The 230,686-nt window shown below is 47.4% G+C and carries 227 protein-coding genes, 2 tRNA genes, 1 other RNA gene and 1 pseudogene (2 of these 231 cut by a window edge); 120 read left to right on the top strand and 111 right to left on the bottom strand.

All coding sequences use genetic code 11. From position 1 onward, the window contains the following. A protein-coding gene (gene ilvA, locus QUE62_RS08300; RefSeq protein ID WP_286223572.1) for a threonine ammonia-lyase, biosynthetic crosses the window boundary here: on the bottom strand, positions 1-53 show its start. It extends 1,468 nt beyond the left edge of the window; only the first 53 of its 1,521 coding nucleotides appear in the window; its start codon is at positions 51-53; its stop codon lies beyond the left edge, outside the window. 119 nt (positions 54-172) lie between these two features. Between ilvA and QUE62_RS08295 the strand changes: the two genes are divergently transcribed. From QUE62_RS08295 to rnpB, 13 genes are all read left to right on the top strand, one after another. Then, positions 173-4,009, top strand: coding sequence for a DUF3683 domain-containing protein (locus QUE62_RS08295; RefSeq protein ID WP_286261511.1), 3,837 nt, complete (start codon positions 173-175; stop codon positions 4,007-4,009). After that, positions 4,009-4,392 carry a gamma-butyrobetaine hydroxylase family protein gene (locus QUE62_RS08290; protein ID WP_286223570.1) on the top strand — a complete coding sequence of 128 codons (384 nt, stop codon included), beginning with the start codon at positions 4,009-4,011 and terminating at the stop codon, positions 4,390-4,392. The genes QUE62_RS08295 and QUE62_RS08290 overlap by 1 nt, the downstream gene beginning before the upstream one ends. A 2-nt stretch (positions 4,393-4,394) precedes the next feature. Continuing rightward, the gene (ubiE, locus tag QUE62_RS08285; RefSeq protein WP_286261509.1) at positions 4,395-5,138 is read left to right on the top strand and encodes a bifunctional demethylmenaquinone methyltransferase/2-methoxy-6-polyprenyl-1,4-benzoquinol methylase UbiE; all 744 of its coding nucleotides are present in this window, start codon (positions 4,395-4,397) and stop codon (positions 5,136-5,138) included. A gap of 50 nt (positions 5,139-5,188) precedes the next feature. After that, positions 5,189-6,118, top strand: a complete 930-nt coding sequence (locus QUE62_RS08280) for a Tim44 domain-containing protein (RefSeq protein ID WP_286261507.1) — start codon at positions 5,189-5,191, stop codon at positions 6,116-6,118. Between the two features lie 52 nt (positions 6,119-6,170). Next, positions 6,171-6,782, top strand: a complete 612-nt coding sequence (locus tag QUE62_RS08275; RefSeq protein WP_286223567.1) for a ubiquinone biosynthesis accessory factor UbiJ — start codon at positions 6,171-6,173, stop codon at positions 6,780-6,782. Between the two features lie 2 nt (positions 6,783-6,784). Then, entirely contained in the window at positions 6,785-8,368 is a 1,584-nt protein-coding gene (gene ubiB / locus QUE62_RS08270) for a ubiquinone biosynthesis regulatory protein kinase UbiB (RefSeq protein ID WP_286223566.1), read from the top strand. A 59-nt stretch (positions 8,369-8,427) separates the two neighbouring features. Next, the gene (locus QUE62_RS08265) at positions 8,428-9,072 is read left to right on the top strand and encodes a DUF502 domain-containing protein (protein ID WP_286223565.1); all 645 of its coding nucleotides are present in this window, start codon (positions 8,428-8,430) and stop codon (positions 9,070-9,072) included. Between the two features lie 8 nt (positions 9,073-9,080). Beyond that, a complete protein-coding gene (gene aspS / locus QUE62_RS08260) occupies positions 9,081-10,880 on the top strand; it encodes an aspartate--tRNA ligase (protein WP_286223564.1) in 1,800 nt (599 codons plus the stop codon). A 1-nt stretch (position 10,881) separates the two neighbouring features. After that, entirely contained in the window at positions 10,882-11,340 is a 459-nt protein-coding gene (gene nudB, locus QUE62_RS08255; protein ID WP_286223563.1) for a dihydroneopterin triphosphate diphosphatase, read from the top strand. Next, positions 11,337-13,187, top strand: a complete 1,851-nt coding sequence (locus tag QUE62_RS08250) for an ABCB family ABC transporter ATP-binding protein/permease (protein WP_286223562.1) — start codon at positions 11,337-11,339, stop codon at positions 13,185-13,187. The genes nudB and QUE62_RS08250 overlap by 4 nt, the downstream gene beginning before the upstream one ends. A 15-nt stretch (positions 13,188-13,202) precedes the next feature. Next, on the top strand, positions 13,203-14,552 hold the full coding sequence (locus QUE62_RS08245) for a glycerate kinase type-2 family protein (protein ID WP_286261505.1): 1,350 nt from the start codon (positions 13,203-13,205) through the stop codon (positions 14,550-14,552). Between the two features lie 2 nt (positions 14,553-14,554). Beyond that, positions 14,555-15,607 (top strand): dihydroorotase, encoded by a 1,053-nt coding sequence (pyrC, locus tag QUE62_RS08240; protein WP_286261503.1) that lies wholly within the window; start codon positions 14,555-14,557, stop codon positions 15,605-15,607. 42 nt (positions 15,608-15,649) lie between these two features. Then, an RNA gene (gene rnpB, locus QUE62_RS08235) (RNase P RNA component class A) lies at positions 15,650-15,956 on the top strand. On the opposite strand, the gene QUE62_RS08230 is transcribed toward rnpB, so the two are convergent. Next, on the bottom strand, positions 15,945-16,367 hold the full coding sequence (locus tag QUE62_RS08230; RefSeq protein WP_286223559.1) for an OsmC family protein: 423 nt from the start codon (positions 16,365-16,367) through the stop codon (positions 15,945-15,947). The genes rnpB and QUE62_RS08230 overlap by 12 nt on opposite strands. 419 nt (positions 16,368-16,786) lie before the next feature. Between QUE62_RS08230 and rplM the strand changes: the two genes are divergently transcribed. From rplM to erpA, 4 genes are all read left to right on the top strand, one after another. After that, complete coding sequence (rplM, locus tag QUE62_RS08225; RefSeq protein WP_286223558.1) at positions 16,787-17,215, top strand: 50S ribosomal protein L13; 429 nt, start codon at positions 16,787-16,789, stop codon at positions 17,213-17,215. A 9-nt stretch (positions 17,216-17,224) separates the two neighbouring features. Further along, complete coding sequence (rpsI, locus tag QUE62_RS08220; RefSeq protein WP_108509102.1) at positions 17,225-17,617, top strand: 30S ribosomal protein S9; 393 nt, start codon at positions 17,225-17,227, stop codon at positions 17,615-17,617. 88 nt (positions 17,618-17,705) lie between these two features. Continuing rightward, on the top strand, positions 17,706-18,764 hold the full coding sequence (argC, locus tag QUE62_RS08215) for an N-acetyl-gamma-glutamyl-phosphate reductase (RefSeq protein ID WP_286261502.1): 1,059 nt from the start codon (positions 17,706-17,708) through the stop codon (positions 18,762-18,764). A 68-nt stretch (positions 18,765-18,832) separates the two neighbouring features. Further along, positions 18,833-19,213 carry an iron-sulfur cluster insertion protein ErpA gene (gene erpA / locus QUE62_RS08210; protein WP_286223556.1) on the top strand — a complete coding sequence of 127 codons (381 nt, stop codon included), beginning with the start codon at positions 18,833-18,835 and terminating at the stop codon, positions 19,211-19,213. Positions 19,214-19,219: 6 nt separating this feature from the next. On the opposite strand, the gene QUE62_RS08205 is transcribed toward erpA, so the two are convergent. Continuing rightward, a complete protein-coding gene (locus QUE62_RS08205) occupies positions 19,220-20,365 on the bottom strand; it encodes an anhydro-N-acetylmuramic acid kinase (RefSeq protein ID WP_286261499.1) in 1,146 nt (381 codons plus the stop codon). A gap of 80 nt (positions 20,366-20,445) precedes the next feature. Between QUE62_RS08205 and tyrS the strand changes: the two genes are divergently transcribed. After that, the gene (gene tyrS / locus QUE62_RS08200; RefSeq protein WP_286261497.1) at positions 20,446-21,672 is read left to right on the top strand and encodes a tyrosine--tRNA ligase; all 1,227 of its coding nucleotides are present in this window, start codon (positions 20,446-20,448) and stop codon (positions 21,670-21,672) included. A gap of 6 nt (positions 21,673-21,678) precedes the next feature. Here the strand turns inward: tyrS and ruvB are convergent, their stop codons facing one another. The 10 genes from ruvB to QUE62_RS08150 form a co-directional block, all read right to left on the bottom strand. Further along, positions 21,679-22,740 carry a Holliday junction branch migration DNA helicase RuvB gene (gene ruvB, locus QUE62_RS08195; RefSeq protein ID WP_458574826.1) on the bottom strand — a complete coding sequence of 354 codons (1,062 nt, stop codon included), beginning with the start codon at positions 22,738-22,740 and terminating at the stop codon, positions 21,679-21,681. A 3-nt stretch (positions 22,741-22,743) separates the two neighbouring features. Further along, positions 22,744-23,325: a Holliday junction branch migration protein RuvA gene (gene ruvA / locus QUE62_RS08190; protein WP_286261495.1), complete on the bottom strand. Its 582-nt coding sequence runs from the start codon at positions 23,323-23,325 to the stop codon at positions 22,744-22,746. A gap of 9 nt (positions 23,326-23,334) precedes the next feature. After that, positions 23,335-23,829, bottom strand: coding sequence for a crossover junction endodeoxyribonuclease RuvC (gene ruvC / locus QUE62_RS08185; protein ID WP_286223552.1), 495 nt, complete (start codon positions 23,827-23,829; stop codon positions 23,335-23,337). Positions 23,830-23,831: 2 nt separating this feature from the next. Then, complete coding sequence (gene purH / locus QUE62_RS08180; RefSeq protein WP_286261491.1) at positions 23,832-25,415, bottom strand: bifunctional phosphoribosylaminoimidazolecarboxamide formyltransferase/IMP cyclohydrolase; 1,584 nt, start codon at positions 25,413-25,415, stop codon at positions 23,832-23,834. 2 nt (positions 25,416-25,417) lie between these two features. Continuing rightward, the gene (locus QUE62_RS08175; protein ID WP_108509095.1) at positions 25,418-25,657 is read right to left on the bottom strand and encodes a helix-turn-helix domain-containing protein; all 240 of its coding nucleotides are present in this window, start codon (positions 25,655-25,657) and stop codon (positions 25,418-25,420) included. 10 nt (positions 25,658-25,667) lie between these two features. Beyond that, positions 25,668-26,684: a tRNA dihydrouridine synthase DusB gene (gene dusB, locus QUE62_RS08170; RefSeq protein ID WP_286261489.1), complete on the bottom strand. Its 1,017-nt coding sequence runs from the start codon at positions 26,682-26,684 to the stop codon at positions 25,668-25,670. A 75-nt stretch (positions 26,685-26,759) separates the two neighbouring features. After that, positions 26,760-27,908, bottom strand: a complete 1,149-nt coding sequence (locus QUE62_RS08165; RefSeq protein WP_286261487.1) for an FAD-dependent monooxygenase — start codon at positions 27,906-27,908, stop codon at positions 26,760-26,762. 11 nt (positions 27,909-27,919) lie between these two features. Continuing rightward, positions 27,920-29,296, bottom strand: a complete 1,377-nt coding sequence (locus QUE62_RS08160) for an aminopeptidase P N-terminal domain-containing protein (protein ID WP_286261486.1) — start codon at positions 29,294-29,296, stop codon at positions 27,920-27,922. A gap of 10 nt (positions 29,297-29,306) precedes the next feature. Beyond that, positions 29,307-30,017, bottom strand: coding sequence for an N-acetylmuramate alpha-1-phosphate uridylyltransferase MurU (gene murU / locus QUE62_RS08155; protein WP_286261485.1), 711 nt, complete (start codon positions 30,015-30,017; stop codon positions 29,307-29,309). 14 nt (positions 30,018-30,031) lie between these two features. Continuing rightward, the gene (locus QUE62_RS08150) at positions 30,032-31,033 is read right to left on the bottom strand and encodes an aminoglycoside phosphotransferase family protein (RefSeq protein ID WP_286261484.1); all 1,002 of its coding nucleotides are present in this window, start codon (positions 31,031-31,033) and stop codon (positions 30,032-30,034) included. Between the two features lie 33 nt (positions 31,034-31,066). Here QUE62_RS08150 and QUE62_RS08145 point away from each other — a divergent pair, with 33 nt between their 5' ends. Genes QUE62_RS08145 through rsmA form a run of 4 tightly spaced genes read left to right on the top strand, consistent with a single transcriptional unit; the run spans position 31,067 to position 36,860 of the window. After that, positions 31,067-33,664, top strand: coding sequence for an LPS-assembly protein LptD (locus QUE62_RS08145; RefSeq protein WP_286261479.1), 2,598 nt, complete (start codon positions 31,067-31,069; stop codon positions 33,662-33,664). Positions 33,665-33,699: 35 nt separating this feature from the next. After that, on the top strand, positions 33,700-35,106 hold the full coding sequence (locus tag QUE62_RS08140; protein ID WP_286261477.1) for a peptidylprolyl isomerase: 1,407 nt from the start codon (positions 33,700-33,702) through the stop codon (positions 35,104-35,106). Continuing rightward, a complete protein-coding gene (gene pdxA / locus QUE62_RS08135; protein WP_286261475.1) occupies positions 35,090-36,085 on the top strand; it encodes a 4-hydroxythreonine-4-phosphate dehydrogenase PdxA in 996 nt (331 codons plus the stop codon). The genes QUE62_RS08140 and pdxA overlap by 17 nt, the downstream gene beginning before the upstream one ends. After that, positions 36,069-36,860 (top strand): 16S rRNA (adenine(1518)-N(6)/adenine(1519)-N(6))-dimethyltransferase RsmA, encoded by a 792-nt coding sequence (gene rsmA / locus QUE62_RS08130; RefSeq protein ID WP_286261474.1) that lies wholly within the window; start codon positions 36,069-36,071, stop codon positions 36,858-36,860. The genes pdxA and rsmA overlap by 17 nt, the downstream gene beginning before the upstream one ends. On the opposite strand, the gene QUE62_RS08125 is transcribed toward rsmA, so the two are convergent. The 8 genes from QUE62_RS08125 to miaB form a co-directional block, all read right to left on the bottom strand. Then, positions 36,861-37,601, bottom strand: coding sequence for a lysophospholipid acyltransferase family protein (locus tag QUE62_RS08125; RefSeq protein WP_286223541.1), 741 nt, complete (start codon positions 37,599-37,601; stop codon positions 36,861-36,863). It abuts the gene before it with no gap. Between the two features lie 2 nt (positions 37,602-37,603). Further along, positions 37,604-38,170: a D-glycero-beta-D-manno-heptose 1,7-bisphosphate 7-phosphatase gene (gene gmhB, locus QUE62_RS08120; protein ID WP_286261469.1), complete on the bottom strand. Its 567-nt coding sequence runs from the start codon at positions 38,168-38,170 to the stop codon at positions 37,604-37,606. Next, on the bottom strand, positions 38,167-40,296 hold the full coding sequence (gene glyS, locus QUE62_RS08115; protein ID WP_286261467.1) for a glycine--tRNA ligase subunit beta: 2,130 nt from the start codon (positions 40,294-40,296) through the stop codon (positions 38,167-38,169). Before glyS ends, gmhB begins: the two co-directional genes overlap by 4 nt. Before the next feature lie 15 nt (positions 40,297-40,311). After that, the gene (gene glyQ, locus QUE62_RS08110; RefSeq protein ID WP_286223538.1) at positions 40,312-41,193 is read right to left on the bottom strand and encodes a glycine--tRNA ligase subunit alpha; all 882 of its coding nucleotides are present in this window, start codon (positions 41,191-41,193) and stop codon (positions 40,312-40,314) included. A gap of 65 nt (positions 41,194-41,258) precedes the next feature. Then, positions 41,259-42,782: an apolipoprotein N-acyltransferase gene (gene lnt, locus QUE62_RS08105; protein WP_286261465.1), complete on the bottom strand. Its 1,524-nt coding sequence runs from the start codon at positions 42,780-42,782 to the stop codon at positions 41,259-41,261. Continuing rightward, complete coding sequence (locus QUE62_RS08100) at positions 42,783-43,628, bottom strand: HlyC/CorC family transporter (protein WP_286261462.1); 846 nt, start codon at positions 43,626-43,628, stop codon at positions 42,783-42,785. It lies immediately after the preceding gene. Between the two features lie 53 nt (positions 43,629-43,681). After that, a complete protein-coding gene (gene ybeY / locus QUE62_RS08095; RefSeq protein ID WP_286261460.1) occupies positions 43,682-44,131 on the bottom strand; it encodes an rRNA maturation RNase YbeY in 450 nt (149 codons plus the stop codon). 13 nt (positions 44,132-44,144) lie between these two features. Further along, positions 44,145-45,497, bottom strand: a complete 1,353-nt coding sequence (gene miaB / locus QUE62_RS08090) for a tRNA (N6-isopentenyl adenosine(37)-C2)-methylthiotransferase MiaB (RefSeq protein ID WP_286261458.1) — start codon at positions 45,495-45,497, stop codon at positions 44,145-44,147. 136 nt (positions 45,498-45,633) lie between these two features. On the opposite strand from miaB, the gene htpG reads away from it, so the two are divergent. Together htpG and QUE62_RS08080 are read left to right on the top strand one after the other, a co-directional pair. Further along, the gene (gene htpG / locus QUE62_RS08085; protein ID WP_286261456.1) at positions 45,634-47,532 is read left to right on the top strand and encodes a molecular chaperone HtpG; all 1,899 of its coding nucleotides are present in this window, start codon (positions 45,634-45,636) and stop codon (positions 47,530-47,532) included. 10 nt (positions 47,533-47,542) lie between these two features. Next, on the top strand, positions 47,543-47,929 hold the full coding sequence (locus QUE62_RS08080) for an OsmC family protein (RefSeq protein WP_286261454.1): 387 nt from the start codon (positions 47,543-47,545) through the stop codon (positions 47,927-47,929). Here the strand turns inward: QUE62_RS08080 and QUE62_RS08075 are convergent. Together QUE62_RS08075 and QUE62_RS08070 are read right to left on the bottom strand one after the other, a co-directional pair. Further along, positions 47,921-48,226, bottom strand: a complete 306-nt coding sequence (locus QUE62_RS08075; RefSeq protein ID WP_286223531.1) for a glycine zipper domain-containing protein — start codon at positions 48,224-48,226, stop codon at positions 47,921-47,923. The two genes, QUE62_RS08080 and QUE62_RS08075, sit on opposite strands and share 9 nt — an antisense overlap. A 25-nt stretch (positions 48,227-48,251) precedes the next feature. Beyond that, positions 48,252-48,608, bottom strand: coding sequence for a Rap1a/Tai family immunity protein (locus QUE62_RS08070; RefSeq protein WP_108509406.1), 357 nt, complete (start codon positions 48,606-48,608; stop codon positions 48,252-48,254). Positions 48,609-48,719: 111 nt separating this feature from the next. Between QUE62_RS08070 and QUE62_RS08065 the strand changes: the two genes are divergently transcribed. Genes QUE62_RS08065 through QUE62_RS08055 form a run of 3 tightly spaced genes read left to right on the top strand, consistent with a single transcriptional unit; the run spans position 48,720 to position 51,410 of the window. After that, a complete protein-coding gene (locus QUE62_RS08065; protein ID WP_286223530.1) occupies positions 48,720-49,922 on the top strand; it encodes an ammonium transporter in 1,203 nt (400 codons plus the stop codon). Between the two features lie 23 nt (positions 49,923-49,945). Next, a complete protein-coding gene (locus QUE62_RS08060) occupies positions 49,946-50,470 on the top strand; it encodes a gamma carbonic anhydrase family protein (protein WP_286223529.1) in 525 nt (174 codons plus the stop codon). Positions 50,471-50,477: 7 nt separating this feature from the next. Continuing rightward, positions 50,478-51,410 (top strand): AEC family transporter, encoded by a 933-nt coding sequence (locus tag QUE62_RS08055; RefSeq protein ID WP_286225245.1) that lies wholly within the window; start codon positions 50,478-50,480, stop codon positions 51,408-51,410. Here the strand turns inward: QUE62_RS08055 and maiA are convergent. Beyond that, positions 51,403-52,074 carry a maleylacetoacetate isomerase gene (maiA, locus tag QUE62_RS08050; RefSeq protein WP_286261452.1) on the bottom strand — a complete coding sequence of 224 codons (672 nt, stop codon included), beginning with the start codon at positions 52,072-52,074 and terminating at the stop codon, positions 51,403-51,405. The two genes, QUE62_RS08055 and maiA, sit on opposite strands and share 8 nt — an antisense overlap. Beyond that, on the bottom strand, positions 52,074-53,672 hold the full coding sequence (locus tag QUE62_RS08045) for a gamma-glutamyltransferase family protein (protein ID WP_286261451.1): 1,599 nt from the start codon (positions 53,670-53,672) through the stop codon (positions 52,074-52,076). The genes maiA and QUE62_RS08045 overlap by 1 nt, the downstream gene beginning before the upstream one ends. 212 nt (positions 53,673-53,884) lie before the next feature. Here QUE62_RS08045 and QUE62_RS08040 point away from each other — a divergent pair, with 212 nt between their 5' ends. Genes QUE62_RS08040 through QUE62_RS08025 form a run of 4 tightly spaced genes read left to right on the top strand, consistent with a single transcriptional unit; the run spans position 53,885 to position 58,091 of the window. After that, positions 53,885-54,985 carry a TRAP transporter substrate-binding protein gene (locus tag QUE62_RS08040; RefSeq protein ID WP_286223525.1) on the top strand — a complete coding sequence of 367 codons (1,101 nt, stop codon included), beginning with the start codon at positions 53,885-53,887 and terminating at the stop codon, positions 54,983-54,985. A 20-nt stretch (positions 54,986-55,005) separates the two neighbouring features. Then, positions 55,006-55,530: a TRAP transporter small permease subunit gene (locus QUE62_RS08035; RefSeq protein ID WP_286225240.1), complete on the top strand. Its 525-nt coding sequence runs from the start codon at positions 55,006-55,008 to the stop codon at positions 55,528-55,530. Continuing rightward, positions 55,523-56,848, top strand: coding sequence for a TRAP transporter large permease (locus QUE62_RS08030; protein ID WP_286225238.1), 1,326 nt, complete (start codon positions 55,523-55,525; stop codon positions 56,846-56,848). The genes QUE62_RS08035 and QUE62_RS08030 overlap by 8 nt, the downstream gene beginning before the upstream one ends. After that, positions 56,838-58,091 carry a Coenzyme F420 hydrogenase/dehydrogenase, beta subunit C-terminal domain gene (locus QUE62_RS08025; protein WP_286261449.1) on the top strand — a complete coding sequence of 418 codons (1,254 nt, stop codon included), beginning with the start codon at positions 56,838-56,840 and terminating at the stop codon, positions 58,089-58,091. The genes QUE62_RS08030 and QUE62_RS08025 overlap by 11 nt, the downstream gene beginning before the upstream one ends. A gap of 118 nt (positions 58,092-58,209) precedes the next feature. Here the strand turns inward: QUE62_RS08025 and QUE62_RS08020 are convergent, their stop codons facing one another. The 3 genes from QUE62_RS08020 to QUE62_RS08010 all read right to left on the bottom strand — a co-directional run bounded on the left by QUE62_RS08020 (position 58,210) and on the right by QUE62_RS08010 (position 60,919). Then, positions 58,210-58,356, bottom strand: a complete 147-nt coding sequence (locus QUE62_RS08020; RefSeq protein WP_286225236.1) for a hypothetical protein — start codon at positions 58,354-58,356, stop codon at positions 58,210-58,212. 62 nt (positions 58,357-58,418) lie between these two features. Next, positions 58,419-58,495: transfer RNA gene (locus QUE62_RS08015), tRNA-Met, on the bottom strand. Between the two features lie 144 nt (positions 58,496-58,639). Further along, positions 58,640-60,919 (bottom strand): heavy metal translocating P-type ATPase, encoded by a 2,280-nt coding sequence (locus QUE62_RS08010; protein WP_286261447.1) that lies wholly within the window; start codon positions 60,917-60,919, stop codon positions 58,640-58,642. Positions 60,920-60,973: 54 nt separating this feature from the next. Here QUE62_RS08010 and QUE62_RS08005 point away from each other — a divergent pair, with 54 nt between their 5' ends. Then, positions 60,974-61,171 (top strand): heavy-metal-associated domain-containing protein, encoded by a 198-nt coding sequence (locus tag QUE62_RS08005; protein WP_286261445.1) that lies wholly within the window; start codon positions 60,974-60,976, stop codon positions 61,169-61,171. Between the two features lie 142 nt (positions 61,172-61,313). Here the strand turns inward: QUE62_RS08005 and QUE62_RS08000 are convergent, their stop codons facing one another. Continuing rightward, the gene (locus tag QUE62_RS08000; RefSeq protein ID WP_286261443.1) at positions 61,314-61,664 is read right to left on the bottom strand and encodes a DUF3147 family protein; all 351 of its coding nucleotides are present in this window, start codon (positions 61,662-61,664) and stop codon (positions 61,314-61,316) included. Between the two features lie 478 nt (positions 61,665-62,142). On the opposite strand from QUE62_RS08000, the gene QUE62_RS07995 reads away from it, so the two are divergent. The 7 genes from QUE62_RS07995 to QUE62_RS07965 all read left to right on the top strand — a co-directional run bounded on the left by QUE62_RS07995 (position 62,143) and on the right by QUE62_RS07965 (position 67,693). Next, entirely contained in the window at positions 62,143-63,111 is a 969-nt protein-coding gene (locus QUE62_RS07995; protein ID WP_286261441.1) for a TolC family protein, read from the top strand. A 3-nt stretch (positions 63,112-63,114) separates the two neighbouring features. Continuing rightward, complete coding sequence (locus QUE62_RS07990; protein WP_286261439.1) at positions 63,115-64,521, top strand: multicopper oxidase family protein; 1,407 nt, start codon at positions 63,115-63,117, stop codon at positions 64,519-64,521. A gap of 12 nt (positions 64,522-64,533) precedes the next feature. Next, positions 64,534-65,013: a cupredoxin domain-containing protein gene (locus tag QUE62_RS07985; RefSeq protein ID WP_286261436.1), complete on the top strand. Its 480-nt coding sequence runs from the start codon at positions 64,534-64,536 to the stop codon at positions 65,011-65,013. Next, positions 65,013-65,291: a copper-binding protein gene (locus QUE62_RS07980; protein ID WP_286261434.1), complete on the top strand. Its 279-nt coding sequence runs from the start codon at positions 65,013-65,015 to the stop codon at positions 65,289-65,291. Before QUE62_RS07985 ends, QUE62_RS07980 begins: the two co-directional genes overlap by 1 nt. 49 nt (positions 65,292-65,340) lie before the next feature. Then, positions 65,341-65,796: a DUF411 domain-containing protein gene (locus QUE62_RS07975; RefSeq protein ID WP_286261432.1), complete on the top strand. Its 456-nt coding sequence runs from the start codon at positions 65,341-65,343 to the stop codon at positions 65,794-65,796. A 570-nt stretch (positions 65,797-66,366) separates the two neighbouring features. Then, positions 66,367-66,699 carry a hypothetical protein gene (locus QUE62_RS07970; protein WP_286223520.1) on the top strand — a complete coding sequence of 111 codons (333 nt, stop codon included), beginning with the start codon at positions 66,367-66,369 and terminating at the stop codon, positions 66,697-66,699. Between the two features lie 154 nt (positions 66,700-66,853). Continuing rightward, entirely contained in the window at positions 66,854-67,693 is an 840-nt protein-coding gene (locus QUE62_RS07965; protein WP_286261430.1) for a class I SAM-dependent methyltransferase, read from the top strand. Between the two features lie 133 nt (positions 67,694-67,826). On the opposite strand, the gene QUE62_RS07960 is transcribed toward QUE62_RS07965, so the two are convergent. Genes QUE62_RS07960 through QUE62_RS07950 form a run of 3 tightly spaced genes read right to left on the bottom strand, consistent with a single transcriptional unit; the run spans position 67,827 to position 69,276 of the window. Beyond that, complete coding sequence (locus QUE62_RS07960) at positions 67,827-68,336, bottom strand: cytochrome b/b6 domain-containing protein (RefSeq protein ID WP_286261428.1); 510 nt, start codon at positions 68,334-68,336, stop codon at positions 67,827-67,829. A 9-nt stretch (positions 68,337-68,345) separates the two neighbouring features. Next, positions 68,346-68,864, bottom strand: coding sequence for a diheme cytochrome c (locus QUE62_RS07955; protein WP_286261427.1), 519 nt, complete (start codon positions 68,862-68,864; stop codon positions 68,346-68,348). Between the two features lie 13 nt (positions 68,865-68,877). Then, on the bottom strand, positions 68,878-69,276 hold the full coding sequence (locus tag QUE62_RS07950) for a DUF1924 domain-containing protein (RefSeq protein WP_286261425.1): 399 nt from the start codon (positions 69,274-69,276) through the stop codon (positions 68,878-68,880). A gap of 103 nt (positions 69,277-69,379) precedes the next feature. Between QUE62_RS07950 and QUE62_RS07945 the strand changes: the two genes are divergently transcribed. From QUE62_RS07945 to QUE62_RS07925, 5 genes are all read left to right on the top strand, one after another. Then, positions 69,380-69,685 carry a PepSY domain-containing protein gene (locus QUE62_RS07945; RefSeq protein WP_286225230.1) on the top strand — a complete coding sequence of 102 codons (306 nt, stop codon included), beginning with the start codon at positions 69,380-69,382 and terminating at the stop codon, positions 69,683-69,685. An 11-nt stretch (positions 69,686-69,696) separates the two neighbouring features. Next, positions 69,697-70,359, top strand: coding sequence for a response regulator transcription factor (locus QUE62_RS07940; RefSeq protein ID WP_286225229.1), 663 nt, complete (start codon positions 69,697-69,699; stop codon positions 70,357-70,359). Further along, the gene (locus tag QUE62_RS07935) at positions 70,352-71,719 is read left to right on the top strand and encodes an ATP-binding protein (RefSeq protein ID WP_286261423.1); all 1,368 of its coding nucleotides are present in this window, start codon (positions 70,352-70,354) and stop codon (positions 71,717-71,719) included. Before QUE62_RS07940 ends, QUE62_RS07935 begins: the two co-directional genes overlap by 8 nt. Positions 71,720-72,574: 855 nt before the next feature. After that, the gene (locus tag QUE62_RS07930; protein WP_286261421.1) at positions 72,575-73,069 is read left to right on the top strand and encodes a DM13 domain-containing protein; all 495 of its coding nucleotides are present in this window, start codon (positions 72,575-72,577) and stop codon (positions 73,067-73,069) included. Positions 73,070-73,135: 66 nt separating this feature from the next. Beyond that, complete coding sequence (locus QUE62_RS07925) at positions 73,136-74,050, top strand: ketopantoate reductase family protein (protein WP_286261419.1); 915 nt, start codon at positions 73,136-73,138, stop codon at positions 74,048-74,050. Between the two features lie 245 nt (positions 74,051-74,295). Here QUE62_RS07925 and QUE62_RS07920 read toward each other — a convergent pair whose 3' ends face one another. From QUE62_RS07920 to QUE62_RS07895, 6 genes are all read right to left on the bottom strand, one after another. Next, positions 74,296-76,794, bottom strand: a complete 2,499-nt coding sequence (locus QUE62_RS07920) for a cation-translocating P-type ATPase (protein WP_286261417.1) — start codon at positions 76,792-76,794, stop codon at positions 74,296-74,298. A 637-nt stretch (positions 76,795-77,431) separates the two neighbouring features. Further along, the gene (locus QUE62_RS07915; protein ID WP_286261415.1) at positions 77,432-78,355 is read right to left on the bottom strand and encodes a DUF6268 family outer membrane beta-barrel protein; all 924 of its coding nucleotides are present in this window, start codon (positions 78,353-78,355) and stop codon (positions 77,432-77,434) included. Between the two features lie 11 nt (positions 78,356-78,366). Then, positions 78,367-78,963: a lipid IV(A) palmitoyltransferase PagP gene (gene pagP / locus QUE62_RS07910; protein ID WP_286261413.1), complete on the bottom strand. Its 597-nt coding sequence runs from the start codon at positions 78,961-78,963 to the stop codon at positions 78,367-78,369. Between the two features lie 34 nt (positions 78,964-78,997). Beyond that, on the bottom strand, positions 78,998-79,747 hold the full coding sequence (gene modA, locus QUE62_RS07905) for a molybdate ABC transporter substrate-binding protein (RefSeq protein ID WP_286261411.1): 750 nt from the start codon (positions 79,745-79,747) through the stop codon (positions 78,998-79,000). After that, entirely contained in the window at positions 79,744-80,184 is a 441-nt protein-coding gene (locus QUE62_RS07900; protein ID WP_286261409.1) for a hypothetical protein, read from the bottom strand. The genes modA and QUE62_RS07900 overlap by 4 nt, the downstream gene beginning before the upstream one ends. Positions 80,185-80,191: 7 nt before the next feature. Then, positions 80,192-80,392, bottom strand: coding sequence for a hypothetical protein (locus QUE62_RS07895; RefSeq protein WP_286261407.1), 201 nt, complete (start codon positions 80,390-80,392; stop codon positions 80,192-80,194). Positions 80,393-80,455: 63 nt separating this feature from the next. On the opposite strand from QUE62_RS07895, the gene QUE62_RS07890 reads away from it, so the two are divergent. From QUE62_RS07890 to QUE62_RS07875, 4 genes are all read left to right on the top strand, one after another. Then, the gene (locus tag QUE62_RS07890) at positions 80,456-81,544 is read left to right on the top strand and encodes an alkene reductase (RefSeq protein ID WP_286261406.1); all 1,089 of its coding nucleotides are present in this window, start codon (positions 80,456-80,458) and stop codon (positions 81,542-81,544) included. A gap of 54 nt (positions 81,545-81,598) precedes the next feature. Further along, positions 81,599-82,375 carry a ferredoxin--NADP reductase gene (locus QUE62_RS07885; RefSeq protein WP_108509052.1) on the top strand — a complete coding sequence of 259 codons (777 nt, stop codon included), beginning with the start codon at positions 81,599-81,601 and terminating at the stop codon, positions 82,373-82,375. Positions 82,376-82,535: 160 nt separating this feature from the next. Beyond that, positions 82,536-82,955, top strand: a complete 420-nt coding sequence (locus tag QUE62_RS07880) for a DUF2452 domain-containing protein (protein ID WP_286223510.1) — start codon at positions 82,536-82,538, stop codon at positions 82,953-82,955. Positions 82,956-82,972: 17 nt separating this feature from the next. Next, complete coding sequence (locus QUE62_RS07875) at positions 82,973-83,152, top strand: hypothetical protein (protein WP_286261404.1); 180 nt, start codon at positions 82,973-82,975, stop codon at positions 83,150-83,152. On the opposite strand, the gene QUE62_RS07870 is transcribed toward QUE62_RS07875, so the two are convergent. Both QUE62_RS07870 and QUE62_RS07865 read right to left on the bottom strand, forming a co-directional pair. Next, positions 83,153-83,416 carry a hypothetical protein gene (locus QUE62_RS07870; RefSeq protein WP_286261403.1) on the bottom strand — a complete coding sequence of 88 codons (264 nt, stop codon included), beginning with the start codon at positions 83,414-83,416 and terminating at the stop codon, positions 83,153-83,155. A 41-nt stretch (positions 83,417-83,457) separates the two neighbouring features. Next, positions 83,458-83,634, bottom strand: a complete 177-nt coding sequence (locus tag QUE62_RS07865; protein ID WP_286225220.1) for a hypothetical protein — start codon at positions 83,632-83,634, stop codon at positions 83,458-83,460. Between the two features lie 406 nt (positions 83,635-84,040). Between QUE62_RS07865 and QUE62_RS07860 the strand changes: the two genes are divergently transcribed. Both QUE62_RS07860 and QUE62_RS07855 read left to right on the top strand, forming a co-directional pair. Continuing rightward, positions 84,041-84,730: a DUF3313 domain-containing protein gene (locus tag QUE62_RS07860; RefSeq protein ID WP_286223507.1), complete on the top strand. Its 690-nt coding sequence runs from the start codon at positions 84,041-84,043 to the stop codon at positions 84,728-84,730. 25 nt (positions 84,731-84,755) lie between these two features. Then, a complete protein-coding gene (locus QUE62_RS07855) occupies positions 84,756-85,172 on the top strand; it encodes a peptidase associated/transthyretin-like domain-containing protein (RefSeq protein ID WP_286225219.1) in 417 nt (138 codons plus the stop codon). Here QUE62_RS07855 and QUE62_RS07850 read toward each other — a convergent pair. The 3 genes from QUE62_RS07850 to QUE62_RS07840 form a co-directional block, all read right to left on the bottom strand. After that, positions 85,169-86,338, bottom strand: coding sequence for an FAD-dependent oxidoreductase (locus tag QUE62_RS07850; protein ID WP_286261402.1), 1,170 nt, complete (start codon positions 86,336-86,338; stop codon positions 85,169-85,171). The two genes, QUE62_RS07855 and QUE62_RS07850, sit on opposite strands and share 4 nt — an antisense overlap. 79 nt (positions 86,339-86,417) lie before the next feature. Further along, positions 86,418-87,929: an HAD-IB family phosphatase gene (locus QUE62_RS07845; protein ID WP_286261401.1), complete on the bottom strand. Its 1,512-nt coding sequence runs from the start codon at positions 87,927-87,929 to the stop codon at positions 86,418-86,420. 102 nt (positions 87,930-88,031) lie between these two features. Beyond that, positions 88,032-88,679 (bottom strand): VTT domain-containing protein, encoded by a 648-nt coding sequence (locus QUE62_RS07840; protein ID WP_458574684.1) that lies wholly within the window; start codon positions 88,677-88,679, stop codon positions 88,032-88,034. A 71-nt stretch (positions 88,680-88,750) separates the two neighbouring features. Here QUE62_RS07840 and QUE62_RS07835 point away from each other — a divergent pair, with 71 nt between their 5' ends. Further along, positions 88,751-88,996, top strand: a complete 246-nt coding sequence (locus QUE62_RS07835) for a hypothetical protein (protein WP_286223503.1) — start codon at positions 88,751-88,753, stop codon at positions 88,994-88,996. Here QUE62_RS07835 and QUE62_RS07830 read toward each other — a convergent pair. After that, positions 88,986-89,684 (bottom strand): haloacid dehalogenase type II, encoded by a 699-nt coding sequence (locus QUE62_RS07830; protein WP_286223502.1) that lies wholly within the window; start codon positions 89,682-89,684, stop codon positions 88,986-88,988. The two genes, QUE62_RS07835 and QUE62_RS07830, sit on opposite strands and share 11 nt — an antisense overlap. 123 nt (positions 89,685-89,807) lie before the next feature. On the opposite strand from QUE62_RS07830, the gene QUE62_RS07825 reads away from it, so the two are divergent. The 15 genes from QUE62_RS07825 to QUE62_RS07755 all read left to right on the top strand — a co-directional run bounded on the left by QUE62_RS07825 (position 89,808) and on the right by QUE62_RS07755 (position 103,031). Next, on the top strand, positions 89,808-91,712 hold the full coding sequence (locus tag QUE62_RS07825; RefSeq protein ID WP_286261400.1) for a DUF294 nucleotidyltransferase-like domain-containing protein: 1,905 nt from the start codon (positions 89,808-89,810) through the stop codon (positions 91,710-91,712). Next, positions 91,702-92,349, top strand: a complete 648-nt coding sequence (locus tag QUE62_RS07820; protein ID WP_286261398.1) for a 3'-5' exonuclease — start codon at positions 91,702-91,704, stop codon at positions 92,347-92,349. The genes QUE62_RS07825 and QUE62_RS07820 overlap by 11 nt, the downstream gene beginning before the upstream one ends. Before the next feature lie 141 nt (positions 92,350-92,490). Further along, on the top strand, positions 92,491-92,787 hold the full coding sequence (locus QUE62_RS07815) for a hypothetical protein (RefSeq protein ID WP_108509036.1): 297 nt from the start codon (positions 92,491-92,493) through the stop codon (positions 92,785-92,787). Further along, on the top strand, positions 92,778-93,350 hold the full coding sequence (locus QUE62_RS07810) for a tetratricopeptide repeat protein (protein WP_286223499.1): 573 nt from the start codon (positions 92,778-92,780) through the stop codon (positions 93,348-93,350). Before QUE62_RS07815 ends, QUE62_RS07810 begins: the two co-directional genes overlap by 10 nt. Before the next feature lie 63 nt (positions 93,351-93,413). After that, complete coding sequence (locus QUE62_RS07805; protein WP_286223498.1) at positions 93,414-93,677, top strand: DUF4212 domain-containing protein; 264 nt, start codon at positions 93,414-93,416, stop codon at positions 93,675-93,677. Between the two features lie 2 nt (positions 93,678-93,679). Then, a complete protein-coding gene (locus tag QUE62_RS07800; protein ID WP_286261396.1) occupies positions 93,680-95,821 on the top strand; it encodes a sodium:solute symporter family protein in 2,142 nt (713 codons plus the stop codon). A 109-nt stretch (positions 95,822-95,930) separates the two neighbouring features. Next, positions 95,931-96,500 (top strand): chalcone isomerase family protein, encoded by a 570-nt coding sequence (locus tag QUE62_RS07795; RefSeq protein ID WP_286261394.1) that lies wholly within the window; start codon positions 95,931-95,933, stop codon positions 96,498-96,500. 20 nt (positions 96,501-96,520) lie between these two features. Next, positions 96,521-97,078 (top strand): DUF3833 domain-containing protein, encoded by a 558-nt coding sequence (locus tag QUE62_RS07790; RefSeq protein ID WP_286261391.1) that lies wholly within the window; start codon positions 96,521-96,523, stop codon positions 97,076-97,078. Between the two features lie 10 nt (positions 97,079-97,088). Next, positions 97,089-97,625, top strand: coding sequence for a DUF2878 domain-containing protein (locus QUE62_RS07785; protein ID WP_286224765.1), 537 nt, complete (start codon positions 97,089-97,091; stop codon positions 97,623-97,625). Between the two features lie 187 nt (positions 97,626-97,812). After that, positions 97,813-98,907 carry a recombinase RecA gene (gene recA / locus QUE62_RS07780; RefSeq protein ID WP_234409737.1) on the top strand — a complete coding sequence of 365 codons (1,095 nt, stop codon included), beginning with the start codon at positions 97,813-97,815 and terminating at the stop codon, positions 98,905-98,907. Beyond that, positions 98,907-99,404 carry a recombination regulator RecX gene (gene recX, locus QUE62_RS07775; RefSeq protein ID WP_286261389.1) on the top strand — a complete coding sequence of 166 codons (498 nt, stop codon included), beginning with the start codon at positions 98,907-98,909 and terminating at the stop codon, positions 99,402-99,404. The genes recA and recX overlap by 1 nt, the downstream gene beginning before the upstream one ends. 152 nt (positions 99,405-99,556) lie before the next feature. Then, positions 99,557-100,723: an ADP-forming succinate--CoA ligase subunit beta gene (gene sucC, locus QUE62_RS07770; protein ID WP_286223493.1), complete on the top strand. Its 1,167-nt coding sequence runs from the start codon at positions 99,557-99,559 to the stop codon at positions 100,721-100,723. A gap of 27 nt (positions 100,724-100,750) precedes the next feature. Then, on the top strand, positions 100,751-101,644 hold the full coding sequence (sucD, locus tag QUE62_RS07765) for a succinate--CoA ligase subunit alpha (protein ID WP_108509027.1): 894 nt from the start codon (positions 100,751-100,753) through the stop codon (positions 101,642-101,644). 78 nt (positions 101,645-101,722) lie between these two features. Further along, entirely contained in the window at positions 101,723-102,430 is a 708-nt protein-coding gene (locus tag QUE62_RS07760; RefSeq protein WP_286261387.1) for a TerC family protein, read from the top strand. Positions 102,431-102,527: 97 nt separating this feature from the next. Then, positions 102,528-103,031 carry a pilin gene (locus QUE62_RS07755; RefSeq protein ID WP_286225209.1) on the top strand — a complete coding sequence of 168 codons (504 nt, stop codon included), beginning with the start codon at positions 102,528-102,530 and terminating at the stop codon, positions 103,029-103,031. Between the two features lie 21 nt (positions 103,032-103,052). Here the strand turns inward: QUE62_RS07755 and moaC are convergent, their stop codons facing one another. Further along, entirely contained in the window at positions 103,053-103,529 is a 477-nt protein-coding gene (gene moaC / locus QUE62_RS07750) for a cyclic pyranopterin monophosphate synthase MoaC (protein ID WP_286261385.1), read from the bottom strand. A 23-nt stretch (positions 103,530-103,552) separates the two neighbouring features. Here moaC and QUE62_RS07745 point away from each other — a divergent pair, with 23 nt between their 5' ends. Further along, on the top strand, positions 103,553-105,205 hold the full coding sequence (locus QUE62_RS07745; protein ID WP_286223489.1) for a M48 family metalloprotease: 1,653 nt from the start codon (positions 103,553-103,555) through the stop codon (positions 105,203-105,205). On the opposite strand, the gene QUE62_RS07740 is transcribed toward QUE62_RS07745, so the two are convergent. From QUE62_RS07740 to QUE62_RS07725, 4 genes are read right to left on the bottom strand one after another with little or no spacing between them, the layout of a single operon-like run. Continuing rightward, positions 105,202-105,633: a nuclear transport factor 2 family protein gene (locus tag QUE62_RS07740; protein WP_286223488.1), complete on the bottom strand. Its 432-nt coding sequence runs from the start codon at positions 105,631-105,633 to the stop codon at positions 105,202-105,204. The genes QUE62_RS07745 and QUE62_RS07740 overlap by 4 nt on opposite strands. 7 nt (positions 105,634-105,640) lie before the next feature. Beyond that, the gene (waaF, locus tag QUE62_RS07735) at positions 105,641-106,675 is read right to left on the bottom strand and encodes a lipopolysaccharide heptosyltransferase II (RefSeq protein ID WP_286261383.1); all 1,035 of its coding nucleotides are present in this window, start codon (positions 106,673-106,675) and stop codon (positions 105,641-105,643) included. 25 nt (positions 106,676-106,700) lie between these two features. Next, on the bottom strand, positions 106,701-106,898 hold the full coding sequence (locus QUE62_RS07730) for a zinc-finger domain-containing protein (protein WP_286223486.1): 198 nt from the start codon (positions 106,896-106,898) through the stop codon (positions 106,701-106,703). A gap of 12 nt (positions 106,899-106,910) precedes the next feature. Next, entirely contained in the window at positions 106,911-107,831 is a 921-nt protein-coding gene (locus tag QUE62_RS07725) for a branched-chain amino acid transaminase (protein ID WP_286224764.1), read from the bottom strand. Positions 107,832-107,961: 130 nt separating this feature from the next. On the opposite strand from QUE62_RS07725, the gene QUE62_RS07720 reads away from it, so the two are divergent. The 8 genes from QUE62_RS07720 to QUE62_RS07685 all read left to right on the top strand — a co-directional run bounded on the left by QUE62_RS07720 (position 107,962) and on the right by QUE62_RS07685 (position 115,518). Beyond that, positions 107,962-108,723: an AzlC family ABC transporter permease gene (locus QUE62_RS07720; protein ID WP_286261381.1), complete on the top strand. Its 762-nt coding sequence runs from the start codon at positions 107,962-107,964 to the stop codon at positions 108,721-108,723. Next, positions 108,720-109,067 (top strand): AzlD domain-containing protein, encoded by a 348-nt coding sequence (locus QUE62_RS07715; protein WP_286223484.1) that lies wholly within the window; start codon positions 108,720-108,722, stop codon positions 109,065-109,067. The genes QUE62_RS07720 and QUE62_RS07715 overlap by 4 nt, the downstream gene beginning before the upstream one ends. Before the next feature lie 61 nt (positions 109,068-109,128). After that, entirely contained in the window at positions 109,129-110,328 is a 1,200-nt protein-coding gene (locus QUE62_RS07710; protein ID WP_286224763.1) for a phosphoglycerate kinase, read from the top strand. A gap of 2 nt (positions 110,329-110,330) precedes the next feature. Next, positions 110,331-111,767, top strand: coding sequence for a pyruvate kinase (pyk, locus tag QUE62_RS07705; RefSeq protein ID WP_286261380.1), 1,437 nt, complete (start codon positions 110,331-110,333; stop codon positions 111,765-111,767). Positions 111,768-111,769: 2 nt separating this feature from the next. Then, positions 111,770-112,663 carry a phosphoribosylaminoimidazolesuccinocarboxamide synthase gene (locus QUE62_RS07700; RefSeq protein WP_458574825.1) on the top strand — a complete coding sequence of 298 codons (894 nt, stop codon included), beginning with the start codon at positions 111,770-111,772 and terminating at the stop codon, positions 112,661-112,663. Positions 112,664-112,723: 60 nt separating this feature from the next. Then, positions 112,724-113,212 carry a 5-(carboxyamino)imidazole ribonucleotide mutase gene (purE, locus tag QUE62_RS07695; RefSeq protein WP_286261378.1) on the top strand — a complete coding sequence of 163 codons (489 nt, stop codon included), beginning with the start codon at positions 112,724-112,726 and terminating at the stop codon, positions 113,210-113,212. A gap of 18 nt (positions 113,213-113,230) precedes the next feature. Next, entirely contained in the window at positions 113,231-114,433 is a 1,203-nt protein-coding gene (locus QUE62_RS07690; RefSeq protein WP_286261376.1) for a 5-(carboxyamino)imidazole ribonucleotide synthase, read from the top strand. A gap of 8 nt (positions 114,434-114,441) precedes the next feature. Then, on the top strand, positions 114,442-115,518 hold the full coding sequence (locus tag QUE62_RS07685; protein ID WP_286261373.1) for an L-threonylcarbamoyladenylate synthase: 1,077 nt from the start codon (positions 114,442-114,444) through the stop codon (positions 115,516-115,518). Here the strand turns inward: QUE62_RS07685 and dacB are convergent. Next, positions 115,464-116,936 carry a D-alanyl-D-alanine carboxypeptidase/D-alanyl-D-alanine endopeptidase gene (gene dacB / locus QUE62_RS07680; RefSeq protein WP_286261371.1) on the bottom strand — a complete coding sequence of 491 codons (1,473 nt, stop codon included), beginning with the start codon at positions 116,934-116,936 and terminating at the stop codon, positions 115,464-115,466. The genes QUE62_RS07685 and dacB overlap by 55 nt on opposite strands. A gap of 239 nt (positions 116,937-117,175) precedes the next feature. Between dacB and QUE62_RS07675 the strand changes: the two genes are divergently transcribed. Further along, positions 117,176-117,454 (top strand): HU family DNA-binding protein, encoded by a 279-nt coding sequence (locus QUE62_RS07675; RefSeq protein WP_108509010.1) that lies wholly within the window; start codon positions 117,176-117,178, stop codon positions 117,452-117,454. 44 nt (positions 117,455-117,498) lie between these two features. Here QUE62_RS07675 and QUE62_RS07670 read toward each other — a convergent pair whose 3' ends face one another. From QUE62_RS07670 to QUE62_RS07660, 3 genes are read right to left on the bottom strand one after another with little or no spacing between them, the layout of a single operon-like run. After that, entirely contained in the window at positions 117,499-119,841 is a 2,343-nt protein-coding gene (locus QUE62_RS07670; protein WP_286261369.1) for a response regulator, read from the bottom strand. Between the two features lie 17 nt (positions 119,842-119,858). Beyond that, positions 119,859-120,482: a response regulator transcription factor gene (locus QUE62_RS07665; RefSeq protein WP_108509008.1), complete on the bottom strand. Its 624-nt coding sequence runs from the start codon at positions 120,480-120,482 to the stop codon at positions 119,859-119,861. A gap of 23 nt (positions 120,483-120,505) precedes the next feature. Further along, positions 120,506-121,342 (bottom strand): diguanylate phosphodiesterase, encoded by an 837-nt coding sequence (locus tag QUE62_RS07660; protein WP_286261367.1) that lies wholly within the window; start codon positions 121,340-121,342, stop codon positions 120,506-120,508. A gap of 329 nt (positions 121,343-121,671) precedes the next feature. Between QUE62_RS07660 and groES the strand changes: the two genes are divergently transcribed. The 3 genes from groES (at position 121,672) to QUE62_RS07645 (ending at position 124,080) form a co-directional block, all read left to right on the top strand. Further along, entirely contained in the window at positions 121,672-121,962 is a 291-nt protein-coding gene (gene groES, locus QUE62_RS07655; protein ID WP_108509006.1) for a co-chaperone GroES, read from the top strand. 26 nt (positions 121,963-121,988) lie between these two features. Continuing rightward, positions 121,989-123,644: a chaperonin GroEL gene (gene groL / locus QUE62_RS07650; RefSeq protein ID WP_286223475.1), complete on the top strand. Its 1,656-nt coding sequence runs from the start codon at positions 121,989-121,991 to the stop codon at positions 123,642-123,644. A gap of 163 nt (positions 123,645-123,807) precedes the next feature. Beyond that, positions 123,808-124,080, top strand: a complete 273-nt coding sequence (locus QUE62_RS07645) for a hypothetical protein (RefSeq protein ID WP_286261365.1) — start codon at positions 123,808-123,810, stop codon at positions 124,078-124,080. A gap of 43 nt (positions 124,081-124,123) precedes the next feature. On the opposite strand, the gene QUE62_RS07640 is transcribed toward QUE62_RS07645, so the two are convergent. The 3 genes from QUE62_RS07640 to QUE62_RS07630 are packed head-to-tail and all read right to left on the bottom strand — an operon-like array spanning position 124,124 to position 126,992. After that, positions 124,124-125,488, bottom strand: a complete 1,365-nt coding sequence (locus QUE62_RS07640) for an NAD(P)(+) transhydrogenase (Re/Si-specific) subunit beta (RefSeq protein WP_286223473.1) — start codon at positions 125,486-125,488, stop codon at positions 124,124-124,126. A gap of 14 nt (positions 125,489-125,502) precedes the next feature. Beyond that, positions 125,503-125,838 (bottom strand): proton-translocating transhydrogenase family protein, encoded by a 336-nt coding sequence (locus QUE62_RS07635; protein ID WP_286223472.1) that lies wholly within the window; start codon positions 125,836-125,838, stop codon positions 125,503-125,505. A 17-nt stretch (positions 125,839-125,855) separates the two neighbouring features. Continuing rightward, positions 125,856-126,992, bottom strand: coding sequence for a Re/Si-specific NAD(P)(+) transhydrogenase subunit alpha (locus QUE62_RS07630; protein ID WP_286261363.1), 1,137 nt, complete (start codon positions 126,990-126,992; stop codon positions 125,856-125,858). A 201-nt stretch (positions 126,993-127,193) separates the two neighbouring features. On the opposite strand from QUE62_RS07630, the gene mnmA reads away from it, so the two are divergent. Next, a complete protein-coding gene (mnmA, locus tag QUE62_RS07625; protein WP_286261361.1) occupies positions 127,194-128,303 on the top strand; it encodes a tRNA 2-thiouridine(34) synthase MnmA in 1,110 nt (369 codons plus the stop codon). A 3-nt stretch (positions 128,304-128,306) separates the two neighbouring features. Here mnmA and QUE62_RS07620 read toward each other — a convergent pair whose 3' ends face one another. Beyond that, complete coding sequence (locus QUE62_RS07620) at positions 128,307-128,921, bottom strand: glutathione S-transferase family protein (RefSeq protein ID WP_286223469.1); 615 nt, start codon at positions 128,919-128,921, stop codon at positions 128,307-128,309. An 80-nt stretch (positions 128,922-129,001) separates the two neighbouring features. Between QUE62_RS07620 and purB the strand changes: the two genes are divergently transcribed. Further along, entirely contained in the window at positions 129,002-130,387 is a 1,386-nt protein-coding gene (gene purB / locus QUE62_RS07615; protein WP_286261358.1) for an adenylosuccinate lyase, read from the top strand. Next, positions 130,384-131,760 carry a lipid IV(A) 3-deoxy-D-manno-octulosonic acid transferase gene (waaA, locus tag QUE62_RS07610; RefSeq protein WP_286261356.1) on the top strand — a complete coding sequence of 459 codons (1,377 nt, stop codon included), beginning with the start codon at positions 130,384-130,386 and terminating at the stop codon, positions 131,758-131,760. Before purB ends, waaA begins: the two co-directional genes overlap by 4 nt. Here waaA and secF read toward each other — a convergent pair. The 5 genes from secF to queA form a co-directional block, all read right to left on the bottom strand. Next, the gene (secF, locus tag QUE62_RS07605; RefSeq protein ID WP_286261354.1) at positions 131,738-132,712 is read right to left on the bottom strand and encodes a protein translocase subunit SecF; all 975 of its coding nucleotides are present in this window, start codon (positions 132,710-132,712) and stop codon (positions 131,738-131,740) included. The two genes, waaA and secF, sit on opposite strands and share 23 nt — an antisense overlap. A 3-nt stretch (positions 132,713-132,715) precedes the next feature. Continuing rightward, positions 132,716-134,575 carry a protein translocase subunit SecD gene (gene secD, locus QUE62_RS07600; RefSeq protein ID WP_286261352.1) on the bottom strand — a complete coding sequence of 620 codons (1,860 nt, stop codon included), beginning with the start codon at positions 134,573-134,575 and terminating at the stop codon, positions 132,716-132,718. A 40-nt stretch (positions 134,576-134,615) separates the two neighbouring features. Next, entirely contained in the window at positions 134,616-134,945 is a 330-nt protein-coding gene (yajC, locus tag QUE62_RS07595) for a preprotein translocase subunit YajC (RefSeq protein ID WP_286261350.1), read from the bottom strand. An 88-nt stretch (positions 134,946-135,033) separates the two neighbouring features. Further along, positions 135,034-136,188 (bottom strand): tRNA guanosine(34) transglycosylase Tgt, encoded by a 1,155-nt coding sequence (tgt, locus tag QUE62_RS07590; protein WP_286261348.1) that lies wholly within the window; start codon positions 136,186-136,188, stop codon positions 135,034-135,036. Between the two features lie 12 nt (positions 136,189-136,200). Next, positions 136,201-137,262, bottom strand: coding sequence for a tRNA preQ1(34) S-adenosylmethionine ribosyltransferase-isomerase QueA (gene queA / locus QUE62_RS07585; RefSeq protein WP_286261346.1), 1,062 nt, complete (start codon positions 137,260-137,262; stop codon positions 136,201-136,203). A gap of 30 nt (positions 137,263-137,292) precedes the next feature. Between queA and recG the strand changes: the two genes are divergently transcribed. Genes recG through ubiA form a run of 3 tightly spaced genes read left to right on the top strand, consistent with a single transcriptional unit; the run spans position 137,293 to position 141,198 of the window. Further along, entirely contained in the window at positions 137,293-139,401 is a 2,109-nt protein-coding gene (gene recG / locus QUE62_RS07580; RefSeq protein WP_286261344.1) for an ATP-dependent DNA helicase RecG, read from the top strand. Between the two features lie 10 nt (positions 139,402-139,411). Then, positions 139,412-140,338 (top strand): LysR substrate-binding domain-containing protein, encoded by a 927-nt coding sequence (locus tag QUE62_RS07575; protein ID WP_286223461.1) that lies wholly within the window; start codon positions 139,412-139,414, stop codon positions 140,336-140,338. Next, positions 140,338-141,198, top strand: a complete 861-nt coding sequence (gene ubiA, locus QUE62_RS07570; RefSeq protein ID WP_353506844.1) for a 4-hydroxybenzoate octaprenyltransferase — start codon at positions 140,338-140,340, stop codon at positions 141,196-141,198. Before QUE62_RS07575 ends, ubiA begins: the two co-directional genes overlap by 1 nt. 1 nt (position 141,199) lies before the next feature. Here ubiA and proC read toward each other — a convergent pair whose 3' ends face one another. The 5 genes from proC to QUE62_RS07545 are packed head-to-tail and all read right to left on the bottom strand — an operon-like array spanning position 141,200 to position 146,664. Then, positions 141,200-142,048, bottom strand: coding sequence for a pyrroline-5-carboxylate reductase (gene proC / locus QUE62_RS07565; protein ID WP_286261339.1), 849 nt, complete (start codon positions 142,046-142,048; stop codon positions 141,200-141,202). Continuing rightward, positions 142,045-142,779, bottom strand: a complete 735-nt coding sequence (locus QUE62_RS07560; RefSeq protein WP_286223458.1) for a YggS family pyridoxal phosphate-dependent enzyme — start codon at positions 142,777-142,779, stop codon at positions 142,045-142,047. The genes proC and QUE62_RS07560 overlap by 4 nt, the downstream gene beginning before the upstream one ends. After that, on the bottom strand, positions 142,776-144,029 hold the full coding sequence (gene glcF / locus QUE62_RS07555) for a glycolate oxidase subunit GlcF (RefSeq protein WP_286261337.1): 1,254 nt from the start codon (positions 144,027-144,029) through the stop codon (positions 142,776-142,778). Before glcF ends, QUE62_RS07560 begins: the two co-directional genes overlap by 4 nt. A gap of 2 nt (positions 144,030-144,031) precedes the next feature. Next, positions 144,032-145,165 (bottom strand): glycolate oxidase subunit GlcE, encoded by a 1,134-nt coding sequence (gene glcE / locus QUE62_RS07550; RefSeq protein WP_286261336.1) that lies wholly within the window; start codon positions 145,163-145,165, stop codon positions 144,032-144,034. 2 nt (positions 145,166-145,167) lie between these two features. After that, complete coding sequence (locus QUE62_RS07545; protein WP_286261335.1) at positions 145,168-146,664, bottom strand: FAD-linked oxidase C-terminal domain-containing protein; 1,497 nt, start codon at positions 146,662-146,664, stop codon at positions 145,168-145,170. Between the two features lie 34 nt (positions 146,665-146,698). Between QUE62_RS07545 and QUE62_RS07540 the strand changes: the two genes are divergently transcribed. Next, entirely contained in the window at positions 146,699-147,271 is a 573-nt protein-coding gene (locus QUE62_RS07540) for a cob(I)yrinic acid a,c-diamide adenosyltransferase (protein WP_286226590.1), read from the top strand. 48 nt (positions 147,272-147,319) lie between these two features. Here the strand turns inward: QUE62_RS07540 and QUE62_RS07535 are convergent, their stop codons facing one another. From QUE62_RS07535 to QUE62_RS07520, 4 genes are read right to left on the bottom strand one after another with little or no spacing between them, the layout of a single operon-like run. After that, positions 147,320-148,441: a 3-deoxy-7-phosphoheptulonate synthase gene (locus QUE62_RS07535; protein ID WP_286223452.1), complete on the bottom strand. Its 1,122-nt coding sequence runs from the start codon at positions 148,439-148,441 to the stop codon at positions 147,320-147,322. Positions 148,442-148,498: 57 nt separating this feature from the next. After that, positions 148,499-149,986 (bottom strand): metalloprotease TldD, encoded by a 1,488-nt coding sequence (tldD, locus tag QUE62_RS07530; protein ID WP_286261334.1) that lies wholly within the window; start codon positions 149,984-149,986, stop codon positions 148,499-148,501. A 7-nt stretch (positions 149,987-149,993) separates the two neighbouring features. Beyond that, entirely contained in the window at positions 149,994-150,815 is an 822-nt protein-coding gene (locus QUE62_RS07525; protein ID WP_286261332.1) for a carbon-nitrogen hydrolase family protein, read from the bottom strand. Between the two features lie 26 nt (positions 150,816-150,841). Further along, on the bottom strand, positions 150,842-154,996 hold the full coding sequence (locus QUE62_RS07520; RefSeq protein WP_286261330.1) for a YhdP family protein: 4,155 nt from the start codon (positions 154,994-154,996) through the stop codon (positions 150,842-150,844). Positions 154,997-155,053: 57 nt separating this feature from the next. Here QUE62_RS07520 and glnE point away from each other — a divergent pair, with 57 nt between their 5' ends. Further along, the gene (gene glnE / locus QUE62_RS07515) at positions 155,054-157,867 is read left to right on the top strand and encodes a bifunctional [glutamate--ammonia ligase]-adenylyl-L-tyrosine phosphorylase/[glutamate--ammonia-ligase] adenylyltransferase (protein WP_286261329.1); all 2,814 of its coding nucleotides are present in this window, start codon (positions 155,054-155,056) and stop codon (positions 157,865-157,867) included. 6 nt (positions 157,868-157,873) lie between these two features. On the opposite strand, the gene recN is transcribed toward glnE, so the two are convergent. Then, a complete protein-coding gene (recN, locus tag QUE62_RS07510) occupies positions 157,874-159,538 on the bottom strand; it encodes a DNA repair protein RecN (protein WP_286261327.1) in 1,665 nt (554 codons plus the stop codon). A gap of 15 nt (positions 159,539-159,553) precedes the next feature. Then, positions 159,554-160,459: an NAD kinase gene (locus QUE62_RS07505; RefSeq protein WP_286224761.1), complete on the bottom strand. Its 906-nt coding sequence runs from the start codon at positions 160,457-160,459 to the stop codon at positions 159,554-159,556. A gap of 34 nt (positions 160,460-160,493) precedes the next feature. Here QUE62_RS07505 and hrcA point away from each other — a divergent pair, with 34 nt between their 5' ends. The 5 genes from hrcA (at position 160,494) to dnaJ (ending at position 166,446) form a co-directional block, all read left to right on the top strand. After that, positions 160,494-161,510 carry a heat-inducible transcriptional repressor HrcA gene (hrcA, locus tag QUE62_RS07500; RefSeq protein WP_286224760.1) on the top strand — a complete coding sequence of 339 codons (1,017 nt, stop codon included), beginning with the start codon at positions 160,494-160,496 and terminating at the stop codon, positions 161,508-161,510. Then, positions 161,510-162,622 (top strand): ferrochelatase, encoded by a 1,113-nt coding sequence (gene hemH / locus QUE62_RS07495; protein WP_458574824.1) that lies wholly within the window; start codon positions 161,510-161,512, stop codon positions 162,620-162,622. The genes hrcA and hemH overlap by 1 nt, the downstream gene beginning before the upstream one ends. Positions 162,623-162,687: 65 nt before the next feature. After that, the gene (grpE, locus tag QUE62_RS07490) at positions 162,688-163,215 is read left to right on the top strand and encodes a nucleotide exchange factor GrpE (RefSeq protein ID WP_286223445.1); all 528 of its coding nucleotides are present in this window, start codon (positions 162,688-162,690) and stop codon (positions 163,213-163,215) included. A 103-nt stretch (positions 163,216-163,318) separates the two neighbouring features. Then, a complete protein-coding gene (dnaK, locus tag QUE62_RS07485; protein WP_286223444.1) occupies positions 163,319-165,247 on the top strand; it encodes a molecular chaperone DnaK in 1,929 nt (642 codons plus the stop codon). Positions 165,248-165,327: 80 nt separating this feature from the next. Then, positions 165,328-166,446, top strand: coding sequence for a molecular chaperone DnaJ (dnaJ, locus tag QUE62_RS07480; RefSeq protein ID WP_286261325.1), 1,119 nt, complete (start codon positions 165,328-165,330; stop codon positions 166,444-166,446). Here the strand turns inward: dnaJ and panB are convergent. Genes panB through QUE62_RS07450 form a run of 6 tightly spaced genes read right to left on the bottom strand, consistent with a single transcriptional unit; the run spans position 166,443 to position 171,702 of the window. Beyond that, positions 166,443-167,258 (bottom strand): 3-methyl-2-oxobutanoate hydroxymethyltransferase, encoded by an 816-nt coding sequence (gene panB, locus QUE62_RS07475; protein ID WP_286223442.1) that lies wholly within the window; start codon positions 167,256-167,258, stop codon positions 166,443-166,445. The two genes, dnaJ and panB, sit on opposite strands and share 4 nt — an antisense overlap. 15 nt (positions 167,259-167,273) lie before the next feature. Continuing rightward, on the bottom strand, positions 167,274-167,783 hold the full coding sequence (gene folK, locus QUE62_RS07470) for a 2-amino-4-hydroxy-6-hydroxymethyldihydropteridine diphosphokinase (protein WP_286261324.1): 510 nt from the start codon (positions 167,781-167,783) through the stop codon (positions 167,274-167,276). Positions 167,784-167,826: 43 nt separating this feature from the next. Further along, positions 167,827-169,254: a polynucleotide adenylyltransferase PcnB gene (gene pcnB / locus QUE62_RS07465; protein WP_286261323.1), complete on the bottom strand. Its 1,428-nt coding sequence runs from the start codon at positions 169,252-169,254 to the stop codon at positions 167,827-167,829. Positions 169,255-169,274: 20 nt separating this feature from the next. Next, entirely contained in the window at positions 169,275-169,955 is a 681-nt protein-coding gene (locus QUE62_RS07460; RefSeq protein ID WP_286223439.1) for a histidinol-phosphatase, read from the bottom strand. Next, positions 169,952-170,713, bottom strand: a complete 762-nt coding sequence (gene hda, locus QUE62_RS07455) for a DnaA regulatory inactivator Hda (RefSeq protein ID WP_286261322.1) — start codon at positions 170,711-170,713, stop codon at positions 169,952-169,954. Before hda ends, QUE62_RS07460 begins: the two co-directional genes overlap by 4 nt. After that, the gene (locus QUE62_RS07450; RefSeq protein WP_286223437.1) at positions 170,713-171,702 is read right to left on the bottom strand and encodes an AI-2E family transporter; all 990 of its coding nucleotides are present in this window, start codon (positions 171,700-171,702) and stop codon (positions 170,713-170,715) included. The genes hda and QUE62_RS07450 overlap by 1 nt, the downstream gene beginning before the upstream one ends. 83 nt (positions 171,703-171,785) lie before the next feature. On the opposite strand from QUE62_RS07450, the gene purM reads away from it, so the two are divergent. Next, positions 171,786-172,832 (top strand): phosphoribosylformylglycinamidine cyclo-ligase, encoded by a 1,047-nt coding sequence (gene purM, locus QUE62_RS07445; protein ID WP_286261321.1) that lies wholly within the window; start codon positions 171,786-171,788, stop codon positions 172,830-172,832. On the opposite strand, the gene miaA is transcribed toward purM, so the two are convergent. The 3 genes from miaA to murJ are packed head-to-tail and all read right to left on the bottom strand — an operon-like array spanning position 172,825 to position 176,215. Beyond that, entirely contained in the window at positions 172,825-173,796 is a 972-nt protein-coding gene (gene miaA, locus QUE62_RS07440) for a tRNA (adenosine(37)-N6)-dimethylallyltransferase MiaA (RefSeq protein ID WP_286226572.1), read from the bottom strand. The two genes, purM and miaA, sit on opposite strands and share 8 nt — an antisense overlap. A gap of 14 nt (positions 173,797-173,810) precedes the next feature. Beyond that, complete coding sequence (locus tag QUE62_RS07435) at positions 173,811-174,653, bottom strand: SirB1 family protein (RefSeq protein ID WP_286223434.1); 843 nt, start codon at positions 174,651-174,653, stop codon at positions 173,811-173,813. Positions 174,654-174,658: 5 nt separating this feature from the next. Next, a complete protein-coding gene (murJ, locus tag QUE62_RS07430; protein WP_286261320.1) occupies positions 174,659-176,215 on the bottom strand; it encodes a murein biosynthesis integral membrane protein MurJ in 1,557 nt (518 codons plus the stop codon). A gap of 171 nt (positions 176,216-176,386) precedes the next feature. Between murJ and rpsT the strand changes: the two genes are divergently transcribed. The 4 genes from rpsT (at position 176,387) to ppnP (ending at position 179,360) form a co-directional block, all read left to right on the top strand. Continuing rightward, positions 176,387-176,650 (top strand): 30S ribosomal protein S20, encoded by a 264-nt coding sequence (rpsT, locus tag QUE62_RS07425; protein WP_286223432.1) that lies wholly within the window; start codon positions 176,387-176,389, stop codon positions 176,648-176,650. 159 nt (positions 176,651-176,809) lie between these two features. After that, positions 176,810-177,745, top strand: a complete 936-nt coding sequence (argF, locus tag QUE62_RS07420; RefSeq protein ID WP_286262603.1) for an ornithine carbamoyltransferase — start codon at positions 176,810-176,812, stop codon at positions 177,743-177,745. A gap of 55 nt (positions 177,746-177,800) precedes the next feature. Then, entirely contained in the window at positions 177,801-179,030 is a 1,230-nt protein-coding gene (locus tag QUE62_RS07415; protein WP_286223431.1) for an argininosuccinate synthase, read from the top strand. 24 nt (positions 179,031-179,054) lie between these two features. Then, a complete protein-coding gene (gene ppnP / locus QUE62_RS07410) occupies positions 179,055-179,360 on the top strand; it encodes a pyrimidine/purine nucleoside phosphorylase (protein WP_286261319.1) in 306 nt (101 codons plus the stop codon). A 3-nt stretch (positions 179,361-179,363) separates the two neighbouring features. On the opposite strand, the gene QUE62_RS07405 is transcribed toward ppnP, so the two are convergent. Next, positions 179,364-179,807: a DUF192 domain-containing protein gene (locus tag QUE62_RS07405; protein WP_286223429.1), complete on the bottom strand. Its 444-nt coding sequence runs from the start codon at positions 179,805-179,807 to the stop codon at positions 179,364-179,366. Positions 179,808-179,898: 91 nt separating this feature from the next. Here QUE62_RS07405 and icd point away from each other — a divergent pair, with 91 nt between their 5' ends. After that, entirely contained in the window at positions 179,899-181,149 is a 1,251-nt protein-coding gene (icd, locus tag QUE62_RS07400; protein WP_286225159.1) for an NADP-dependent isocitrate dehydrogenase, read from the top strand. Between the two features lie 68 nt (positions 181,150-181,217). Here icd and QUE62_RS07395 read toward each other — a convergent pair whose 3' ends face one another. Further along, entirely contained in the window at positions 181,218-181,421 is a 204-nt protein-coding gene (locus QUE62_RS07395; RefSeq protein WP_108508961.1) for a cold-shock protein, read from the bottom strand. A 307-nt stretch (positions 181,422-181,728) separates the two neighbouring features. Here QUE62_RS07395 and clpS point away from each other — a divergent pair, with 307 nt between their 5' ends. Both clpS and clpA read left to right on the top strand, forming a co-directional pair. Further along, positions 181,729-182,076 carry an ATP-dependent Clp protease adapter ClpS gene (clpS, locus tag QUE62_RS07390; protein ID WP_458574823.1) on the top strand — a complete coding sequence of 116 codons (348 nt, stop codon included), beginning with the start codon at positions 181,729-181,731 and terminating at the stop codon, positions 182,074-182,076. Then, a complete protein-coding gene (gene clpA, locus QUE62_RS07385) occupies positions 182,073-184,382 on the top strand; it encodes an ATP-dependent Clp protease ATP-binding subunit ClpA (protein ID WP_286261317.1) in 2,310 nt (769 codons plus the stop codon). The genes clpS and clpA overlap by 4 nt, the downstream gene beginning before the upstream one ends. Before the next feature lie 20 nt (positions 184,383-184,402). On the opposite strand, the gene dut is transcribed toward clpA, so the two are convergent. The 5 genes from dut to QUE62_RS07360 are packed head-to-tail and all read right to left on the bottom strand — an operon-like array spanning position 184,403 to position 190,409. Continuing rightward, a complete protein-coding gene (gene dut, locus QUE62_RS07380; protein WP_286225157.1) occupies positions 184,403-184,852 on the bottom strand; it encodes a dUTP diphosphatase in 450 nt (149 codons plus the stop codon). A gap of 15 nt (positions 184,853-184,867) precedes the next feature. Beyond that, on the bottom strand, positions 184,868-186,073 hold the full coding sequence (gene coaBC / locus QUE62_RS07375; RefSeq protein WP_286261316.1) for a bifunctional phosphopantothenoylcysteine decarboxylase/phosphopantothenate--cysteine ligase CoaBC: 1,206 nt from the start codon (positions 186,071-186,073) through the stop codon (positions 184,868-184,870). A 25-nt stretch (positions 186,074-186,098) separates the two neighbouring features. Beyond that, positions 186,099-186,596, bottom strand: a complete 498-nt coding sequence (lspA, locus tag QUE62_RS07370; RefSeq protein ID WP_286223424.1) for a signal peptidase II — start codon at positions 186,594-186,596, stop codon at positions 186,099-186,101. 2 nt (positions 186,597-186,598) lie between these two features. Further along, positions 186,599-189,463, bottom strand: a complete 2,865-nt coding sequence (gene ileS, locus QUE62_RS07365; RefSeq protein ID WP_286261315.1) for an isoleucine--tRNA ligase — start codon at positions 189,461-189,463, stop codon at positions 186,599-186,601. Continuing rightward, positions 189,456-190,409, bottom strand: coding sequence for a bifunctional riboflavin kinase/FAD synthetase (locus QUE62_RS07360; protein WP_286261314.1), 954 nt, complete (start codon positions 190,407-190,409; stop codon positions 189,456-189,458). Before QUE62_RS07360 ends, ileS begins: the two co-directional genes overlap by 8 nt. Before the next feature lie 39 nt (positions 190,410-190,448). Between QUE62_RS07360 and purN the strand changes: the two genes are divergently transcribed. The 3 genes from purN to QUE62_RS07345 are packed head-to-tail and all read left to right on the top strand — an operon-like array spanning position 190,449 to position 193,797. Continuing rightward, entirely contained in the window at positions 190,449-191,081 is a 633-nt protein-coding gene (purN, locus tag QUE62_RS07355; RefSeq protein WP_286261313.1) for a phosphoribosylglycinamide formyltransferase, read from the top strand. A gap of 13 nt (positions 191,082-191,094) precedes the next feature. Next, complete coding sequence (locus tag QUE62_RS07350; protein WP_286261312.1) at positions 191,095-192,540, top strand: RsmB/NOP family class I SAM-dependent RNA methyltransferase; 1,446 nt, start codon at positions 191,095-191,097, stop codon at positions 192,538-192,540. Positions 192,541-192,591: 51 nt separating this feature from the next. Next, positions 192,592-193,797, top strand: a complete 1,206-nt coding sequence (locus QUE62_RS07345) for a DesA family fatty acid desaturase (RefSeq protein ID WP_286261311.1) — start codon at positions 192,592-192,594, stop codon at positions 193,795-193,797. A 50-nt stretch (positions 193,798-193,847) separates the two neighbouring features. Here the strand turns inward: QUE62_RS07345 and rpmG are convergent, their stop codons facing one another. From rpmG to radC, 3 genes are all read right to left on the bottom strand, one after another. Continuing rightward, positions 193,848-194,015 carry a 50S ribosomal protein L33 gene (rpmG, locus tag QUE62_RS07340; protein ID WP_108508949.1) on the bottom strand — a complete coding sequence of 56 codons (168 nt, stop codon included), beginning with the start codon at positions 194,013-194,015 and terminating at the stop codon, positions 193,848-193,850. 10 nt (positions 194,016-194,025) lie between these two features. After that, positions 194,026-194,259, bottom strand: coding sequence for a 50S ribosomal protein L28 (gene rpmB, locus QUE62_RS07335; RefSeq protein ID WP_108508948.1), 234 nt, complete (start codon positions 194,257-194,259; stop codon positions 194,026-194,028). A gap of 97 nt (positions 194,260-194,356) precedes the next feature. After that, entirely contained in the window at positions 194,357-195,217 is an 861-nt protein-coding gene (gene radC / locus QUE62_RS07330; RefSeq protein WP_353506764.1) for a RadC family protein, read from the bottom strand. On the opposite strand from radC, the gene QUE62_RS07325 reads away from it, so the two are divergent. From QUE62_RS07325 to QUE62_RS07295, 7 genes are read left to right on the top strand one after another with little or no spacing between them, the layout of a single operon-like run. Beyond that, entirely contained in the window at positions 195,122-195,535 is a 414-nt protein-coding gene (locus QUE62_RS07325) for an FKBP-type peptidyl-prolyl cis-trans isomerase (RefSeq protein ID WP_353506763.1), read from the top strand. The two genes, radC and QUE62_RS07325, sit on opposite strands and share 96 nt — an antisense overlap. Positions 195,536-195,544: 9 nt before the next feature. Further along, the gene (ispH, locus tag QUE62_RS07320; RefSeq protein ID WP_286225150.1) at positions 195,545-196,504 is read left to right on the top strand and encodes a 4-hydroxy-3-methylbut-2-enyl diphosphate reductase; all 960 of its coding nucleotides are present in this window, start codon (positions 195,545-195,547) and stop codon (positions 196,502-196,504) included. 33 nt (positions 196,505-196,537) lie between these two features. After that, positions 196,538-197,692 (top strand): branched-chain amino acid ABC transporter substrate-binding protein, encoded by a 1,155-nt coding sequence (locus QUE62_RS07315; protein ID WP_286261310.1) that lies wholly within the window; start codon positions 196,538-196,540, stop codon positions 197,690-197,692. A gap of 48 nt (positions 197,693-197,740) precedes the next feature. Further along, entirely contained in the window at positions 197,741-198,676 is a 936-nt protein-coding gene (locus tag QUE62_RS07310) for a branched-chain amino acid ABC transporter permease (RefSeq protein WP_286223414.1), read from the top strand. Further along, positions 198,669-199,778 (top strand): ABC transporter permease subunit, encoded by a 1,110-nt coding sequence (locus QUE62_RS07305; RefSeq protein ID WP_458574822.1) that lies wholly within the window; start codon positions 198,669-198,671, stop codon positions 199,776-199,778. The genes QUE62_RS07310 and QUE62_RS07305 overlap by 8 nt, the downstream gene beginning before the upstream one ends. Then, positions 199,775-200,542 carry an ABC transporter ATP-binding protein gene (locus QUE62_RS07300; RefSeq protein WP_286223413.1) on the top strand — a complete coding sequence of 256 codons (768 nt, stop codon included), beginning with the start codon at positions 199,775-199,777 and terminating at the stop codon, positions 200,540-200,542. Before QUE62_RS07305 ends, QUE62_RS07300 begins: the two co-directional genes overlap by 4 nt. Then, positions 200,539-201,297: an ABC transporter ATP-binding protein gene (locus QUE62_RS07295; RefSeq protein WP_286261309.1), complete on the top strand. Its 759-nt coding sequence runs from the start codon at positions 200,539-200,541 to the stop codon at positions 201,295-201,297. The genes QUE62_RS07300 and QUE62_RS07295 overlap by 4 nt, the downstream gene beginning before the upstream one ends. Here QUE62_RS07295 and QUE62_RS07290 read toward each other — a convergent pair. Beyond that, on the bottom strand, positions 201,294-202,493 hold the full coding sequence (locus QUE62_RS07290; RefSeq protein WP_286261308.1) for an acetylornithine transaminase: 1,200 nt from the start codon (positions 202,491-202,493) through the stop codon (positions 201,294-201,296). The two genes, QUE62_RS07295 and QUE62_RS07290, sit on opposite strands and share 4 nt — an antisense overlap. 57 nt (positions 202,494-202,550) lie before the next feature. After that, positions 202,551-203,597, bottom strand: a complete 1,047-nt coding sequence (locus QUE62_RS07285; protein WP_286262599.1) for a CDP-6-deoxy-delta-3,4-glucoseen reductase — start codon at positions 203,595-203,597, stop codon at positions 202,551-202,553. 38 nt (positions 203,598-203,635) lie between these two features. Here QUE62_RS07285 and QUE62_RS07280 point away from each other — a divergent pair, with 38 nt between their 5' ends. Continuing rightward, complete coding sequence (locus QUE62_RS07280) at positions 203,636-204,547, top strand: SDR family oxidoreductase (protein ID WP_286261307.1); 912 nt, start codon at positions 203,636-203,638, stop codon at positions 204,545-204,547. On the opposite strand, the gene QUE62_RS07275 is transcribed toward QUE62_RS07280, so the two are convergent. The 3 genes from QUE62_RS07275 to QUE62_RS07265 form a co-directional block, all read right to left on the bottom strand. Beyond that, on the bottom strand, positions 204,548-206,311 hold the full coding sequence (locus QUE62_RS07275; RefSeq protein ID WP_286261306.1) for a glutamine--tRNA ligase/YqeY domain fusion protein: 1,764 nt from the start codon (positions 206,309-206,311) through the stop codon (positions 204,548-204,550). 90 nt (positions 206,312-206,401) lie between these two features. After that, positions 206,402-207,907: a tripartite tricarboxylate transporter permease gene (locus QUE62_RS07270; RefSeq protein WP_286223408.1), complete on the bottom strand. Its 1,506-nt coding sequence runs from the start codon at positions 207,905-207,907 to the stop codon at positions 206,402-206,404. 18 nt (positions 207,908-207,925) lie between these two features. Beyond that, positions 207,926-208,384 carry a tripartite tricarboxylate transporter TctB family protein gene (locus QUE62_RS07265; RefSeq protein ID WP_286223407.1) on the bottom strand — a complete coding sequence of 153 codons (459 nt, stop codon included), beginning with the start codon at positions 208,382-208,384 and terminating at the stop codon, positions 207,926-207,928. Between the two features lie 133 nt (positions 208,385-208,517). On the opposite strand from QUE62_RS07265, the gene alaS reads away from it, so the two are divergent. Further along, positions 208,518-211,145 carry an alanine--tRNA ligase gene (gene alaS / locus QUE62_RS07260; protein WP_286261303.1) on the top strand — a complete coding sequence of 876 codons (2,628 nt, stop codon included), beginning with the start codon at positions 208,518-208,520 and terminating at the stop codon, positions 211,143-211,145. A 56-nt stretch (positions 211,146-211,201) separates the two neighbouring features. Then, positions 211,202-211,429, top strand: a complete 228-nt coding sequence (locus QUE62_RS07255) for a sulfurtransferase TusA family protein (protein WP_108509395.1) — start codon at positions 211,202-211,204, stop codon at positions 211,427-211,429. Here the strand turns inward: QUE62_RS07255 and QUE62_RS07250 are convergent. Genes QUE62_RS07250 through QUE62_RS07240 form a run of 3 tightly spaced genes read right to left on the bottom strand, consistent with a single transcriptional unit; the run spans position 211,426 to position 214,126 of the window. Then, a complete protein-coding gene (locus tag QUE62_RS07250; RefSeq protein WP_286226548.1) occupies positions 211,426-212,553 on the bottom strand; it encodes a glycosyltransferase family 9 protein in 1,128 nt (375 codons plus the stop codon). The genes QUE62_RS07255 and QUE62_RS07250 overlap by 4 nt on opposite strands. Then, positions 212,550-213,344, bottom strand: coding sequence for a glycosyltransferase family 2 protein (locus QUE62_RS07245; protein WP_286261301.1), 795 nt, complete (start codon positions 213,342-213,344; stop codon positions 212,550-212,552). The genes QUE62_RS07250 and QUE62_RS07245 overlap by 4 nt, the downstream gene beginning before the upstream one ends. 8 nt (positions 213,345-213,352) lie before the next feature. Beyond that, a complete protein-coding gene (locus QUE62_RS07240) occupies positions 213,353-214,126 on the bottom strand; it encodes a glycosyltransferase family 2 protein (RefSeq protein WP_286261299.1) in 774 nt (257 codons plus the stop codon). Positions 214,127-214,136: 10 nt separating this feature from the next. Here QUE62_RS07240 and msbA point away from each other — a divergent pair, with 10 nt between their 5' ends. Next, positions 214,137-215,903 (top strand): lipid A export permease/ATP-binding protein MsbA, encoded by a 1,767-nt coding sequence (gene msbA, locus QUE62_RS07235; RefSeq protein ID WP_286261297.1) that lies wholly within the window; start codon positions 214,137-214,139, stop codon positions 215,901-215,903. 9 nt (positions 215,904-215,912) lie between these two features. On the opposite strand, the gene rng is transcribed toward msbA, so the two are convergent. The 8 genes and pseudogenes from rng to QUE62_RS07195 form a co-directional block, all read right to left on the bottom strand. After that, a complete protein-coding gene (rng, locus tag QUE62_RS07230) occupies positions 215,913-217,376 on the bottom strand; it encodes a ribonuclease G (protein WP_286225135.1) in 1,464 nt (487 codons plus the stop codon). 2 nt (positions 217,377-217,378) lie between these two features. After that, on the bottom strand, positions 217,379-218,026 hold the full coding sequence (locus QUE62_RS07225; protein WP_286261295.1) for a Maf family protein: 648 nt from the start codon (positions 218,024-218,026) through the stop codon (positions 217,379-217,381). A 17-nt stretch (positions 218,027-218,043) separates the two neighbouring features. After that, on the bottom strand, positions 218,044-218,487 hold the full coding sequence (gene rlmH / locus QUE62_RS07220; RefSeq protein ID WP_286225133.1) for a 23S rRNA (pseudouridine(1915)-N(3))-methyltransferase RlmH: 444 nt from the start codon (positions 218,485-218,487) through the stop codon (positions 218,044-218,046). A gap of 6 nt (positions 218,488-218,493) precedes the next feature. Beyond that, positions 218,494-218,880: pseudogene (gene rsfS, locus QUE62_RS07215) on the bottom strand (ribosome silencing factor); the annotation flags it as partial. A gap of 12 nt (positions 218,881-218,892) precedes the next feature. Beyond that, entirely contained in the window at positions 218,893-219,594 is a 702-nt protein-coding gene (locus tag QUE62_RS07210) for a nicotinate-nucleotide adenylyltransferase (protein ID WP_286261293.1), read from the bottom strand. Between the two features lie 12 nt (positions 219,595-219,606). Further along, positions 219,607-220,536, bottom strand: coding sequence for an oxygen-dependent coproporphyrinogen oxidase (gene hemF / locus QUE62_RS07205; RefSeq protein WP_286223397.1), 930 nt, complete (start codon positions 220,534-220,536; stop codon positions 219,607-219,609). A 19-nt stretch (positions 220,537-220,555) separates the two neighbouring features. Continuing rightward, a complete protein-coding gene (gene purD, locus QUE62_RS07200) occupies positions 220,556-221,827 on the bottom strand; it encodes a phosphoribosylamine--glycine ligase (RefSeq protein WP_286223396.1) in 1,272 nt (423 codons plus the stop codon). A gap of 21 nt (positions 221,828-221,848) precedes the next feature. Further along, on the bottom strand, positions 221,849-222,568 hold the full coding sequence (locus QUE62_RS07195; protein ID WP_286223395.1) for a YebC/PmpR family DNA-binding transcriptional regulator: 720 nt from the start codon (positions 222,566-222,568) through the stop codon (positions 221,849-221,851). 150 nt (positions 222,569-222,718) lie between these two features. Here QUE62_RS07195 and QUE62_RS07190 point away from each other — a divergent pair, with 150 nt between their 5' ends. After that, positions 222,719-223,696, top strand: a complete 978-nt coding sequence (locus QUE62_RS07190; protein ID WP_458574838.1) for a quinone oxidoreductase family protein — start codon at positions 222,719-222,721, stop codon at positions 223,694-223,696. Positions 223,697-223,789: 93 nt separating this feature from the next. Further along, positions 223,790-223,874 (top strand) — tRNA-Leu (locus tag QUE62_RS07185). Here the strand turns inward: QUE62_RS07185 and QUE62_RS07180 are convergent. The 3 genes from QUE62_RS07180 to lptF are packed head-to-tail and all read right to left on the bottom strand — an operon-like array spanning position 223,875 to position 227,095. Then, positions 223,875-224,816, bottom strand: a complete 942-nt coding sequence (locus QUE62_RS07180; protein ID WP_286223393.1) for a CysB family HTH-type transcriptional regulator — start codon at positions 224,814-224,816, stop codon at positions 223,875-223,877. A 12-nt stretch (positions 224,817-224,828) separates the two neighbouring features. Continuing rightward, a complete protein-coding gene (gene lptG, locus QUE62_RS07175; protein ID WP_286223392.1) occupies positions 224,829-225,983 on the bottom strand; it encodes an LPS export ABC transporter permease LptG in 1,155 nt (384 codons plus the stop codon). Next, complete coding sequence (lptF, locus tag QUE62_RS07170) at positions 225,980-227,095, bottom strand: LPS export ABC transporter permease LptF (RefSeq protein ID WP_286223391.1); 1,116 nt, start codon at positions 227,093-227,095, stop codon at positions 225,980-225,982. The genes lptG and lptF overlap by 4 nt, the downstream gene beginning before the upstream one ends. 80 nt (positions 227,096-227,175) lie before the next feature. Here lptF and QUE62_RS07165 point away from each other — a divergent pair, with 80 nt between their 5' ends. The 4 genes in view from QUE62_RS07165 to QUE62_RS07150 are tightly spaced (at most 56 nt apart) and all read left to right on the top strand, a layout consistent with a single transcriptional unit that may run on beyond the window. After that, positions 227,176-228,723 (top strand): leucyl aminopeptidase, encoded by a 1,548-nt coding sequence (locus tag QUE62_RS07165; RefSeq protein WP_458574837.1) that lies wholly within the window; start codon positions 227,176-227,178, stop codon positions 228,721-228,723. Between the two features lie 19 nt (positions 228,724-228,742). Next, a complete protein-coding gene (locus tag QUE62_RS07160; protein WP_286225125.1) occupies positions 228,743-229,213 on the top strand; it encodes a DNA polymerase III subunit chi in 471 nt (156 codons plus the stop codon). Continuing rightward, positions 229,213-229,995, top strand: coding sequence for a prolipoprotein diacylglyceryl transferase (gene lgt, locus QUE62_RS07155; RefSeq protein WP_286223389.1), 783 nt, complete (start codon positions 229,213-229,215; stop codon positions 229,993-229,995). The genes QUE62_RS07160 and lgt overlap by 1 nt, the downstream gene beginning before the upstream one ends. A 56-nt stretch (positions 229,996-230,051) precedes the next feature. Beyond that, a protein-coding gene (locus QUE62_RS07150; RefSeq protein ID WP_286261289.1) for a malonyl-CoA decarboxylase crosses the window boundary here: on the top strand, positions 230,052-230,686 show its 5' portion. 670 nt of this gene lie beyond the right edge of the window; only the first 635 of its 1,305 coding nucleotides appear in the window; it begins with the start codon at positions 230,052-230,054; its stop codon lies off the right edge, out of view.

Genomic DNA, 230,686 nt, shown 5'->3' with positions numbered 1-230,686 from the left:
GCAACATCGTAGACCTTGGCGTTCTCAATTCGGCTTAAATAATCATTTTTCATCACGAAAGCGTACCATGCTTAGTACATAAGTCCTTAAATTAATTCAATATTGTGCCAAATCGATTGGTAACGGGAATGATCAAGCTCATCTAAAATAGAGCTTTAATCGACTGGCCACTATGAACGCACCTATCTCCTTAGATAGTTTGTCTGAGATCGATACGCAATCCCATCGTCTTCGTGAGATTCCGTATAACTACACCTCATTTTCTGATCGAGAGATCGTCATTCGTCTTTTAGGGGCGAAGGCTTGGGAAATTTTGGAGCAGTTGCGTGGTGTGCGACGCACGGGTCGCTCTGCCAGGATGCTGTTTGAGGTGCTGGGTGATATTTGGGTCGTCGAGCGTAATCCTTATTTGCAAGATGATTTATTAGATAACCCCAAACGACGCGAGGCACTCATTCAGGCCCTATGGCATCGTTTGGGTGAGGTTGAAAAACGGATCTCTGGAGATTTTGCTGAACAGGTCAACGATTTGCTGTCAGCCGCTCGCACCGCAGTGGAATCCTTTGCGAATAACTTTCAAACCGTATCGCAATTGCGCAAGCGGGCCAAGAAGGAATTTAGCAAATTTACGCATGTTGACAATATCGCATTTGACGGAATGTCACGCGTTGCGCACGTTACCGATGCAACCGATTGGCGAATCGAGTATCCATTTGTTGTTCTCAAGCCAGATACCGAAGCAGAAATTCCAAACTTGGTCAGAGCATGTATTGAGTTAGGACTGACCATTGTTCCGCGCGGAGGTGGTACGGGTTATACCGGTGGCGCCATTCCAATGGTGGCAATGTCGGCGGTGATTAATACAGAAAAGTTAATTGATCTTGGAGCGGTCGTACATTCTGTATTGCCTGGCCTAAGTACTCCGGTACCTACGATTTTCTCTGGGGCGGGCGTGGTGACCCGTCGTGTAGCAGATGCCGCAGAAAAACAAGGACTCGTTTTTGCTGTCGATCCAACCTCAGCAGATGCCAGCTGCATTGGCGGAAATATCGCTATGAACGCAGGTGGTAAGAAAGCAGTCTTATGGGGAACCGCTTTGGATAACCTGGCTAGTTGGCGCATGGTGGATCCCGATGGAAATTGGTTAGACATTGAGCGGCTCGACCATAACCTTGGCAAGATTCATGATCAAGGCATTGCTCGGTTTCGTTTGATCTGGTCGGATGGCAAGGCGGCACCTCAAGCCAAGGTTTTACGTTCCGAGGTTTTAGAAATCGAGGGCGCTAAATTTAGGAAAGCAGGTTTGGGTAAAGATGTTACGGATAAATTTTTATCCGGCTTACCGGGTATTCAAAAAGAAGGTTGCGATGGTCTGATTACAAGTGCCACCTGGATTTTGCATCGTATGCCAAAGCATATGCGTACCGTTTGTTTGGAGTTTTTTGGCCAGGCACGTGAAGCCATTCCAAGCATTGTTGAGATCAAAGCCTATTTGGATGATTTAAGTAAAAAAGGTGGACCCCTATTGGCGGGACTCGAGCACCTCGATGACCGCTATTTAAAAGCGGTGGGGTACTCCACAAAATCCAAACGCAACGGTTTGCCCAAAATGGTACTCATCGGTGATATCGCTGGAGAGGATGAGGAGGCCGTTGCTGCTGCGACTAGCGAAGTGGTGCGTGTGGCCAATCGGCGTGTAGGTGAAGGCTTTGTAGCAGTGAGCGCTGAAGCGCGTAAGAAGTTTTGGTTGGATCGAGCGAGAACGGCGGCGATTGCAAAGCATACCAATGCATTCAAGATTAATGAGGATGTGGTGATTCCGCTCGAGCGAATGGGCGAGTACACCGATGGAATCGAACAAATTAACATCGAGCTATCACTTAAAAATAAAATTCAGTTACTTGATGCCCTCGAGCAATATATCAATCAAGCAACACTCCCGATTCGTGCAAATGACGAGATTGAGGATATTTCACGAGCAGAAATGGTGGGCGATCGCGTCATTCAGGCCCAGACACTACTACGTGAAGTAAGGACTCGCTGGGCAGAGTGGTTAGAGAAAATAGATCAGTTTTTCCCACAGTTGCAAGATGGTACCCTGCGCGCTTCATGGAAAAACGAATTGCTTGCCCCACTGCAAGTCATCTTTGGTGGCTCCACCTTTGATTTGGTATTAAAAGAAATTAAATCAATTCATCAGAAGATATTACGCAAACGCGTATTTGTTGCCTTACATATGCATGCTGGAGACGGCAATGTTCACACCAATATTCCGGTGAACTCGGACGATTATGAGATGTTGCAAGATGCCCACCGTGCAGTTGATCGCATTATGGTTTTGGCACGCTCCTTGGACGGCGTGATTTCGGGTGAGCATGGCATTGGTATTACAAAATTAGAGTACCTCACGGACGAGGAACTCAAAGAATTTCGTTCTTATAAAAATCGAGTGGATCCAAACAACCACTTTAATAAAGGCAAGCTAATGCCAAATGCCAATCTACAAATGGCATATACCCCAAGCTTTGGACTCATGGGTCACGAATCGATCATCATGCAACAAAGCGATATCGGAGCGATTGCTGACAGCGTAAAAGATTGTTTGCGGTGTGGAAAGTGCAAGCCAGTCTGTGCAACTCATGTGCCTCGAGCAAATTTGTTGTATAGCCCCAGAGACAAAATTCTTGCCACTTCATTATTAATCGAAGCATTTTTATATGAAGAGCAAACCCGCCGCGGGGTATCGATTCGGCATTGGGAAATGTTTGATGACGTTGCTGCGCACTGCACCGTTTGTCATAAGTGTTATACGCCCTGCCCAGTCAAAATCGATTTTGGCGATGTCACCATGAATATGCGTAATTTGTTACGTAAGATGGGGCAGCGCCGCTTTAATCCAGGTACTAGCGCATCGATGTTATTCCTCAATGCAACTAATCCCGAAACAATCCGAATGAGTCGTAAGGTGATGATTGAATGGGGTTATGGCTTGCAGCGCTTTGCCCATCAATTATTCAAAAAATGGGCCGTTCAGCAAACACAATCACCACCTGCGACAGTTGGTAAGCCTGCTTTGAAAGAGCAGGTGATTTATTTTGTGAATAAGAAGATGCCCGGCAATTTACCCAAAAAGACTGCCCGCGCACTTTTGGATATTGAAAACGCGGACTATGTACCGATTATTCGTAATCCTTTGGAGACGAGTGTTGATACGGAAGCGGTTTTCTATTTCCCAGGATGCGGTTCGGAGCGACTATTTTCACAAGTGGGATTGGCGACTCAGGCAATGCTTTGGCACGTTGGTGTGCAAACCGTACTACCCCCTGGGTATTTGTGCTGCGGTTATCCGCAAAAGGGAAACGGCGACTTTGATAAAGCCGAGAAAATGATTACGGATAATCGAGTGCTATTTCATCGGGTGGCTAATACCTTGAACTATCTCGATATCAAAACAGTCGTGGTCTCCTGTGGTACCTGTTACGATCAACTGGCAGGCTATCAGTTTGATCAAATCTTCCCAGGTTGTCGAATTATTGATATTCATGAGTACCTGCTCGAGAAAGGGCTAAGACTTGAGGGTGTTGAGGGAGTTCGCTATATGTATCACGATCCATGCCACACCCCCATGAAGCTTCAGGACCCTTTGAAGACAGTCAATGAGCTGATTACACTTGAGGATGGCACGGCAATTGTGAAGAACGAGCGTTGCTGTGGTGAGTCCGGTACGCTAGCAATTACTCGGCCAGATATTTCAACTCAAGTGCGTTATCGCAAGCAAATTGAAATGGAAAAGGGTGCGACCGAACTAAGGAAAGACTTTGCTGGTGAAGTTAAAGTATTAACCAGTTGCCCATCGTGCTTACAAGGCTTATCGCGTTTTGATGGCGATAGCGAGACCAAGGCGGATTACATTGTGGTTGAAATGGCCAAGCATTTATTGGGTGACAATTGGCTTGAAAGCTACGTAACTAAGGCCAACCAAGGCGGAATTGAAAGGGTATTAGTGTAATGATTCCAAGCAATTTAATCGTGCATGAAAACTCAAAGGTTCTCGAGCTTCAATACGAGAATGGAAAGAGCTATCGTTTACCTTTTGAGTTTTTGCGTGTTTACTCACCATCAGCCGAGGTACGTGGTCATGGACCAGGGCAGGAGGTCTTACAAACGGGTAAGCGAGACGTTGGCATCGTAAACATTGAGCCAGTTGGTCATTACGCAATTAAGCCAACTTTTTCAGATGGTCATGACTCGGGTCTTTATTCATGGGACTATTTGTATGAGTTATGTGAAAACCAAGAGTCTTTGTGGAAAGATTACCTTGAGCGCTGCAAAATCGCCGGTATTGATCGCGATGCTGCGATGGTGACTAAATCCCATGGTTGTGGGCACTAAATATGTCAAAGACCCATTTTGGATATCAAAGTGTTGATGAGTCTCAAAAGGCCGAGAAAGTTGCCGAGGTCTTCCATTCGGTAGCTTCGAAATACGACATCATGAACGATCTGATGTCGGCCGGTTTGCATCGCCTCTGGAAAAAATTTACCTTAGCCCAAGCGAATGTTAAGGCCGGCGACCGGGTGCTTGATATTGCTGGTGGGACTGGCGACCTTGCCTACTCTTTTGCGCAATCTGCGCAATGGGGCATTCATCCTGAGGCTGAGGTGTGGTTAAGCGATATCAATGCATCCATGCTATCGGTAGGTCGAGATCGACTTTTGGATCGCGGTCTTGCAATTCCATGCATTCAGTTTGATGCAGAACAGATCCCCTTCCCAAATCACCATTTTGATGTAGTGAGCGTTGCATTTGGTCTGCGGAATATGACGCATAAAGAGCGTGCCTTGTCGGAGATGGCTAGGGTGATTCGACCTGGGGGTAAGGTTTTAGTTTTGGAGTTTTCCAAGCCAGACCCACTCATAGCCCCAATTTACGACCTATATTCCTTTAAGGTGCTGCCATGGCTTGGGGACAAGGTTGCGAAGGATGCCGCTAGTTATCAATACTTGGCAGAATCAATCCGCATGCATCCAGATGCCCAAACCCTCAAAGCCATGATGGAGAGCGTTGGGTTTGATGAGGTCCATACCCATAGGATGACTGGGGGTATCGTCGCCTTGCATATTGGTATTAAATACTAGATATTCACTGTAAAGTAATACTTACAGATCGTAGATGGGAGACTGATTCAATGAAAAGTACTTATTTAAAAGCCGGTGTTTTTGCACTGTCCTTTGCTTTTTTATCGGTTGGGCATGTCGCTGTTGTTGACGCAAAGCGTTTGGGCGGTGGGTCGAACATCGGTCGCTCTGCCAACGCGCCTAAGCAAAAACAAGCACAACCTCCGGCCCAGCAAAAACCAGCACAGCAAGCGCAGCAACCTGCTGCGGCACCAGCTCAAGCTGCTGCTCCAGCCGCTGCAGCTAAGCGTTCGGGCTTAGGTGGAATGTTAGGCGGTCTTGCAGCAGGTCTTGGAATTGCTTACTTGCTTTCGCACTTTGGTTTAGGTGAGGCCGCTGCTTCATTTTTGACAGGACTCTTATTGGCCGTCTTAGTTGGTTTTGTATTGTTATTCGTGCTGCGCCGCTTTATGCCAGCCAGCGCTAAAAATATGCCAAGCCCAGTGCCTGCTTCTAATGGAATGCAACGAACCGCGAGGCAAGAGCCTGCCTTTACGCCTAGTCATCCAGTGAATGCTGGATTTGGATCTCCAAGCCCAATGCTTGAGGAGGCCCCTGCTTATCAACTGCCTGAAGGCTTTGATCAAATCGCATTTTTGGCCAATGCAAAACACTACTTCACGCGTTTGCAAAAGGCTTGGGATGCTGGCGATCTTGAGGCATTGCGCGAATTTACAACCCCCGAAATGTTTGCCAGCTTGCAACGTGATCTGCAGGGCCGTGCTGAAGGTGTAAATCATACCGATGTGGTCACGCTAAACGCTGAACTCTTGGGTGTTGAGACCGATGCGAATACCTACCTGTGCAGCGTTGAGTTCACTGGCATGATTCGGGAGCAGGCAGATGGACCCGCTGAACCATTTAGGGAGGTTTGGAATTTATCGAAGCCTGTCAATGGTCCTGGAGGCTGGGTTCTAGCTGGTATTCAGCAATTGGTTTAAGCTTTAACTTTTCCCCGATTGGAAAACCCGCCTTGTGCGGGTTTTTTACACTATGAACCTGCGTTTTGATTTCCCAAAAACGGCTTTGGTGCGCGCCATTAATCATGTCCTTGAGCGTGAGCAGTGGGCTTTGCGTGATTTAAGTAATCATCAAGGGCAGGTAATCGAGTTAATTTTGCCAATCGGGTCAATGCAATGGCAAATTCAGGACGACTCGTTTATTGCTCTTTTATCTGAAGTGCATCCGCATCCTAATTTGGTTTTAGAAGTTGATGCCAACAGCTTTTCAGCGCTTAGCGCCCCGCAGGGAACCATCAAAGACCGGGCGATGAGAGCCGTCAAAATAACGGGCGATGCCCAATTGGCTCAATTGATTGCTAAGCTTTCAAATCAATTGCGTTGGGAGTACGAGGAAGATTTAGCCAGAATTATCGGTGATGCACCCGCACACTATATTAGTACGCAAGCCAAACGCTTTGCTAAAGCGACAGAGAAAGCAATCCTTGATTTGCAAGGGAATATGGTCGAGTACCTAAGTGAGGAAAAAAAAGTCTTATTGCATCAACGCGATTTTGTTTCTCATAAAATGGAGATTCAGGCAGTTCGTGATGCGGTTGAGCGCCTTGAAAAGCGAATTTCTTTTTTACAAAAAAGTCGGGATTAACTGTGAGTCGTATTGTTCGCCTAAGCATTATTTTCTATACGGCTTGGCGCTTTAATTTATTTGGGCTGATTCGCGATAATTTGAGACCCGGTGTGCGCCGGTTCTTTCTTGGACTCATTGCATCAACCTCCCCAAGTCAGTTACCTCGTGGCGAGCGAATTCGCTTAGCACTTGAGGCGCTTGGCCCAATTTTTGTTAAATTTGGTCAGGTCCTATCGACCCGTAGGGATTTATTGCCCGATGATGTTTCTAATGAACTAGCGAAGCTTCAAGATCGTGTCCCGCCTTTTTCTAATGAGCAATCCAAGGCGATTATTGAAAAAGCATTAGGCCACCCGATCGAAGTGATTTTTTCATCGTTTGATGCAACGCCAGTGGCGAGTGCATCGGTCGCGCAGGTTCATTTTGGAGTCTTGCGAGGTAACGAGACGCATCCCGAGTGGGCTAATAAAGAGATCGCCATCAAAGTATTGCGCCCTGGTATTTTGCCGGTGATTGAGAGCGACTTGGCTTTAATGCATGACTTGGCACGCATTGTCGAGAAAGTTTCAGAAGATGGTCGACGACTCAAGCCACGAGAGGTAGTTGCTGAATTTGATACCTATTTGCACGATGAACTTGATCTGATGCGCGAAGCGGCTAATGCTAGCCAATTGCGCCGCAATTTTGCAGACTCCGACAAACTCATGATTCCTGAAATGATTTGGGATTTATGCCATACCAATGTGATTGTGATGGAGCGGATGTATGGCGTCTCAATTGGTAAAACGCATGAGTTGCGCGCTGCAGGAGTTGATTTTAAGAAGTTGGCTATCGATGGGGTTGAGATCTTTTTTACTCAAGTTTTTGAGTATGGCTTCTTTCACGCGGACATGCACCCAGGAAATATCTTAGTCAGCTTGGACCCCAATACCTTTGGTCGATACATCTCCCTCGACTTCGGGATTGTTGGAAATTTGAGCGAGTTTGATAAGAATTATTTGGCCCAGAATTTCTTGGCATTCTTTAATCGCGACTATCGGCGCGTTGCCGAGTTACACATTGAATCAGGTTGGGTTCCAGCAAATACTCGATTAGAAGAGTTGGAGGGCGCAGTGCGCACCGTTTGCGAACCCTATTTTGATCGACCACTGAAAGATATTTCTTTGGGTATTGTGTTGATGCGACTCTTTCAAACATCACGTCGCTTTAAGGTTGAGATTCAACCCCAACTTACTTTATTGCAAAAGACCCTCTTAAATGTGGAGGGCCTGGGTCGTCAATTGGACCCTGACCTCGACCTTTGGAAAACAGCAAAACCCATTTTGGAGCGCTGGGTGAGCCAGCAGCTTGGATTGCGAGGACTCATTGATGGGCTAAAGAAAGAGGCGCCAAATTGGGCGAAGATTTTGCCTACCTTGCCACGTCTGATTGCTGAAAACCTGGAACAGGTTCACCGTAAAGAGCAGCGCCCTGAGTTGGATTTGCTGAAACAGCTGTTAATCGATGAGCGACGCAAACGTCGCCAATGGCTCGGAATCGCTTTATTCCTCAGCGGTTTCTTAGTCGGCGCTCTTTTGGTTTTGGTCCGAATCCACTCCATTTAAGGCAAATCCGCCTGAATTGGCCTTAACTCGCTAAAATAGCGGGTTAGGCACAAATTCTCATGAAAAAATACTTTATTGCTGGCATTTTGGTTTGGATTCCGATGGCGGTCACGATTTGGGTGATCACATGGGGGCTGGGTGTCATCGATCAAATTTTTGGTTGGGTAATGTCGGCCATCATTACGCTTTCGCCTGGTCAATTTTCAGGGGAATTACGGCATTTCCGTGAAATCCCGGGGCTTGGGATTCTGATCGTATTGGCAGTGATTGGATTTACGGGCTTCCTTGCAATTAATTTTGCGGGCCAATGGTGGCTCAAGCTCTGGGACCGAACCGTGACCCGTATCCCAATCGTGCGCTCCATTTATTCGAGTGTGAAGCAGGTTTCCTCCACTTTATTTTCTGGAAATAACCAAGCGTTTCGTAAAGCTCTGTTGATTCGTTATCCACATCTTGAGTCATGGGTAATCGCTTTCCAAACCGGCACCGCAGCGCCTGAAGTGAACAATAAGTTGGGTGGTGAATATGTCAATGTATTTTTGCCCACCACACCAAATCCAACCTCCGGCTTTTTTATGATTGTGCCGCGTGCCAATGTAATCGAGCTGGATATGAGCGTGCAAGAAGCGCTCAAGCATATTGTGTCGATGGGTTCGGTGGCACCTCGAATCGCTCAACCCAAGACCCTCAATCAACCTCATTAGGAATACTTATGTCGATGCGCAGTCATACCTGTGGTCAGGTTACTGATTCTTTAATTGGTCAAGAAATTACCCTCGCTGGCTGGGTTAATCGCCGGCGCGATCATGGCGGCGTCATTTTTATTGATCTGCGCGATCGAGAGGGATTTGTACAAGTGGTTTGCGACCCAGACCGTCCCGATATGTTTAAACAGGCCGAAGAGGTCCGTAACGAATACTGTATTCAAATTAAAGGCTTGGTTCGCGCAAGACCGGCTGGAACCGAGAACCCAGATTTAATCAGCGGTAAGGTTGAGGTTCTGTGCCATGACTTACATGTATTAAATGCATCGGTAACCCCACCATTTCAGCTTGATGATGACAATCTTTCTGAAACGACGCGCTTGACCCATCGGGTCTTGGATTTACGTCGTCCGCAAATGCAAAAGAATTTGCGTTTGCGTTATCAGGTTGCTATGGAAACAAGACGTTATTTAGATGCGGCCGGATTTATTGACATTGAAACGCCAATGCTTACGAAGAGCACCCCAGAGGGCGCACGCGATTATCTGGTGCCGTCACGCGTTCACGATGGTCAATTTTTTGCTTTGCCCCAATCGCCTCAATTATTCAAGCAATTATTGATGGTGGCCGGTTTTGATCGCTACTACCAAATTACGAAATGCTTTCGTGATGAAGATCTGCGTGCGGATCGCCAACCTGAATTTACCCAAATTGATTGTGAAACCGCATTTTTAGACGAGCTTGAGATCCGCTCTCTCTTTGAAAATATGATGCGACATATTTTTAAAACCGTGATGAAGGTGGAGCTACCCAATCCATTCCCTATCATGCCGTATTCAGAGGCGATGGCGCGTTATGGTTCCGATAAACCCGATTTACGGGTTGCAATGGAATTTACTGAATTAACTGACCTGATGCGTGATGTTGATTTCAAAGTATTTTCGGGACCCGCCAATCAAGAGGGTGGTCGGGTTGTAGCCTTATGCGTTCCTGGCGGAGCAGAAATCAGCCGTAGCGAAATCGATGATTACACGCAATTTGTATCGATCTATGGCGCTAAGGGCTTGGCATGGATTAAGGTTAATTCAGTTGCAGAAGGGCGCAATGGATTGCAGTCGCCGATTGTAAAAAATCTACACGATGCTGCAATTGCCGGAATATTAGAGAGAACCAAAGCAAAAGATGGCGACCTGATTTTCTTTGGTGCAGATAAAACCAAGATCGTTAATGATGCGATTGGAAATCTTCGTCTGCGAATTGGTCATTCGGATTGGGGTAAGAAACAGGGACTCTTTACAGAAGGTTGGAAGCCATTATGGGTGGTTGATTTCCCAATGTTTGATTACGATGAAGATGATGCCCGTTGGGTTGCCTGTCATCATCCTTTCACTAGCCCCAAAGATGAACACCTGAAGCTATTAGAAACTGATCCCGGTAAATGCCTGGCAAAAGCCTATGACATGGTATTGAATGGTAGCGAAATCGGTGGTGGATCGGTTCGTATTCATCAAGAGGTTGTCCAAAGTCAGGTATTTCGTGCACTGAAGATTGGGCCAGACGAAGCGAAAGCAAAATTCGGTTTCTTATTGGATGCCCTGCAATACGGCGCACCTCCCCACGGAGGAATTGCGTTTGGATTGGATCGCATTGTGACCATGATGACGGGTGCAGAGTCGATTCGCGATGTGATTGCCTTCCCCAAGACTCAGCGCGCACAATGTTTATTGACGCAAGCTCCAAGTCCTGTCGATGAGCGTCAATTGCGTGAACTACATATCCGGTTACGCAATACCAATCCGGTGGGTTGATTTGAAAATCCCGATTTCGGTTTTAGTCCTTATTCACAACAGAAATCGGGAAGTCCTTCTGCTCGAGCGGGCAGATCGGCCAGGATTTTGGCAATCGGTCACTGGTAGTCTTGATTTTATTGATGAGCCACTCGAGAGCGCGGCGATTCGAGAGGTGGCCGAAGAGACCGGTATCAACATCCAAGCCCTGCCTTTGGATGCTCTTCAAAATCTTCATCATGCCGTGCAGTATGAGATTTATCCAGGTTGGCGTCATCGCTACCCCCCGGGGGTCGAGCGCAATACGGAGCACTGGTTTGCTCTGGAGGTTCCCACAAATACTACGATTCGGTTAGCGCCTCGGGAGCATTTGCAGTATGTTTGGCTGCCTTATCAAGAGGCTGCACAAAAGTGTTTTTCTCATACCAATCGAGATGCCATTTTGCAGTTTTACAACGATTCCTCTCAGTTGACACGATGAGAGGCGCTCAGAACCAGCCATCGGGTGGCATGCTGCCCATCAAGCGAGCCGCTAATCGTTCGGATTGGCAAGTCATTAAAGATCTTTTGCCATATCTGTTTGAGCATCGCTTTCGGGTTCTCTTTGCTATGTTGTGCTTAGTGGCTGCCAAATTTGCTAACTTGGGTGTCCCGATTGTTTTAAAGGACCTGATTGATGCCATGAACATCAAGCCCGGTTCTTTGCAAAGTTATTTAATCGTTCCTGCGGGCCTGATTGTGGGTTACGGCGCATTGCGCTTACTTGCATCACTGTTTTCCGAGTTACGTGAATTACTTTTTGCAAAAGTGACCCAAAGTGCTGTGCGCAAGATTGCGTTACAAGTATTTGAGCATTTGCATGCCTTGAGCTTACAGTTTCATTTAGGTCGTCAGACCGGTGGAGTGAGTCGCGATATTGAACGAGGGACACGTGGTATTCAAACTCTGGTCTCATTCTCGCTCTACAGTATTTTGCCAACCATGATTGAATTCGCTTTGGTGTTGGCATATTTCGCTTATAACTACGATATTTGGTTTGCAATTATTACCTTTGTTGCATTAGTCATCTATATTTTTTATACGATCAAAGTAACCGAATGGCGCACTCATTATCGGCGAACGATGAATGAAATGGATTCAAAAGCCAATCAACGCGCGATTGATTCCTTGATTAACTTTGAGACTGTTAAGTATTTTGGAAATGAGCATTTTGAAGCGCGTCGCTACGACGAAAATCTTAAGCATTATCAGTCTGCTGCAATCCTCTCACAACAATCTTTAGCGATTCTGAATCTAGGTCAGCAGGCAATTATTGCAGTCGGCTTGGTTTTAATTCTATGGCGAGCCACTCAGGGCGTGGTCGATGGATCGATGACCTTAGGTGATTTAGTGCTTGTGAATACGCTCATGATTCAGTTATACATCCCCTTAAATTTCTTGGGGGTGATTTATCGTGAAATGAAGCAGTCGATCACCGATATGGATCACATGTTCACGCTTTTGAATGAAGACCAAGAAATCAAAGATTCCAAAAATGCCAAGCCTTTGCTTATTCGGGATTTTGCTAAGGGCCCCGAGGTTCGGTTTGAGCATGTCTACTTTTCGTATAACGAGAAGCGTGAGATTTTGAAGGATTTGAGTTTTACGATTCCAGCCGGGACGATTACCGCGGTAGTTGGGCAAAGTGGGGCTGGCAAAAGTACCTTAGCGAGATTACTCTTTCGCTTTTACGATGTGCAATCTGGTGCGATCCTATTGGATGGCCAAAATATTCAAGATGTGGAGCAAGCTAGTCTACGCAAAGTGATTGGCATTGTTCCTCAAGACACCGTCTTGTTCAATGACACGATTGCCTACAACATTGCCTATGGAAGCCCGCAGGCAAGTCGTGAGGCGATTGTAGAGGCAGCGCGTGCCGCACAGATGAGCCAGTTTATTGAACATCTGCCAGAGGGGTACGACACCCCTGTGGGCGAACGCGGTCTCAAGCTTTCTGGTGGCGAGAAGCAACGGGTTGCGATTGCACGCACCCTCTTAAAGAAGCCTGCCCTATTAATTTTTGATGAAGCTACTTCGGCGCTTGATTCAAAGACCGAGCGCGCCTTTCAGGAAGAATTGTTCAATTTGGCAAAAAATCGGACCACCTTAATCATTGCCCATCGATTGTCAACGGTAGTACATGCCGACCAAATCTTAGTCATGGAGCACGGGCAAATCATCGAACGCGGTACGCATTATGAGCTTTTAGAGTCCAATGGCCGCTATGCTTCCATGTGGCAGTTACAAGAAAACGCACCGATTGACCCTGATCAAGCCATTGATAATTAGGCTTAAAATTGGCAAATGCAAACCTCACAGCCCTCCTCAAGTCGTCAGCTGCATTTAGAGGGCGCGTTTGCGGCGGCACTAGCCGTTGCCGATCCTAAAAAAATCGTTCCAGAGTATCTTGCCAAAATTTTTCCAAAGGGTAAGGTTCCGCAAGGTCGATGTCTCGTGGTTGGCGCAGGTAAAGCAAGCGCTGCGATGGCAAGTGCTCTAGAGAGCTATGCCAAAAGCCATTGGCCAGATACATCAATCGATGGTTTAGTAATTACTCGTTATGGTCATGCATCGCCAACGCAACAGATCAAGATCCTTGAAGCCGGCCATCCAGTACCCGATCAGGCTGGAATGGATGGTGCTGCTGAAGTATTACGCTTGGTCAGTACCTTACAGCCTGGGGATACCCTTATTGCGCTTGTTTCTGGTGGTGGCTCGAGTTTATTAACCTTGCCGCAGCCAGGAATCACGATCGATGACATGCGTAAGACCACCGAAGCTTTACTCAATAGCGGTGCCCCGATTGAAGAAATGAATATTGTCCGCAAACATTTGTCGGCCATCTTGGGCGGTAATTTGGCGCGCGCTGCTCTGTCGCGCGGTGCTCAAGTCGAGGCTTTACTCATTTCGGACGTGACTGGCGATCATCCGGCTGACATTGCGAGTGGACCATGTGCAGCAGATTACTCAAGTTATGGTGATGCATTACAAATTTTCGCGAAATACCATTTAGATGAACGAAGTATTCCGGGTTCTGTATTAACCCATTTGCAAAAAGGATTGGCGGGTGAGATCCCAGAAACCTTAAAGCAAGCGGACATTGATCAACATTGCTATCCCCTACGCAACCATGTGATTGCAACGGCACATCGCAGTCTTGAGGCTGCTGCGCAATATTGCAAAGGCCTTGGATATACTGCCATTATTCTGGGGGATACGATTACCGGTGAAGCTAAAGACGTTGGTCTTGTGCACGCGGGTATCGCACGTGAGTTAGCCCATCATGCCAGCTGGGGGAAGCTCCCCGTGGCGCTGATTTCTGGTGGGGAGTGCACAGTCACTTTGCCTCCTGGAACGCAAGGGCGCGGCGGTCGTTGCTCCGAGTTTCTCCTGTCTTTATTTGCAGCGACTTCTGACCTAAAGACTTTATCTGCCATTGCTGCCGATACTGATGGCATCGATGGCAGTGAAAAAAATGCAGGTGCTTGGTTTACTCCCGAGCTACGCTTGCATGCCCAAGAGAAAGACTTGCGTGCCAGTCGCTATCAACAAGCGCATGATTGTTATGGCTTCTTTGCTGAACTCAATGCCCTAGTTCATACAGGCCCGACCTTAACCAATGTGAATGATTTTCGGATGATTTTGATCGACTGACCATGAACAGAACGCTTACCATCACGCGCCCAGACGATTGGCATTTGCATGTTCGAGATGGCGCTGTCTTAAATGATGTCTTAGCGCATACTGCTGCCCAATTTGGACGCGCAATCATCATGCCTAACTTGAAGCCACCAGTTACAACGGTTGATTTAGCCAAAGCCTATGAGGCTCGGATTCAGAAGGCATTAAAACAACTGGGAATCAGTCATTTCTCCCCGCTCATGACCTTGTATCTCACTGACAATACGTCAGCGAACGAGGTTAAAAAAGCCAGCGAGAATGGCATTATTGGATTTAAGTTGTATCCCGCGGGCGCAACAACGAATAGCGATGGTGGTGTCACAGATATTAAAAAGGCATACCCCGCCCTAGAGGCGATGCAGCGTTATTCGGTACCCCTATTAATTCATGGTGAAGTTACTGAGCAGGCGATTGATATCTTTGATCGTGAAGCGGTATTTATTGATCGGATCTTGGACCCTATTCGTAAGCATTTCCCAGAACTCCGTATCGTGTTTGAGCACATTACGACGAAGCAGGCGGCCCACTATGTGCGTGATGCAAATACCAATGGCAAGAACACCTTGGCTGCGACGATTACCGCTCACCATTTACTCATGAACCGAAATAGTTTGTTTACTGGCGGTATTCGTCCTCACCACTATTGCTTACCAGTTCTAAAGCGTGAGGAGCATCGAGTTGCATTAGTGGAAATGGCAACCAGCGGTAACCCTCGTTTCTTCTTAGGAACCGATAGTGCTCCTCATCCAAAAGGGGAAAAGGAGAGTAGCTGTGGGTGTGCGGGGTGCTATACCGCGCATAATGCACTGGGTCTCTACGCAGAGGCTTTTGATAGTGTTGGGAAACTTGATCGACTCGAGGGATTTGCCAGTCATTTTGGTGCTGACTATTACGGCTTATCACGACATGCAGAAACAATTACTCTGATTAATCAACCGCAGACTGTACCATTTGAGTACCCTATGGGCGCTTCGATCCTGGTGCCTTTGCGCGCGGGTGAAACCATCGGCTGGTCCATCGCCCATTAATTTAGCAGTGCAAATTCGTTTCCTCGTTTAGACTGTCATCGCAGAGTTAACCAGGCAATCGCTGCTTTCGTAAGAAGGGAGAGGAAAGTCCGGACTCCATAGGGCAGGGTGTTGGCTAACAGCCATCCACGGTGACGTGCGGAATAGGGCCACAGAGACGAGCGTATTGAGTTACGGTGAAACGCGGCAACCTCCACTCGGAGCAATCCCAAGTAAGCAAATGTTGACATGGCCCGTCGAGTTTGCGGGTAGGGAGCTTGAGCCTGTAGGTAACTGCAGGCCTAGAGGAATGATTGCCCCCTAATGCAAATTAGGGCGACAGAATCCGGCTTATCGGTTAACTCTGCACTACCTCAAAGCTATATGTAATTTCAGCTGTTTTGCCAAGCATTGCAGTTGCTGAGCAATACTTGTCGTGAGACAGCCCAATCGCCCGTTCAACCTTACTGGGGTCTAAGTTCGAGCCCTTCACCAAAAAATGTAGATTTATTTTGGTGAATACCTTCGGATCGGATTCTGCGCGCTCAGCTTTTACAGACACCTCACAGCCGCTCACGGCTTGACGGGAGCGCTGTAGGATTAAAACCACATCAAAGGCTGTGCAACCCCCGGCGCCTGCCAGTAAGAGCTCCATCGGGCGAGGCGCTAAGTTATTTCCACCAGCTTCAGGGGCACCATCCATATTGAGGATATGACCTGTACCCGTCTGTGCCATAAACGCCATCCCAGCATCAGGCAACCAGTTTATTTTGCATTCCATCATATAAAAATCCTCAAATAATAATATTTCTATTTAAATCAATACGTTATATCAAAAAGTGGCTCTGTAAGTCTTATATAAAAGATAGGGTAAACCCAAATTTTTTCTTGCAATGCACAAGATTTAGTCCTAAAATTTCTTCATTGATGTCAACCTTGATTTACTTAAAGTCGTTTTTTGAATATCAAGTTTGCATTCTACTGATGTCTCCTCCACCCAAACATTGGTGGATTTCAACCCGGGATTGATTCCCGGGTTTTTTTTGATATACAATCCAATGCTTTACTGAATTACCGATTCGGTCAGCGGTAATTTGTTGGACCAATTGAGAAGTTTGATCTGCGAGCCTGCAAACATAAGCGGAGCCAAAGTGCGATTTCTGAATTGGAGTATGTTGACCAAACAATTTGAAAGTAATCATGAAAACCTTTTCCGCAAAACCGCATGAGGTAAAGCGCGAGTGGTTCGTGATTGACGCTACGGACAAAGTCCTCGGTCGTGTCGCCAGTGAAGTGGCACTCCGTCTACGCGGCAAGCACAAACCCGAATTTACCCCTCACGTCGATACTGGCGATTTCATTGTCGTTATTAACTCATCCAAACTTCGCGTCACTGGAAGTAAGGGACTTAATAAGATTTATTACCGTCATAGTGGCTATCCTGGTGGTATTAGCTCGACCAACTTTGACAAGATGCAGGCACGCTTTCCAGCGCGCGCTCTTGAGAAGGCCGTGAAAGGCATGTTGCCTAAAGGCCCCCTTGGCTACGCCATGATCAAGAAGCTCAAAGTCTATGGCGATGCTACGCATCCCCACGCGGCTCAACAGCCTAAACCTTTAGAGATTTAAGGAAGCGATATGTACGGAAATTGGAACTACGGAACAGGACGTCGCAAGAGCTCAGTGGCTCGCGTCTTCATTAAATCAGGTAAGGGCGAGATTACCGTGAATGGTAAGCCCATTGACGCTTATTTTGCTCGTGAAACCTCACGCATGATTGCACGTCAGCCTTTAGCGCTGACTAGCAATCTAACCACGTTTGATATTCAAGTGAACGTTAGTGGTGGCGGCGAGACCGGCCAAGCTGGCGCAGTGCGTCATGGCGTAACCCGTGCGCTGATTGATTATGATGCGGCTCTCAAGCCAACCCTGTCAAAAGCTGGATTGGTGACTCGTGATGCCCGTGAGGTTGAGCGTAAAAAAGTTGGTTTACACGGCGCTCGCCGTCGTAAGCAATTTAGTAAGCGTTAAGCGACACCGAAATGTCTGGAAGGGGCCGCTAATGCGGCCCTTTATTTTTATACAATTTGCTTATTGATGAGTGGCAACGGAGAAGAGCATGATTAAAGTCGGTATTGTGGGTGGCACGGGGTATACAGGCGTTGAATTGCTTCGTCTTTTAGCCCAGCATCCTCAGGTTCAACTGCATTCGATCACTTCTCGATCTGAAGCTGGCATGGCCGTTGCTGAAATGTTTCCATCCTTACGCAATCGCGTGGATTTGAAATTTACGACACCAGAGAATGCCAAGCTTACTGAGTGTGACGCTGTATTTTTTGCGACTCCTCACGGTGTGGCAATGGCGCAAGCTAAAGAATTACTCGCAGCCAACGTGAAGATATTGGATCTTGCCGCAGACTTTCGTCTTCAAGACACCAAGGTCTTTGAGCAATGGTATGGAATGCCGCACGCATGCCCAGACATCTTGAAGGAGGCTGTTTATGGTTTGCCTGAAATCAATCGGGAGAAAATCAAAGAGGCTCGGGTTGTTGGCTTAGCGGGTTGCTATCCAACATCCGTACAGTTAGGGCTCGCTCCATTGTTATCGCCAAAGAACGGGTTCCCAAAGCCGCTCATTGATGCCCAACGAATCATTGCCGACTGTAAATCTGGAACTTCTGGTGCGGGCCGTAAAGCTGAAATTGCTACCTTGCTATCTGAAGCGAGCGATAACTTCAAAGCGTATGCCGTTAAGGGCCATCGCCATCTACCCGAGATAACGCAAGGCTTAAAGGCTATTGCAGGGCATGATCAGGTAGCGTTGACCTTTGTGCCTCATCTAACCCCGATGATTCGGGGGATTCACTCAACCCTGTACGTTCAGTTAACACCAGAGGGTAGAGCGGTTGACTTTCAGGCGCTGTACGAAGATTTTTATGCCAATGAGCCCTTCGTGGATGTCATGCCAGCAGGGAGTCATCCAGAAACCCGCTCAGTGCGCGGCAGTAATGGCATGAAGATTGCGGTTCATCGTCCTGGCGGTGGCGATATCCTCGTCATTTTGGTGGTTGAGGATAATTTAGTGAAAGGCGCCTCGGGCCAAGGTGTCCAGTGCCTAAATATCATGTTTGCCTTTCCTGAATCCATGGGCCTAGAGCAGATCGCCCTCATGCCATGATTCACCCTGTGCAAATAGGGGAATTAGAGCCTACAATCAATCGTATAGATGCTTAAAAGGGAGTAATCATGACCGCTACCAATACCGCTGTTGATCAAGCTTCAGCCATGGCTGAGCCACCAGTGCCATTGATATTTACCGATAGTGCAGCCGCTAAGGTTGCTGACTTAATTGCCGAAGAAGGAAATCCTGAGTTAAAGCTTCGTGTCTTTGTTCAGGGCGGTGGATGTTCAGGATTTCAGTATGGGTTTACTTTTGATGACGCTGTTAATGAAGATGACACCAGTTTTGAAAAAAACGGGGTGACCCTGTTGGTCGATTCGATGAGCTTTCAATATCTTGTTGGCGCAGAGATTGACTACAAAGAAGATATCAACGGTTCGCAGTTCGTGATCAAAAATCCAAATGCAACCACCACCTGTGGATGCGGATCATCTTTTTCAGCCTAATTGATTTCAGGCGGGGTAGAGCGTCCCAAGGATTCGTAAACCTTTTGCTCCAGTGACGGCCGGCACATTTGCTGGCCGTTTTTGCATGAAGGCCCAGGCTAGCCAGGCAAACGCGAGACCTTCGACCAACTGGGGATCAATCCCAAATTGGGCTGATGACGCAATCCTTAGGTTCGGTAGTTTATGACGCGCCTGAATTTTAAGAAGCTCAAGTAAGGCAATATTCTTAACACCGCCCCCGCACACGATTAGGGTCTGAGTATTGCTTGCAAACGATCGCAATGCACCAAGGGTGCTATCAATCGTGAGCTGCAAGAGGGTAGCTTGAACATCTTCAGGGGCAATCGAGAGCCCTGTCATCAAACTGTTTAGCCATTGCAAATTAAAGTGGTCACGCCCCGTACTCTTTGGAGGATGCTTTGCAAAGTAAGGATCTTGTAACATCCGTGCTAAGAGTTCTGAATTGGGTTTGCCCGTACTGGCCCACCGCCCGTCATCGTCAAACGCTCTTCCAAGATGATGATGCACCCAGGCATCGAGTAATAAATTACCTGGCCCACAATCAAAACCAGTTACTTCACCGGATGCTGGAAGAATCGTTAAATTAGCAATCCCACCAATGTTCAAAATGGCGCGATTTTCAAGGGGATCATAAAATTGCTCACGATGAAAGGCGGGTACTAGAGGCGCACCTTGGCCACCAGCGGCCATATCGCGCGCACGAAAATTAGCAATGACCTTGATTCCGGTGAGTTCAGCCAATAAGGCTGCATTTAGGCTCTGATGGGTATAGCTTTTAAGCGGATCAGAAGCGGGTTGATGACGCAGTGTTTGCCCATGGGCACCAATTGCACTGACTGCACTTGGCTGGATATTTTGAATCCGCAACAGCTCTTGACATACCTGTGCATAGGCATTGGCAAGCGCGTTGGCTGCAAGGTGTTCGCGGTGAAGCTCGTTGCTGCAAGCAAATTGCAATTCGGCAAGCTCCGATCTCAGGTCCGCATCAAAACCTACACTATGCGACTGAATCAGTCGGGCTTTCCCATTAGCATCGATTTCGGCCAAGACTGCATCGATACCATCGAGGCTGGTTCCCGACATGAGCCCAATCCATAGAGAGCTCGAGGCGTTTGCTTGATTAGAATTCAAGGGTGTGGCGAACTTTCTTGAGAATGCGACAATATTACGTTAACGATATTAAACCCTTAATTTAACTGAAAAAATTAGGCATGAGCACAAAACCCTATCCGGTAACCCCACGCGTTCTTGAGGCTATGGAAGTTACCAAGCGTGGCTGTGAGGAGTTATTGGTCGAGGCAGATTGGTTGCAAAAATTAGCGCGCAGCGAAGCAACCCACAAACCCTTACGAATTAAATTGGGCCTGGATCCAACTGCACCGGATATTCATTTGGGGCATACGGTTGTTCTAAACAAGCTACGTCAGCTACAAGATCTAGGTCATACCGTCATTTTCTTGATTGGCGACTTTACCAGCATGATTGGCGATCCGTCTGGGCGCAATAGCACCCGTCCGCCATTAACCCCAGAAGAGATTGCAGTCAATGCAAAAACGTATTATCAGCAAGCTAGCATCATCTTAGATCCCAGTAAAACGGAAGTACGTTACAACAGCGAGTGGTGCGATGCCTTAGGCGCGCGCGGCATGATAACGTTGGCGGCTAAATACACAGTGGCTCGGATGCTAGAGCGCGATGACTTTACCAAGCGCTATCGGGGTGGTGTGCCGATTTCGGTGCACGAGTTTTTGTATCCACTCATGCAGGGTTATGACTCAGTGGCCTTACAAAGTGATTTAGAGCTTGGGGGCACCGATCAAAAATTTAATCTTCTCGTCGGGCGCGAATTACAAAAAGAGTATGGCCAAGAGCCGCAATGCATCTTGACCATGCCTCTTTTGGTAGGTCTTGATGGGGTTGAGAAGATGAGTAAGTCCAAGGGCAATTACATCGGTATTAACGAGCCCGCCAATGAGATGTTTGGCAAGGTGATGAGTATTTCCGATGAGCTCATGTGGAGCTACTTCACATTATTGTCATTTAGACCGATGGCCGAAATCGATCTCATGAGGCAAGAGGTGGCGGCGGGACGAAATCCGCGGGATTGCAAAGTGTTATTGGGTCAAGAGATTGTGGCCCGTTTTCATTCGCAGGTAGCTGCAGAGAAGGCGCTGGAAGACTTTAATCATCGCGCCAAAGGCGGAATACCCGACGATATTCCTACGCTTGAGTTAACGGGGGCTCCGCTCGGTATTGCTGCTCTTTTGAAGGCTGCTAATTTGGTGCCATCGACCTCGGAGGCGAACCGCAATATTGAGCAACATGGTGTACGGATTGATGGATCAGTTGTGAGTGATAAGACCCTGAAATTGGAGCCCGGCACTTATGTGGTTCAAGTTGGTAAGCGCCGCTTTGCCAAAGTCACGCTCTTAAAATAACGTCACTCAATCGAGTAAATCGAGGTTTGCAGAGCTACTTGGCGCCTTGAGGCCAAAATGCTCATAACACTGACGAGTCGCAATGCGGCCACGCGAGGTGCGTTGTAAATATCCCTGTTGAATTAGAAAGGGTTCCAATACGTCTTCAATAGTGTCGCGTTCTTCGCCAATGGCTGCAGCCAAGTTATCAATACCGACTGGACCCCCATTGAATTTATGCAAGATCGCCTCAAGTAGTTTGCGATCCATCACATCAAAGCCCATTGGATCAACGTCTAACATAGCTAAGGCGGCGTCAGCCATTGATTTTGTGATTACTCCGCTACCCTTCACCTCAGCATAGTCCCGAACCCGACGAAGTAAGCGGTTCGCAATCCGAGGAGTGCCGCGGGCGCGACGCGCGATCTCGCTTGCACCCTGGGGATCAATCTGGGCATTCAGTAAGGTGGCCGAACGTTCAATAATTTTAGTAAGCTCAGCGGATGAATAAAACTCAAGTCTTGCCACAATCCCAAAGCGATCGCGCAAGGGATTGGTTAGCATACCAGCACGCGTCGTTGCTCCAATTAATGTGAAGGGCTTGAGGTCCAACTTCACACTGCGGGCTGCAGGACCCTCACCAATCATGATATCGAGCGAATAATCCTCAAGAGCTGGATAAAGAATCTCTTCAACGACTGGTGAGAGCCGATGAATCTCATCAATAAAAAGGACATCGTTTTCTTCGAGGTTGGTAAGAAGTGCGGCAAGATCACCGGGGCGATCCAATACTGGACCACTAGTTTGTCGAAGATTAACCCCAAGCTCTCGGGCAATGATGTGCGCTAGGGTCGTTTTACCTAAACCGGGTGGGCCGAACAATAAAACATGATCTAAGGCTTCTTTGCGCTTACGGGTCGCATTGATAAAAATTTCAAGTTGTGAGCGTGCTTTGCTTTGACCAACGTATTCATCGAGCTGCTTTGGTCGAAGGGCGCGCTCAAATACGGCTTCGGCTTGCCCAGCCCCGGGGCTAACAATCCGCTCATCACCATCATCAGCATCTAAGTTATCAGTATGAATTACCACGACTTAACCTTTTGAAAGAGATTTCAAGGCGATCTTAATCCCGTCGGAGACACTGGTATCGGCAGGGATTTGGCGAACTGCCAGATGCGCCTCTTTATCCGAGTATCCCAAGGAAACCAATGCTTGAATCACCTCGGAAGTGGTATCGGGCTTGCCAGATGGATTCTGGGAAATTCCTAAATCGGGGGCTAATTTACCTTTGAGTTCTAACAAAAGGCGTTCTGCCGTCTTTTTGCCAATACCAGGAACCCGAACTAAGGCGCCTGGGTCTTGGGTAGCAATTGCTTGAATCAACTCGTCCACGCTCATACCTGATAGTACCGCTAGGGCAGTACGTGCCCCAACCCCGCTGATCTTGATAAGCGCTCGGAAGGCGTTACGTTCGGTTTCGGTGGCAAAACCAAACAATTGTTGTTGATCCTCGCGCACATGGAAATGCGTGAGGAGGGTAATCATTTGACCCACAGGTGGTAATTGATACAGGGTGCTCATCGGCACGTCGACTTCGTAGCCGACCCCATGGCAATCAATCAGCAATTTAGGAGCTGAAATCGTAATAAGCGTGCCATGGATACGTCCAATCATGCCTCTATCTTAACGCTTTGCTTTACTCATTTGAACCTGATGATGGTGAGCTGCACAAATGGCGACCCCAAGCGCATCGGCTGCATCGGGTGATGGACTTTTTTTGAGCTTGAGTAAGCGCTTTACCATTTCTTGCATTTGTGTTTTGTTGGCCCGGCCAGTACCGACGATCGCCTGCTTGACGCCACGGGCGCTGTATTCAGAGACCGAAAGACCAGTCGATACAAGGGCAGCAATCACGGCACCTCGCGCTTGACCCAGCATCAGGGTAGACCGTGGATTCACGTTTAAAAAGATTTCCTCAATGGCAGCGGCATCGGGCTGATAGCAAAGGAGTACCTCTTGGACGCCTTGATACAAGGTTCCAAGACGATGAGGTAAGCCTAAGGCAACCTCGCCACTCTCAATCGTGCCCGAACTAACGTAGCGTAATTGTTGGCCTTCAAGTTCAATGACTCCAAAGCCAGTAGTTCGTAAGCCAGGATCGATACCTAACCAGCGCATGATTAATGTCTAAAGTGTCGTGTACTTGTGAACACCATTGCAATGCCATGCTCATTAGCCGCCTCAATCACTTCAGGATCCCGCATGCTGCCCCCGGGCTGAATGACACTAGTCGCGCCTGCAGCCACCACCACATCCAGACCATCACGAAACGGGAAGAAGGCATCACTCGCAACCGCAGAACCCTTGAGACTTAGGCCAGCATGCTCAGCCTTAATGCTTGCAATTCGGGCAGAGTCAATCCGACTCATTTGACCAGCACCGATTCCTAAAGTCATGCCATTGGCGCAATACACAATTGCATTAGACTTCACAAATTTGGCGACTCGCCAAGCAAACATCAGGTCTGCTAATTCAGTGGGACTCGGCTGACGCTTGGTTACCACCTGTAATTCCTGGGGGAGCACATTTTTTGAATCGCTCGATTGCACTAACAGACCGCCCCCAACGCGTTTGAAGTCAAATTGATTTAGAGGATTAGCCCCTTCCTTAGGAAGCGGAATTTCGAGAAGACGTACATTTTGTTTAGCAGCAAAGATTGCCCTGGCAGACTCGCTAAAAGAGGGGGCGATCAGCACTTCAACAAATTGCTTTGCAATTGCTGTAGCGCATGCCTCATCACAGGGACGATTGAGTGCAATGATTCCGCCAAAAGCAGAAGTTGGATCGGTTTGTAATGCTTTTAGGTAGGCTTTTTCTGCGGTATCTGCTATTGCTACACCACAAGGGTTGGCATGTTTAATAATGACACACGCCGCTTGATCCTGACTAATGGATTTAACGCATTCCCAAGCAGCATCCGAGTCAGCAATATTGTTAAATGACAACTCTTTGCCTTGAAGCTGTTGGTAATGAGCGAGACTGCCAACCGGTGGTACGAGGTCCTTATAAAACGCTGCAGATTGGTGAGGGTTCTCACCATAGCGCATTTCTTGAACGCGCTCAAATGCCAAATGCAGAGTCTGTGGATAGGGATGGCGCTTTTGATGATCTTGCGTATCGTCTAAAGAACTTAAGTAGTTCGCAATCGCTCCATCATATTGAGCGGTATGGGTAAACACTTTTTTTGCAAGTGCCAAGTTGGTTGCAAACGACACTGTATTCTGATTACGGCACATCTCATCCAAAACCATTGTGTAATCCGCTGGGGAAATGAGTACGGTGACATCTTGATGATTTTTAGCAGCAGCACGTAACATGGCTGGTCCACCAATATCAATATTCTCAACCGCCTCTTCAAAGCTGCACTTGTCTTGACTCACTGTTTGTGTAAAGGGGTAAAGATTAATTACCAATAGATCAATTGGTTCAATCCCATGCTCGGCAATGGCGGCCATATGTTCTTTGGAGTCGCGCCGAGCCAATAAGCCGCCATGAACTTTTGGATGTAAGGTTTTGACCCGACCATCCAACATTTCGGGGAACTTGGTGAGGCTTGCCACTTCAGTAACCGGTAAGCCTTCTTGGGCCAATAGTTTGGCGGTGCCGCCAGTTGAGATCAGTTTTATGCCTAGGCCATGCAGCGCTTGTGCAAACTGAACAATGCCACTTTTATCGGATACGGAGAGGAGGGCTGTACGAATCATGATTAGATTAAGCGATGCTCTAAAAGTTTTTTGCGTAAGGTATTGCGATTAATCCCTAAATAGGACGCTGCTAAAGATTGGTTTTGCTTGGCATGCGCCATGACCAGCTCTAACATCGGTTTTTCAACCACACTCAAGACCATTTGATAAATATCATTGGGCGGCGTGCCTTTGAGGTCATCGAGGTAGCGTTGCAAATTGATTTCAATGCATTCTGTAACAGGATGTTTATTGCTTTTCATGATGGTTCAATTAGGCTGCTTCTAAAAATAAAAGATGATCGGAGTGGAGCTTCATTTCGTCAAAATAATCATTGACGAGTTGCAATTGGGTTTTGCAATCCTCAGTACTATTCATTTGGTGACGAAACGCATGCGAGTTGCGTAAGCCTTTGCAGTACCAGGCAATATGCTTACGTGCAGTTCGCAGACCTGTGTACTCGCCATAGAATGCGTAGTGATCGAGCAAATGCTCATTAAGAATCGCTTGAATTTCATGAACCCGTGGGGGAGGCAGGAGTTCACCCGTTTTTAGATAGTGCTCAATTTCCCGAAAAATCCAGGGTCTACCTTGTGCAGCTCGTCCAATCATGAGCGCATCCGCCCTAGTAATGCGCAAAACCTGCTTAGCTTTCTCGGGGCTGTTGATATCGCCATTCGCAACCACCGGAATTGAAATGCTACTCTTTACAGCCGCAATCGTTTCGTACTCAGCGTCACCGTGGTACAAGTCCGCTCTGGTACGTCCATGAATCGTGAGCATCGAAATTCCAGCCTCTTGCGCAATTTTTGCAATTTCTTGCGCATTCTTATGATCACGATCCCAGCCGGTTCTAATTTTGAGCGTCACGGGCACCGCATCAGGGCCAGTGCCAGCGGCTTGAACCACCGACTCCACAATTTGCTGAACTAAAGGTTGATCTTTTAGGAGGGCAGAACCAGCTGCGACATTGCAAACTTTTTTTGCTGGGCAGCCCATATTGATATCAATGATTTGGGCGCCTCGATCCACATTCAAGCGAGCTGCTTGCGCCATCATCTTTGGATCTGCTCCTGCAATTTGGACTGCAATGGGTTTGAACTCGCCAACATGGTTAGCGCGCCTCAAGGTTTTTTCACTATTCCATAGCATGGCATTGGAGGCGATCATTTCCGAGACCGCATAACCTGCCCCTAATTTTTTACATAATTGTCGAAAGGGGCGATCGGTAACACCAGCCATCGGCGCAACAAATAGAGCATTGGCTAGTGAGTAAGGACCGATTTGCATACCGAGGGAAATGGATCTGAATTGGAGGCATCACTGTACCACACCCGTTCCTTAACTGCCTAATTTTTAGGCAATCTAGCGCCGGCCAAACATCATTTGCTTGGCAAGAGTTATTTTTACAGGCGGTAGCCAGGCGAGAGCACTGAGTGCTAGGCCACGCGAGACCTGAATGGGGAGTAAGGGCGACGTGAACACGCGTGCTAAGAAGTCGGTAATGCCAATCGTTGCGCGCCGATCAATTTGGCGGCTTTTTGCATACTCAAGCAGTTGGGCTTTTACGGCATTGGGCGTTACCGCCTGTCTTTGCTTAAAGAGATCGGCGAGTTTCTCAGCAAGTAGGTAAGCGTCGCGTAAGCCAAGATTAAGACCTTGGCCAGCCACTGGATGCAAGGTTTGTGCTGCATTGCCAATCCATACCTCATGATCAATACAAACCTCTTTGCGGTAGTTCAAGCCAAGGTCATACAAACGGCGATTAGCGATGTTAGTAAATCGACCCAGGCGTCGACCAAAACTATGCTCCAGTTCATTGAGAAACTCATCATCACTAAGAGCTAGTCGGCGTTGACTCGATTCTGGGGAGGCGCACCAGACTAGATTATGAGTATTGGGCCCTAGATGCGAGGGCAGCAGTGCAAGCGGACCTTCGTCGGTAAAACGCTCCCACGCTTGATGGGCAATTGGATGTTCCACATCCACAGTGCCCACGAGGGCCTCTTGACGGTAATCGCGGCCTGACTCGACCCAATCCTGTTGCTTAAATAACCCACCCTCGGCATGTACGATGCATGCAGCTGGTGGTGTATTGAAGCTTTCATCCGCATTGTGATGCCACACAAAATTCGGTGAATGGGCCCCCAGAGCCCGCAGTGCTTTTCTGAGGGTTAGATGAATATCGCGATAGCGACTAATATGACCCAAGGCATCCTGCCCGAGTTCTTCACGCGTCATTAGGGCTCGACCAAAGTGGCCAACCTGAGAGACGTGAATTCGATGAATCGCAGGGCAATTGGATGGCCAAGCATTGATCGTATCAAGTAATAATTTACTGCCATGCGATAGCGCGATACCACGTTGATCGCCCGACTGAATTTGCTCGTCATCTACAGGATTACGATCAATCAAGGTCAGACTAATGTGTGGATTTTTTTGTAAAAGCCAAGCTGCGCAGGCAAGACCGACAGGACCCCCGCCTTGAATGACAACTGTATGAAATGTGTTCATACACTCATTCATTAAGAGCGGATGATGGACTCAATTTCAACTGGATCAACCGGGACCCCACGGGAAATGAGTTCGCAACCATTGGCAGTCACTAGAGCGTCATCCTCAATCCGAATTCCAATATTCCAATAGGCCTTCGGAATATCCTCAGCTGGGCGTATATAAAGACCGGGTTCGATGGTAAGCACCATGTTCTCTTCAAGCGTGCGCCAAGGTCTTTCGGTATCAGCTTGAGTTACAGTATGAAGTTCGCGATAGGATCCGACGTCATGGACATCCATACCCAACCAATGGCTAGTGCGGTGCATATAAAAACGCTTATAGGCTCCTGTCTCAATGGCATTGTCGAGAGAGCCAACTTCGCCAATCCGAATCAGCTTTTCATCGATTAAGCCTTGCGTCAGAACTTTTACTGCGGCTTGGTGTGGATCGATAAACGAATGCCCAGGGCGGGTCGCATCAACCGCTGCTTGTTGGGCAGCAAGTGTAATGTCATAGAGGGTGCGCTGGGCACTGCTAAATCGTCCATTAATTGGAAAGGTTCGGGTGATGTCGGAGGCATAGCCATGAAGCTCGCACCCGGCATCAATTAAACACAGATCACCATCTATGAGTTCAGCCGATCCTGCACGGTGATGCAATACGCAGGCATTCGCACCGGCGGCCACGATGCTGTTATAGGCAACGCTCTCGGCCCCGTGATAACGAAACTCATAGAGCAACTCGGCTTCTAATTGATATTCACGCTTTCCGGGTTTGCAAGAGCGCATGGCGCGAATGTGAGCTTGGGCAGAAATCGCTGCGGCTTGCCGCATGATGGCGATTTCCTCAGGACCTTTAAACAAACGCATTTCATGCAAAATAGTTTCAATGTCATGAAATACCTCCGGGGCATTGATTCCCATGCGGGCGCGCTGGCGCACCGTGTTCATCCATTGCCGCATCGATGCATCATCATGTGAGGCTGCGGCAAGTTTGATATATACCGCGTTTTGATCTGCTAAAAAATCAGGAAGTTTTTGGTCTAGTTCAGAGTTTGGGTATGCAGCGTTTATCAGTAAATGGGCAGGTGCCTCTTGGGGGCCCAAGCGGTATCCATCCCAAATCTCGCGTTCGAGATCTTTAGGTCGACAGAAGAGGTGGGTCTCATAGCTGGATTTTGTAACCACCATCACTAGGGTAGCCGCAGGCTCTTCGAAACCGGTGAGATAAAAGAAGTCACTGTCATGCCGATAAGGAAAATCGCTATCTCGATTGCGTGCCTTTTCGGGGGCAGTTCCTAGAATGACTACCCCGCCACCTGTTTTGGCTTGAATGATGGATGCCAAGCGATCACGACGCTGTTGGCAGGCATTCATGAGCGGATTGTGCGAGATTGGACGATTCATCTTGATAGTTTTAGGATCGATTTAGTTCAGCTAAGCGTTCGGGACTACCTACATCCTGCCATGAACCTGAATATTTTTCACCGGAGATCTGATGATTAAGCATTGCCCTGCGTAAGATCGGGGCTAATTTAGCACTTTCTCCCCGATTTAACCCATCAAATAAGCTCCGGTGATAGATACCAATCCCTGAAAAAGTCAGTTTTGGACTATTGGAATTCGAATGCTCCTCCCCGCGCACGATGCTGCCATCAAGATAAAAGTCGCCTATCGGATGATGGGGTGGGTTGGGAACCAAAATTAGATGAGCCAAAAGCTGATTTTGGTTACGGAGTTGATTAGCACGTTGGATCAATTCATGAATTGGAAAATTAGGACTAAAAACATCCCCATTAATCACCAGAAAAAAGTCAGCAGGCTTGAGAATGGGCAATGCTTGGCAGATTCCCCCGGCTGTTTCCAGGGCACTTACCTCCGGAGAGTATTGAATCGACAGGCCATATTCATGGCCATTCCCTATGGCCGCCTCGATCTGTTTACCAAGCCAGGCATGGTTGATCACCACATGTTGAATCCCAGCCCGCTGTAGGGATTCTAGATGCCAGCTGAGCAATGATTTACCACGAACGATTAATAAGGGTTTCGGGGTATGGTCGCTTAATGGACGCATGCGCTCCCCTCGACCAGCGGCCAATAAAAGACAAGGTAAATTCTGTGCAGTCATCGATAGTGAACAGTTTAAGACGACTGTTTTGCAACTTGATCCAAAATCCGCAAAATAGGCTTAAAGCAACCGTAACGACTTGCAACCGCGCGCGTATATTTGAGAACCAAGGGAATATCGTTTAAGTAATTGGCTTTACCATCGCGGTGATATAAGCGCGCAAAGATACCTAGGACTTTTAGATGGCGCTGTAAGCCCATCCATTCAAAGTCCCGATAAAAATCCGCAAAATCAGATGGAACTTTCAAGCCAGAAGCGCGAGCTATATCCCAATACTCAATCAAGAAATCAAGTACTTCTTCCTCGGTCCACTCAATATAAGCATCGCGCAATAAAGAGACAATGTCATATGTAATCGGTCCATATAAAGCATCCTGAAAATCCAAAACTCCGGGGTTGTTAGATGAGCAATGCATTAAATTGCGCGAATGAAAATCGCGATGGACATACACCTGCGATTGGGCAAGATTATTTTCTTTGATCAACCAAAAAATAGTATGCAGTTGATTTCTCTCATCATCACTTAGAGTGTATTGATGATGACGTTTTAAATACCACTCATCAAATAGATCGAGTTCGCGCTGCAAGGTTGCATCATCATAAGGTGGCAAAACACCCTCACGACTGGCATATTGCATTTTTACTAAGGCTTGGCTGGCATCTCGGTAAAGTGCTTTTGCATTACTTGGTGATAAGACGCTCAGATAAGTTTGACTTCCTAAATCACTGAGTAGTAAAAATCCTTTTTCCTGGTTTTCGGCGAGGATGATGGGTACATGAAGCCCTGCATCTTTTAAAAGATTAGCAACCTGAATAAAGGGTAAAACGGTCTCTTTATCGGGTGGAGCATCCATCACAATCAGGCTGGGGTATTGGGGGTGAGCGCTAGCGATTCGGAAGTAGCGTCTAAAGCTGGCATCTGCGGAAGCAGGGGCCAAGCCGGTGGGCTCTAGCCCCCAACGGCCCACTAGGCTATCAAGCCATTGATTCAGTTGAATTAAGCGATTGTCAGGCATGATCGATTCGTATAATAAGGGCTGTCTGGATCCATGAGTCATTATCGCCTTCGCGCCGGCATCAGCGCCTATCTTGCATCTTTAAAGACCCCGTTCGTGATCCTGGGTAGGGGGCTATTGGTCGCCGCACTCTTTGTGTCGCTGCCACTGATGGCACAAAACTTAGGCCCAGTCACCAATGCGATTTCACCATTATTACCATCGCCCCAACAAAATCAAGCGCAACAGGAGCTTCAAAGACAAGCGCCAGTTCCGATTGGCGAGCCACCCCGACCATTGCCGGTTGGATCGCTCCCAACCACAACCCTAGTTCCTAGTCGCGCCGAAGTCACGGTCTTAAAGTTAGATGATCAATTACGGGTTGGTAAACCGATTCCAGATAGTGAGGCCTTGACCTTCACCTTTAGCGATGAAATTGATGGGGTGGTTGATCGTCAAATGAACTTGAAGGGGCGTGCTCAAATTCGTCGGAACAATACCATCATTAAGGCCGATGAAATTAATTACGATCCTGATACAGATATTGCAAATTTAATTGGTAATGTCGAGCTCATTAAAGGAAATACTCAGTTCTCAGGGCCCCGCGCACGCTTTAAGGTTGATGCGCGTGAGGGAGAGATGGATAAACCGAACTATGAGCTTCGGGATGTTCGCGGACGTGGTAAAGCGAACAAGCTAACGATTGAGTCGGCCGATGTATTTATCTTTGATAAGGCCACCTATACCACTTGCAGTCCAGATAATTTAGATTGGTATTTCACGGCTACTCAGATTGAGGTTGATCAAGAACAAAAACAAATGACCGGGCGCAATGGCGTGATGCGTTTTTTTGATGTACCGATTGCATACGCACCTTACTTTAGTTTGCCTACGTCCAATCAACGTCGCTCTGGATTGTTGGCGCCTGTGATTGGTTATAACTCGAATAATGGTTTAGATATTTCACAACCGTACTACGTCAATATTGCGCCGAATCGCGATCTCACCATTACACCTCGGTTCATGAATCATCGCGGAACATTACTAGGCGGCGATTTTCGTTATATTGATCCCAAGTATTCAGGAACGTTGAGCGGTCAGTTCATGAACTACGACAAAATTTTAGGACGCGATCGTTGGAAGTACGACTGGCAACAGCGACAAATGCTAGGTCGAGCGTGGAATGGTTACGCGAATGTGAGCAAGGTATCGGACAATCTATATCCAATCGATTTTTCCTACGGCATTGGTGGTGCAGTGACGAATCAGTTTCGGCAAGAAGTGGGTACCAATTATGGCGGTATCAAAAACTGGAATTTCACTGCACGCGCACTGACCTTTCAGACCCTACAACCAGATCCAACAGCACCCGTCACTTCTCCCTACAACATCTTGCCCCAAGTCACCGCCAACTATCGAAATCAGCGTGCCTTGGGCGCCCCTGGAGCATTCTCGGGTGGGTTTAATCGAGCCCCCGACATTACATTCAGCGCAGACTTCACTCGCTTTTCATATAACACCAATAATCTGTATGCACCAGCCTCTGGCATGCCACAGGGAGGGTCATTTAGTCAGGCGGATCGAACCGTGATTCGCGGTAGTATCGCTTTGCCACAAGTTACTCCGGGATATTTCTTGAGACCCAAGTTGAGTTTTCAGGCCAATCAATATTCTGGGATGCTCACAAATAGCCCATCAACTTCGATTAATCAATCCTTAAATCAACCGATTCAAGGATTTGCCTTACCAACCTTTAGTTTGGATTCTGGTTTGGCGTTTGAGCGTGACGCAAGAGAGATGAAGGGCTTCTTTGGGCGCGACATGATTGTGACCATGGAGCCACGTGCCTTTTATGTGTATACACCATTCCAAAGTCAGGCACAGACCCCGCTCTTTGATACTGCTGACGCTGGCTTTGGTATTACTCAAATATTTAGTGAGAACACTTTCGTGGGTAATGACCGGGTGGCTGATAACAATAAATTAACTATGGGCTTGACAAGTCGTGTTCTAGAAACGAACACTGGCGCCGAGCGAGCTACAGTAACGTTGGCTCAACGTCAAGATTTCACAGGTCAACGGGTTGGCTTGAACGGTACGATCCAAAACCCAACGCGTTACTCTGATACCTTGGGTGCCAGTACGATCCGTTTGCTAGGAAACTTTAACGTCGATTTATTTGGACAATACAACACCCAATTGAATCGTTTTGTACAAAGCAGTGTTGGCGCGGGGTGGCGACCGACTCCGGGCCGCAGCCTTAATTTTGCCTACCGGAATGTTTGGAATCCACCAACCGATGGCACGAACTCTGGTGTGACTCAGACCGATCAATACAATGCCTTTGGCGAGTGGCCAATATTTAAAAAGTATCGTGTATTAGGCCGTTGGGGGTATGACGCCTTAACAGCAAAGACCTTAAATACCCTCGTGGGATTGCAGTATGACGCAGATTGTTGGACCGCACGCTTTGCTTACTCGCAAGCCCGTAACACCTCCCAAATCACTACTACCCAGGTCCTTTTTCAATTAGAATTTAGAGGCTTTGCTAGTGTTGGAAATAATCCAGTCGATGTGATGCGTCTAAACGTTCCTGGATACCAGCCGGTAGCCAAGCCTTTGCCACCCTCACCCTACGAAAATTATCAATAATGATTTTGTGTCGTAATTCATTCCTAAAGTTCACCATGTTTCCTTATTTGATGGCATGTGGATTCTTGGGCGTGTTGTTTAGTCAGCCATTGGGCGCACAAAATAATCCGTCTGCCAATGAGCCTAAGATCGTCAACATTGATGGCGTAGTGGCGGTTGTGAACACTGGGGTTGTAACGCGTAAGGAAATTGATGATCGGATTGCCTCGATTCAAAAGCAAGCACCAGCTGGCGGAAAAAAATTACCAGAGGGTAGCGAGTTACGTAAGCAAGTGCTCGAAAACTTGATCTTAGAGAAGATTCAAATTCAGGAAGCCGAGCAAACTGGTTTAGCCGTTAATGATAAAGAGCTCAATAAGATTATTGAAGACATTGCAACTCGGAATAAGTTGACCTTCAATGAATTTCGGGAGACAGTCACCAAATCAGGCATGAATTTTCAGCGCTATCGCGAGCTATTGCGTGAAGATGTTCTAAAAGCACGTTTACGAGAGCGGGAGGTTGATTCACAAATTAAGATCTCCGATGCTGAAATCGATAACTTTATTGTTGAGCAGATGCAGCGTCGCGGAGCAGAGCCTGCCGCAGCAGGCTCAGGTCCTGAAGAGATTGCGGTTGCTCAAATTTTTATCCCGGTGGAAGAGGGAGCAGGTCCCAGCGCTCAAGCTGATGCTAGAAAGCGTGCTGAAGCATTATTAAAAGAAGCGCGCGGGGACACTGATTTTATGCAACTAGGCGCACAAGCAAATAAAGAAAACTCTCGTATTAAGTTCCAGGATCTTGGCTATCGCACCCAAGATCGTTTACCCCAAATCTTTGTTGAAGCCGTAAGAAATCTTGGTCCTGGTCAAGTGGCACCATCGGTGGTTCGAAGCCCGGCCGGCTTTCATGTATTAAAAGTAATGGATCGACGTTCCAGCGGTACAGGGGCACGCGCAGCCACCAGTAATGCCAATCCAGCGGATCTCACCCCGCAGAATATGATTGTTACGCAAACACTAGCGCGACATATCTTGATTCGTCATCGCCAAGGATTGCAAGACGCGGATGTCGAGCGACGCCTGCAAGGTTATCGTGATCAGATTCGTGCCAAGACCGCTGATTTTGAGTCTTTAGCGAAGAAATTCTCAGAGGATGGCTCAGCCCAGAATGGCGGTATATTGGGTTGGATGGGTCCTGGCGAATTGGTGCCCCCATTCGAGATTGCGATGAATCGCCTGCAAATTGGCGAGGTGAGCGATCCAGTCAAGACGGAATTTGGTTGGCATTTAATTCAAGTGCTGGAGCGGCGCGATGCGCAATTAACGGTTGAGAAGCAACGTGAGTTTGCTAGAGCAGCCATTCGAGAGCGTAAGTTCGAGCAAGCCTACCAAGACTGGTTGCGCCAATTACGCGATACCGCGACTGTCAAGATTTTGAATCTGGATGAGCAAGTCCGTTAAGCTCGCACTGAGCACTGGGGAGCCGGCTGGCATTGGCCCTGAAGTTTCATTAGCAGCTGCCAAGGCCTTCATAGCAGCCCATGCTGATGCTGAGATTAGCTTATTTGGTGATCGGCAGTTATTTACGCGCGAGGTATTGCCGCCCCAAATCAAAGTTGTGCATATCCCTCTAAATCATCCACCACAATCTGGTGTTCTTAATTTAGCTAATGCGCAGTACGTGCTTTCAGTCATTCGAGCAGCCAGCGATTCTTGTCGAGTTGGTCAACATCACGCCTTAATTACTGCTCCGGTCCAAAAAAGTATTTTGGATACCCCGCAACATCCATTTACAGGACACACTGAGTTTTTGGCTGAGCTTGATCAGCAACGCCAGGTCGTGATGATGTTGTGCGGCGAAATCCCCGAAGCGCTCAGTGGTAAAGGGCAAGCAATCCCCTTACGAGTCGCTCTTGCCACCACCCATTTGCCTATTCGTCAGGTTGCCGATGCGATTCAGTTTGAGTCTTTATTCAATACTCTGAGAATCATCCAAGCGGATTTAAAGACACGCTTTGGTATCGCAAAGCCTCGCATTGCGGTGACTGGCTTAAATCCCCATGCTGGAGAGGATGGTCATCTTGGTCGCGAGGAGCTTGAAGTAATTATTCCTGTGATTGAGGCTGCTAAACATGAGGGGATCTTGGCCTCTGGGCCCTATCCAGCCGATACCTTATTTCATGCGGATCGCCTGCATTCATTTGATGCGGTCTTGGCGATGTACCATGATCAAGGCTTGGCTCCCTTTAAGTTGGCAAGTTTCACGGAGGGCGTGAATGTCACTTTGGGCCTTTCATACATTAGAACTTCCGTTGACCATGGCACCGCCCTCGATATTGCTGGGCAGGGTAAGGCAGATTGGCGCAGTATGTTTGCAGCTTTACAACTCGCAAGAGAGTTGGCTCTTACAAAATTGAATCACGATGCATCGAGCACGTAAGCGCTTTGGACAGAACTTCCTGATCGATCAGGGAGTAATTGCTGCGATTGTGAATGCCTTAAATCCGACGCCTGGCATGCACGTTCTTGAAATTGGTCCTGGACTTGGCGCCTTAACCCGACCTTTACTTGAGCGACTTGAAAAACTCGAGGTTCTTGAGATTGATCGCGACATTGTTTATACATGGGAAGAAGCAAAACTGCGAGAGCGCTTGGACGGCCTAATTATTCACGAAGGGGACGCTCTTCAATTCGACTTTGTTAGCTGGGCTAAGCAAGCTAAGGTATCGAAAGAGCGCTGCGCCTTGATTGGCAACCTACCATATAACATTTCATCGCCTTTGCTATTCCATCTGATTGCAGCCGCCCCATGGGTTGATGAACAAGTCTTTATGTTGCAGGCTGAAGTGGTAGAACGTATTACTGCATCAGCGGGTGATTCGGAGTACAGCCGCTTATCGGTCATGCTGCAAGCAAGGTACCACGTGGATTACTTATTGGATGTGCCGCCGACTGCGTTCGAACCTCAACCCAAAGTAGATTCTGCAGTGATTCAGATGATTCCACGTGCTGATTTTGCTTTAACACCAGCACAATGGGATGCGCTTAGTCAGATTGTGGCCTTGGCCTTTGCTCAGCGTCGCAAAATGTTACGCAGTAATTTACAAAGTATTGCTGAGCAACTAAATCTTACCGATACGGAGCTAAAAGCACGCGCCCAAGATATTTCAGTGGAGCGTTATATTCAGTGGGCGTTGATGCTATCAGGGAAGTGATTATTTGGATTGATAGGCTGTTGGGTCAATTCGTCGCATCTCACCCTCGATCCAGGTTTCCACAGCCCCATGTAAATCGTCACCCGATTTGCCCTGCGAGGGGATTGATGGCCCAATCGAGACTGTAATGAGACCAGGGTACTTCAAAAAGCTATTTCGTGGCCAGCAACGCCCAGCATTATGGGCGACTGGCAATACAGTTGCTCCCGTGAGTCCGGCTAAGCGGGCCCCACCTTTGCGATAGGGCTTATGGGATCCAACAGGTGTTCGGGTGCCCTCAGGGAACAAAATCATCCACTTGCCCGCCTTTAAACGCTCTTTACCTTGATTGGCAACCGATATTGCGGAGCCGCCTGCATCAGAGCGATTGATATGAATCATGTTCAGTAAGCCAATCACCCAACCAAAAAATGGAATCCAAAGTAGTTCACGTTTAAATACATAGCAGAGCTCTTTGGGAAAAATTTGTAAGAACGCGATGGTCTCCCAAGCCGATTGATGCTTACTAAGTATCACCACAGGCTGATCAATCACTGCTTGTATATTTTCTCTTCCCAGAACTTCAAACCGAACCCCACAAAAGAATTGCAAGAAAAAGATAATGCTTTGACCCCAGAACTGAATGATGCGATAGCGTGTATGTTCGCTCAGAAACGGAAATGTCATTAAGCAGAAAACGGCATACAGCGGCGTGTACGTTACAAGACTAATAAAAAAAAGAAGAGAACGAAGCCAAATCATGACTACGCCAAAATTGATTGTGCAAAACCCATCAGATCCTCATGGATCTGAGTATTGCTAGGTAACTCAGTCCTCTTAACATCGCGACCTTTCCCTGTTAGGACCAAGTGCGGACTGGCGCCCAGAGCCGTTCCTGCCAAAAGATCGCGCAATGAGTCGCCCACGATCGGAACATTGCTTAATGGCAATGCGGGATTTGCGGGACTTTTTAAATAACGGTTTGCAATTTGCTGCATTAAGCCCGGTTTAGGCTTACGGCAATCGCATTGATCGGCATCGGTATGGGGGCAAAAGAAAATACTATCAATCTTGCCGCTCAATGGTTTAAGCAAATCCATCATTTTTTGGTGCATCGCATGCAATTCGCTTAAGGTGTAATAACCGCGTGCAATGCCCGATTGGTTGGTGGCAATAGTCAGGGTATAGCCTGCCTGAGAGAGTAATGCAATCGCTTCTAAGCTATTAGGAATCGGGATCCACTCATCGCATGACTTCACATAATCGTCACGATCTTGGTTAATCACCCCATCACGATCCAAAATAATGAGCTTATCGACTTTAACGGTCATGCAAGTTTGCCAATATCAGCAACTAAATTCATTTGTTGGTGGAGGCGCTGCAGTAGAGCAAGACGATTATTTCGAAGCTCGATGTTCTCATCCATTACCATAACATCTGCAAAGAATTGATCTACTGGATCACTGAGTGAGACTAAGTCTTGCAATAGATCAATTAATTGTTGGGCTTGGAGCTTCTGATCGAGGCGCGGTTGCAGTTGAGTAAGAGCCGTGTATAAATTCTTTTCTGCTGCAATCGTGAGCAAACTTGGATTGATCTCTGCACTCACTTTGCCATCAACCTTCTTCAGGATGTTACTAATTCGCTTATTGGCTCCAGCGAGCGCGGTCGCTTGCGGTAATTGATTAAAACTTCGAATGGCTACTAAACGTGCAATTAGATCATTGAGTTTTTGCGGATGGGTGCTCAGGACTGCATCAATTTCTAAGGGGCTAAATGTAGCGCCATCAACGGCTTGATCTTTTAAATATGCTTTTAATCGATCCAGAATAAACTGATAGATAACTTCTTCATCAACCTCGACCTTCAAAACTAGATTTGAAAACTGCTGCTTCGCAAGACCAATAAGTTGCTTGAGATTGAGCGGCAGATTCTTTTCTAGTAGCAGCCGGCAAATGCCCAAGGCATGGCGTCGCAATGCATAGGGGTCCTTATCACCTGTGGGAGCAAGACCGACACCCCAAATCCCAACAATCGTTTCTAATTTATCGGCAATCGCCAATACGGTTCCCACTAAGGTTTGTGGCAGAAAATCCCCAGCAAATCGAGGAAGATAGTGCTCATAACACGCAACAGCGACATCCGGTGCTTCATGATTGGCTAAGGCGTAGTACCGCCCCATGACCCCTTGTAGTTCGGGGAACTCGCCAACCATATCCGTTAATAAATCAGCTTTAGCAAGTTGTGATGCACGGTCAACCTCTTGAGGGTTAAGCTCAAACCCAGCTCGATTTAAGCTGCTAGCGATTTCACTGGCTAAGGCTCGGACCCGCTCGGAACGCTGTAACTGATTTCCTAATTGATTGTGATAAATCACCTTGGCCAAATCAGGAATGCGTGATTCCAAAGTACGTTTTTGATCTTGCAGATAAAAGAAGCGAGCGTCGGCCAAACGGGGACGAATAACGCGCTCATTCCCAGAAATAATTGACTCTGGTTGATCGGTTTGGATGTTTGAGACGATGAGGAAACGATTGCTTAGCTTGCCATCCTGATTGATCAAGGCAAAGTATTTCTGATTGGTTTGCATCGTCAGAATCAAGCATTCCTGAGGAACTTCCAAAAACTCAGGATCAAATTCGCAGGTATAGATCGCCGGATACTCCACCAAGGCGGTCACTTCATCCAAAAGAGCATCTGGCATTAAAACTCGTAGGCCGTTGGCAGCCTTTTGTAGCCCCGATTCAATGTAAGCCCGGCGTTTGGTAAATGACGGGATAACTTTTGCAGCCTCAAGTCGGGGCTCGTACTGCTGCGCGTCACTAATGGTAATAATTCCGGGTGATAAAAAACGATGCCCTTCGGTTTGATTGCTAGCATCAATTCCCAAAGCATGAATTGCAAGTGTCTTCGATCCGTGCAGTACGATGATGCGGTGTACGGGTCTTGCAAATTGAACTTCCTCAATTGCACCTGATTGCGTTTGAATCTGGTAATGCATCATCTTTGCGATCGGCAAATGATGAATCGCATCGACTAGGGCCTCTTGCAATGTCGATTCAAGGCGTGCACCTTTAGCGATCGTATTTAAATATAGCGCTTCATTTTTACCCTCACCACTGCGTTCCAGTTGATTCAGTGGAGTATCAGAGTGACCTAAGCTTGCCAATTTTTTGGTAAGCGCTTGACTGGGCTTGCCTTGTTCGTCAAAGGCAATTGAGAGTGGCAAGAGTTTCTCGCGCACCGGATAGTCAGAAGCTTGATCCAAAACATCGCTAATCAGGACTGCTAGACGTCTTGGGCTGGCAAAAGACTGACAGGTGCTACTGGCACTTAGCAACTGTGCTCTCTTTAAACCTTCGTAGATTGACTGCGATAGGGATTCACCTAAACGTTTGAGTGATTTTGGGGGAAGCTCTTCGGTAAATAGTTCGAGCAGCAAGGGGAGACTGTTCATATGAAAATTAATGCCTTAATGCGCTTTAGTTTGCAACATGGGAAAGCCTAGTTGTTCACGTGATTCGTAATAGGCTTGCGCGACTAAGCGCGACAAATTACGAATACGACCAATATAAGCAGCACGCTCTGTTACCGAAATCGCCCCACGCGCATCAAGCAGATTAAATGTATGGGCTGCCTTAAGAACCATCTCATATGCAGGTAGTGCAAGCGATTGCTCCATGAGGCGCTTTGCTTCGCTTTCGTACTGATTAAAGTTTGCGAACAGGAAGTCTGTATTGGAGTGTTCAAAGTTATAGCGTGATTGCTCCACTTCGTTTTGGTGATAGACGTCACCATAGGTCACACCGTCCGTCCAGACGAGATCAAAGACGTTTGAGCAGTTTTGCAAGTACATCGCCAAACGTTCAATTCCGTAGGTAATCTCACCCAATACAGGTTTGCAATCTAAGCCACCCACTTGCTGAAAATACGTAAATTGAGTCACTTCCATTCCATTGAGCCAAACTTCCCAGCCAAGGCCCCATGCCCCTAAGGTCGGGTTCTCCCAGTCATCTTCTACGAAACGAATATCGTTTTGCTGCAGATCAAGCCCCAAAGCCTTTAAGGAGCCCAGATACAAATCCAAGATGTTGGCAGGTGCTGGTTTTAAAACAACTTGGTATTGGTAGTAGTGTTGTAAGCGATTTGGGTTTTCACCATAACGACCATCCTTGGGACGGCGTGAAGGTTGAACATAGGCTGCTTTCCAGGGTTCAGGACCAATGGCTCGCAAAAAAGTGGCTGTATGCGAGGTACCAGCCCCAACTTCAAGATCGATGGGTTGCAACAGCGCACAACCCTGTTGGTCCCAATAATCTTGAAGTTTGAGAATAATTTGTTGAAACGTTAGCATGCGACACAATGATTTTTTAGATAAGACCTTGATTTTACTCGGCAAACCAAGGACTCGTTAAAAAATCAATTCGGTCGTGTTCTTCCCCAATAGCCAATCCCCAAGGCAAAAAGTACCCAGATCAAAATCGGCCAATTACCCCAAATCACATAGGGCGTTCGTCCCTCAAAGGCTTGTACACGCAGCTCAAGCTCACCCTGCACAAATTGCTCAAGATCTGCCATGACACGTCCGCGTTCATCAATCAGTGCAGTGATTCCGGTATTAGTGGCACGTAAACTAGGTAGGCCGGTTTCGAGAGAACGCAATTGAGAGAGGCGCAATTGTTGCATCGGGGCTTGCGATTGGCCAAACCAAGCCAAGTTGGTCACATTCACTAAAAGATTAACTGGCTCTCTACTATTACGAATTCGGGTAGCGATTTCGTTACCAAAAATATCTTCGTAGCAAATTGAGATGGCCGCATAAAGCGGACGATCTGGATTAGAGTGGGGGCGAATTGAAAATGGTGCTTGATCAATCGATCCTCTGGCAAAGTCACTCATCGGCACTTTAAATGCATCTACAAACCACTGAAAACCCGGAGGAATAAATTCGCCAAAGGGAACTAAGTGATGTTTATCGTAGTGGTAGATTGACTGTTCTTTAGAAAAGCCACTGACTCGATTGGAATATTGAACCGCGGTATCGCCCTTAGCAATTTTGCCAATTAAGCCGAGTAATACGTGACTATCTGTTTCATTCACAAACGCTTGAATACGTTCAATCGACTGATCAGGAATATCGGTCTCAGGCCAAGGAAACGCGGTCTCAGGGACAATGATTAAATCGGCTGGGGCTTTAATAATTTGATCCCGATAAAAATGGATTTGTTTTAGGATTTCAGCGGGATTAAATTTGAGGCTTTGTTCAAAGTTCCCCTGAATCAGTCGCACCGTGATGGGTGAGTCTTTGGGGGTTGTGAATGACCACATTCCCAAGACCTGGACAATCGCAACCGCTCCCACTACGCCAGCGATATTTCGTAATCGAGGCCGACTCAATTGCAAGGCGGCCCAGATAAATAAAAAGGTACAAGCTAAACCGCCAAAGTAGGGCGCAATATTGGCAAAAGGGCCATTTACTTGCGACTCGGCAAAGCCCATCCACGGAAAGCCAGTAAAAATCTGACCCCGTAAATATTCGGTGAGTACCCAGGCCGAAGGTATCGCAAGAGATCGCCACGTAGAATGAGCAACTTGCTTTGCAATCAGATTAGCCAATCCAAAATAGACTGCCATGAGGCTAGCTAAAGCCAATACCGCGAAGCTCGATAGCCAAATTACCATACCGCCCACCTCATGCAGGCTGATAAAAATCCACCAAAGAGCGATTACAAAATAGCCAAGACCGAGTAAGAATCCATCCCGAAATGCCTGACTAGATTTTGCCTCGCTACTTCTACTTAGTATGAATAAAGTGTAAGCAAATAAGATTATTTGAATGTAGCCGCTAAAAGGAAGCTCGCTCGCGACCGCTAAGAGAACTCCTAAAAAAATAAGTAAGGCGCTATGAATAACGGTATTGGCCTGAAGACGACTACTTTGCAATTAAGAATCAGTGGCAGAAACGTTGGGGGTTGATATACGGCGCATTAGAAGGATGTGGACCTGACGGGGATCGGCACGTTGGACCTCGAATTCATAACCATCGATGCGAACCCGCTCGCCAAATTTTGGTACTCGACCCAGATGTTGAATGACCAGCCCGGCAACAGTTTCTACGTCTTCTGCCGAAAAAACCGTTTTTAACTCATCGTTGAGCTGTTCTAATTCGGTCATGCCCTTGATACGATAGTCGCCATTTTTTAAGACGGTGATATTGTCAGCATCCTCATCGATGTCATGCTCATCTTCAATATCACCAACAATTTGTTCGATGACATCCTCAATCGTAATCATTCCAGCCACGCCACTGTATTCATCGACCACAATAGCCAAATGGTTGCGGTTATTACGAAAGTCTTTCAGTAGAACACTTAAACGCTTTGATTCAGGAATAAATACAGCCGGCCGAAGCCAGTCGCGAACCTGAAAATCCTTTTCTGTGAAATGGCGCAAAAGATCTTTGGCTAAAAGAATTCCGATAACTTGATCGCGATTCCCTTCATAGACTGGGAAGCGCGAGTGGCCAGTTTTGACTACATCTGCAATGATTTGAGATAAGGGGGCATTGATGTCAATCCAGTCAATTTGGGCCCGAGGCAGCAATATATCGCGAGCAGATAATTCGCCAACCTGAAAAACGCCCTCGATCATCGAAAGCGCATCGGCATCCATGAGCCCATCGGCTTGGGCTTCACGAAGAGTCTCAATCAACTCTTTGCGCTGCGCTTTGGGATCAGAGGACTGGTCCGAAAAAAACGCGCTTAGACGATCAATCAGGCTATTAGACATAAATTAGTAGACAGCATAAAACATTTTGATGACAGTCCGACAAACGAATCTTTTTAGTAAGGGTTTGCAAAGCCAAGCGATTGCAATATCTTGATCTCTAAGGCTTCCATTTGTTTAGCATCTTTTGGCTTTAAATGGTCATAGCCTTTGGCGTGCAAGCAGCCATGAATTAAAAGATGGGCGAGGTGAGCCGCGAGTGGCTTTTGTTGTTCTTTGGCTTCTTTGCGCAGAATTGGTAAACATAAAACAATGTCTGCTTCAATTGATTTTCCCTGTGTTGGGTAGGAAAAAGTGAGGACATTGGTAGGCTTATCAAAGCCGCGAAAAAATAGGTTGAGATCATGGGCCTCGGCTCGATTCACAAAGCGAATCGTGAGGATTGCTTTACTTTGAAAACAGGCTCCAGCCCATTTACGAATTTGTGCCAAACTCGCTATCCTCAAAACTTGGCTTTGGAGGGCTTGGGTAGCAAACTGAAGATCAAGATTGAGGGTTTGGCTCATGAATCAATTAGACCTAAGAATGAATTATTTCACCCCGTAGGGTGTGCTTGAGAACCTCAGTCACTTTAACGTCTAGCATCTGTCCAATCCATTGATCAACTGAGCGTTGATCAGAATCACCCTCAGGAATAATGATATTGACCACGCGATTATTCTCTGTGCGCCCCAGCAGATGAGCCTTATCACGAGTCAAGCCTTCAATCAAGACTCGCTCATGATTGCCTAGCATTGCTTGACTAACTGTCAGCGCTTGAGAATCAATTTGCGCAATCAAACGTTGTAAGCGCTTTAACTTGACCTCATAGGGCGTGTCGTCTTCTAGATTGGCTGCAGGAGTACCGGGCCGAGAACTAAAGATAAATGAATAACTGTTATCAAACTGCAGTTCGGTCACCATATCCATTAGCTTCTCAAAGTCAGCTTCGGTTTCTCCAGGAAAGCCTACGATGAAGTCACTGGAAAGCGAGAGCTTGGGGCGAACCATACGCATTTTGCGAATAATGCTTTTGAACTCTAAGCTCGTATAACCTCGTTTCATGGCTGACAAAATTTTGTCAGAGGCGTGCTGTACGGGAAGGTGTAAATGACTGACTAATTGTGGAACTCGGTCATAAACATCAATTAGGCGTTGGGTAAATTCTTTTGGATGGCTGGTGGTAAATCGAATCCGCTCCAGCCCCGGTATCTCTGACATGTATTCGAGGAGCAGGGCAAAATCAGCAATCTCTGATGTTTGGCCCATAAGCCCGCGATAGGCATTGACGTTTTGGCCTAATAGAGTGATCTCCTTGACGCCTTGCTCGGTTAGGCCCACTATTTCAGTGAGCACATCTTCAAAGGGGCGAGATACTTCTTCACCGCGCGTGTACGGTACCACGCAGTAGCTGCAGTACTTGGAGCAACCCTCCATAATGGAGACAAAGGCTGAACCTTTGGTCTGACGTGAGCGCGGGAGATGATCAAACTTCTCAATTTCGGGAAACGAGATATCTACTTGCGATTGACCAGTGGCGAGTCGCTCATCAATTAGTTTTGGCAAGCGGTGTAAGGTTTGTGGGCCAAAAACAAAATCCACATGCGGGGCACGATTAATAATTTGTTTACCTTCTTGGCTCGCAACGCAGCCGCCGACGCCAATTAACAGATCGGGCTTTAATTGCTTTAGTTCCCGTAGGCGCCCTAGGTCTGAGAATACCTTTTCTTGGGCTTTTTCTCGGATAGAGCAGGTATTGAGCAAGATGACATCAGCATCTTCAATTTGATCCGTTTGGTCCATACCTTGTGCTGAATGAAGTACATCGGCCATTTTGTCCGAATCATACTCATTCATTTGGCAGCCAAATGTTTTGATATAAAGCTTTTTCATACGCCGATCTCAGGTTTATAGCTGGGGGCAAGACTCCCATTGTAGGCGATTATCGCTACGATTTAGGCTCTTGAAATCGCTGAAGGCGCCCCAATATAAAAGCAATCGAAATCAAGACCAAAGAGGACGCTTTCTAATGAGTGCAGTTAAAGAAACCCTTGGCTTTCAGGCCGAAGTAAAGCAACTTTTGCAGCTAATGATCCATTCCTTGTATTCCAACAAGGAGATCTTTTTGCGAGAGCTCATTTCAAACGCTTCAGATGCTGCTGACAAGCTACGCTTTGAGGCGATGAACCATCCGGATTGGTATGAGTCCGATCCAGAGTTAAAGATCAAAATTAGCTTCAATAAAGAAGCCAGAACCATCACCATCAGTGATAACGGAATTGGTATGAGCCGGGATGAGGTAATCGCCAATCTTGGAACCATTGCCCGTTCGGGTACTAAGGAGTTCTTTACAAAACTCTCTGGCGATCAGCAAAAGGATGCCGCTCTGATTGGTCAGTTTGGTGTTGGCTTCTATTCGGCATTTATCGTGGCTGATAACATCATCGTGGAAACACGACGGGCTGGTTTGCCCGCATCCGAAGGTGTGCGTTGGGAATCCCAGGGCGCTGGGGAGTTCACGATTGAAACTATCAATCGTCCTGAGCGCGGTACCTCGATCACCTTGCACTTACGCGAGGGCGAAGACGAGTTGCTTTCCTCTTGGAAATTGAAATCCATTATTCGTAAGTATTCTGATCATATTTCCTTACCGATTCAGATGCATAAGGAGGAATGGGATGAAGAAAAGAAAGAGCAAGTTACAAAAGATGAGTTTGAGACCATCAATCAAGCGACCGCCTTGTGGGCTAGACCAAAGTCAGAAATTACAGACGAGCAATACAAGGAGTTCTATAAACATATTTCCCATGACTTTGAAGACCCCCTAACATACTCGCACAATCGAGTTGAGGGACGCAGTGAGTTCACTCAACTCTTATTTATTCCCAAGAAAGCCAATTTTGACCTTTGGGATCGCAATAAGCGCAATGGCATCAAACTCTATGTCAAACGCGTCTTCATCATGGATGACGCTGAACAGCTAATGCCCATGTACCTTCGCTTTGTCACGGGTGTGATTGATTCGGCTGATTTGCCACTTAATGTTTCTCGTGAAATCTTACAAGAATCCCGCGATGTCAAAACTATCCGTGAGAGCTCAACCAAGCGAGTTTTAACGATGCTCGAGGAGTTGGCTAATAGTGAGGATACTGCTAAAAAAGAGCTATATGCTCAGTTTTGGCAAGAGTTTGGTCAGGTTCTCAAAGAGGGCATCGGAGAAGACGTCGGCAATCAAGAGCGAATTGCGAAATTAGCGCGCTTTGCTAGTACGCACACTGATTCTGCCGAGCAAACGGTTGCGCTTGCTGACTATGTGAGTCGTATGAAAGAGGGGCAAGACAAGATTTATTACGTTACCGGCGAATCCTATACCGCCGCCAAGAACAGCCCTCACTTAGAGATTTTCAAGAAAAAAGGGGTTGAGGTTCTGCTGCTATCGGATCGAGTCGATGAGTGGATGCTGTCGTATTTCCATGAGTTTGACGGCAAGGCCTTGGTATCGGTTGCAAAAGGCGGGCTTGATCTGGGTGCCTTGGCCGATGAGGCCGAGAAAAAGGAGCAAAAGGAAACCGAAGAGCAGTACAAGGATTTGATTGAGCGTATGAAAAAATCCCTTGATGGCAAAGTGAAGGACGTACGTGTTACATTGCGCCTGACTGATTCGCCAGCGTGCTTAGTTGCTGATGAGCATGAGCTCTCCGCAAATTTATTACGAATGCTCAAAGCCGCAGGCCAACAGGCCCCGGATAGTAAACCGATTTTAGAAATCAATCCGCAGCACCCGCTAGTTCTCAAATTAAAATACGAAGATAAGCAATTTGATGATTGGGCAACCATTTTGTTTGATCAAGCATTGCTTGCAGAAGGGGGTCAATTACAGGACCCTGCTGGATTTGTAAAACGTATTAATCAAATGCTTTTGGCATAAAGGATTGGGTATGAGAGCGGTGGTATCTCGATTTGGTAGGGGTAATTTTCAGCAGACCCTAGAGGTAGGTAATGATCATTTTGTCTCGGATGTTGCAAAAGACAAGGGCGGTGATTCTGCAGGACCATCGCCACATGAATATTTAGGCGCTGCCTTAGCTGCCTGCACAGGCATGACCCTAAAAATGTATGCCCAGAGGAAATCCTGGGATCTACAAGATGCAATTGTGACGGTAGATATCGAGCGAGAAAACGAGATCGAGAAATTCAAGCGTTCAATCAAGCTTGTAGGCATCACTGATGCCGAGCAATCAGAGCGATTACTTGAGATTGCCAATAAATGCCCTGTTCACAAGGCACTTATTGGCACGATTGAAATTAATACTGAGTTACTTTGAGCTCGATGAGGAGCTATTCGAGTTGGTAGAGCTTGCCTTGCCGGCTTGATAGCCTTTGTTGTATTGGGCTTGCTTGTCTTTTTCGTACATGTCATACACGTAGCCAGAGGCTGCACCAACTGCAGCTCCACCGACTGCACCCCAAATGGGGTTGCCATGGAAGATTGCGGCACCAACCGCTCCAGCGGTAGCACCGATTGCGCCACCCGATAAGGTGCGCTGTTGGGTGGTATCCATATTGGAGCAACCTGTAATCAACAATGCGGAACCAAGAATGATGGGTAATGATTTTTTCATGATCAAGTTCTCCTAAATGAAATGATTATTTGCCACAAGGAAAGCGACCAGCAAGGTAACGCAATGCGCTATCGGCTGCAGGTGTATTAGCATATTGCTGATTTTGCTTTGCCCAATTGACGTAATCGGCAATCACTGCATCAATCGGGGGTGCCGGTTGCTTTAGGCAGATAAACGGTTTGGCATTCGTTGGATGGCGGGTTACGAGGTAGGTATCGTAAATCGCAGTTGAGTAGCCAACACAAAAGGATCGAAATTCTGAGCTAGCAGGAAGCTGACAGTACTTCACGAGCTCTTGGGTACTTAAGGCTTTGTTTTCAGCCATGGCTGGGGTGCTTAAAAAAGATACACCTAATCCAAGTAATAGAAACAGTTTTTTCATTGTTAGTCCCTTAAAAAACATAATTTGCACCGTAATGGTGCAACATTGCGATCATATTGCCCCACTTCAAAACATAATACCGAAAATTCACTTACAAAAATAGGGGTATTAATGGATGCGATGAAATCTGGGGCCGATGTCCTTTTCATTTTGATGGGCGCAATTATGGTTTTGGCAATGCATGCGGGGTTTGCTTTTTTGGAACTTGGAACTGTGCGTAAGAAAAATCAAGTCAATGCACTGATCAAAATCCTTATTGATTTTTCGATCTCCACCATTGCTTATTTTTTTATTGGCTACAGCATTGCTTACGGAGTCAACTTTTTTTCAAGTGCAGAGTTACTCTCTCAAAAAAATGGCTTTGAGCTTGTAAAGTTTTTCTTCTTATTAACTTTTGCCGCAGCGATTCCAGCAATTATTTCTGGCGGCATTGCCGAGCGTGCCAAGTTTAATCCGCAATTGATTGCTACCTTTGTGATTGTTGGTTTTATATATCCTTTCTTTGAGGGCATTGTTTGGAACCAACATTATGGAATACAAGGTTGGATTAAAAATCTTACAGGTGATGAGTTTCATGATTTTGCCGGCTCGATTGTGGTTCATGCAGTTGGTGGTTGGCTCGCTTTACCAGCAGTCATTTTGCTGGGTGCTCGACGTGGGCGATATTCTAAGGAAGGTCAAATTGCAGCGCATCCACCTTCAAGCATCCCATTCTTAGCTCTTGGGGCATGGATTTTGACAGTGGGATGGTTTGGGTTTAACGTCATGAGCGCACAGACGATTGATAAGGTCAGTGGTTTAGTTGCTCTTAATTCTCTAATGGCTATGGTTGGAGGAACCATTGCAGCGTGGTTTGTAGGGCGCAATGATCCAGGGTTCTCTTATAACGGGCCTTTAGCTGGTTTAGTAGCAGTGTGTGCTGGCTCTGATTTGATGCATCCTCTAGGAGCACTTATCGTGGGATTGGTTGCGGGCGCTTTATTTGTCTATATGTTTACCAAAGTACAGAATCGTTGGAAGATCGACGACGTGCTTGGTGTTTGGCCATTACACGGCTTATGCGGTTTGTGGGGCGGTATCGCTGCAGGTATATTTGGTCTCACAGCCTTAGGTGGACTTGGCGGAGTCAATGTTATTGCTCAGTTAATCGGTAGCTTATTAGGGGTAGCTGTTGCTCTAATCGGCGGTTTTATAGTTTATGGAATTCTTAAAGCATCGGTTGGGATTCGAATGTCTCAAGAGGATGAATTTGATGGGGCCGATCTTAGTATTCATAAAATTTCCGCCACTCCAGATCGGGAGTCAAACTGGTAATTTGGCCTCACTATAATGAAAGCATGGCGATATATGAATTGGATGGTATTTCCCCGGAGTTAGCAGAAGGGGCATGGGTTGCAGACTCGGCTGAGGTCATTGGCCGAGTTCATCTTGGAAAAAACGCTAATGTCTGGCCGCGCGTGGTGATCCGGGGCGATAACGAGCCGATTCGGATTGGAGCTGGTACCAATATTCAAGATTCTGCGGTTTTGCACTCTGACTATGGTTGGCCACTCACCTTAGGTGAGAATGTGTCCATTGGTCATCAGGCGATGGTGCATGGCTGCACGATTGGTGATGGTAGTCTCATTGGAATTAACGCTATCGTCCTTAATGGCGCCAATATTGGTAAAAATTGCTTAGTCGGTGCGGGAGCCTTAGTTACCGAAGGCAAAGAATTTCCAGATGGCTCTCTGATTATTGGAACGCCAGCGAAAGCGGTGAAAACGCTGAGTCCGGAGCAGATTGCTGAGATGAATCGCATCTCCTCGCATTACGTCGAGAACGCTGCTCGTTATCGCAAAACCCTCAAGAAAATTTCCTAGGTTTTCATTGCTGCACGTTCTTAACGTCATTATTCCCATCTTCGCCTTAATTTTGGCGGGATACATTTGTGGCAAAACCGGTAAGTTAAGTCCAAACGCATCAACCGAAATCAATCGCTTTGTGGTGTGGCTCGCACTGCCAGCCCAAATGTTTGACTTCACTGCCCATAGTAATTGGCAGGAGTTGTGGCAACCAGGGTTCATTATTGCGTTTAGCTCGGGTGCCATTTTGGTTTATTTGGCCCTCTTAATTTATTACCGGATTCAAACTAAAGATTGGACCGTTGCTAGTTTTCAAAGCTTGAGTGGTTCGTATGCGAACACTGGTTACATGGGCATTCCGCTGCTACTCCTCGCATTTGGTGAAAGCGGTCTTGGGCCTGCCGTGATTGCCACCTTGATTGTGGTGTGCGCACTATTTGCAGTAGCGATTATCTTTATTGAGCTCGGAGTGCATGCTAAAAAGCCGTTTGGTGAAATTATTCAAACGGTTGGAAAATCCTTAGCCACTAATCCTTTATTGGTTGCCCCATTTTGTGGAGCGCTTTGGGCGACTACGGGCTTAGAGCTCTACGCGCCACTGCGCCAGTTTGTCAGTTTTTTAGGGGCCGCAGCTAGCCCCTGTGCCTTAGTATCGATTGGATTATTTTTGGTTCAAAAAACTGCTGCGCCCGCAAAGACCACTTGGAGCCTTGTGTTTGTAAAACTGATCTTGCAGCCATTCGTCGTTTGGGTAGTAGCTGATCCGATCTTGGGATTACCGACATTTTGGGTTTATGCGGCAGTATTAGTCAGCGCTTTGCCAACGGGTACAGGCCCATTTATGTTGGCTCAGTATTACCGAGCCGATGGTTCTTTGATCTCGCGGGTCGTACTCATTACTACCCTTGGTTCTTTATTTACCCTATCAATCCTAGTGTGGTGGATGACGCCTAGCTAGACTCTGGATTTTTTCCTTCCGCATCAATTTGATGTTCCCAAGAGGCATTCACAAATGCGGGGAGCTGCATGCAGTTATACGTAATACGCTGCAAAGTTGGATAGTTACTAAAACTTATCTTGGCATCATATGCATTAAACACTTGCGGAACTAAAAATGCATCAGCCATACCTGGCTGATCGCCATAGCAGAATTGACCAACGCGTGGATCATTCGAAAGACGTTTTTCTAGAGCAATGAGACCCTTTTCAAGCCAATGGTTGTACCAACCCAAGCGCGCTTCATCGCTAACCCCAAGTTTGCCAACTAAATAGCGCAGAACTCGAAGATTATTCAGTGGATGAATATCAGCGGCGATATCCTGTGCCAAACCTCGTACCCAGGCTCGATCTTCGACCTTAATTGGTAACAAAGTTCGAGTGGGGTACTTTTCTTCGAGAAATTCTATGATTGCTGCTGATTGATGCAAGGTAAGGCCTGCATCGATATACAGTGGCACTAAGCCATTTGGGTTCAATGCTTGATAAACATCTTTGAGCTGTTCTCCGCCGCCCTTGCGAAGGTGGACTGGAATCACATCATATTCAATCCCTTTTAGATTGAGTGCAATCCGCACCCGAAAGGCGGCAGAGCTGCGCCAGAAGCTATATAGAGTTGGTTTCATTAGAACGATGATACCGCACCATCACTTCTTGGATCCCAGCCACCCTTGAGGATGCCCGATGGCTCACGAATAATGCAACCCGCGTGCCCCACCGTTTCATCAAGCTCGGCCAAGATCTCAATGTCATGCCCCATATCGCGAAGCTGTTGAACTAGTGCCGGATCAAAACGAGATTCCAATTTCAGCGTATCACTGGTTTGTCCCCACGTGCGTCCTAATAGCCAGCGAGGACGGCTAATCGCATCTTGTGGATCAAGCCCATAGATGGCAGTTCGGGTAAATACTGCGCACTGGGTTTGTGGTTGGCCATCACCCCCCATGGTTCCGTAAACCATAGACCGACCATCTCTAAATAATGCTAGGGCAGGATTCAAAGTATGAAATGGTTTGCGGTAAGGCTCTAGGGTATTGAGCGCTTTAGGGTCTAGTGAAAAGCTGCAACCACGGTTTTGCCAGTTAATGCCTGTTTTCGGTAAAACAATTCCGGAGCCAAACTCATGATAAATACTTTGGATAAACGAAACGCAACGGCCCTCACCATCAATCACACCCATCCAAATTGTGTCCGCGGGTCCATGACCGGCACCCCAGGGTAGGGCGCGTTGACGATCAACTTTATTAGCCAGTGTTTTTAAAAAGCTAGGCGATAAAAATTCTTGGGCATGCTTTTGCATATATGCAGGATCCGTAATGTGTTGATCACGAATCTTGAAAGCTTGTTTAGTGGCCTCTACACAGTGATGTACATACTCTGGACTATCGACTGCAAATTGTTTGAGTTTGAGTTGATCCAAAATACCCAGAATCATCAGCGATACCACCCCTTGAGTAGGGGGCGTCATGTTGTATACATCTGCCAAACTATGAGCTAGGTGCAAGGGGTTGATCAATTTTGCATGGTGGCGTTGTAGATCATCGAGGCGCAGTGGACTACCCAATTGTTTGAGTTCTTTTGCAATCAACTCAGCGAGTTCCCCGCGGTAATAATCATTCGTACCTTTTTTGGCGATCTGACGCAAAGTATTTGCAAGGCGCTTTTGATAAAACACACTGCCAGTCTCGGGTGACTTACCTTTGACTAAAAACGTCTCTGAGAATCCAGGTTGCGGACTAAGCTCAAGGCGTTTTTTCTCAGTGAGGGCAGACTGACTATGAGTTACTGGAACACCGTGCTCGGCGTAGTGAATCGCATCTTCGAGCAATCGAGATAAGGGTAATCTGCCGCCTAAACTTTTTTTAGAGAGTTCAAAAGCCGCCCCCCATCCTGAAATGGTGCCTGCAACCGTATTGGCTGCAACAGGCCCACGAAATGGAATTACACCTGTGATTCCTTGCTCCTGATACCACGAGCGAGTTGCTAAAGCAGCAGCACCTCCGCAAGCATCAATGCCTCCCATGGCCTTACCAGGCGCATGAATCACCCAAAAAGAATCTCCGCCAATCGAATTCATATGCGGATAAACCACTGCAATGGTGGCGGCTGCCGAAATCATAGCCTCTAAAGCATTACCGCCCTCCCTAAGAACTGCAAGCGCTGATTGAGAAGCGAGTGAGTGAGGCGCAACGGCCATTCCACGGATACCCCATTTTGGTTGCATAGCAATACTTTCCTTTGAACTAAAACGAGGAATAGATTCCCCAAATTAAAGAATTAACGCACTACTTTAGGGAATAGGTCTAGTGCACACCTAATTTTTCTCGATACATTTTACTTTGCAAGGAATTACTAAATTCTGGTGTCTTGCTTGAATTAAGTACTTCATGTCATCGAAACACATTATTTGGAATTTTATAACTAAGGAGAAAATAAATGAGTTCAAGCCGTCGTAAGTTTTTAACCAAAAGTTTAGGTGCCGGTGTTGCTGGCGCCGCACTTGCTGCGCCTGCCATTGTAAAGGCTCAGTCTGCACAAACCTTTAATTGGAAGATGACCAGCGCCTATCCAAAAGGCGCACCCTTTTATATGGATGGTCCAGGTAGCGCTACTGATTTAGCGAAGCGCATTCTGGAAATGTCTGGTGGTCGTTTACGTATTCAGGTATTCGGTGCAGGCGAGCTGATCCCAGCGTTTGAGGGTTTTGATGCAGTGCGTGCGGGTACAGTTGAGATGAATCACGCAAATGCTTATTTCTGGACTGGTAAAACAGCAGCTGCCCAATATTTCACGGCAGTGCCATTTGGTCTTAACTTTCAGGGTATGAATGGCTGGCTCTATGACGGCGGTGGCAATGACCTGTGGAACGAAGTCTACGCACCGTTTGGAATGGTGGCCATGGCTTGCGGTAATACTGGCGTTCAAATGACGGGGTGGTTTAAGAAAAAAATTAATTCTGTAGCCGATCTCAAAGGTTTGAAGATGCGTATTCCTGGATTAGCTGGCAAAGTCTATGCCAAATTAGGTGTTGATGTGAAGGTGCTACCCGCCGGTGAAATCTTCCCCGCACTTGAGCGCGGCGTAATTGATGCTGCTGAATTTGTAGGACCATTCCAAGATCGTCGCTTAGGTTTGCAAAAAGCCGCCAAGTTTTACTACACCACTGGCTGGCATGAGCCCGCAACTACGTCTGAGCTACTCATCAATAAAGCAGCTTGGATGAAGCTACCAAAAGATCTGCAGGAAGTTGTTACCAATGCTGCAGCGGCCTGTAATGTGATTGGTGAAGCATGGTGTCAGAAAAATAACGCAGACGCTATGGAGGATTTGGTTAAGAAGCAAGGTGTTCAAGCCTTGCAATTACCAGACTCTGTCATCAAAGCGATGCGTGATGAAACCATGAAGATTCTGAACGAGGAAGCTGCAAAGGATCCGATGACCAAGAAGGTTCATGACTCCTATTTTGCCTACAAGAAAAAATATGATGCCTGGGCAGTCTATAGTGAAGCAGCCTATCACAGCAAGGTTCGTGGTTAATTAACAAATCGGGAGATTCAGTGCAAAAAGCATCGGCAGTAATTGCGTCGCGCATTGAGGCCTTGATTGATCTATTTGGCAAGGTGGCCTCCTGGCTCACCTTGTCAATTGTTCTTTTGATCGTTATCAATGTGGTCTTACGTTATTCAATGAGTCTTGGAAGTGTTTGGGCTCAGGAATTGGAGTGGCATCTATTAGCCGCCATGATTTTGTTTGGTATGAGTTATGCCCTATTGCGTGGTGAGAACGTTCGGGTTGATTTGTTCTATGCAAATTATTCCCCCCAAAAGAAATACATTGTCGACCTGGTTTCAGCAATACTGACAGTACTGATTGCCTTGATCTTTATTAAAGTATCAATTAATTACGTCGGACAATCGTTCTCAATTGGCGAGAAGTCGCCCGACCCTGGCGGTATACCAGCGCGTTGGGTAGTTAAAGGCCTGATACCAGTTGGCTTTGCCTTACTTGCACTTCAGGGGGCAGCAGAAGCAATACGGGTTTATCTCAACCGTCCTGGAAATAAGGGGGCGGATCATGTTTAACCCCGAGATCATTGCATTTTTGATGTTGGGCGGGTTTTTTGTCATGCTCATGATTGGCATACCCGTTGCGATCTCACTGGCAACTGTTGGATTCGTATTTGGCTTTATTGGCTTTGGTGACACGCTCTTTAATTTGTTGCCAGCTCGCGTCTTTGGGGTGGTTGGTGGCTATCAATGGCTTGCGATTCCGCTCTTTATCTTTATGGGCATTATGTTAGAGAAATCAAGGCTTGCTGATGATTTGCTCGATGTGATTGGTCATTTAGCAGGGGGTGTGAAAGGAGGTATGGCCGTTGGCATCGTTCTCTTTGGCGCCTTAATGGGTGCGACCACCGGAATTGTGGGTGCAACCATTATTACCTTGGGACTCTTAACACTGCCAACCTTACTCAAACGAGGTTATGACAAAGGGATTGCGTGCGGCACAATTTGCGCATCTGGAACCTTGGGTCAAATTATTCCTCCCAGTCTGATCTTAATCTTGCTCTCTGATATCTTGCAATTATCGGTTGGCACTTTGTTTGCAGCGGCAGTGATGCCGGGTTTATTGCTTACAACCGTATATGTGGTTTATTTATTGATTCGAGGATGGCTACAGCCTGAACTGATGCCGCCCATCCCGATCGAGGAGCGTAGTAAGGTCTCGGGTAAAGAGCTTTGGATTCGGTTTTGGAAAGTGGTTGTACCACCCATTATGTTGGTGGTCGCCGTCTTGGGATCGATTGTGGGCGGTGTTGCCGCGCCTACTGAAGCAGCTGCAATGGGTTCATTTGGCGCTATCTTGGTGACCGCATTTTCGGGTCGTCTGACCTGGGAGCGTTTAAAGGCTACGATGATTGATACCACCAAAATCAGCGCTCTGATGATGTTCATCTTGATTTGTGCCCAGGTATTTTCATTGGCCTTTAGAGGGCTCAATGGTGAGGAGCTGATTGCCAAGCTATTTAATGCAGTGCCCGGTGGACTTAATAGTGATATTTGGCTTATGTTGCTTCTTATTTTCGTGCTGGGATTTTTCTTGGAATGGATTGAGATTAGCTATATTGCCGTTCCACTCTTTATGCCTATTTTGTTATCCCAAGGTGCAGATCCGGTTTGGGTTGCCATGATGGTCACGGTTTGCTTGCAATCCTCATTCTTGACCCCACCATTTGGTTGGGCTCTCTTTTATCTCAAAGGAGTTGCTCCGCCAGAAGTATTAATTAAGCATCTTTACAAGGGCGTTGTACCATTCATCGTTATGCAGGGCGTGACACTATACTTAGTGTTCCAGTTCCCTCAAATCTCGCTATGGTTGCCTAAGTTAATTGGATGGTAAAAAAGTAATTAGTATTAAATCACTCTCGTACTCGGGCCCTGTGCCCGAGCGAGGGCTTTGTACTGACTGCGGGATTTCTAGATCTTCAGATCCCAAACGCTGTGGTCGAGCTTGCCAGTTTATTGACCCCCAATACGAGTCTCTTGAGCAATCAATCCACGGAAATGCCCGAGCATTAGAAGGGGATCAACTCTTCTTTGGGGTTTATCGCAAGATGTACCGAGCCAGTATGCGTGAGCCGCTCGAGGGTGCCCAGTGGACCGGAATTACCACCTCGATTGCTAGCCAACTTCTCAATAACAATTTAGTAGATGCCGTATTAACGATGGCGCCAGATCCAGATGATCGTTGGCGACCCATGCCTGTCTTGATCACCGATCCTCAAGAGCTTCATCAAGCACGCGGGATGCGGATGGGCTACGCTCCGCTCCTGGCTCTTCTAGATGTAGCAAAAGAGAGAAATTACCAACGGCTTGGAGTGATTGGCATTCCTTGCCAGGTTTATGCATTACGAGCTTTAGAAAAAGAGTTGGATCTAAAAAAACTCTATGTGATTGGTACGCCTTGCTCGGATAACACTAGTACCGAGAACTTTCATGAGTTTTTGCAACTGATTGATGAGAGTCCAGAAGAGATTACCTATTTAGAGTTTAGGGCCGACTACCATGTAGAAGTTCGTTATCAAGACGGAAAACAACGAACAATCCCATTTTTGATGCTGCCATTATCAAAACTCAGACCCGATTTTTTTCCATTGACGTGCAGAACTTGTGTGGATTACACCAATGCTCTCTCCGATATCACGGTTGGCTATATGGGTGGCTCTGGCGAGCAATGGTTAATTGTGCGCAATCAACAGGGAGAGGGGCTACTGAATCTATTAGGTAATCAAATCAAACTAAGCGAACCAGAGAGTGCTGGTAATCGTATGAGTCCGGTCAAAGGATTCATGAAAAACGTGGAGTTAGCTGCTGGTGGTTTACCACTGCGTCAGATGCCCAATTGGTTACGACCGATCGTCGGGTGGCTCATGCCAAAGATTGGACCCAGGGGATTAGAGTTTGCAAGAGCGCGAGTTGAGATGAAAGCCATTGAAACGGTATTGCATCTTCGCAGAGAGCTACCAAAGAAGATGAAAAACATGGTGCCCAATCATGTTTGGCAACTAGTCAAACCTTACGGGCTAGTTGCAAATACCAGTGAAATCAAAGATGAAGTGAAGAGTACAGCTAAAGAGAAATAACAAACAGGGCAATGATTAAGAGATTCAGGATGCCAAAAATAATGAAGACGGGTTTATAAATATATTTTCGCTTAACCGCTTCATCGCGCTCTCGTTGTGTTTTTGGATCCATAGCAGATTATTTTTTTGGTTTTGCTGAAAAAGCACCAAATAAAATTAAGACGGCAATCACAATACCAATGAGGTCTTTATCCCGTATATACATGTAAAACCCTAAACCAAGGGCAATAAACCCAAAGATCATCCACCACGTTCTAGAAATCATCGATATACCTTACCAATAAACGATCCAAAAACAAAGCCCCCAGACAAGCTGAGGGCAGAATTTGGTGGCGAATCAGGGATTTGAACCCCGGACCTGCGGATTATGATTCCGTCGCTCTAACCAGCTGAGCTAATTCGCCGAACTGAGAATTATAAGGTAAAAGGCCTCAAGAGCCAGCCAAGCTCAAACTGGGGAATATCACATCCGTGAGGTTTGGGAATTTGTCGTTTAAAAAGACATTTGAATACTTCTGGACAGGTCGAGTTATTCCAGTTTAAAACGGTCACATAGTTTTCACATAACACTGAGCACAGGGTTTCCAATCTTTTAATAAGAGAGCATTGCTTAAAACAAAAAGACTAGATAGCGCCATTGCACTTCCAGCAATCATCGGCGATAGGTATCCAGCGGCTGCTAGCGGAATACCTGCCGTATTGAAGGCAAAAGCCCAAAATAAGTTTTGCTGAATCTTTTTCCAGGTTTTTTTTGAAATGTCTAAAGCTTGAGGTATTAAAGCGAGGTCACCTCTCATTAAGGTAATACCTGCCGATTGAATTGCTACATCGGTACCTGTGGCCATGGCTATTCCCACATCAGCACTGGCTAAGGCTGGCGCATCGTTGACACCGTCACCCACCATCGCAACCCAGCGTCGATTTTTATTAACTGATATTTCTTTCAGGTTCTGAACAATTTGTGCCTTATTCTCTGGCATTACGGAGGCATAAATTTCATCAATACCAATCTGCTTCGCAACTGCTGATGCTGCCTCAGCCCGGTCACCAGAGATCATCGCTGTTTGAATTCCCTCTGAATGCAATGAATTAATCACAGCCTTCGCATTAGGCTTAATTTCATCTCCAAACAGGAAAAGGGCAATGTACTCATTACGGCCTTTCACTCGCAGGACTGAACTGGTTTGACCATTATTCAGAATCGAGTGAAATTTAGTGGCAATCGGTTGAAAATCAGCCTCCTTGCTAACGGATTCAAGGCTTTGTAAAACAAGTACAGCGTCTTTCCAGGGGCCTTGATTTAGTTTGCCTTCAATGCCAATTCCTGCAATGATAGTGCTATCAGATACCGATAGCGGAAAAGTTCCTGAAGCCTCTGCTTGGTTAATCACTGCTTTGGCAAGCGGGTGTTCGCTACCAAGTTGTAATCCTACTGCGCTCGCTAATATTTCAGATGTTGTGGGTCGGTTATCAAACGGAATAATCTCCAAAAGTCGAGGCTCACCTATTGTTAAGGTCCCAGTTTTATCAAATGCAACAATATTGATTCGATGGGCAAGCTCTAAGACTTGGGGATCTTTAATGAGGATTCCATGGCGAGCTGCGACACCTGTACCAGCCATGATGGCTGCGGGTGTGGCTAACCCGAGGGCACAGGGGCAGGCAATCACAAGGACTGAAACAGCTCGCAAGATGGCAGTACTCGCTGATTCTAGGACTAGCCAATTAATAAGACCCGTTAGAAGGGCAATGAGTAAGATAGCCGGAACAAAGTAGGCGCTAATTTTGTCAACTAGCTTTTGAATCGGTGCTTTTTGGGTTTGAGCATCTTCGACCAAGAAAATGATTTTGGATAAAACACTTTCAGCACCAATGGCCTGTGCTTCAATGATCAAAGCGCCATCCCCATTCATTGATCCTCCAATTACCTTCTTGGATACTTCCTTTTTAACAGGGTTACTTTCCCCTGTAAGTAACGATTCATCAACGTGACTGGTGCCGTGAAGTACAATGCCGTCGACAGGAATTCGCTCGCCTGGTAAGACGACGACACGGTCACCTGGGAGTAATTCCTCAATGGGCAATGTCCGATAGTTTGCATTCCCTAATGATTGGAAATCCTGATCAGGATATAAAACCTTTGCGTCTTCAGGCCATAGTTTTTCCAAAGCCCGAATCGCTTCACTGGTTTGTTTCTTGGCACGTGCCTCTAGCCATTTACCAAGTAAGACCATACTAATGATGACGGCTGAACCTTCAAAGTAATACTCATGGGTATGTTCTGAATGCGATAGTAATAAGAAAAGGCTTAGTCCATAAGCAGCGCTTGTTCCAATGGCAATTAGCAGATCCATATTCCCAGAACCAGATCGCAACGCATGAAAACCAGCGCGATAAAAGCGCCATCCCAAAACAAATTGCACGGGTGTTGCCAAGGCCAGTTGCCACCAGCCATTTAAGGACCAATGAACCCCAAAAGGCATGAGAAGCATCGGAGTTATTAGTGGTGCGCTGAGTAAAAAACTGATGATCACTGATGCTCGGCCATCAGCATTCCACACCATCTCATGGGCATCAACGGATTGTGTTGGTTGATGGACACGTGCTTCGTAGCCAGTCTTTTGAATTTTCTCAATCAGATCATCAACCGAGAGCGTTGAATGTGGAGTTAATCGAACACGGGCCTGCTCGGTCGCTAAATTAACCGTTACCTTATCAATATCTGGGACTTTTTGGAGGGCTCGCTCAATGCGCCCAACGCAGGAGGCACAGGTCATCCCTTGAATATCGAGCGTATAAAAAGCTGAATCGGTTGGTGGCTTAGCCATAAAGAATACTGTACAGTATTAACAAATGAGTATGTAGATCAAAGGACGGTGTTTATGAGATTTACAGTTTCTGGAATGACTTGCGGGGGCTGCATTAAGGCGGTAACTAGAGCGATTCAATCGGCCGATCCAAATGCACAAGTTAAGGTGGATTTACCTACTCAATCCATTGAATTACAAACTGTGCTCAGCACCTCCGAGGCTCAAAATCTTATTGAGGATGCTGGTTTTCCGATTGTGAAGACTCTGTGAGAAATTTGGTAATTGCGCAAGTTCTAAGTCATTTACCCTTAGATAGAAATTAGCTTGAATTACACCACTAAATATCTATCACTAAGTTAAAGTACATATAAGATTATTGTGGTGTAAATCTGTCGTTTTAAACGACTATGAATCATAGTAGTTCTACCCCAAAATTTCGCATAATCAGTACAAAAATCCCAAAACAAACAAAGGTTAGTAAAACGCAAGCCCCCATCGTGAGCCAAAATCCCAGTTTAGGTAACAGGTAAGGGAATACTAAAAACATAGGCAGCGTTGGAATCACATACCAAAAGGTGTAATAGGCATGATTCGCTATTTTCTCTTCTGATTGATTTTCAATGAACAGCCAAGTAAGAGTAAGTAGCGTCATCAACGGCAATGCCGCAATGAATCCACCTAACTTATCACTGCGTTTGGCAACTTCGCTAATGAATACCACCATTCCAGCTGTTAAAAGGTATTTAGTAACTATCCAAGTCATTGTTTTGGTTCCTAAAGGTGAGGACGTTAAAGCAATTCTATGGAAAAAGTGTTAGGATTTGTTCATGTTGAGAAGATTTCTCATATGCCTCTTGGTTGTTTTTGTCCCGGTTCAGTCGTGGGCAGTGATTGATATGGGCATACAGCACCAGCAAAAAACATTGCAAATGCCCCGGATGATCGAGGCCAATATCGCGCACGAATGTCATCAAAATGGCGCATCAGCAACAGAGAGTCCCCATTCTTCACATCAACCATCGGATAGTTCGGGTTGTAACTCTTGCACTCTATGTATGGCGATTGGGTTTTTGCAGGCTCCCCAAGCACTTGACCTAACTGATTCTTTTAGCCAAGCTTTTTATTCAATTAATCAGCCCTTAATTGGGGTTGATATTTCTGACCTAACAAAACCACCTATTCGTTAACTCCCTAGGATAAGTCCGCCCAAAATTTGGGGGCGATTTTAATTGGAGAGTGATATGAAACGAATACTTCTTGGTTTATTTTTAAGTACTACACTGCAAGCGCACGGAAACTCTATTTGGGTTGAGCAAAATAATCTGGTTGGGGAGATTGGGGGTTGGCGTACTTACGCCAAAGAAAAGGTGCAAGAGCAACCTTTACCCCAAGGGGCTACTTATTCACTAAATCAGGCGATCGAGCGATCCCTTAGTCAGCAGTTGGATTGGACCAATTATTTACCCGGCTCAGAATCAATCCAAAATTTCTATTTGTTAACTCCAGCACAACGCTCAGCACTTCAACAGCGCTACACCATCATCTATGAAACCACCAAGTCCTATTACGAGCTGGTGGCTCTTAAAGAGAAATCAAGATACATGGCAGATGTTGTAGATGCTGTTCAGGCAGCCTCAGAACTAACGAATCGGATGCAAAAGGTTGGCAATATCAACCAACTGGGACAGCTTAAACAGCAAAAAGAATTGCTAAAGATCCAGCTAGAAATGCAATCATTGCAGACAAAAACCAAAGAAGCAACGGAGCGTTTTATTCAGCGGATGAACTTTGACCAACGCGACCTTAAATTAGACGTAGAAAATCGCTTGCCAACTCCTCCAAAAGATGCGAGGAAATTAACAGACAAAGAGGGGCGAGCTATTGATTTAGGTGACATCAATAATCCAGCTACCGTTCAAGTTCGCTCTAACGCACGCATTGCCTACGAAAACTACCTAGAGCGATTTCAAAAGGTAAGGACTTATCAAACAGAAATTTTGCCGAACCAAAAGAAAATTTCTGAGGAAAAATTACTCCGCTATAACGCGATGCTGATTGACGTATTTCATTTGCTTGAAGATGCTGAGGATCAGCGCAAAACAGTGATGCAGTACATCGACGCAAATGCAGCCTTTTTAATCCAATCGGCACGCCTAGAAAAGGCCTTAATTGATGCCCAGATGGATTTTTCTAATATTAATGCGAGGTAAGTCATGAATTCACGTAGAGCATTTCTAAGTGGTGCGGCAGTGACTATGGCAGCCGCTGGAGTTAGTCGTCACGCCTTGGCGGGCTTACCCGAGCCTGTTATTCAAACCAGCCCTAATACACAAAATCCACTGTTTCCCAAAACCGGTCGTGAGTACAACCCAGTTGTTACTCTCAATGGTTGGACTTTGCCATGGCGAATGAATCAAGGGGTAAAAGAGTTCCATTTAGTGGCAGAACCTGTGGTACGGGAAATGGCGCCTGGCTTTAAAGCCCACTTATGGGGGTATAACGGCCAATCCCCTGGGCCAACAATTGAGGTTGTTGAAGGCGATAAAGTACGCATTTTTGTAACCAATAAGCTACCAGAGCACACCTCAATTCATTGGCATGGTCAACGCTTACCAAATGGTATGGATGGGGTAGCTGGCTTAAATCAGCCGGCAATCCCGTCAGGCAAAACATTTGTTTATGAATTTACTGCTCGTCGTCCTGGAACATTTATGTACCATCCACATGCTGATGAAATGACTCAAATGGCGATGGGCATGATGGGCTTTTGGGTAACTCACCCCAAAGGCAAAAATCCGGACATTGATGAAGTCAATCGTGATTTTTGTTTTTTACTGAGCTCCTACGATATTGATCCGGGTAGTTTTACGCCTAACCCAATGACGATGCTCGACTTTAATATTTGGTCTTGGAATAGCCGGGTATTTCCTGGTATCGATACTCTGAATGTTCGCTTAAACGATAGGGTACGAATTCGGGTTGGAAATCTAACCATGACCAATCATCCCATTCATTTGCATGGCCATGAGTTCCAAATTACCGGGACCGATGGCGGGCCGACCCCAAAGGCTAATCGCTGGTATGAAGTAACTGCTGATGTTGCAGTGGGTCAAATGCGACAGCTTGAATTCTTGGCTGACGAGGAGGGCGATTGGGCGTTTCATTGCCATAAAAGCCATCACACCATGAATGCGATGGGCCATGATATGGCTAATCTCATTGGAGTTGATCATCGTGGCGTTGCTGGAAAGATAAAAAAACTCATTCCAGACTACATGGTGATGGGTGAGCGTGGCATGGCCGATATGACGGAAATGGAAATGCCATTACCTGAAAATACGATTCCGATGATGACGGGTGATGGACCCTATGGATCGGTTGAAATGGGTGGCATGTTTAGCATCCTGAAGGTTCGTAAAAATCAACCGCACAATGACTATAAAAATACTGGCTGGTACAAACAACCTCCCGGTACGCAGGCTTATGAATGGAAGGGGCAGCTGCCCACGATCAAGCGAAGCCAATCAGCCGGCCCCTCTGCCATGAATCGGGTTCATAACCAACCAGAGGTTGAGGTCAATGTTGTTAAACCATCCGGACATTCAAAACATAATCACTAGGAGCATGACATCATGATTAGAAAACTTGTTTTAGCACTTGCCATCGTTTCACTGCCTCAGTTGGTGCTAGCTCATGGCGATCAGCATAAAAAATCTACTCAGCCAGCCAATTTTATCCAGGAAGATTGGGGGATTGGGGCTAATAAAAACGAAGTAAATCGAACAGTCTTAATCACTATGACCGATAAGATGCGTTTTCATCCCGATCGGATTGAGGTAAAGCTGGGCGAAACCATTCGTTTTCAAGTAAAGAACGATGGAAAATTAATGCATGAAATGGTAATTGGCACAAAGCCTGTTTTAGATAAGCATGCTGAACTGATGCTAAAAAATCCTAATATGGAACATGATGAAGCGTACATGGCTCATGTCGCGCCCGGTAAAACTGGTGAAATCATCTGGAAATTCAATCGCAAGGGCAGCTTTGACTTTGCATGCTTGATGGCTGGGCATTATCAGGCTGGCATGATTGGAAAAATTGAGGTGAAATAATGAAAAAGCTCTTTTTACCAATTCTTTTATTGCTTAGTTTTTCAGCTCACTCGGTAGAGTGGACCAAGGGTGAAATTCGTCGAATTGATATAGACAATAAAAAAATTACTATTCGTCATCAGGAAATCAAAAGCCTCGATATGCCTGAAATGTCGATGGTTTTTCAAGTTGAAAATGCCGCCCTTTTACAAAGCTATAGCGTGAATGAGCGTATTGAATTTGTCGCTGAAATGAAAGATAAGAAGTACTTTGTCAAAGAAATTCGGAAAAGTAACTAAAAGCCATCAATTGCTAATCGAAAACATAATACAAACATCTCAAGTTCAAGTGAATACTTATCGTCGATCTTTACTTTTGGGAGTCCTTCTATTCCCTGCATATGGCTTTGCCGCACCTGAGAAATTAGACATCACTATGTGGCGTGGTCCAAAGTGTAAATGTTGTAAGGACTGGGCAACTTACTTAGAAAAAAATGGTTTTATTGTTAAGGTAAATAATGATGGCAATACCGAGATTCGGCAAAAGCTTGGTATGCCAGTTCAGTTCGGATCATGTCATACAGCCTTGATTGACGGCTATGTGATTGAAGGCCATGTACCTGCTAAAGAAATTAAGCGTTTGCTTGCTGAAAAGCCTAAGGTATTGGGCCTAACGGTCCCTGCAATGCCATTGGGTTCGCCAGGCATGGATGGGCCTGAGTACAAAGGAAAAAAAGATCCGTACGATGTTTTGATTATTGATAGCAAGGGAAGACCCAGCGTATATCAGTCTTATAGGTATTAGAACTAAAAGGACATATTTTTGTCGTTTAAAACGACACCTCCATATTCAAGCTTTCTGAAACTTTTCACACAATCACCGCACATTTTCTTGTGCACTCCGCGTGCTTAACCCGCCAGCCATATGCCATAAGGCTTCCAAGATGTGTGTAGTGAACTGTGAGACACAATGTGCGCACACCAACTTTTGTGGTTTCGTTATGTCTTTGAAACGATTGAGAATTTTCGAGAAACTTCGAGCTTATGATTCCGTCGCTCTAACCAGCTGAGCTAATTCGCCGAACTGAGAATTGTAGCAAATTGACTGTGGTGCTGTGTGAATGTGCCCGCTGTGGCTAACTCTGTCTAATGGCTCAAACCGTTGTGGCTGCGGGATGCCCTAACTAAAATATTGTCGTTTAAAAAGACAATGCCTCGGTATCTCTAAAGTCATAAATTAATTGATCAAATCAAAACCCATTATTTATAGTGGTTATTGAAAATTTTTAGATCCACTTAGAATGTAAGCATGCGCTTTAAATTCAATCGATCTTTTTTGATAGCTTTCTTGTTCTTGGGAATTTTTCTCAAGTGCATGTCTCCGTTCTTACATGCGCATATCGCTGGAGATAACGATTATGGATTTCATGTATCGGGTTTGAGCGCATTTGATAGTGCGCGACTCTTAGATGATGGCAGTCCTGAGCCAATCCCGGATTCGTATGCAGTGACCGTTCCCGATGCTCGTAAGCATTTTCTCGACACTACTTTTGTTGTTGCCTTTGTTGCAGTTGTCCTTTTAGTCTTAAAAGATCGACCCTTTATTCGGCGTGTTTCGTTTGCCAAGACCTTATTGGTCCCGTTTTCATTTCTTAACCCCAAGTTCCCACCCCCGGCCTTAGCGCCACCCCATCGCCACTTCATCTAAGCGCTTACCGCGTTAGGTAAGCCAATGGATGGTGGCAATCCCTAAAAAGTACATTTCATTGCATTAAACCCTTAGCGGGTTGTTCACCTCCATTCTGGGCGGTTTCTCAAGAAACCAAGTTCTGCACCGAATAGGGTGCGAAATCGGTATGGGGATGTTTATGTATTACCAAGATAGCGATGGTATTTATGTGCCACAAAAACCAGTCACGCATCGAAATGATGAATTTGTTGAAGATCAGTTTGCTCATTTATTTGAAATGCAATCCAAGCATTTTTGGTATCTAGGGCGCCATCGTTTTTTATTAGAGTCATTAAAGCGTCATCAAGCATCAGAAAACTTCTCAGCCATTGATTTGGGTGGGGGATGTGGCGGCTGGGTGCAATACCTTACTCAAACAATCCCTAATCGATTAACCGATTTGGCGCTGGCGGATTCCTCCCGGGTAGCACTCCTCAATGCCAAAGGGGTACTAGATGAGGATGTTGACCTATATCACGTTGACCTCATGGATTTACAAATGCAGGAGCAGTGGGATACCGCTTACTTATTGGATGTGATTGAGCATTGCCCAGATGATGTCACTGTGATGCGGGAAGCGGCTAAAGCACTAAAGCCTGGTGGCAAGCTATTTGTGGCGACCCCAGCGCTTGACTTCTTTTGGTCGTACAACGATGAGTTCGTAAAGCACGTGCGTCGCTACGACAAACGAAAGTATCAGGAGCTGGCAAAGAATAGTGAATTAATCCTCAAAGATGCGCGCTACTTTATGTTCTTCCTCAGTCCGCTGTACTGGCTATCCCGTAAAACCCGCCCCAAAGAGCTTAATGAGGAGCAAATGGCAAAACTCTATAAAGAAGAGTACAAGACGCCTCATCCCATTATTAATAATGCCCTTAAAGCTGTGTTTTATGCAGAAACGCCATTGGGTCATCACCTTTCCTTTCCGTGGGGGACATCCATATTGGGGGTGTTTGAAAAGCCAAAAAATTAATATCTGACTATAAAACCTAATGAGAATGCCTGAAGTGTCGTTTTAAACGACAAACTTCAGGCCCTTGCCGTGAATTTTGTTGACCTAACCCACACCAGTTTCCTAATAGATTAACCCTAAAAAGGTAGCCTATTTAATTGGCATGCCTTAGGAATTGATTTTTTGCTTTCAACAAAAGATATTTTCCAAAAACAAGTACCAAGTGAATCAAAACAATCGAGAGATAAAATTCACCAATAAATTCGTGGCTATTTTCAGAGAATTTAATAAACCATTTCCCCCCGAATTCCTCATAAGTCATGATTCCGAACAAAACAAGTGGGATGGATAAAAGGTACATTAGAAATACCAAAATCCCCATACCGGAGCCATACCAAATTTGCCATTTGTAAAGACGCTCAAGTTTTAGATCCTTCAGATCCTGCACAATCGTTTTAAAAAGATTGGCACGCATCCAAATTGTTTGAAATGCCATCGATGTTCTTGGAACTAAGCCAATCAAGAGTCGAAGGGAAAAGATAATCCCAAAACCATATCCTAAATACACATGAATCAATCGCCAGGATTCACTATCGGCGGTAAGGTATGCCCCAATAAAAGTGATGGCGCCTGCTAGGTGAAGGATTTGCTTGAGTGTCTTCATCGATTGGCTTTAGTCTGGGATCCGAACATCATCATCGTCAAATAGACCTTGCTCAGCCCGCTGATGGCAGGCGGCACAATTGGCAGGACTTTTCACGGAAGGCTTCATAAAGTCACTGGTTTTAACTTTGCGGTGCTTACGTTCAAACCATGCCGATTTAGTAATGCGATTCTCAGTTGGTGATTCTTTAACCCGTTTATAGCTGCCCCCATATTGGGTTAGCCACTGATTGATTTGATGGTTGGATTTGGCATCGATTGAGGCATCCGTTCCATAGTGTTTGGAAAGGGTGGAAATCAATTGCTCCCATGAGGATTTTGGGAGGAATGCGGGAGGGTAGGCTAAGTGGCACGAGCCACATTCGGTTTGATATACAGGAAGCGGTTTTGCTGGCTGAATATCCTTGCTTCCGGCATTGGCATGCTTGCTAGCCAAAGCAATCGCAGCCAGTAGAACCAAGGTCAATAAAATTAGTCCAAAAAACTCTTTCATGTTCATCCCCTGATAGCGTTTATTTTTTGGAGCCATATAACTTACCCCTTTATTTGGTTAATGAAATCAAATAAGCCAGCACATTGGCTTTCTCTAAAGGGGTGCATTCCCTAGCAAGAACATCATTGCAGTTGCGTCGAAACCACTTTTCAATCTTGGCTGTTTCTGTAAATGCATCCGCATTACTGCTCGGGGCTAATGCCGGAATGACTTTGTTCGTGCTTGCATGTTTACCGGTGTTAAGAGGTGGATTGCCGTGACATGAGGCACAAGACCATTCTTTGCCATGCGTTTGGGTAAAAAAAAGCTTTCCAGCAACAGGGTTTACCGCCGCGCCTGCTTTATCTGTCCAGTATTTCAGCTGTGCAGTGGGGTTGGTGTCGCCGGCAACGGCGGCATTTACCATGCCAATGCCAATAATCAAGATGAGACTGAAGGAGTATTTCATTAGAGTCCTTTATTGTTCGGACCCCAGTATTGAATAATGTTCCTAGACCCAGGCTGAAGGCGTTATTCAGATTCGGTTCATCTTGCCGATCTACAATTTCCGTATGCGAAAACTCCCACAGTTTCTTCTGGTAATAGCACTCATCGTGATGCCGATGACAAGTTTTGCCGATTCAGATCATGAGCGAGCCAGAAAAGCCGTCCAATCCGGTCAAATCCTTCCCCTACAAGAAATCTTGCAAAAGGTTTCTAAAGATCATCCCGGTCAAGTGCTCGAAGTGGAGCTTGATCAGGAGAAGGGTGGCTGGGTTTACGAAATCAAGCAATTGACTTCGGCAGGCTCGATTGTGAAGTTAGAGGTGGATGCTAAAACTGGTCAGGTTTTAAAGCAAAAGATTAAGAAAGACTAAAAGGCCAATTGATGCGTTTACTCGTGGTTGAGGATGAGCCAACTCTACTTGAGCAATTAAAACTGGCGCTCCAAGAGCAAGGTTATGTGGTGGATACTGCCAGTAATGGTGAGGATGCGCTTCATTTTGGAAAAGAAGAAGCGATTGATGCGGCCATTTTGGACTTGGGCCTTCCCAAGCTTGATGGGATTTCGGTCTTAAAGGGATGGCGAGCTGTTAAGAAAACATTTCCAGTCATTATTCTGACCGCACGGGATAACTGGGGCGAGAAAGTAGCCGGAATTGATGCCGGAGCCGATGATTACCTCACAAAGCCATTTCATATGGAGGAGCTTTTAGCAAGGGTGCGAAGCGTTATTCGTCGCTCAACCGGTCACTCTTCTTCAGTAATTAGTATCCAAGGATTGACTTTAGATCTTGCTAGTAATCGAGTGAGTCTTGACGGCAATACCATCAATTTAACGAGTTATGAGTTGCGCTTGCTAAGTTACCTAATGCATCACCCTAATAAAGTGATTGATAAAACAACCCTGAGTGAACATCTTTACGCCTATGATGAAGACAAGGACTCCAATACGATTGAGGTCTTTATCGCGCGTTTGCGAAAAAAACTACCCGAAGGTTTGATCGAGACAGTCCGTGGCCTTGGGTATCGACTCAACGATCATGCTTAAGTCCCTGCGATTTCGGATCGTAGCCACCTCAATCTTAGCAATCCTTACCGCATTATTTGTTGCTAATCGGGTCATTACGGAGTTATTTACCCAATATGCCACAAAGCAGTTTGAACTCAATATAAAGAATCAATTTAATCAGTTAGCGAGTCTTGTCTCGATTGATTTGCGGTCTCAGCAGCCCCAGTTAGTATCGCCAGTGGGAGAGCCCAGATGGGCTAAGCCCCTATCTGGACTCTATTGGCAGATCAATGCATCAGATGGGACCGTGTTACGCTCGCGTTCCCTTTGGGACCAAACACTCGCCATCCGCGGCTCCAAAAATCAGTCTGATCAACCTCTTTTTTACGAAATCACTGGCGTTGGTCAGCATTCATTACTGGCTTACTCCAAAACCGTTTCCTTGGAGGATGCTCAGTCAACTCCATTTACGCTAACAGTAGCTGTCGATCGCTCACCGCTTGACGCTGAAATTACATTATTTTCAAGTGAAATTAGACGTTACTTATTCATTCTTGCGCTTGCACTTTTCATGATATTAATCATGCAAATTACTTTTGGATTGCGACCTCTTAGTACCTTAAAAACGGCAATGATTCGATTAAAGAGTGGTAAAAGCTCAACGATTGAAGGTGACTATCCTGCTGAGTTTAATATTTTGGTGAAAGACTTCAATACTGTTTTGGAGCAAAACCAACAGATCATTGCCCGAGCAAGAGCACAAGCTGGTAATTTGGCGCATGCTATTAAAACGCCGCTAGCTGTGATTCAAAACGCTGTCAACGACAACAATCTATCTAAAGAGGCCTTTAAGGAATTGGTTCTACAGCAGACACAATCAGCTAAAGAGCAGGTCGAGTGGAGTCTAGCGAAGGCAAAAACGCTAGCGCTGAATCCTATCGCAACAACTCGAACACCAGTTTTAGATAGTATTCAATCGGTTGTTCGAGTGATGAATAAATTGCATAGTGACAAGAGCTTACAAATTAAGGTTGAGTGTAACGACCCAAACCCAATCTTTAATGGAGAAGCCCATGATTTACAGGAAATGATTGGCAATATATTGGACAATGCTTGTAAATGGGCTAAATCAATCGTCAATATTAAGATCTCAAATAAAGTAAATTTTGTTGAAATTTGCATTGAGGATGATGGGGCTGGTTTGAATCCTGCGAAATTTGATTTGGCTCTCAAAAGAGGAATGAAGCTTGACGAGATTACTCCAGGTTCTGGGTTGGGACTATCCATTGTGAGTGAGCTAGTTGAGCTCTATGGTGGCAAAGTAAGCTTGAATCAATCGTCTTTTGGGGGGCTGTCTATAACGCTCGTGTTACCAAGTGTACTTTCAATCAATTCGTGAATGCGTCGTTTTAAACGACACTTCCAAACTCAAGCCACCTAAAATTTCACACACAATCGCAGCACATTTTCCCGTGCACTCCGCGTGCTTAACCCGCCAGCCTTTAGCCATATGACTTCCAAGGTGTGTGCAGTTAAGTGTGTCGCACAATGTGCGTACACCAACTTTTGTGGTTTTGTTATGTCTTTGAAACGATTGAGGATTTTCGAGAAACTTCGAGCTTATGATTCCGTCGCTCTAACCAGCTGAGCTAATTCGCCGAACTGAGAATTGTAGCAAATTGACTGTGGTGCTGTGTGAATGTGCCCGCTGTGGCTAACTCTGTCTAATGGCTCAAACCTTTGTGGCTACAGGCTCCCTTTATCATCTACCCATAAAGGAGTGGAATTTGTGAAGAGGATGATTTTAATTTCCCTGCTGGTCAATGTGTTGGTCTTAATACCAGTCTGTATGGGTCTTATGTGGGATTTACCCCGGATTTCAAGTGTTTATGGATCGTACAGTCCGGCTAGAGGAATTCTGCTGTCGGTTTATGGAGCAATTCTCTTAGTCTCAATTCTACTTTTGTTCAGGCCACTGCCATTACTGGTAGCGCCATTGTTACTAGTTCAAGTACTCTACAAATTAACAACGCCGTTCACAGTGGGCAGCTTTACAAATCCTGTGGTGATCAGTAACTTGTTAGTAGCAGCCTTACACCTGATAACCTTGTATCTAATCCTTCGAACAATTCGGGGCAAGGTATTTGATGTTGTTGAAAGTTAGTCAAATCTCTGAATAAGAATTGACGTTTTAAACGACATTTATCTAAAAGATCTTTATTAATACCATTACATGACGACTATTAAATCCTTTATGAATAAATTTGGTTTTTTGCTACTCGTTGCTTCACTTCTGCTCCCAATATCAGCAAGCGCCCAGCTTCTCGACGCAATCCGTGGTCACGCACAAGATCTTAAGGCTCGCTTTGAGAGTAATCAAAAAGTAGAAGGTGAGATCCTTAAACGAGGGCAGATTGATAAAAACGCCAAGGGCCAAGATTTGATACACAACTCCTCTGGCGAGTGGACCTTAGTCAAAGTTGGCAATCAACTATTTTTGCAATCGGGCGAAGACTTTAGATCCAGCCCTGGTCCAGACTATCATATCTATATTAGCAGTAAGCCCGCTATCAAAGATAACGATGAGTTCAGTGCCCAGCAAATTGAGGTCAGCCGTATTAAAAAACCAAACGGCGCTGCTTTCTATCTTCTAAAGACCCATAACCCTGAAGATGTCAACAGCGTACTGATATGGTGTAAGCAGTTCAAGGAATATATCGGCTCAGCAGACCTAGTGGCAGTAAGGTAGAAAAAGTCCTTACTTACAAAATCTTTACTGGGTTAGATAAATTAATTCTTAAGACAAGATTACACAATGAAGATATTAATTGTTGGTGCTGGTGGCATTGGTGGCTACTTTGGAGCGAAGTTAATAAATGCTGGCGCAGACATTACTTTTTTACTACGAGAAAAACGCCATCAGTTAATTCAGGCACACGGGCTGACCATTGAAACCCCTAAAGGTAGTTTTACAGTTCATCCCAAAGCGGTGACAGCTGGTCAGCTGGAACCTATCTATGATTTGATCATTTTGGCGCCTAAAGCATTTGATTTGGATGAATCGTTAAAGTCGCTAATCAAAGCAAGTTCTCAAGGCGTATTACTACCATTTTTAAATGGGCTTTCTCATATGGAGTCTCTGGATCAACAATTCGGTAAAGCCAGAGTCATGGGCGGTGTGGCGCACATTGCGGCTATGATCACAGATACGGGTGCTGTCAGGCAATTGACCGATCTGGATATGTTGACCGTTGGACCTCGATCTCCAGAGCATGTGGCCTTAGCTAAAGAGTTTATTGCGCTCTGTAAACAGGCAGATTTCAATAGTGCCTATAGCGAAAACATTGAGCAAGCGTTATGGGATAAATGGGTTTTCTTAGCAACACTGGCTGGTATGACGACATTATGTCGCGGCTCGGTGGGCGAAATTGTTTCAACTCCCTACGGTAAAGAATTAACGTTAGCGATGTATGAAGAATGCTGCTCAATTGCTAAAGCTGGCGGTCATACCATCGGAGAGGTGCCCAGAAGTAAAGCAATTGAGATGCTTACCAAAGAGGGCTCACCGTTTACCGCTTCGATGTTGAGAGATTTAATTTCAGGCCAAAGGACCGAACACGAACACATACTGGGTCAAATGATTAAAAAGGGTGAGGAAAATCGCATAGGGTGCCAGCTACTCAAAATGGCTTATACGCAGATTGCGGTTACACAAATCAAGGGATCCTAAACTTTAAATCAAAGAATTAAAGTCTTTGGCTCTAGTCTACTCAGCCGCAGCCGCCCTCAACCACGGCAAGATCCCATCCGTGTAGTTATGGAATTTGTCGTTTAAAACGGCAGTCTAGAGTTAGAGTCAGACATCCTCAGCTCTGGTCTATTCCGCTGCGATTTCAAATATCTAGCAATATCAAAAATCAGGTGTGTTGAGAAATGTCCTTTTAAAAAGGTGAATTTATAGCACCACAACCATAGCTATGAAAACCTAGGCATTTGACGGAATGTTGCCTTAACGAGTTCAAACCATAGCATTCCAATAACCACTGAAGCCAATATTAATACTGCCATTTCTATTGATAATTCGGTAAATCGAAATCGTTCCTTAAAAAAAGAAAGAAACGTAAATCCAACAAATAATGAAATGGCAATTCCCATAATCCAATACTGCGAGGGGTTGGGTTTTTTTAGGATCTTAAAGATGTTGATGCGCCTTGATCTGCTAACCATAACAAGCATTAAATTCCCAAACACTAAGATTCCAAAAGCGACCGTATTAGCATACATCTGAGAGTGGTCATTCCAAATAAGTAAAAAATACACAGCCATCACAATCACTAGCAAACCAAATCCTTGAAGTGCTCCAATTAAAAAATTATCGAAACTAAAAATTTTTTTATTTGAATCGCGTGGGGGTTGCTTCATTAAATTAGACTCGGGTGTTTCCGCCTCAAATACAATCGCACACGAAGGATCAATAATCATCTCCAAAAACAAAATATGGATGGGGTAAAGCAATGGGGGAAATCCAAAAAGAAGTGGAATGAAAATTGCCCCAGCAATTGGCACATGTCCTGCGACGATATAAATGATGGCTTTTTGAAGATTGTCATGAATCTGCCGCCCTTGGCGAATCGCATTCACAATGGAAGAAAAATCATCATTTAATAAAACAAGTGATGAGGCTTCTCTCGCCACATCCGTACCACGCTGCCCCATACTGATTCCAACATGGGCCGCTTTTAGCGCGGGTGCATCATTGATGCCATCGCCAGTCATTCCCACAATCTGATTTTTAGCCTGAAGGGCTTGGACTAGACGTAACTTTTGCGCTGGCTTAATACGAACAAATACTCGAACTTTATCCAAAGCATCTTTTAGTGCTTTATCGCTTAATGAGTCTATTTCATTGCCAGAAAGAATGTGATTAGATTCTATGCCTGCCTGTCGGGCAATCGCCTTTGCAGTGATGGCATGATCGCCAGTAATCATGATTACCTGAATCCCTGCTTCGTGGCATTGCTGAATGGAGGCTGGCACCTCATTTCTTAAGGGATCTTTAAGGCCCACGAGTCCTAACCATTCAAATGAAATATCGTGAAGGGTTTGGGGCCACCGGCCATTGGTTTTACGGTAAGAGCATTTCGCCACACCCAAAAGCCTGAGTCCCTGAGACGCCATTTCATGGATTTGCTTTGTAATGATTAATTTTTGCGATTCACTCAGGTCGCATAAGGACATGACGACCTCGGGAGAGCCCTTCATCGCAATCAAATAATCTTCAGGATTTTTTGTATGTCCCCATACATGGGCCATCGCTGGTAAATCGGGCGTAAAGCTGTATTCATGAGCTATTTCATAGTCTTGATAGAGCGTAAAGTGATCTTGATGGAGAGTAATAGTGGATTCGGTAAATGCCTTTTCCATCGGATCAAAGGGCTCCTCTTCACTGGCCAATATGGAATAGCTCAGAATTTCCTTTGCTTGCTGATCTAAAGTTGCTGAGTCCGAAAAATAAAGAATCTGCTGGGGGCTGGCAATGGCCTGTAGTGACATCTGATTTAAGGTTAAGGTACCAGTCTTGTCAACACAAAGCGCTGTGATGCTTCCGAGTGTTTCAATTACTGAGGTTTTACGAGTAAGCACATGTTGACGAGAAATTCGCCAAACCCCTAGTGCCATAAACACCATGAGAACGAGGGTAAATTCCTCGGGCAATAAGGCCATGGTTAAGCTAATTCCAGATAAAACACCATCGAGCCATTGGTTGTATAAAAAGCCATAAGTTAGGCAGACAAGGATCGACAGGCTAATGCCCAATATTGAAAATCGCTTTATGAGAGCTTTGATCTCATTTTGAAGTGGGCTATTTGGATCTTGGATTTCTAAAAGACTTTTGCCAATCTTTCCAAGTTCAGTATGGGTGCCAATGGATTGAACAGTGGCAGTGCCGCCCCCTCGAACTACTAAACTACCCGAGAAAATTAAATCACCCATTTTCTTTTCGACTGAGTCAGACTCCCCAGTAAGCAAAGATTCGTCAACGAGCAAATCATTACTGCGAAGAAGTTTAGCGTCAGCACTAATACGATCACCCTCTTCTAGAATTAGTAGATCCCCAATCACTACGTCTTTCCCAGCGATTCGTTTGATTTCACCGTCGCGGATAACCAAAGCCCTCGGGCTTGATAGATCTTTTAGGGCCTGTATGGCTTTTTCACTTTTATTCTCTTGATATACGGTAATGCCGATTGACAGAGCAATGAAAACACCAAGTAAAAGAGCATCTTCAAGGCTACCAATGACGACATAAACTAAGGCCGCCAAAAGCAGCAAGGAAAACATTGGCTCTTTGATAACGTGAACCAATATCCGAAGAATCGTTCTCTTACTTTTATCGGGTATTTCATTAAATCCAAATTGGGCATGAAAGCGATCTACATCGCTTTGTTTGAGTCCTTGATCAGGAGTGAACATTGTTGGCGGCGTCTATTTTGAAAATAGGGCTCTGATCGAATAAAAGGCCAACACATAAAAACAACCAGCCAGAAAGGTAATAGCCAGTAAACCCATCGCTAGCTGAATATTAAATGGCTGAACTGTAAAGGGTGAGTTCAGCATATGAAATTTAAAAATGAAGTCCATTACTGGTTGCGCCCATCCAGCAGCTACTAGCACGATCCATAAAAAGTGAAAAAAGGATAAACATAGACCGCCAATGATTGATTTTTGCCATACACTCATGATTACCCCCCTGGTTCATCACAACCTAATGGTAACAAGGGCAATATAAAATTGATAGCAATGTCTGTTTAAAAAAGAACTAGTGCTTACCCATCTTCATCGGGTAAAAGTAAATGATCATATATTCCTATCTCATAGCCAAATAGCTTGGTCATTAGATCGGAGAGTGTAGATTCATTGTCACGACTACCCTCAATCATGGGAATATCCCATCTGTGAGGTTATGGCATGCGTCGTTTGAAACGACTGAGAATTTTCCCGAAACTTCGAGCTGATGATTCTGTTGCCCTAACCAGCTAAGCTAATTCCCAGAATTGTGAACCCTACAACATAATATAAGTGCAACATTAACTGGTGGCCATTCCCTGGATTAGAAGCGCTTTACTAAACTCAAGGCAATCGCAGGAGCCGTTTTGTAATTAGTTGTTAGAACGGTATTACCACTTTGATCAATCGCTGAAACGCTGCCCCCAACGTTCGCAATTGTATAAAGATCCAGCAAAGTGGTTCGATCAAATGCGTACGAGAATCGCGCAAAGATGGGAACAAATTTATTTTGTCCGACGCCGCCAGCATAGGCGCTTGAGTTACTCAGACGAAAGCGATAACTGCGATAAGCTGCACCGCCTGATATCTTAAATTGTGGCGTGACCGCATAACTCAATTCTAGACCTGCACCACCAGCAGGGCCGCCAGGAAAAGGATTATTAAGATTCCAGCGGTCGGTAATTTTCCAATCAATCACAACGAAAGGAAAAATACGATTGGTATCAATTTGCCGAAAGACTCCAGTACCCAAACCAAGATTGAGAGTGGGCGATAGTTGCTTGGAGGCATTCACAATCGTGCCATAGGTTAAAGAGTTACCGAGCTCAGCACCTTGTTCGGCATTCGACTCAATAGTAGGAATTAAATTAAGTTTCCAGTCCGAGTCAAATTTATGGGAGTAAATAAAACTGACCCCAGGGCTTTGGATAGTCCCCCAAGGATTCTTGCCGCCTAAGTTATAGGCTTGCATATTGCTCCAGTTCCAAAACTCGGTTTCATAGCGCAATGACATGCCAACCGTAGTGACTGGAGAAGCATTATTTAGAAGTCCAAGTGATGCACTGGCATAAGACCAGCCAAAGCTACCCCCAGAATTTAGATTGGTATTAAATTGATTAATGCCAACCACACTGACAGATGCTTTGAGTCCAGGACTTTGAGCAATCCCAACAGGCTGGGCTAAGGAGAGAGGGGCATATCCACCAAAGATGACAAAGCTAGCAAAGAGGGCTAGGTATCTAAGCATTTATAGCTATCTTATTTAAATGTCCATTTGGCCCATGTAAAAAGAACATTCCCAAAACCATCACCACCCGGTACAAATGAGGTTTGAAGGCTGAGATTTTTATAGCCCAATGAACCAACGGGGAGCAAGCCAGGGAAAGGGATGTAATTAAAAATATCTTGCCGCGACATCATAAATACCGTTGCTCCTGCGCCCACTCTCCAATTTCCATTGGTAGATAAGTTCCAGGTTGGGATCCAACCATAACCAGCCATGTATTGATAAACGCCATGAGAGTCTCTGAAGGTCATGGCATAGAGCCCCTCCCAGTTACCACGATTGTTATATAAGCCTTTGCCTATCCCAAGTCCTAGTGGAATATCGGTGTACTGATCTAATTTCTCTGGAGGATAGGCATAGGGCATATGGTAGGTGTACAACGGCAAATATCCGACCACATCACCTTGAGTCCAAATGGTTTCAACCTTGGATTTGACCGAATCTTTGAAGGATGTGTTTGCATGCACCAAAGTGATCATGCCAAACTGAAGAAACAAGAATAAAAGAAATCGCATTCGGAATTTGCCTTTATCGCCAATGTTCATCACGCTAGTTAAGCATGAATTCATAGTTAGGGTAGCCCTAATAATGTAGGGGCTTTAGTTATGGGGTTTGATATCCAAACGAACGCAGTATCTCTTTGGCTTTAGGGGATTGCATAAACTCGTAGAGTCGTATTGCATCAGGGGTGGGATTTTTAATGAGCACCATCCGTTGTTTAATGGACTGATAGCCTTCGGTTAGTTCAACAGAGGAAATCTGTTTGGCAACAGATGGTGATCTAGCAATCGAGAGGGCGGTAAAGCCAATATCAGCAGAGCCAGTCGTTACAAACATCGCTGCCATGGCAATATTGTCGGCATACACAATCTTCGATTTTGACAACTCCCATAAATTACTAGCTTTTAAATACTCAACACTAGCGCGACCATAAGGGGCAAGTTCAGGCTTTGCTAGAGCAATCTTGTTGGCTTTTCTAATGGCATCTGCAATTTTGTCTTTAGAGTCATCCAGAGTAATGCCTTTGCCTTTATTAGCAATCACCGCTAATTTTCCAATTGCATAAACAGTGCCCTCATTGACTGTTCTCCCCTTTTTAAATAGCTCAAGAGGATATTGCTCGTCTGCAGAGATAAATAAGTGAAACGGGGCGCCGTTCATGATTTGTGAGGCAAAGTTTCCAGAGGAGCCATAGATAACCTTTAATTCACCCTTGTTTTCCTTCTGGAACTGATTCTGAATCTCAATAAATGCGTCTTTCATGTTGGCTGCCACGACGACAAAGCTTGCTTGAGCGTGTACAAGCCCTGCAAAGAATGAACAAAAAAGAACTGGTAGGAATTTTGGAATCATGAAGTCAGTTGCCGAATTTTGAAGAGCAAAGTGAGGTTGGTCTCAATCGCTAAGATTTGTTCGATTAAAGCAGCTCGCATTTTCAGATCAGCATCGCCAATCAATTGATTGCGGTGGCATTGATATAACTTGAAAAACATGTCCTCGGTGAGCCCAAACTGTTCCCAATCGAACATCATATTGAGTTGTGCTTCGCGTAATGCCTTTTGGGCAGACCCAGAATCGGGATGTTTGGCTTGACTCAAGAGGTGGTCTGAGTTTTTAAAAAGAGTCACCTTGAGTTCTTCAAAGCGTTGCTTGATAGCTTCATGACGAGTTCGTTCAACCTCATCCATATCAGTAAATAGCAGGCTCGTAAATGCTTCAATCTCTTGATACTTTGCTTCTAAGGCATCAATCTCGGTAGACGTTTTTAAATCATGCTCTTCTAAAAACATCGAATCGTCATCCGAGTTGCTTTACAAAGCGACCATCTTCCATCTCTGCTTTGGGTCGAACCCATAGGGTATGGTTGCGAAGCGCTTCATAAATGTATACATCTTCTAAGTTAGCCTCTATCTTCCCTAAGCCAATTATGCGATAGTGTCCACCTGACTTGAGATGAATTAATTGGTCGCCTGCCTGAAATTTTGCTGTTGATGTCATCAGAAATTTATATGGATAGCCTATAAAATCCACACTTTACATGGAACTTAACAAAGGTTGGTAATGAATTTATTCACTCCCGTTACGCTTGGCTTACTCTCTCTTGAAAACCGAATCTTGATGGCACCACTAACCCGGATGCGTGCGGGTGATGATGGCGTCCCAGGACCATTGGCAGCAGAGTACTATGCACAGCGTGCTTCCGCTGGCCTCATCATTAGTGAAGCAACACAGATCTCACCATTGGGTAAAGGCTATCCAGCAACCCCCGGTATTTACAGCGACTCTCAAGTGGCTGCGTGGCGGACAGTGACTGATGCAGTGCATGCGCGGGGTGGCAAAATCGTTTTGCAGTTATGGCATGTTGGGCGCATTTCTCACTCCTCACTTCATCCAGATGAAGGCTTGCCAGTTGCTCCCTCAGCTATTCAATCCGCAGGCAAGGTATATACCGCATCTTGGTCCCTGGCCGAATACGAAACTCCAAGAGCATTAACCCTTGAAGAGATTGGGCAGTTGAAGGCTGATTATGTACATGCTGCCCATCAGGCTAAAGCCGCTGGGTTTGATGGCGTCGAGTTGCACGCAGCTAATGGTTACTTGTTAGACCAGTTTTTACAAGATCGCACGAATCAGCGCACGGATGCATATGGCGGATCGATTGCCAATCGCTGCAAATTAGTCTTAGAAATACTAGAGGCGATTATTCCGGTATGGGGTAGTGGTCGCGTCGGAATCCGTTTATCGCCTTATGGCACATTCAACGACATTGCCGATTCCGATCCGAAAGCTTTATTTGCCCATTTGATCAACGCACTCAATCGATTCAATCTTTCTTATCTGCATTTGATTGAGCCACGCGCAACCACAGCGGGCGGCAGTGATCAATTGGTGGCTGATGCGCCGCGAACAGGCCAAATGTTTCGTTCTTTATTTACTGGGAAGGTGGTGTTAGCTGGTGGTTTTGACCAAGCCAGTGCTGAGAAAGCGATTGCTGATGGCGAGGCCGATGCGATTGCATTTGGCAGACTGTTTATTGCTAATCCCGATTTGCCAAAACGCTTTGAGTTAAAAGCCCCATTAAACCCCTATCAGCGCGCCACCTTTTATGGCGGCAATGAAAAGGGTTACACCGATTATCCAGCGCTATAAGTCCATTCATTACAATGGAGGGATTGATTCTTATATGCGAACCCCCGAATAGTTATGGCCACCTATCAAACAGAGCGCGTGCTCTCTGTCAAACACTGGAACGAAAGTTTATTTAGCTTTACAACGACCCGCAATCGTGGACTACGTTTTCGTAACGGCCATTTTTTAATGATCGGCCTTGAGGTGGATGGTAAGCCATTAGCTCGTGCCTATAGTGTAGTGAGTCCGAACTATGAGGAGCATTTGGAGTTCTTTAGTATCAAAGTACCCAATGGCCCATTGACCTCACGACTTCAGCATATTCAGGTGGGCGATCCCATCCTTGTGAGCGAGAAATCCGTTGGTACCTTGGTGATTGATGATCTGAATCCAGGAAAGCATTTATATCTATTTAGTACTGGAACCGGCTTGGCTCCATTTTTGAGTATTATTCGCGATCCAGATACCTATGAGCGGTTTGAGAAAATCGTTTTAGTTCATGGCGTGCGCGTAGTGAGCGAGCTTGCCTATCAGGACTACCTTACAAACGAATTGCCCAATGATGAGTTTTTGGGAGAGTTGGTACGTAATCAACTCATTTATTACCCCACAGTAACTCGTGAAGCCTATTCCCATACTGGCCGCTTAACTACCGCAATTGAATCCGGAAAACTGTTTACTGATATTGGATTGCCACCACTAGATCCTGCAGTGGATCGCGCCATGATCTGTGGCAGCCCTGCAATGCTGAAAGAAACCAGTGAGTTATTGGATCAACGGGGCTTTAAGGTCTCTCCATCCTCCGGAGAGCTGGGCGACTACGTCTTCGAGCGGGCTTTTGTCGAGAAGTAATCTAAAAAAGAAGCCCCTTGCGGGGCTTAAATTCAAAGGAAATAAATCAGTCTTCATTTAAGAGCAAAGCTGTCAATTTCACTATACAGATTTATCAGTAATTAAAAACCCTAGGTTGGGCCCTGTGATTTTGGTGATAAACCACTAGAATTCAATGATCATGCGCATTGAAGATACCGATCCAGCCCGTCATAACGCCATTGAGTACCCCATGGAAGTGGGCGCACCCAAATTTGCGCCCGTGCCGATTCGCGAGGAAAAAGATAAAGCGATCAATATTGCTAGGGCGCATGCCAATCAAGAATATGAGCGCATCATGGAGCAAGCAGCCGTTTTGATGCGTCAAGCAAAAGCGCTACAAGCTCGCCTAGATGCAACTGAAATGGTTCATGCCGCCAAGTTTAGTTTCAGCCCAGTCTATGGCAAAAAATATTATTTGTATCAAGATGAGAGCGTCGGCTCTTATCGTTTGGTTCAAAACGCTCCCAGTGAATGGAGTTGCGGTATTCCAGCAGGCTGGTCTTTTTGCCAGGTGGTTCGTAAGTTAGGCGACAGTACCTGGGAAGTGGTGGAAGACTAAATCAACGAGGTGAAGATATGAAAAAGTCGGATAGCCGTTGTTGTGGATCCGGTGTTTGCATCATCAATGACGCTGGTGAGTGTTGGTGTGGCCAAAAATGGGATGGCGAAAAAATGGTTCATATGCCATTAAATCTTGACGCACCCCAAGACGAGGCCATGCAAGTCAAGCTTGAAAGCAAAAACGATCAGGCCTAATTAGTTCCCTTGACGCTTTTTGTGCAGATAGGCAATGGCCCGAAAGTGGGCATAGGCCATCACAACAGCTAAAACAGCGACGGAGTACTTGAGGGGAATCCGTAAGAGCATCTCTAAGAGTAGGGCAAAGAAAAATGCCCATGCCATCATGCTCAGATACGAGATGGCAATAAAAAAATCCCTTAATTTTGATCGATCTAGAAGGCGTGAATACACCATGCCGATGGGTATTAACGCAATCAATAGATACAAAACCATTCGCATTGCAGGCCACTCCTTTTGGGAAGAGTGTAAACAGTTTTATCTTATGAGGAAATTTCGACCGGGGCTAGAGTACTTACCTGTTGATTTGGCTCTGATGGCTTGGGTATCAACGGGCAGTTTTGATGAGAGTCACAGCCATGCTCGGCAGCGCAAACGGCGGCCGATTGCTTGGGGTCTAAACGGGCACCGGTTTGTTCACAAAATAATATAAGTCGCATTTTTACCTCGAGTTGATCTTAGTCTAGCAAGAGGTAGATCTGATAATTTGCGCTAGATCAAAAAATCAGTTGGTTTTGCCTGCCCAAAGGCGTCTTTCCCTCCAGGAACCGTCCGATTAGACCGCTCTCCTTGAACGATCTCTCTTTATTCGTGGGTACTATTCGAATTCCTAAATCACTCTTATACTTATTTGTCAAATATTGGAGGAGCCATGTTCTTAAAAACCATACTCAGTTGCCTTGCTGTCGGAATCACCGTCATTGGATTATTAATGTTCTTTGATTCGCAAGATGCAACTGTATTTACCATCGGGATCATTAGTTATTTCCTGATCGCCTTATCGTCAAGCATCAAATGCAAATGCTTGAATTCACTTCGTTCGTAATCAACCCCCTAGGAAAGAATATGAAGATTAAATTGGCTATTGGTGTAAGTGCAGTCGTTTTGGGTTTAACGGCCTGTGGTGGCGGTCCTAAGGTCATGACCGAGCGTATGCCCGAGTCTGGATTTCTGCCAAATTACAACGTGCTGCAGGTGGTAGGTAATACGCCCAAAGATATACGGGCTTGGCGCTATATCAAGCCAGGCATTCAAGCATCGAGTTATACCGCGGTCATGATTGATCCTGTTTACTTAAATCAGACCGAGTACACCAAAGAAATTACGCCTGAGGTGATTGCGCAGACCAAGAAAATTTTAGAAGAGGCGATGCGCCAAGCTGTTCAAAGACGCTCTGATATTAAGTTGGTCGATAAGCCTGGCCCTGGCGTGGCACGGGTAGCCGTTGGTATCACTGGTGCTGAGTTATCGGCTGATGGTCTTAAGCCTTGGAACTTTACCCCGATTGGATTGGCTGCGAATGCGGCTGCATTTGCAACGGGCAACAATTCAAAAACGCCTGCTTTGGTCGTTGAAAATCGCGTGACCGACAGCCAAACCAAAGAATTTATTGCGGGCGGTATGGTCGCTGTGCAGGGTGAGCCCTTCCGTCTTGGTTCAAGCTCCGTTGGCGCCTTTCAGGATATGACGCGGCGTATCGTAGTGTTTGCAATGGAGTCGCCCTTAAAGCCGTTACCTGGCTCTGCGATGAAATAATTGAGACCTAGTTAGGAAATCATCCATGCGTCATTTTGTGATTCAGTGTCTGATGGTTTGTACCGGATTCTTATCCGGTGCAAGCCTTGCTCAATTACCGCCCAGTAAGACGCAAGGGGATACAACCTTTATTACTGGCGGCATTGGCAGTGATGAGTCTAGTGCCATGTTTGCGGCTGCTAAAAAGTGGTCACTACTTATTGAGATGTCGGAGATTGATGGAAGTGGCCGTGGCGTTTGGATTGCGGGTATTGATATTCGTGTGCAGAACGCCAAACAACAATCCATCCTAGAGACCGTATGCGATGGACCCTTAATGCTTCTCAATGCCCCGCCAGGACAATACACTGTTGAGGCAAGTTATCAGGGCAAATTACTTAAGCGCAATGTGGTCCTCAAAGAAGGCGATCCACAAAAGCTGACCTTATTCTGGCGCCCTTAAGAAGTTCCTAAAATTGGGGGGAGGAGTTTAGTGAGAGCGGCGCGCTGACTCGTTGCTGATCCCGCCAGGGCAAAGCCGATGAGTTCAGATTGATCGTTATGAAAGAGCCCCTCAATCCCGCCGTCTAAATGCTTGATTGACCATGAGCCAGAGCTTCCTATCGGTGGAGGCGAAACAATCAAGGGCAATGCGGGCGTTTTAATCATTACCGGCATCGCTGGATAGACTAAAGATGCGTTTTGTCCAGCCAAAACCATGGCCAAGGTGCGAGCAGCTTGCATGATTGGCATTACGTACGGAAGAACCTGACCCTCAACCTCTGCGCAATCACCCAAGCTATAGATATTCTGGATGCTGGTTTCTAGCTGACGATTTACAACAATCCCGCGATTAGTGGCGATGCCCGCTTCTTTGGCCAATTGAACCCTGGGGGCCAGCCCCAGTGCTGATAGCACCAGATCGGCACTGATTGATTGACCATTTCTTAATGAAATTTGTAGATGATCGCCATCGTGAGAAATCGATTGAATACTGGTTCCTAAATGCCAAAGGACACCAAGACTGGATAGCTGTTGCTCAAGTGCTTGTGCAATGGGTTTTGGCAATAGGCGACTCAAGAGCTGGTCTGCAAGATCAATTACTTCAACCTGATAACCACCGAGTGCCAAATCGTTTGCAAATTCACAACCAATCAAACCCGCGCCAAGAATCACCACTTTTTTCTTGCCATCGAGTTGTGTGCGGAAGTTGGCGTAATCGTGTAAATCATTGACCGATTGAATTGCATCGCTAGCGTCCCCATCGATCGAAATGCGGATTTGATCAGCACCAAGCGCTAAGACTAATTGGCTATATCCAATATCAATTGATTGATCATCGCTAAGGACTACAGAAATCATTTGATGCTTCGGCTCAATCCTCTTAACAGTTGCATGGGCATGCAAAGTGAGATTGAATTGCTCAGCCATTTTGGCTCCCGAGCTGGTGACAAGTTGCTCGGCAGATTTTTGACCAGCAATCGCAGTCGACAGCATTGGCTTGGAATAAAAATCACCCGACTCTTGGGTAATTACGGTAATGGGATGCTCTGAATTGAGCTTGCGGTATTCACGAATCAGGGTATAGGCTGCGAGGCCACTTCCGATAATAACAATTGGTTTAATCATGCGATCTAAAAATTTCTAATGTTCTGTAAAAGACAGTATTGTGAACCCAATCACATGACTGCCCAAGACTAGACATGCTTTATGGTGTGATGGCAAGCAATTCCTGAAAGGAATCAATGCTTGTAATGCCTTTGATCTGCGTCAGTTGGGGTGATTTGGGATCAATGACAAATGCTTTATCTACCAGCTTTAGCATATGGAGATCATTGAGATTATCCCCAATGGCCCAAACCTCTTTAAAGCTAGGCCTTGATTTCTTGGTCAGGAAGCGATTAGCCACATGGCTTTTGCACGCCAGCGATCGATCGCTAGATCCATCTGGAAGAAAATCAGAATTAATGCGAAGTTGGCCCGTGCAGATATCATTCTGGAAGTGGAGGACATGTGCAATCGCAAAATCTGCAAAGATCCGACGCCTCATAATTTCAGCGGCAATAAAGTAGCTATCAGAAACAATCCCAACCATGAAGCCCTGGCGTTTCATCTCATTGACTAACTCAATGACCCCTGGACGAATCGGTAATCCCATTGCCACTTTTTCAAATTGATTGCGATGGGTGAACTTAAAAATCTCCGCTATTTTTTGACTACGGGTACCCGAATCATCTTGGGGGTTGTCTAATAAAGCGTTTAAGGTTTCGTGGGTATTGGTAAATTTGGCTAAATCGACAACAAATCGGTTGGGTGTAATCGTGCCATCCATATCCAGCAGTAGGACTTTGTCACGATTTTTTTGGCGCGAGATGATGAAATCAAAGGAAGCTGATGCTTGGCGTTGCATTTCATACATTTCACTAATTTGCTCAACGTGCAGACGCCCAGCCTCTTTCGAATAGAAATGAATGACTCTGGCCACTTCATTGGCCATATACGTTAGATCATGGAGTGGCTGACTCTCATGCTCTAGGGAGCCAATATCCACTTCTGCGATACGCGCACCTTTCTGGAATGCGCCCAATAAAAGTCCAATATCAACCCCGTAGCCATTTTCAAAGTGCAGGTTTTTGAGGAGACTTGCCTTGGCAGCAATGATTCCACCGAGGGGTTGGTTAATGTGGGCAAGTTCCGGAAAGAAAACTTTCAACATGGGTTTTGCCGTTAGTTCTGTTACCCGACCCCCACCTCGGCCAAATTTGGCTTTCACAAAATCGGCCCGATCTTTTTGCAATGGCTCAAGCATGGCTGCGACTAGGTTCTCATTGAGGTCTTTTAAGTCACCATCCAAATAAAGAATGTACTCATGCTGGGCAACCATTAGGCCATCATGCATGGACGCCCCTTTGCCTAGCATGGAACTCCGTATTACTCGGGCTCCTGACTGCTTGGCTAGTTCAGCAGTTCGATCAATCGAACTATCGTCAACCACAATGACTTCTTTGGTCAACTTATCTTTAAGCGCAAAGGCAATCACCGAGGATATTTGCCTCTCTTCATTGAGCGCTGGAATGATGACACTCAATGAGATTGCTTGAGGTTTACTCGACTCTTTCTTGCGATCAGGCTGGATTAGTTTTGCTGGAAACAAACGTTCACTTTGAACGCGAAGATAATGCTTGAACCGTTTCCATAGCCGCATTAGGAAAATAAACATATTTTCTCCTGCTGATTTTTGGATAATCAGTATACCGACATCTTCTGTCAATTTTGCTTGACACCCAAGCAAAACATGAGATGCATTCCTAAGTAAATGAATTTACTTGGATTTAAATTTCTTCCAAAGTTCTTTCAGAAAAATCCAAAGCGCAGGTAAGCCAGGAATAATGATCATTGCGAGTGCAACGATTGAGAAATTACTCTTCACCCACGGATGCTCGCCGATCAAAAAACCAAGGCCTGTTAGGCTGCAGACCCAGATGATGCCGCCAATAATGTTATAGAAAACAAATACGGGGTAGCGCATCTGAGCGACGCCGGCCACAAAGGGGGCAAACGTTCTGACAAATGGCAAAAATCGACCAATCACAATGGTGATGGGGCCGTACTTTTCATAAAAGGCATGTGCTTGATCAAAGGCTTTCTTATTAAACCAGCGTGAGTTTTCCCAAGAGAAGACTTTATTGCCCACAAAACGCCCAACCGAGTAGTTCACGGCATCACCCAAAATGGCCGCACTGGTCAGTAAGACCATGAGTACCGGAAGACTTAGATCACCCGCTGCAGTGAGTGCGCCCGCGACAAAGAGCAAGGAGTCGCCGGGCAGAAAGGGCATGATGACAAGCCCAGTTTCAACAAAGATGATCGTAAAGAGCAGAACATAGATCCAGGTGCCCCATTGATTGGCAATGAGTGCCAAGTTCTTATCAAGATTGAGAAATAAATCGATGAGGTAAGAAAAGTCCAAGATTTGCCTTTAATGTATTGCTGGCATTGTAATGATATTGGCTAATGATGAAAAAGCTCTAGAATGCAGCCATGCAATACATATTTACTTTTATCCAAATCACTTTTGGTTTGTGGGTGGTCTTTAATCTTTACCAACTCGTGGTGAGTTTCTATCGATGGCGTAATGACCCGAATCCAGATTACACCTTTTTAATCTTTTTGCAGGAGCGTTTAGGGGCTCTAGGAAATACCTTTGTGCACACCTTTGTCTACACAATACTGGCGATCGGTGCTGGCTATTTAATCTACGAATTTATTGCAATGCTCATGGAGTAGTTTTGATATTTGGTAGTAGAGCATTTAAGTTTTCTCCGCTATACCGTGGTTTAAGACCAATTTCTTCAAAAGGTAGCAAATAACGATTGACCCAAAAGGTATCAAATCCAAACCAGTTGGCACCAATAATGTCCCAGGCATTACAGGATATAAATAACACCTGATCTTTTGCTACGGAGAAGTGCTTAAGAACCAATTGATAACTGGCAGGTGTAATTTTGAACTGCCGTGCTTCGTCAACTGAGATCACTGCATCAAAATATTCCTTGAGCTGACTATGGCCAAGGGCTGTCGATAGCATTTCGGTGTTGCCGTTTGATAGTACACAGGTTTTTAAACCCATTCTTTTTACTTCCCCAAGCACCTGCTTAGATTCTGTAAATGGATCTAAATGGGCGTATTGCTGAAGTAACTGGGCCTCATTTTCCCTTGTAAGATTGAGCTTGAGTTGCTTACAACTAAAACGCAATGCTGCAATGGTGATATCCCAAAACGATTGATAGTGTTGACTACCCTCTGCATTTGGATCTGCTAGGGAGATCAGGCGTGTGTATTCGAGCTGTTTATCCCGCCAGAGCTGCGATAAGGATTTTCCATGCCCCGGAAACAATTGCTCAGCACGCGCCGCAACCGCAAACACATCCAGCAGGGTTCCATAGGCATCAAACGCAATTAGTTGGTATTTCATGGGCGGAGTAGTTGACTAGAAATCAAGGTAAATAAGCGAATAATCTTATTGTATTGATTCAAGAGTACATCGTGTTCATAATGAAATGGTACCGATACATAACGTAAGCGAGGTATTCACTCAATGGAATCCACAGATCTACAAAAAGTGACTCCCATATCGTACAGCCTTGTACAAAACCTACGTCAGCAGTTAATGCGCGTACTACCTTTTTCAAAAATGGCAGAGCAGGACGTCGATTTTTTCTTGCGCCATTCTGTTGAATCGTACTTTGCTCCCGAAGAAATTATTCTTTCTCCAGCAGACGGTGTACCAAAGATGCTGTATCTCATTCGACAAGGGAGGGTATCGGGTCGCCGTTTGATTCCTGGTTTTGAAGAGACTGGATTTGAGCTGGACCCGGGCGATCTGTTGGCAGTTAGCGCATGTTATGGAGGGCTTCCAAGCACAGTGAAGTACGTGGCAATCGATGACTGTTTTTGCTTAGCCTTACCGATAGAGCGTATGCATGAGCTCGCTAAGCGATCCAAGCCCTTCAGTGACTTTTTAAATAACCGTATCTTGAAGCTCCTTGAGGAATCCAGAACGGCTTTGCGCAATAGTTTTGCTTCTCAAGCATTAACCGAACAGTCACTTGAAAGTCCAATGCGAGATCTAGCACTCAAGAGGCCGATTTCCGTTCGTCCCGACACCCCGTTGAAGGTTGCTTTGCAATTAATTCATGATAAAAAAGTGGGCTCTGTTTTGGTGGTGGATGAGGGCGGAACTATTGTCGGTATCTTGACCCGCTACGATATCTTGAGTCGGGTAACGCTTGCCCAAGTTTCCCTCGAAATACCGATATCTCAAGTCATGTCGCGTGATGTTAAAACTATATCCATTGACGATACTGCTGAGACTGCTGGCCTAACGATGTCGCGTTATCACATTCGTCACTTACCAGTGTTGCGCGGCAAGGAACTGGTTGGCATTATTTCGGAGCGTGATTTATTTTCTTTGCAGCGTTTATCACTTAACAATATCAGCAGTTCAATCCGGTCGGCCGAAGATGTGGATAGCTTAAAAGAATGCGCTAGCAATATACGTAAATTTGCGCGCAATCTTTTAGGTCAGGGTGTGCAAGCGCGTCAATTAACCGCCTTGATTAGTCACCTCAATGATGTATTAACGGCACAACTGATTACTAACTTTGCCAAGCAACATGATTTGAGTATGGACCGATTTGCATGGATCTCGCTTGGTTCGGAGGGTCGAAGCGAACAAACGATTGCGACTGATCAAGATAACGCACTTATTTTGATGGATTCTGAGATTTCCCACAAAGCGCGCTATCTTGCCTTTGCCAAAGACGTTAATCATGCTCTTGACGCGTGTGGTTACCCTTTATGTAAGGGCAATATCATGGCGAGCAACCCTGAGCTTTGCATTAGCCAACAGGAGTGGTTGCAACGCTTTGCACGTTGGATTGAGCAAGGTAATCCAGAGGATCTTCTTAATGCCAGCATCTTCTTTGACTTTAGAGCGCTTGCTGGTAATGAGTCTTTGCTTGAGCCATTACGCAATTACGTTGTGAAGCACGCAGAGGCTACCCCACGATTTATTAAATTATTGGTTGAAAATTCCTTGCAGTGGAAAGTGCCATTTAATTGGTTTGGTAGCCTAGAAACCAAAGAACTTGATGGGAAGAAAACCATCGATATTAAGTTACAGGGCACAGCGATTATGGTTGACTGCGCCCGAATCTATTCATTGGCCCATGGTATTAGTGCCGTCAATACACGTGAGCGACTTGCTGCAATTGGCCGTGCATTAAAGCTCAATGAATCAGAGAGCATTGCATGGATTGCAGGATTTGAGTATTTACAAACCTTACGCTTAGCCGCGCAAATTGATGGCTACGCGATCGGCGGCAATCCCAATGCAGTAGATGTAGAGCAATTAAATTCGGTTGATAAGACCATTCTGCGGGAGTCATTATCTGAAGTGCGCAATCTGCAACAGCGTTTAGAGCTTGATTATGTTCGCTAGATTATTGGCGCGTTTTGGTTTTTCATCACCAATGCCTGAACCCAATCGCTGGGTTGTACTCGATGTTGAAACCACTGGCCTTGATCCACATCGTGATCGATTATTAGCGATTGCTGCCATTGCAGTTGAGGTAGGGCCAGGCTTTACTACGCCCTCGATTATTTTGGGAGATAGTTACGAAGCCGTTCTTCGCCAAGAGTTGGCATCCGATAAGGACAATATATTGGTGCATCACATTGGCGCAGGGGCTCAAAAGCAAGGTAGACCAGCCGTTGAGGTGTTAGAGGAGTTTCGTCACTGGGTTGGAGATTCGCCGCTATTGGCATTTCATGCGCCTTTTGATCACGCCATGATTAATCGTGCGTATCAGCAACTTCACTTACCACTATTGAGTAATGATTGGATTGATATTGAGCCTTTAGCTGCTTTATCGGGATTAAAGCCAAAGGCACGTGCTTTAGACGATTGGCTGTCACACTTTGGAATTGAGTGCGCAGTTCGCCATCAAGCAGCAGCCGATACCTTGGCAACCTGTGAGTTACTGCTTTGCCTATGGAGCTCAATTACACGCGAGGCGAATAGCCTTAAAGCGCTTAAAACCCTGGCCAAGCACGGGGCTTGGATTCCTAGAACGTAAGCTTAGATTGACATACCTAGGGTAAGTACTAGATCCCAAGGGATTTATTTATCACGACCTAGGGTAAGCACCGATTTGGGTGTTTTTGCACCCCAACCATAATCCCCATTGGTTTTTTCACTAAGCTCTATAAGGCTTTCCGTGCTTTTATTTCTGAACATCGCTCAATTACTTTTATATATTGGCGGCCTAGCTCTCATTGGCCAAGGGTTGTTGTATGTTTTAACTGGAGTAAAGCGCGAAACCAATCTCTTTTATCAGCTATTCCAAATCGTGAATAAGCCATGGACAAGTGTGGCGCGTTTTATCTCGCCCAAGCAAATTGCGGACCATCAAATTCCGTTTGTTGCCTTCTGTATTGTCGCGGTCTTATACATTGCTGTGACCCTGGCCAAAATTGAGCATTGCGTCACGATTGGGGTTGAGCTATGTCAGTAAGCCACAATTTACGCTGGTATCTCTTTAAGTGGCGAGCCTCTGCATTCATCCTATTTGGCTTGCAGCAGCAAGCAATGATGGTGTTTGAAGAAATGCTGCGTGAATACCCAAATGATCCCTATGTACTCTCGAGCCTTGCTTATTTAAAAACTCAAGCAGGGGATAAAGAGGGCGCAATCGCTTTTTATAAAAGGGTTGTACAGCGCTCAGATGCCCCAGCCTACTCTTGGTACAACCTTGCTTACTTACAAGAAGAATTGGGTCAAGTGGAGGATGCCGAGTTCAGTTTTCGTAAAGCGCTCAAGCTAGACGAGAAGATGGATCTAGCCTGGTACGGATTAGGGCTAACCCTAATTCAGCAGCGTCGTTTTGATGAAGCCATCAAGGCTTTGAAGAAAAATACTCAGCTTCAGCCCATGAGTCCCTATGGTTGGTACCAATTAGCAAGGGTTTATGTGGATCGCCAAGAACCCGAAGAAGCAGTAAAAATCATCAGGCATTTAAAAGAATTTGAGCCGAAATTTGCTAAGCAGTTGGAGCGGGAGACTGGTCTAACTGCTTAGCACAATGAAGTAGAAGTACGAAGTTTGATGTAGATGTTTTTAATAACCTAAGGAGAAACTGTTATGCAATTAACAGAATCGCATAAACAATATTGGTCAAAGAACCTACGTATATCAGCTCTGCTGTTGGCGATTTGGTTTATTGTGACCTTTGTTGTTGGCTATAACGCGCGGGACTTAAATTTCAATTTCTTTGGTTGGCCCTTTAGTTTTTGGGTTGGAGCCCAAGGAGCATTGGTAATTTATGTGCTGATCATTGCTTACTACGCACACTACATGAATAATCTTGATAAAGAATATGACTGTGCTGAAGTGGAGGAAGATTAATCATGGCTGGAATGACACCTGGTGATGGTAGTGTTTTTGGCGGCGGCGGCAGTAATGCCGACTTTAAAAAGAAGCTAAACAAAGTCTATGGTTTTTATACCCTCGGCTTCCTTGCATTTGTAGTTATTCTTGGAATTGCTGAAGCAATGGGAATGGCTCGCGCCACCATTGGTTACGTTTTCCTTGGCGCAACCGTGTTGCTTTATGCCGGTATCGGCGTAATGAGTCGAACAAATGATGCTGCAGAATACTATGTAGCTGGTCGACGAGTGCCCGCGGTTTACAACGGTATGGCAACAGGCTCGGACTGGATGTCGGCAGCGTCGTTTATCGGTATGGCAGGTACTTTGTACCTCACTGGTTACGGTGGCTTAGCCTTCATTATGGGTTGGACTGGTGGCTACTGCTTAGTGGCATTGTTCTTGGCACCATACCTGCGTAAGTTCGGTCAATTTACGATCCCTGACTTTTTGGGCGCTCGTTATGACGGTAACTTACCTCGCTTCATTGGTATTTTGGCAGCGATTCTGGTCTCGTTCGTATACGTGGTTGCGCAGATTTACGGTGTTGGTTTGATTACCACCCGTTTGGCTGGCGTACCATTTGAGATTGGTATTTTCTTAGGCTTGGCTGGTATTTTGGTTTGCTCGTTCTTGGGTGGTATGCGTGCCGTGACCTGGACACAGGTTGCACAGTACATCATCTTGATCATTGCTTACATGATTCCAGTGGTCTGGTTATCCATGAAGCAAACTAGCTTCCCAATTCCACAACTGATCTATGGTCAGCAATTGGAAAAAGTGACTGCTAGAGAAGCTGAGCTCATCAAGGATCCCAAAGAGCTGGAAGTCCGTGCGATTTTCAAAGCACGTGCTGACGCACTTGCTGAGAAATTAAAGGATGTGCCTGCTGCCTTAGCTGCTGACAAGGCTGCTGCGGAGAAGAAAGTGGCTGATCTGAAAGCAGCGAATGCGCCTGCCGAAGAAATTGCTGCTGCTGAAAAAGCGTTAGCTGCCGTTCCAAAAGATGCGGAAGCTGCTAAGAAAGCGTGGACAGCACAACGCACTAGCGCCAATAATCGTTCGAACCCATTAGCGAACATGCCACGGCATGCACAGCAGTTTGCTGGTGATCCGAATGGTGATGAGAAGGCTCGTACTGCATTTGATACATCGCGTCGTAATTTCTTAGCGTTGATCTTCTGCTTGATGTTAGGTACTGCGGCATTGCCACACATCCTGATGCGCTTTTACACCACACCATCGGTGAAAGCTGCGCGTGAGTCTGTGACCTGGTCGCTGTTCTTCATTTTCTTGCTCTACTTCACTGCACCTGCCTTGGCAGTCTTGGTGAAATACGAGGTCTTCACGGTCTTGGTGGGAACGCCGTTTGATAAGCTACCAGCCTGGATTGCAGCGTGGTCGAAAGTTGACCCATCCTTGCTCTCCGTTGCTGATATCAATAAGGACGGTATCTTCCAATTGGCTGAGATGACCATTGGTGGTGACATCATCGTGTTGGCGACCCCAGAAATTGCGGGCTTACCATACGTGATTTCCGGAATGGTGGCAGCGGGTGGTTTAGCTGCTGCGCTCTCAACTGCTGACGGCTTGCTGTTGACCATTGCAAACGCTTTGTCCCATGATTTGTACTACAAGATGATCGATCCAAACGCACCTGCTTCACGGCGCGTAGCGATTTCGAAAGCCTTGTTGTTGGTCGTGGCCTTAGCGGCTGCCTATGTGGCTGCCCAAAAACCAGCAGACATTCTGTTCTTAGTAGGTGCGGCGTTCTCCTTTGCTGCAGCCTCATTCTTCCCAGCACTTACCTTGGGTATTTTCTGGAAGCGTGCAACTAAAGCAGGTGCTTGTATTGGTATGGTGGCTGGTCTTGCAATTACCTTCTACTACATGGCAACCACACAACCATGGATGCGCGGAATTTTTGGCGTTACTTCCCCAATTGAACTCTGGTGGGGTATTCAGCCAATCTCTGCCGGCCTCTTTGGTGTACCGGTTGGCTTTGCAGTGATTATCTTGGTGAGCTTGGTAACCCCAGCTCCACGCAAAGATATTCAGGAGTTAGTCGATCACGTGCGTTACCCAACGCTGCGTGGCGATACGTTAAATACACAAGCTAACTAATCAAGTTTGATGTAGTCTGAAACCCGCTCTTTGGAGCGGGTTTTTTTATTCCTCCTTGTGAAAAATGGGGTTTGTGCAAGGGTCATAAAACTCCTCTATGCTTGGTGGCATGAAATGGTCTCTTTATCCAACCCTTTGTCTTGCGCTCACCCTTTTAGGGCCAAGCTGGGTATTTGCGAGTGCGTCCAGTACCAAATCCCCGGTTTATCGCTACATTGAGAGCGCTAGCCTCCAGGGTCAGGGCCGACTCACATTTTGGGGTTTTGACGTCTACGACGCCCGCTACTATGTGGCTGATCCCAAAGGCCAAAATGGCTTTGCCTTGGAAATTCATTACATTCGATCCTTTAAAGGTGCTGATTTAGCCAAGCGCACGATCGATGAAATGACCCGCTTAGGTGTTTCTGAAAAGCAGCGCACGATTTGGTTGCAAAGCCTCGAGAAACTCTTTCCAGATATTGCCTCGGGTGACACCTTAGTTGGCATTCATCTTCCCGATCGTGGTACTTTATTCCTGCACAATGGCAAACCAATTGGTGATATTGCTGGCGATGCATTTGCCAAAGCCTTTTTTGGAATCTGGCTTGATGAGCGCACCAGTGTACCGAAGTTACGCTCCGCATTGATCGCGACTCGCTGCCCGCCCGCTTTAATTGCTGCAAACTGCCCTAACCCTTAATTCTTCACTTGGTGCTCATTATGTTCACTGGACTCAAGCGTCTACTAACCATTTCTTTGATTTCTGTTCTAACTCTTGGTTTGGTTTCTTGTTCAAGCCCAAGTGTGCAGATGTATAGCAAAGAGGTCCCCAAGTTGGATTTGGCAAGCTACTTTGATGGCGAGATTGATGCCTACGGAATCTTTACCAATCGCAGTGGCGAGGTTGTTAAACGCTTTAAAGTCCTCATTAAAGCCAAATGGGAAGTCAAGGATGGCAAAAAGGTTGGTGTTTTGGATGAAGATTTTGTTTACTCCGATGGTACTAGGCAAAAGCGTATTTGGACGCTTACTGAGGTGGCCCCTGGCCGTTACAGTGGAACAGCTAGTGATGTGATTGGCGAAGCGGTAGGCGAGTTAGCGGGCAATGCGCTCAATTGGCGCTATACCTTGGCCCTGCCAGTGGACGGTAAAACCTATCACGTGCAATTTAATGATTGGATGTATTTGATGGACGATAAGGTGATGCTCAATAAAGCTGAAATGAGTAAGTTCGGGATTTATTTGGGTGAGGTCACCTTAGCTTTCTATAAGCGCTAGATTGAATATTGTGAATCTAGCAATTACTCGGGGTACTTGGCGCAAGATCTGGAACTTTGTTTTGTTCCAGCTTGGTTGGTTTGCTTGCATCTTGGGTGCTGCTCACCATCAATTGGGTTTAGCACTCGCGATCGCACTCCTTTGTATCGGGGTTTATCTGTGGTTACATCGAAATGCCCGGAGTGAACACGAGCTACTGCTCAAAGTATTCATTTATGGCCTAATTGCTGACACGATTTTGGTTCAACTGGGCTGGATTCAGTTCGAATCCGATTTTCCATTTGCGGCAATTTCACCGGTTTGGATGTGGGCGCTATGGCTGGTCTTTGCCACCACCCTAAAAGAGTCGATGTCTTGGCTACAGGGAAAAAATAGCTTAGCCGCTGTATTGGGCGCAATTGCTGGGCCTCTATGCTATGAGGCGGGGGTACGCCTTGGGGCAGCAACTTGGCCAAACTCGGAGACACAGGTTTTTGCTCTGGTCTACTTGGCCGTTGTTTGGGCGATTGCGATGCCGGTATTTCTATACTTCGCTAAAGAAAAGTAATATTTATATATAAATCAAATACTTATAAGTAAATAAGTACTTACTTAACTGAATATAAAGCCAATCGTACCAATAAATCAGAAATGCCTACTTGCAAACAATACTGTTTTTATATACAGTAAGCGTACAGTATGAATTTCAGGAATTAAGCAAGCAAAACCGAACCGATATCTAGAAAAGGATGGCCATGGACGACAAGAAAAAATCAGCCTCATCAGAGTTTGCAGGGATGAGTGGCGAGAAGCAAAAAGCACTGACGGCTGCCTTGGCCCAAATTGAAAAGCAGTTTGGTAAAGGCTCGATCATGCGTCTTGGCGACGCAGAAATTAATCAGGATATTCAGGTGGTATCGAGTGGCTCCTTGGGGCTTGATATTGCTCTGGGCGTCGGCGGCTTGGCACGTGGGCGTGTGATTGAAATCTACGGCCCAGAGTCCTCTGGCAAAACTACATTAACACTGCATGCCGTAGCTGAAATGCAAAAGCTCGGCGGCACCTGCGCATTTATTGATGCCGAGCATGCATTAGATGTGCAATATGCCGCTAAGCTGGGCGTGGATGTCAACAATCTATTAATCTCTCAACCCGATACCGGTGAGCAGGCATTGGAAATTGCCGATGCGCTAGTACGCTCAGGTTCAATTGATTTAATCGTGATCGACTCGGTCGCAGCCTTAGTTCCAAAGGCTGAGATTGAAGGCGATATGGGAGATTCATTGCCAGGCCTGCAGGCACGACTGATGAGCCAAGCCTTGCGTAAGTTAACGGGCACGATCAAGCGCACCAATTCCATGGTGATATTCATTAACCAAATTCGGATGAAGATTGGTGTGATGTTCGGCTCCCCCGAAACCACGACTGGCGGTAATGCCCTTAAGTTCTATGCTTCGATGCGCCTTGATATTCGTAGAATCGGTAGCATTAAAAAGGGTGATGATGTGATCGGTAACGAGACCCGTGTGAAGGTTGTGAAGAACAAAGTATCCCCACCATTCCGCGAAGCGATCTTTGACATCATGTATGGCTCGGGCATTTCTCGTGAAGGTGAAATCATCGATATGGGCGTTGAGGCTGAGATCGTTGAAAAATCCGGTGCCTGGTATAGCTATAACGGCGATCGTATCGGTCAGGGTAAAGATAATGTGCGCGAGTTCTTAAAAGAGAATCCTGAGATTGCGAAGGAGATCGAAGCGAAAATTCGGCAAAAGCTCGGTGTTAAGAGTGGGGGCACTCTCATTAGTGAGACCCTAGACGATGAGGAGATCGAATCCGCGAGCGCTTAATGCCAGGATCAGATCACGCTTCTAAACAAAGCCCGAGTCTCAAAGCTCGGGCTTTGCGCCTTTTATCGCGACGCGAATATAGCCGTCATGAGTTGGCGCAAAAGTTAGCGCGTTTATCCAGTCAGGCAGATGACAGTCCACCGGCTGACCTTGAAGAGCAAATTACCCAGGTCTTGAATGACTTTGAGGCCCGGGGCTGGCTATCCGATGAACGGTATGCTCAGGCCCTCGTGCGACGGCGCAGTCAGCGCTACGGTTTGCGCCGTGTGGCTGATGAGTTGCAGCGGGCCGGCATAGAGCCCGGCATGATTGCAGAGCTAAGTCATGAGCTAAGCACCTCGGAATTTGAGCGTGCCCAGGCCTTGTGGGCTCGTAAGTTTGGTGAGATTTCCTCAGACCCAAAGGAGCGTGCCAAGCAGTATCGCTTCTTGGTTTCAAAAGGCTTTAATCCAGAGCTTGTCAGCCGATTGATCAGCGGTCGCACCCCCTCCAAATAGCCAATTTGGTGCAGTGAAAATGTTAGACTTATGGGTCTTTTGAGGGCGTATTAAGCCTTTTTTGCCTTGATTTGGGTCAATGACCCAAGGGCCCCATCAAGGAAAATAGCTTTTCACGCTGGCGTTGAAATTTAATCATTCCAGGAGCTGTTATGAAAATTCATGAGTACCAAGGCAAAGAGATTCTGCGCCAATTTAATGTACCGGTACCCAATGGTATTCCAGCGTTTAGCGTTGATGAGGCAATCGAAGCCGCGAAGAAGTTAGGTGGTCCAGTTTGGGTTGTGAAAGCACAAATTCATGCAGGTGGCCGTGGCAAAGGCGGTGGCGTGAAAGTCGCCAAGAGCATGGATGAAGTCAAGCAATACGCCAGCGCAATTTTGGGCATGCAATTAAAAACCCATCAGACTGGCCCCGAAGGACAAAAAGTACGTCGTTTATTGGTTGAAGACGGCGCTGATATTAAGAAAGAGTACTACCTCGGAATTTTGACCGACCGTGCTACGCAAAAAGTAGTCGTAATGGCCTCAAGCGAGGGCGGTATGGATATCGAAGAAGTTGCTGAAAAGACTCCTGAGAAAATTATTAAAGTATTTGTTGATCCATTAGTTGGTTTAACCGATGCGCAGTGCGATCAACTCAGTAAAGGCATTGGCGTTCCTGAGGGCTCACAAGCCCAAGCTCGTGAGGTATTTAAGAATCTTTATAAAACCTATTGGGATACCGACGCATCTTTGGTGGAAATTAATCCACTCATTCTGGAGGGCAATGGAAATATCAAGGCTCTTGATGCGAAATTTAACTTTGATTCAAATGCGCTCTATCGCCATCCTGAAATCGTGGCCTATCGTGATGTGGATGAAGAGGATCCTGCTGAAATCGAAGCATCTAAATTTGATCTTGCCTATATTTCCCTTGATGGCAATATTGGTTGTTTGGTCAACGGCGCAGGCTTGGCGATGGCGACGATGGACACCATCAAATTATTTGGTGGTCAGCCAGCGAACTTTTTAGATGTAGGCGGTGGCGCAACAGCAGAGAAAGTGACTGAAGCGTTCAAGATCATGCTCAAAAACAAGAGCGTGAAAGCCATTTTGGTTAATATTTTTGGCGGCATCATGCGTTGCGATGTGATTGCCGATGGCGTAGTGACTGCGTGTAAAGCAGTCAATTTATCTGTTCCTTTGGTGGTTCGGATGAAGGGTACCAACGAAGAGTTAGGCAAAAAGATTTTGGCTGACTCGGGATTACCCATCATCAGTGCTGATTCCATGGCTGAGGCGGCAACGAAAGTTGTTGCAGCTGTGCAAGGTAAGTAAGCGACCATCTAATTTGAGGAAATCACTATGTCAATCTTGATAAATAAAAACACACGCGTTATTACCCAAGGGATTACCGGCAAGACCGGACAGTTTCATACGGAGAAGTGCCAAGAATACGCGAACGGTAAGAACTGCTTTGTGGCTGGCGTCAATCCTAAAAAAGCTGGCGAATCGATTTTTGGGATTCCGATTTTTGGAACCGTGAAAGATGCAGCCAAAGAAACCGGTGCTACGGTTTCGGTGATCTATGTTCCACCTCCAGGCGCTGCTGCAGCGATTTGGGAAGCGGTTGAGGCCGATCTCGATTTGGTTATTTGCATCACTGAAGGAATTCCGGTGCGCGACATGCTTGAAGTTCGCAACAAGATGCTACAAAAAGAAGCCAAGGGCGGTAAGAAAACTTTGTTATTAGGCCCGAATTGCCCTGGTTTGATTACTCCTGAGGAAATCAAGATCGGCATCATGCCTGGTCACATTCACCGCAAAGGTCGCATTGGGGTTGTGAGTCGCTCTGGCACCCTAACGTATGAAGCCGTGGGGCAGTTATCTGCGATTGGGCTTGGCCAGTCAACCGCGGTTGGCATTGGCGGAGATCCCATCAATGGTTTGAAGCACATCGATGTGATGAAAATGTTTAATGAAGACCCTGAGACAGATGCGGTCATTATGATCGGCGAAATTGGCGGTCCAGACGAGGTTGAGGCGGCGCGTTGGTGCAAGACCAATATGAAAAAACCCGTTGTGGGATTCATTGCAGGCGTGACAGCGCCTCCAGGCAAGCGTATGGGTCATGCGGGCGCGTTGATTTCCGGTGGTGCTGATACCGCGGATGCCAAATTAGCAGTGATGGAAGAGTGTGGCTTTAAGGTCACCAAAAACCCTTCTGAGATGGCGACTTTACTGAAAGCAATGATTTAGTTTGTGAATTCAGTTGTAATGGCAGGCGATGTTGAAATGAAATGTTTGGGTAAGTAGTTATAACAATTAGAGGAAGACATGGAACTTTTAGCAATGATTGACTGGTCGGTCGTGATTCAAATCATCATCATCGACCTTTTATTAGGTGGTGATAATGCGGTCGTGATTGCATTGGCTTGCCGTAATTTGCATCCAAATCAACGTAAGAAGGGCATCATTTACGGTACCGCTGGCGCGATTATTTTGCGCGTCATCTTAGTCGCGTTTGCAGTGACCTTGCTGCAAATCCCGTTCTTAAAACTCGTTGGCGGCGCATTACTCTTGTGGATCGGTTACAAGTTGATGGTTCAGCACGATGAGGAAGAGCACAATTTAGATGCCCCAGACAAACTGTTTGCTGCAATTAAGACCATCATCGTTGCTGATATCGTGATGAGCTTGGATAACGTATTGGCGATTGCTGGCGCCGCAGGACAAGTTGATGACTCAGCTCATCAAATTGGTTATGTGGTATTCGGATTGATCGTATCGGTACCGATCATTATTGCCGGAAGTAAGGTGGTTCTGTTCTTGATTGATCGCTTCCCATTGATTGTGACAGCGGGTGCCGGCCTCTTGGGCTGGATTGCTGGCGGCATGATGGTGACCGATCCTGCCATTGTCAAGCAGTTTGGCGAGGGCATGGCCGGATACTCCACCATTGCTGGTATCACAGGTGCAGTTGCTGTGATGGCTTTTGGTGAGTTGATGAAGCGTCGTGCTAAAAGTAAATCCAAAGCTGCGTAAGCACTGATATTAAAATCAAGGATTACTGACAACCAATAAACCCCTCTGCGATGGATTTCTGTCCGAAGATAGAGGTCCATCAAGGAGGGGATTTTTTATGTATACACATCAAGAAGTAAAAGACGATCAACGGGGATTCACATTAATTGAAGTCATGGTCGTTGTGGCCATTATTGGCATCTTAGTTGCCGTTGCGGTGCCACAGTATCAGGATTACATAGCTCGTGGGCGAGTTGTCGAAGGATTAAATCTGGCATCTAGCGCCAAATTGGCAGTAACCGAGGCATACGCTAGCAAAGGACCAAGCCCAATGGATCGAGTGACCCAAGAGTCTTTTTCATTTACCCCAACGCGCAGCGTGAAAGAAATTGAGATTTTGCCAAGCGGGGCGATTGCCATTGATTACCAAACATCGGTAGCGCCTGATGGTAAAAACAGTTTGATTTTGATTCCGACCAATGAGCCGGATGTCGCTGCGCCCCGAGCAATCGATCTCTCACAAAGTAATTTAGTGACTTGGTCGGGTGGCTGGTCGTGCCGTTCGGAGCAAACCAATCTACCCGCTAAGCTCTTACCGGCAGAGTGCCGGGTGGGTAAGTAATCGTTTCGTTGGGGCGGGCGCTTAGCTCGCCTTCCAATTCCCCGATTTGCCGCCGCTCTTTTCAAGCAACTTAATATCGCTCATCACCATACCTCGGTCCACGGCTTTACACATGTCATAGATTGTGAGTAGGGCGATTTGGGTGGCGGTGAGTGCTTCCATTTCAACACCAGTAGGCCCCGTAGTCTCGGCTCTGGCTTGACAATAAATTGTGTGGCTGGATTGATCGGATCGGAACTCAATGCTCACATGGGTGAGTGCAATTGGATGGCAGAGAGGAATGAGATCCGCTGTTTTCTTAGCCGCCTGTATTCCGGCGATTCGGGCAATCCCAAGTACATCCCCCTTTTTATGACCACCCGACTTAATCAGTTCATAGGTGTTAGGATTCATTTGAATGCAGCCAGTCGCAATGGCTACCCGGTGGGTAGACGCTTTATCGCCAACGTCGACCATATGGGCTTGGCCACTGGAATCAAAATGCGTTAGTTTGTTCATACAAGAGGTTTTACCATATAGGCATGGGGAAGCAAGTAAAACGAATCGTTGCTTTGTACTTGAGCGGGGTCTTAAGTGTCTCCTCCTTCGCCCAGCAGCCAGGGGTGTCAGTTACCCAAGACAACGCAGCCAAGGAGAACCTTGGGCGGGTGATTCAGTCACCGGAAGCGCGCTCAGCCAATTTACCCTCCCGAAATACTTTGCAATCGCAACCCGTCTTGGTGTTGCCCGATATGGGTGATCCTGGTGGGGATGCTCTAAGCCCCTTAGATGAACGCAAGATTGGTGAGCAGATCATGCGTGAGATTCGTAGGGATCGGGATTTTTCCAATGATTGGCCCATCTACGATTACCTCAACTCGATGGAGCGACGCCTCATGCAAGCTGCGCGACGCTTGCAACTGGGTGGAGCAAATGCCCAAGGCAGTGCCGCATACGACTATGAGGTATTTGCGGTAAAGGACCCATCGATTAATGCGTTTGCATTGCCCGGTGGATTTATCGGTTTTCATACGGGGCTCTTAATTACTGCGGAGACCGATTCAGAGGTTGCTTCGGTAATGGGTCACGAGATTGGCCATGTATTGCAACGTCACTTGGCGCGCTCTTTAGAGCGTCAAGGTACTAATTCCATCATCGCCTTGGCCGGCATTGTGCTGGGTGCGTTGGCAGCCGCTAGTAATCCTGGCGCTGCTGCCGGCCTAATCACGGGTGGCCAAGCACTTGCGATTCAAAATCAACTCTCGTATTCACGGGATGCAGAGCGCGAGGCCGATCGAATTGGTTTTCAGATCTTGCAAGCGAGTGGTTACGATGTGAATGGGGCACCCGCATTCTTTCAACGATTGCAAAAGGCTTATGGAATCATGGATAGTGGTGTACCTGGGTATTTACGTACCCATCCCTTAACCACCGATCGAATTGCCGATATGCAAGACCGGGCAAGGACGGTTGCACAAAATCGGGTACCCAGTGCGCTCGAGTTCTATCTCATTAAAGCCCGCGCTCGCATCGAGCAGAGTGGGAGTACCAGTGGCTTATTTGATCTGCGTAATTTATTTGAGAGTTTGAGTAAGCAGACTGCGCCAGAAAAGCAAATGGAAGGTTTCTATGGTTTAGCTTTGGTTGCCCAGCGTCAGGGACGCTTTGATCAAGCTGAAGGTTTTTTACAAAAAGCTCGCGCCGTGGCACAAAATGTCCTGGCACCAGGTTCGCCTGTGCAGCGTCAGAGTTTATCCTTTGATTACACGGCATCTGAGTTAGCGCTTGCGCGAGGTAGGCCCGAGGAGGCCTTGCAGTATGCCCAAAATGCGGCCAAGGCAGATCCGTTCTCATTCTCTGCGGCCGTGGCGACGGTCAATGCAGAACTGCGTTTGGGTCGAGCTAATGAGGCTATTGCTCTATTGCGAGCGAAGACTAAAGCACAGCCGAATGAGACCATCTGGTGGGATTTATTGGCGCGTGCGTATGACCAAGATAAAAAGATTGGTTTACGGCATTACGCACTTGCTGAGAAGTTCGCCACCGAAGGAGCTTGGCCATCGGCGATTGAGCAGCTCAAAATTGCACGTTCGGCCGCCGGCAATGATTTTTATCTGGGATCCGTGATTGATGCGCGATTGCGCGTGTTTCAGAATCAATACCGCGAAGAGCAAAGAGAGCAAAAAAAGAGTTAGTGCAGCTCGTGCTGATCGCTTGGAAACTCAAAGTCATCATCGTGAGAACGACTGGCATGTAAATGGGCAATGCGCCAGCCTTTGCCGTCTTGCATGAGGACCAAGGTGATATTGATCATGAAGTCGGCTTCAATTTGGTTATTCTTAAAATAGACCGCCTCGGTTGAATCAAATACTGCAGCGCTCACAGTAATGTGTTCAATGCAAGCGATCGGTTCTAAATAGAGAGGCCTGGCGAGCATGCGCTCCAGCCCCGCACGAATCTCTGCATGACCGCTTAAGCGATTACCTTCTGGTAGCACACAAGTAATTGAGTCGTCATCGAGCCATAAGGCAAGGGCTCCTTCGACGTCCCCTTGGCGCAAGGTCTCGCGCCAGGCGTCAATCACTGCATCGGGATTCTGAAAAAGTCGTGCAAAGCGCGGCATAAGTAATTTATTGAGCCTTTAATGGTGTAAGCATACTGTAGACGCGTTGCGAATCGATCTGATTTAAACAATTGAGATGCCCAAGAGGGCAAGTGCGTTGATAGCAGGGGCTGCAGTCTAATCCGAGCCAGATGACTTGGGCTTTTGGGGATAAGGGTGGCGTGTGCTTGGGATTGCTCGAACCAAAAATAGCAATTTGTGGAATCGAGAGAGCCGCGCCAATATGCATAAGACCCGAGTCGTTACTGATGAGGGATGTGCATTGTGCGATGAGTGCCATCGATTGGTCTAAGCGAATCGCGCCGCACCAATTGTGGATGCGATCAGATCGATTGGCAGCTTGCACAATTTCTTGACCAAGTACATGATCGGCTTGGCTTCCCAAAATAATAATCTTCGCGTCGGGGTCGCCCTCCAAAATCTGGTTTGCCAATTGCGCAAAGTGACTTGTTGGCCAGCGCTTTGCAGAGCCGTATTCGGCGCCAGGAGCAAATACATAAAGAGGTGCGCCGCCGATCTCTTCGATCTTATTCTTTCCCCATTGGGCAAGAGTTGGATCAATACTTAATTTTGGTAATGGCAGATTTTGAAGATTGTTTGTTTGGTCTAGCGCGCCACCTAATAACTTTGCATAGTGCTCCATCATGGGCGTACGCGCTTGGCGCGATGGATTGGGCAATGAAACATTGATCAAGCCAAAGCGAAACTCACCTTGGTAGCCAATCCGTTTTGGGATGCCCGCGAGCCACGGGATCAGTGCTGACTTCATGCTATTTGGTAGCACAAATGCCATCTCATAACCTTGTTTTTTGAGCTCACGCGCGGTTGATTGTCGTAGGCTCCACTGCAGAGCGCCGTGCTGAAAATCACGCTCAACGATTGTTTCAACTGTAGGACAGGCGCGATAGATAGGGCCTACCCATGGAGTGCACAGAATATCAATACTGGAATTAGGAAACTTAGTTTGAATGAGCGTGATGAGCGGCAAGGACATAACCGCATCCCCAATCCAATGTGGGGCGATAACGAGGATGCGTGGCATAGCGAAGCCCCGTTTGGAGCCAATATCAGTGGCCGTGGGGTTCGGTACCGGGAATCAAGTGATATTCAGTGCCGCAATAGGGACATTTCACCTGACCGGTAGCAAGAATATCCAGAAAAACACGTGGGTGATAGTTCCAGGCTGGAGTATCTTTGGTTGGACAATGCAGCGGCAAGTCATTGCCGTGAACCATGACCGCATTCAGTTCGTTTAAATCACTCATAGCAATCTAAATTTAGACAGTGGTTAACCAAGCACGGTAGCGATCATTGCGACCGTATACCGTATCGAAAAAGACATCCTGAATTTGTTTGGTGATCGGACCGCGTTTGCCATCGCCAATGGTTCGGTCATCCAGCTCCCGAATGGGAGTAACTTCAGCGGCGGTGCCGGTAAAGAAGGCTTCATCTGCCGAGTACACCTCATCACGGGTGATGCGCTTTTCTCGAACCTCAAACCCTAAGTCTTTGGCAATACGGATGATCGAGTCTCGGGTAATACCATCAAGGCAGGAGGCAAGATCAGGGGTAAACACAATGCCATTACGAACCATGAACATGTTTTCGCCTGAACCCTCAGAGACGTAGCCTTCGGTATCTAATAGGAGTGCCTCATCGTAGCCATTGGCGGCCACTTCTTGATGCGCCAAGATGGAATTAATGTAGTACCCAGAGGCTTTTGCACGAACTAAGGAGGAGTTTACGAAGTGGCGGGTAAAGGATGAGGTTTTGACCCGAATTCCTTTGTTAATGCCATCTTCGCCAAGGTAAGCGCCCCATTGCCATGCTGCAATTGCCGTATGTACTTTATTGCCGGTTGGCGAAATACCTAATTTTTCTGAGCCAATAAAAATAATGGGGCGGATATAGCACGAGGCCAACTTGTTATCGCGCACCACTTGAAGAATCGCTTGCGCAATTTGCTCTTCGCTGTAATCGATTTTCATCTGGAAAATCTTTAGGCCATTAAAGAGGCGCTTGACATGCTCGGCCAAGCGAAACACTGCCGTGCCATTTTCGGTCTTGTAGGCACGAATACCCTCAAAGATGCCCATGCCGTAGTGAAGGCTATGCGTTAGCACATGAATATTGGCATCCCGCCAGGGGACCATCTTGCCATCGAACCAAATAACTCCATCGCGGTCAGACATCGACATCATTAGCACCTTTATGTTGTGGTGGGCTTGCGGATTATTTATGCAATTTAGCCCTAAAGCCTTATTGTAGAGCAGAGGAATCGCCCGGTCTGACGCCCAATGAGCCAGGCTTTCTATAATCGGTTCATCTATGGATTTCGCACGCCTGACTGCTAAATTGCCTTACTTGGGCTGGAACCAGCAACAGCAATCGGCGTGGCGTGATGGACTGAAAACCATGTCACGCTCGGCTCTTGCCATCTTTAGTTGGGGGGTGGTGACCGGCTTGGCAATGGGTAAATCGGCCCTAAGCACTGAGCAGGCACTGGCAATGACTTTATTCGTCTTTGCGGGCTCCGCTCAGCTTGCCGCCCTTCCGCTGATTGGGGCCGGTTTTTCTGTCTTTACGATTCTGATTACTGCATTTATTGTGAACTTGCGTTTTGTGATTTTTAGCATTGGCGTGCAAGCCCACTTTTCGCATTTACCCGCATGGCGCAGAGCCATCTTGGGGTATTTCACCGCGGATTTTGGATATTTGATGTACACCAGCCGTTTTCCCGAGGTGCAAGCGGTGACCGAGCGTAAAAAAGATTCGCATTACCGCACTCACTTTATGTATGGACTTGCCACCGGCAATTGGGGTATTTGGCAAGCTGGTTCAATTCTTGGCATTTTGGGCGCAAGTCAAATCCCAGATGATTGGGGCATGGAATTTGCTGGGACCTTGGCCTTAATTGCAGTGATTGTCCCAATGCTGGATCATCGAGCAGCCCGCTGGGCGGCGATTGTTGCTGCGATTGTCGCTATCCTGACCTATAGTTTGCCGCTCAAGCTGAATTTGACGGTTGCCATTTTGGCAGCGATCGTAGTTGGCGTCTTGGCCGACCGCTCACCTAAGGCAATGCGATGAGGCCGGATTCCTTAGGTGCTTTGGAGATCGCCTTGGTGATTGGGGGGATGGCCCTCGTGACCCTTCTAACTCGGGCTTTCTTTGTATTCTTGGGCGCGCGCGTTCAAGTGCCCGAGTTGGTTCTGCGAGCGATTCGATATGCACCCTTGGCTGCGATTGTGGGGATTGTTGCGCCTGAGCTGCTTTTACCCCCAGGAGCAGTCGAAATTAGCCAAATGGACTGGAAATCCCCCAATCTTTGGGGTGGATTAGCAGGTTTTGTGGTGTACTTCTGGACTCGACAGATGCTGCCAACCCTTATTTTGGGTATGACTGTGTTTAGTTTGGTGCGTTACTGGCTCTAAAATGGAACTCACACTTCAAATACTCTAATTTCTCCAAAATTAATAGTCTATGTCCACCACCTTGCTTCATGTAAAGCGCCTTAGTGATCTCGCAGCATCTGGTCAGCTCAAAGGTAAGCGGGTATTTATCCGTGCTGATTTGAACGTCCCTCAAGATGAGGCTGGCAACATTACCGAAGATACGCGGATTCGGGCATCGATCCCAGCGATTCAGATGTGCCTGGATGGCGGAGCGGCGGTGATGGTGACCTCTCATTTGGGTCGGCCTAGCGAAGGAGTGTTTAAGGCCGAAGATAGTTTGGCACCAATTGCCCATCGCATTGCGGAGATCCTCAATCGCAAAGTTCCATTAATTAGTAATTGGGTTGATGGTGGTTTTGAACTGAACCCGGGCGATCTGGTTCTTTTGGAGAACTGTCGGGTCAATCTAGGCGAGAAAAAGAATGCCGATGAATTAGCCAAAAAAATGGCTGCCTTATGCGATGTCTACGTCAATGATGCATTTGGCACGGCGCATCGTGCTGAAGCCACGACGCATGGTATTGCCCGGTTTGCCAAGGTTGCGTGTGCCGGCCCCTTGATGGCTGCTGAGCTCGATGCTTTGAGTCGGGCCTTAGCAGAACCAAGAAGGCCACTCGTTGCCATTGTGGCGGGCTCCAAGGTATCAACCAAATTAACCATTCTGAAGTCGCTCGCCGAGAAAGTTGATGAATTAATTGTTGGTGGCGGGATTGCCAACACCTTTTTGTTGGCTAAAGGTATCAATATTGGTAAGTCACTGGCTGAGCCAGATTTAGTGAATGAAGCCAAAGAAATAATTACGCTCATGGAAAAGCGCGGGGCGCGAGTTCCGATTCCTGAGGACGTAGTGGTTGCCAATGAGTTATCGCCATTAGCCAGAGCCAATCGGGTGCCAGTCGACGAAGTGGCGCCAGACGACATGATTTTGGATGTTGGTCCTAAAACAGCTGCACAACTATCGATGATGTTGGCGCATGCCGGCACGATTGTTTGGAATGGCCCCTTAGGCGTTTTTGAAATCGATCAGTTTGGAGGCGGTACCAAAATGATTGCAGCAGCCATTGCTCACTCACCCGCATTCTCGATTGCTGGTGGTGGCGATACCTTAGCCGCCATTGCAAAGTACGGCATCGAGAATCAAGTCGACTACATTTCAACCGGAGGCGGGGCGTTCTTAGAGTTTCTTGAGGGCAAAACCCTACCTGCATTTGCTGTGCTTGCAGAGCGCGCGAAGGAGTAATCATGCAACGAGCTACCAAAATTATTGCCACGCTGGGTCCGGCATCTGAGAAGCCCGAGGTCTTGCGCGACATGATTCGTGCGGGGCTCAATGTGGTTCGCCTTAATTTTTCACACGGAACAGTTGCCGATCATCAGGCACGTTACGACCTGGTGCGTCAGATATCCAAAGAGCTCGATCGTGAAGTGGGCATCATGGCTGATTTGCAGGGCCCGAAGATTCGGGTGGGCAAGTTTGCCAATGGAAAAGTCATTCTTCAAGAGGGCGCCCGCTTCATCCTAGATGTCAACTGCGAGCTTGGCAATGAAGAGCGGGTGGGGTTGGACTATAAAAATTTGCCAAACGATGTTCAAGCGGGTGATCGACTCTTATTAAATGACGGGTTGATTGTCTTAGTAGTCGACCAGGTCAAGGGCGGAGAAATTTACACCCGCGTGGAGAGCGGCGGCCCTTTATCGAACAACAAAGGCATTAATCGTGCCGGCGGCGGCTTAACAGCACCGGCTCTTACCGAGAAAGACATTGCTGATTTAGATGCTGCGATTTCCATGGGAATTGATTTCTTGGCGATTAGTTTTCCCAAGGATGGGGCCGATATGGCATACGCCCGCAAGTTAGCGGACGCAGCAAGTGCTAAGCATGGCAAAGGCAAAGCGCGCTTGATTGCTAAAGTGGAGCGAGCTGAGGCGATTGTTACCGAAGCCCTGCAAAGCATTATTGATGAGAGCGATGGCATCATGGTGGCGCGTGGTGATTTGGCAATTGAGGTTGGGAATCCGGCCGTGCCAGCATTGCAAAAGCGTATGATTCGAATGGCTCTAGACGCTAATAAATTTACGATCACTGCGACCCAAATGATGGAGTCGATGATTAGTGCTCCAGTACCCACTCGCGCTGAGGTGAGCGACGTAGCGAATGCAGTATTAGATGGCACCGATGCGGTGATGCTCTCAGCAGAATCAGCCACCGGTCAGTTTCCGGTGAAAACGATTGAACAGATGGCTGCGATTTGCATTGAAGCAGAGAAGTCGGAAGTGGTCCACTTGGACACGGATTTCTTGGACCAGCGCTTTGAACGAATCGATCAAGCCATTGCCCTTGGCGCACTCTTTACAGCTCACCATCTCAACGCCACGGCAATTGCAGCTTTGACTGACTCCGGCTCAACGCCGATTTGGATGAGTCGACATAATATTCGGGTACCCATATTTGCCCTAACGAGTCGTGTCGAAACCCAGCGTGCCTTAAGTACATATCGAAATGTCAGACCCTTTAGTATCGGCAAGGGAGTCGATCGAGAGGCGGCTTTGCTTCAGGTTGAGGAGCGCTTAAAGAAGTTAGGGGTTGTGAAATCAGGTGACACGATTGTTTTAACGATTGGTGAGCCCATGGATCAGCCAGGCGGAACCAATACTCTGAAAATTATTAAAGTTCGTTAATCATGAATGCCTTACACACCACTTCGATTTCCTCGCTGCCATTAGTGTCGCGAGGTAAGGTACGCGATGTATATGCGATCGATCAGGATCATTTATTGATGATTACGAGTGATCGTATCTCCGCGTTCGATGTGGTGATGCAAGAGGCTATCCCTGAAAAGGGTGTTGTGCTCAATCAAATGAGTAATTTTTGGTTTTCTCATTTGGCCCACGTCATTCCAAATCACCTGACTGGTATTGATCCAACGACTGTAGTTGACCCGTCTGAGATTGATCAAGTGCATGGTCGGGCTGTGGTTGCGAAGCGCTTGACGCCAATCTTAGTCGAGGCTGTTGTCAGGGGGTATTTAGCGGGTAGTGGCTGGAAAGACTATCAAGAGACCGGTTCAGTTTGTGGAATTGCCTTGCCCAAGGGAATGAAAAATGCACAGGCACTACCAGAGCCCATTTTTACTCCTGCAGCGAAAGCCGAGATGGGTCACCACGATGAAAATATCTCTTATGCAGAGGTCGAGCGTCGAATTGGGGTTGAGTTAGCCAAAAAGATTAAGGACACCAGTATTCGTTTGTATACCGAGGCTGCAGACTATGCACGTCGGCGCGGAATCATTATTGCGGATACAAAATTTGAGTTTGGATTAGATACTGCAGGACAGTTAGTATTGATGGATGAGATCCTAACGGCCGACTCTTCACGATTTTGGCCCGCAGATACCTATCAAGTTGGCTCTAATCCACCCTCATTTGATAAGCAATTTTTACGCGATTGGCTTGAGTCGGTCAGGATTGAGGGCCAAGCTTGGAATAAGACTGCGCCAGCCCCTCATTTACCCGATGAGATTATTCGTAAAACGGCAGAAAAATACCGTGAGGCATGGCAGCGCCTAACCCAGTGATAGGGACCTAGACCCCTTTAAAGACTGCGATAATACAAATTTAAGATTCTTGGAGTATTCATGACGAGTCCGGTCATCGTAGGCGTGGTAATGGGATCCAATTCCGATTGGGATACGATGCAACACGCAGTCCAGATGCTTGAACATTTTGGGATTGCCTATGAAAAACAAGTTCTGTCTGCCCATCGCATGCCCGATGAAATGTTCGCTTACGCTGAATCTGCGCAGGTACGGGGCTTGAGAGCCATCATTGCTGGAGCAGGAGGTGCAGCTCATTTGCCCGGAATGCTGGCATCTAAAACGATTGTGCCGGTGTGGGGCGTACCTGTTCCCAGTAAATATTTGCGAGGAGAGGATTCCTTATATTCTATTGCGCAGATGCCTAAAGGCATTCCGGTAGCAACGTTTGCGATTGGCGAGGCTGGCGCAGCAAACGCAGCCTTACATATTGTCGGCATGCTAGCGCATTCCGATCCAGGGTTAGCAAAAAAATTGCATGCGTTTCGTGAGGAGCAAACCCAAGCTGCCCGCGCAATGAAGTTACCTTAAGTTACCCAATCTGAACGCATGATGAGTTCATCGCATAGTACTAATTTGAAGCATCAATCCGCAATTCTTCCACCGGCATGGCTTGGTATTTTGGGTGGCGGTCAATTAGGACGCATGTTTGTGCACGAGGCGCAATCGCTAGGCTATAAGGTTTGCGTCTTGGATCCCGATCCCTTGAGTCCGGGGGGCGCTGTTGCAGAAAAGCACCTTTGCGCTAATTACGATGATGCAGCTGCTTTACAAGAAATGGCAGCACTTTGCGCAACCATTAGCACTGAGTTTGAGAATGTTCCTGCGAAGACCTTAGACTATTTTGAAGAACAAGGAATCTTTGTTGCTCCCCGTGGCGCTTGTGTTTCGATTGCGCAAGACCGAATTGTGGAAAAGCAGTTTTTAGAACAATGCCAACGCCTCTCTGGGATTGGCCCAGCTCCCCATGCAGTGATTCGTTCAGAAAGTGATCTTGCACAACTGCCCGATCATTTATTTCCAGGGATCTTAAAGACCGCGCGCTTGGGTTATGACGGCAAGGGACAGGTCACTATCTATCAACGCAATGATTTAGCGAAGGCTTGGCACGATTTAGGTAGCGTGGCTTGTGTACTTGAAAAACGGATGCCGCTAGCATTTGAGGTTTCGGCATTAGTAGTGCGTGGTCACGATGGGCAATGCGTTGCGTATCCGATTTCGGAGAACGTTCATCGAAACGGGATTTTGCATACCAGTACCGTTCCATCCCCATCTCTTCTGGCGAGCTTAGTACCAAAAATCATTCATGCGAGTCAGTTAATTGCCGAAGAAATGGGCTATGTCGGCGTTTTGTGCGTGGAATACTTTGTGTTAGACGATCAAACCGTGATCGCGAACGAGATTGCGCCAAGGCCCCATAATTCGGGGCATTACACCATGGACGCTTGTGTAACCAGTCAATTTGAGCAACAAGTGCGAGCTATGGCGCGCCTGCCCTTAGGGGATGTGCGGCTGCTAACCAATGTCTCCATGCTCAATATTTTGGGGGATGCATGGTTTGTTTCTGGAACAATGCAAGAGCCTGCCTGGAATCGAGTACTCGATCATCTCAGTGCTAAATTGCATTTGTATGGCAAAGCAAGTCCCAAGCCTGGGCGCAAAATGGGTCATATTAATTGCTTAGGTCATACTATTGAGGAAGCAAAGCAAGCGTGTGCGGAAGTTGCCACTCATTTGGGGATTGATCCTTAAATTTGGTAATGACCAAGCCAAATTCGTCCTTAATCGATTGTGCTCTAGATGCAATTCGGACCGGGAAGCTCGTAGCCATTCCCACCGAGACCGTATATGGTTTAGGTGCTGATGCGAGTAATCGCGATGCAATCCAAAAAATTTACCAACTTAAGGGAAGGCCTGCCGATCATCCTTTGATTGTTCATGTTCAGGCACCACCAAGTGGCAGTAAAGATATTGAACAAGAGTGGTTGGCTATCTTAAGTCCCTGGACTCGGCATATTCCAGAGAGTGCACTGATTTTGATCAAGCACTTTTGGCCGGGACCTCTGACCTTGGTTTTTGAAAAAAGTAAATCGGTTCTGGATTCTGTGACCGGAGGACAGACCACCGTGGCGATTCGTTCACCGGCTCATCCATTGACCCAAGAGCTATTACATCGTTTTGGAGGGGGCATTGCTGCACCATCAGCTAATCGTTATGGACGTATTTCACCAACCTCAGCGGCCGACGTTGAGGCTGAGTTTCCAAATAATCCAGATCTATTGATTTTGGATGGCGGCCCTTGTGAGCATGGGATAGAGTCAACCATTTTGGATGTCTCTGGCGAAGGGCCACCTAAATTACTTCGCCCAGGATCAATTAGCCCATCCATGATTAAGGCAGGCACCGGAATTGATGTGACGAGTTCTGGAAATGCTGTAAACCAGCCCCGAGTATCGGGCACCCATCTGGCTCACTACGCACCCCATACCCCTCTGTATTTATATTTGGCTTCTGATCTAGCATCGCAACTGGATGCGTTGATTCGTGAAGCGCCTAAAGTCAAATTTGCACTACTTATCTGGGAGCAGGATTATTCACAGTATGAGGCTCTACTCAAAGCCTATTTGAATAATCTAACTTTTATAGCACTTGCGATGGATCCCGCATTAGTTGCAAAGCAACTCTATCGCCTCTTAAGAGATCTTGATCAAGGCCAATATCAGGGTATTTTGATTCCAAGCCCTCCAAAGACTGAGGCGTGGGATGCGGTACGTGATCGACTTCAGCGCGCATCTTTTGGATCTGGGCCGTCCTCCAATAACCATGTAAGCAATTGATCGTGAACCTCTTGGCCTCGATTGGCTTTGGGGTCATTGATGAACGAGGTCACTGCATAGATCCGACCTGATTTGCTATAGACATAACCTGAGATGGTGCGTACATTGTTTAGAGAACCTGTTTTGATGCGGGCCTCTGGCTTTTTCTTTAGGTGTAAAAATTTACGCAATTGAGTAATCAAGCGGTTTCGCATGGTTCCCTCGGATCCAGCGGCTGGCAAGGTGGCAGCAAAGGTCTCGGCAATCGGTAAGTTTTGAGCCGAAATCAAGAGGCTATTCAGATTGCGTGCAGAGATTGCTTCGTTACGGGATAAGCCCGAACCATTCTCAATCACGAGTTCGGGAAAATCCAATCCGCGCTGATTCAGCCAAGCTTGGACTACACCTTTTGCTGATTCAATATCAGCAGGCTTCCCAATTTTTTCAAGGGCGAGGGTCAAAAAAACTTGTCGGGCCATTACATTGTTTGAGAACTTATTGATATCCTCAGCAGCCTCCAAAAGACTTAAGCCTTCAATACTCAATAGAGGGCGGGCATATACAGGGACTGATCCAGCTTGACCACGAGGTGGTCGAACCCATAGCCCTCCCGCCTCTTCCCATGCTGCTGTAAATCCTAGAGTTAGGAAGGTATCGGGATCGAACTTGACCACATTGAATGTAACCCCGCGACAGTTCTGAGGTAGTTCGCCAGAAAAAATAGCTTGCCACTGAATTGCCGATTTATTCTTCACTTGAGAGTTTGCAATCTCTAATGGATTGGGAACCATCTCCAGCCGAAGATTACGCTTTGCCCCATCACATGGAGCCGAGCTCGTCATAATGTCATTTTGAATTGAGAGGCGGGCTAACTTCGGGGTATAACTAATCTGAAAGCCGTCACCATTTTTATTCGGATTAATCTGAAAAGAGAGGGTGCGAAAGGCATACAACAAAGGATCTGGGGGAACGTTATAGGCACGCAAGGTTTCACCATCAATCGTGATCTCTTCCATCACTTGCTTAGCGTACGCACTTCGATCAAAAACCAAATTTCCATCAATGCGTTGGATGCCAAGAGCTCGCAATTGTTTTGTTAGGCGATCAAGCTCTTCTGGGATCCATTTCGGATCACCGTGGCCCACAAAATAGATATTACCTTTTAAGGTCCCATTTTTGATCGCACCATCGGTGAAGAGCTCCGTTTTCCATCGGTACTTTGGCCCCAAAATATCCAGGGCAACCAAGGTGGTGAGTAATTTAATCGTGGAGGCTGGATTCATGGCAACTTCATCACGCCAACGAATAATCGAAGGTGAGCTTAGCTTTGGATTAGCTGCCGATGGAATTTCGCTAACCGCAATGCTGATCGAATCTTTCGGAATGCCACTACGTTTAATTGCCTGTTCAACGCCAGTGGGAAGGGTAGATTGGGCCACAGCATCATGACCAAGAAAATGGGCGAAGCAGAAAAGTGCTAGTACTAACCCTAGATTTCGAGTTAAAAAAATACAACTTAGCCCACTAAGGTTCATAAATCTCATTATTTTTTTACTTTGTCTAAAAGTATTTACAGATTTTCTGCATATCTTTGCTAGGATAAACGTGGAGATCCAGTTTAGCCAATGAATGGCAATCCGCTTCTCGATAAACAACACCCTATTAAAGGAAATTGATCATGACAAAAGCAGACTTAGTGGATGTGATTGCAGATGGAGCGGATTTAAGTAAAACCAAAGCGGAGGAGGTGCTTAATTTAGCTCTCGATGCGATCAAGGCGAGTGTTGCCAAGGGTAATACCATGCAATTAGTGGGCTTTGGAAGCTTTTCCTTGGGTTCGCGCGCAGCCCGCATGGGGCGTAACCCAAAAACCGGTGAAGCGATTAAGATTGCAGCCTCAAAAACAGTCAAATTTTCTGCAGGTAAGTCCTTTAAAGATGCAGTGAATAAACGCTAACTCTGATACAAAAAGACCTAGATGAGCAGATGAATTTATTTGGATTAGCCAGGTGCGTTGATCTGTTTGTCTAGGCGATGATTGCTAGTGGTGAGGCTTTCTCGGAATGATTGTTGTAGTACCCCCAGCTCAGCATCTGATTTTTCCAAATGAACGCATTGGTCATAGAGTAATTGATCTTTGCTGAGTAGTGCGCCCCCTTTAATTTTATGAATCAAACTCATGAGTAAGCTACGATCAACTCTCTCTTTGAGCATCTCCAGCGTCTCAAGTTGAACTTTATAAACTTCCTCCAGAATCAAATCATTCATCTGCAAAGACGCGTCTGAAGGTTTGATGGCTGCTTTCGTGGGGCGCGGATGTAAGTGTTTCAGTAATTCAGACTGAAGGCATTCTAGGCGGATTGGTTTAATCAGAACACCATTCATACCCGATTGAATTAGTTTGTCCTGCGAAGTCTGGGCATAGATATCGGCTGTAATACCAATAATCACAATATCGTGATAACCCATCGAGCGAATCATGCGAGCCAAATCGGTACCATGCATTCCAGGCATTGAGTGATCCGTGAGAATCATGTCATAGACATCCTCATGAAGATATTCGAGGGCCTCCCTAGCGTTGGCACATTGGTCAACATGAACACCAAGGCTTTGTAATTGCAAATAAAGAATTTGTCGGCTAGCAGGATGATCCTCGACAATCAGCGCTCGACTATTTTTAAGCAAAGGATGGCCTGATGAATTTAGAGAGCGTTGATCATTCTCAATCGGGTGACAGGTTCTAGAAAATGCAACAACAAAATGAATACTCGTTCCTAAATTAGGTGCGCTCTCAATAATTAATTGGCTTTGCATTAACCCAATGAGATGATTGGTAATGCTGAGCCCAAGCCCGGTACTTGAGCCCGACTCGCTGCTCGTTGACAGGTGAGAGCGAATTTGTTCAAACGGCATCTGCACCCGCTCAATATCTTCTTTGGCCATGCCAATACCTTGGTCAATCACCCGAAACTCTAATAATTGGCCTGCATGGTCATTGGCCAATATCCGAACTTCAAAAAACACGAGACCTTGCTCCGTAAATTTAATAGCATTACTGAGAAGATTGTGAAGAATTTGACGAATCCGTAAGGGGTCGAGCAGTAATAAATCGGCAATATTTGGATCAATAAAGCTAGCAAGGTGAAGTCCTTTGTTCTTGGCATACCCAAAGAAGGTTTGATTAATTTCAGAGAGAATTTGCTTTAAATCAACTGGCTCATGCTCGACCGTAAATTTTCCCGCTTCAATTTTGGCCATGTCGAGTACTTGATTGAGCATTCCCAATAAAGAAGCCGCGGACGTGTGGGCACTTTGCAATAACTCGCGTTGATGTGGGTTCAATGAGCTATTCTTCAGTAATAGTTCCTGAGCACCAATGACCGCATTCATTGGCGTGCGAATTTCATGGCTAACGGTAGCCAAGAATGCGGATTTAGCATCGCTGGCATCTTTAGCTTCTTGAGCAATGTTTAATAGGTCGGATTCCGTTCGGAATTGCTTCTTACGTTGCCAAATATGGTGCCCAATCAAAAATGCAATTAATGCAAAGGAGCCGGCCATGCCAAACCAGAGCCAATTTGCCAGATATCCCGATCGATTTGGCGCTAAGGATGGAATCGCTAATAGCTCACCCATAAAGATGGGGTCTGCTTCGTGCAATGATTTTTGAACAATCGAGTGCAGGATGCGATCCTGGTCTGCGATCAGCCATCGATAGGCAAATGGCTTATGACCTAAAGGCCGAATTTGTATTTTTTGAAGATTGAGTTGTTCGCTAAGATGCATTGCCAAGCGTAACGGCATCACAGCAAAGTGCGCCTCTCCTGTTAATAACTCTTGAGCAATTAATTCTGGTGAATTAATAAGGCGCGCTTGATTCATTGGCCCTGTAAAGTCATAGCCACGATCAAAAAAGATGGTCTTTTCAACTGTGGGATTTAATGAAGACGTGCTATTCGATTGCGTTGCTATCATCACATCCTGTCCCCAAAAGATTGGTTCTGTAAGTCGGCCAAGAAGCGCCGATTCCAGTTTCTGATTGGGATCAATCACAAGACTTACTTCGCCATTACGAATTTGATGAATGCCAGCTTCATCAGAGCTACGCCACTTTGGTGAAAATTCGAGGCCTGAACAATCTTTTAACTTTGATAGTAGTTTGGGATAAATGCCGCCATCCCAGTAGGGGCGATACTTCTCATGAATGCTAAATTGAACGATTGGATGGGCTTTGACCCATTCTTGTTCTGCTTGGGTAAATTGGGGAAAGCCTCCTTGGGCATGAGCGCATTCGAAGCAAAGCGCGATGCTTAGACCGAATAGCCACCCTAACAAAGAATGCATCGCGCTTCGTCCCAATCTTAGCCTTCAATAATGTGGTTATTGCGGCAAAAGAGAACCAGATCAGCGATATTGGAAATCCCTAACTTATCAAATAAACGATGCTTGTAAGTTGCAACCGTTTTGCTGCTGATATTGAGGTGGTCCGATATTTCTGCATTGGATTTTCCTTTACCCAGGTATTTCATGACTTGTAATTCTCGATCAGAAATAGACGCCATCTTCTCGCTATCGGATAGGGCTGCATGGCCGTTACGACCTGTTGAGAAGAAGGTGTAGCCTTGTGAAACGGCAACGCAGGCTGCCAGAATAATATTGGCGCTAGCTGTTTTGTTCACAAAGCCATGGGCGCCTAAGGAGCGTACTCTTCCTCCATAGACCTGCTCGTCGAGGCTCGATAGGATTAGGATACGGATATTGGGGTAAGAGATCCCAATCTTCCGGATAACATCAAAGCCATCGGTTTTGGGCATATCCAAATCCAAAATCACAATATCGGGCTGCACATTTTTTAAAACACTGAGGCATTCTTCGCCGCTTTGGGCTTGGGCCACCACTTCAAATGGCACTTGGTTTAACAGCATGGACTTCAATGCCATTAACATGGCAGGATGATCATCAATCAACATCACTTTATTACGCATTACAGGTCTCCTTGTGGTTAAAGTTATTTTGATGTTTGAATAGAAAAAAGTGCTTTACCAATACGACTATCTTGAATATGAATAATTTGATGTCGATTGACGGGTGAGAGCATCAGACTGCCATAGCAATAATCGATACCGAGTTGATAGGCAAGTTCGTTATCACGGACAAAAGTCACGTTACTGAAGTAAGTTTTGCAGGACCACTTCTTAAATAAGTGGATTTGGTCAATTAGTTGGGCGCTAGCCGAAGAGTTCGTCTCGCGGATGTGCGACGCATCGAAATGAACGGCCTCAAACTGAAACTGGCTAATTAATTTGATCGTATTTGGGTTGCCATCAAACTGAAGAGCATGAAATAGCACGCCCAAGCGCCTTAGCTTTGTGATGGCAGCACTTAATTCGTTATCGATGGCTTGGTGATTTGTAAGGCCAATATTAATTAGGCCGATGGGTAGCCTTGAATTTAAGATCAGATCGCATAGTCCATCAACACATGATGCAATCCTTAGATCAGATACATTGATTGGAAGAATGAGAGGGATGATGCGATTGCTGCATTGCCAGTAATGAATAGCATCAATTCCTTCCATGCAAAAGCGCAAGACCTCGGATGAGCTTGCCGTCAACAGGGGTCGAAATAAAACCCCCTTTAAGGCACTTCCGGAGCGATTGAAGATGGGTTCAAAATCAATCCCCCGATAGACGAATTCATTAACGGAGTTTTTTGGGGTGGGATGAGCAAATTCTTCTTGATCTCTCGGGCTTTCCCAATATGGCTGTTCAATGTCACGCAATTCACGGAAGGGCTTGTTCTTCCATGCCATCACCAAGTTATAAAGCCGTGATTTAGGGCTCATGCTTTTCTCCAATCGAATATCAATGAGTCTATGCATGCCAACCGTTTTAAGTAAGGGCATAAAGATGATTTATGTGTAAGAAATTTCCTACGCCTGCCTAGCTATGGAAGGCATCATCCAAAACCCATATTGCGTTGAAGGAGCGGGCTCTTGAAAACAGCGAATGAACACCTATATAATCAGCACTCACTACACTAGAGTGCTAATAATGATTATAAATTATTTCATTTTATTGAAAATATTTATATAAATCATATATTTAACTCAATGTGCAGAGATAATAAGGCAGCATATTTTATTAGTTAATACTTACTAACATAGGAGAGGGAATGAATCTACGTCCTTTACACGATCGCGTGATTATTAAGCGCTTAGATCAAGAAACAAAAACCGCCTCTGGAATCGTGATTCCAGATAACGCAGCAGAAAAGCCTGATCAGGGCGAGGTATTGGCCGTTGGCCCCGGTAAGCGTGATGACAGTGGCAAATTAAATGCCCCCGATGTCAAAGTTGGCGATCGCGTTCTATTTGGAAAGTATGCGGGTCAAACCGTAAAAGTTGATGGCGACGAGCTTCTTGTCATGCGTGAAGAAGACATCATGGCCGTTGTTCAGAAGTAATTAGGCAACTAGAAAGGAATTTAATCATGGCAGCAAAAGATGTAGTGTTTGGCGATAACGCCCGCGTCAAGATGGTTGAGGGTGTGAATATCCTCGCAAATGCAGTCAAGGTAACTCTTGGACCCAAAGGCCGTAATGTAGTGATCGAGCGCTCATTTGGCGGCCCAACCATCACCAAAGACGGTGTTTCAGTGGCTAAAGAAATCGAGCTCAAAGATAAGCTCCAGAACATGGGTGCTCAGATGGTCAAGGAGGTTGCTTCGAAGACCGCTGATATCGCAGGTGACGGCACGACAACCGCTACTGTACTAGCTCAGTCAATTGTGCGTGAAGGTATGAAGTATGTAGTTGCTGGTCATAATCCCATGGATCTCAAGCGCGGTATTGATAAAGCGGTAAGCGCTGCGATTGAAGAGCTCAAAAAAATCAGCAAGCCTTGCACCACCACCAAAGAAATTGCACAAGTTGGTTCGATTTCAGCGAATAGCGATGAGAGCATTGGTAAGCGTATCGCTGAAGCAATGGAGAAGGTTGGTAAAGAGGGTGTGATTACCGTCGAAGATGGTAAGTCTCTTGAAGACGAATTAGAAGTAGTAGAGGGTATGCAGTTTGACCGTGGCTACTTGTCCCCATACTTCATTAATCAGCCTGAGAAGCAAACCGCTGTGTTGGAGAACCCTTATATTCTCTTGTTTGATAAGAAGATCAGCAATATCCGTGATCTCTTGCCAGTTCTCGAGCAAGTGGCTAAATCAGGTCGCCCATTGATGATTGTTGCTGAAGATGTTGAAGGCGAAGCCTTGGCAACCCTAGTAGTGAACAACATCCGCGGTATCCTAAAAACATGTGCTGTGAAGGCGCCTGGTTTTGGTGATCGTCGTAAAGCGATGTTGGAAGATATTGCAATCTTGACCGGTGGTCAAGTGATTGCTGAGGAAGTTGGTCTAACACTCGAGAAGACCACTCTTGAGCATCTTGGGCAAGCCAAGCGTGTTGAGATTGGCAAAGAGAACACCACCATTATTGATGGTGCAGGCGATGCGAAATCGATTGAAGCCCGCGTTAAGAACATTCGCGTTCAGATCGACGAAGCCACCAGCGACTATGACCGCGAGAAACTACAAGAGCGTGTTGCTAAGTTGGCAGGCGGTGTTGCTGTAATCCGCGTTGGTGCTGCAACCGAAGTCGAAATGAAAGAGAAAAAAGCACGTGTTGATGATGCATTACATGCGACCCGTGCGGCCGTTGAAGAGGGCATTGTTCCTGGCGGCGGCGTTGCGCTGATTCGTGCAAAGCAGGGCATTGCTGGTCTCAAGGGCGACAATCCTGATCAAAACGCTGGTATTAGCATTGTGTTGCGCGCAATGGAAGAGCCACTACGTATCATCGTTTCCAATGCAGGTGATGAGGCTAGCGTAGTAGTGAATTCAGTAGCCGCTGGTAAAGGTAATCATGGTTACAACGCTGCCACGGGCGAGTATGGTGACTTAGTTGCTCAAGGCGTGATTGACCCAACCAAGGTTACAAAGACCGCGTTAGTTAATGCCGCATCTGTTGCTGCACTATTACTGACCACCGACTGCGCAATTGCAGAATCTCCAAAAGAGGAAGCTGCTGGCGGCGGTATGCCAGGCGGTATGGGTGGCATGGGTGGCATGGGTGGTATGGACGGAATGATGTAATTAAGACTTCGGTCCAAACTAAAGGGCAGCCTTGGCTGCCCTTTTTATTTGCATCAATTTTAGTTACGATGAGCTCTTGTAGATAAAAATCTACTAAGTGAGATCGGTGAATAAAATTTTATGGATCATAAGCATCTTGCTCTTATCTGGGTGCACCTCTCCTGTGAGGCAGCAAGAACCGATCGTTCTTAAAAAGGGAGATCCAATCGTTTTAGGAGACCAGTATTGGACGCTTGATTTCACTTATTTTTATAAGGGTAAGGAAGTCAAAACCGTTATCAGTCAATACGATCATCGCCGTGATTGTTTTGAGGCGATGTTTAAGATGCAAAAGGAAGCCAGCAAGAAGCCAAATAGTAGTGGTGCTGGTTTGTGTAAAAAATTATTTGTGGACGGACAAGAGCGGACCGATAAAGATCATTTGGGCTTTCGATAAAAAAAGGCAGCCTAGGCTGCCTTTTCATTACCGACTGATTTGATCAATCCACCGCTTTGACCATATCCTCAACCACCTTCTTAGCATCACCAAAGACCATCATGGTTTTGTCCATGTAGAAGAGTTCGTTGTCGAGGCCAGCGTAGCCAGCTGCCATCGAGCGCTTGTTGACGATGATGGTTTTGGCTTTGAATGCTTCCAAAATGGGCATACCGAAGATGGGGCTGCCGGGCGTGCGTGCTGCGGGATTTACTACGTCATTGGCGCCCAAAACAAGAACCACATCTGCCTGGCCAAAGTCGCTGTTAATGTCTTCCATCTCAAACACTTGATCGTAAGGAACTTCCGCCTCGGCTAATAGTACGTTCATGTGGCCTGGCATACGACCGGCAACAGGGTGGATCGCGTACTTCACAGTAACACCATGATGAATTAACTTCTCGGTGAGCTCTTTAAGGGCATGCTGAGCACGCGCTACTGCAAGACCGTAGCCAGGAACAATGATCACCGTATCAGCATTGGTCATCAAGAAGGCGGCATCCTCTGCAGAACCTGTTTTGTAGTTTTTGGGACCACCATCGTCACCACCTGCAGCAGCTTCCGCACCAAAACCACCGAGCAAAACAGCGGTAATTGAGCGGTTCATTGCCTTACACATAATGTAGGACAGAATCGCACCCGAGGATCCAACGCAAGCACCCGCAATGATTAACACTGGGTTGTTGAGGGTGAAGCCAATACCAGCTGCTGCCCAGCCAGAGTAGCTGTTGAGCATCGATACCACTACTGGCATATCAGCGCCACCAATCGGAATAATTAAGGTGATACCGAGCACTAGGGCGATTGCACACATGATCAAGAATGCGGCGTGACTATCGGTGAGAAAGTATGCAACGCCAGCAGCGACCATCAAGATCGCCATGATCAAGTTGAGCAAATGCTGCCCTGAAAAGCTCACTGGTTTACCGCTGACCTTGCCGGAGAGTTTTCCGAAGGCAATGACGGATGCGGTGAAGGTAATCGCACCAATAAAGGCGCCAATAAACAACTCAATCTTCTGAGCCCCGCTATGGGCTTGGGCGGGATTAAAGACCGCAGCAATCGCAATTAACACTGCTGATAAACCAACAAAGGAGTGCATTAATGCAACTAGCTCGGGCATCTTGGTCATTTGCACGCGTTGTGCTGCAATCGAACCAATGATGGCGCCCGCGATGATTGCTCCCCCAATTAACCAATAAACCGGCTTAAAGCTTGGAATGAGGAAGGTAGTAATAACTGCAAGTGCCATCCCAACCATGCCATAGACATTGCCTTGGCGCGAGGTGGTTGGGGATGAGAGTCCTTTGAGTGCCAAAATAAATAGCACGGACGAAACAAGATAAGAAATGGCTGTGAAGTTTGACATGATGTGCTCTCTTATTAGTTGCCAGCCGATTCGTTCTTCGGAGCTTTTTTCTTGAACATCTCAAGCATTCGCCGAGTAACCATAAAACCACCAAAGATATTGATGGATGCTAAGAAAATCGCTAGCGCTCCAATCAAGCTTGTTAGGGTGATTTCATCACCGTTGATGACTTCCGTTTGCAACATCGCGCCCACAATGATGATCCCTGAGATGGCATTCGTCACCGACATCAGCGGGGTATGCAAAGCAGGTGTTACATTCCACACCACGTGGTAGCCAACAAAAATAGCCAACACAAAAACTGTGATGTTTTGGACGGTTAATAGACTTTGAATAGCAGCAGCATCCATTTTGGTTCCCTCAATAATTAATTGGTGCGAATGGCTTGGCCATCACGGCACATCAAGCAGGCGGCAACAATATCGTCATCGGCTGCAGCTGGAATGGCAAGTTGCCCTTCCTTATTAATGATGAGCTTCATGAAATCAAGCAAGTTTCTGGCATAGAGGGCTGAGGCGTCCGCAGCCACCATGCTTGGTAAATTGGTGTAACCAACAATCTTTACGCCGTTGTGATTGATCACCTGGTCGGCTCGTGTAAGAGGACAGTTACCTGAACCGTTCTCGCCGCGCCCAGCGGCAATATCAATGACCACCGAGCCAGCTTTCATCTTCTCAACAGTATCGGTATGTAAGAGGACAGGAGGTTTGCGCCCCGGAATTAATGCAGTAGTGATCACAATATCAGCTTGAGCTGCACGCTCAGCCACCAGCGCCGCTTGACGCTTCATCCATGCCTCAGGCATAGGACGGGCATAACCACCAACCCCCTGAGCAATCTCGCGTTCCTCATCGGTTTCATAAGGTACATCGACAAATTTGGCACCCAGGGACTCAATTTGCTCTTTGGCAGCAGGGCGGACGTCAGAGGCCTCAATGACGGAGCCAAGGCGCTTAGCGGTCGCAATCGCCTGCAAACCGGCAACCCCAGCACCCAAGATAAGGATGCGGGCAGCTTTTACGGTTCCCGCAGCTGTCATTAGCATGGGCATAAAGCGCTGATACTCATTCGCAGCCAACATCACGGCCTTGTAACCGGCAATATTGGCTTGGGAGGAGAGCACATCCATACTCTGGGCACGGGTGGTACGCGGTGCGGCTTCGAGGGCAAAAGCGGTGATTCCCTGTGCTGCCATGGCAGAAATTCCTGCATTATCAAAGGGATCGAGCATGCCAATCAGGACGGATCCCGCTTTGATCTGCTTTAGTTCATCAGCCTGGGGCGCACGAACCTTGAGAACAATCTCACAGGCAAATGCGTCGGCTGCGGAGCCAATGCTGGCCCCAACGGCCTCATAAGCACTATCGGGAAGGCTGGCGCCAACCCCTGCACCTGATTGAATAATGACTTGATGACCTTGACTAATCAGCTTTTTAACGGTCTCAGCGGTCGCGGCAACCCGGGTCTCTCCGGGTCTGGTTTCCAGCGGCACTCCAATGCGCATGGCGTATCTCCAAAAGCAAGAATTTTTAAAAAAGGAACCATTTTAATTAATTAGCCATGCCTTGTGAGCTAGCCCGCCCAGTCTCCTGTATATCCCTTTGGCCAGAGCTTGACCGAGACTTTTACAATATGTGAGCTTGAAACAATTTCTGTATTTTCGCACTTTTTTAATGGTTTCCCCTAATAATTCTATTTTCCAGCCATGACCGCCACAGAATCCCAAAAAATTACACCTTCTGGCAGACCAAAGGTGGTGGTGGGTATGTCTGGGGGCGTTGACTCCTCGGTGGCCGCCTGGTTACTAAAAGAACAGGGCTATGAGGTGCTTGGTCTCTTCATGAAAAACTGGGAAGACGACGATCAGGATGAGTATTGTTCTGCACGGCAAGATTGGATTGATGTTGTATCTGTTGCTGATCTCTTGGGGATCGATGTTGAAGCAGTGAACTTTGCCCAAGAGTATCGTGAACGTGTATTTGCTGATTTTTTGAGAGAGTACGCGGCAGGTCGAACACCAAATCCGGATGTGCTTTGCAATGCCGAGATTAAATTCAAAGCGTTTTTAGATCATGCGATGCATTTGGGGGCTGATTTGATCGCTACTGGGCACTATGCCCGAGTTGAGCGTCATGCTGATCATGTGCAACTACTAAAAGCCCGGGATCTGACGAAAGATCAAAGCTATTTTTTGCATCGCTTAACACAAGCCCAACTAGCAAAAGTCTTGTTTCCCTTGGGTGAGATCACCAAAAAAGAGGTCCGTGAGATCGCTGCGGATTTGGGCTTACCCAACGCTCGTAAGAAAGACTCAACGGGGATTTGTTTTATTGGCGAGCGCCCTTTTCGAGAATTCTTAAACCGCTATTTGCCCAGAACCCCAGGCCCGATCCTGAGTGTGGATGGTAAGCAATTGGGGGAGCATATGGGCTTGGCATTCTTTACCTTGGGGCAGCGCAAAGGAATTGGTTTGGGCGGTAGCCAAGATGGAACCGGTGATGCTTGGTATGTGGCCCGCAAAGATGTTGCTAATAACACGCTCTACGTGGCACAAGGCCACGATCATCCTTGGTTATTGAGCGAAACCTTAGCCGCGATGGATGCCTCATGGGTTTCAGGCCATGAGCCGCCACTGGGCCAATACAGCGCAAAAACCCGTTATCGCCAAGATGATGCGCTCTGTGCAATTACCGCCGAAGACGGCGACTCCTTTGAGTTGCAATTCGAGACGGCTCAGTGGGCGGTGACGCCAGGCCAGTCCGCCGTTCTCTATCAAGGGGATGTTTGCTTGGGCGGCGGAATTATCGTTCGCTAAGCATTACTGCGCTGGTGGCGTAGTCTTTTTGAATGAGGGGCGATCCGATAGTTGTGCAAAATGCGTGGCAAGGTTTGGGTATTGAGTTTTCCAGTTGAGCTCCGGAAAGCGCAATTCAAACCAGCCAAGCGCACATCCCAAGGCAATGTCAGCAAGACTAAATTGATTGCCATGGCACCATTTAGAGTTACCTAAACTCTTTGACATGGTCTCCATACCCTGATGCACTTTATGCATTTGACGCTCAAGCCACTTCTCGCTTTGCTCGCCATCATTGCGAAAGGTTTTTTCTAGGCGCGCCAAAATACCGGCATCAATTACGCCATCGGCTAAGGCCTCCCAAGTTTTAACCGCAGCACGTTCCCGACCGGTGGCAGGAATCAGCTTGCCAACTGGACTTAGAGTGTCAATGTATTCAGCAATCACTCGAGAATCAAACATGGCACCGCCATCATCCATCAGCAGGCACGGAATCTTGCTTAAGGGATTAAATTGTGCAATCGAGGTCTCTGAGTCCCAGACATTCTCAAGGACCAGCTCGGCATCAATCTTTTTTTCCGCCATGACGATGCGTACTTTACGAACAAAAGGGCTAGTTAGGGATCCAATAATTTTCATAAGGGCGCAGTATAGCAATCTATGAGGTCGGCCATAAACCCATTAAAATCAAGTTTTGATTACTTTGTAACGAGAACCCCTTGTCCACCCTATCTTCATTAACGGCACTATCACCACTCGATGGCCGGTATGCAAAAAAACTTGATGCCCTGCGTCCTTGGCTATCTGAGGCAGCATTTATGCAACAGCGGGTGGTAGTCGAAATCCAATGGCTTTTGGCGCTGAGCGAGGCTAAGTTAGCCAATATTCCAAAGATTGATGCAGCCGATGAGGCTTTTCTCTTAAAACTAGCCAGTGATTTTTCAGAGGCAGATGCACAGCGTATCAAAGAGATCGAAGCGATTACCAATCACGATGTCAAGGCGGTTGAGTATTGGTTAAAAGAAAAAGTTGCGAAACGTCCAAAGTTGCTAAAGGCTAGTGAGTTCATTCACTTTGCTTGTACGTCGGAAGACATTAACAATACCTCGCATGGCCTGATGTTGCGGGGAGCACGTGATCATGTATTGATTCCACAACTGCGTTTAATTTTGAAGGCTTTAAATGAGCTCGCGGTTCGGCATGCCACCATTCCAATGCTATCTAGAACCCATGGTCAGCCAGCCTCACCAACCACTTTGGGTAAGGAGATTGCCAATATGGCAAAACGCCTAGAGCGAGCGATTCAAGCGATTAGCAATGTTGCGCTACTTGGCAAGATGAACGGTGCGGTTGGTAACTACAACGCTCACTTGGCAGCGTATCCAGACTTTGACTGGGAGCAATTTGCTAGAGGGGTTGTCGAACAGCGGCTTGGTTTGGAATTTAATCCCTATACGATTCAGATTGAGCCCCATGATGGCATGGCTGAGTTATTTGATGCAATTGCTCGTGCTAATACGATTTTGCTCGATATCGATCGTGATTTCTGGGCCTATATTTCTCTGGGTTACTTTAAGCAAAAAACCAAGGCAGGGGAAATTGGTTCTTCTACTATGCCGCACAAAGTCAATCCAATTGATTTTGAGAACTCTGAGGGTAATCTTGGGATTGCGAACGCACTCCTGCGTCATTTAGCTGAAAAATTGCCGATTTCAAGATGGCAGCGTGACCTTACTGACTCTACCGTTTTACGAAATTTGGGCCCTGCATTTGGTCATAGCGTATTGGCGTATGACAGCGCTCTACGCGGTCTTTCTAAATTAGAGGTCAATGTTACGGCGATTGCATCTGATCTAAATGATTGCTGGGAAGTTCTCGCTGAGCCCATTCAAACGGTCATGCGCCGTTATGGGATTGAGAACCCTTATGAGCAATTAAAGGATTTAACTCGCGGTAAGGCCATTACACGCGATGTATTGCAGCGTTTTATTAAAACCCTTGCGATTCCTGAGCCAGAGAAGAAGCGTTTACTAAAAATGACCCCTGCTTCATACACGGGCAAGGCCGCAGAGATGGCATCGCGATTGAAGCCTAGTAAGCGTTGAGTCGATCCAATCGCCCAGCTGCGCATTACCCCTTTGGCCTCTATTTTTTGTATGAGGCAATCTGGCATCTCTTAATACCCGTTGTTGTTGCTCGCCTGTTATGGCGCAGTCGTCACCATCGAGGTTATCGTCAGCATATCGCCGAGCGCTTTGGATTCAATCAAACCAAGAAATTTCAGACCCGGCCGATATGGATTCATGCGGTCTCGGTTGGTGAAACGCATGCCACCCAAGCCTTAATCGAGACACTGCTCCATGAAGGCCACCCCATTCTTTTGACACACATGACTCCGACGGGGCGTGAGGCAGGCAGAGCGCTCTATTGGAAAGCGATTCAACAAGGTCGGCTTGCGCAAGTCTATTTACCCTACGATATTTGTTGGGCGATCGAGCGTTTTCTGAAGCATTTTCAGCCCCGACTGGGCCTTCTTATGGAAACCGAGGCATGGCCCGGTTTTGTATTGCGGGCGCGTCAACTAGAGATCCCTCTTTTTCTGATCAACGCTCGCTTATCCGAACGTAGCTTTCAGCGCGTACAGAGTTTTGGTAGAGCGGGCCAGACACTGTTCCAGTCGTTTACAGGTATTTTGGCCCAGTCAGCCCATGATGCGAAGCGTTATCAAGCCCTTGGTGTTGAGAATGTGCAGATCGTTGGAAATATGAAGTTCGATATCGCCAGCCAACCTGAAACACGCGCCTTGGGAGAGCATTGGAAAAAAGCGGTTCAAGCTCAGGGGCGCCTTGTGGTTTGCGCAGCCAGTACCCGAGTCGGAGAAGAGGCAATCATTCTGGATGCCTGGAAGCATATTCTGAAGACCAACACTTGGTCTCATGCGCCATTGCTCATCATCGTGCCACGCCATCCAGATCGATTCTCTGAGGTTGCTGATCTTATTTATCAATCAGGATTAGCCTTTGAGCGCCGCTCTGGTTTCAGTGATCCACGCTCCAGTGAAGAAATGGATCCATCCTTGCATTGGGCAAAGATTGACGTTTTGCTTGGCGACTCTATGGGTGAGATGGCGGCTTACTATGCTGCTAGTGATTTTGTGGTGATGGGCGGCAGTCTATTACCAACCGGTGGACAAAATTTAATTGAGGCCTGTGCAAATGGTTGCCCCGTTATTTTGGGGCCACATACTTATAATTTTCAGAAGGCTAGCGAGGATGCGATTGCTTGTGGTGCTGCCATTCGAATCACTGGGGATTCTGAAATGGTGTTAATGGATACCTTAGCAAAGGTAATTGAAAATCTTTTACTAAATACGGTGGAGCGAAACAAGCGAAGTGACCATGCACTTGAGTTTGCAGCTGAACATCAAGGCGCAACCCAACGAATCTTAGAGCAGCTTAGACCTGCGCTCCAAAGTTAGGATCATCGGGACGATTGTTTTCATTTGGCTTGCGATCAGCTTTGATAAGATCTTCGCGTTTAATTCCAAGCCACATCGCAATAGCAGCGGCGACGAATACCGAGGAATAAATTCCAAACAAGATACCAATCGTCAGCGCAAGGGCAAAATAGAAGAGGGACGGTCCACCAAAAATTAGCATTGCAACCACCATCATCTCGGTACTGCCGTGCGTGATGACGGTACGGCTGATGGTGCTGGTAATCGCGTTATCAATAATTTCGCGCGGGCTCATCTTACGCTGCCGGCGAAAACTTTCACGGATACGGTCAAAGATCACTACTGACTCGTTCACCGAGTAGCCAAGAACCGCTAATACAGCGGCGAGTACAGAGAGCGAAAACTCCCATTGGAAGAAGGCAAAGAATCCCAGAATGATCACCACATCATGCAGGTTCGCCAAGATACCAGCTACAGCAAATTTCCATTCAAAGCGAAACGCGAGGTAAATCATGATGCCAATTACCACAAAGATCAGGGCTTTGATTCCATCGATTGCTAGTTCTTTTCCAACTTGAGGACCGACGTATTCAACGCGCTGCAGCTTCGCCCCAGAATTATTGGCCTCCAGTACTTGCATGACCGCAGTACTTTGCTGCGCGGATGGAATAACTTGACCGGTTTGATCGCGTTGCAAAGGCAAACGAATCATGACATCGCGCGAGCTTCCAAAGTTTTGTACCTGGGTATCGGTGTACCCAATTTTGGCAATCTGATCACGAATGGAGTCAAGGGGGGCGGTTTGTGGATAAGTAATCTCCATTACCGTACCGCCGGTAAATTCAATCGAGAGATGCAAGCCTTTTTGCCAAATAAAAAAGATCGCCGCTAAAAATGTAATAAACGAAAATGCATTGAGTAACAATGCATGGCGCATGAAAGGAATATCTTTGCGGATTCGGAAAAATTCCATGACTTATTTCCCCTGTGGCCGCCAGACTTGGCCAATCGAAATCGACTGCAACTTCTTTTGACGTCCGTACCAAAGATTGACGATGCCACGCGCAAAGAATACGGCGGAGAACATTGATGTCAAGATGCCAAGGCAATGCACTACTGCAAAGCCTTTAATGGGGCCTGAGCCAAAGGCAAGCAGGGCTAAACCAGCAATGAGTGTCGTGATATTGGAATCCAAGATCGTAGCCCACGCCTTATCAAAGCCAATCGCAATCGCTGTATGGGGAGCCGCACCATTGCGTAGCTCTTCCCGAATCCGCTCATTAATGAGAACGTTGGAGTCAATCGCCATACCAATCGCCAATGCCATCGCCGCAATGCCAGGCAGGGTGAGTGTGGCTTGTAGCATTGATAGTAAAGAAATTAAGAGAACTAAATTAACCCCAAGCGCAATGACTGAGAATGTGCCAAATAGCATGTAATAGGCAATCATGAAAATCGCGATCGCTGCAAAGCCATAGATGAGAGACGTAAATCCTTTTTCAATATTCTCAAGACCCAAGCTTGGACCAATGGTGCGTTCTTCAATAATTTCCATGGGGGCAGCCAGGGATCCAGCGCGCAAAAGGAGCGCAAGGTCATTGGCGCTTTCAGTGGTCGGCTGCCCAGTAATCTGGAACTTCGAGCCAAACTCACTTTGAATCGTTGCAATTGTTAATACTTCACCCTTGCCCTTTTCAAACAGAATCATGCCCATGGGCTTACCAATGTTCTCACGCGTTACCTCTTGCATTACTCTTCCGCCCGCGGCATCCAGTGAGATGTTGACAGAGGGGCGTTGGTTCTGATCGAAGCCAGCACTTGCATCGGTAATGCGATCGCCTGTGAAGATCACCGATTTTTTGAATACTCCAAGGCGATTCTCGCCAAATCGAAATACATCGGTACCGGGTGGCGGGGTTTCATTGAGACCAATTGTTGAGGCGACTGGATCTGCGAGGCGGGATTCAAGGGTTGCGGTACGACCAATAATATCTTTGGCGCGCGCAGTATCTTGAACGCCTGGAAGTTGCACCACGATGCGCTCCGCCCCTTGTTGTTGAATCACCGGCTCTTTGACCGCTAATTCATTGACGCGTTTATTGAGGGTAATGATGTTTTGCTTGACAGCATTTTCTTGAACTTCTTTAAGCGCACTTGCCTTAAATCGCCCAACGAGTTTGGCGCCATCGGCTGCTTTTTCAAGAAGCCACTCTAGATCAGCTTGAGGACCTGCCAGCGCCGCGCGGGCAGCATCTGCTTCTGTAGTCGATCCAAAGCGAATCGTAATGGCGTCGCCTGCGCGTTCAATGCCCTGATGACGAATCCCTTTATCACGTAGTTGTCCACGAATATCAGTCGCCAAGGAAGTCAGTTTCTTCTGGACTGCTCCTTGCATATCAACTTGCAACAAGAAATACACGCCACCACGGAGGTCCAGACCCAAAGGCATGGGAAGAGCATTAATTGAGCCAAGCCAATTGGGTGTATTGGAGAGAAGATTGAGCGCCACAATATAGTTAGGCTCTTTGGGATCTAGATTGAGCTTCTGATTAATTAAATCCCTTGCCTTGAGTTGTGTATCGGTATTTTCAAAGCGAATCTTGATGCTACCGACATTCCCAGTGCGCTCAAAGAAAATCCCCGTGTTTTGAATACTTGACTCGTTCAGCAGTGACTCAATCCGAGATTGGGTAGTGAGGTCGACCTTGATCGTAGGTTTGGCTGCGGAGATTTGAACTGCGGGTGCCTCACCAAAGATATTGGGTAAGGCATACAAAAAACCAATGACGAGAGCTACCCCAATAACAAGGTATTTCCAAAGGGGGTAGCGATTCATAGTGCTGGCTTAGTGAGCGCCAATAAAGCGCCCTGATTTATTAAACGGATTTAATCGTACCTTTGGGTAGAACGCTCGTTACTGCATTCTTTTGCATCTGCACTTCGGTACCTGGAACTAGCTCAAGGGTTACGTACTGATCTTTAACAGCAGTGACTTTCCCCAAAATACCACCGGCAGTAATGACCTCATCGCCAGCAGCAAGTGCCTCGAGCATCGCTTTGGTCTCTTTCTGCCGCTTCATCTGTGGACGAATCATGATGAAATAAAGCACCACGAACATAAGGATTAAGGGAGTAAAACTCATTAATCCACCAGCATCACCACCTGCAGCAGGCGCGCTTTGCGCAAAAGCATTGCTAATCAACATCTTGGGGCCTCCAATTAATTACGACACATAAGCCGCAATTCTAAACCGACTGGCGCTCAGCCGGGATTTTGAGACTAACCCTAAAGCCTTAGTCTTGGTGGGGCTCAATGCCGCGTTGGCGTTGGCGATGAAACAGGGCTTTAAATTGCGAGAAAACCCCCTCTTTAAGAGCAGAGCGAATGCCTTCCATGAGCTCAAGGTAGTAGTGAAGATTATGGATCGTATTTAACTGAGCCCCGAGAATTTCATTGGCTTTTTGGAGGTGATGCAGATATGAGCGGGTAAAGTGTCGGCAGGTATAGCAGGTGCATTGCATATCAATCGGTCGATCATCGTCACGGTAGCCGGCATTGCGAAGTTTGAGATCCCCAAAGCGGGTAAATAGCCAACCGTTTCGGGCGTTACGCGTTGGCATCACGCAATCAAACATATCAATCCCCATGCTGACCCCAAGCACTAAATCTTCAGGGGTTCCAACCCCCATCAGGTAATGCGGTAAGTGTTTGGGTAGGCGCGGCCCTGTATGACTCAAGATGCGCTCAAATTCAGGCTTGGGTTCGCCAACCGATAGACCCCCAATCGCAATCCCATCAAAGCCTTGAGTGGCTACACCCGCGAGTGATTCGTCTCGAAGTGTTTCATACATGCCACCCTGAACAATTCCAAATAGGGCATTACCAGTTTCCAATTCACGAAAGCGCTTGATCGAGCGCTCGCCCCAACGTAGTGACAATTGCAGAGATTCGCTCGCGGATTTTTCGGAAGTGGGTTGTCCTTGAGTTTCATAGGGCGTGCATTCATCAAATTGCATTGCAATATCGCTATTGAGCGTTGCTTGAATCTCCATCGACACTTCGGGTGACATAAATAATTTATCGCCATTAATCGGTGAAGAGAAGGTGACGCCATCTTCCGTAATTTTGCGAAGGGCGCCCAAGCTAAATACCTGAAAGCCTCCTGAGTCAGTCAGGATCGGTTTATCCCAGCCCATAAATCGATGCAGACCGCCATGTTTGCGAACCACATCTAAACCAGGACGCAGCCATAAGTGAAAGGTATTGCCCAAGATAATTTGGGCTTGCATTTCGTGAAGGTCACGGGGGGTAACGGCTTTCACAGTGCCATAGGTTCCCACTGGCATAAAAATAGGGGTTTGAACCTCACCATGGGGTAGGCGTATTTTCCCAAGACGCGCGTGGCTATCGGTGTCCTCTTTAATGCATGTGAATTCGAGTGGGCTCATACCCGCATTGTCTCAGGTTCGCCGCAGAAACATGGCATCACCGTAGCTGAAGAATCGGTAGCGCTCGCGAATAGCATGAGCATAGGCGTGGCGAATTGCATCGAGCCCAGCAAACGCACTAACAAGCATGAGAAGTGTTGACTTTGGTAAATGAAAATTCGTGATGAGTGCGTCGACGATTTTGAACTCAAAGCCAGGCGTAATAAATAAATTTGTTTCACCTTCAAGTTGACCGGTGATGGCATAACTTTCCAGTGTTCGAATGCTTGTAGTGCCCACTGCGATCACCTTGCCCTGATTTTGTTTGGTACGTTCAATTGCCTCGATCGTATTTTTGGGGATCGAGTACCACTCATAGTGCATTTGATGGAGCGCCAAGTCTTCATGCCGAACCGGAGTAAATGTCCCTGCGCCAACGTGCAAGGTAATGGCTGCTTGTTGTACCCCATGATCCCGTAGACGCTTGAGTAGAGCCTCATCAAAATGTAAGCCTGCGGTTGGAGCGGCTACCGCCCCAGGTTTTTGAGCCATCACGGTTTGGTATCGATTGGCATCTTCCTCATCGGGTGTGTGGCTAATGTAGGGAGGTAATGGGAGTTCACCATAGCTCTCTAATACAGACATTGCATTCTCAGGAAATACAATTTCGTAGAAATCACTATTCCCGCCAATATTGACCCGACCATTCACTATGAGCGTTGGGGCGTCGTCGGCCGTGATGGAATCAGAATGGGCGCGCAGCCGGATTTTGCCTCCGGGTTTTGGAACCTTGGATGCACGAATCTGAGCAATCGCTTGATTAGGCCCCGTGATGCGTTCAATCAAAACCTCAACCTGTCCACCAGTTTCCTTTTGGCCAAACAGGCGGGCCGGAATAACTCGGGTGTTATTAAAAATAAGGAGATCGTTTGGACTAATTAATTGGACAATATCGGTAAATGAACGATCAATGCACTCAGGTCTCCCATCCGCAGTCTGCACCAGCTCCAAGAGCCGGCTGGCGGATCGTTGTGGAAGAGGATGCTGAGCGATTAGCTCAGGCGGGAGGTCGTAGTTGAAGTCGGATAATTGCATGGCATTACTATCGGTGTTGGGATTCTAACCATGAGAGCCAAGTCCAACCCAAAAGCACCTAAAACACCGAGCCGTGAGGGGTCTCCTAATCTACTCGAGAAAATGGGGCTGACTACGCCTGCCGCATTGGCTCTTCATCTGCCTATTCGTTACGAGGATGAAACCGAGCTGTGGACGATTGACGAGGCCTGCGCATCGGCACTCCAAGGTCCGGTTCAAACGCAAGGGCGAGTGATTCGTAGTCAAGTCGTTTATCGACCCCGTCGACAGCTTTTAGTGACGATCGAGGACGATACAGGTAGCTTAAACCTTCGTTGGCTAAATTTTTACCCCAGTCAACAAAAGCAAATGGCAGTTGGGGTACACGTACGGGTTCGGGGTGATGTTCGGGATGGCTATTTCGGCCCAGAAATGGTTCACCCGACGGTGCGCGTCGTATCACCTGATACACCCTTGCCCAAAAGCCTAACCCCGGTGTATTCGGTGATTGCGGGAGTGAGTCAGGCCAAAATTCGGAAGGCAGTACTCAATGCCTTGAAGGATCCCGGCTTAGAAGCCTGGTTGGCAGAAACAATTCCGCAGAGCGCTTTAAGCCCTGCCGCACAAAGCGTGATGAAGTGGAGCCTACGAGATTCCATCCATTATTTACATCAGCCACCGGTTGATGCTGATACTCAATCCATCATTGAGCGAACCCATCCCGCTTGGCGTCGGGTGCAATTGGAAGAACTCCTTGCGCAACAAATTTCTTTAAAGCGAGCGCATGCTACTCGCAGAGCGCGTCCTGCGCCGCCAAAACAATCGAGCTCACCAAAGAAATTAGAAAACCTTCCTTTACAACTGATGCGCTCCCTGGCGTTCGAGCTCACCAATGCACAGCAACGAGTATGGTCGGAGATTACCCATGATCTATCCGAACCATTTCCCATGAATCGTCTTTTGCAAGGTGATGTTGGGAGCGGTAAAACCATCATCGCAGCTCTAGCCAGCGCACAGATAGTGGAGCGCTCATTTCAGGCGGCCATCATGGCGCCTACTGAAATTTTGGCAGAACAGCATTACTGGAAATTTAAGGAGTGGTTTGAGCCACTCGGCATTTGTGTGGTTTGGTTATCGGGTGGCATGAAAGGGAAAGAAAAAAAACATGCACAAGAAATGATTGCATCGGGTACAGCTCAAATCATTGTGGGAACGCATGCGCTCATTCAGGATGCCGTTCAATTCGCCGCACTGGGATTGGCAGTGATTGATGAGCAACATCGTTTTGGGGTTCGTCAGCGCCTGGAGATCACTCAGCGTATTGGTTCAGAAACTTACTACTGCCACCAACTCATGATGTCTGCTACCCCGATCCCACGAACCCTGGCAATGACCTATTATGCCGATCTCGATGTCTCGGTCATCGACGAGTTACCACCGGGACGACAAGCAATTACCACCAAATTGGTTAAAGATGCTAGGCGCCACGAGGTGATTGAGGGTTTGAAGCAGTGGTTGCAAAAGGGTCTTCAGGCCTATTGGGTTTGCCCGCTGATTGAAGAGTCAGAAGCCTTGCAATTACAAACAGCAGTTGCTAGTCATGCTGAGTTATCTGAATATTTATCCGAATACAAGCTAGCTTTGATTCATGGGCGTCTGAAAGCGGATGAGAAAGCGGCCATTATGGCCGCTTTCAAAGCCGGTCAGATTGACGTATTGGTGGCAACCACGGTGATTGAGGTTGGAGTAGATGTTCCCAATGCTGCACTAATGGTGATCGAGCATGCTGAACGCTTTGGTTATGCACAGATCCATCAATTGCGAGGTCGTGTTGGCAGGGGCTCTAATCAGTCAGCCTGCATCTTGATGTATTCCGAGCCTCTATCCTTGGCTGCAAAAGAACGTTTACAGACCCTACGCGAGGTTTCTGATGGATTTGTAATTGCGGAGCGCGATCTTGCTTTGCGTGGTCCTGGCGAGCTTTTGGGAGCAAGGCAGTCGGGTGAAGCCATGTTGCGCTTTGTCGATTTACAGCGCGATGCCTGGTTAATTCAGGTTGCACAAGAGCTTGCTGAGCATTGGTTACGCGCCTACCCAGAGCTGGTTGAGGCGCATTTGGGACGCTGGCTGGGTTCGCGCACAGATTTTCTAAAGGCCTGATAATAAGCATATGACCTTAACTGAACTTCGTTACATCGTTGCAGTTGCTCGTGAGCGCCATTTTGGACGTGCCGCTGAAGCCTGTCATGTATCGCAACCCACTTTATCGGTTGCCATTAAAAAGTTAGAAGAAGAATTGCAAACCCAAATATTTGAGCGCACCAGTTCAGACGTGGCTCTCACAACCCTTGGTGCCGTGATTATTCAGCAGGCACAACGGGTACTCGAGGAAGCCAACGCACTCAAGCATCTTGCAAAGCATGGGCAGGATCCCCTATCTGGACCGTTGCGACTTGGTGCAATTTATACCGTCGCTCCTTATTTGCTACCCAGTCTCGTTCGTGTAGCGCGCGACACCTTACCGAAGGCCCCATTATTTTTGGAAGAAAACTTTACGGTCCGTTTAATCGAGATGTTGCGTCAAGGAGAGCTTGACTGTGCCATTTTGGCGGACCCATTTCCAAGTGCTGGCTTGGATTTTGTAGATCTCTATGAAGAACCTTTCTTGGTAGCGATCCCTAAAGGGCATGAATGGTCAGACCGAACATCGATTGGCCAAAAAGAACTGAAGGAACAAAATACTTTGTTGCTCGGGGCAGGCCATTGCTTTCGGGATCATGTGCTGGGCGTTTGCCCAGAACTCAATCGATTTGGCACAGGCCTAACGCTTGGGGAGCATCGTAGTTTTGAGGGATCCTCGCTAGAGACCATCCGACAAATGGTCGCCGGCGGAATCGGAATTACGGTCTTGCCGCGCACCTCAGTCAGTAATCCAAATGATCGTGACGGATTGATCCTCTACATCCCATTTGAATCACCTGAGCCAACGCGGCGCGTTAGTTTGGTCTGGCGTAAAGGCTATCCCAGGGTTGAGGCTATGAAGGCGATTGCTCGGACCATTCGAGCGTGCGATTTACCTGGAGCGAGGCTGCTCTGATTTCTGGGCGTTTGCAGTCTTACATCCATCTGGTGCGCTTGAATAAGCCCATCGGCATTCTTTTACTACTGTGGCCAACACTTTGGGGCCTTTGGATTGCAAGCGATGGCTTTCCAAACCCAATCATCCTATTGATCTTTTGCTTGGGAACGGTCTTGATGCGCAGTGCTGGTTGCGCGATTAATGACTATGCTGACCGTCATTTTGATAAGCACGTAGAACGCACACAGCATCGCCCACTTACCAGTGGAAAAATATCTAAGTACGAGGCAATTGCAATCGCCGTGATTTTGGCATTGATCTCATTTGGATTGATTCAGCCTTTAAATGGCTTGACCAAGCAGTTATCGGTTGTGGCAGTTCTCTTAGCAGCCATTTATCCCTTTACGAAACGCTTTTTTTCAATCCCTCAAGCAATCCTTGGCCTGGCATTTGGTTTTGGTATTCCCATGACGTTTGCGGCAGTACAAAATCACATACCGCTAGAGGCCTGGATTTTATTTGCTGGCAATGTTTTTTGGGCGATTGCCTACGATACTGCCTATGCCATGGTCGATCGCGATGATGATCTACGCTTGGGACTTAAAACGTCTGCCATTACCTTTGGGCGGTTTGATGTAACGGCAATCTCGATTTGTTATGGGCTCTTGTTGGCCTCCCAAATTTGGGTGGCCGAGATGATTGACCTGAGTTCTTGGTTCTATGTGGGCTGGTTCTTAGCGCTCGGTTGCGCTATTTACGAACTGCGATTAGTCGCCACCCGGCAGCGCGAAGCATGCTTTAAAGCCTTCTTACACAACAATTGGTTGGGGGCTGCGCTCTTTTTAGGAATTGTGCTTGGGCTAGCGCTGCGCTCGTAGTCTAGGATTGCCCAAATTCTTTCGCCATGGCCGCCCCACGTTTTTGAGCAGCCAGTAGGGCGTCTTGCAAAATCGCTGCCCACTGCCGTTGATCAAGGACATCAAGTGCAGCAGCAGTAGTTCCACCTTTGGAGGTTACTTTTTGACGAAGACTCGCGGGGGATTCGGAAGACTGGAGAGCAAGGGTGGTCGCGCCCATCAGAGTTTGATTAGCCAACTCACGAGCGATCTCTGGCGCAAGCCCCATCTTCTCCCCCCCAGCTTGAAGGGCTTCTAAAAAAGCAAATACATATGCCGGGCCGCTTCCTGATAAGGCGGTCACCGCATCCATTTGGGATTCATCAGAGACCCAAATGACTTTACCAACAGCGGAGCCAATCATTTGAGCGTATTTGCGTTGCTGCTCACTGACGCAAGCTGGTGCAAATAAACCGGTGATCCCTTGATTAATCAGGGCAGGGGTATTGGGCATGGCACGAATGCATGCGGAGTATTCAAGCCAGCGTGACATATCAGCAATTTGGATTCCGGCTGCAATGCTCAGGATCACGGGGCCATGAGCAACAGCTTGCAAATACTTACTGAGTTCAGTGGCTGCGGTCTTAAAGTCTTGGGGCTTGATGGCTAAAACAATGATGTGTGCTGTCTCAATTTTCTGACGCGCATCGCTTACAGCCGCATAGGTTGGAATCAAAAAATCATTCTCAAGCAGTTTGGCAGTTTGTGCTTGAGGTTCAATCACGCAAATGGACTTTGAGTTGGCCCCTTGCTGCAAGAGACCACCAATAATCGCTCTGGCCATATTGCCACCACCAATAAATACGGTATTCATCGGTTGGATATTTGTCATGACTCTATCTTAGCGCTTTGTTTGCGCTCTCCAAAAATTGCACTACCAACGCGCACCATCGTGGCACCCTCAGCAATCGCCGCCTCAAGATCGTCGGACATTCCCATGGAAAGGGTATCAAAGTCTTCAAAACCAGCCACTCTTTGAGTTTGCATCCGAATATCCTCAAACAAGTGCCGCATTGCTGCAAAAGCTTCATGCTGCTCGGCCTCATTGGAACTGGGAGCTGGGATAGCCATAAGACCTCGCAATACCAAGCCCGGAAGCGAAGCTACCACCTTACACAGTTGCAAGGTATCGCTTGGCATTACACCCGACTTACTTTCTTCTTGACTGATATTGACCTGAACGCATGCCTGAAGGGGGCCCAGACGACTATGGGCTTGTCGTTGATCCGAGAGCCGTTGCGCAATTTTCTCGCGATCAATGGTGTGAATCCAATCAAAGTGTTGGGCGATATCTGATGTTTTATTACTTTGCAGCGGACCAATAAAATGCCACTCCAGCCATGGACGCAGTTGATCGAGTCGTTGAATCTTTTCGACTGCCTCCTGGACATAATTTTCACCAAAGGCTTTTTGACCAGCATGCATCGCTTCCTCAATCGCGCTCGCCGGAAAGGTTTTGCTAACAGCAATTAATTCAATTAACTCAGGATCCCGACCACAGTGTTCAGCGGCTGCATCAATGCGATGCCGAACAGCCATCAGGCGATCAGTAATCCGACTCATGGGTTTTTTGGCAACAATTGATCGATGATTTCAATCCAATGGCGCACAGGTAGATCATCTTGATGTAAATGACTAATGCAGCCAATATTGCCAGAGACGATTGTTTTGGCTCCTGATTGCGTACAGGCAGCCTCAAGATTTTGAAGTTTCTGAGCCCGTAATTGCTCAGAAAGATTGGCTTGCAAAATCGAGTATGTACCCGCTGAGCCGCAGCATAGATGGCTGTCAGCGCATAAATGAACAGAGATTCCCAGACTTTCGAGAAGACCTTCTACCTTCCCGCGAATTTGTTGACCATGCTGCAATGTGCATGGAGGATGGTAAACCACACCAGGTTTTGGATGTGCGCCAATTCGACTAATTATTGCGTCTTTAAACTCAGGTAAGAGCTCCGAAACATCTTTACATAATTGCGAGACACGCTCTGCTTTGTTTGCATAGACAGGATCATCCGCCAATAAATGACCATAGTCTTTGACCATCACTCCGCAGCCCGACGCATTCATCACAATCGCTTCTACTGAGTCCTTGCCATTCTCAATGAATGGCCACCACGCATCGATATTGCATTTCGCATCCGCCAGACCGCCGACTTGATCATTGAGGTGATACCGTAGCGCACCACAGCAACCCGCTTTGGGGGCACTAATTAACTGAACACCTAAAGCATCAAACACCCGTAGTGTGGCATGGTTAATGTTAGGTAGCATGCCAGGCTGAACACAGCCATCGAGCATGAGCATTTTGCGGTTGTGCTGTTGATTGGGCTTTGGACCTGCTGGCAAGCCATTGGGAACCTTACGAGCCAGGGAGGCGGGCATCAGTGGACGCATGATGCGACCAATGCGCATCGCTGAATCAAATAAAGGTTTGTTAGTTAACCCTTCTTTTAATAGCCAACGCGTTAACTTCTGCCCAACGGGGCGAGGGGCTGTCTTTTCTTCGGCCCACTTACGGCCAATATCAACTAACTTGCCATACTCCACACCGCTGGGACAGGTGCTTTCGCAATTTCGACACGTTAAACAACGATCCAAATGGGTTCGGGTCTTTTCCGTGGGAGCCTGACCTTCAGCAATTTGTTTGATCAAATAAATGCGACCACGAGGCCCATCCAACTCATCACCCAAAAGTTGATAGGTTGGACAAGTTGCTGTACAAAACCCGCAATGTACGCATTTGCCTAATATACGTTTTGCTTCAATACCATCAACAGTATTGATGAACTCAGGAGCTAATTTTGTTTCCATACTTAAGGTAGGCGCCCAGTGGTAAATACGCCAAAGGGATCAAAGGAATGGCGCAAGCGTTTTTGTACAGCCTCTAATCCGGCAGTTAGTGGATTGGATTCCAAACGTGTAAAGCGTTCAAACCCATCGGCATTCAAGGATCGAAAGCAGGTCGCATGCCCGCCATGCTGTAGTGCGAGTTTTTGTAACACGTTCGCCGTTGATTGATTAGCAGGACCTTGAATCCAACGCTCTTGTCCATGCCACTCCATCATGATTGCTGGTGAGCAATCCTTAGGTATCTCCAGCACTGGGCAGTTGGCAGGCAAGGAGAGTCGCCAAAGTGCATGATGATTTGGCATTTGAGTAAACCAAGAAAGCTGCTGCTCACGAAGATTACGCCAAAATAGATCAGCCTCTAAATCATCGAGTACGGTAGCGCCAAGTCGATCTTGTATCATTTGACTAGCAGAGGTGACCGCCGCCTTAGCGCCTGCCAATCGAATCGTTAGCTCGCCTTCATCACCTGCATGACCAATCCATACGCTGGCGTTGAGCGGTAAAGGTTGTCCAGCCCATTCATTGAGTACTTTTAATGCATTGGCAGCGCCCGTCTTGCAGCGTAGACTCGCAGTGGCAGCGGGCTTTGGCAGTACTTTTACAGAGGCCTCCAAAAGCAGAGCGAGCGTTCCTAGTGAACCCGGTAGCAGGCGCGAGACATCGTAACCGGCGACGTTTTTCATGACCTTGCCGCCAAAGGATAGGTCTTCACCGCGACCATCCATGAGTCGAGTTCCCAAAACAAAGTCCCGTAAATTTCCGGCGCTAATGCGAGCAGGGCCAGCGAGGCCCGCAGCAATCACACCCCCAAAAGTCGCATCTTCTCCAAAGTGGGGCGGCTCAAACGGCAGAATCTGATTATTTTTGGCCAAGGTTGACTCGATTTCTGCAATCGGTGTGCCAGCGCACGCCGTGATTACTAACTCCTCAGGTTGGTAATCTAATATCCCCTGATACGGTTTCGTACTCAAAATGGGAGACTGGTTTGGGTTGCCGTACCATGATTTTGTATTACCACCTTGAATCGATAGCACCTGATTCTGTTTACCAGCCTCAATAATTTGCTCACGAAACTGGGATAGTACGGTTTCTTTCATGCCTAGAAGCGCTCCAATTCGGGGTGGGGCAATACACCACCGCTGACACGCATCCGTCCATATTCGGCACAGCGATTAAGAGTTGGAATGGCTTTATCAGGATTTAAAAGACGATCTGGATCAAATGCTGCTTTAACCCCCCAAAAACGCTCACGCTCTTGTTCGCCAAATTGAACACACATGGAATTAATCTTCTCGATCCCCACACCATGTTCACCGGTGATGGTGCCCCCGAGCTCAACACAGGCCTCAAGGATTTCAGTACCAAACTCTTCAGCCCGATGCCACTCATCCAGATCGGCACCATTAAACAAAATGAGGGGGTGCATATTGCCATCTCCCGCATGAAAGACATTGAGACAGCCCAGACCATATTTGGTCTCCATGCCTTTGATGCGCTTGAGTAGAGTTGCAATATGACGCCTTGGAATGGTTCCATCCATGCAGTAATAATCTGCCGCAATCCGACCAGCGGCGGGGAAGGCATTCTTGCGTCCACTCCAAAAGCGCAAACGTTCTGCCTCACTTTCAGACACTTGAATGCGACTAGCCCCTTGCTTTTCTAACACGGCATTCATGCGTGCGATTTCTTCTTCGACTTCTTCGGGGGTTCCATCCGATTCGCATAATAAGATTGCTTCTGCGTTGAGGTCATAGCCAGCATGCACAAACTCCTCAACAGCACGCGTGGTTGGTTTATCCATCATCTCTAAACCAGCTGGAATAATCCCCGCAGCAATGATGGCGGCGACTGCATTACCACCTTTTTCAATATCATCAAAGCTGGCCATAATGACGCGTGCTAATTTTGGTTTTGGTACGAGCTTCACAGTAATTTCTGTGACGATACCGAGCATTCCTTCGCTACCAATCAATACAGCTAACAAATCCAAACCTGGTGAATCTGGTGCCATACTGCCAAATTCCACCACATCACCATTCATGAGGACGGCACGGACTCGCAATACATTGTGAAGCGTCAAGCCATACTTTAAGCAGTGCACGCCACCTGAGTTCTCATTGACATTTCCGCCAATCGAGCAAGCAATTTGCGAGGATGGATCAGGCGCATAGTACAAACCATGCTTTGCGACCGCTTCTGAGATTGCCAGGTTACGGACACCTGGTTGTACGACCGCAGTGCGTGTAAAGGGATCGACCTGCAAAATCTTTTTGAACTTGGCTAACGATAAAACCAAGCCTTGTTCAATTGGCATTGCACCGCCTGAGAGACCGGTGCCCGAGCCGCGGGGTACTACAGGAACCCCCAGGGCTTTGCAGACCTTCAGAATATTCACCACTTGCTCTTCATTCTCAGGAAGCGCTACTGCTAGGGGCATTTTGCGATAAGCCGCCAAGCCATCGCATTCATAGGGAATGGTGTCCTCGGGCTGCCAAAGCAGGGCATCATCCCCTAGAAATGGCCGTAAGGCATCGACCAAAATAGCCTGTTTGGCCTGTAGAGATTGGATTTCAGCAGAAGAAGCGGGGGCATTCATTCGTCTATTTTAGCCATTTACCTATAATCTGTTCATGGGAAATCGACTATCAAAAATTGCAACCCGAACTGGTGATGCCGGTATGACTGGCCTTGGTGACGGTAGCCGAGTTGAAAAAGATCATTTACGCATCTGTGCGATGGGCGATGTGGATGAGCTCAACTCCCAAATTGGGGTTTTGATGACCGAAGATCTCCCTCCATCAATTGCTTCTGATCTTCAGGCATTACTCCTGCGAGTCCAGCATGATTTATTCGACTTGGGTGGAGAGCTTTGTATTCCTAATTACACCCTATTAAAAATTGAGCAAGTCGAACAGCTCGATACTTGGTTAGCTTACTACAACGCCAATCTGCCTCCGCTAAAAGAATTTATCTTGCCAGGAGGAAGCCGTGCAGCAGCTCAAGCGCATGTCTGTCGAACGGTTTGTCGACGCGCTGAACGCTCGATTGTTAAGTTGGGTTGGGTTGACCCAATTGCGGACTCGCCGCGTCAATACGTGAATCGCTTATCCGACCTTCTATTTGTGATTGCCCGGGTTTTAAACCAAGCCGCTGGTGGTCAAGACGTACTGTGGAAGAATCAAAATAAAGCACAAGACAACTAGAAAGAAAAAACGCGGCCTAAAGCCGCGTTCCTAATAAATAAAACATAACTAGGCGCGCCGCCGCTTGCGAACCGCTTGGGCAAGACGTTCAAGCACCTTCACAGAATCATCCCAGTTAATGCAGGCATCGGTAATACTCTTGCCATATTCCAGCTGTTTTGGATCATCCTTGCCGGGTGTGAACTTCTGAGCGCCGGCGTTTAGATGGCTTTCAATCATCACCCCAAAAATCTTACGGGATCCACGCTCGATTTGTTCAGCAACATTATTAGCAACATCGATTTGCCGTTGATGCTGTTTACTTGAATTGGCATGCGATAGATCAACCATCAAAGAGGCTGGTAACTTTGCAGCTTCTAGTTCAGCACACGCTGCCTCAACATACTTTGCTTCGTAATTGGGTTCTTTGCCACCGCGCAGAATCACGTGACAGTCTTTATTGCCCTTAGTTTCAACGATTGCAACCTGACCATTTTTATGTACCGATAAAAAATGATGTGGCCGATGCGCCGCTTGAATCGCATCGGTTGCAATTTTGATATTGCCATCAGTACCGTTTTTAAATCCGATTGGCGCAGATAATCCAGAACTCAGTTCGCGATGAACTTGACTCTCTGTCGTTCTGGCGCCGATTGCACCCCATGAAATTAGATCGGCAATGTATTGAGGCGAGATCACATCCAGGAACTCGCTGCCGGCTGGCATGCCCAAGCGATTAATTTCCATGAGTACTTGGCGCGCAATACGCAGGCCTTCTTCAATCTTAAAACTCTCATCGAGATAGGGGTCGTTGATGAGTCCCTTCCAACCAACTGTCGTGCGGGGTTTCTCAAAATAGACGCGCATGACAATTTCTAGATCGTCTGCTAAGCGAGTACGCTCTTTCATGAGGCGTTGGCAATATTCCAATGCTGCGGAAGGATCATGGATCGAGCAAGGACCAATGATTACTAGGAGGCGATCATCCTTGCCATGAATTAGGTTCCGTATTTTGTCCCGAGTACGCCCGATTAATTTTTCAGTTGGAGTACCTACGATTGGAAAAAACCGAATTAAATGCTCGGGAGGCGGCAAAACAGTAATGTTGCCGACACGTTGATCATCGGTCGCAGAGGTTTTATCTAAGCTTGCGTACCAGTTTTCTTGGGGGGTATGGGGTTTTGTGCTCATACCCTCTATTCTAAAGCCTCATAGAGGTCGGTGCGATCCAATACAAACGCATGCAAATCAAGCCGTGCCCCCAACGGTCATCTCATCAATGCGCAAGGTTGGCTGACCCACACCAACCGGGACGCTTTGCCCTTCTTTGCCGCATACGCCCACCCCGCTATCTAGACGAAGGTCGTTGCCGATCATGCTCACTTGCTTGAGAGATTCTGGGCCGTTGCCAATAATGGTTGCGCCTTTGACGGGGTATTGGATCTTGCCTTTTTCCACCCAATACGCCACCGAGGCAGAGAATACAAATTTGCCACTCGTGATATCAACTTGCCCACCACCAAAGTTCACAGCATAGAGACCTCGATCAATGCTGGCCACAATCTCTTCTGGGTCATATTGACCAGATAGCATGTAGGTATTGGTCATACGGGGTAGGGGCAGCGAGGCAAAGCTCTCACGCCGTCCATTGCCTGTTAGTGGCATTCCCATCAAGCGTGCATTCAGACTATCTTGAATATAGCCCTTTAAAACACCGTCTTCAATCAGGGTGGTGCATTGCGTGGGTGTACCCTCATCATCCATATTGAGAGAGCCGCGACGTCCGCTGAGTGTTCCATCATCAACCACCGTGACACCCTTAGCGGCTACACGCTGACCAATGCGTCCAGAGAACGCAGAAGATCCTTTGCGATTAAAGTCTCCTTCGAGGCCGTGACCAATGGCTTCATGCAGCAGTACACCGGGCCATCCCGGCCCCATCACAACGGTCATTGGACCTGCAGGTGCTGGACGGGAATCGAGATTTAGGAGGGCCTGATCAACTGCTTCGTCGACCCACTGATCGATACGCTGGGTATCAAAAAAACCGTAGTCGGCGCGTGCTCCACCGCCGGCAGAGCCGGATTCTCGACGACCATTTTGCTCGGCAATGACATGGATGGATACTCGTACAAGCGGGCGAATATCGGCAGCTAATAAGCCATTCGAGCGAGCTACCATGACGACATCAAACTCACCCGCAAGACTAGCCATCACCTGAATGATGCGTGGGTCACGTGCCTTCGCGCGCCGCTCAATCCCCTCTAAGAGCGCAATTTTTTCTGGGGGCGTTAATGAGTCCAGAGGGTTGTGGGCGCTGTATAGAGTTGGATTGGTATGGGTCGATGCAGAAAGTGGGGCGCGGACTTTAATCTTGCCACCCTTGGGGCCAATCACACGAGTAGCATGGGCAGCCTTTAATAAAGCTTCAGAGCTAATCACATCCGAGTAAGCAAATGCCGTTTTATCCCCCGAAATCGCACGAATACCAACACCTTGATCAATATTGAAACTACCGGATTTGACAATCCCTTCCTCTAAACTCCATTGTTCGCTACGTGTGTGCTGAAAATATAAATCCGCATCATCTAAGCGATGCGCATGCATCACCCCAAACAGTTGATCAAGATCAGAAGGACTGAGGCCATTGGGCTTGAGTAAAAAAGAATGGGCAATGTCGAGAGCCTCTTGTGGGCTTGCAGTTGTTGCAAGGTTTGGGATAGCGAGTGAGTTCATGGTTCTTTTAAATAAGCTTACGATGGTTTAGGGCGGGTAGCTTAGAGCGCACCTCTTCGAGTGCAGTTGAGTCTAGCTCACCAAGCACGCAGCCTTCGCCAGTGGCGAGTTCAGAAACAATATTGCCCCAGGGGTCGACCAGCATGGATTGACCCCAAGTACGACGTTGATTTTGATGAAGCCCACCTTGGGCAGATGCTAAAAAATAGCACTGGTTTTCAATAGCCCGGGCACGGAGCAAAATCTCCCAATGATCCTTGCCTGTGGTGTGGGTAAATGCAGCTGGAATCACTTGGCAGTCAACTCCAGCCTGCTGTCGATAGAGTTCCGGAAAACGAAGATCGTAGCAAATGCTTAAACCAAACACCCACTCCTTGCCCTCATACAAAATGCGAACCGTTGTAGGTTGGTTGCCCGCCTCAATCGTTTCAGATTCTTGGTAGCGCTCATTAGACGTCTGAAAACCAAATAGATGGATCTTGTCGTAACGGGCAATGCACTGACCATCAGGATTAAATACTAAGCTCGCATTTAGCACCTTTTGGGGATCACTCGCCTCGAGGGGAATGGTTCCTGCGATTAAGAAGATCTGATACTTTTGAGCAAAGCCTTGAAGCGCGTCTTGAATCGGACCACGACCAAAGGTCTCCCGCACTTTGACCTTGTCGGTATCCGCAAGGCCCATTAGGCAAAAATACTCAGGTAGCGCAAGCACTGCTGCACCTTGGTCAGACGCGTTTTTGATTAGACGTTCAGCAGTGCTCAGATTGTCTGCCAAATTCGCAGATGAAATCATCTGAATTGCTGCTACTGTTAATTTATTTGCCATACCACTAAATACTAAAGCTTTAGTCGTTAATTGGCAGGCGCTGGGGTGGTGGGGACTGGCTTTGATGGGCTTGGTGCTGGCGGCATCTTTTGCTCACGCAATAAATTTCGAGAGCGGATGGTCTCAAGCACTTTTGGATCTAAAGGCTGGCCATTTTGGTCCAGCGGAATTACATCAGGTTTATCCCAGCTTCCCTGAACTAGGTAATCGGTCTGAAGTGTGCGGTTTAGTTGATTGCTGATTAAATATTGCCCAATCAGAGCGCTAGCGCCAACAATCGGATTGACTGCGAAGAGCGCAAGAGCGCCTGCTGTTGCATCAATCGTTGGGAAGATGGTGATTCGTAAGTCTTGGGTTTGCTTGGGAATATTCACGAGACCGCTAGTGGCAACGCGAGCTTGATTGAGTTGCATCGTGAAATTTTGTGTTCGGGCGACACCGTTGCGCAAAACAAAATCACCAGAAAGAGTGTTGAAAGCGGTTCCCGAGGTAACTACACTACCAAGGCTACCTTGAATATCAAAGGTTGCAAACTTTAATAAGCTTTGCAAACTGAACACCCCAATAATTTTGGCAAAACCGGAGTCCACTTGAAGTAAGCGACCATTTTCTAGATTGATCTTGACATTGCCAGCCAGGGTATCAAAGGAGGGATTGTAGGGAGGACCGCTCCAATCCAATTTGGCGTTGATTGTTCCCTTCCCGCCTTCAACTGCTTTGGGATTGCCCCAATAGGCAACCACGGTTCCCAGATCCTTAACCTGTGATGTCGTATCGATGATGACGCGCTCATTATTGCCTTGGGCATCGCTTGTCCATTCGCCAGTGACCGTTGATGACGAACTTGGATTGTTAATTTTGAGACTTTCAATCGTGATGCGATTTGTACTATTACGTGTCTTGATTGCGATCGCGCCTGGTTTGTATTGATTGAAATTAAAGTCATCAATACTTAGATCCAGTTCAGGAATCGCATTAAGTGATACCTCTTTGTCAGCGGATGCGCTTGAATTTGTCAGATTTTGTAATCTTGGAGGAATATGCAAACGAAGCAATTTGCCTTTGAGAAGATCGGAATTTTTTCTTTCCTGATACTGAATGTCACCCTCAAGATTGGGAGATTTCAAATTCAGCTGCCAAGTATCACCCCCTAATTTGGCGCTTACGGCAAGATTGGGCCAGGAGCGATTCATGGCAATCGCTTGATTGACGCGTGCTGTAAATACTTGAAGGCCATTGACACCATCTGTAGAGCTAGCCATATTGGCAGCCTCGGGTTTGTTATTTACCCCATCGTTCGAAAATAAAAGGCGGTGCCAGGCATCAATATTGAGATCGCTTGCTTGCAAATTGAGACCCAAGCCACGCTCAGGGATGATGGCTGGGGCACCAATTCCAATTCCTTGCGCCACAATCCCATCTGGACCTTGCTTTCCTTGTAGGGTGATTGATTTCCCAATTTGTGCGGACCATTGTGCAATTCGCTTGGGCGCTCCCTCGCTGGCGTTGGACTGATAACGAAAAATCCCGTTTAGTTTGTTACCCTTCTTGATACTGAGGGGTTCAGGAAGGGTGGTGCTTAGAGCATTGAAATCTAAGTCGAGATTGAGATCTGTGGTGTTACTAGTAATACCCAGTTTGCCTTTAAATGCAGCCTTACCATCCAGTGCCTTTAAGAGCTGCTGAGATTGGCGACCTACTTGATTGGCATAGTGACGTTCAAGGCGTTCAAGATCAATTGTTCCATTGAGATCATAAAGATCTTGTTTGGTTTGCGATTGCGCCGTGTTTTGTCGAATATTGATCGTGCCACCAAAGAATTCAGCGCTTACCTGTTCAAAGCGAGGTAGATCTTCGGTAATGCGAATGCTGCCTCGTACTTGATTAAAAGGAGCAAGATCAGACCAAACGACGACATTGTTATCTAAGTTCAGCAAAGCATTTAATTTAACGTCATCTGTATTTTGTAGGGGCAAAAGGAGATCTAGATCAAGTTTTGCTGGGCCTGATAACTTCAGATTCTTTGCTAATTCTGGACGCGTGAGAAGAATTGGTGTTGTCCTGAGATAGTCCATCATGTCATTCATCGGGCCAGTGATGTTTCCTTTGAGATTGAGGACAGGCTTTGCGCTAGAAACATTTGGAATTTCTGCATTGACATTTTGAATTTGAAGACCTTGGTAGCGAGCATCTTTGATAGCCACCATCAGCTTGGCTTGCTGCATAGAAACGACACCATTTACTTCCGTGAATTCAGGCCAGCTGCCTTTTGTGGATGGAAACAAGGGGGCTGGTCGAAAAACCGTTTGAGAAATCGGTAGATTTAATGCAAATTCGCCGCTTCCTGGAGCATCATAAGGGGCCAAATTAGGATCCCCCTTCATTCTGAGGCGCCCATTATTAATCTCGCCCCCAATGAATGCCTTTTCAATATAGGCACGCGCGTCCTTTGACATTTCTGCAGGGAGGTAGCGGTAGATTGTTTGTGCCTTTGCTCTAGGAAACTGAATGGTTAGATCTAAAGTATCCGGTGCCTTTTCTTTACCAATTAGGTAATTGCCATCAGCAATTAATGCGATATCCGGATTGTTAACGGAGAGCTGGTTAAAGCCGATTTGCCATTGTTTATTTTTTAATGACCAACTAAGCGCTCCACTTGCACTATCGAACTGCAGACGCGGCTCTGCTAAAAAGTCGGCAATTACTAATCGCAAATTTTGTGAGTTGAGTTTGATGCTGCCTTGGCTTTGATTGGTGGTAATCGTGCCGCTTAAATTAGCAATGCTTGGGATAGTGTCCCGGTAAGCCTTGATGCCCACCTGATTGAGGGTGCCGGTAATATTAAATTTAGGTCCTTGGCCACTTAAGAGGCCACCGATCAGGGGAATATTGGATTTTGGTTCGGCCCATGTGATATCAACATCGATCAGCTCACCACGTGGTTCGGTTTGTTCTAAAACCTGGCGGATTCGATTGGGAATGGGCAGGTTCAATGCAAACAGACTGAGGTTCTCAAGACTAATTTTTGCCGAAGAGAATGCAAACCTCTCAAGCTCGCCATCGCCTTTGGGCGCCTGCCAGCCAAAAGTCATGGGTGCCAGAGATTCCATGGGGGTTCCTGGTTTTTGATTCTTGTTTAACCAGGCAAATTGCTGCACCCCAAGCGAAATGAACTTTCCAGAGGTGAATTGCTTCGCTTCCATTTCCAAACGTCCAAACTCAAGCGCCTGATTGCTCTTTAATTGTTGAAAGACGGGTTGCTCGATTGCTAGTTTGAACTGTCCACCATCGGGGATGCCTTTATTTAAGGCAATCGACCCTGATGAGTCCAGCACCCCACTGAGTTGTTTAAAAGGGATTTCAAAATCACGACTAAATTGGCCGAGATTGAGTTGTGCGACCTTCCACTGAAAGTCGCCAATCCAATCACGCCAATGACCCGCTTGCCCACCAAGACGGTGAGAAAATTTTCCCGAGAGAGTTAGGGTGCCTTGATGCCATGGGCTATAAATAGCGGCATCAAGTTCATGCTGCCGAATTCCATTTCGTAGTTGCATGGACTCGATGCGTAGATCTGCGGCATCTGCTTTGGACTTTGAGAAATCCTTCCAAAGAATATTGATATCAGAAATCTTTAAATCACCCTGTTTAAACAACCAATTTTCGAGATGGAAATCATCGCCGCCATCACCCGCAAGAATGCCAGCGACATACAAACGTTTTTGTGAGTCACGTGTTACTTGAATCACTGCATTGCTGGCATGTAATTTTGTGAAATAGGGTTTGAGGTGATAAAACGATGACCAACTGAGTTCTCCTCGGATGTCAGCGATCTTTAGAGGAGGTGCATCTGCAATCGTCGTCGGATTGCGTTTGGAATCGACCACAAATTCTAGGTCGCGAATATCAAAGACTGGACGGATCCCTTGCCAGTAGACATTGAGTTCATTGATTTTGACCTCAACGCCAATGCGTTGTGACAGTAACTTTTCGACAGCCGGTTTTGAGGTTTCAAGTTGCGGCCAAATGATGAATCGGATCACCAGATGCCCAAGAATCATGAGTCCGACTGTAATGAGAGCCAAAATTGCCAGACGGCGCGACCAACGTGACCATGAGGTGGCGTCGGGCCGCATCCTGAGGAGGTCTTTGAGGCGTAACGGATACTTTTTTTCGGTCATTGCTATCCATTATCCGACACCCTCTATTGATTGGGCTAGTAGCGATTAAGATAAGGTATGGTTTCCAATCAAGACGCCCTTTCTTTTCTGGAGAAAAACTCCGTCTATGCAAATCGCTGGCTAAGTGCCCACGCGGATTGGCGCGCTTGGCTAGAGGAGCGCATACATACGCCGGTCGACACCGCCCAAATCGATCAGCTGCTCCTACCAATCAGCCAGGCTCTCGATCGTCAGGAGTTAGATGAGGCAGCACTGATGAGTGAGCTGCGGCTGGTTCGTCAACAGTTAATGCTTTGGATTGGTTGTCGAGACCTTAATGGCCTGGCCCCTTTATTAGAGGTGACCCAGGCGCTTAGCTACTTTGCGGAGCAAGTACTTGGGCTAGTCGTGCGTTATCTTCGTACGGATCTCCAAGAGCGCTTTGGTCTACCTTGGGCTCGGACTGAAGACTACGAACTGCCACTCATAATTGTGGGGATGGGTAAATTGGGTGGTCGCGAACTCAATCTTTCCTCGGATATTGATCTGATCTTCTTATACGAGGAAGAAGGCGAGACCCAACACGGGGCAAGTTCGATTTCAAACCACGAATGGTTTACGAAGCTGGGCCGGCGTCTCATCAAAATGATTTCTGAGCATGATGCCCATGGATTTGTATTCCGGGTGGATATGCGCTTGCGACCTAATGGGGATTCTGGGCCCTTAGTTTGTAGTCTAGAAATGCTCGAGGAGTATTTGTTTGTACAAGGGCGTGAATGGGAGCGTTACGCTTGGATTAAGGGCCGCATGATTTATCCGCCCATATCGCATCCCGATTATGTTCGATGTGAAAAGGGGCTTGAGCAGATTATTCGGCCATTTGTTTATCGTCGCCATTTGGATTACGGTGTGATTGCAGCGATTCGGGAGTTGCATGCACAAATTCAGCGAGAGGCAGATAAGCGGAGTAATCAACGCAGCGGGCGATCGCGTGACATTAAGTTAGGCCGCGGTGGAATCCGTGAAATTGAGTTTCTAGCCCAGATGTTTCAGTTAATGCGGGGTGGCACCGATCCGCGCTTGCGAATTCGTCCAACGCTTGAGGTCTTAGATCAACTGCAAGAGGGTGGACTGATGAGCGCAGTAGAAATTGAAGCGCTCAAATCTGCTTATGTATTTCTGAGACGTTTAGAGCATCGCATCCAGATTTGGGAAGACCAGCAGACACATTATTTGCCTGAGCAGGATGATGCGAGAGCGCAGTTGGCACAAGCCATGGCTGGACCGAATCAAGAAGGGCGTCTCGAGGAGTTTATGCAAACACTCACCGAGCATCAAAATCAGGTAGCACGTTATTTTGAAAAGGCCTTTGCCTTAGACGAAAGTAATCGTTTGCAAATTGATGCAAACGACGCAAGCTGGCAACCCAATGCTGATTTATTCCCCAAGGCCAATGAGCGGTGGAGCGCCTGGCAGGAGGGCTCCCGTGCCAAATCACTGCCCGAGAAAAGTCGACTCACGATACGAAGTTTATTAAAAAAAGCTGCGAACGATATCGAGGCCGACCATCCAGACGATGCAGATCAAACCCTCTTGCGTTTTTTTGATCTCTTAGAGGCCATTTGTCGTCGTAGCGCTTATCTATCCATTCTGGCTGAGAACTCTAATGCCTTGCAAAAAGTATTGATGCTCCTCAATGCCTCGCAATGGGCTGCTCAATATTTAGCAAGGCATCCTCATTTATTGGACGATCTGTTATCGGCCAATGCGCAATCTGAGTTGATTCATGATCCTGAGAGCTATTGGTGCAAAGTAAAGGCAAATCTTGATCTGCGTTTGGATGACGCCCTTGCGGATGGGGCGAGCCCAGATCATGCCATGGATATCCTGCGGGTAACGCATCACACTGAAACTTTTTTGATTCTCCTAGCTGATCTAGGAATAGGTGCTCCAGAGGGTTTAAGCACTGAGCGGGTGAGTGATCGCTTATCTGCGCTGGCTGATTTGGTATTGCAGGCAACCTATGAGCGCGTTTGGCCATCGGTTGCAGAGAAGTTTGGTCTCAATCCGCAACATCAGCCACCATTTGCAGTGATTGCCTATGGCAAATTGGGTGGCAAAGAGTTGGGCTATGCCTCAGATCTCGATCTCGTGTTTTTATATGACGCATCACCAACCGACTATGCGGCTCAGGAGATTTACTCGGTGCTGGGTAAGCGCATGATTAATTGGTTGACGACTTTAACTGCTGCCGGCACTCTATTTGAAATCGATACTCGCCTGCGTCCCAATGGAGCCGCAGGATTTTTGGTAACTAATCTAGATTCCTTTCGACGCTATCAATTGCGCGAGGGGGATAATGCCGCCTGGGTTTGGGAGCATCAAGCCATTTCTCGGGCGCGGTTTGCTGCGGGCGATCCAAAGGTGGGAGCCCAGTTTGAAGAGATACGCAAGGAAGTTCTCGCCCACGAGCGAAATCATTCTGATCTCAAACATGAAATTATTGAGATGCGCCATAAGGTTCATGCTGGCCATCCAAATTTATCCAATGATTTTGATTTAAAGCATGATCCTGGTGGCATGGTCGATATTGAATTCATCGTTCAGTATTTAGTTTTGGCCTACGCTCGCCAATACCCTGATTTATTGGGTAACTTAGGCAATATTGCACTTTTAGGAATTGCCGCAAATCATCAGTTGATCTCTGAGATGGATGCGCTTGAAATTGGGAATGCCTATCGCATGTTTCGAGCCCAACAGCATCGATTACGTCTGGACGGAGCAGAAAAAATTCGGGTATCTATCCATGAGCACCCTGATTTTGCGAAAGCAAAAGCATGCGTGACGAAACTATGGGACGAAGTCTTTGGTGCTCCCTCACAACCTGTTTAGTTGACTCTAGGCCTGGTTTAGCAGTTCTCTCGCGTGTCGCCGCGTGGTGTCAGTAATGGTTGTGCCACCTAGCATCCGAGCAATTTCTTCAATGCGTTCTTGTCGGCCTAAACTCTTTACATCGGAATGGGTTTTGCCATCCAATGCTTGTTTACTAACTTTGAAATGATGATCGCCTTGGGCGGCCACTTGGGCTAGATGAGTGACACAAAGGATTTGATGGGACCGACCCAGTTGCTTCAAAAGTTCGCCAACCGTTTGAGCCACTGCTCCACCAATGCCAGAATCCACCTCATCAAAGATGAGGGTTGGAGTAAAGCTCGCCTTGCTGGTAATGACGCTAATGGCTAAGCTAATGCGCGCCAACTCTCCCCCCGAAGCAACCTTGGCCAAAGGCTTTGGTGTGCTGCCGCTGTGCGCGGCGATCAGAAATTCAATTTGATCGATTCCATGACGACTGGCTTCGCTTGGACTAACAAGAACTTGCAGCTGACCGCCTGCCATTGCGAGGTGCTGCATTGCATCGCTGACGGCTTGGCCGAGCTCTGCGGCTGCCTGATGACGACGCTTTGATAATTCTTGAGCACGTTTTAGAAATTCAGACTCTTGAGCCTTAAATTGTTGACGCAAAGCCTCGATATCTTGTGCTGCCGTGAACGCTGCGAATTTTTCCTGAGAGCTAATCCAGAGTTCTGGCAATTGCTCGGGATTGACTTTGTATTTGCGGGCCGCAGTATGGAGAACCTGCATCCGGGCTTCGAGCTCTGCGAGGCGATCTGGATCCAAATCCATTTTTTGTCGGTATCGATTTAATCCATGAATCGCCTCGTCAATCTGAATTTGAGCATTACGAAGACTTTCGTTGATCTCATTCAAATTAGGATCATGCTTCACTAAATCATCGATCGCATGCTGTACTCGATGCAGTTGTGATTCAATCGAATGCTCAGAATCGCTCAGACTATCAATCGCAAGCTCAATCCCTTGAATAATCTTGGCGGCATTGGCTAGACGTGCATGTGCAGTTTGGATTTCTCCCCACTCGTGTGCTTGTGGTGCAATTTCATTGAGCTCATCGAGCTGCCACTGAAGACGCTCTTGCTCACGCTGCAAATCAGCGCCAGCTGCTTCGGCTTGCTGTAATTGCTTGGCAGTGGCATTCATGGATTGATATGCTTGCGCCACAATTGCTGCTTGGTCTTGAAGATTGGCGTGTCGATCGAGCAGCTCGCGTTGTGCACCGGTCTTGAGAAGGAGTTGGTGGGCGTGTTGCCCATGAATATCCACCAGACGATCACCCAGTTCGCGTAATTGATTTAATGAGGCCGCGCCACCATTGATGTAGGCTTTGCTACGACCCGAATGATCCATGCTGCGTTTAATCACAATCCGATGGTCGTCTTCAAGCGGGAAGTCCGCTTCACGCAGCCATGCGGCAATTTCCTCCTGTAGGCTCTCTTCGACCTGAAAAATAGCAGCGATCTCGGCGCGTTGGCAGCCCTCGCGGATTTGACTGGTATCGGCACGCTCGCCCAGGGCGAGGGCGAGAGCATCAAGCAAAATCGATTTACCCGCACCAGTCTCACCAGTTAAAACACTAAAACCTGAGCCAAAATCAAGTTCGAGGTGATCCACAATCACAAAATCACGCAATGCCAATGATTGAAGCATGTTGATTTGCCCAGATTAAAACGTGGAAGGATACTCGTTCCAGTGCAACTTTTCTCTTAGGGTCTGGTAGTCACTGTGCCCCAGTGGGTGTAGGAGGGAGATGGATTTGTTCGAGCGCTTTACCTCAACCCGATCACCGATTTGTAATTTGGTTAATGATTGCATATCAAAGTTCACAATCACTTCTCGGCCACCGGCAACTTCGATCGTAATTTGCGATTCTTGGGCCAATACGATAGGTCGATTAGAGAGGGCATGGGGGGCAATTGGCACCAGCACAATCCCTGGCACGCGGGGATGCAAAATTGGACCGCCTGCTGAGAGCGCGTATGCGGTTGAGCCAGTTGGAGTAGACACAATCAGGCCATCGGAGCGCTGGTTGTACATAAAAGAGCCGTTGACATGCACCTTGAGTTCCACCATCCCTGAGAGTCCTGAACGATTCACGACCACATCGTTTAAGGCTAAGCCACGATGAATCTCTTGATTGTTGCGCCATACACTAGCCTCTAGAAGGGATCGTTCATCGATTTCATAATGACCATCAATCATGGGCGGTAGAACCGTTTTGGCGTCTTCAAAGGGGATGTCGGTCATATAACCCAAACGCCCCATATTGATTCCCAAAAGCGGTACCCCCGTCCCAGCGATCTGGCGACCAATGCCGAGCATGGTGCCATCACCCCCCAAAATAACCGCCAAATCAGTGGATTTCTGGAAATCCTGGAGTTGAATAACCTGCAAATTAGCCTCAGGCAAATGGGTCGCCGTGGACGCCTCAATGCTGAGCTCACAGCCATGATTTCTGAGGATTTGGGCTAATTCAAGTAAATGCTGGCCAATACCATCTGCTTGGTGCTTACCCACAAGGGTTACGCGCCTAAACTTCTTCTGCAGGGGTTTGCTTGATGGGCTTAACATATGACGATTAAACCATAGGCATAAAATTACTCCAATCATGGATGATCGTTCAAAAGTTCTGCTCAAAACCTTAATCGAGAGATATATCGAGGAAGGCCAGCCAGTGGGCTCGCGGACCCTTTCACGCTTTTCAGGATTAGATCTCTCTGCGGCGACGATTCGGAACGTCATGGCCGATCTTGAGGATCTTGGTTTGGTGACCAGTCCTCATACTTCAGCAGGACGCATTCCAACCCCGCGTGGTTACCGTTTGTTTGTCGACACGATGTTGACCATTCGACCCCTAGAGGAGGTGGCTTCTAAACAGGCTGAGCAATCACTATATCCCGATGCTCCCCAAAAGGTGATCAGTTCTGCTGCTCAGCTCTTATCGAATCTGACGCATTTTGCTGGCGTGGTCATGACCCCGAAGCGCTCCCAAGTCTTTAAACACATTGAGTTTCTGCGCCTTGGTGAAGGCAAGATTTTGTTAATTCTGGTGACTCCCGAGGGGGATGTGCAAAATCGTATTTTGCCAACCAACCAAGATTACAGCCCTGCACAACTTACTGAGGCGAGTAATTTTATTAATGCGCATTTCTCAGGAAAGAGTTTTTCAGAGGTTCGCAGTCGCTTGCGCGCAGAGTTAGATCATTTGCGGAGTGACATTGCTGGATTAATGGCACTCGCCCTCGAAAATGGTGTGAGTGATACGGGATTAAATCACCCGGATATGGTGATCTCGGGAGAGCGCCACCTGCTCGATGTGGGTGAGTTGAGCTCCAATCTGAGTAAATTACGCAAAATGTTCGATATGCTGGAGCAAAAATCCTTGCTCATGCAATTGTTGGACGTATCCAGTCATGCCGATGGCATCCAGATCTTTATTGGTGGAGAAAGTGAGCTGTTGCCCTATGAGGATTTGGCGGTGATCAGCGCTCCCTATAGCGTGGATGGGCAAGTGGTGGGAACACTCGGCGTGATCGGGCCTACTCGAATGGCGTATGATCGCGTGATTCCGATTGTGGATATCACCTCAAAGCTACTGAGCGGCGCCTTGAGCTCTCCTTGATGATTGGATCACTGTTGAAAACAAACCCTCATTTAAGAACCTCGCGGACTGGCATTTTATTGATTAATCTGGGCACCCCAGAGGCGCCCACGCGCGCGGCGGTGAAAATCTACTTAAAGCAATTTTTGTCGGATCCTCGGGTTGTTGAAATTCCGCGCATCATCTGGTGGTTCATTTTGCATGGCATTATTTTGCCGATTCGCAGCGGCGCCTCAGCGAAGAAATATGCTTCGATCTGGTTAAAAGAAGGCTCTCCTTTGCTAGTCTATTCGCAAGCACAGGCTGAAGGTTTGCGGGATCGCTTTGCGGGCGAGGATTCCAATGTGATCGTGGACCTGGCGATGCGGTACGGCAAACCATCTATTTCCGAAGTCCTCAAACGTTTTCAAGAAGCAAATGTTGAGCGTTTATTGGTATTGCCTTTGTACCCTCAATATTCAGCGACCACGAGCGCCTCAAGTTTTGATGAAGTGTTCTCGGTCCTTAAAACATGGCGCAATCAACCCGAACTTCGAATTGTGAAGCACTATCATGATCATGGCGCTTACATTGAGTCTCTCCGTCAACAGATTGAAGCCTACTGGGCGCAACATGGCCGACCCGATTTTTCAATGGGCGCCAAACTTATCATGTCGTTTCATGGCTTGCCCAAACGAAATTTGATGCAAGGCGATCCCTATCATTGCGAATGTTTGAAATCAGGCCGCTTGTTAGGAGAGGCACTGGGTTTGGAGCCGGCCAATTATCACGTCACCTTCCAGTCTCGCTTTGGTCGTGCGGAATGGTTAAAGCCTTACACTGCCTTGACGATTGAGGAGCTTGGGAAGGCAGGCTGCCCGCAAATGGATATCGTTTGTCCTGGTTTCCCAGCAGACTGTCTAGAGACCTTGGAAGAAATTGCTATGGAGGGTCAGGAGATTTTTCATGAGCATGGTGGCAAAGAGTATCGTTATATCCCATGCTTGAATGACGATACTAATTTTATTTCAGCTTTGCACGCAATTGCTTTAGAGCATATGCATGGTTGGTCAACAGAGCTTGAGTCCCCTGCAGTTTTGGAGCTTCGCAATCAGCGTGCCCAGGCAGCAGAGGTCGCGATTAAAGCTGGATAAGCAGTCCCCTTGAAATGGGTGATCACTGACCCCATATAAAATGTAGAAAACAAGGTGGAACGACTATGAGTGATCAAAAATCTGAGCAGCAAGCAGCTGATAACACAACATCCGAAGTGAATGAACAGCCTCCCCTGAGTATCGAGGAGGAGCTAGCAGAGCTCAAGACAAAGCTTGCTGAAATGCAAGATAACTTCTTACGTGCCAAGGCTGAAGGTGAAAATATTCGTCGTCGCGCTGCCGAAGATATTGCAAAGGCCCACAAATTCGCCATTGAAAATTTTGCGGAGCACTTGATTCCAGTGAGCGATAGCTTATATGCCGCTTTAGCCACTGAGGCTGGCGATGCAAAAGCGTTTAAGGAAGGCCTCGAGATCACCCTAAAGCAACTCATTGCTGCCTTCGAAAAAGGCCGTTTGGTTGAGATTAACCCTGAGCCTGGGGCTAAATTTGATCCCCACCAGCATCAGGCAATCTCCATGGTCCCATCGGATCAAGAGCCCAACACGGTGGTCTCAGTCTTGCAAAGGGGCTTTTTGATCGCCGATCGGGTTTTAAGACCCGCTCTAGTGACTGTTAGCCAAGCAAAATAAGTTTGGGCCAATTATTTCAAGGACTTAGACCCCTTGAAATATGTAAAGTTGCCCCCATCTAGTCATTATTCGAAACAACGCCTCACCATCATTTGGAGCCATTATGGGAAAAATTATTGGAATTGACCTAGGAACAACCAACTCCTGCGTCGCAGTTATTGAGAACAACGCCCCGAAAGTCATTGAAAACGCTGAGGGTGCTAGAACCACTCCTTCCATCATTGCGTATATGGAAGACGGAGAGGTATTGGTTGGTGCGCCTGCTAAGCGGCAATCAGTCACCAATCCAAAAAATACAATCTACGCGGTTAAGCGTTTAATCGGTCGCAAATTTACCGACGCAGAGGTACAAAAAGATATTGGCTTAATGCCTTACAGCATCATCGCTGCAGACAATGGCGATGCTTGGGTATCGGTGCGCGATAAGAAAATTGCCCCTCAGCAAGTATCGGCTGAAGTTTTGCGCAAAATGAAAAAGACTGCCGAAGATTATTTGGGCGAAGAGGTCACCGAGGCGGTGATCACGGTACCTGCTTACTTTAATGATAGTCAACGTCAAGCTACGAAAGATGCTGGTCGGATTGCCGGTCTGGAAGTCAAGCGCATCATTAATGAGCCTACTGCTGCTGCTTTAGCATTTGGATTGGACAAGCAAGACAAGGCTGATCGCAAGATTGCTGTTTATGACCTGGGCGGTGGCACCTTCGACGTCTCCATTATTGAAATCGCGAATGTGGATGGAGAAAAACAGTTTGAAGTGTTATCTACTAACGGTGACACTTTCTTAGGCGGTGAAGACTTTGACCAACGCATCATTGATTGGATCATTGCCGAGTTCAAGAAAGAACAGGGTGTTGATTTGAGCAAAGATGTCTTAGCTTTGCAGCGCTTAAAAGATGCTGCTGAGAAAGCGAAGATCGAGTTGTCTTCCTCCCAGCAAACCGAAATCAACCTGCCTTATGTAACGGCCGATGCAAGCGGTCCTAAGCATTTGAACTTGAAGTTGACCCGCTCTAAATTGGAGTCTCTGGTTGAAGAGTTAATTACTCGTACCATGGGCCCATGCCAAGTGGCGATGAAGGACGCAGGGGTTTCTGCAGCAGACATTGATGATGTCATCTTAGTCGGCGGCCAAACTCGTATGCCGAAGGTGCAAGAGCAAGTCAAAGCTATCTTTGGTAAGGAACCGCGTAAAGACGTGAACCCCGATGAGGCGGTCGCGGTTGGTGCTGCGATCCAAGGATCAGTATTGGCTGGTGATCGTAAGGATGTCTTGTTGCTTGATGTCACACCGTTATCTTTAGGTATTGAGACCTTGGGTGGCGTGATGACCAAGATGATCCCCAAAAATACGACTATTCCGACCAAGCATGCTCAAGTGTTTTCAACGGCTGAAGACAATCAGCCAGCGGTTACCATCAAGTGCTTCCAAGGTGAGCGCGAGATGGCCAGTGCGAATAAATTGCTTGGCGAGTTTAATTTGGAAGGTATTCCGCCATCACCCCGTGGCTTGCCACAAATTGAAGTGACCTTTGATATCGATGCCAACGGAATCTTGCACGTCACTGCTAAAGACAAAGCATCTGGCAAAGAGAATAAGATCACCATCAAGGCAAACTCAGGTCTTTCTGAGGATGAGATTCAGCGGATGGTGAAAGACGCCGAAGCCAATGCTGAGGAAGATCGTAAATTGCTTGAGCTGGTCACCGTCCGAAATACGGCTGATGCCTTAGCGCACTCGACAAAGAAAGCGCTCGATGAGCATGGCGCAAGTCTTGATGCCTCTGAAAAGAGTGCGATTGAAGCGGCATTGAAAGAGTTAGAAGAAGCCATCAAGGGAAGTGATAAAGCAGCGATTGAGTCTAAAACGGAAGCATTGGCAAAGGCCAGTCAGAAGCTTGGCGAGAAAGCCTATGCTGCCGAGCAAGCAAAGGCTAACCCTGGCGCTGCTAATCCAGCAGGTGAGGCGAAAGCCAATAATGATGCTGAAGTGGTCGACGCTGACTTCAAGGAAGTGGATGACAAGAAGTAATTCTTAAAAAAGAATGATGCAAATTGGTGAGTCGGCCTTGTGCCGACTTCGCCTTTTTGGCCAAGAATAAGGAATGGGTTGTGGCAACTGGTAAACGTGATTTTTATGAAGTGCTAGGGGTTGGTAAAAATGCCAGCGATGAGGAGCTTAAAAAGGCTTATCGCAAATTAGCCATGAAATACCATCCTGATCGCAACCCTGATAATCCATCTGCCGAGGCAAAGTTCAAAGAGGCCAAGGAAGCCTACGAGACACTGGCAGACCCCCAAAAGCGCAATGCATACGATCAGTACGGCCATGCTGGCGTTGACCCAAGTATGGGTGGATTTGGGGGCGCTGCAGGTGGTTTTGCTGATGCCTTTGGCGATATCTTTGGTGATATCTTTGGTCAAGGAAGAAGTTCTGGCCCTCAGGTTTATAAGGGTGCCGACCTGCGCTATAACATGGAGATTACTCTCGAGCAAGCCGCTGAGGGTTACACCACGCAAATTCGAGTGCCTAGCTGGAGTAATTGCAAAACCTGTAGCGGTTCTGGTGCAGAGCCGGGCTCAAAGATTGAAGAATGCCCAACTTGTGATGGCCGCGGCCAAGTCCGGATTGCTCAAGGCTTTTTCTCAATGCAACAAACCTGCCCTAAGTGTCGTGGCACGGGCCAATACATACCGAAGCCCTGTAAGACCTGTCATGGCAGCGGCAAGATCAAAGAGCAAAAGACTCTCGAAATTAAGATCCCAGCCGGCATTGATGATGGTATGCGGGTGCGCTCCGTCGGTAATGGTGAGCCGGGTATTAACGGCGGACCTTCGGGCGATCTCTACGTCGAAGTGCATGTCAAAGAGCACCCTGTATTTGAGCGCGATGGCAGCGATTTGCATATTCAAATGCCTGTTTCATTTGCGACCGCCACCTTGGGTGGTGATATTGAAGTTCCTACGCTTGGCGGCAGAGTTGAGCTAACGATTCCCGAGGGAACCCAAACCGGCAAAACCTTCCGTTTGCGCGGCAAAGGAATTAAGCAGCTGCGTTCTTCCCAATTGGGCGATTTGTATGTGCATGTCCTGCTTGAGACCCCGGTGAAGTTATCCGAGGAACAAAAAGCATTGCTCTCTCAATTTGATGAGTCACTTCGAAGCGGTGGTAAAAAACACAGTCCTCAACAAGAGGGTTGGTTTGATCGCATGAAGAGTTTTTTTAATTAAGAGGCAAAGCAGTGCTCAGGTCCAGGAAATTTTCCGGACTTGACTTCACGAACATAGGCTTTAATTGCTGCCTCAATCGAGCTACTACCAGCCATAAAGTCTTTCACAAACTTCGGCGCTTTGCCAGGGCTAATTCCGAGTAGATCTGGCAGTACTAAAACTTGTCCGGAGCAATTTGGCCCTGCTCCAATCCCAATCGTCGGAATATGAAGTGATTGAGTAATTTTTTCTCCGAGCGCTGATGGGATTGCCTCTAAGACAAGCATTTGAGCGCCTGCGGCTTGGCAGGCGTGCGCTTGTTCAAACATCAGAGCGCTGGCATCTTTTGACTTGCCTTGGACTTTATAACCACCAAGCAAGTGAACAGACTGAGGCAAAAGCCCCAAGTGAGCACAAACCGGAACACTGCGCTCGACTAAAAATTGAATGATATCGACCTGCCAACTTCCACCTTCAAGCTTGACCATGTCTGCCCCTGCGCGCATCAGCTCAGCGGCTGATTCCAGTGCTTGCACTGGATCTCCATAACTCGCAAATGGTAGATCGGCAATTAAGAATGCATGGTGATTAGCCCGGGCAACGCATTGCGTGTGATAGGCCATTTCCTCAACGGTAACCGGGGTAGTGCTGCTATGACCTTGGATTACATTACCAAGCGAGTCTCCAATCAAAATCACTTCAATTCCACAGCGATTGAGAAGGGCGCTCATGGTGGAATCGTATGCGGTTAGAACCGCAATTTTTTCGCCATCGGCATGCATGGCCAATAACTTCGTGATCGTGATTGGCTTATCGCCTTGTAAATAACTCATAAGCCGATTTTAAGCCTAATGCAACTGTTGGTCGCAATCGCAGTGTTTGCAAGTGATGCGGGTGATGCGTTGGTGCGCAATATTCGGCAAAAGATTTTTTAAGGGGCCGTGGTTGGGTAAGAAAAAATCGGGGGAGATTTCAAGTAAAGGAAGAATCACAAATGAGCGTTCGGCAATGCGTGGATGCGGAATGGTGAGCTCAGAATGGTTTTGCTCAATACCTTCATAAAACAAAATATCAAGATCAAGGGTGCGGGGTGCATTGGCATAAGGACGTTCGCGACCAAACTGATGCTCGATTGATTGGCAAACATACAAAAGTCCATAGGGATTGAGTTCAGTATCAATCTCAACAACCGCATTGATGTAGTCACCACCTACAGCATTGACAGGCGCGCTTTGATAAAAGCAGCTTTTGTTCACGATCTGGATTTGAATATGCTGAGCCAGGCAGACAATCGCATCGGTGATGCTCTGCCGAGCATCGCCAATATTTCCACCAAATCCAATAAAGGCCTGCGCCATGAGTTCCCTACTAAGAATATGCGCTTACTTTACTGAAAATCAATTAAGTTTGCTTGGCGTCATTTGGCCCAGAATCGGCATGGGCATCAGGGTTTTGTTTTGGCTTTTTTGGCCTACGGCGCCTGTTTCTATTTGGGTTTGATGGGGTTTTGCCAGAAGCCAAATCCTCTAGCTTGGCACTTGCCAGCAAGGCTTCACGTTCGGGTAAATCCGCATGATAAAAGTCTGTCCACCATTGCCCAAGACCGGGTTTGCAATACCCTGTTTGGCCGCGTAGGAGCATGAAGTCGTAGCCAGCCCGAAAGCGCGGAACCTCCAGCAGTCGCTCGGGGTAGCGCCCCACTCGCTTTTCAAAACGCGGTTGCATGGTCCAGATATCCCGCATATCACCCTCATGGCGACGCTGAATGGTGATGCCGGTATGTGAGGGGGCAACAACGGCATCAATTGCAGCATGGAGTGCTGCAACGGGTGGCATCCCAGTATTTCGGAGTACTTGCCACTCCTTCTCTAGATCGGGCCAAAGTAGGGCTGCAAACAGAAAGCCCGGGGAAACCGATTTGCCCATTTGAATCCGTTCATCGGTATTGCGCAGCGCCTGTTCAATAAATTGGGCGGCTTGCGCATCTTCGAGTGCACGATCCATAAATGGTAGAAGCCCATGATGCAAGTTGGCGTGACGCAATGCCTGGATTCCGGCCCAAGCATGACCTGACATGAGTAACTTCAAAATCTCATCGAATAGGCGAGCGTTTGGAACGTCATGGATTAATTGGCCAAGCTCATGAATCGGTGCAAGGGTCTTGGACTCAATCTGAAAACCTGTCTTAGCGGCAAAGCGAATCGCTCGCAACATACGCACTGGATCTTCACGGTAACGTTTTGCTGGGTTGCCGATCATGCGAATCGTTTTAGAGCGGATATCCTCCATGCCACCGTGATAATCGAGCACTGTTTCTGAGCTAGGGTCGTAATACATTGCATTGATCGTAAAGTCACGGCGGGCAGCATCTTCGGCATGAGTACCCCAAACGTTATCACGCAGAATACGACCACTCTCGGCAATATGCTCACCCACACTTTCTAGTACTGCCCGAAAGGTAGAGACCTCGATAATTTCAGGGCGCTCTTTACCAAAATAAGTGACATGGACAATCTGAAAGCGACGACCAATCAAGCGTGAGCGCCTAAATAATTTTTGTACTTGCTCGGGGGTGGCATTGGTTGCTACATCGAAATCTTTAGGCGCGATCCCCAAAACCAGATCGCGAACTGCCCCACCCACGATATAGGCCTTATAGCCCGCTTGTTGCAGGGTATGAGTGACCTTGACTGCATTTTTTGAAAGTAAGGCAGGATCGATCCGATGGGTTTTCTTTGAAACCTTATGAGCTACTAGGGTGGCCCCAGATTGATCTGACTTTGGGCGAGGGCCTCGACGCAATAAGCGATCGATGAATTTAGTGATCATGAGGATGAGCTAGGATCAATTTAATGAAATAGTTCTAAGATCGGCCAATTTCGCTTCTCGGCCTCTGCGCGCAAGCGCACATCTGGATTGGTGGCTACTGGATTGGTTACTCTTTCCAATAGTGGCAAATCATTCATGGAGTCGGAGTAAAAGAAGCTTTGCTCGATGGATTCCAAGCGTAATCCCAAACCGGCTAACCAATCATTAACTCGAGTAATTTTTCCTTCTTTAAAGCTCGGAACCCCCACAATACCGCCTGTGAAATTTGCCCCTGGTTGATTATTCTCCGTGGCCGGTTCAGTAGCAACTAGATGTTCAATTCCAAAGGCGTTCACAATCGGGCGAGTGACAAAACTATTGGTAGCGGTCACCACACAACACAAATCCCCCGCATCTAAATGTTGTTGGACAAGCCTCATCGCTTGTGGATGAAGACGTCCATCGATCTTCTCTTGCATAAATGCACGATGCCAGCCCTCTAATTGCGTACGCGGGTTGTCAGCCAAGGGTTTTAGCGCAAAACGTAAGAATGCATCAATATCAAGCTTACCTATTTTGTAATCGGCGTAAAACTGATCGTTGGCTTTGGCATATTGCTCCCCATCAACAACGCCTAAGCGCACCAGAAATTGTCCCCATTCGTAATCGCTGTCAAACGGTAAGAGGGTGTGATCTAAATCAAACAGAGCTATGCGAGTCATGGGGTGTGTCCAGAAATTTGTAAGAGTTCACGAACCAAGGGTAGGGTAATCGCGCGCTTGGTCTCCAAAGAATAGGCATCGAGCGCATCGAGTAATGCCATCAAACTTGGCATATCTCGATAGAAATGATGAATCAACCAAGGCAAAACTTCGTTAGATAAGATCAAACCCCGCTCTTTTGCAGCGCGAGATAGCGCCTCGATCTTCTCTGAATCAGACAGCGGATGAACTTCAAAGATCAGCCCCCAGCCAAGACGGGTACGCAAGTCTTCTCGTAATGTCAATTGTGCAGGGGGCACATGCCCAGATAGATACACAAACGAGTGTGGTGAGGCATGTACTAAATTGAGTAAGCGAAAAAGGCTGGCTTGTTGATGCGTATCCAGCTGATCCACATCATCAACGGTCATGATGATCGGTGCAGTGCTTACCGCTGCAGAGAGTTTGTGCTCGGCATCGACCCAGGTACTCGGATCGTTGGGTAGCAGGCGAATCGATCCCATCCCAAGCGTTTGCGCTTGGTTTGCGATAGCGCTAAGAAGATGAGAGCATCCGGCGCCAGCGCTTCCCCACCAATAAAACCAGCGTCCCTCAATCGAGTGGGAAGCGGTCTTGGCAGGGGAATTCCAACGAGCGATGGACTGGTTGAGTGCGTCAAGCAGTGCCTCATTGCCATTCGGTAAAAAATTGTGCAATGAGGGTTTAGGGGCTTGATTGATATCGAGCGCAAATTGACGGGGCAGTGCGGATGAGGCCATTACTTTTGATACCAGGTACTTTGGGCGTATTGCGACCATGCAAAGCGGATCAATACCAAAACAACCGCGCTAGCTGGTAGGGCAAGTAACACTCCAAAAAATCCAAATAATTTAGCGAAGATTAGTAAAGCAAATAAAACCGCCACTGGGTGAAGCCCAATTCGTTCGCCTACTAAACGGGGGGTTAGGAAAAATCCTTCGAGCACTTGGCCAATCCCAAATACGACCAGCACAATCACGAGTTCAGGTCCAAGCCCAAATTGCAAAATGACCGATAGGATCGCCAGAATCAGACCCAGCGCAATTCCAATATAAGGAATCACAATCACCAAGGCGGTAAATACGCCTAGACCGAGTGCTCCATGCATACCTGTCAAACTCAATCCGGCGCTATAGAAAACCGCCATGATCAAAATCACGAGCATTTGCCCCCGCAGGTATTGCGATAGCAATAAGTCGGTTTCTAGTGCCAGCCTGAGCGCAGTGTCTTGATAGCGAATTGGAAGCAGTTGCTTGAGTAATTCAAAGAAGTGTTTCCAATCAATCAGCAGATAAAAAAGAACGAAGAGAATCAAGACAATATTGACGAGGCCGCCAAGTACGGAGCTACCAGAGGCTAAGATGGTTTCAAAACTCGTACTTAATATTTGGTTGGCGTTTGCAGAAAAATGAGCAGTCAATTTTTGCGTAATCGCATCTCGCAAAGCGAGCCAATCGATCTCAATATTCAGGCTGAGTAATTTAGGCCCCAGCCACGTTTGCAGACTTTGAAGCCAAATGGGTAGCTGAGCCTTAATGAGAGGAATTTCATAGCGCAGTAGATTAATCAGCAGTAACAGGATGATGAGAAAAACACCAAGCCCAAAAAGCATGCCGATGCTGCTGGCAAGGGTTTTACCAAGTCCTAGATTTTGAAGACGCAGAACCAAGGGCCTCAGAATGTAAGCCAAAATAAATGCAAATAGAAAAGGGGTAAAAATTTCAGCCATGGGCCTTCATACTCTAGAATTCAGAGATTCTAACGATGTAAATGACTGATCTGCAGGATTTACCCTTTTTTGAAGACCCATTTATGACTAATCCATCAAAAAGCCCAGGCTTGTCTTACCGTGACGCGGGTGTCGACATTGACGCTGGGGACGCTCTAGTTGATCGTATTAAGCCACTGGCAAAAAAGACTATGCGCGATGGTGTTTTGGCGGGAATTGGAGGATTTGGGGCTTTATTTGAGGTACCCAAACGCTACAAAGAACCCATTTTGGTATCCGGTACCGATGGGGTTGGCACCAAATTAAAGCTCGCTTTTGAGTGGAATGCCCATGAGACGATTGGCCAGGATTTAGTGGCGATGAGCGTGAATGACATTTTGGTCCAAGGCGCCGAATCTCTTTTCTTTCTCGATTACTTTGCATGCGGTAAGTTATCAGTGGATACAGCGGCCACCGTAATCGCCGGAATTGCCAAGGGGTGTGAGTTGGCTGGCTGCGCCTTAATTGGGGGTGAAACTGCTGAGATGCCAGGCATGTATCCGCTGGGTGAATACGATTTGGCAGGCTTTGCGGTTGGCGTGGTTGAGAAATCGAAAATTATTGATGGCTCCAGTATTCGGCCGGGTGACGCAATTATTGGAATTGCATCTAGTGGTGCGCATTCAAATGGCTATTCCTTAATTCGGAAGATTATTGAGCGAGCTGGCGCAAAACCCAGTGAGACCATTGAGGGTAAGACCTTGCAAGAATTAGTTATGGCACCCACTCAAATCTACGTTAAGCAACTTTTAAATGTGATGTCGCAACATCCCTTGAAGGGATTGGCGCATATTACGGGTGGCGGTTTAGTGGATAACATCCCACGGGTGTTACCAGAGAATACCCAAGCAGTGCTGCGTCGTGATTCATGGAGCCTGCCACCGCTGTTTCGTTGGTTGCAAATGAAAGGCGGCGTTGCTGATGCGGAGATGGTGCGTGTCTTCAATTGCGGCATTGGGATGGTGGTTGTCGTTGAACAGCAAGAAGCAAAAGCTGTGATTGCTAGTATTGAACAGCAAGGCCTAAATGCTTGGTTGTTAGGTGATATTGCTCAGCGTCCAGAGGGAGCGCCACAAACGATTCTTATTTAAAGGATCTTTGGAGGGTGACCATCGCCATTGATTTTGCGGCTTGAAGTTCTGCTGGGTTCAATGGGTCAAACGTATGCCGCTGCATCGCTCTTAGCCAAGTCATCTGACGTTTACTGAGCTGTCGTGTGGCAGCGTATGCTTTTTGTTTCATCGTCGAGTAATCTACCTTGCCCTCTAAGTATTCCCACACCTGGCGATAGCCCACCGAGCGAATCGCCGGCAAATTAGTATGCAAGTCGCCGCGCTCAAATAAAGAGCGCACCTCGTCCATGAAATTATTTTCAAGCATTTGATCAAAACGTTCTTCAAGACGTGTATGCAGAGATTGACGGTTACTCGGTTCTAAAGAAATCACTTCAACGGCATGCTCGGAGAGCTCTGAATCACGCCCAGTAGCGCTTGGTGACTCTTCAAACAACTGAGATATGGGTTGGCCCGTTAATGCATAGACCTCGAGCGCTCGCTGAATTCGTTGGCTATCGTTAGGCTGTAGTCGACTTGCAGTAACTGGGTCAATTTGAGCAAGTTTGGCATGCATACCAGGCCAACCCAACACGGCAGCTTCATCATCGAGTTGCTTGCGGGTTTGTGGATCAGCAGGGGGTAATTTGGAGAACCCATAGACCCAGGCTCGCCAGTACAGCATGGTTCCCCCCACAATGAGTGGAATATGTCCCCGCGCCTGAATCTCTTCAATTAATTGTTTTGCATCGCTAGCAAAATGAGCCGCTGAATAACTCTCGCTCGGATCACGAATATCAATCAGATGATGCGTAACCTCAGCTTGTTCAGCAGCAGTGGGCTTTGCTGTCCCGATATCCATCCCACGATAAACTAGGGCGGAGTCCATGCTGATGATCTCGATATTCAGATGCTGTTGGCGGCATTGCCTGGCTAACTCAAGCGCTAAATTGCTTTTGCCGACCCCGGTAGGGCCCACAATCGATAAAACCTTGGCCGACATCCGCTCTGTTGAAATTAATGTTGACGCACTTGATGCTCAAGCGTGGCAATATGCTCCCGGATTTCATCGGCATCTGAAGCGTTAGGAACTTCGGTGAGGTATTGCTGCATATCGTCGATGGCAGGGCGCAGATACTCCAATTGCGCATAGATTAGGCCGCGATCCCGAATCTCTTCCACGGCATCAGGCAAGAGGATCACAAGTCGCTGTTGAACCCCCAACAAGCGCTCCCAACGCTCATGTTCGGTATAAATGAGTTTGAGGTTGCGCAAGAAACGCGAGATGATCTCGCGGCAGCTGGAGACTCGCAAAAATACGTTCAGTGGGAGTTGTAACTCGCCAACATAACCCTTTGCCTCCAAATACGGATCGAGCATCTCTTGAAGTTCGTGCTTCGATAGGGATGCACCAGTCAGCGGATCCATAATGATCTCGCCTTGGGGTAAGGAAACGCGCAGCATAAAGTGATTGGGAAAGGACACCCCACGGATTTTTAATCCAATCTGATTGCCAAGCTCCATCATTAAGATCGCCAATGAAATTGGAATGCCCCGACGACTTTGTAAAACATGATGCAGATAAGAGTTCTCGGGGGCATAAAAATCATTGGGATTGGGCCCAAATCCAAGTTCGGTATAAAAGAAATGTTTGAGCTGTTGGAGTCGCTGCACCGCAGAAGCATCGGCGGAGATTCGTTTTTTGAGTCGATCGCCTAGCTGATCAATCTCATCGAGGGTATGTTGGACATCTAAATCAGGAAATGCATGTTGGGCTACTGCAATGCATGCCTCCGTGAGGGGAAAATGCTCGTCCTCAGCAACCAAGGTGGCAAAGTAGTCAAGTTGTTGAGTTGGCATATTTCCTATTTTGCATGACGCAGAAAATTTTGCCAGCGTAAACCGACGATCCACAGGCTGGCAAAGTAAATGATTGCTGCTGCACCCAACCAAAGACCAAGAAGACCAATGCGAATCAAGGGGTTGACTTGTAAAGCGAGCCAATCGTGTGCCTGTGCACCATAAAAAAGCACCATGCTCAGTGGCAATAGTCCAACAAGCAGTTGACCGAAATATTTGAACCAGCCAACCGCGCTTGGAAGGGCCCCACGTCGACGTAGCCCTAGCCACAACAGGGCTGCGTTTAAACACGCCCCAAGACCAACGGATAGAGCAAGGCCAGCATGGGCAAACAGTGGCACGAGCCCGATATTGGCGAGCTGTGTAAAGACTAAGACCACCAATGCAATTTTGACGGGGGTACGGATATCCTGACGTGAGTAAAACCCTGGGGCTAAGATCTTGACCAAAATGAGACCAATCAGACCTACACCATAGGCAGCCAGTGCTTGCCGGGTCATTTCCACATCCATGGCATTAAATTGCCCGTAGTGGTACAAAACCGCTGAGATTGGGGTACCAAACAGAAATAAGGCGATCGCGCAGGGCGCTGCCAGTAAAAAGGTGAGGCGCAATCCCCAAATCAACAACTCTCCAGCCTGCGCAGTATCTTGAGCGGCATTTGCTTTGCTAAGGCTTGGTAATAAAACAGTTCCAAGTGCAACCCCCAGCAGAGCGGTCGGAAACTCCATTAGGCGATCCGCATACGAGAGCCAAGAGACGCTACCGGTTTGCAAATGCGAGGCAATATTGGTATTGATGATGAGGGAAATTTGCGCAACGGAGACTGCAAATACAGCCGGTACCATGAGTTTTAGGACACGGCGGGCATCTGGATTTTGCCAGGCGGATTTGATTTTTCTGGGGAGCAGGCCAATGCGAGGCAATAATCCGAGTCGCATCAAGGCCGGAATCTGAATCGCCAGCTGCAAGACACCACCGATTATGACCCCGATGCTTAAGGCGTAAATCGGTTGCTCTAAGGTTGGCGCAATAAAAAGGGCGCCACCGATTAAGGAAAGATTGAGGAGTACAGGGGTGAAGGCGGGCACCGCAAAGCGCCCAAAGGTATTGAGGATGCCCGCTGACAAGGAAACCATGGAAATAAGGCCAATGTAGGGAAACATGACCCGTGTCATAAAGACGGTGGTCTCAAAGGCAGCCCCATCCTTGAGGCCCGCTGCAATAATAAAAACCAGGATTGGTGCCGCGACGACCCCAATCATGACTGTGAGACTGAGGGCCCAAAACAGAATAGTGGCAATCGCGTCGATGAGCGCTCGGGTCTGATCTTTTTCTCCCCGATTGGAGATTTCACCCAGGATTGGTACAAAAGCCTGGGAGAAAGCCCCCTCTGCGAAGAGCCGACGCAATAGATTGGGGAGTCTGAAGGCCACATTAAAGGCATCGGTCCACTCCGAAGCGCCAAAGCTTCTAGCGATCAAGGTTTCCCGAACCAATCCCGTAATGCGGGAAACCATGGTCAGGGAGCTTACCTTCGCTGCGGCGGAGAGGAGGTTCATGACCTGATTTTCCCTGATTTGGGGGAGGGGGTGGGCATTTTGGGGTCTTTAAGGTAGAATGTCAGGTTTTCGAGATTGAATATTTGATCTCATGTAACGCAGATGAATTTTGCCCCATTTTCTTTAAGGGACTGATTTCATTCTAATTATTTGTTTAGATAGGTTAATTGAATGGCTAATACCGCACAAGCTCGCAAGCGCGCTCGTCAATCCGTGAAGCTCAATGCTCACAATTCTAGTTTGCGTTCCAAACTTCGCACGTCCATTAAGGCAGTTCGCAAAGCAATTGAAGCTGGCGATAAAGATGCTGCAAAGAAAGTATTTGTCGCTGCGCAATCGACCATCGATAAGATTACCGATAAAAAGATTGCCCATAAAAATACTGCTGCTCGCCAGAAGTCCCGACTATCTGCTGCGATTAAAGCAATGGCCTAATTTTTAGGCCTGTTGCGGGCCTAAGGAAGTACTGATTTTCTGACCCGCTCTCCTGTTGAGCGGGTTTTTGTTTAGTGGAGCGTTCTTTTGCAAAATAAGCCGCATAACACTTCGATCGCATCAAGTGCTCAGTTTGCAGAGTTGGGTAATGGCCAATCTCTGGCGAAGCCACAATCTCCTGGCCAACTCAGGCATTACCTGCAATTTTCGGACTTTAGTCGTGATGAGTATGAGTACTTATTTAGCCGCGCCGCTTGGTTAAAGGAGCGGTTTAAGCGCTACGAGACCTGGCATCCATTGCACGATCGCACGCTAGCCATGATCTTCGAAAAACATTCGACCCGCACTCGCCTTTCTTTTGAGGCGGGCGTTCATCAGTTGGGTGGGCATGCGGTTTACATGAATACGCGCGATACCCAATTAGGACGGGGCGAGCCGATTGAGGATGCTGCGCAAGTCATCTCGCGGATGACTGACATCATCATGATTCGGACCTTTGAGCAAGAGACGATTGAGCGCTTTGCTGCCAACTCGCGCGTTCCTGTCATGAATGGTTTGACCAATCAATATCATCCTTGCCAAGTATTAGCCGATGTATTTACCTATGTCGAGGCACGCGGACCGATTCAGGGGAAAACGGTTGCATGGGTTGGTGATGCGAACAATATGGCGTATACCTGGATTCAGGCGGCTGAGAAACTGGATTTTGAGTTCCGCTTCTCTGCCCCCGAGGGATATCAGTTGGAGCGCTCCCGCCTGCAACCATCTGCCTTTAACCATCTCGTCGTCTGCGCAGATCCAAAGGATGCGTGTAAGGGCGCTAATTTGGTCAGTACTGATGTGTGGACCAGCATGGGATATGAGGCTGAGAACGCAACGCGGATGGCGGCATTCAAGAACTGGATGGTGACCGAGCAGTTAATGGCATTGGCTCATCCCGACGCACTCTTTATGCATTGTTTGCCTGCACATCGTGGCGAGGAGGTTAGTGCTGGAGTGATTGATGGCCCCCAGAGTGTTGTTTGGGAGGAGGCTGAAAACCGGCTGCATGTCCAAAAGGCATTAATGGAGTTTTTGCTCTGCGGGCGCTTATAAAATCAAACCTCATCACTGCAGTGATTGCTTAACTTATTGAGATCGTAAAAACACTATGTCCGAAATTAAAAAAGCCGTACTGGCCTATTCTGGCGGCCTTGATACCAGCGTAATTCTGAAATGGCTTCAAGATACTTATGGCTGCGAGATCGTAACCTTCACCGCTGACTTGGGCCAAGGTGAGGAACTCGAACCTGCACGTGCTAAGGCGCTCAAATTCGGCATTAAGCCCGAGCACATCTTTATTGATGATCTGCGTGAAGAGTTTGTGCGTGACTTTGTGTTTCCAATGTTTCGGGCAAACACGATTTACGAGGGCGAATATTTACTGGGAACGTCGATCGCTCGCCCCCTAATTGCAAAACGTCAAATTGAGATCGCCCGTCAAGTAGGCGCAGATGCGGTATCCCACGGCGCTACCGGCAAAGGGAACGATCAAGTGCGGTTTGAACTTGGTTATTACGCGCTTGAACCTGGCATTAAGGTGATCGCTCCCTGGCGTGAGTGGGATTTACTTTCTAGGGAAAAACTTTTGGCCTATGCAGAAAAACATGGTATTCCTGTGGAAATGAAGCATAAGCAAGGGGGCGCTCCTTATTCCATGGATGCCAATTTGTTACACATTAGTTTTGAGGGACGGCATCTCGAGGATCCAAACGCAGAAGCAGAAGAGGCGATGTGGCGCTGGACCGTTTCCCCAGAGAAGGCCCCCGATCAAGCGCAGGTGATTGAAATCGAATTTAAGCAAGGTGACCCAGTCGCGATCAATGGAAAGTCTTTAAAGCCTCATGAATTACTCGCCGAGTTAAATCGACTGGGCGGTGCGCATGGCATTGGCCGATTGGATCTGGTCGAGAATCGTTTCGTCGGGATGAAGAGCCGGGGTTGCTATGAGACCCCTGGTGGAACGATTTTGCTCAAAGCGCATCGTGCGATTGAAAGTATTACCTTAGATCGTGAAGTCGCTCATCTTAAGGATGACCTGATGCCACGCTATGCAGCCTTGATCTATAACGGCTATTGGTGGTCGCCCGAGCGTCTGGCATTGCAGACCTTAATTGACCATACTCAGAAAACTGTGAATGGGGTTGTGCGCCTCAAGTTATACAAAGGCTCGGTCTCTGTGTTGGCACGTGATTCAGCCAATACTTTGTTTGATCAAACCATTGCAACCTTTGATGATGATGGCGGCGCATATAACCAAGCTGATGCTGGCGGTTTTATTAAACTCAATGCATTGCGGATGCGGATTGCTGAAATCGCAAAACGCAAACGCACAAAATAATTACCAAACTAGGAAAGAGTTGATATGCAGTTCGATGGCGTTTCAGTTGGCAAAAAGGCAAATGTTTATTTTGATGGGAAGTGTGTATCTCATACAGTCACACTACCCAATGGTGTCCGCAAATCAGTTGGGGTGATTTTGCCCAGTACCTTACGTTTTGACCTAAGCACCAAAGAGGTGATGGAAGTCATTGAAGGCAGCGCATATGTCAGCATCAATGGTCAGACCGAACAGGCCTTTGCTGCTGGACAATCATGGACGGTTGAGGCTGGTGGATATTTTGTGATTCGTGCTGAGCAACCGGTGCATTACGTGTGCCACTTTGGTTAGTTGCTAGCGTTTTGGTAGGCCTGTAATCACCGTGCCGGGCCCAAGAGCCCGTTGCGCAAACCATTTCTGATTCATTTCGAGAGCGAACCGAACCGGCGCCCGGGGGCAATGGTTATTCTGGGTTTCGGGCTCCATATCGGAAAGATTCACAATCTTGCCATCATCATCAATAAACGCGATGGTTAGTGGCAACTTCGTATTACGCATCCAAAAGCAATGAATGGCCTTTTCTGGAAAAACAAAGAGCATCCCAGCATTGGTGGGCATAAATGTTCGGTACATCAAGCCAGTTTGTCGTGCTGCTGGAGTGTCAGCGAGTTCGGCCTCAATTCGGTGCATTCCGGCCTTGAGCTCAATGATTGGCAGGGAGGAGCCTTGGGCAACGGCATTTTCTGTGGGGATGAAGAAAAAACAAGCCGCCAGAATGGTCAAGTATTTGCGGATCATAGGGCCAGGGGAATTAAAATAGTGCATTTTCAGGAATAGGCAGTTTTGCCTCATGCGAAAATACCATATTCGTTAAACGGAGAAAAGCATTATGTATAAGCACATTAAAGTCCCAGCTGGTGAAAAAATTACGGTTAATCCAGATTTTTCAATCAATGTTCCTAATAACCCCATTATTCCGTTTATCGAGGGGGATGGTACTGGGATGGACATCACTCCGGTGATGATTAAGGTGGTCGACGCCGCAGTTGAGAAGGCTTATGGCGGCAAGCGCAAGATTTCCTGGATGGAGGTCTATGCTGGAGAAAAATCTACTAAGGTTTATGGTCCAGATGTTTGGATGCCTGATGAGACCCTCGACGCGGTTAAAGAATACGTTGTATCCATTAAGGGACCGCTTACCACCCCCGTTGGCGGCGGTATTCGTTCTTTGAACGTTGCCTTACGTCAATCACTTGATTTGTATGTTTGCTTGCGTCCAGTGCGATATTTCAAAGGGGTGCCCTCTCCTGTGCGCGAGCCCGAGAAGACCGATATGGTGATCTTCCGCGAGAACTCTGAAGATATTTATGCGGGTATTGAGTGGGAAGCCGGTACTGAAGGCGCTAAAAAAATGGTTGATTTCTTGATTAAAGAAATGGGCGTGAAAAAGATTCGTTTTCCAGAGTCCTCCAGTATTGGTATCAAGCCCGTATCACGCGAGGGTACACAGCGTTTGGTGCGCAAAGCCTTCCAGTACGCAATCGATAATGACAAGCCTTCTGTCACCTTGGTTCACAAGGGCAACATCATGAAATTTACCGAAGGGGGTTTCCGTGATTGGGGCTACGAGCTTGCCATGAAAGAATTTGGAGCGCAACTGGTTGATGGTGGCCCATGGTGTAAGTTTAAGAATCCAAAAACCGGTAAAGACATCATTGTTAAGGATGTGATTGCCGATGCCTTCTTGCAGCAGATCTTATTGCGCCCCAATGAGTACAGTGTGATTGCAACCTTGAACCTCAATGGCGACTACATCTCGGACGCCCTCGCTGCCCAAGTTGGCGGAATTGGTATTGCGCCAGGCGCCAATATGTCTGACAGCATTGCAATGTTTGAGGCCACTCACGGTACCGCCCCCAAATATGCTGGCAAAGATTACGTCAATCCTGGCTCTGAGATCTTATCTGCTGAGATGATGCTGCGTCATTTGGGCTGGACCGAAGCTGCTGATCTCATCATTTCCTCGATGGAAAAAGCGATTCTTTCGAAGAAGGTCACCTATGACTTTGCACGTTTATTACCAGGGTCGACCCAAGTTTCGTGCTCGGGATTTGGTCAAGTGATGATTGACAATATGTGATTCGTAAGAATCCCAAAAGAAAAACCCCAGGTTGAAGCCTGGGGTTTTTACTTGGGATCAGCTAGTGATCAGGCAGCTTGAATATTGGTTGCCTGTTTACCTTTTGGGCCTTGAGTAATGTCAAACGTTACTTTTTGACCTTCTTTGAGGGTTTTAAAGCCGCTCATCGTGATTGCACTAAAGTGTGCAAACAACTCTTCTTCTCCGTCATCCGGTTTGATAAAACCGAAACCTTTTGCATCATTAAACCACTTAACAACTCCGGTCGCCATGCGAACTCCATTACAAAAATCTAAAGACAACCGTGAAGAGGGGAAATACCTTTTGATCAGTCTTACTCCGCAACACGCCTAATGCAGGTAAATCTCAAACGAGAAAAACACCACAGGATTGATTGTTTGCCCTTTTTGAGGGGGTGTCAAGGAAATATGACTCAATATCACTAGGAAAAACCCTTTTTTTTCATAAAAACGACCCAATATGACAAATATGCCTTGATTTTGAATGGTTTTCGTCAGATGAAAACTTGATTTGCGTGGATTTATTGCAGAGTTTTGTGGTGTGGTTAGAATGTTTCTCATGAGTCGTAATTCCAAAACATCCCCCGGAGGAAGCCCAGTCACCCCATTTAAGGAAGACACGGTTTTGTTGGAACGGCAGGCCGAAAAGGTCAAGGTGCCGGCCATGTACAAAGTGATGTTGTTAAACGACGACTACACACCGATGGAATTTGTGGTGATGGTGATTCAGGAATACTTTAATAAAGATCAAGAGACAGCAACTCGCATCATGTTGCAAGTGCATCTGGCAGGAAAAGGCGTCTGCGGTATCTATACCCGCGATGTGGCCTCGACCAAGGTCCATCAAGTCATAGAACGTTCCCGTGAAGCGGGTCACCCATTGCAGTGCACTATGGAGGAAGCATGATTGCTCAAGAACTGGAAGTAAGTTTGCATATGGCTTTTGTGGACGCTCGCGCAGCGCGCCACGAGTTCATTACGGTTGAGCACTTGCTGTCCGCGTTATTGGATAACGCCACCTCGGTCGAGGTTCTGAAGGCCTGTGCGGTCAATATTGCAGAGTTGCGTTCCCAGCTGAAAAATTTTATTAATGACAACACCCCGGTGGTTCCTGGAACGGAAGAGGTCGATACTCAGCCAACGCTTGGATTCCAGAGGGTGATTCAGCGTGCCATCATGCATGTACAGTCGACCTCAAATGGCAAAAAAGAGGTGACTGGTGCTAATGTATTAGTGGCTATCTTTGGTGAGAAGGATTCGCATGCAGTGTATTTCTTGCAACAGCAAGGGGTAACCCGCTTGGACGTGGTGAACTTTATCAGTCACGGTGTTCGTAAAGACAACACGGAACCCGCAAAAGCAGCTGAGGCGAGCCCTGATACTGATGAGGCTGCAAGCAGCGGCAAAGAAAGTCCGCTTGATCAATTTACCCAAAACCTGAACGCGATGGCGCGTCAGGGCAAGATCGATCCATTAATTGGTCGTGAGGGCGAGGTCGAGCGAGTCATTCAGGTTTTATGTCGGCGACGTAAAAACAATCCTCTTTTGGTGGGTGAGGCTGGTGTTGGTAAGACCGCGATTGCGGAGGGCCTGGCCTGGAGAATCACAAAGGGTGAGGTTCCAGAGATTTTGGCAAATGCGACGGTTTACTCCTTGGATATGGGCGCATTACTGGCGGGGACAAAATACCGCGGTGATTTTGAGCAGCGACTCAAAAGTGTCCTGAAGTCCTTAAAAGATAATCCCCATGGCATCCTCTTTATCGATGAGATTCATACCTTGATTGGTGCCGGTGCTGCCTCTGGCGGAACCTTGGATGCGAGCAATCTGTTAAAGCCAGCACTGTCGAGTGGTACGCTCAAATGCATTGGTGCAACCACCTTTACTGAGTACCGTGGCATCTTCGAAAAGGATGCAGCCCTATCGCGGCGCTTCCAAAAAGTCGACGTGGTAGAGCCGACCGTGGATCAAACCGTGCAAATTCTGCGTGGCTTGAAGTCACGCTTTGAGGAGCACCATGGTGTCAAGTATGCAGCTGCTGCACTTGTAGCCGCTGCTGAATTGTCATCGCGATACATTAATGATCGCCATTTGCCCGATAAGGCGATTGATGTGATTGATGAGGCAGGCGCTGCTCAGCGCATCCTCCCCAAATCAAAGCAGAAGAAAACCATTAACCGCCAAGAGATTGAAGAAATTGTGGCGAAGATTGCACGCATCCCACCGCAATCGGTATCGGTGGATGATCGCAGCAAGCTACAGACCTTGGATCGCGATATTAAGAGCGTCGTCTTCGGTCAAGACCCGGCAATTGAGGCGCTTGCTAGTGCCATTAAGATGACTCGTGCTGGCTTGGGTAAGGTTGATCGGCCAATCGGCTCCTTCCTATTTTCAGGTCCCACCGGAGTCGGTAAGACCGAGGTTGCGAAGCAGTTGGCCTTCATCATGGGTATTGAGCTGCTCCGTTTTGATATGTCGGAATACATGGAGCGCCATGCGGTAAGCCGTTTGATTGGAGCGCCTCCTGGCTATGTTGGTTTTGATCAAGGTGGATTATTAACCGAAGCCGTCTCAAAGAAACCGCATTGCGTTTTGTTGCTCGATGAAATTGAGAAGGCGCATCCAGACATTTTCAATATCCTCTTACAAGTGATGGATCACGGCACCTTAACCGATAACAACGGACGGAAGACAGATTTTCGTAATGTCATCATCATTATGACCACCAATGCGGGTGCAGAAGCGATGCAAAAGTCGACCATGGGCTTTACCAATGCGCGTGAGCAGGGTGATGAAATGGCAGACATCAAGAAGTTCTTCACCCCGGAGTTTAGAAACCGCTTAGATGCGATCGTGTCCTTTAAGGCTTTGGATGAGTCCATCATTATGCGTGTGGTGGATAAGTTCCTCATGCAGCTTGAAGAACAATTGCATGAGAAAAAAGTCGATGCGGTCTTTAGCCCCGCCTTACGTTCCTATTTGGCCAAGCATGGCTTTGATCCGCTTATGGGTGCGCGACCCATGCAGCGAATTATTCAGGATACAGTGCGTAAAGCCTTGGCCGACGAATTACTCTTTGGGCGCTTAGCCCATGGTGGTTCAGTGGTGGTGGATATTGATCAGGATGGCAAGGTGCAGCTTGAGATTCAATCCTCGAATCAGCCGCCGAGCAAACCAAGTAAGGCAAGCATCGAGCCAGTCGAAGAAATCTAAAGAAGTCTCTGGGCGCGGAGCTATCCGCGCCCAGTGCTACCGAAGCCACCCGTACCCCGGGTGCTACTCTCAAATTCAGTCACTACTTTCAGCTCCACTTGCTGTACTGGAACAATCACAAGTTGCGCTAATCGCTCCATCGGCTCCAACCGAAATGCAGTTGAGCCTCGGTTCCAAGCACTCACCATCAATTGACCTTGGTAATCCGAATCAATTAATCCAACGAGATTACCCAACACAATTCCGTGTTTATGACCGAGTCCTGAGCGCGGCAGAATCATCGCGGCGTAACGAGGATCTTCAATATAAATTGCCAGACCTGTTGGAATGAGCTCTGTTTGACCAGGGGCAAGCTCAATTGCGTTGTCAATGCAGGCACGTAAATCTAATCCAGCGCTTCCTGGGGTACCATAGCTAGGCATTTGCGAGCGCATCCGCTCATCGAGGATTTTGACTTGAAGAACTTGCACGATTGATAGTCCTCTTTAAGGTAAACGGGTGCCAACGATTGCAATGAGTTTTCTGGCGAGCTCTAGCTTGCTGGCGTGCCCTAGGTTTTTACTGCCTTTGTCGTCCACCACGAGAATTTCATTAGTATCAAGACCAAAGGTGGTGGGACCGATATTTCCTACAATCATTGGGATACCCTTGCGAATCCGTTTCTCTTTAGAGTGTTTACCCAAACGATCGGTTTCAGCAGCAAAGCCAACGCAGTATGGTTTTGATTTGCGCTTAGCCAACTTAGCCATATCGAGCAAGATATCGGGGTTCGAACGAAACTCTAAATGAAGTCCAGACTGCTCTTGACGCTTAATCTTTTGTGGGGCGCGATTGGCAATCGTCCAGTCAGCAACAGCAGCGACTGCGAAAAATACATCGCAATCGGCAGAGGCGAGCGTGGCACGATGCATCTCTTCACCGGTGATCACATTTGTCCGCTTAATCCGACCGGTGCTTTGCAAAGGAGTGGGTAAATCACAAGGGCCAGCGATGAGGTGAACTTCTGCACCCGCTTCAACAGCCGCTTGGGCAATCGCAAATCCCATTTTCCCCGAACTCAGATTGGTAATGCCACGGACTGGGTCGATAGCCTCAAATGTTGGACCGGCTGTAATGAGTACCCGTTTCCCACTTAAAACCTGCGGCTGAAAAAATGCAACTAGTTGCTCACATAGCTCAGAGGGCTCCAGCATCCGACCCATGCCAACTTCACCGCAGGCCTGGTCACCACTAGCAGGGCCAAGGATCGCGACGCCATCGTCTTGAAGTCGCTGGAGGCTTCGTTGGGTAGCAGGGTGAGCCCACATTTGCAGATTCATGGCGGGCGCAATTAATAGGGGGCAATCGCGTGCTAAGCACATCGTCGTTAGTAAATCATCCGCCAAACCAAGCGATAGTTTTGCCATGAGATCGGCGCTAGCAGGGGCAATCAAAATCGCATCGGCGTTACGGGATAGCTCAATGTGCGCCATATTATTGCTAATCCGTACATCCCATTGACTACTAAAGACCGGTTTGCCACTGAGGGCTTGCATGGTGACCGGCGTAATGAATTGCATGGCAGACTCTGACATCACTACTTGAACCTCGGCCCCCTCTTGAATCAGGGCGCGGACCAATTCAGCGGATTTATAGGCGGCAATTCCGCCGGAGATTCCTAAAACAATTTTTTTGTTTGCTAACGAGGTCATGCGCGGGTTCCAAATCGATTTGACTCTAGGGGCGGTCTTTAATGGCCCGTCGTATTTCGTTGATAACAATTAATGTAGCACCAATTGAGATGGCGCTATCGGCAATATTGAAGGCTGGCCAGTGCCAACCGTCATAGTGCACGTCAATAAAGTCAACTACAGCGCCATATAGCAAGCGATCGATGACGTTTCCGATGGCCCCACCAAGGATTAAGGAAAGGGCAAGACAAAACGGACGATCTTGGGTATTTTTCTGTAAGAGCCAAATAATCACAACGGCAGCAACAATCCCAATTACGGTAAAAAACCAGCGTTGCCAACCACCTGCCTGAGACAAAAAGGAGAAGGCGGCACCTGGGTTATAAATTAAGAACCAATTCAGAAAATCAGTAACCTTAATCGCCTGAGCCATCGGCAGACTCATTTGAGCCCACCACTTGGTGACTTGATCGGCAATCAATACTCCAAGGGCTAGCAGTAAATACCATTTGCTTGAGCCCTCTTGGTAAGATGCCTTGACCATATTTATGCGAACTGACGAAATTCACCAGCGCCATCAAGATTACTAATGCAGCGCCCACAGAGATCGGGATGGTTTGGATGGGATCCAGTATCGGCTGTGTGATGCCAGCAACGCGCACATTTTTGGTAGGCGCTTGGCTTCACTGTGATCTGAGTATTGCCATCGGCTGATAGCGCAACTTCTGATTTAGACGTAATCGTTACAAAGCGTAGATCCAGAGCAATCGATTGCAGTAGCTCATAATCAGTCGCACCCACTTGGATCAGCAACTCAGCTTGCAAGGAAGACCCAATCTTTCCGGCTTCACGTTCAAGCTCGATAGCTTTCGTAATGTCAGAGCGGATCTCACGAATGCGTTGCCATTTAGCAAGCAAGGATTGGGCGTCCTTGATTTCAGGAAAGGATCCAAATTCTTCGGTGAAGATCGATACGCTGTCGGCTGACTTGGCAAAGTGTGGGTAGCATTTCCAAGCCTCTTCAGCAGTGAAGCTGAGAAAGGGTGATAGCCATTTGAGTAAGTGTTGGCTAATATGAAATAAGGCGTTTTGAGCGGAGCGTCGACCCACTGAATTTGCGGGCATAGTGTAGAGACGATCTTTCAGAATATCTAAATAGAAGCCACCTAAGTCTTCAGAACAAAATGCCAATATTTTTGAGACCGCTGGATGAAATTCATAATCACGATAGTGTGCCTCAATCGTGTTTTGTAAGTCAGCTGCCAGCGCAACGCTATAGCGATCAATCTCTAGCCAATCGGAGGTAGGTAGATGATTTGTTTGTGGATCAAAATCTGCGAGATTCGCTAAGAGAAAGCGTAGGGTATTGCGAATGCGTCGATAGCTTTCAACGACCCGCTTCAAAATCTCATCCGAGATTGACATCTCTCCCGAGTAGTCGGTCGAGGCAACCCACAAGCGAATAATTTCAGCACCCAGTTTGTCAGCCACTTCTTGAGGCGCAATTACATTACCCACCGACTTACTCATTTTGCGACCTTGACCATCCACCGTAAAGCCATGGGTTAAGAGGGCACGATATGGGGGTTTACCATCGAGCATGGCACCCGTTAAGAGTGACGAATGAAACCAACCGCGATGTTGATCGGAGCCCTCTAAATAAAGATCAGCCCAACGACCTTCTGCACCCTCGGATTCCTGGCGATATAGAGTATTACGATGTGAACCACGCATCACATGCCAATGGGTGGTGCCCGAGTCAAACCACACATCCAGCGTGTCACGATTTTTCTCGTAGGCGCTTGCCTCATCGCCAATCAAACTTTCAACCGTTAGACTCTGCCAAGCCTCAATACCATTTTTTTCAACCAACTGAGCGACTTGCTCAAGCAGTTCTGGTGTGCGTGGGTGGGGCTCACCCGTTTCTTTATGAATTAAGAAAGCCATAGGCACGCCCCATTGCCGTTGACGTGAAAGTGTCCAATCGGGACGGTTGGCGATCATGCTGTGTAAGCGTTGCTTACCCCAAGCTGGATAGAAATTAGTACTCTCCACGCCTGCCAAAGCGGTTTCTCGTAATGAGGCCTTCTCATCAGCAGGTTTTTTATCCATGCTGGCAAACCATTGAGAGGTCGCACGGTAGACGATCGGAGTCTTATGTCGCCAGCAATGCATGTAGGAGTGCGTATAGGATTTATTCTTTAAAAGGCTGCCAGCCTCATCAAGCGCTTTCACAATGTTTGGATTGGCTTTCCAAATATATTGACCAGCAAAGAGCGGCAGGGAGGAGGCATACACACCATCGCCCATGACCGGATTGATAATGTCGTGATCAGCTAAGCCATGAGTCTTGCAGGACTTGAAGTCATCCTCACCATAGGCGGGGGCGCAATGCACTAGGCCTGTTCCGGTATCGAGTGTGACGTAATCAGCGCAGTAAATTGGTGCTAGGCGTTTGTATCCGGAGTCTAAATTCGCTAACGGATGCCAAAAGGAAATATTCTCAAGTGCTTTACCTTTACAACTTGCCAAAATCATTCCCTCTAGACCATATTGCTCTAAACAGTCCTTAACGCGATCTTTGGCTAACAATAGCAAGCGCTGATCGGTTTCAACTAGGGCATATTCAAGATCGGGGTGAACGTTTAAGGCTTGATTCGCTGGTAAGGTCCATGGGGTCGTGGTCCAAATCACCGCCATACCCGGTTTAGTGGGCAGTTCTTTTAAGCCAAATGCTTTAGCAAGTTGCGCATTCTGGTTGGTATCAAAGGCAAAACCAACATCAATCGCCGGATCCGTTTTATCTTGATATTCCACTTCCGCTTCCGCTAGGGCAGAACCGCAATCAAAGCACCAGTTCACCGGTTTTAGTCCGCGAAAGACATAACCCTTTTTCCAGATCTCGCCAAGCGCACGAATTTCATCGGCCTCATTTTGAAAATCCATAGTGAGGTAGGGCTGATCCCACTCACCAAGAACCCCTAAGCGTTGAAAATCTTTTTTCTGCTTTGCAACTTGAGCCTGCGCATATTCACGAGCTTTGGCTTGTACCTCAGCAGTAGGTAGGTTTTTGCCAAATTGTTTTTCAATTTGAATCTCAATGGGCATACCATGGCAATCCCAGCCTGGCACATAAATAGCGTCAAAGCCCATTAACCAGCGGGACTTGACGATCATATCTTTCAGAATCTTGTTGACCGCATGACCAATATGAATATCACCGTTGGCATAGGGGGGACCATCGTGCAAAATAAAACTGGGCTGCCCAGCATGAGCCTTGCGAATCGCCTCATAGACCTTATTGCGTTGCCACTCTTCCACCCATTTGGGTTCACGCTTGGGTAAATCACCGCGCATGGGAAAGCTGGTCTCAAGCAAATTGACCGGGTAGTTTGGGGATTTATCAGACATACAAATTTTTCTTTAGAAAGTATTGACGAGCCTTTTGGGCATCGTCTTGAATAGCAGCTTGTAGGGTGGTTAGGTCAGGGTATTTTCGTTCTTCATGCAATCGAGCTAGTAATTCTACGCAAACCACTTCTCCATAGATGGATTGGTCAAAATCAAAGATGTGGGTTTCTAAAAGGACCTGGCCGGTGCTCTCGACGGAAGGTCGCACTCCTATGCTTGAGACCGCAGGCAAAGGTCTCTCGCCCAAGCCATGCACTTGACTCACAAAAATACCACTCGTCACCGGTTTGGCATGCGGATGACGTGCGCAAACCGCTAAATTGATGGTGGGGAATCCAAGAGTGCGCCCCAGTTGCTTTCCATACAACACATGACCCGAAATTGAAAAAGGGCGTCCTAGTAGTTGTGTGGCACGCTGCATATCACCCTGATCAAGAGCTTGTCTTAGTAGTGAAGACGAGATTCGCTCTTCGCTCTCGAGAATGCTTGGGATGCGACTAACTTCAAAACCATACTGCTTACCGGCGGCCACCAAACTGTCAAAATTCCCTGCGCGTTTGGCGCCATAGCAAAAGTCATCACCAATGAGTATCCATTTGGTATTGAGCTTATCAATCAAGATGTTTTGTACAAACTCAGAGGGACTGAGTTGGGAGAAGGCTTGATTAAATTCTTCAATTGCAATCGTATCGACAGCACATTGCTTTAAGGCCATTAACTTATCGCGTAGATTTTGAATCCGGGGTGCCGCATCGTGCGGCGAAAAAAATTCTCGAGGGTGGGGCTCAAAGGTGAGTACACAAGGGCTTAGATGACGCGCGCGCGCACCCTCCACTAACTGCTGAAGTAATGCTTGATGACCGCGATGCACACCATCAAAGTTACCAATGGTTAGGGCGCATGGCGCTTGGGTCGGGGCGGGCTTAAGTCTTCGAAATACCTTCACAATTCGCTTTCAGGCTAGCCTTGAATTATATTGTTGGTCATGCATTCAATCGTTTCTTTAATTTCAGGGCGCGGCTCTAATTTCGAGGCAATTTACAAGGCCGCAAAAGCAAAATCATGGGATGTACGATTTACGGGCTTAATTGCAAATCAGCCCGAGGCCAAGGGGCTCGAGTTTGCGAAGTCAGTTGGCATTCCTATCGCGGTGATTGATCACCGGGACTATCCAAGCCGGGAAGCCTTTGACGAGGCATTGATGCAGCAAATTGATGCCTTTGGCGCAGATCTTGTGGTTTTGGCTGGCTTTATGAGAATCCTAACCCCAGGGCTCATTGAGCACTATGAGGGGCGCATGATGAATATTCACCCTTCCTTATTGCCACGTTTTCCTGGTTTGCATACCCATGAACGGGCCTTGGGGGCGGGAGATCGGGTGCATGGCGCCACAGTGCATTTTGTCAGCGCTGGCGTAGATGAGGGCCCGATTATTTGTCAAAGTGAGGTCCCTGTCCTACCCACCGATACCCCAAGTGAGTTAGCTGCTCGGGTTTTAAAGACGGAGCATCAAATCTATCCACTAGCCGTTGAGTGGTTTATTAATGGGCGTTTACATCTTGCAGGTAATCGAGTGAGTGTTGACCCACCTGAGTTACAGTACATTCCTTTCCCATAAGAACGGCGAGTTCATGACGCGATCCTCCTCTACCGCTTCAAAGCGGATTTCCAAAGAAAAGAAGTATGCGAAGAGTAAGGATGCCAAAGCGCCTGTACTGATTAATCCCCAAGGGCAAAAAAATTATTCGCATGCGAAGGCGTTGCCGCAGCACGTTTTGCATCTTGAGCAGTTGCTTCCTGAGTTATTGCAATTTGACCAACCAGCCGATCGGGTTGTTAGTCGTTACTTTCGTGCGCATCCCAAATTGGGCAATCGAGATCGCGCCCTAATTGCTGAGGCTGCGTTTTCTGTATTGCGTCGCAAGCAGGAGTTTTCTCAATTTGCAGCCAGTGGCTCTGGCTCCCTAGCCCGCCGTTTGGCCTTGCTGGGCTTGGTTTCAGCCTTATCTGAAGGGGGGCTTGGGACCGCAAATCGACTAGAGAGCGCACTCGCTGATTTGGCTTTTGTTATACAAAAGGAGGAGTACGAGTGGCTAAGTCGTTTTGGCCAAGTTGATCGTGATGCGCTGGGGCGATTGGTAAAACATAATTTGCCGGAATGGCTTTGGAACGCGATTGTTCAGTCTTTTGGTGAGGAAGAGGGCGGTCGTTTGGCTGAGTCTCTCATGAAGCCGGCACCACTGGATTTGCGTGTGAACACTTTAAAGACCTCGCGCGATCAATTACTGATGCAAATGAATCAAAGTGCGAATCGATTTGAGGCGCACCCAACGCCCTATTCCCAGGATGGAATCCGTATTTTTGGAAAACCCGCCCTACAAAGCTCGACCTGGATGAAGGATGGCTTGTTTGAGGTTCAGGATGAGGGTAGTCAAATCCTATGTCACTTGCTCGATCCCAAGCGTGGAGAAATGGTGGTTGATTTTTGTGCTGGAGCCGGCGGCAAGACTTTGGCCTTGGGTGCAATGATGCGTAATACCGGCCGCCTATATGCATTTGATACCTCTGAGCGACGCTTAGCCAACTTAAAACCACGTCTAGCTCGTAGTGGCCTATCCAATGTGCATCCTATGTGGATTGATAGTGAGAGAGACCCTAGAATCAAGCGTCTTGCAGGAAAAATTGACCGAGTCTTAGTGGATGCCCCCTGCAGCGGCTTGGGGACTTTGCGACGCAATCCCGACCTGAAGTGGCGCCAGACACCAGCTGAGATCGCTAAATTGGCCCCCACGCAACTAGCCATTTTGGAGTCGGCAGCTCGTTTGCTAAAACCAGGGGGTCGTCTGGTTTACGCCACCTGTAGCCTTTTAGATCAAGAAAATCAAGAGCTTGTAAACCTTTTCCTAGAAAAACACCCCGATTTTGAGCTTTTATCCGCCAAGGAGACCCTAGGACACCATTTTTTACATGATGGAATTCCGATTGGCACCAGTAAGGACAAGCCTTGGTGGCAACTTTTACCCTCACAGCACGGAACCGATGGATTTTTTGGGGCAATTATGCAGCGAAAGCCTTAAAATAAGGGGTTAAGAGCATGATCGCAGTTAATGAGGGAGATTTGTTTGGAGATGAGCGCCATTTCTAGTTTGCATGATGAATTAATTCAGTGGTTGGCCCACGGTTACTTGGACTGGGCTTGGTGGCAGATCGTGATCTTTACCCTGGTCATGACCCACATTACGATTGCTAGTGTTACGATTTTTTTACATCGTTGTCAGGCGCATCGAGCACTCGACCTTCACGCTATTCCCTCTCATTTCTTCCGGTTTTGGTTATGGCTCACTACTGGAATGGTAACTAAGGAGTGGGCCTCGGTTCATCGTAAACATCATGCGAAATGCGAGTCCGTTGAAGATCCACATAGTCCGCAAGTTTTAGGAATCGACACAGTTCTTTTGCGCGGTGCAGAACTCTACAAGGTAGAAGCTGCAAAGAAAGAGACACTGGAAAAATTTGGTCACGGTACTCCCGATGACTGGATTGAGCACAATCTCTATTCGCGCTTTACATGGCAAGGCGTTGGTCTCATGCTCATCATCGACCTATTTTTATTTGGTGCGATTGGCGCAACCGTTTGGGCTGTGCAAATGCTATGGATTCCGATTACCGCTGCAGGCGTCATTAATGGAATCGGCCACTATTGGGGATATCGGAACTACGACTGTGAAGATGCATCAACCAATATTGTGCCGTGGGGCATTTTGATTGGTGGAGAAGAGCTTCATAACAATCACCATACCTATGCAACGAGCGCCAAGTTATCAAACAAATGGTATGAGTTTGATATTGGCTGGGTTTACATTTGCGCTTTGCGCTCACTCGGTTTGGCAAAGGTCAAGAAAGTCCCGCCTAAGCCCGTTCTCGCAGAAGTTCGTCCCGCCGACGATCAAACTCTAGAAGCGATTATTGCCAATCGCTACGAGATCATGGCACGTTATAGCAAAACCCTAAAGCGCTGCATCGCAAATGAATTCCAGCACATGCAAGAATTTGCATCGCACCTGAAGGATGCACGTGATTGGCTTTATAAGGATGAAGCTAAATTGACTGCCCTTGAGAAAGAAAAGCTTGAGGAGCTCATGAAAACGAATTCTCAGTTACGCAAGATGATTGAGATGCGTCGTGAGTTGCATGCAATTTGGGGTCGCTCCAATGCTACTCGTGAGCAATTACTGGGACAGCTGCGTTCATGGTGCAATCGAGCCGAAGAGGCTGGGCCACACTCCCTTAAGGAGTTTTCGCTTCGCTTGCGGCGCTACTCTAATCCAGCCTAATAAAAAACCCGTTCATATGAACGGGTTTTTAGTTTTGACGTTAAGACAAATTACTTAATCTTGGTTTCTTTATAAGCAACGTGCTTGCGAGCTTTTGGATCAAATTTCATGATCTCCATTTTCTCGGGTTTGGTGCGTTTGTTTTTGGTGGTAGTGTAAAAGTGACCAGTACCTGCGGTCGACTCTAACTTGATTTTCTCGCGTGCGCCTTTAGCCATGACTCAATCCTTAAACTTGACCACGGGCACGAAGATCTGCCAAAACAGAATCAATACCATTCTTGTCGATTAAACGAAGTCCAGCATTGGTTAAGCGAAGGCTAACCCAGCGATTTTCAGACTCAACCCAGAAACGACGATTTTGCAAATTAGGCAAAAAGCGACGCTTTGTTTTGTTATTTGCATGGGAAACATTATTGCCGACCATCGGCTTTTTCCCAGTGACTTGGCAAACTTTTGCCATGACACACTCCTTCAGTACGAAAAACATCGATTGTAGCAGGCATCTGCTATTTGACGCTAGGGTTTCGTCAATATTCCAAATGCAACACGCTAATAAGTTAGTAAACACTCTCATTTAGGGGCTTTTCTATAAGGCCCGCATCCGAAAATGAGAAAAAACCGTGCTTTGCCACGATGCAATGGTCGAGGAGTGCAATATTGACCCAGTGGAGTGCTTGCCTCAGTTCATGGGTAATGGCCTCATCATTGGGGCTGGGAAGTGGGTTGCCCCCCGGGTGGTTGTGGGCAATCACCAAGGCGCTGGCATTGCGATTGAGGCATTCTTTAATGATTTCTCGGGGGTAAATGGCCGTTTGATCAATCGATCCCCGAAATAGCTCTTGGCACTCTATCAAACGATTACTGTTATCTAAGTACAGGCAAAGAAATACCTCGTGCTCCAGCCTGGCAATTTTGGTTTGCAAAAACTCCCTGACTTGGGTTGAGGATGAGAATATTGCTTGCTGAGAGAGGCTTTCATGAAGACAGCGTTTCACCAGCTCATAGGCAGCTTTGATTTGAGCCCATTTTGAAGGCCCTATTCCATGGCAGCGGTAAATATCAGAGACAGGCGCATTCACGAGGCCTTGCATCCCTCCAAATTGACTGAGCAGATCCTGGGCTAAAGAAACAGCGCTTTTACCTTTAACCCCAGAACGCAGAAAAATGGCTAAGAGCTCAGCATCGGATAGGGAGGCGGCGCCTTGGCGGATTAATTTCTCACGGGGCTGTTGTGCTTTTGGCCATTGCGAGATTGGGTGATTCTGTGTCTCTCTGGCTACAATGGCAGCATGAGTGAGCCTACCGTTTCCCCCGATTCTTTCTTGACCATCAACTATCGATTGACCCTCCCTGGCGGGGAGGATTACATCAACACCTTCGACGATCGGCCGGCGACGATGCAATTGGGTACGGGTCAATTCGCCCCCTGTTTTGAAAAGGTTTTGTTGGGAGCAAAAGTGGGTGAAAAGCGCTCAGCTGTTCTAAGCCCACAGGACGCGTTTGGGGAGCACAAGCCAGAGCTCATCCAGTGGGTGGGTATGGATGTATTGTTAGCCAATACCGATGAAGTTCCGGAATTTGCCCCGGGCGATATGATTGAATTTAATGCGCCTAGCGGTGCACAATATGCAGGCGTATTGCAATCCATTAATGAAGAGGGTGCATGGTTTGATTTCAACCATCCCTTAGCAGGTAAGCAGTTAAGTTTTGAAGCAGAAATTATTGCCATTTTGTAATCAAGATCCATGCAAAGCAATCCATTACCGTCTGAAAGTGATGAAATACTCTTGGCGCAGCCCAGGGGGTTTTGTGCGGGCGTCGATCGAGCGATCAATATCGTGAATGAGGCGCTTAGTCGCTTTGGCGCACCGATTTATGTGCGTCATGAAATCGTGCACAACAAATACGTGGTTGATGAGTTGCGCGCGAAAGGTGCGATTTTTGTGGACGAGATTGATGAAATTCCACGTGGAGCGATTGTGATCTACAGTGCTCATGGGGTTTCTCAGCAGGTTCGCCAAGACGCCGCCGAGCGCGGCTTGCAAGTCTATGACGCAACCTGCCCTTTGGTTACCAAAGTGCACGTTGAAGTGGTGAAGTTGTGCAAAGATGGGTTTACGGTATTCATGATCGGTCATGCTGGCCACCCAGAGGTTGAGGGAACCATGGGGCAGGTCGAGAGTGGCATCTTCCTGATTGAGAATTTGGAGGATGTGGAGAAACTCAATTTTTCAGCTGACGAGCGTTTGGCATTTGTAACCCAAACGACCCTATCGGTTGATGAGACCAAAGAAATTGTGAATGCGCTCACCAAAAAATTCCCTAAAATTATTCAACCGAAGAAGCAGGACATTTGTTACGCCACTCAAAATCGACAAGATGCAGTGAAATTTATGGCGCCCCAAGTTCAATTGGTGATTGTCGTGGGAAGTCAGGCGAGCTCGAACTCTAATCGTCTGCGCGAATTAGCTGAAAAATTAGGCGTACCGGCCTACATGGTCGATGCTCCCGATCAACTTCGCCCCGAATGGTTTGAGGGCAAGAAGCGAGTTGGTTTAACCGCAGGCGCATCAGCGCCAGAGAGTCTTGCGCAAGCAATCGTGGCTCGGATTCAAGAGTTTGGCCCACGTCAAATTCGATCTTTAGATGGGGTTGTGGAGGATGTCACTTTCTCCTTACCAAAAAATCTGACGCATCCCGTTTAATTCTGATGACTGTTTAACTTGGAGGATTTGCTCATGAAACCATATCAAAAGGTGTTTTCATATAGCGTGCTTTCGCTTACGACGGTGGGCTTGTTAGTTGCCTGCGGCGGTAAGGCAAATGATGGTGAGGTGAAGATCGGTCATGTGGCTCCACTGACTGGATCGATTGCTCATATGGGTAAGCAAAATGAAAACGGTGCTGTTCTGGCAGTTGAGGAGCTCAATAAAGCTGGACTGATGATCAATGGTAAGAAGGTGGTGCTGAAGTTAGTGCCAGAAGATGATGCAGCAGACCCTAAAACAGCCACCCAGGTTGCTCAAAAATTAGTTGATGCAAAAGTCGTCGCAGTCGTAGGACACTTAAATTCGGGGACTACGATCCCAGCTTCGAAGATTTACCATGATGCTGGTATCACTCAAATTTCTCCATCGGCAACCAACCCTGAATACACCAAGCAGGGCTTTAAAACCGCCTATCGTTTAGTGGCGACCGATGCACAACAGGGCCCAGCTCTAGCTGATTATGTGGCCAAGAATTTAAAAGCAAAAGTGGTGGCAATCATTGATGACTCGACCCAATATGGCAAGGGTCTCGCAGATGAGTTTGAGAAAACAGTGAAAGCTGCTGGTATCAAGGTATTGCCACGTGAGGCAACCAATGACAAGGCAACTGACTTTAAGGCCATTCTCACCAAGGTGAAGGGGGGTAAGCCCGATGTCATCATGTATGGCGGAATGGATGCCACGGGCGGCCCTTTAGCCAAGCAAGCCAAGGAATTGGGAATCAAAGCGAAGATCGTGGGCGGCGATGGAATTTGTACTGATAAATTGGCTGAGTTAGCTGGCGATGCAATCAATAATGTGGTTTGTTCAGAAGCTGCGATGACCCTCTCAAAAATGGAAGCAGGGCCCGAGTTCCAGAAAAAATATAAAGAGCGCTTCAATATTGATGTCGATATCTATGCACCATTTTCCTATGATGCGGTTTATGTGATTGTCGATGCGATGAAGCGTGCTAACTCAGTTGAGCCAGCCAAGATCTTAGCCGCGATGCCTCAAACACAGATGAAGGGTTTGATTGGCAATATTGCATTTAATAATCAGGGTGATCTCAAGGAAAGCGTGATCACCTTATACGATTACAAGGATAAGAAGAAGTCAGTCCTCGAAATTATTAAGATGCAGTAATTTGATAAGCACCCAGCGCGGTGCTTATTTTTTATAGACTGATTGTCGATGGATATTCTGCTACAGCAGATTTTGAATGGCCTAGTGCTGGGTAGTATCTATGCCTTGATTGCATTGGGCTACACCATGGTCTATGGGATCTTAGGAATCATTAACTTTGCTCATGGCGAGGTTTTGATGATTGGCGCATTGGTATCCCTCACCCTCATCACATTCATTACGCAATTACCGCTGGGTTTACCACCATGGGTATTACTAGTTTTAGTTTTATTGATGACCATGGCAGTATGCGCGTTGGTTAGCTATTTGATTGAGCGTTTTGCTTATCGGCCTTTGCGTCAAGCACCACGTTTGGCACCATTGATTTCTGCGATTGGCGTCTCGGTCTTATTGCAAACCTTGGCCATGATCATCTGGTCTCGTAATCCCATGACCTATCCTCAGTTACTACCATCGACACCCATCGAGATCTTGGGTTCAGGAGCAACCATTACGGGTAAAGAAATTGTGATTATTGTCACGTCTTTTTTAGTTATGGCTTTATTGCTTCTGATTGTGCAAAAGACCAAGCTCGGACGGGCGATGCGCGCAACGGCTGAGCAGCCGAACGTGGCTGCGTTGATGGGTGTTAATCCCAATCGGGTCATTTCGATCACGTTTATGTTGGGAGGCGCGCTGGCAGCCCTTGCCGGGATCATGATGGCCACCAACTACGGTAATGTGCATTTCTCAATGGGATTTATTCCTGGATTAAAAGCTTTTACTGCTGCAGTACTGGGCGGTATCGGCAATATTCAGGGGGCGATGTTAGGTGGACTGTTGCTTGGTCTGATTGAGGCGATTGGGGCTGGTTACATCAGTGATTGGACTGGTGGTCTCTTAGGATCCAACTATCAAGATATCTTTGCCTTCATGGTCTTGATCTTAGTATTGGTATTTAGGCCTCGCGGCTTGCTGGGTGAGCGAGTATCGGATCGTGCTTAAACCATTTTTTCATCGCACGTCTCGTCGTGATCAACAACGATTTTGGATCGCGAGTACGATCGCATTACTAGCTCTACCTTGGATCATGGGCTCGGTTGGCGGTAACTACTGGGTTCGGGTATTGGATTTTGCCTTGCTATACGTTGTTCTCGCATTGGGCCTCAATGTGGTGATTGGTTTTGCGGGTTTACTCGATTTGGGCTATATCGCTTTTTATGCAGTGGGCGCCTATAGTTATGCTTTACTAGCTTCGCCCCATCTCACTACGCAATTTCCTGCCATCGCCGCTGTTTTTCCAACCGGAATTCATTTTCCATTGTGGGGTGCACTCATCCTCTCTTTTGGATTGGCCGCGATCTTTGGGGTGCTTCTTGGATTTCCAACCCTAAAGTTACGCGGCGATTATTTGGCGATTGTGACCTTGGGCTTTGGGGAAATTATTCGGATCTTCTTAAATAACCTTGATCGCCCCCTCAATCTAACAAATGGGCCTAAAGGGATTGGCAGTATTCAGCCAATCGAGCTCTTTGGCATCAATCTCTTAAAGCCAATGAATATCTGGGGTCTAGAGATTCCATCACTATATTTACTCTTCTATTTTTTCTTAATCCTTGCCGTTCTAGTTGCCATTGTCTGCTCGCGTTTAGAGCATTCTAGAATCGGTCGTGCCTGGGTGGCGATTCGGGAGGATGAGATCGCCGCGGAGGCGATGGGGATTGACACTCGTAATATGAAGTTATTGGCGTTTGCGATTGGCGCAAGTTTTGCAGGTGCCGCAGGTGTATTATTTGCCGCCTTTCAAGGCTTTGTATCACCCGAGTCCTTTACTTTATGGGAGTCGATTGTGGTTTTAGCCATGGTGGTAATGGGTGGGATGGGGCACATTCCAGGGGTGATTCTTGGGGCAATCTTGCTCGCTGTTTTTCCTGAGCTGTTACGAAGCATTGCAGCCCCGATTCAGCAATTTGTCTTTGGGTCGGTTCTTGTTGATACCGAAATTATTCGTCAGTTACTGTATGGCTTGGCGCTGATCCTCATCATGCTCTATCGACCTAATGGAATTTGGCAAAAACCCGATACTTTGAAAGCCTCAAACGGATGAGTGATCTCTTAACAATTTCTGGAGTATCGAAGCGCTTTGGAGGCATTCAGGCGCTTGATGATGTGGGTATTCGTGTACGGGAGGGCACAATCGCTGGGCTTATTGGGCCTAATGGCGCCGGCAAGACCACTTTCTTTAATGTCATCACTGGCTTATATCCAGCTGATCAGGGTGCGTTTGAGCTCCAGGGTCGCCCATATTCCCCTCATTCAGTATCTCAGGTCACCCAAGCGGGGATTGCTAGAACCTTTCAGAACATTCGCTTATTTAAAGAAATGACCGCCTTGGAGAACGTCATGGTGGGATGCCATTGCCGCTCATCCATTGGTATATGGGGCGCGGTCTTGGGCACACAATCCAATCGACGTGAAGAGCGCGACATCCGTGAAAAATCACTTGCCTTGCTCGCGTATGTTGGCTTGCAAGACTATGCACGACATAAGGCTAAAAATTTATCCTATGGGTACCAACGACGTCTTGAAATTGCCCGTGCTTTAGCCACCGAACCGATTCTATTGGCTCTTGATGAGCCAGCTGCTGGGATGAATGCCAGCGAGAAGCTGGAACTAAAAGAATTAATCCTAAAGATCCGAGCTGATGGCAAAACAATTTTACTCATTGAGCACGATGTACATCTCGTAATGAGTCTTTGTGATCATTTGACGGTGCTTGATTATGGCAAGGTGATTGCCGATGGATTGCCCGATGCAGTACGCAGTCATCCAGAGGTGATTCGGGCATATTTAGGCGGGGCGGCGGCATGAGTACGACACCTCTTTTAGAGATCAAGCATCTGAAGTTGTCGTATGGCGGAATTGCTGCCGTTAAAGGGATTGATTTTTATATCAACGCAGGAGAGTTGGTTACTTTGATCGGGGCAAATGGGGCGGGTAAAACGACGACGCTAAAAGTAATTGCCGGTCTTCTAAAGCCAAGCGCTGGATCGATTCAATTCTTAGGGCATGCGATTGGGGGCAAGCCGGCCTATGAGTTGGCTGCGCTTGGGATTGGATTGGTACCAGAAGGCCGAGGAGTGTTTGCCAGGATGACCATTTTGGAGAACCTGCAAATGGGCGCATACATCCGCCAGGGTTCTCAGTCGTCGGAGAGTATTGATCAGGACCTTGAGATGGCGCTTACAACCTTTCCACGCCTGCGTGAACGTTTGTTCCAATTGGCCGGCACCCTCTCTGGTGGGGAGCAGCAAATGGTAGCGATTGCTCGGGCGATGATGGCTAAGCCAAAGCTTCTCTTACTCGATGAGCCCTCGATGGGTCTGGCACCGCTCATGGTAGAAACTATTTTTGAGGTGATTCAAAACCTCAATCAACAGGGCATGACGATTTTGCTCGTTGAGCAAAATGCCCGCTTGGCCCTATCGATGGCAGACCGTGCCTATGTAATGGAGAGTGGAGCGATTACCCTATCGGGATCGGCTGATCAGTTATTTAATGACGACCGGGTTCGCGAAGCGTATCTGGGGGCAGATGCAAAAATCAAAGAGACTAAAGAAACTTAAGTCAGTTTCTTCAGCAGAACCCGCAAGGTAGCGCACATTTTGAGAATTTCCTCTTCGGTGACATTGAGGGCGGGCATAAAGCGCAATAGATCGGGTCTAGGCGAATTAATCAGCAGGCCCTCGGGTTCATGCTCTCTAGCAAGCTCGACCAAGGAGGGGCCAATATCCTTACCCAACATGAGTGCCCGAAGCAGTCCTTTGCCACGTTCGCCTTTTAGCCCGAACTCAGAACAAAGTTTCAGCAATTCACTTTGCAAGAATGCTCCTTTTTGAATCACTGAGTCCAAAAAGCCAGGAGCTAAGAGTTGTTCAATCACACTAATCCCGACCGCAGTCATCAAAGCATTGCCATTGTAGGTACCCCCTTGATCCCCGGGTACAAAGCAGGCGACTGCATCGGTGCATAAAAGGGCCGCGAGTGGAACGCCTCCACCAATTCCTTTACCAAGGGTCATGATGTCGGGCTCAATCCCAAAGTTTTGGTAGGCAAACAATTTACCGGTTCTTCCAAAACCAGCCTGCACTTCATCTACGATGAGCAATAGATTGTGCTCTTTAGTGAGCTGACGTAGTTCTTTCATGAAGGCATCATCAGCAGGGATGACGCCACCTTCACCTTGGACAGGTTCAAGCATAACGGCGACGGTTTTATCGGTGATGCAGCGTTTGACCGATTCAATATCGTTAAGATCAGCCTTTGGAAAGCCTGGCACTTGGGGGGCGAAGAGAGTATCCCAGCCCGGCTTGCCCGATGCACTCATCGTTGCTAAGGTCCGCCCATGAAAACTATGATCGAAGGTAATGATTTCGTAAGCGCCGCCTTTATGAATCTGCCCCCATTTACGAGCAAGCTTGATCGCGCCCTCGTTGGCTTCTGCCCCACTGTTAGCAAAAAACACTTTGTTAAAGCAGCTGTGGCTAGTTAGTAAATCGGATAACCGAATCATCGGTTCGTTATAAAAAGCAGGGCTAGGGTTAATCAATTTCTGGGCTTGAGCGTTTAACGCAGTAACAATGCCAGGATTACAGTGCCCCAAGCAATTCACGGCCCATCCTTGGAGGAAGTCCAAGTAGCGCTTGCCATTTTGATCGACCAACCACGAGCCTTTGCCCTCCATCATGATGATGTCCGGCCGCTTGGTGATATACATCACCGAATGGGCATCAACAGGACGAGGATCAGAAAGTTGATTCATAGCACAATCATACAAAAGATCGTTGTAAAAAGGGAATTTGCCTTCAGGTACAGAAAACTAGGCATATGCTAGATCAGCCTCGCTCGTGAATGAGTCGGCATAAAACTCATCCTCGGGCAGACCGCATTGCTTAACAAAGTCCGTTTGGGCTGATTGAATCACAATTGGAGCCCCACAAGCATAAACTTGGAATGCGCTAAGATCCGGAAAGTCTGCCATCACGGCACGGTGAACAAAGCCTGTCCGGCCAGTCCAGTGATCTTCTGGTAGCGCGTCAGAAATAACCGGAATGTAATGGAAGCGAGGTAGGGTACTAGCAAACTCCTGACAAAGAGCATCCATGTAGAGATCTTTGGGGCGTCGGCCACCCCAGTAGAAATAGACCTCACGATCAATTTTCTTCTCACGCATATGCAACAGAATGGATTTGATCGGAGCAAAGCCTGTACCGGATGCTAAGAAAATAATGGGTTTCTGAGTATCCTCACGCAAGAAAAAACTTCCTTGGGGGCCTTCAAAACGCAAGATATCTTTTTCTTTGATTGCATTACCATCAGCTCCTTGACCAAAGAGGGGGTCAGTAAAAAGACCGCCTGGCAGATGGCGAATGTGCAACTCAATGGGGCCCTCTTGATGTGGGGCGCTGGCAATCGAATACGCACGACGTTTATTGTCTTTAAGTAAAAACTCCAGATACTGACCGGCTAAAAATTGAAAACGTTCACTTGCAGGCAATTGCAGCTGAAGAATTGCAACATCGTTACTTGGATATGCAATTGTCTGAATCCGACAGGGTACTTTGCGCACTGGAATATCGCCACCGCCCTGGATTTCGCGAACGTCGATTAGAACATTAGATTTGGGGTGGGCGCAGCATAAAAGGGTCGCGCCCGCGGTTTCGTCGAGGGTGCTCAGGGCACTTTGGCTGTGGTCTCCATGCTCAATTCGGCCCTCGAGCACTTTGCCCTTGCATGATCCGCAAGCACCATTTTTGCAGCCATAGGGTAGTTGAATGCCCTGGCGAATAGCAGCTTCCAGAACGGTCTCATCTTCGTCCACTGCGAATGTTTTGCCGCTCTTTTTAAGTTCCACCTGGTACTGCAATTCCACTTCTCCCAATAAATCATTACGATGTTAATTCTATGATCTCCAAAACCAGCCTATTTCGTCGCCCCCGAATCCTCATTATTGGATGCGGTGATATCGGTATTCGGGTTGCGCAGCAGCTGCAAGGCAATGCACTCGCTCAATCGCAAGGCCGACCCAAGCTCTTCGCATTAAGCAGTAGCCCTGAGCGTTTTACCGAACTTCGAAAGCATGGCATCACACCCATTGAAGGTAATCTTGACCATCCTGAGGCTTTATGGCGAATTGCCCATTTAGCAACAACCGTCATTCATCTAGCACCACCAGCACAAGATGGTGAGTACGATCAACGCACCCGCAATTTAGTACGAATTTTATCCCAGCAGGGACGATCTGTCAGACGCCTGGTTTACATCAGTACGACCGGGGTATACGGTAATCGCGATGGTGATTTTGTCGATGAGACCAGTCAATTACGACCCACCAGTCCGCGGGCGAAGCGGCGCGTGGATGCAGAACAAACACTTCGCTTTTGGGCGGCCTCACAAGGCGTTGCGTTAACTATTTTGCGCGTGCCCGGAATTTACGGACCTAATCGCTTACCAATTGAGCGCTTAAAAAACAACACCCCTGCTTTGCAAGAGCCGTTTGATGCGTATTCGAACCATATTCATGCAGATGATCTTGCTCGGCTCATTTGTGCAGCATTGTTTATCGGCAAACCACAGCGCGTGATTAATGCATGCGATGGTAGTGAGCAAAAAATGGGCGATTACTTTGATGAGGTCGCTTGCGCACTGCATTTGCCGAAGCCCCTGCGATTGCCGCCCGATGAGGTGCGAGCTCAGGTGGGTCCCATGATGTGGTCATTCATGGCCGAATCAAGGCGAGTTCGCAATCAACGAATAGGTGAACTAAAACGTCCCCTGAAATATCCTCGGGTTAAAGACTATTTGAAAACTTTGTAATTATTTCCAGCCGTCTTTCAGACCAACGCTGCAATTAAAGACCAACTTTCCTGGGGCGCTATCTTTACGATCAACCACAAAGTAGCCGTGGCGCTCAAATTGAAAACGATCTTCTGGCTCGGCGCTCTGCATACTGGGTTCCACATAGGCTTGAATCACCTTTTTGGAATCTGGATTAATAAAGCTCAGAAAGTCATTGTCACCGCTATCCGGGTGTGGATCGGTAAATAAATGCTCATATAGACGAACCTCAACAGGTAAGGCTTCTGCAGCATTAATCCAGTGGATGTTGCCCTTTACCTTGTAATTGTTAGAGTCTGGTGTGCCACTTTTACTATCAGGAAAATAGCGCGCATGAACCTCAGTGACTTTGCCCTGGTCATCGAGTTTGACACCGGTGCACTCGATGACAAAGCCATGACGTAAGCGTACACGCCCACCAGCCCCTCCATCTTTGGGTGGGAACAGACGGAAAAATCCTTTTTCAGGATTCATCTGAAAATCATCGGCCTCAATCCAAAGCTCACGTCCAAAATGAAACTCGCGCTTGCCCCATTCCGGATGGTGCGGATGCTTGGGGGCAGAACACGGTTCTTTTGCACCAACTTCATAGTTTTCAATCACAAGCTTGAGCGGATCTAGTACTGCGCTGGCGCGAGGGGCGCGCGCATCCAAATCATCGCGTAGAGCTTGCTCAAGAACACTCATATCAATCCAGCTATCGGCTTTGGATACGCCAATCCGTTCACAAAATAAACGAATGCTCTCTGGTGTGTAACCACGGCGGCGGATTCCGGCGATGGTTGGCATACGAGGATCGTCCCAGCCGTCGACGCGTTGCTCCTCAACGAGTTGCAGGAGTTTGCGTTTACTCGTAATGGTGTAAGTGAGATTGAGTCTGGCAAATTCGTATTGATGGGGTAAAGGGCCTTTAAAAACCCCGCACTCTTTCAGACTGTTGAGAATCCAGTCATACAGCGGACGGTTGTTTTCAAACTCGAGGGTGCAAATCGAGTGCGATACATTTTCAAGAGCATCTGAAATACAGTGGGTAAAGTCATATAAAGGATAAATACACCACTGATCGCCAGTGCGGTGATGATGAGCATGACGAATACGATAAATGACTGGATCACGCATCACGATATTGGGGTGAGTCATATCAATCTTTAGACGCACCACATGGCTACCATCGGGGAACTCGCCAGCACGCATTTTTTCCAAAAGTGCAATGTTCTCATCGGCCGATCGATCTCGATAGGGACTATTGACACCCGGTGTCGAAAAATTACCGCGATGACGATGAATTTCCTCCGCGCTTTGACTATCGACATAGGCTTTGCCGTGACGCATCAAGATTTGCGCAAACTCATAGAGACGTTCAAAGTAATCGCTGGCGTAATACAAATGCTCATGGCCCTGATGGTGCCAATCAAATCCCAACCAACGCACCGCATCTAAGATGCTATCGACATATTCCACATCCTCTTTAGTTGGATTGGTATCGTCAAGTCGCATATGGCAACGACCACCTGAAGGCAGGGAATCATAGTCTTTCGCTAGGCCATAGTTGAGGCAAATACTTTTGGCATGGCCAATATGCAGGTACCCATTTGGCTCGGGCGGAAAGCGAGTGACCACAGCTGGCAAAGGCTTGCCATTTGCATCAACGCGATTGGCATAAATACCCTTAGCTAAATCATGATCAATGATTTGCCGTAAGAAATTAGACGGTTCGACTGGGTTTGCAGATGGCGTGGACATCCCACTATTGTAGAGAAGACCGCTAGGGTGGTTCTGAAAGCCAAAAAATAAGGCCCGCAACAGCGGGCCTTAGAGGATCGCATCGATTTGTTATTGTTCGTCCACAAACACTTTTTCGCGACTCTTCTTCACGGCAGGCAAGGTAACCACAATCAGTAGTAGGAGCGCAGCAATGAGCAGACTCAAGGAGAGTGGGCGAGTGACAAAAGTTGTGAAATCACCCCTTGAAAGGAGGAGTGCACGACGGAAGTTTTCTTCCATCATCGGACCCAATACAAAGCCCAACAGTAATGGAGCTGGCTCGCAGCCAAACTTCACAAACATATAGCCAATTACACCGAATGCTGCAGTGACGTACACATCAAAAATAGAGTTGTTCACGCTATACACACCAATACAGCAGAACACCAAAATGGCGGGGTATAGGAAGCGGTATGGAATCTTGAGGAGACTAACCCAAACGCTAATTAAGGGTAAGTTCAGCAAAATCAGCATCACGTTACCAATCCACATCGAGGCAATCAAGCCCCAGAATAGGGTGGGATTGCTTGTCATTACCTGGGGTCCAGGCTGAATATTGTGAATGGTCATCGCACCTACCATCAATGCCATCACTGCATTGGGCGGAATACCAAGGGTTAACAGGGGAATAAATGAGGTTTGCGAGGCCGCATTGTTTGCAGCTTCTGGACCAGCAACACCCTCAATGGCGCCTTTACCAAACTCTTCGGAATGTTTGGAGCTCTTTTTCTCAACTGAGTAAGCACCAAAAGCGGCAAGGGCAGCGCCGCCGCCTGGCAAGATTCCTAACATCGAACCAATGGTGGTCCCGCGCAAAATTGAGGGGGTCATCCGCTTCACGTCATTCCAACTTGGAATCAGCGAAGTGACCTTGTTGAGGAAGGACTCGCCGGCACCTTTACGCTCCAAGTTCACCATGATCTCAGCAAAGCCAAACACACCCATGGCGACTGACACAAACCCGATACCATCAGTCAATTGAGGGATGTCAAAAGAGTAACGGGCAACGCCTGAGTTCACGTCGGTACCGATGAGGCCGAGTAGTAGTCCCAGCAAAATCATGCCAACCGCTTTGATGAGTGACCCGGATGCCAAAACCACGGCACCAATCAAACCCAAGACCATCAGAGAAAAGTATTCGGCAGGACCAAACTTAAAGGCCACTTCAGCCAATGGCGCGGCAAAGCCTGCCAAAATTAAAGTTGCCACACAACCAGCAAAGAATGAGCCCATTCCGGCAGTAAATAATGCAACGCCTCCACGACCGCGTTTGGCCATTTGGTAGCCATCGATTGCCGTTACCACCGAGGACGTTTCCCCGGGAATATTCAGTAAGATCGCCGTGGTCGAGCCCCCGTATTGAGAACCGTAGTAAATACCGGCCAACATAATGAGTGCGGGAGTGGGGGGAAGAGCGTATGTCGCTGGCAAGAGCATGGCAATCGTTGCCACGGGGCCCAAGCCTGGCAATACCCCAATTAAGGTTCCTAATAAACAGCCCAGAAAACAATAGAACAAATTCTGGACCGTAAATGCGGTCTCAAATCCTAAAGAAAGATTATTTAGTAATTCCATGTGATCGATTCCTGAGGATTATTCTAAAAATACCGGCATGATGGGAAACTGCAATCCAAGGCCGAAAATGAATGCAAGATAGCTAAAGGCTGCAAGCGCAACAGCATTTAGAACTGCACCTTTCCAGCCAAACTCATGGCTAACGCTTGCCGAAACAACCACCAAAATAATGATCGTAATTACAAAACCCAAGATAGGCAGTAACAAACCATATAAGACAACCGATCCGGTAATCCATAAAACAATCTTCCAGTTCCAGGGTGGCATCTCTTCAGGATCGGCCTTTTTGGAGAATGAACGAATTGTGATGAACAAACCGAGAGCGGTCATCAACACACCCAGCCAAAATGGAAAATAACCTGGACCCATCTTGGCAGCGGTGCCCATTTTGTAGCCAGTGGCAATAATGGCAAAGAATAGGCCGATGACCATATACATGATCCCAGCGCCAAAATCCTTTTTATTGCGAATGTTCAAAATCTGTCTCCTTTGTAGCGATTGCCGCCTTTTCGTAAAGGGCTATTTTTAGTCGATTTGTGATTGTAAGGGAATGAGCATGGGCATATTTAAGGGTTTGCCCTAATTCTGTGCCAATGCGATAATTCTGCGGATGAAAGTCTCCGAAATCCGCCAAGCCTTCCTTGATTATTTTGCCTCCAAGGGTCACCAAATCGTGGCTTCAAGCCCCGTGGTTCCTGGTGATGATCCCACCTTGCTATTTACGAATGCCGGGATGAATCAGTTTAAAGATGTCTTTTTGGGATTTGATAAGCGGCCATACCAGCGTGCCACAACCGCACAAAAGTGCATTCGCGCTGGTGGTAAACACAATGACCTTGATAACGTTGGGTATACCGCTCGTCACCATACCTTTTTTGAGATGCTCGGTAATTTCTCGTTTGGCGATTACTTCAAAGAGGATGCGATCCAATTTGCCTGGGAACTGCTAACTCAGGTCTTTAAGTTACCCAAAGATAAGTTATGGGTCACCGTCTATGCCGAGGACGATGAAGCCTACGATATTTGGGAGAAAAAAATTGGTGTACCGAAAGAGCGTATTGTGCGCATTGGCGATAACAAGGGTGCGCGGTATGCCTCCGATAACTTTTGGATGATGGGTGACACTGGGCCCTGTGGACCGTGCACTGAAATCTTTTATGACCATGGCCCAGAAATTGCTGGTGGCCCTCCGGGTAGCCCTGATGAGGATGGCGATCGTTTCATTGAGATCTGGAACAACGTCTTCATGCAATTTAATCGCGATGAGGCCGGTGAGATGCATCCCTTGCCTAAGCCTAGTGTTGACACCGGTATGGGCTTGGAGCGAATTGCTGCTGTTTTGCAGCATGTGCACTCCAACTATGAAATCGATTTATTTGTTCATCTCCTGCAAGCGGCAAAAGACGCGGTTGATCGTGCCGGGGCTAATGGTTGTGATTTAGATAGCCCATCGTTGAAGGTGATTGCAGATCACATCCGCGCTTGCAGCTTTATTGTGGTCGATGGAGTGATTCCAGGTAATGCGGGGCGCGGTTATGTCTTGCGGCGCATTGCGCGACGCGCGATCCGTCATGGGTATAAATTGGGGGCGCGTCAGGCCTTCTTTCATCAGTTAGTGCCGGCCTTGGTCGCTGAAATGGGCGATGCATATCCTGAGTTACGCCAAGCGCAAGATCGGGTCATGGATGTACTCAAGCAAGAAGAGGAACGTTTTTTCCAGACCATTGCCAATGGCATGGAGATTCTAGAATCTGCGCTTCAAAATAATCAATCTGTTCTAGATGGAGAAACCGCGTTTCGTCTGCATGATACGTTTGGATTCCCTCTCGATCTCACCGCCGATGTCTGTCGTGAGCGCGGAGTCAGTGTCGATTCAGCTGGCTTTGAGGCGGCGATGCAACGCCAACGTGATCAAGCACGGGCTGCCGGTAAATTTAAGATGGCACAGGGCTTGGATTACCGGGGCGAGCCTACCCAGTTCTTAGGCTACGAGCAAGTGTTGATTGAGAATGCTCGCATCACCGCTTTGTATCGTGATGGCAGCCCCGTCGACTCGATTCGGCCCGGTGAAAGTGCAGTCGTGGTTCTGAATCGCACCCCGTTTTATGCAGAATCTGGTGGTCAAGTCGGCGATCGTGGCGAGTTACGAACTGAGCAATCGCAATTCATCGTGGCGGACACTTTTAAGATTCAGGCCGATGTCTTTGGACATCAAGGTGAACTTCAAGAGGGCGAGTTAAGGGTTGGGGATATGGTTGAGGCGCGCGTGGATACAAGCTTGCGTGCTAAGACGATGCGTAATCACAGCGCTACGCATTTACTACACAAGGCCTTGCGCGAAGTCCTTGGCGATCATGTGCAACAGAAGGGTTCCTTAGTCGATGCCGACAAGACTCGATTCGATTTCACCCACACTGCACCCTTGACGAAGGCTGAAATTACTCGGATTGAGCAAATGGTCAATCATGAGATTTTGACCAACACTGCAACTGCTGCCAATGTGATGGCTTTGGAGGATGCGCAAAAGACCGGAGCCATGATGCTATTTGGCGAGAAGTATGGTGAGCGTGTGCGTGTACTTGAAATTGGATCTTCTAAAGAGTTATGCGGTGGAACCCATGTCAAGCGAACGGGTGATATTGGTAGTTTTAAGATCGTCTCTGAGGGTGGAGTGGCTGCTGGTATTCGTCGGGTTGAAGCGGTGACCGGCACGAATGTGATGGATTTTGTTCAAGGGCTTGAGTCGAAGATCCAAGAGGCGGCCCAGTTGTTAAAGACGGCTCCTCATGATCTGCCGCAACGCGTTAGTCAATTGCAAGATCAACTCAGACATGTTGAGCGTGAGCTCGAGCGCGTAAATGCAAAATTAGCTGCGAGCCAAGGCGATGATTTAGTCAATCAAGCAAAAGATCTGCAAGGCATCAAAGTGTTGGCAGCTCAATTAGATTCGGCTGATACAAAAGTATTGCGAGACACGATGGATGCTCTGAAGGCCAAATTAAAGTCAGCCGCGATTGTTTTGGCATCCGTTCAAGACGGCAAGGTAAGTCTCATTGCTGGGGTGACCAGTGATGCGACCAATCGGATCAAAGCGGGTGAGCTCGTCAATTTTGTGGCTCAACAAGTGGGCGGCAAAGGTGGCGGCAAGCCCGAAATGGCGATGGCTGGTGGTAGCGATCCAAGCGGTTTAAGTAAAGCGCTCGCTGCCGTTGATGCTTGGGTTGCCGAGCGGATTTAGCAATTCATCGCTAAAATGGCATTAAATAGGAGAATGAGATGAGTGAAGCAGGCTCGATTGTGGTTCATCGCGAAGTGGATGCCATTGGCATGAACTGCCCTTTGCCTATTCTGCGTACCAAGAAAACCCTCGCTGAAATGCAAACCGGTGAGGTCTTAAAACTCAAGGCAACCGATTCAGGCGCAACGCATGACATCCCCGCCTTTTGCAAACAAACTGGTAATGAACTGATCGCTACAGATAACGAGGGCGATACGATGGTGTTTTACGTCAAGCGCCGCTAGGATAATCTCGTACTTCGATCCAGCATTTTTTTAGTAGCTTCTAATACTTGACTGGGCTCTAGCATGTCAAGGCACTCACTTTTGCTATTGGCGGTATCAAAGCAGCCCGCTTTTCGGCAAGGAACACAATCACCCGGGCCTTGCAAAATGCACACCTTACCGACGATTTGGGTTCGACCTCGAAGTTGATAAGGGCGCTCGCCAATGAAACCATTGGGCCAGGGCCCAAAATTGGTAGGTGGTGTAGGTCCAAACAAAGCAATGGTTGGGATTTCGCAGGCGGCAGCAAGATGCGTTACTGATGTATCAACACCAATATATAAAGCCGCACCATCTAACAAGGTTTTGACTTGGGGTAAGTTGAGCTGCCCCTTAGTGTCAATGACCAATTGGGTGACCTCGTGATCGAGCAAGGACAGAATATCTCGGTTAAGGGAGAGATCCTGCTCTGCAGGCGATGCACTTAAGACCACTTGATACTTTAAGGCCACAAGATCTTTAATTAATTGAGCCCAATACCCTAAAGGCCAGCGCTTATAGCCATTGAGCGGACCCGGATGCAAAACAATATACGGTTGACGAAGTTGGCTTTGTAACACCGGGGTAAGGGCTTCGCTGCTTGGAGGAGTCACCGAGATTGGATTTGCAAAAAGGTCGAGACCCTTAGCGCGGTAGAAAGGTTCGAGAAGCTTGAGTTTTTCAACGATGACGTGTTGCTCAAAATAATCGACTGGAACCCAATGCATACAGATGGAGCGTTTCCATGCACTTTTCTGCCGACTCTTTGGGGTATCTTGTACCACTACACCAACACGGCGAAGCGCAGCAAGGGAACCAAAAAAATAGGCTCGATCGCTAGGTTGGGTGATGATGGCTAAATCGTAACGTTGGAATAGACGATTAAACAGTTTGAGGTATTCCCAAAGATTGGGATGTTCGGAGGTTTCAATCAGCTCATGAACTTCTGGATTGCCCTTGAGCATATCGAGCTTGCCGCGGTAACCCAAGAAATCAAATTGCGCCTTGGGCCAAATGCGACGAGCTGCTTCAATTAAAGGTGTGGTGACCAGCACATCGCCAATTTGTCGTGTGGCGATGAAGAGAACTCGGGTAGGATCGTTCATACCTGTATACCAGCCTTGGCCATAATTTTTTCGCGGACTCGCTTTGCATTCTCTGCTGCTTTAGACTGATCAGAGATTCGATGAAATAGATGAAATACCTCAGTTGACCATGCACCAGATTGACGTCGAATACCAGCATGTTGTAGTCGAAAGACAAAATCAGCATCTTCGTGACCCCAACCAGTCATAGACTCATCAAAACCACTAATCGTCAGCGCATCCTCTTTCCAGCAAGCCATATTGCAACCTTTAATGCGGCGCCAAACAAATTTTTGATAAACGCGCCACGCCCCCGGACCCAGCTTCAGTACGATGGGCCAGAACTTATTAATTCCACCATTTAAGCGATAGCTAATTAAATTGCTTTTGAAAGCTGCGAAGTTCCACCGCGGCCAACTTAGGATCTTTTGGGTTAATGATTCGCTTAGAAGTACGCGACTGCCGGTCACCATCATTTGAGGCTTAGCAAGCTGACGGTGGCGCTTCACAAAATCAGGTTGCACAATACAGTCCCCGTCTAAGAATATGAGGTATTCGCCCTGGGCAGCCAAAATGGCCTGATTGAGAATAATGGTTTTCCGAAACCCTTGATCCTCTTGCCATAAGTGTTGGATCGAGCGCTTGGAGCGCTCCTTCATGGAGCGTATTAGTGTTGCGGTTTCTGGTTTAGAGCCGTCATCAGCAATGATGATTTCAAAGTTTCGATCAGTTTGAGTTTCTAGTGATTCGAGGCAAAAGCGCAGGGCTTCTGGCCAGTTATAGGTCGCAAGTAGGATCGAGATTTTGAACATAAGCGATCCTAACCCTTTTGATTCTGAGCGCGTGCCATTTGCTGAAGTCGCCAAAGCTTCATATATCGATAATACGTGCCCTGTGCATTGGAGCACGCCAAGGAAAAGCCTTGAGGACCATCTAGAAATCCAGCTCGCAAAAAATAAGTTCGAATGAATGACCAGGCTCCGTGCAAGATAGCTTTGATAGGACTGCCGGTTTTACCTTTGGCGAATGCCTGTTGGGCGGAGTCGGTAGAGTAGCGCTCCATTTTTGCCTTGACTTGCTCGGCGTTCATGAAACTGTAATGCAGCATCTGATGCTTTAGTTTGAGAACGGGTCCCTGTGGGATTAAACGTTCATGTACTAAATCAGAGGAAAATCGTGCACTGCCCCGCTTAAAAAGGCGATCCACATAGTCGGGAGTCCAGCCAGAATGACGCATAAAGCGTCCGCAGTACCAGGATAAGCGTGGGATGGCATAGCAATCGGCATGCGGTTGATTAAGAACTGTTTTGATCTCTGCACGCAGTTCGGGGGTCAGGCGCTCGTCGGCATCAAGCGATAAGACCCAATCGCAGTTTGCTAAGTCAAGAGCCCGGTTCTTTTGGGGCCCAAAGCCGGGCCAATCGTCGGGGGAGCTTATTAGCGCCCCATGGGCTTTGGCAATCTCAAGGGTTTTGTCAGTGCTTTGGGTGTCTACCACTACAATTTGGTCAGCCAGCCCGTCTAAGGAGGTTAAACAATCCCCAAGATTGGCTTCCTCGTTCCGAGTGATGAGTATGACTGATAAGGTGGACATAATTCATTATATGAATGCTTCAGACCGTCAAGCCCTAAATCGATTAATTGGCTATTTGCGCCCCCATATCCGCCTAATTGTTGGCTCATTGGTGGCTATGGCCTTTGTGGCGGCGTCGGAGACCTCTATTCCCGCTCTCATGAAGCCCCTTTTGGATGATGGCTTTTCGGGGAAGATGAATGATCAGCTATGGTTAGTCCCAGTCTTTCTTGTCGGTCTGGCTATTGTGCGTAGCGGAGCTCAATTTCTCTCGAACTATTTGCTAACCAAAGTCATTAGTAATATTTTGTTGAAGCTGCGCGAACAAATGTTTACCAGACTCTTACGTGCCAAGACCGAGTATTACCAAAAAACCACGGCCTCGAACTTAATTAATGCAGTGGTCTTCGAGGTCAATAATGTCCTATCGATTATGGGCGGTATGTTGATCAGTCTGGTGCGTGATCTGCTAACCGTGATTGGTTTGATGGGGTATTTGTTGTATTTGAATTGGCGCTTAACCTTGGTGGTCTTTGTGATTTTCCCGATCATTGCCTATGTGATGAGCAAGATCAATAAACGCTTGCGTAGCCTCAATCGTCAACAGCAGAGTATGACTAGTGAGTTGGCGTATGTAGTTGAGGAGGCCGCAGCCGGTCATAAGATAGTGAAAGTGCATGGCGGTGAAGACTATGAGATGCGTCGTTTTATGGAAAAAGCCGAGCAATTACGCAAGTTCACACTGAAGGCAGCGGTTGCCGGCGGATTAAATCAGCCGATCACTCAATTAGTTGCCTCGATGGCTTTATCGGTCGTCCTAGTCATTGCCATCATGCAATCGGCTAGCCAAGGCGTCACAGTTGGGAGCTTTGCAGCCTTTATTACCGCGATGCTGTTAATCGTATCTCCGCTCAAGCACTTAGCTGATATTAATCAGCCTTTGCAGCGGGGGCTCACCGCTGCTGAGATGATCTTTCAGTTAATTGATCAGCCGGTTGAGGAGGAGAAGGCGCAAACATCGAATCTCAAGCGGCTTGAGAAGGCTCAAGGTGAAATTAGGTTTGAAGACCTTTCTTTCTCATACAACCAAGATGAGGGTCGAAAAGATGCCTTACGTAACATCAATCTCACGGTTAAGCCGGGCGAGGTGATTGCTTTTGTGGGGCCATCCGGTGGAGGTAAATCAACGCTAGTTAATTTGTTACCACGTTTTTATCAGCCCAAATCCGGTCGGATTTTGCTCGATCAAATCCCAATTGAGGAGATTGTTTTAACGGATTTACGTAAACAAATCGCTTTTGTGAGTCAAGATGTGATTCTGTTTAATGACACGATTGCAGCTAATGTCGCGTATGGCTCGAGCACTGGTGATGATATTGATCGCGGTCGTGTGATTGAAGCGCTAGAGGCAGCTAATTTGTCCAACTTGCTCTCTGAATTACCCGATGGAATTGATACGCCAATTGGGGATAACGGCAATCGTTTATCGGGTGGTCAACGACAACGCCTTGCGATTGCGCGCGCAATCTATAAAGATGCACCTATTCTGATTCTGGATGAGGCAACCTCTGCCCTGGACTCAGAGTCTGAGCGCCAAGTGCAAGAGGCGCTCGATCGGCTGATGGCCGGTAGAACCACTTTAGTAATTGCGCATCGCTTATCAACTATCGAGCATGCTGATCATATTGCTGTACTCGACCATGGTGAGATTGTGGAATACGGTCCCCATCGGGAGCTCATTGCCAAAAACGGTTTATATGCCGGTTTGCATCGCCTGCAGTTTAGCGAGGCAAGCTAGGCAATCGAATCAATTTAAGACAATATCGTATTGTTCTTGCCTAAAGCCAGCCTCAGCCTGGAGCCGAATTGGTTTTTGGATAAAGTCGCCGAGCATAGCTAAGAATTGATTCTCTTCCTCAAGGAATAAATCAATGACATCGGGTGAGGCAACAATGCGGAACTCTTTGGGATTAAATTGGCGATGCTCACGCACAATCTCACGCAAGATTTCATAGCAAATCGTCTGCGGTGTTTTCGTTTCCCCTTTGCCATTGCAAGACGAGCAGGGTTCACACAAAATATGAGATAGGGACTCGCGCGTTCGCTTGCGTGTCATCTCAATCAGTCCCAATGAGGAAAAATCGTTCACATTGGTGCGCACATGATCACGCGCTAAATTCTTCTTCAGCTCGCCAAGCACTGCTTCTTGATGGTCGCTCTGCGTCATGTCAATAAAATCAATGATGATGATGCCGCCCAGATTGCGCAAACGTAATTGACGGGCAATCGCTTGGGCAGCCTCTAGATTGGTTTTAAACACGGTGTCGTCTAAATTACGAGCCCCAACAAAACTCCCGGTATTGACATCAATAGTGGTCATCGATTCGGTTTGATCGATCATCAGATAGCCGCCTGACTTAAGATCGACACGCCGTCCTAGTGCTTTATTAATCTCAGAATCAATATCAAAGAGATCAAAGAGGGCGCGCTCACCTCGGTAGAGAGTCAGCTTGGAATTCAGTTGTGGCATAAACATCTGTGCAAACTGAGTCAAACGTTCAAAGTTTTCAGCCGAATCAATCCGAATCTGACTAGTCTCAGGGCCAGCCATGTCTCGTAATACCCGCTCGGCTAAATTGAGGTCTTGATGAAGAAGCGCGGGGGCCGCTTTTTCTTTGGCGCGTTGCGCAATTTGTTGCCAGGTGGTGCGAAGGTACTTCAGGTCAGAAATCAAGGTTTCATCGCTCACATGTTCGGCACTGGTGCGAACAATGATGTCGCCGGATTCATCTGCAGGAATCAGACCTTTCAGACGGTTTTTGAGTGCTTCGCGTTCCTCGGGATTTTCAATCTTTTGTGAGATGCCAATATGAATCTCTTGACCTAATGGCCGATGAATTTGTGGCAAATAGACCAAATTACGTCCCGCAATACTAATTTGGCGGGTGAGTCTGGCTCCTTTTGTTCCGAGGGGGTCTTTAAGTACTTGCACCAAGAGTGTCTGTCCTTCGAACAATACTTTTTCAATCTGACCACCAGTTTGCTGTTCGCCCAAATCATTAAAGTGAATGAATGCAGCACGTTCTAAACCAATATCAATAAAGGCTGATTGCATCCCAGGTAAGACCCGCGCCACCTTCGCCAAATAAATATTGCCCACAATTCCACGCTGGCGCGTACGTTCAATATGGAGTTCTTGAACGGCATTTTGCTCAATTAAAGCAACGCGTGTTTCTTGTGGGGTGATATTGATGAGGATTTCTTGAGTCATGATTAGGTTAAACCAAAACGTACATCTGCTACTCGTAGTAGTTGGGCAGTTTCAAATAAGGGAAGCCCCATGATACCGCTATAGCTTCCAGAAATCTCCTCAATAAACGTAGCGGCCATCCCCTGAATGCCATAGGCACCCGCCTTCCCAAATGCTTCACCGCTGCTGACATAGCGTTCAATTTGCTCATGGCTTAATGTCGTAAACCGTATCCTTGACTTTTGTAATACGCAGACCGGGATGCTTGTGGGCTCAGGGGTGATGGCAAGGGCTGTGTAAACCCAATGCGTCTGACCGCTCAAGACGTGCAATATCCGCATCGCGTCTTCTTGATCGTGCGGCTTTCCAAGGATTTCGTGATCGGGCGAGCCTGGAAGGCTTACGGTGGTGTCGGCGCAAAGTATTGGCGCCCAGGGAAGCTCGAGACTTACTTGGCGGCGCCGATGCCAACGCTTGAGAGCTGCGATACTTTTAGCAATGGTTACGCGTTGCGTGTAGTCTGCAGCACTTTCGTTTGCAAGAGCGAGCTCTAGAGACTCGGTATCCTCATCAGGCCCTGGCAGGAGTAGCTCGAAGCGTACTCCAATCTGCGAGAGTAACTCTCGGCGACGCGGGCTTTGCGAGGCGAGGTAAATAAAGTCATACTTCATGTTAAAAGATTTCCCATTTACTCACGATGATAGGGGTGGCCTTGCAGGATGGTCCAGGCACGATAGAGTTGTTCGATCAGCACTAGGCGAGCAAACGCATGTGGCAGGGTGAGGCTTGATAGTTTCCAGATTAGACCGCCATTTGCTTTGAGGCTTGGGTCAAGCCCATTTGCTCCGCCGATCAAGAACGCAATATCTTGACCATTTGCCCGCCAATTCTTGAGATGATCCGCAATCGCTTGAGTTCGCAGATCGATGCCATGCTCATCTAATGCAATGACGACCGCACCTTTTGGAATCGCTGCAATGATTTTGCTCGCTTCTTTAGCAGGATTAATATCCGGCTTTAGTTCTTTAAGCTCAATAACGCAGTCGCTGGGCATGCGTTTTTGGTATTCCTGGCATGCTCTAGATACCCAGTCTGGCATTTTGTGACCAACCGCAATAATCCAAAGACGCATGGTTTATTCGTCGCCAGCGTCTTCACTGGCTTTGACGAGCTTCTTGGTGCCGGACAATTTGACCCGAACCGGTTTGTCACCCCAGATTCCTTCGAGTTGGTAGTAGGCTCTAAGCATGGGCTGCAGGATATGAACCACAATATCGCCGCAATCCACTAGAACCCATTCACCCGTCTCCAGGCCCTCGATTGAGATCACTTCGCCCCCTTTTTCAAGAACCTTTTCTTTGACCGAGAGAGCCAAAGAACGGGTCTGGCGATTGCTGCTGCCAGTGGCAATGATCACGCGATCAAATAGTTCGCTAAGCTTGCTACTATCGTAGACACGAATATCTTGTGCTTTGACATCCTCGAGGGCGTCGATGATGGTGCGCTGTAGTTTTTTAATATCCATATGGCTTTTTGCTCATCTTACCTTGGATTGATAAAGGCCTTTTTCTAAAATAATGTTCCAGACCGATTCTGGCAACCATTGTTGAATGGCATCAGCGCTGGGGTGATGTGCCAGTAAAGGTCGAAGACTGCTCGATGCCAGATCAATGGAGAGTTCTTCATCTAAATAAATCAGGCCGCAGGGGCGTTGACAAAGCTCCTGAGTACTTCTGGTTTGATGATCTTGATAATGGGCCAATAGGGGTGGATGGTCTTGAAGTTGGATCGCAATCCGATAGGGAGGGCGACTTGCTACTGCCAGATGAATGTAATGCATTAAGTCGCGCCAATCATTCCAGGTGTAGAGCTGCAAAAAGCTATCGGCACCCATGAGCCAAATTAAAGCTGTTTGCTCACCATGAAGCCGTCGCAGAGCTTTGGCACTATCAATCGTATAGCTGGGCCCAGCCCGATCAATTTCCATGGTATTTACGCTGACTTGAGTGCTGAGTCCAAGTTGTTGGAGCTCGATCTTTAGGACCTCAGCGGCTGCAAGCGTCATGGCATAGCGATCAATCGCAGGGGTGATGTGCGCACCCTTTTGCCATGGCTCACCGCTGGGTAGCCACATGAGCTCATCGAGCTTTAGACGTTTAGCAAAATGCGCGGCAAGATGAATGTGGCCCCAATGCGGCGGGTCAAATGTGCCCCCTAGGATACCGATGGTTTTATTCAAGAATGATTCGCCTTAAACCTCAGATAGCCAATCGCGTGGCTTGAGATAGCGCTCATAGAGGCGAGCTTCCGGTGTCCCTGCTTGGGGCTGCCAGTTGTATTTCCAGGTGACAACAGGTGGCATGGACATGAGGATGGATTCCGAGCGCCCACCCGATTGAAGACCAAAGATAGTTCCTCGATCAAAGATGAGGTTGTATTCCACATAGCGACCCCGGCGGTATTCTTGAAAATCACGCTCTGCCTGGGTATAGGGCTCTTGATAACGGCGCTCAAGAATTGGTAAATATGCTTCGATGAATGCGTCTCCCACGGAGCGCATCATGGCAAAACTTCTCTCAAATCCCAACTCATTGAAGTCGTCAAAGAAAATACCGCCAATGCCACGCGGCTCGTCCCGATGCTTGAGATAAAAATATTCATCGCACCATTTCTTAAAGCGTGGATACAAGTCAGCACCAAATGGATCAAGAGCATTTTTGGCGGTTTGATGAAAATGCTTACAGTCTTCATCTACTCCGTAGTAGGGGGTTAGATCAAAGCCACCACCAAACCACCAGACCGGATCTTGATTAGGAGCTTGAGCAATAAAACAGCGCACATTCATATGCGTTGTAGGCGCCTTGGGATTGCGTGGATGGAACACCAAGGAAACACCCATGGCTTCAAAAGTGCGTCCAGCAATCTCAGGACGATTTTGGGTGGCTGCCGGTGGTAATTGTTGGCCGCTCACGTGCGAGAACCCAACCCCGCCTTTTTCAAGGACGTTGCCATTCTCTAGAATGCAGGTTCGCCCTGAGCCCTGTAACTTACTATCTTTGGGTTTTTCCCAGGCATCCGTCACAAACAGTTTGCCATCCACCTTGCTAGTTGCACTAGTAATGCGGTCTTGTAAATCTAATAAATAATGTTTAACAGCCTGAGTATCAATTGTTGCTGCCATTCAATGTCCTTACCTTTTCTTACTTAATCGCTCGAAAGCCGATATCGCTGCGGTACTGCATACCATCAAAATGAATCTGGTCAATCGCAGAATACGCCTTTTGTTGTGCCCCTTTGACAGTATCTGCCAACCCAACAACGCACAATACTCGTCCACCCGAGCTACGAAGCACACCATCTTGGATTTTGGTGCCCGCATGAAAGATGATTTGGTCATTGGTTTCTGCGGGGATTCCAGTAATTGCATCGCCTGTTTTAGGATTTTCGGGGTAGTTGGCCGCTGCCAATACCACTCCAAGGGCAATGCGCCGATCCCAAGTTAGTTCGACCTCATTTAGTTTGCCATCGATCGCTTTATCTAAAGCAGGTACCAAATCGCTCTCAAGACGAGCCATGATCGGTTGGGTTTCGGGATCGCCCATGCGGCAATTGAACTCCAGGGTTTTAATTTGACCATTAGGCTGGATCATCAGACCTGCATAGAGAAAACCAGTGTAAGGAATTCCGTCAGCGCGCATCCCCTCAACGGTTGGCATGATCACCTCACGCATGGCACGAGCATGCACTTCGGGGGTTACCACTGGGGCCGGCGAGTAGGCACCCATGCCACCAGTATTAGGACCTTGGTCACCATCAAGTAAACGCTTGTGGTCTTGGCTGCTAGCAAGTGGTAAAACATTCTTGCCATCGACTAAAACAATAAAGCTGGCTTCTTCCCCCGTAATAAATTCTTCAATCACAACCCGTGCTCCTGCATCGCCAAGCTTGTTGTCTGAGAGCATCATGTCAACCGCCATATGTGCTTCGGCCAGGCTCATGGCAACCACCACTCCTTTACCCGCAGCAAGACCGTCAGCTTTGATCACAATCGGCGCACCTTTTTGATCAATATAGTCATGCGCTGCTAGGGCATTCGTAAAGGTTTGATAATCGGCCGTTGGAATGCCATGGCGCTTCATGAATGCCTTGGAGAAGTCTTTGGAGGATTCTAGTTGTGCTGCCAATTGGGTTGGACCAAAAATCCGCAAGCCCTGATTGCGAAAGACATCCACAATTCCTGCAGCCAATGGCGCTTCAGGCCCCACGACGGTTAAGCCAATTTGCTCACGTTTTGCGAACGCGGCAAGCTCTTCGAGATCCGAGATCGGTAAATTTTCAATACCGGCGGTTTTTTGATTCGCTGTGCCTCCATTACCAGGCGCCACGAATACTTTTTGTACTTTCGGTGAGCGAGCGAGTTTCCAAGCCAAGGCATGTTCGCGACCGCCAGAGCCAATTAATAAAACTTTCATAATGAACCTTTTCTCCTCATCTCATAGATTGGCATTGGTATAAACCGCTTGGACGTCATCTAAATTTTCGAGCGCATCTAATAGTTTTTGCATCGATTCAGTTTGCTCTGGATTGAGATCGACCTCGGTCGAGGGGCGCATCGTCACCTCGGCTAACTCGGGTTTTAAACCCGCCGCTTCTAAAGCGTTACGGACATTGGTGAATTCAAAGGGATCCGTGATGATCTCGAGCGATCCATCCTCATGCGTAATTACATCCTCCGCACCGGCTTCAAGCGCTAACTCGAGTAGTTGCTCTTCATTGGTTCCAGGAGCAAAGAGCAGTTGCCCGCAGTGTTTGAATAAAAAAGCGACGGAGCCTTCTGTGCCCATATTGCCCCCGTGCTTTGAGAAGGCATGGCGAACCTCGGCAACAGTGCGGGTGCGATTGTCCGTCATCGCATCGACAATCACTGCGGCACCATTAATACCGTAACCCTCATACCGAATCTCTTCGTAGTCAACGCCATCGGCAGCGCCCGTTCCGCGCGCAATCGCACGTTGCACATTGTCGTTGGGCATATTGGCATCTTTGGCTTTGTCGATTGCGAGGCGCAAACGCGGATTTGCGCTGAGATCACCTCCGCCTAAGCGGGCAGCAACAGTAATCTCTTTGATGAGTTTGGTCCAAATCTTGCCACGCTTTTCGTCCTGGCGGCCCTTACGGTGTTGAATATTGGCCCATTTTGAATGACCCGCCATGGTGGCAATCCTTCTTAGATGAATAAATGAATTTCGGCTTAGAACCGTAATTTTAGGCAAAATACGGGCTTGGCTTAAAAAAATGACACCCCAAGCATCGATTTCGATGAATTTGGAACAAGAATATTCAGGAGAAACCACATGTCAGTTATGCAAACAAAAGCAATTCGGATCGATGAAGTTGGACCACCTGAGGTCATGAAATACGTTGATGTTTCACTAGGCGAGCCAGGACCAGGCGAGGTTTTGATTGCACAAAAAGCATGTGGCCTGAACTACATTGATATTTATTTCCGATCAGGCTACTACCCCCAGCCATTACCAGGCGGTATTGGCATGGAAGCATCGGGCGTTATTGAGAAAGTTGGCCCAGGCGTGACACACCTCAAGGTGGGCGATCGCGTTGCCTATGCAGGTAGACCAACGGGGGCCTATGCGCAAGCTCGTATCATGCCCGCAGAGACGATTGTGCAGTTACCTGATGCGATTTCGTTTGAGACTGGCGCGGGAATGATGTTGCAAGGCCTCACAGTGCAGTACCTTCTAAACGATACCTATAAAGTGCAGCGCGGCGATACGGTTCTATTTCATGCGATTGCTGGGGGCGTTGGCTTAATTGCTCTGCAATGGTTAAAGGCGATTGGTGCCACCGTAATTGGTACGGTAGGTAGCCCTGAGAAAGCGGCGCTCGCAAAGTCATATGGCTGTGATCATGTGATTGAATACCGTACCGAAGATTTTGTAACACGCGTGAAAGAGATTACGAACGGTAAAGGCGTGGCAGTTGCCTATGACGCAGTCGGTAAAGATACCTTCATGAAGACCCTCGACTGTATCGCCCCACGGGGCATGGCGGTCAGCTTTGGCAATGCTTCTGGATCGGTTCCGCCGATCGATCTAGCCGTTTTGTCGAGCAAGGGATCGCTAAAGTTAACCCGACCCACACTAATGACCTATGTACACAATCGCTCATTGTTAGAGCCAATGGCCAAGGATTTATTTGAGCGCGTGACCCAGGGGCAAATTAAGATTGAGATTAAGCAACAATACCCTCTGGCAGACGCTGTGCAGGCGCACCGTGATCTGGAGGGACGCAAGACCACTGGCACGACGATCTTGATCCCTTAATCAGTCGATTTAGGAATTTTGGGTACGAGGCGATGAGATTGGTTAAAATCATCGTTTCGATTATTGCTGTTAATACAAAACATTAACGCACTAGCCTCGGTGATGGAATTGGTAGACGTGCCGGACTCAAAATCCGGTGCCGCAAGGCGTGTCGGTTCGAGTCCGACCCGAGGCACCATCAAATTTGATAATCGCTTGATTCGCTCGACATTGCCTGTTCTACGATTTTGCGTGTCAGCGTGGGTGAGAACAGCTCAATAAAGGTGAAGATAAACGAGCGCAGATAAGCGCCTTGTTTAATACCGATGTGCGTGACATTGGTGCCAAAGATGTGACCCACGGAGATGGATTTCAGTTGCCGATCGCGCTCGGGATCTAAGGCAACGCCCGCCACAATCCCAACCCCCATGCCATTCTCGACATAGGTTTTGATCACATCCGCATCAATCGCCTCCAAAATGATGTCGGGCGTGAGGTTGCGCTGCGCAAATGCTGCATCGATTTTGCTGCGCCCAGAGAATGCTTTTGCATAGGTGATGAGTGGATATTTAGTTAAGAGCTCTAAAGTGATGGACTCATGATTGAGTAAGGGGTGACCAGACGGCACAACCACCGCATGCTGCCATTGGTGACTCGGTAGGGCTAAGACCCCGGGGGTATTAGCAAGTCCCTCGGTCGCAATGGCTAGATCAGCACGATCCTCGAGTAGCATTTGGGCAATTTGACTGGGGTTACCCTGCAATAGACTAACGCGTACTTTTGGAAAACGCTTGGTAAATTCACTCAAGACTTTGGGTAAGGCATAGCGAGCTTGGGTGTGAGTCGTGGCAATCACAAAGCTACCTTGGTCTTGATTGGCGTAATCATTGCCAACACGTTTTAAGGTCTCCACTTCCTCTAATAAGCGCTCAATCGAGACCAAGATGCGTTTACCGGGCTCGGTTAACGAGCGAATGCGTTTGCCATGGCGTCGAAAGATTTCGACACCTAACTCATCTTCGAGTTCAATAATTGCTTTGGAGACTCCAGGCTGCGAGGTGAAGAGTGCCTTTGCAGCTGCGGTCAGATTAAAGTTCTGACGGACTACCTCGCGAACAAAGCGCAGTTGATGAAGATTCATTCGAACATACCCCTAAGCACGGGATACCCACTTAAGAGCTGCAATTGCTAGGATCAAATAAAGCAATGGTGGGAAGATTGCTGTAAATAGGGCGGGGAGTGCGCCAAGTAAGCCAACGCTCGAGAACAAAGTATTAAATAGCTGAAAACTCATACCCAGCATGATGCCACCAAAGACCTTAATGCCAACGCTCCCAGCCCGTACTTTCATGAAGGCAAAGGGTAGGGCGAGTGCAAGCATCACAAAGATGATGAAGGGGTAAACCACTTTTTTCCAAAAGGCAATCGCATGGCGCTGCGCATCTTGTTTGTTCTCTTGGAGGTGCAAAATAAATTGGCCTAAACTCATGATCGACATTTTTTCAGGGCTAATTAGCAGAACATTGAGGATCTGCGGGGTGACTTGTGACTCCAAGCTAAGTGTTGGAATACTTTTGGTCTGAGCGGTGTAGACCGCATCCAAGGGGTCGCCACCACGCTTCTCAATAAAGCGTGTTTCTGAAACATCATTGAGCTCCCAAACACCTTTATTATCAAAACGACCAGATGCGGCACTACGAATTGAGAGGAGACGGTAGTTGGGATCAAACTCATACATCCGAATTTGCCGAATTTGATCATCCGGATCAATTGAACCCACATTGACGTATCTCACACCAGCTTTAACGGGCCCCGCTCCGTCCTGATCGCGCAATTGATCTTTGAGCCAAACGCCAGACCGAAACTGTGAGCTGAAGGTTGAGCCTAACGCGTCCATCCGAATTCGTTCGGAAAGCCGTTCACTGTAGGGGCCCAAGCCTTCACTGATCGCTAGGGTCAGGATGACAATGGGTAGTGAGATCTTGGCGAGCGTAAAGAGACTGCGTTTGATATCTAAGCCTGCTACCCGGAAGATGGTGAACTCTGATTGACTCGCCATCATGGCAAACACATAAATACTACCGATTAAGCCAGCGATCGGAATAATTTCAACCATGCGGCTGGGCGCCTTGAGGAGCACATGGAGAAGCGCTAAAGGCAAGGTGTATTTAGAGTTGACTGATCCCAGTTCACTCAGAATGTCAAAAAATACAAAGAGTGCGAGCAGGGCAAAGAGAATGAAGCCAAAGCTCGCATAAATTTGCTTAGCAAAGTAGCGTTCATAAATTTTGGGAAAGAGCCAACTCATTTGCTTTGCCAGGCCCTTGGAAGTTGGCGTTGCCACCACTTTAAGGATGGATTGATACGGTTACGAATCAAAACAAAGGCTAAGCCAAATGCAAGTACATGAATCGGCCATAAGCCGACAAAGAAATCAACGCGTCCTTGCGCAACGTAATTTTGACTGAGATTTAAAAGGTTGCTGTACATCAGATAAATGAGGACGGCATAAAACATCGCCGTATAGTTACCTAAGCGGGGATTGACATAAGCCAAGGGAATAGCAATCAAGACCAAACCAAGGGCCATGATGGGTAGGCCGATACGCCAAAGCAGTTCACCAAAGTTGGCGCGCAGGATATTGGGATCGGTTTCTTGCATCAGCTCAATCACATTTTTTTCTCGATCCCGTGGCGGCGGCTTGGCCACTTCTTTACTTAAGATCTTGGTCTCGTACTCATCAAACTCTAAGATTCTGAAATTTGGCTGGGTCGGCTGGCCTTCATAACGGCGGCCTTTTAAGAGAACCACGTTTTTGTCACCGTTGGGCGTATTCTCGATATAGCCAGTGGCAGCAACTGCGACACTCAACTTTTGATTACGCGTATCGGCCACAAAGATATTCTTGACTTCCCCTTTATCAACATCAATCTCTTCAATGAAAAAGACCCGCTCAGCTTTGGCCGATTCTTTAAATTGACCTGCTGCAACCATGGACACATCATCGCGCTGTTGAAAACGCTGACTGATAACACTTGACTCACGATTTGCCCATGGCCAAACAAAGGCGGCCAATAGAGCAATGATGATGATGAGTGGAATCGCAAATCGCAGGATTGGACCAATTAAATTTGTAATGCTCAATCCACTTGCAAACCACACAATCATTTCGGAGTCTTTGTACCAACGGACCAAAACAATTAAAACCGCAATAAATAGTGAGACGGTCAATAGAACCGCAAAATAACCGAGGGTCGCGAGAGCGATTAGGACTAAAGCATCCTCGGGATTAACCGTTCCACTGGCCGCAAACCCCAAAATCCGGATTACGAGGGTGGTAATCATGATGGTGACCAAGACTAAAAACACAGCACCTGTGGTCATGCTGAGTTCGCGGCGGAGGGCTTGTTCAAAAATCATGGTGGCTGGATCTAATTCTGCGACTTTAATTCGGTCGGTGGATAATGTAAAAAAACCCCAAATGGTGAAAGATGATGACGATTCAATTTAGCACGAAAGTTCTTGCCGATATCGATTTTAAAAGCCCCAAGGGCGCTGCTGCGGTTTGTGGCTTAAGCAGCGATTGTTTGGTTTTAGCCTATCGCGCCGCGGAGCTCTCCCAGCTTCAGGCCCTTGATGATCTCCTCGGAGGAGCAATTTCAGAGGCACGCTCTGTAGGTGATTTGGATGGAAAAGCCGGAGTATGCACTTTATTACGCTCAACCCGGGCATGGGCCTTGAGTAAGGTGAAGCTGAAACGTGTTTTATTAGTGGGTCTTGGTGATAAAGAGTCCTTAGGGGATTTTGCCAACATTGCGCGCTCGACCCTTAAGGTATTGAGTGGCGGCTCTATCCAGTCAGTGCTTTGGCATACGTCTAGCTTTACTGGCAAGCAAAAAGCCAATCAAAGTCCTAATGCAATTGCCGAGCGGATTCGTTTACTAGCGCAAATTGTGGGAGATCAGGTTTATCGATTTGGAGCTCGACAAGAACAATATAAGACCAAGCCGCAAGAAAAAGCAGATACCTTAGCGCACTTCACCCTGCTGACCAATACCAAGCAAGCTGGGCTTCTGAAAACTGCAGTTCAGGAGGGATCGGCTTTGGTTGAGGGAATGAACCTCACGAAAGATTTGGGTAACTTGCCACCCAATGTTTGCACTCCAACGTTTTTGGCACAAACCGCACTGAATCTTCCTAAGAAGACCAAGTTAAAAGTCCAGGTTCTCAATCAGCAACAAATTGAAGCCTTAGGTATGGGTTCATTCTTAGCAGTTGCTAAGGGTTCAGAGACTCCTCCACAGTTCATCATCATGCGTCATGAGGGTGGGAAAGCAAATGAGGATCCGATCGTTTTGGTTGGCAAAGGCATCACCTTTGATACGGGCGGCATCTCATTGAAGCCTGGCGAAGCAATGGACGAAATGAAGTACGACATGTGTGGTGCAGCATCGGTATTTGGCACCATGTATGCCGTATCGTTGTTGGGATTAAAGAAGAATGTGATTGGTGTGGTGCCAACTTGTGAGAATATGCCATCGGGTCGCGCAACCCGTCCGGGCGATATTGTGAAGAGTATGTCAGGGCAGACCATCGAGGTTTTAAACACCGATGCCGAAGGCCGACTTATTCTCTGCGATGCGCTTACCTATGTAGAGCGCTATAAGCCTAAGGTTGTCATTGATGTCGCTACTTTGACAGGTGCTTGCATCATTGCATTAGGCCATGTGCATAGCGGTCTGTTCTCCGATGACGAAGCCCTCGTAAAAGCCTTGAATAAAGCTGGTCATCAATCCTTAGATACCGTCTGGCGTCTGCCGCTCGATGCAGCATATCACGAGCAATTGAAGTCAAACTTTGCGGACGTCGCAAATATTGGCGGACGACCTGCTGGAAGTGTGACCGCAGCTTGTTTCCTCTCGCGCTTTGCTGAAAAATTCCGATGGGCACATCTGGATATCGCTGGAACTGCATGGAAGAGCGGGGCGGCTAAAGGGGCAACAGGGAGACCAGTTCCCCTATTGCTCAATTTCTTGCTCGATCAATAAGCACCCATTAATAGCGCGAATGGCCAGAATTGATTTTCATAGTCATGTTTCGGACAAATTACAGTACTGCTGTCGTTTAAGCCGCAAAATTCTGGCCAGCTCTCATCCCCAGGGGTTGCCACGCACGATCGTGATTACTGGAAGTAAAAACGACCTCAACAATCTTGATGATTTATTGTGGACCTTCAGTAAAACTGACTTTTTACCTCATGCTTGGTTGCATCACGAGGGTGCCCACGAGACCCCGATTCTCCTGGTGGATCAGTTATCCGAGCTAGACCACCAAGCGCCAGCGCATCGGGATGTCTTGATTTACCTTCATGCACAAGCTCCACAAGGTCTTGATGCCTTGCTGGAACGCTTCCCTCGTTGGATTGAAGTGGTGACCACACAAGAGAATGAACTGAAGGCAGGGCGCGAGCGCTTTAAGGGTTATCGTGCCTTAGGCCATGAGCTTCATCATTTTGATCAAAGCAAAGCGGCGGCCTAATGTTGGTGCATCCCCAAATCGATCCAGTCGCACTGCAAATAGGCCCGTTGGCGATTCATTGGTATGGCCTGATGTACTTATGTGCATTTGCCCAATTTTTATTACTGGGACGACTGCGTGTTCGCCAAGAACCATATCAAGCGATGCGTTGGACCTTTAAAGATGTTGAAGATATTCTGTTTTGGGGAGTGGTGGGGGTGATTGTTGGGGGTCGCTTGGGTTATGTGCTCTTTTACATGCCCGGTTTTTATCTGCAAAACCCCCTCAGTATTTTTAAGCTCTGGGAAGGCGGAATGTCCTTCCATGGTGGGTTATTAGGAGTCCTAATCGCTTTGGCATGGTTTGCGAAGCGGCGCCAACTCTCATACTTTGTGATTACGGATTTTGTGGCGCCACTCGTGCCACTGGGACTTGCTTTTGGACGCCTTGGAAACTTTATTAATGGTGAGTTATGGGGACGTCCGAGCGATTGGCCGTGGGCGATGGTGTTTCCGATGGTGGACCAAGTGGCCCGCCATCCATCACAGTTGTATCAATTTGCAGGTGAAGGCCTTCTATTAGCTTTGGTATTGTGGCTCTATGCAAGTAAACCAAAACGCGTGGGGCAGGTATCCGGACTTTTCTTACTTGGATATGGGCTACTTCGTTTTCTGGCGGAGTTTGCTAGGGAGCCGGATGCGTTCTTGGGCTTACTTGGCTTGGGTTTATCCATGGGGCAGTGGCTATCGATGCCGATGATTGGTTTGGGAATCTACTTATTGCTGCGAACGCCGCGCCAATAAACCCTTTTGACTGAGTGATTTAAGCCCCTGTTACAAAATCTGGTTATGCTGTCAGCATGCTAGAGAAAATTGCCCAAACCCGTTACCTATCTCGAGCCAACAGTGCGGTTCGCCAGCTTATTTCTGAGCGGGGTGAATCAAACGCTGTCAGTATGGCCTTAGATGTGATTTCAAGCTACCGCAAGCTCAATGCCGATCACCGTTCTAAATTTTTTATGATGCTCGCTGAGCAATTCAATATTGATGCTGAGCTGTTGACGAAAGCGGCGCAAAGTTTTGCGGCAGATCCAAATGCAAGAAATTACATTCGCCTGCAGAAGATCTCTGAATCCCCTCGCCAAGAGCTTTTAAGGCGCCTCAATCGAGCTCCGGGTGGTACGGCTGCAGTCGTGGAAATGCGTCGCGATCTTTTGACCTTACTAAATAAGAAACCGGAGTTAATGGGCTTGGACTACGACATGCGACACCTCTTGTCGTCCTGGTTTAATCCTGGGTTTTTGAAGATGCACCGTGTTGACTGGAAGTCGCCGGCAGAGATTTTGGAGAAGATCATTGCCCACGAGGCCGTCCATGCCATTGATGGCTGGGATGATCTGCGCCGGCGTTTGCAACCCGATCGGCGTTGTTTTGCCTTTTTCCATCCCCAGCTACCGGATGAGCCCTTAATCTTCGTGGAAGTTGCTCTGCTTCC

This window comes from Polynucleobacter sp. HIN9 (genome assembly GCF_030297635.1).
In the GTDB taxonomy this organism is placed as follows: Bacteria; Pseudomonadota; Gammaproteobacteria; order Burkholderiales; family Burkholderiaceae; genus Polynucleobacter.
The sequence above is the reverse complement of the archived record's forward strand: the minus strand, read 5'-3'. Positions and strand labels throughout refer to the sequence as shown.

Coding starts and splice junctions, on each gene's coding strand:
- QUE62_RS07540 (WP_286226590.1), top strand. CDS start 146,699: ATGGGAAATCGACTATCAAAAATTGCAACCCGAACTGGTGATGCCGGT.
- QUE62_RS07160 (WP_286225125.1), top strand. CDS start 228,743: ATGGCCAGAATTGATTTTCATAGTCATGTTTCGGACAAATTACAGTAC.
- rplM (WP_286223558.1), top strand. CDS start 16,787: ATGAAAACCTTTTCCGCAAAACCGCATGAGGTAAAGCGCGAGTGGTTC.
- pcnB (WP_286261323.1), bottom strand. CDS start 169,254: ATGATCACTAAATTCATCGATCGCTTATTGCGTCGAGGCCCTCGCCCA.
- argC (WP_286261502.1), top strand. CDS start 17,706: ATGATTAAAGTCGGTATTGTGGGTGGCACGGGGTATACAGGCGTTGAA.
- dusB (WP_286261489.1), bottom strand. CDS start 26,684: ATGCAAATCGGTCCTTACTCACTAGCCAATGCTCTATTTGTTGCGCCG.
- QUE62_RS07800 (WP_286261396.1), top strand. CDS start 93,680: ATGGCTGGAATGACACCTGGTGATGGTAGTGTTTTTGGCGGCGGCGGC.
- QUE62_RS07870 (WP_286261403.1), bottom strand. CDS start 83,416: ATGCGAATGGTTTTGTATCTATTGATTGCGTTAATACCCATCGGCATG.
- QUE62_RS07980 (WP_286261434.1), top strand. CDS start 65,013: ATGAAAAAGCTCTTTTTACCAATTCTTTTATTGCTTAGTTTTTCAGCT.
- rng (WP_286225135.1), bottom strand. CDS start 217,376: ATGACTCAAGAAATCCTCATCAATATCACCCCACAAGAAACACGCGTT.
- queA (WP_286261346.1), bottom strand. CDS start 137,262: ATGCAATTATCCGACTTCAACTACGACCTCCCGCCTGAGCTAATCGCT.
- QUE62_RS08100 (WP_286261462.1), bottom strand. CDS start 43,628: ATGTCTAATAGCCTGATTGATCGTCTAAGCGCGTTTTTTTCGGACCAG.
- QUE62_RS07525 (WP_286261332.1), bottom strand. CDS start 150,815: ATGGCAAATAAATTAACAGTAGCAGCAATTCAGATGATTTCATCTGCG.
- QUE62_RS07670 (WP_286261369.1), bottom strand. CDS start 119,841: ATGCATTCTTTGTTAGGGTGGCTATTCGGTCTAAGCATCGCGCTTTGC.
- QUE62_RS07805 (WP_286223498.1), top strand. CDS start 93,414: ATGCAATTAACAGAATCGCATAAACAATATTGGTCAAAGAACCTACGT.
- purH (WP_286261491.1), bottom strand. CDS start 25,415: ATGATTCGTACAGCCCTCCTCTCCGTATCCGATAAAAGTGGCATTGTT.
- QUE62_RS07930 (WP_286261421.1), top strand. CDS start 72,575: ATGAATAAATTTGGTTTTTTGCTACTCGTTGCTTCACTTCTGCTCCCA.
- QUE62_RS08030 (WP_286225238.1), top strand. CDS start 55,523: ATGTTTAACCCCGAGATCATTGCATTTTTGATGTTGGGCGGGTTTTTT.
- QUE62_RS08250 (WP_286223562.1), top strand. CDS start 11,337: ATGAGAGGCGCTCAGAACCAGCCATCGGGTGGCATGCTGCCCATCAAG.
- QUE62_RS08080 (WP_286261454.1), top strand. CDS start 47,543: ATGAGAGCGGTGGTATCTCGATTTGGTAGGGGTAATTTTCAGCAGACC.
- QUE62_RS08290 (WP_286223570.1), top strand. CDS start 4,009: ATGATTCCAAGCAATTTAATCGTGCATGAAAACTCAAAGGTTCTCGAG.
- QUE62_RS07835 (WP_286223503.1), top strand. CDS start 88,751: ATGCAATACATATTTACTTTTATCCAAATCACTTTTGGTTTGTGGGTG.
- folK (WP_286261324.1), bottom strand. CDS start 167,783: ATGGCGCAGGCCTTTATTGGATTTGGTGGAAATATTGGCGATGCTCGG.
- QUE62_RS07755 (WP_286225209.1), top strand. CDS start 102,528: ATGTATACACATCAAGAAGTAAAAGACGATCAACGGGGATTCACATTA.
- QUE62_RS07725 (WP_286224764.1), bottom strand. CDS start 107,831: ATGTCGATGTCTGACCGCGATGGAGTTATTTGGTTCGATGGCAAGATG.
- QUE62_RS07885 (WP_108509052.1), top strand. CDS start 81,599: ATGGCCACCTATCAAACAGAGCGCGTGCTCTCTGTCAAACACTGGAAC.
- QUE62_RS07795 (WP_286261394.1), top strand. CDS start 95,931: ATGAAATGGTCTCTTTATCCAACCCTTTGTCTTGCGCTCACCCTTTTA.
- lptF (WP_286223391.1), bottom strand. CDS start 227,095: ATGATTTTTGAACAAGCCCTCCGCCGCGAACTCAGCATGACCACAGGT.
- QUE62_RS07965 (WP_286261430.1), top strand. CDS start 66,854: ATGTTTATGTATTACCAAGATAGCGATGGTATTTATGTGCCACAAAAA.
- hda (WP_286261322.1), bottom strand. CDS start 170,713: ATGGCCTCATCCGCACTGCCCCGTCAATTTGCGCTCGATATCAATCAA.
- QUE62_RS07545 (WP_286261335.1), bottom strand. CDS start 146,664: ATGAATGCCCCCGCTTCTTCTGCTGAAATCCAATCTCTACAGGCCAAA.
- QUE62_RS07640 (WP_286223473.1), bottom strand. CDS start 125,488: ATGTCAAACTTCACAGCCATTTCTTATCTTGTTTCGTCCGTGCTATTT.
- QUE62_RS08145 (WP_286261479.1), top strand. CDS start 31,067: ATGAGTCATTATCGCCTTCGCGCCGGCATCAGCGCCTATCTTGCATCT.
- QUE62_RS07315 (WP_286261310.1), top strand. CDS start 196,538: ATGAAACCATATCAAAAGGTGTTTTCATATAGCGTGCTTTCGCTTACG.
- pagP (WP_286261413.1), bottom strand. CDS start 78,963: ATGAATTCATGCTTAACTAGCGTGATGAACATTGGCGATAAAGGCAAA.
- QUE62_RS07675 (WP_108509010.1), top strand. CDS start 117,176: ATGACAAAAGCAGACTTAGTGGATGTGATTGCAGATGGAGCGGATTTA.
- modA (WP_286261411.1), bottom strand. CDS start 79,747: ATGATTCCAAAATTCCTACCAGTTCTTTTTTGTTCATTCTTTGCAGGG.
- ppnP (WP_286261319.1), top strand. CDS start 179,055: ATGCAGTTCGATGGCGTTTCAGTTGGCAAAAAGGCAAATGTTTATTTT.
- groL (WP_286223475.1), top strand. CDS start 121,989: ATGGCAGCAAAAGATGTAGTGTTTGGCGATAACGCCCGCGTCAAGATG.
- rpsT (WP_286223432.1), top strand. CDS start 176,387: ATGGCTAATACCGCACAAGCTCGCAAGCGCGCTCGTCAATCCGTGAAG.
- QUE62_RS07195 (WP_286223395.1), bottom strand. CDS start 222,568: ATGGCGGGTCATTCAAAATGGGCCAATATTCAACACCGTAAGGGCCGC.
- QUE62_RS07505 (WP_286224761.1), bottom strand. CDS start 160,459: ATGTTAAGCCCATCAAGCAAACCCCTGCAGAAGAAGTTTAGGCGCGTA.
- QUE62_RS07350 (WP_286261312.1), top strand. CDS start 191,095: ATGACGCGATCCTCCTCTACCGCTTCAAAGCGGATTTCCAAAGAAAAG.
- purD (WP_286223396.1), bottom strand. CDS start 221,827: ATGAAAGTTTTATTAATTGGCTCTGGCGGTCGCGAACATGCCTTGGCT.
- purM (WP_286261321.1), top strand. CDS start 171,786: ATGACTAATCCATCAAAAAGCCCAGGCTTGTCTTACCGTGACGCGGGT.
- QUE62_RS07950 (WP_286261425.1), bottom strand. CDS start 69,276: ATGAAATACTCCTTCAGTCTCATCTTGATTATTGGCATTGGCATGGTA.
- rpmG (WP_108508949.1), bottom strand. CDS start 194,015: ATGGCTAAAGGCGCACGCGAGAAAATCAAGTTAGAGTCGACCGCAGGT.
- QUE62_RS07970 (WP_286223520.1), top strand. CDS start 66,367: ATGTCTCCGTTCTTACATGCGCATATCGCTGGAGATAACGATTATGGA.
- murU (WP_286261485.1), bottom strand. CDS start 30,017: ATGACTGCACAGAATTTACCTTGTCTTTTATTGGCCGCTGGTCGAGGG.
- QUE62_RS08020 (WP_286225236.1), bottom strand. CDS start 58,356: ATGATTTCTAGAACGTGGTGGATGATCTTTGGGTTTATTGCCCTTGGT.
- htpG (WP_286261456.1), top strand. CDS start 45,634: ATGAGTGCAGTTAAAGAAACCCTTGGCTTTCAGGCCGAAGTAAAGCAA.
- QUE62_RS08065 (WP_286223530.1), top strand. CDS start 48,720: ATGGATGCGATGAAATCTGGGGCCGATGTCCTTTTCATTTTGATGGGC.
- ileS (WP_286261315.1), bottom strand. CDS start 189,463: ATGTCTGATAAATCCCCAAACTACCCGGTCAATTTGCTTGAGACCAGC.
- proC (WP_286261339.1), bottom strand. CDS start 142,048: ATGACAAATATCCAACCGATGAATACCGTATTTATTGGTGGTGGCAAT.
- QUE62_RS07665 (WP_108509008.1), bottom strand. CDS start 120,482: ATGCGTAATAAAGTGATGTTGATTGATGATCATCCTGCCATGTTAATG.
- yajC (WP_286261350.1), bottom strand. CDS start 134,945: ATGTTGATTAGCAATGCTTTTGCGCAAAGCGCGCCTGCTGCAGGTGGT.
- QUE62_RS07560 (WP_286223458.1), bottom strand. CDS start 142,779: ATGAGTCGGATTACTGATCGCCTGATGGCTGTTCGGCATCGCATTGAT.
- QUE62_RS07190 (WP_458574838.1), top strand. CDS start 222,719: ATGCAAACAAAAGCAATTCGGATCGATGAAGTTGGACCACCTGAGGTC.
- ispH (WP_286225150.1), top strand. CDS start 195,545: ATGCAAAGCAATCCATTACCGTCTGAAAGTGATGAAATACTCTTGGCG.
- ubiE (WP_286261509.1), top strand. CDS start 4,395: ATGTCAAAGACCCATTTTGGATATCAAAGTGTTGATGAGTCTCAAAAG.
- QUE62_RS07415 (WP_286223431.1), top strand. CDS start 177,801: ATGTCCGAAATTAAAAAAGCCGTACTGGCCTATTCTGGCGGCCTTGAT.
- QUE62_RS07745 (WP_286223489.1), top strand. CDS start 103,553: ATGGGGAAGCAAGTAAAACGAATCGTTGCTTTGTACTTGAGCGGGGTC.
- rsmA (WP_286261474.1), top strand. CDS start 36,069: ATGCATCGAGCACGTAAGCGCTTTGGACAGAACTTCCTGATCGATCAG.
- QUE62_RS07985 (WP_286261436.1), top strand. CDS start 64,534: ATGATTAGAAAACTTGTTTTAGCACTTGCCATCGTTTCACTGCCTCAG.
- QUE62_RS08175 (WP_108509095.1), bottom strand. CDS start 25,657: ATGAAAAGCAATAAACATCCTGTTACAGAATGCATTGAAATCAATTTG.
- QUE62_RS07295 (WP_286261309.1), top strand. CDS start 200,539: ATGAGTACGACACCTCTTTTAGAGATCAAGCATCTGAAGTTGTCGTAT.
- QUE62_RS07990 (WP_286261439.1), top strand. CDS start 63,115: ATGAATTCACGTAGAGCATTTCTAAGTGGTGCGGCAGTGACTATGGCA.
- miaA (WP_286226572.1), bottom strand. CDS start 173,796: ATGTCGGCCAAGGTTTTATCGATTGTGGGCCCTACCGGGGTCGGCAAA.
- QUE62_RS07820 (WP_286261398.1), top strand. CDS start 91,702: ATGTTCGCTAGATTATTGGCGCGTTTTGGTTTTTCATCACCAATGCCT.
- QUE62_RS07955 (WP_286261427.1), bottom strand. CDS start 68,864: ATGGCTCCAAAAAATAAACGCTATCAGGGGATGAACATGAAAGAGTTT.
- QUE62_RS07345 (WP_286261311.1), top strand. CDS start 192,592: ATGAGCGCCATTTCTAGTTTGCATGATGAATTAATTCAGTGGTTGGCC.
- ruvA (WP_286261495.1), bottom strand. CDS start 23,325: ATGATTGGACGTATCCATGGCACGCTTATTACGATTTCAGCTCCTAAA.
- lgt (WP_286223389.1), top strand. CDS start 229,213: ATGTTGGTGCATCCCCAAATCGATCCAGTCGCACTGCAAATAGGCCCG.
- QUE62_RS07825 (WP_286261400.1), top strand. CDS start 89,808: ATGGAATCCACAGATCTACAAAAAGTGACTCCCATATCGTACAGCCTT.
- QUE62_RS07700 (WP_458574825.1), top strand. CDS start 111,770: ATGAATGCCTTACACACCACTTCGATTTCCTCGCTGCCATTAGTGTCG.
- QUE62_RS08165 (WP_286261487.1), bottom strand. CDS start 27,908: ATGAACACATTTCATACAGTTGTCATTCAAGGCGGGGGTCCTGTCGGT.
- QUE62_RS07300 (WP_286223413.1), top strand. CDS start 199,775: ATGAGTGATCTCTTAACAATTTCTGGAGTATCGAAGCGCTTTGGAGGC.
- QUE62_RS07810 (WP_286223499.1), top strand. CDS start 92,778: ATGTCAGTAAGCCACAATTTACGCTGGTATCTCTTTAAGTGGCGAGCC.
- waaF (WP_286261383.1), bottom strand. CDS start 106,675: ATGCCACGCATCCTCGTTATCGCCCCACATTGGATTGGGGATGCGGTT.
- QUE62_RS07240 (WP_286261299.1), bottom strand. CDS start 214,126: ATGTCCACCTTATCAGTCATACTCATCACTCGGAACGAGGAAGCCAAT.
- recA (WP_234409737.1), top strand. CDS start 97,813: ATGGACGACAAGAAAAAATCAGCCTCATCAGAGTTTGCAGGGATGAGT.
- glcF (WP_286261337.1), bottom strand. CDS start 144,029: ATGGAAACAAAATTAGCTCCTGAGTTCATCAATACTGTTGATGGTATT.
- QUE62_RS07450 (WP_286223437.1), bottom strand. CDS start 171,702: ATGGCTGAAATTTTTACCCCTTTTCTATTTGCATTTATTTTGGCTTAC.
- QUE62_RS07760 (WP_286261387.1), top strand. CDS start 101,723: ATGGAACTTTTAGCAATGATTGACTGGTCGGTCGTGATTCAAATCATC.
- QUE62_RS07790 (WP_286261391.1), top strand. CDS start 96,521: ATGTTCACTGGACTCAAGCGTCTACTAACCATTTCTTTGATTTCTGTT.
- QUE62_RS07935 (WP_286261423.1), top strand. CDS start 70,352: ATGCTTAAGTCCCTGCGATTTCGGATCGTAGCCACCTCAATCTTAGCA.
- QUE62_RS07920 (WP_286261417.1), bottom strand. CDS start 76,794: ATGTTCACTCCTGATCAAGGACTCAAACAAAGCGATGTAGATCGCTTT.
- pyk (WP_286261380.1), top strand. CDS start 110,331: ATGCAACGAGCTACCAAAATTATTGCCACGCTGGGTCCGGCATCTGAG.
- QUE62_RS07405 (WP_286223429.1), bottom strand. CDS start 179,807: ATGATCCGCAAATACTTGACCATTCTGGCGGCTTGTTTTTTCTTCATC.
- QUE62_RS07915 (WP_286261415.1), bottom strand. CDS start 78,355: ATGCTTAGATACCTAGCCCTCTTTGCTAGCTTTGTCATCTTTGGTGGA.
- QUE62_RS08265 (WP_286223565.1), top strand. CDS start 8,428: ATGAAAAAATACTTTATTGCTGGCATTTTGGTTTGGATTCCGATGGCG.
- sucC (WP_286223493.1), top strand. CDS start 99,557: ATGAAAATTCATGAGTACCAAGGCAAAGAGATTCTGCGCCAATTTAAT.
- QUE62_RS07660 (WP_286261367.1), bottom strand. CDS start 121,342: ATGAGCCCTAAATCACGGCTTTATAACTTGGTGATGGCATGGAAGAAC.
- hemF (WP_286223397.1), bottom strand. CDS start 220,536: ATGGCAGCAACAATTGATACTCAGGCTGTTAAACATTATTTATTAGAT.
- QUE62_RS08070 (WP_108509406.1), bottom strand. CDS start 48,608: ATGAAAAAACTGTTTCTATTACTTGGATTAGGTGTATCTTTTTTAAGC.
- miaB (WP_286261458.1), bottom strand. CDS start 45,497: ATGAAAAAGCTTTATATCAAAACATTTGGCTGCCAAATGAATGAGTAT.
- QUE62_RS08150 (WP_286261484.1), bottom strand. CDS start 31,033: ATGCCTGACAATCGCTTAATTCAACTGAATCAATGGCTTGATAGCCTA.
- maiA (WP_286261452.1), bottom strand. CDS start 52,074: ATGAAACCAACTCTATATAGCTTCTGGCGCAGCTCTGCCGCCTTTCGG.
- ybeY (WP_286261460.1), bottom strand. CDS start 44,131: ATGAGCCAAACCCTCAATCTTGATCTTCAGTTTGCTACCCAAGCCCTC.
- secD (WP_286261352.1), bottom strand. CDS start 134,575: ATGAATCGCTACCCCCTTTGGAAATACCTTGTTATTGGGGTAGCTCTC.
- QUE62_RS07925 (WP_286261419.1), top strand. CDS start 73,136: ATGAAGATATTAATTGTTGGTGCTGGTGGCATTGGTGGCTACTTTGGA.
- QUE62_RS07895 (WP_286261407.1), bottom strand. CDS start 80,392: ATGACATCAACAGCAAAATTTCAGGCAGGCGACCAATTAATTCATCTC.
- QUE62_RS07880 (WP_286223510.1), top strand. CDS start 82,536: ATGCGCATTGAAGATACCGATCCAGCCCGTCATAACGCCATTGAGTAC.
- QUE62_RS07945 (WP_286225230.1), top strand. CDS start 69,380: ATGCGAAAACTCCCACAGTTTCTTCTGGTAATAGCACTCATCGTGATG.
- aspS (WP_286223564.1), top strand. CDS start 9,081: ATGTCGATGCGCAGTCATACCTGTGGTCAGGTTACTGATTCTTTAATT.
- tgt (WP_286261348.1), bottom strand. CDS start 136,188: ATGAGCCCACTCGAATTCACATGCATTAAAGAGGACACCGATAGCCAC.
- QUE62_RS07620 (WP_286223469.1), bottom strand. CDS start 128,921: ATGAAAATTATTGGATCCCTAACTAGCCCTTTTGTTCGTAAAGTACGC.
- QUE62_RS07845 (WP_286261401.1), bottom strand. CDS start 87,929: ATGTTTATTTTCCTAATGCGGCTATGGAAACGGTTCAAGCATTATCTT.
- lptG (WP_286223392.1), bottom strand. CDS start 225,983: ATGAGTTGGCTCTTTCCCAAAATTTATGAACGCTACTTTGCTAAGCAA.
- QUE62_RS07875 (WP_286261404.1), top strand. CDS start 82,973: ATGAAAAAGTCGGATAGCCGTTGTTGTGGATCCGGTGTTTGCATCATC.
- dnaK (WP_286223444.1), top strand. CDS start 163,319: ATGGGAAAAATTATTGGAATTGACCTAGGAACAACCAACTCCTGCGTC.
- QUE62_RS08295 (WP_286261511.1), top strand. CDS start 173: ATGAACGCACCTATCTCCTTAGATAGTTTGTCTGAGATCGATACGCAA.
- panB (WP_286223442.1), bottom strand. CDS start 167,258: ATGAGTTATTTACAAGGCGATAAGCCAATCACGATCACGAAGTTATTG.
- glyQ (WP_286223538.1), bottom strand. CDS start 41,193: ATGCTAACGTTTCAACAAATTATTCTCAAACTTCAAGATTATTGGGAC.
- QUE62_RS07940 (WP_286225229.1), top strand. CDS start 69,697: ATGCGTTTACTCGTGGTTGAGGATGAGCCAACTCTACTTGAGCAATTA.
- purN (WP_286261313.1), top strand. CDS start 190,449: ATGCATTCAATCGTTTCTTTAATTTCAGGGCGCGGCTCTAATTTCGAG.
- gmhB (WP_286261469.1), bottom strand. CDS start 38,170: ATGACCGTTAAAGTCGATAAGCTCATTATTTTGGATCGTGATGGGGTG.
- QUE62_RS07865 (WP_286225220.1), bottom strand. CDS start 83,634: ATGCGACTTATATTATTTTGTGAACAAACCGGTGCCCGTTTAGACCCC.
- lspA (WP_286223424.1), bottom strand. CDS start 186,596: ATGGTCAAGGCATCTTACCAAGAGGGCTCAAGCAAATGGTATTTACTG.
- erpA (WP_286223556.1), top strand. CDS start 18,833: ATGACCGCTACCAATACCGCTGTTGATCAAGCTTCAGCCATGGCTGAG.
- moaC (WP_286261385.1), bottom strand. CDS start 103,529: ATGAACAAACTAACGCATTTTGATTCCAGTGGCCAAGCCCATATGGTC.
- QUE62_RS07960 (WP_286261428.1), bottom strand. CDS start 68,336: ATGAAGACACTCAAGCAAATCCTTCACCTAGCAGGCGCCATCACTTTT.
- QUE62_RS07730 (WP_286223486.1), bottom strand. CDS start 106,898: ATGAGTGATTTAAACGAACTGAATGCGGTCATGGTTCACGGCAATGAC.
- QUE62_RS07740 (WP_286223488.1), bottom strand. CDS start 105,633: ATGCCGCGCTTTGCACGACTTTTTCAGAATCCCGATGCAGTGATTGAC.
- QUE62_RS08040 (WP_286223525.1), top strand. CDS start 53,885: ATGAGTTCAAGCCGTCGTAAGTTTTTAACCAAAAGTTTAGGTGCCGGT.
- QUE62_RS07435 (WP_286223434.1), bottom strand. CDS start 174,653: ATGCCAACTCAACAACTTGACTACTTTGCCACCTTGGTTGCTGAGGAC.
- hemH (WP_458574824.1), top strand. CDS start 161,510: ATGATTGGATCACTGTTGAAAACAAACCCTCATTTAAGAACCTCGCGG.
- glnE (WP_286261329.1), top strand. CDS start 155,054: ATGGTTTCCAATCAAGACGCCCTTTCTTTTCTGGAGAAAAACTCCGTC.
- alaS (WP_286261303.1), top strand. CDS start 208,518: ATGAAAGTCTCCGAAATCCGCCAAGCCTTCCTTGATTATTTTGCCTCC.
- QUE62_RS07280 (WP_286261307.1), top strand. CDS start 203,636: ATGATCTCCAAAACCAGCCTATTTCGTCGCCCCCGAATCCTCATTATT.
- QUE62_RS07635 (WP_286223472.1), bottom strand. CDS start 125,838: ATGGATGCTGCTGCTATTCAAAGTCTATTAACCGTCCAAAACATCACA.
- QUE62_RS07180 (WP_286223393.1), bottom strand. CDS start 224,816: ATGAATCTTCATCAACTGCGCTTTGTTCGCGAGGTAGTCCGTCAGAAC.
- QUE62_RS08005 (WP_286261445.1), top strand. CDS start 60,974: ATGAGATTTACAGTTTCTGGAATGACTTGCGGGGGCTGCATTAAGGCG.
- QUE62_RS07575 (WP_286223461.1), top strand. CDS start 139,412: ATGACCTTAACTGAACTTCGTTACATCGTTGCAGTTGCTCGTGAGCGC.
- QUE62_RS08045 (WP_286261451.1), bottom strand. CDS start 53,672: ATGCAACCAAAATGGGGTATCCGTGGAATGGCCGTTGCGCCTCACTCA.
- QUE62_RS07630 (WP_286261363.1), bottom strand. CDS start 126,992: ATGCGCATTGGAGTGCCGCTGGAAACCAGACCCGGAGAGACCCGGGTT.
- glyS (WP_286261467.1), bottom strand. CDS start 40,296: ATGAACAGTCTCCCCTTGCTGCTCGAACTATTTACCGAAGAGCTTCCC.
- QUE62_RS07290 (WP_286261308.1), bottom strand. CDS start 202,493: ATGAATCAACTTTCTGATCCTCGTCCTGTTGATGCCCATTCGGTGATG.
- QUE62_RS07995 (WP_286261441.1), top strand. CDS start 62,143: ATGAAACGAATACTTCTTGGTTTATTTTTAAGTACTACACTGCAAGCG.
- QUE62_RS07720 (WP_286261381.1), top strand. CDS start 107,962: ATGGATTTCGCACGCCTGACTGCTAAATTGCCTTACTTGGGCTGGAAC.
- QUE62_RS07830 (WP_286223502.1), bottom strand. CDS start 89,684: ATGAAATACCAACTAATTGCGTTTGATGCCTATGGAACCCTGCTGGAT.
- QUE62_RS07890 (WP_286261406.1), top strand. CDS start 80,456: ATGAATTTATTCACTCCCGTTACGCTTGGCTTACTCTCTCTTGAAAAC.
- QUE62_RS07275 (WP_286261306.1), bottom strand. CDS start 206,311: ATGTCCACGCCATCTGCAAACCCAGTCGAACCGTCTAATTTCTTACGG.
- secF (WP_286261354.1), bottom strand. CDS start 132,712: ATGGAATTTTTCCGAATCCGCAAAGATATTCCTTTCATGCGCCATGCA.
- msbA (WP_286261297.1), top strand. CDS start 214,137: ATGAATGCTTCAGACCGTCAAGCCCTAAATCGATTAATTGGCTATTTG.
- QUE62_RS07460 (WP_286223439.1), bottom strand. CDS start 169,955: ATGACTCGCATAGCTCTGTTTGATTTAGATCACACCCTCTTACCGTTT.
- tldD (WP_286261334.1), bottom strand. CDS start 149,986: ATGAACTCACTCGCTATCCCAAACCTTGCAACAACTGCAAGCCCACAA.
- purE (WP_286261378.1), top strand. CDS start 112,724: ATGACGAGTCCGGTCATCGTAGGCGTGGTAATGGGATCCAATTCCGAT.
- QUE62_RS07850 (WP_286261402.1), bottom strand. CDS start 86,338: ATGATTAAACCAATTGTTATTATCGGAAGTGGCCTCGCAGCCTATACC.
- QUE62_RS07900 (WP_286261409.1), bottom strand. CDS start 80,184: ATGTTTTTAGAAGAGCATGATTTAAAAACGTCTACCGAGATTGATGCC.
- QUE62_RS07270 (WP_286223408.1), bottom strand. CDS start 207,907: ATGGAATTACTAAATAATCTTTCTTTAGGATTTGAGACCGCATTTACG.
- QUE62_RS07535 (WP_286223452.1), bottom strand. CDS start 148,441: ATGAGCACAAAACCCCATACCCCCCAAGAAAACTGGTACGCAAGCTTA.
- glcE (WP_286261336.1), bottom strand. CDS start 145,165: ATGAAAGAAACCGTACTATCCCAGTTTCGTGAGCAAATTATTGAGGCT.
- recG (WP_286261344.1), top strand. CDS start 137,293: ATGAGAGCCAAGTCCAACCCAAAAGCACCTAAAACACCGAGCCGTGAG.
- QUE62_RS08230 (WP_286223559.1), bottom strand. CDS start 16,367: ATGGAATGCAAAATAAACTGGTTGCCTGATGCTGGGATGGCGTTTATG.
- QUE62_RS07690 (WP_286261376.1), top strand. CDS start 113,231: ATGATGAGTTCATCGCATAGTACTAATTTGAAGCATCAATCCGCAATT.
- pdxA (WP_286261475.1), top strand. CDS start 35,090: ATGAGCAAGTCCGTTAAGCTCGCACTGAGCACTGGGGAGCCGGCTGGC.
- QUE62_RS07395 (WP_108508961.1), bottom strand. CDS start 181,421: ATGGCGACCGGAGTTGTTAAGTGGTTTAATGATGCAAAAGGTTTCGGT.
- QUE62_RS07245 (WP_286261301.1), bottom strand. CDS start 213,344: ATGTTCAAAATCTCGATCCTACTTGCGACCTATAACTGGCCAGAAGCC.
- coaBC (WP_286261316.1), bottom strand. CDS start 186,073: ATGACCTCGTTAGCAAACAAAAAAATTGTTTTAGGAATCTCCGGCGGA.
- QUE62_RS07715 (WP_286223484.1), top strand. CDS start 108,720: ATGAGGCCGGATTCCTTAGGTGCTTTGGAGATCGCCTTGGTGATTGGG.
- QUE62_RS07860 (WP_286223507.1), top strand. CDS start 84,041: ATGAAGATTAAATTGGCTATTGGTGTAAGTGCAGTCGTTTTGGGTTTA.
- clpA (WP_286261317.1), top strand. CDS start 182,073: ATGATTGCTCAAGAACTGGAAGTAAGTTTGCATATGGCTTTTGTGGAC.
- QUE62_RS08060 (WP_286223529.1), top strand. CDS start 49,946: ATGGCGATATATGAATTGGATGGTATTTCCCCGGAGTTAGCAGAAGGG.
- QUE62_RS07520 (WP_286261330.1), bottom strand. CDS start 154,996: ATGACCGAAAAAAAGTATCCGTTACGCCTCAAAGACCTCCTCAGGATG.
- groES (WP_108509006.1), top strand. CDS start 121,672: ATGAATCTACGTCCTTTACACGATCGCGTGATTATTAAGCGCTTAGAT.
- pyrC (WP_286261503.1), top strand. CDS start 14,555: ATGAACAGAACGCTTACCATCACGCGCCCAGACGATTGGCATTTGCAT.
- rlmH (WP_286225133.1), bottom strand. CDS start 218,487: ATGCGTCTTTGGATTATTGCGGTTGGTCACAAAATGCCAGACTGGGTA.
- icd (WP_286225159.1), top strand. CDS start 179,899: ATGTATAAGCACATTAAAGTCCCAGCTGGTGAAAAAATTACGGTTAAT.
- QUE62_RS08000 (WP_286261443.1), bottom strand. CDS start 61,664: ATGACTTGGATAGTTACTAAATACCTTTTAACAGCTGGAATGGTGGTA.
- rpmB (WP_108508948.1), bottom strand. CDS start 194,259: ATGGCAAAAGTTTGCCAAGTCACTGGGAAAAAGCCGATGGTCGGCAAT.
- sucD (WP_108509027.1), top strand. CDS start 100,751: ATGTCAATCTTGATAAATAAAAACACACGCGTTATTACCCAAGGGATT.
- tyrS (WP_286261497.1), top strand. CDS start 20,446: ATGAGCACAAAACCCTATCCGGTAACCCCACGCGTTCTTGAGGCTATG.
- QUE62_RS08140 (WP_286261477.1), top strand. CDS start 33,700: ATGTTTCCTTATTTGATGGCATGTGGATTCTTGGGCGTGTTGTTTAGT.
- QUE62_RS08010 (WP_286261447.1), bottom strand. CDS start 60,919: ATGGCTAAGCCACCAACCGATTCAGCTTTTTATACGCTCGATATTCAA.
- recN (WP_286261327.1), bottom strand. CDS start 159,538: ATGCTTCAATCATTGGCATTGCGTGATTTTGTGATTGTGGATCACCTC.
- QUE62_RS08245 (WP_286261505.1), top strand. CDS start 13,203: ATGCAAACCTCACAGCCCTCCTCAAGTCGTCAGCTGCATTTAGAGGGC.
- QUE62_RS08125 (WP_286223541.1), bottom strand. CDS start 37,601: ATGATTTGGCTTCGTTCTCTTCTTTTTTTTATTAGTCTTGTAACGTAC.
- recX (WP_286261389.1), top strand. CDS start 98,907: ATGCCAGGATCAGATCACGCTTCTAAACAAAGCCCGAGTCTCAAAGCT.
- QUE62_RS08280 (WP_286261507.1), top strand. CDS start 5,189: ATGAAAAGTACTTATTTAAAAGCCGGTGTTTTTGCACTGTCCTTTGCT.
- QUE62_RS07310 (WP_286223414.1), top strand. CDS start 197,741: ATGGATATTCTGCTACAGCAGATTTTGAATGGCCTAGTGCTGGGTAGT.
- QUE62_RS07225 (WP_286261295.1), bottom strand. CDS start 218,026: ATGAAGTATGACTTTATTTACCTCGCCTCGCAAAGCCCGCGTCGCCGA.
- QUE62_RS08275 (WP_286223567.1), top strand. CDS start 6,171: ATGAACCTGCGTTTTGATTTCCCAAAAACGGCTTTGGTGCGCGCCATT.
- QUE62_RS07685 (WP_286261373.1), top strand. CDS start 114,442: ATGACCAAGCCAAATTCGTCCTTAATCGATTGTGCTCTAGATGCAATT.
- QUE62_RS07250 (WP_286226548.1), bottom strand. CDS start 212,553: ATGAACGATCCTACCCGAGTTCTCTTCATCGCCACACGACAAATTGGC.
- QUE62_RS08075 (WP_286223531.1), bottom strand. CDS start 48,226: ATGAAAAAATCATTACCCATCATTCTTGGTTCCGCATTGTTGATTACA.
- QUE62_RS07855 (WP_286225219.1), top strand. CDS start 84,756: ATGCGTCATTTTGTGATTCAGTGTCTGATGGTTTGTACCGGATTCTTA.
- rpsI (WP_108509102.1), top strand. CDS start 17,225: ATGTACGGAAATTGGAACTACGGAACAGGACGTCGCAAGAGCTCAGTG.
- grpE (WP_286223445.1), top strand. CDS start 162,688: ATGAGTGATCAAAAATCTGAGCAGCAAGCAGCTGATAACACAACATCC.
- clpS (WP_458574823.1), top strand. CDS start 181,729: ATGAGTCGTAATTCCAAAACATCCCCCGGAGGAAGCCCAGTCACCCCA.
- murJ (WP_286261320.1), bottom strand. CDS start 176,215: ATGAACCTCCTCTCCGCCGCAGCGAAGGTAAGCTCCCTGACCATGGTT.
- QUE62_RS08160 (WP_286261486.1), bottom strand. CDS start 29,296: ATGAATCGTCCAATCTCGCACAATCCGCTCATGAATGCCTGCCAACAG.
- ruvC (WP_286223552.1), bottom strand. CDS start 23,829: ATGCGCTGGTTAGGTATCGATCCTGGCTTACGAACTACTGGCTTTGGA.
- mnmA (WP_286261361.1), top strand. CDS start 127,194: ATGACCGCCACAGAATCCCAAAAAATTACACCTTCTGGCAGACCAAAG.